The following is a 228,838-nucleotide window of genomic DNA, read 5'->3' on the forward strand; positions in this document are numbered from 1 at the left end:
AATCTCTGTAAGTACTTGATTTTCAAGTTCTTTCAGCGCTTCGTCGCTGGGAGTGGTGCGCATTATAGGGAGTTTAAATGGGCCGTCAACGACTAATTTAAACTTTCTTCAGTTAGCTGCCAGGCGGCCCCGTAGCAGCGGTAGCCGTCGAGCCACAGACGGCACCCGCAATAGCAGCAGGAGCAGGCCGATAGCCGCATAAATCATCCAACGCTCCAGATCGGACCGTACGACCCACAGCATATGCAGCAATCCCAATCCGAGGATGACATATATCAGGCGATGCAGTTTCTTCCAGCCTGCCCCCAGCTTGCGCATGCTGTAGCGATTGGAGGTCAGCGCCAGGGAAAGCAACCCGAGGAAGGCAACGAACCCGACGATGATGTAAGGCCGCTTGCGCAATTCGACTCCCAACTGCGCCCAGTCCAATCCCAGGATGAAGACGGCATAGGCACTCAGGTGCAGCACTATATAGGTGAAGCACCACAACCCCAGCTGACGACGAACCTGCACCCAACCGCCCCAGCGGGTGATCCTCTGCAGCGGCGTCATCGACAGGGTAACAAGCAGGAGAATCAGACCGCCCTGCCCTAAGCGATCGACCAATGCCTTACCGGGGTCCGGACCGAGGGCGAAGATCCAGGCCTGGTACAACCAATAGAGCGGCGGCAACAACGCAGCCAGAAACACACCGGCCCGCCAGTACGGATAGCGCATCAGTAATCCTTCTTCAGATCCATGCCCGCATAGAGCGAAGCGACTTCATCGGCATAGCCATTGAACATGAGGGTAGGACGAACATTGGGACTGAATAGTCCACTGGGCAGCCGACGCTCGCGCGCCTGACTCCAGCGGGGGTGATCCACAGTCGGGTTGACGTTGGCATAGAAGCCGTACTCGTCCGCGGCCAGACTCTGCCAGGTAGTCTTGGGCTGCTCCTCAACGAAGCTGATCCGCACAATGGACTTTGCACCCTTGAAGCCGTACTTCCATGGCACGACTAGACGAAGCGGCGCGCCGTTCTGGTTCGCCAGCACCCGGCCATACATGCCGACCGCCAATATCGCCAATGGATGCATCGCCTCGTCCATGCGCAACCCTTCCACATAGGGCCAGTCGATCAGGGCAAAGTTGGATTGCACCCCCGGCATATCCTTGCGATCCACCAGTGTTTCGAAGCGGACGTACTTGGCCTTGCTGGTCGGCTCAACCCGTTTGATCAGCTCGGAAATGGGAAAACCGATCCACGGAATGACCATCGACCAAGCCTCGACGCAGCGCAAACGGTAGATACGCTCTTCCAGCTGATAGGGCTTGATGAAGTCCTCGAGTGCGTATCTGCCGGGCTTGCCCACCTCACCGTCGACCACTACTGACCAGGGCTCGGTTTTCAATGCCCCCGCATTGGCAGCGGGATCGCCCTTGTCCGGGCCGAACTCGTAGAAGTTGTTGTAGGTGGTCGCGTCCTTGAACGGCGTGATGGCCTCATCTTTCACCGTCACGGCATCCCATCGAGTAACGGCGAGCTTTTCTGCCAGCCAGGAAGGAGCAGCCGCCTCGGTCACATCGGCATAGCGACCACCTTCGGCAAAACTCAGGCGCGGCAATCCGGACAAAGCGGCAGCCGCCACCGCACCACCGAGAAAGTGGCGACGGGAGAGATAGAGGGATTCGGGGGTGACTTCCGATTCGTGGCAATCGGAAAGGCGGGACGACTTGATCAGCATGACGGGCTCCGCAACGACTGGCTGTATGCGCCAGTAGACTGCGGAGCCCGCTGGAAATTACACGGCAGGCGGCTGCTTGCGACGGCGCAATTGCAACAAGTATTGCACCGGGCCGGAGGCGGCGTAAGCAAGGAACAGCAGGAGCAGGATGCGCGGCGGGTCGGTGAAGACCACGGCGAATGCCAGCACCACCACCAGGATCGCCATGAACGGCACACGGCCGCGCAGGTCAAGATCCTTGAAGCTGTAGTACTTGATGTTGCTGACCATCAGCATGCCGGCAGCGGCGACCATCAGGGCCACCAGCAGGGAAACCTTGGCACCCTGTACATCGAAGTCAGCAAATGCCCATACCGTACCGGCAACCAGCGCTGCGGCGGCCGGGCTGGCCAGACCGATGAAGTAGCGCTTGTCGGCCTTGCCCACCTGGGTATTGAAGCGAGCCAGGCGCAGCGCGGCACCGGCCACATAGATGAAGGCAACCATCCAGCCGACCTTGCCCAAACTGCTCAGCGCCCACTCGAAGGCAACCAGCGCCGGCGCGACGCCGAAGGCAACCATGTCGGACAGCGAGTCGTACTCGGCGCCGAAGGCACTCTGGGTATTGGTCAGACGGGCTACACGACCGTCAAGGCCATCCAGGACCATGGCAACAAAGATGGCAATGGCGGCGTTGGAGAAATCACCGCTCATGGCATTGATGATGGCGTACAGCCCGGTGAACAACGCCGCGGTGGTGAACAGGTTGGGCAGCAGGTAGATGCCGCGATGACGAACCTTGCGACCTTCGGCGTCATGGCCCTCCTCGATGTGCTCATCGATGGGCAGCAGACTTTCTTCGGTGTCGGAAGCCTTGTTGGGCTCCTCGTGACCTTCACTCATGGACGATTCCTTGAGAACTCGTTGAGGCTGAGATTCGCCGGGGCACGCTACTGCGCAGACTCACCCGACGCCCCCGCTTTATACCAGATCACCGCCCCTAAACGAAAAAACGCGGCAAGCGCCGCGTTTCTTCGTTTGTCGAAAGGACCTTAGTTCTTGGTCTTGTCGACGATCTTGTTGGCAGCGATCCACGGCATCATGGCGCGCAGCTGCTCGCCGATGACTTCGATGCCGTGAGCGGCGTTGTTACGGCGCTTGGCGGTCATCGACGGGTAGTTGGTGGCGCCTTCGGAGATGAACATCTTGGCGTATTCGCCGTCCTGGATGCGCTTCAGAGCGTTGCGCATGGCCTGACGGGATTCGGCGTTGATCACTTCCGGACCGGTCACGTACTCGCCGTATTCGGCGTTGTTCGAGATCGAGTAGTTCATGTTGGCGATGCCGCCTTCGTACATGAGGTCGACGATCAGCTTCAGTTCGTGCAGGCATTCGAAGTAGGCCATTTCCGGAGCGTAACCGGCTTCGACCAGGGTTTCGAAACCAGCTTTCACCAGTTCTACGCAACCGCCGCACAGAACAGCCTGCTCACCGAACAGGTCGGTTTCGGTCTCGTCCTTGAAGGTGGTTTCGATGATGCCGGTACGGCCGCCACCAACGCCACAGGCGTAGGACAGGGCGACGTTCTTGGCATTGCCCGACGCGTCCTGGTAGATAGCGATCAGGTCAGGAATGCCGCCGCCCTTGACGAACTCGGAGCGCACGGTGTGGCCCGGAGCTTTCGGCGCGATCATGATCACGTCGAGGTCAGCGCGCGGTACGACCTGGTTGTAGTGGATGGAGAAGCCGTGGGCGAAGGCCAGGGTAGCGCCCTTCTTCAGGTTCGGCTCGATCTCGTCCTTGTACAGGCGGCCCTGGAACTCGTCCGGGGTCAGGATCATGACCAGGTCGGCAGCGGCAACGGCTTCAGCCACTTCGGCGACTTTCAGGCCGTGGTTCTGAGCCTTGGCAACGGAGGAAGAACCCGCACGCAGGCCGACGGTGACGTCGACGCCGGAGTCTTTCAGGTTGCAGGCGTGGGCGTGGCCCTGGGAACCGTAACCGATGATGGCAACTTTCTTGCCCTGAACGATGGAGAGGTCACAGTCTTTATCGTAGAAAACGCGCATTTGGGTAATCCCCTGTCAGTTGGCCTCGTGGGCCGTATTTCAAATCAGATGCTGAGAGTCTTGTCGCCACGGGCAATGCCGGTGACGCCGCTACGGACAACTTCGAGGATCGACGCAGTGCCGACGGCCTGGATGAAGCTGTCCAGCTTGTCGCTGGTACCGGCCAACTGCACGGTGTAGACGCTGCTGGTGACGTCGACGATCTGTCCGCGGAAGATGTCGGTGGTGCGCTTGACCTCGGCGCGCTGGGCGCCGGTGGCCTTCACTTTCACCAGCATCAGCTCGCGCTCGATGTGCGCACTCTCCGAGAGGTTCACCAGTTTTACCACCTCGATGAGCTTGTTGAGGTTCTTGGTGATCTGCTCGATGACCTCATCCTGACCGGCGGTGGTCAGGGTCAGGCGCGACAGCGTCGGGTCCTCGGTCGGAGCGACGGTCAGGCTTTCGATGTTGTAGTTGCGCTGGGAGAACAGGCCAACAACGCGGGAGAGCGCGCCGGGTTCGTTTTCCAGCAGCAGGGAAATGATGTGTCGCATGATCAGGTACGCTCCGTCTTGCTCAGCCACATGTCGCGCATCGCACCACCGCGGATCTGCATCGGGTAGACGTGCTCGCTGGTATCGACCTGGATGTCGAGGAAGACCAGGCGATTCTTCATCGCGAAGGCTTCTTCCATCATCGGTTTCAGGTCCTTCAGGTCGGTGATGCGCATGCCGACGTGGCCATACGCTTCAGCCAGCTTGACGAAGTCCGGCAGCGATTCCATGTAGGAGTGCGAATAACGGCTGTTGTACTGCATGTCCTGCCATTGGCGGACCATGCCCAGCGCACCGTTGTTCAGGTTGACGATCTTCACCGGCAGGTCGTACTGCAGGCAGGTGGACAGCTCCTGGATGTTCATCTGGATGCTGCCTTCACCGGTCACGCAGGCGACGTCGGCCTCAGGGAAGTTCAGCTTCACGCCCATGGCGGCCGGGAAGCCGAAGCCCATGGTGCCCAGGCCACCGGAGTTGATCCAGCGGTTGGGCTTGTTGAAGCGGTAGTACTGCGCCGCGAACATCTGGTGCTGACCCACGTCGGAAGCGACGAAGGCATCACCGTTGGTGACTTCGCAAAGCGTCTCGATCACGGTCTGCGGCTTGATGATGCTGCCGTCGCCCATGTTGTACGGGAACAGGCCGCGAGTGCCGCGCCATTCCTCGATCTGCTTCCACCAGGCAGCCTGGGCTTCCTTGTTCGGGGTCTCACCGATTTCCTTGAGGATCGCGACCATTTCGGTCAGGACGCTATCCACCGGACCAACGATCGGGATGTCGGCCTTTACAGTCTTGGAGATCGAGGCAGGGTCGATATCGACGTGGATGATCTTGGCGTTCGGACAGAACTTGGCGGCGGTCTCGCCGTTGATCACGCGGTCGTCGAAGCGCGCGCCGACAGCGAAGATCACGTCAGCGTGGTGCATCGCAAGGTTCGCGGTGTAGCTGCCGTGCATGCCGAGCATGCCGACGAACTGGCGATCGGTTCCCGGATAGCCACCCAGCCCCATCAGGGTATTGGTGACCGGTACGTTGAGCATGCGGGCCACTTCGGTCAGCGGCTCAGCAGCATTGCCCATGATCACGCCACCACCGGCGTAGATGATCGGGCGCTTGGCGGCCAGCATCATCTCGGCGGCCTTGCGGATCTGGCCGGAGTGGCCGCGAACCGCCGGGCTGTAGGAGCGCAGCTTCACTTTTTTCGGGTAGTTGTATTCGAACTTCTGGGTCGGGTCGCCCATGTCCTTCGGAATATCGATCACCACCGGACCGGGACGGCCGGACTGGGCGATATAGAAGGCCTTCTTGATGACCTCAGGGATTTCCGACGGGTGCTTGATGATGAAGCTGTGCTTCACGATCGGGCGGGAGATACCGACCATGTCGGTTTCCTGGAACGCGTCGGTACCGACCATGTTGCTCGCTACCTGGCCGGAGATCACCACCATCGGGATGGAGTCCATGTAGGCGGTAGCGATGCCGGTGACGGCGTTGGTCGCGCCGGGACCGGAGGTCACCAGCACCACGCCCGGCTTGCCGGTGGCGCGCGCATAGCCGTCGGCCATGTGGGTAGCGGCCTGCTCGTGGCGAACCAGGATGTGGGTTACTTCGTTCTCTTTGAAGAGAGCGTCGTAGATATGCAGAAGGGCACCGCCCGGGTACCCGTAGATGTACTTAACGCCTTCGTCACGCAGGGAGCGGACGACCATTTCAGCGCCGGATAAAAGTTCCACGTTGTCACCTCTAGAACGCTATATACGGAAACCCCCAACGTGGGGGACCGACTTGGATGGCTGCCCGGCAGACATGGGCGAATGTAATCGCCGGCTACGTCGACTGCCGATTGAGCAGAACCTGGAGACACTCCTGTTTGTGTTACGGAGAGCCTCCACCCAGCGCGAGGTAACGCGAAACAGGGTGAAACTTTGCGGCGCGGGTAGCACCTCTTGTCTGCCGAGTAAAACCAGCTTGCGGCCGGCCCACTGCAGCGAACCTTGGATTCTTCTGAAACGAAGCGGTCAAGTCAAGCCATATATAGCTTTGAATGAAGCGGGGATGTGAACTTTCTCAGAGTGAATAAGCGCACGATTTGGTTATAGTTACCGACAGACTCCGCCTCCCAAGGACCGACAAAGCATGCGACGGACGATTTTCATGGGCAGCCTGCTGCTCGCACTGGCCCCGACCGTGATGGCCGCGCAGGTCTACAAATGGGTCGACGCCCAGGGCATCACCCACTTCGGCGCGCAGCCACCGCAAGGCGCCGACGCAGCCACCGTGAACACCAATACGGCGCCGCCCAAGGCCAGCAGCAACTTCCCGCCGCCGGCCGCCGTCAAGTCGACGCTGCCGCCCACTGAAGACGAGAAGCAGAAGGCCGCCGACGAGAAGGTCCGCCAGGAAGTGGCCCAACAGGAAGCCGAGCGCCTGCAGCAATGCGAAAAGCTGCGTACCGACCTGGCCCAACTGAAGAACAACCCACGCATCCGCGTGGATGACGGTAACGGCGACCTGCGCCGTATTAGCGAAGAAGAACGCCAGGGGCGTATCGCGGCCAGCGAGAAGAGCCTCCGCGAGAACTGCAACTGACGCCAGATCAGGGCGTCGGGCTGATCAACTGATCGAAGGCGCCAAGCGCTTCCAGCAGCGCCGCTACCCGAGCGCCTTGATTGGCATAGGCCATCTCTGCGATAGCGCGGATGCCCGAGGCACTGGGCAGATCCGCGCCGCTCTCGATGATCAGCTTCATCCGCGGCAGGAAGATCCACTGCAGCCACTCTTCCAGCGCCAGCGTATCCACGCAGAAGGGCTCGATGCTGGAAAGCCTGTCCGTCGACGGGCTTTCACTTCCCCACATTCCAATCGCACGCAACTCCCGCTCGATCAGCAACAACTGATCGGCGACGGCCAGCACGCGCGCATCCATTACAGGGTCACCTTGGCTTTCTGACGGGCCTCGGCGGCGCCGGAGGCGTTGCCTTGCTGATCACGGCACTTGGCGATCAGGTCCCACAGACTGGCCTGCATGGTCGGACGACCATTGGCCAGCGACAGGCCACGCAGCGCAACCTGTTCGGCCTGGGCGGCGTCGCCCTGGGCCAGGCGGACCTGAGCCAGCTTGTAGAGCACCTGCGGCTCGCGCGGAGCGATGCGTTGGGCGCGCTCCAGGCTGGCAGCAGCGCCATTCAGGTCACCACCGCCCTGCTGCTGCGAGGCGGAGGTCAGCAGCGCCAGCACCGGACCATCCAACTGCTCGTCCGCCGACAGGCCAGAGTTGCTCGACGGAATCCCGGACGGCCCCTGGTAGGTGCTGCCCTGGCTCGATGGCGCAGCCTGCTGGTTCTGGTACGCCGGCTGCTGGTAGGTCTGCGACTGAAAACCGCCGTTGGAGGTGATGCCGCCGCTGGTGGAGATCGGCTGCTGCGAAGAATAAGTCGAGCCGGTTGCTCCCGGAGCCGTGGTCATCGGCGAGGTGCTGATCGGCGCGGCGCCGGTCTGCGCCGGGAAGGTCTGGATCGGTGCCATGCCGGCATCCTGCGGGACCATCACGGTAACGCCGGAGTCACCTTGCGGGATGCTCTGGCCAGCGCCGGTGCGAACCGGCGCCTGAGTGTTGCCGCCGCTGCGGCCGACACGTTCCGAGTTGGAGACGGAGGTACCGGAGTCCTGCACGGGAATCGCACCATGTTGCGGGGACGCACAACCGGACAGAAGCGCCAGAGTCGCCGACGCTGCAAACCAAGCTTTTCTCACTTCCAATCCTCTTGCATCAGTTCAACCAGCCACGCACCCAGTCCATGACTTCGCCGGCCGGCGTCTGGTTTCCGCAACCTGCGCCCAGCGCAGGTTCGCTTCCTCGAATATAAGGCATCTGCACTGCACCGGGGCAGTTGGCGTCCGTACCCTGCCCGGTATGCGGGTCGACCCACGCCTGTACGACATTATCCGGCATTGGCATGTCCAGCGGCGCGGGATTGGCCTTGCGCATGAAGCTGGTCCAGATCTGCAGCGCACCGGTAGCGCCGGTGAGCGGCGTCTTGCCGTTGTCGTCACGACCGATCCAAACCACCGCCAGCAGGTCCTGACCGAAGCCGGAGAACCAACTGTCACGCGAATCGTTGGTGGTGCCGGTCTTACCCGCCAGGGTCAGGGACGCCGGCAACTGGTTGTAGACCGAGCGCCCGGTCCCCTCGCGCATGACCCGCTGCATGGCGCTCTGCAGCAGGTAGATGGAGCCCGGATCGAAACGCTGCTCGACCTGGAAGGGATAACGCTTGAGCGGCTGGCCGTCGGCCGCCAGCACGCTGCGAATGCTACGCAGCGGTGTATTGAAACCACCGCTGGCGATGGTCTGGTACATGGTTGCCACCTGCATCGGGCTCAGCGCGCCCGCGCCCAGCAGCATCGACGGATAGGCCGGCCAGTTTGGCGAAACGCCCAGGCGCTCCAGCGTCTTCAGTACGTTCGGCACGCCCAGGTCGAGACCCAGCCTGGCGGTGGACAGGTTCAGCGAACGGGCCAGCCCCTGGTAGAGGAAGATGGTGCCGTTGGCAGTGCCTTCATAGTTCTTCGGCGTCCATACCTGGCCATCCTTGCCCTTCACCTGGAACGGCTGGTCCTGGATATAGCTGGTCAGGGTGTACTGGCTCGGACGCTCCAGCGCGGTCAGGTACACCGCGGGCTTGACCAGCGAACCGATCGGCCGCACCGCATCGACGGCACGGTTGAAGCCGGCGAAGCGCGGATCGCGGCTGCCCAGCAATGCCTGGATCTCACCGGTTTCCGGGTTGGTCACGACCATCGCGGTTTCGGTCTCGGCGACACCCTTGCGGCCTTCGAGACGCTTGAAGGTTTCGCTGACGGCGGACTCGGCCTTCATCTGCAGGATGGGGTCGAAGCTGGTGAAGATGCGCAGGCCTTCTTCGGTCAGGTCCTCGTCGCGGTAATCCTCCCGCAGCTGGCGTTTCACCAGGTCGAGGAAGGCCGGGTAGGAACTGTTGGCCATGCTGCCCTGACGGGTCACGCCCAGCGGTGCCTGCTTGGCGGCAGCCGCTTCGTCGGCAGTGATCACGCCCTGCTCGGCAAGCACGTCGAGCACCACGTTGCGGCGCTCCAGCGCGCGCTCGGGGTTGCGGCGTGGGTTGTAATAGGAAGGCCCCTTCACCATCCCGACCAGCAACGCCACCTGGGGCAGCTTGAGTTCGGACAACGGCTGGCTGAAGAAGTACTGGCTGGCGAGACCGAAGCCGTTCACCGAGCGCTGGCCATCCTGGCCGAGGAACACCTCGTTGAGGTAGCCCTCGAGGATTTCGCGCTTGTCGTAATGCAGCTCAAGCAGCACAGCCATCATGGCTTCGGTGAGCTTGCGCGACAGACTGCGTTCGTTGGTCAGGAAGAAGTTCTTCACCAACTGCTGGGTCAGCGTACTGCCGCCCTGACGCAACTGGCCGGCGCTGGCGTTGACCCAGACGGCACGGGCGATGGACTTGATGGAAACCCCGTGATGGGTCCAGAAATCACGGTCTTCCACAGCGACCAGGGTATCGATCAGGTACGGCGGCACCTGGTCGAGCTTGATCAGGATGCGGTCTTCGTTGTGCGCCGGGTACAGGCCGCCGATCAGCAGCGGCTCCATGCGCGCGACAGCAAGGTCGCCACCGTTGGCGCGACTCAGGCCGGCAACGTAGTCGCCGGAGAAGCGCACGCGAATGCGCTGCGCAGGCTCGGCGCCTTCATAGAACTGGAAGCCACGGGTATTGAGGTCGACGGCATTGCCGGCGACCGACACGGCGCCAGGCCCTGCGACCGACGTCTCGCGGCGATAGCCCAGGGCATCCAGCTCGCGCAGGAAGTCGTCCTTGCCCAGTTTCAGGCCGACGAACAGTTCCAGCGGCCGGGCATAGACCTTGGCAGGAATGGTCCAGCGCTTGCCGGAGAATTTCTCCTGGACAACCGCATCGAGGTACACGGCAAAACCGGCCAGCACCACTACGCCAACCAGACCGAGCTTGAGAGCCCAGCCCAGCCACTTGCGCATGGCAGGCGACGATTTGCCGCTTTTTTTACGAGGTTTGGAAGATCGGGGACGCGTCATGGCGGCGCATTATACGTACTTTATCCACAGGAGACAGACGCCGCTCCAGCGGGCGTCCGGGCTTGATGCGAACTGCCGCGCATCTATCAAAAACGGCAGTGGCCGAGCTATGACCCCGAGATGGCTATTTGGTTGCCGGTCAGCCCCAGAGTTTGCACCTGCCGACCCAGCCGCCATAATGCCTGCCTTTAGAAAATTCGATCGGAAAGGACATCACGTGAGCCAGACCTTACTCGCAGCCCTGCAGAACCCCGCCCTCTTCCCCCATCCGGTCGAAGGCTTCCGGGTCATCGAAACCCACATTTCCTGGGTGCTGCTCACTGGCTCCTACGTCTACAAGATCAAGAAGCCGGTGAACTTCGGCTTCCTCGATTTCACCGACCTGGCCAAGCGCAAGCACTTCTGCGAGGAAGAACTGCGCCTGAACCAACGCCTCACCGACGGCCTTTACCTCGACGTGATCGCCATTACCGGCAGCGAGTCCGCCCCGCAACTCAACGGTGAAGGCCCGGCAGTCGAGTACATGATCCAGTGCCGTGAGTTCCCGCAGAGCCAACTGCTCAGCGAAGTGCAGGCTCGTGGCGAGCTGGGCGCCGCCCACGTCGACGGCCTGGCCAAACAGATCGCCGACTTCCACCTGCGCACCCCGGTCGTGCCGACCGAGCACCCGCTGGGCACTCCGCAAGCCTGCATGGCGCCGGTACGGCAGAACTTCGAGCAGATTCGCCCGATGCTCTCCGACAAGGCCGACCTGCTGCAGCTCGATGCGCTGGAAGCCTGGGCCGAATCCAGCTTCGAACGCCTGCACGAGGTGTTCGAACAGCGCAAGGCCAACGGCTTCATCCGCGAATGCCATGGTGATATCCACCTGGGCAACGCCGCGATCATCGATAGCAAAGTCGTACTGTTCGACTGCATCGAATTCAACGAGCCGTTCCGCTTCACCGACGTCACCGCCGACTACGCCTTCCTCGCCATGGACCTGGAAGACCGCGGACTGAAGTGTCTGTCGCGTCGCTTCGTCAGCCAGTACCTGGAATACACCGGTGACTATCAATCCCTGGCCCTGCTGAACTTCTACAAGGCGTACCGCGCCCTGGTACGCGCCAAGATCGCGCTGTTCAGCCTCGCCCACCAGACCGACGCCGTGCAGAAGGCCGCAACCCTGCGCCAGTACCGCAACTACGCCAACCTGGCGGAAAGCTACAGCGCCATTCCTTCGCGCTTCCTGGCAGTGACCGTTGGCGTTTCCGCCGTTGGTAAAAGCCAGGTCGCCCTGCGCCTGGTCGAAGCGCTGGGCGCAGTTCGCCTGCGCTCGGACGTCGAACGCAAGCGCCTGTTCGGCGAACAGAAGGCCGCCGCGCAAGGCCAGCTCAAGGGCGGCATCTACGACGCCGATGCCACCGCCACGACCTACAAGCGCCTGAACGAGCTGGCCGTGGATATTCTCCGCGCCGGCTACCCCGTGGTGCTGGACGCCACCTTCCTCAAACGCGAGCAGCGCGCCGCCGCCTGGGAAATCGCCGAGGAAACCGGCGTGCCGTTCCTGATCCTCGACTGCCACGCACCGGAGGCTGTAATTGCCGGCTGGCTGGCCCAGCGCCAGAGCGAAGGCAATGACCCGTCCGACGCCACCTTGGAAGTCGTCCAGGCGCAACTGGCCAGCCGCGACGCACTCAGCGCCGAGGAGCAGCAGCACGGCAAGCGTGTTGATACCCCGGACGCCGCCAGCCTGGACGCCCTGGTCGCGGGCATCCGCCAGCGCCTGCCGGGCCTCTGATCCACCGTCTGTCGGCCGGAGCCGCCCCACGCGGCGCTCTCCGGCCGCCAGGCAGGCCGCACAAGCAGCCTTCGACGACGACAACGCCCTGCCCCGCATTCTCGGCGATGTCACAAAGCCACGTTTTTCCCAGCCAACGCTACACTTCCTTCTGTGTGTCGGGCCGCTACGAGCAGTTCTCGGCCCCTTCAAGACCTGACACCCATCGTGCCCATCGCAAGGACAGACGATGAACGACGAACTGCTGCACCTGAAGAACCTCGGCAAGACCTCCGCCCAGTGGCTCCACGCCGTGGGTATCCATAACGCTGGCGACCTGCGCCGCCTGGGCGCCGTCGGCGCTTATCGGGCCGTGCGCGCGCGGGGCTTCCGCGCTTCGAAAGTGCTGCTCTATGCCATCGAGGGCGCCCTGCTGGATGTGCACTGGAACGACCTGCCCCCTGCGCACAAGGCGGCCCTTCTCGGCGAGCTCGAGACATTTCCCGCACGTAACAAGAGCTAGCTCACAAGCTCTGTGGGAAAATGTTTACGCAAGGTGCCTGTCCACTTATGGTCTCAGGGCCCTTCGTGCGCCCTCGACCGTCGCCATATCAAGGAATTACGGCCATGTACCTACTCGGTGAACAACCCGCCTATGCCGATCGACTGATCAATCGGCTACAGGGCATCCCGGCGCAACTGCTCGCCGGCCTTGAGCCCGCCGGCGAAGCCATCCGCCTGGAACGGTCCGACGACCTGGAAGGCGAGCTGCCTGGCAAGCACCTGTTCCTCATCGAGAATGGCCTGGTCCATGCGCTGGTGGACGAACGCCCGCTGTTCTACCTGCAGGAAGGCGACCTGGTCGGCCTGCGGCAGGGCATCGAGTTGCCGCCCTGCCGCTACGTCAGCGAAGAGCCGCTGTGCCTGATCCCCTATTCGCGCAGCGAAGTGTTCCGCCATATCCACAGCCACGAACAGCGCCAGGAACAGTTCCTGCACTACCTGATCGGCCACACTGCGCTGCTGTCGGATGCCCTGGCGCATCTCAAACAGCCGGAGATTCGCCCGGCCACCGGATTCCAGCATTTCGCCGCCGGCGCCCAACTGATCCAGCAGGGCGACGACGCCGAGCACGTGTTCATCATCATCGAGGGCCATGCCGAAGCCTTCGTCGACGGGCAGAAGGTTGGTGATGTGCAGAAGGATGAAATCTTCGGCGCCATGGCCGTGTTCACCCGCGAGAAGCGTAGCGCCTCGGTCATCGCCAGCGAACCCTGCACCGTGATGGTGATCCCCAAGGACCAGTTCCTCAGCCTGATGCAGAGCAACCCGCGCATCGCCCACAGCCTCATCGAAGGCATGGCGCGGCGCATCGACCTGCTGAACAAGGAAGTCACCCAGCTGCGCCTGCAACGCCAGGCCGACTGATCTGCTCCCCCTCGAAAAGCCCGGCTCAGCGCCGGGCTTTTTCGTTTGTGCGGTAGGTATCTCGCGGGCGAGAAAAAACTGCAGAAAAGAGGTTGACTCTCAAATGATAATGATTATTACTGAGTCATCTGGTCGCGAGGCCAGATCGATAACCTCAAGAGACCACGCAGTCGGACTCTTCAGATTATCTCCTCATCAGGCTAATCACGGTTTCGACCCGGCACTTTGCCGGGTCTTTTTTTGCCCCGATTTTTTCCTTCGCGCAGCGCTTTCACGTCCACCGAAAAAATCTTCAGCCAGGTCGAAGAAAAGGTGTTGACTCTCAAATGATAATGGTTATTATTACAACCACTGGCTGCGAGGCCAGTTGGATAAGCTCGAGAGACCACGCAGTCGGACTCTTCAGATTATCTCCTCATCAGGCTAATCACGGTTTGGACCCGGCACTTTGCCGGGTCTTTTTTTGCCTGCGATTTGTGCGGCGACCGTCATTTGCCCAGAAACGAAAAAGGGGCCGTTCGGCCCCCTCACTGCTTGCCGCGCATCTGCGCGCAATAATCCGTTGGCGGCTGTGCCGGCGTGTACCAGACGAAGTCTGCCTGAGCCGGCGCTACCACCCTGCCAACTTCGGCCAGCATCACCACCTTCAGACCTTGCGCTGCGCCCAGATCCTGCAGGTGCAGCGGAACGCCCAGGTCGCGGCGCGCATGGAAGCTGCCAGCGATCAGCAGGGCTGGTTCAGGCGCCGCCTTGAAACGCTCGGCCAGGCGCCGGTCGCGCTGTTGCTGCACCGCCAGCATCGCCGGCAGCTGACTGTCCGGCAGCAGACCGCAGTGGGAATCACGGATGTCCTGCAGCAACGCATCGCGCACCGGAGCGGCAGTGGAGGCTGGTCCCTGCAGTTGGGGCAGATTCCGGTAGATATCCATGATTTCGCTGCGATCCAGGTTGCCCGCCAGCAACGGCGTCGGCTGCTTCACCAGCCAGGTCACCAGCGGGCCGTATTGGGACCAGTCCCAGCCCGGTTGCCAACGTAGCGCACCGATCAGGTCGCTTGGCGTCTCGCCCTTCTCCGCCAGGGCCTGGGTAGCGGTCACGGCGCTCTGCTGATCGGGGTTGAGCATCTCCAATAGCACGCTGCCACTCGGGCGCCGCTCAGCGAGTGCGCGTGCCAGCCAGAGCTCGAGTGCATGATGATCGGGGTTGTCGTGCTGCTCGCCGACTATGACCCGCGGTGCGGCAGCCAATCGGTCAAGCAGTTGTGCCGGCGAAAGCTGTTCGCCGCTGCGCAGATCGCGGATCACACCGAGCTCGGCGCTGTCGCGCCCTTCCGGGCTCTGCCAGACCGGCAGCGGCGGAGCGGCCACCTGGCTCTGGCAGGCCACCAGCACCGCCAGCAGTGGGACGAACAAGACCTTGTGCATGGCGACTCCTTTCAACGCGCGATGATCAGCGGATGGCCGCGTTCCGGGTGCTCCTGCACCAGCACATCGAGGCCGAAGACGGTACGCAGCGGCTCGGCCTGCAGCACCTCATGCGGTGTGCCAAGCAGATGCACACGCGACTCATGCAGCAGCAGCAGGCGATCACAGTAACGCGCCGCAAGATTGAGGTCGTGCAGGATCACCAGCACTGCTGCGCCGCGCCCGGCGAACTCGCGCACGGCCTGCAGCGTGGTGTGCTGGTGCAGCGGATCGAGGGCTGAGGTCGGCTCGTCCAGCAGCAGAATCTGCTGCGCCCCACCCGGCCAGAGTTGCGCCAGCACACGGGCGAGATGCACCCGCTGGCGTTCGCCACCGGAGAGCGCCAGGTAACTGCGCCCCGCAAGGTGCGAGGCATCCGCAGCAGCCATGGCTTCGCGGATGATTTCCTCGTCGCGCTGGCGGCCACTGTCGTGTGGCAATCGCCCGAACCCCACGACGGCCTCGACGGGAAACGCGAAGTTCAGCGAGGACGATTGTGGCAGCACAGCCAACCGGCGTGCGCGCTCGGGACCTTGCCAGGACTCCAGGGCACGGCCGTCGAGGCTCACTGCCCCTCCGGCCAGAGGCAGTTCACCATTCATGGCGCCGAGCAGGGTGCTCTTGCCCGCGCCGTTGGGGCCGAGCACTCCGAGCACTTCGCCTGGCTGCAGCGTCACGCTCACGTCCTGCAGGACCGTCTGGGCGCCGCGCTTCACCAGCAGCTTGTCTGCGCACAGCATCAGGAACGCCCCCGGATCAGCAGGTAAAGGAAGAATGGCGCACCGATCAGCGCGGTAACAATACCGATCGGCAGCTCCGCCGGAGCAAGGGCCAGCCGAGCGATCAGGTCGGCGAGCAGAAGCAGGATTGCCCCACCGAACATAGAGGCCGGTAGCAGCACCCGGTGATCCGGGCCAACGATCAGGCGCAGCAGGTGCGGCACCACCAGGCCGATGAAGCCGATCATCCCGGCGGCAGCCACCGCCGCCCCGACACCCAGCGCGGTGCAGACGATCAGTTCGACTTTCAACCGCTCGACATCGAAGCCCAGGTGACGCGCTTCGGATTCGCCCAACAGCAGCGCATTCAGCGCATTCACCCGGCGCGGCAACCAGCACGCCACCAACAGGGTGATCAGCAGCAGCGGCCACAGCCGTGGATAGCTCGCGCCATTGAGGCTGCCGAGGTTCCAGAAGGTCAGCGTGCGCAGGGTGGCGTCGTCGGCGAGGTAGGTGAACAGGCCGATCAGCGCGCCTGCGAGGGCCGTCAGTGCGATACCTGCGAGCAGCATGGTCGCCACGCTGGTCTGACCGTTATGACGCCCCAGGCGGTAGACCAGCGCCGTCACCAGCAGGCCGCCGGCAAAGGCGCATGCGGACAGCAGGTAAGGCGCGAAAGCCTCGGGCAGCCCACCGATGGATGCCCCGAAGACAATGGCAATTGCAGCGCCCAGCGCGGCACCGCTGGAAACACCAATCAATCCGGGATCGGCCAGCGGGTTGCGGAACAGCCCCTGCATCGCCACACCGGCCAGCGCCAGCACGCCGCCAGTGGCGATGCCCAGCAAGGTGCGCGGCAGGCGGATCTGCCCGACGATCAGCTCGGCCTGACCGAGGCCGTCGGCGGACACCGGCAAACCGACCATGTGCGCCAGCGCGCGCAGCGTATCGCCCAGCGGCAGGCTCACCGGCCCGAGGGCCAGTGAGAGCCAGACAACCAGCAGCAGGAGAAAACCGAGGAGCAGGAACAGCGGTCGAGCGGTAACGATCCGGGTCAAGGACGACTTTCCGTGTTCAGGGCCTGCGCGGAAGGATAAAAGGCCCGGGAGAGGCTAGCCAGCCCGTCCGGGATACGCGGGCCGAGGCCACCGACCAACAGGGTTGGATCGAGCACCACTACGCGGCCGTCACGCAACGCGCTGGTCGCTGCCAGGCCGGGGTTCTGCTGGGTCAGGGCGGTGCGGGCCTTGTCGCCGTCCAGGGCGCGGTCACTGAGCACCACCACCTGCGGGTTCAGCGCGGTGAGGGCTTCGCTCGACAGCGTCTTGTAACCGTTGTGGGTCGCCAGGTTGCGGCCGCCGGCATGCTGGATCAGCCAGTCCCCGGAAGTGTCCTGCCCGGCCACCAGCAGGTTGCCGCCGGCGTGCCCGACCAGCAGGACGACGCCGGGCGCGGCCTGCGCGGACTGGGCTTTCTTCACCCACGCGCCCTGCGCGGCGAGACGCGCATCGAACTCCGCCTCGGCCTGCCTGGCCTTGTCCGGCGCACCGAGCAGCTCGCCCAGACGCTGGATGGTCCGGTGCACAGTCTTCTCGTCGGCCTTGGCCGACAGCGTCTCGATCCGCACACCGGCGGCACGCAGTTGCTGCAGTACCGGCGGCGGGCCCATTTCTTCGCTGCCCAGCAGGATGTCCGGCTTCAGCGCGAGGATGCCCTCGGCGGCCAGCTGCCGCTGGTAGCCGATCTTCGGCAGCACATGGAGCGATGCCGGGTGCAGGCTGGTGGTATCGACGCCCACCAGCTTGGCCTCGCCGCCCAGGGCGACAACCCACTCGCTCAGCGAACCACCGGCGCTCACCCAACGCTCCGGCAGCGAGTCAGCCAGCACGCTGGTGGCAGTCAGGCAGAGGCCGACGAACAACGCACGGGCAGTCATGGAGGTCTTCATGAAATCGGCCCTCAGAGTGCCGGGAACGATTCGGCCAGCTCACGCCAGCCGTGCAACTCGGGGACACCCGGCTTGCGCGCGCCGAATACCTGCAGCACCAGCTCGCCATTGGCGTCGAAGGCTTCCCAACTGGTGATCACGCCATCGCTGCTGGGCTTGCGCACGCGCCACAACTCAATCACGCCCGGCGTCTGCAGGTGCAGGTTGAACAGCGGGTCGAGGACGTTGAACCAATCGTCCATCCACTTGAGGTTTTCCACGGTGCCGGTGTGGATCTGGATGCAGTGGGCGTTGCCGACGAAGATCATGATCGGCAACTGGCTTGCCGCGGCGGCTTCCAGCAGGCGCGGCAGTTCGGCAGTGGCCAGCGGCTCGGCCCACTCGCGGCCGGCGAGACGCAGCGCCTGGGTGCGTTGGACCTTGTGCTTCTTCAGCAGGGCGAAGAAGTGGTGGGTGTCCTTCAATGCCGACCAGCCTTCGCGCAGGGCGGCGATATCGATTTCACCGTCGGCCAGCGGCGCGGCCTTGGCTTCCAGCGGGGTCAGGTCGAGCGCGGCACTCTGCTCGGCGGCGGCGAAGCTGCGCACCAGCGGAGCCCAGGCGGCGAGCTCGCTCTGCTCGGTGAGAAACACCTTGTGCACCGCGCTGCCTTGGCGATCGAACACCTGGATGCTGCGCTGGGTGCCGTGGGCAGTTTCTTCGCTGATGGCGAAGGCGCTGGCCCAACCACCGAGGAACAGGCGCAGGTCGATGTCCGGGGAAACCACCAGGGCCATCTGGCCATTGGCGGAAACGGTCACGTCGCAGTACGGCCCCCTGCGCTCGTGCACGCAATGTTCATTGCGGGTCAGCGCCATGATCTGGCCCAGCTCACCCAGCGCCGGCAACAGCTCGGCCCAGTCGGTGCGCAGGCGCACGGCGTCTACGCCCAGGCGGCTGGCCGTCAGCTCGGCCTCGCTCACGGCCAGGTGGTGCGCCGCATCGCGGGCGCGCAGGCGCGGTTTCTCGGCGCGCAGGGCTTGCCAGGCGCGGTACAGCTCAGAGGCCGGCGCAGTCAGGGTCGTCATCGCAGAATTCCTCGTTCGATAGATGGCCAGCCGCAGTGCGGCGGCATGAACGAACCTTGCCACAGGAATTTCAGGAAATCTATTTGATAATTATTTGCATTAGATTACAGAGAGGCTTAAGGTCGGCGCCGATTTCGCTGGCAAGGCGCCAGCTCACCTCTTCAGCACACGGAAGTGCACCCTCTTCCGGTATCGCCATCCGGGCGCGGATAATAGCCGCCTCGTGATGCCGCGCCTGAATGGAAGACCCCGGATGATCCTGCTCTGCGCCCCGCATGACCTGGCCGAAGGCCAGAGCCGGGGTTTCAAGGCCGCTGGCCTGAACCTTTTCGCCGTGCGCCGCCTGGGCCGCGTCTATGCCTACCGCAACCGCTGCCCACACCGGGAAATTCCGCTGGGCTACGACGCCGAGCAGTACCTCGATAACAGCGGCCGGCTGTTGCAATGCGGGCACCATGGTGCGTTGTTCCTGATCGAAACCGGCGAGTGCATCCAGGGGCCGTGCCTGGGAGATGTGCTGGAGGCGCTGCCCTGCCGGGAGGATGAGCAGGGGATCTGGCTGGAGCCGCTGGACAATGCCCAGGGGTAACACGGTTTCGGACAGGTTCGCGAGCAAGCTCACTCCTACAGGTCCAGACCGTTCGGCTCTTCGTAGGAGCGAGCTTGCTCGCGAACAGCCCTGCGCACCGCTTCCCGCCTAGAGCAACACCTGCAAAGGCCGCTCCAGCCGAATCTCCCGGCTATCGATCCGCGCCCCATATGCCAGCACTTCCACTCCCGCACTACGCGCCTCGGCCAGCGCCGCCGCATAGGCCGGATCGATCTCCTTCGCCGGGCGAACCGCCTCGATATCCGACAGGTTCACCGCATACAGCAGCACCGCACGCATACCCTCGCGCGCCAGCGCCGCCAGCTCGCGCAGGTGCTTGGCGCCGCGCTGGGTAACGGCATCGGGGAAGGCGGCGACCGTCGTGCCGTCGAAACCCAGGGTTACGCTCTTCACTTCCACGTACACCGGCTTGCCGGCGTACATCAGACGGAAGTCCGCGCGGCTGTTCTCCTGTCCGTAGGCGACTTCGCGGCGCAGCTCATCGAAACCGGCCAACTCGGTCACGGTGCCGTCCAATATTGCTTCTTCCACCAGCCGGTTGGCCCGCCCGGTATTCACGCAGGCCAGGCGCCCCTGCGGGGTTTCCACCAGTTCCCAGGTCCCCGGCAGCTTGCGCTTGGGGTCATCGGAGCGGCTGAACCAGACGCGGCAACCCTCGCTCATGCAATTGAGCATCGAGCCGGTGTTCGGGCAGTGGATGGTCAGTCGTTCGCCACTGGCGGTCTCGATGTCCGCCAGGAAGCGCTTGTAGCGCTTGATCAGGCGCGCCTCTTCCAGCGCCGGCTCGAAACGCATCAGGGACGCCAGGTCTTCAGGCCGCGGGCGATGCGCTCCACCGCCTGCTGCAGGCGCTCGACGCTCTGGGTATAGGCGAAGCGCACGTGGTGCGATGCCTGGTAACGCCCGAAGTCGATGCCAGGCGTGAACGCCACGTGCTCGGTCTCGATGAAGTGCTGACAGAAGGCGAACGCGTCACCGCCAAAGGCGCTGATATCCGCATACAGATAAAAGGCACCCTCAGGCTCCACGGCGATACCGAAACCAAGCTCACGCAGCGCCGGCAGCAGGTAGTCGCGGCGGCGGCGGAACTCTTCGCGACGCTCCTCGAGGATGGTCAGGGTGGCCGGCTCGAAGCAGGCCAGCGCAGCGTGCTGGGCCATGCTCGGCGCGCTGATATAGAGGTTCTGCGCCAGCTTCTCCAACTCGCCCACCGCCTCCGGCGGCGCCACCAGCCAGCCCAGGCGCCAGCCGGTCATGCCGAAATATTTGGAGAAACTGTTGAGGACGAATGCATCGTCATCCACTTCCAGCACGCTGGGCGCGTCGATGCCGTAAGTCAGGCCGTGGTAGATCTCGTCCACCACCAGATGGCCGCCGCGAGCCTTGAGCGTGGACGACAGCGCAGCGAGTTCATCCTTATGCAACAGGGTGCCGGTAGGATTCGCCGGCGATGCGACCAGAGCGCCTACACTGTCCTGATCCCAGTGCCGTTCGATGAGCTCCGGCGTGAGCTGGTAACGGCTCTCCGGGCCAACCGGCACCAGTTGCGCGGCGCCTTCCACCAGGCGCAGGAAGTGGCGGTTGCACGGGTAGCCCGGATCGGCCAGCAACCAATGCTTGCCCGGGTCCACCAGCAGGCTGCTGGCCAGCAACAGGGCGCCGGAGCCGCCAGGCGTAACGAGAATACGCTGCGGGTCGATCGACAGGCCGTAGCGCTGGGCGTAGAAGCCGGCGATGGTTTCGCGCAGGGCTGGCAGGCCACGTGCGGCGGTATAGCGCGTGTGACCATTTGCCAGGGCCTTCTGCCCGGCCTCGACGATGGGTGCGGCAGTGGTGAAGTCCGGCTCGCCGATTTCCAGGTGGATAACGTCGTGGCCCGCGGCCTGCAGTTCATTGGCCCGCGCCAGCAGCGCCATGACGTGGAAGGGTTCGATGGCGCGGCTGCGCGCACTGAAGGTGGTGGCCATGGAATATTCCGAACTTTGCGACAGAGCCGGGATTCTAACAGGCCACTGATGAATTCTGGGCAGCCGCGCCTGCAATGCGCGGTTTCCGGGAACTTGCAGGCTTCGTCTGGCGAACGCCGACGATTCTGCTCAGGTTTGCAGAAAAACCCACTGGCGATTACCGGTGGGTCGCCGACCTGGCGATCAGGTCATGTGCGGGTACTGGCAGGCTCGATAACCGGGAGTAGCATCGCGGTTATCGTTCTGGTAAGTTCGCCCGCTGCGAGCGCGGGGCCGGCGGTGCCGGAGAGGGACCATCCGCGAGAGGATTAGCGAGAGTGAGAGGCGGTCATCCATGCCCACCAAAGCAAAGCAACAGAGCAGCCAACTGATTCGTGGCTTCGAGCCCTACCAGGAAACCAAGGGCGAGGAGTACATGAGTGATCGCATGCGCGCGCACTTCACCTCCATCCTCAACAAATGGAAAGTTGAGCTGATGGAAGAAGTGGACCGCACCGTGCACCACATGCAGGACGAAGCGGCTAACTTCCCGGACCCGGCAGACCGTGCCAGCCAGGAAGAAGAGTTCAGCCTCGAACTGCGCGCCCGCGACCGCGAGCGCAAGCTGATCAAGAAGATCGACGAGACCCTGCAGCTGATCGAAGACAACGATTACGGCTGGTGCGACTCCTGCGGCGTCGAAATCGGCATCCGTCGTCTGGAAGCCCGCCCCACCGCCACCCTGTGCATCGACTGCAAGACCCTGGCGGAAATCAAGGAAAAGCAGCTGGGCTCCTGAGCCTGGTTGATCCCGAACGGGGCGCTGCGGCGCCCCGTTTCGTTTCTGCGCCCTGCCATCAGATAGAAAGCCGAAGAGACACCATGCTCGCCTCCCGCTACGTCGGACGCTTCGCCCCCACACCCAGTGGCTTTCTGCACTTCGGTTCTCTGGTGGCCGCTGTGGCCTCCTACCTGGATGCTCGCGCGGTGGGCGGAAAATGGCTGGTGCGCATGGAGGACCTCGACCCGCCGCGCGAAATGCCCGGCGCCCAGGCAGCCATTCTGGAGACCCTCGAACGCTACGGCTTCGAATGGGATGGCGCGGTGGAGCGCCAGAGCGACCGCCACGACGCCTACGCCGTCCAGGTCGAACAATGGCTGCGCAGCGGCCTGGCCTATGCCTGCACCTGCTCGCGCAAGCAGCTCGAACGCAGCAACGGCATCTATCCCGGCACCTGCCGCGACGCCCAGCATGAATGGCACGGCGACATCGCCATCCGCATCCGCGTACCGGAGCTGGACTACCGCTTCTCCGATCGCCTGCAAGGCGAATTCCACCAGCACCTGGGCCGCGAAGTGGGCGACTTCGTCATTCGCCGGCGCGACGGGCTGTTTGCCTATCAACTGGCGGTGGTGCTGGACGACGCCTGGCAGGGTGTTACCGATATCGTTCGCGGCGCCGACCTGCTGGATAACACTCCACGCCAGCTCTATCTGCAGGAATTGCTCGGCATCGCCGCCCCGCGTTACCTGCATGTGCCGCTGATCATCCAGCCCGATGGCCACAAACTCGGCAAATCCTACCGCTCGCCGCCGCTGGAGGCCGACCTGGCCGCCCCGCTGCTGGTGCGCGCGCTGAAAGCACTGGGCCAGAACCCGCCCGCCGAACTGGTGCAAGGCACGCCGCGCGAGGTGCTCGACTGGGGTATCGCGCACTGGGATGCCAATGCCATCCCCCACAGCCTGACGCTGGAAGATGCGCAGCTCTAGACTGGTGCATCGACAGCAGCGCAAATTGATGACAGCGCACACCGCGCCACGCGGAATTCTGCAAACTGCTTTTCGTAGGACCGAGGGGGGCGCCTAGCCCTTGCTCGCGAACCTGACGCCCGCTTCTAAGTTGTTCGCGAGCAAGCTCGCTCCTATAAGGTCTGCCTGCCCTTCGGCAAGGGGCGCCAGCTTGCCGGCGACGGTGCGCACAGGTAGCCTGCCCGCCGAACCAAGAGAGAGACGACATGTACATCTACCGACTGGTGTTGCTCCTGGTCGTGGGCATCTACCTGTTCTCACCGGCCATCATGGACTGGTGGATCGATCCCCACGGCGCCTGGTACCGCCCGTATCTGCTGTGGCTGATCCTGATCGTCGTCACCTTCATCCTGCAGAGCCAGCGCGATGCTGACGAGCTTTAGCCTCACCCAGCTGATCCTGATCAGCGCCTCTTACCTGATGGTCCTTTTCGGTGTCGCCTGGATCACCGAGCGCGGCTTCATTCCGCGCCGGCTGGTGCGCCATCCGCTGATCTACACCCTGTCGCTCGGCGTCTACGCCAGCGCCTGGGCCTTCTATGGCACGGTTGGGCTGGCCTATCAGTACGGCTACGGCTTCCTGGCGATCTACCTGGGTGTCTCCGGCGCCTTCCTGCTCGCGCCGGTGCTGCTCTATCCGATCCTGCGGATCACGCGGGCCTATCAGCTATCGTCGCTGGCCGACCTGTTCGCCTTCCGCTTCCGCAGTACCTGGGCCGGCGCACTGACCACGCTATTCATGCTGATCGGCGTGCTGCCGATGCTGGCGTTGCAGATCCAGGCGGTGACCGACTCGATCAGCATCCTCACCCGCGAATCCGAGCCCAACCGCGCGGCGCTGGCCTTCTGCGCGTTGATCACGCTGTTCGCCATCCTCTTCGGCGCACGGCACATCGCCACCCGCGAGCGCCACGAAGGGCTGGTGATGGCGATTGCCTTCGAATCGCTGGTGAAACTGGTGGCGCTCTGCTCCATCGGCCTGTTCGCCCTCTATGGCGTGTTCGGCGGCCCGGACGGCCTGGAAGTCTGGCTGCTGCAGAACCAGGAAGCCCTGAGCACCCTGCACACGCCGCTGGCCGAAGGGCCGTGGCGCACGCTGCTGCTGGTGTTCTTCGCCTCGGCCATCGTCATGCCGCACATGTTCCACATGACCTTCACCGAGAACCTCAACCCGCGCGCGCTGCTCAGCGCCAGTTGGGGCCTGCCGCTGTTCCTGCTGCCCATGAGCCTGGCGGTGCCGCCGATCCTCTGGGCCGGCCTGCACCTGGGCGCCTCGACCAACCCGGAATACTTCACCCTCGGCCTGGGCATCTCGGTGGACAGCCCGGCCCTGGCGCTGACCGCCTTCGTTGGCGGCATCTCCGCCGCCAGCGGCCTGATCATCGTGATGACCCTGGCGCTCTCGGGCATGGTGCTCAACCACCTGGTGTTGCCGCTCTACCAGCCACCGGCCGAAGGCAACATCTACCGCTGGCTGAAATGGACCCGCCGCGCGCTGATCGCCGCGATCATCATGGCCGGCTATGCCTTCTACCTGCTGCTGGGCGCCGAGCAGGACCTGTCCAACCTGGGGATAGTCTCCTTCGTCGCCACCCTGCAGTTCCTCCCCGGCGCGCTGGCCGTGCTCTACTGGCCGACCGCCAACCGCCGCGGCTTCATCGCCGGCCTGGTGGCGGGCATGCTGGTGTGGGGCGCGACCATGCTTACCCCGCTGATCGCGAACATGCAGAGTATCTACCTGCCGCTGTTCAACTCACTGTATGTGCTCGACGACACCACCTGGCACCTCGCAGCGCTCGCCTCGCTGGCGGCCAACGTGCTGGTGTTCACCCTGGTCTCGCTGTTCACCGAAGCCAGCGATGAAGAGAAAGGCGCCGCCGAGGCCTGTGCCGTCGACAACGTGCGCCGCCCACAGCGCCGCGAGCTGATCGCCGTGTCCCCGCAGGAGTTCGCCAGCCAGCTGGCCAAGCCGCTCGGCGCGAAGACCGCCCAGCGCGAAGTGGAACAGGCCCTGCGCGACCTGCACCTGCCCTTCGACGAACGCCGCCCCTACGCCCTGCGCCGTCTGCGCGACCGCATCGAGGCCAACCTCTCCGGCCTGATGGGCCCCAGCGTGGCACAGGACATGGTGGAAACCTTCCTGCCCTACAAGGCCAGCAGCGAAGCCTACGTCACCGAGGACATCCACTTCATCGAGAGCCGCCTGGAGGACTACCACTCCCGCCTAACCGGCCTTGCCGCCGAACTCGATACCCTGCGTCGCTACCACCGCCAGACCCTGCAGGACCTGCCGATGGGCGTGTGCTCGCTGGCCAAGGACCAGGAAATCCTCATGTGGAACCGCGCCATCGAGGAGCTCACCGGCGTCAGCGCACAGCGCGTGGTCGGCTCGCGCCTGGCCGCCCTGCCCGACCCGTGGCGCGGCCTGCTGGAAGGTTTCATCGACGCCCCCGACGAGCACCTGCACAAGCAGCGCCTCTCCATCGAAGGTCAGACCCGCTGGCTGAACCTGCACAAGGCGGCGATCGAGGAGCCCCTCCTGCCCGGTAACAGCGGCCTGGTGCTGCTGGTCGAAGACCTCACCGAAACCCAGTCGCTGGAAGACAAGCTGATCCATTCCGAACGCCTGGCCTCCATCGGTCGCCTGGCCGCCGGCGTGGCCCACGAGATCGGCAACCCCATCACCGGCATCGCCTGCCTGGCGCAGAACCTGCGGGAAGAACGCGAAGGCGATGGCGAGCTGACCGAGATCAGCGGCCAGATCCTCGAGCAGACCAAGCGCGTCTCGCGCATCGTGCAGTCACTGATGAGTTTCGCCCATGCCGGCGGCAAGCAGGTCGCGGCCGAGCCGGTGTGCCTCGCGGACGTCGCCCAGGAAGCCATCGGCCTGCTGTCGCTGAACAAGCGCAGCGTCGATGTGCAGTTCTTCAACCTGTGCGATCCGGAACACTGGGTGGAAGGCGACTCGCAACGTCTTGCGCAGGTACTGATCAACCTGCTGTCCAACGCCCGCGACGCCTCCCCGCCCAATGGCGCGATCCGCGTGCGCACCGAAGCTTCCGAGCAGACCATCGACCTGATCGTTGAAGACGAAGGCAGCGGAATACCCAAGTCGATCATCGACCGCCTGTTCGAGCCCTTCTTCACCACCAAGGACCCGGGCAAAGGAACCGGCCTGGGGCTCGCTCTGGTCTATTCGATCGTGGAAGAGCATTATGGGCAAATCACCATAGACAGCCCGGCAGACCCGGAACGCGAATGCGGAACCCGCATCAGCGTCACCTTGCCGCGGCATCCTGGCCCGACGGCCGAGCAGTAAACGAGCACGTCGAGAGAGCTGAATACATGGCACATATCCTCATCGTCGAAGACGAAACCATCATCCGTTCCGCCCTGCGACGATTGCTCGAGCGCAACCAGTACCAGGTCAGCGAAGCTGGCTCGGTGCAGGAAGCGCAGGAGCGCTACAGCATCCCGTCGTTCGACATGATCGTCAGTGATCTGCGCCTACCCGGCGCGCCCGGCACCGAACTGATCAAGCTGGCCCAGGGCACCCCCGTGCTGATCATGACCAGCTACGCCAGCCTGCGCTCGGCGGTGGATTCGATGAAGATGGGCGCGGTGGACTATATCGCCAAGCCATTCGACCACGACGAAATGCTCCAGGCCGTGGCGCGCATCCTCAAGGATCGCCAGGAGAACCGTAACGCCCCCGCCGAAGCCCGCGGTAACGCCAAGGGCGCCGAACGTAGCAGCGGTAACACCGCCCCCGTGGACGGCGACATCGGCATCATCGGTTCCTGTGCGCCGATGCAGGAGCTCTACACCAAGATCCGCAAGGTCGCGCCCACCGACTCCAATGTGCTGATCCAGGGTGAATCCGGTACCGGCAAGGAACTGGTCGCCCGCGCGCTGCACAACCTGTCCAAGCGCACCAAGGCGCCGCTGATCTCGGTGAACTGCGCCGCGATCCCGGAAACCCTGATCGAGTCCGAACTGTTCGGCCACGAGAAAGGCGCGTTCACTGGCGCCAGCGCCGGCCGTGCGGGCCTGGTGGAGGCGGCCGACGGTGGCACCCTGTTCCTCGACGAGATCGGCGAACTGCCGCTCGAAGCCCAGGCGCGCCTGCTGCGCGTACTGCAGGAAGGTGAAATCCGCCGGGTTGGCTCGGTACAGTCGCAGAAGGTCGACGTACGCCTGATCGCCGCTACCCACCGCGACCTGAAGATGCTGGCCAAGACCGGCCAGTTCCGCGAAGACCTCTACTACCGCCTGCACGTCATCTCGCTGAAGCTCCCGCCCCTGCGCGAGCGCGGTCCAGACGTCATGGAAATCGCCCGCTCCTTCCTGGCGCGCCAGTGCTCCCAGATGGGGCGCCCGGCGCTGACCTTCTCCCACGAAGCCGAACAAGCCATCCGCCACTACCCGTGGCCGGGTAACGTGCGTGAACTGGAGAACGCCATCGAGCGCGCGGTCATCCTCAGCGAAGGCCAGGAAATCCCCGCCGACCTGCTGGGCATCGACATCGAACTGGATGACCTGGAAGACGACTTCGGCGATGACGGCGACCTGCGCCCGACCAACGGCAGCGCCAGCAACCACGAGCCCACGGAGGATCTGTCGCTGGAGGACTACTTCCAGCACTTCGTCCTCGAGCATCAGGACCACATGACCGAGACCGAGTTGGCCCGCAAGCTGGGTATCAGCCGGAAATGCCTGTGGGAACGTCGTCAGCGCCTGGGGATTCCGCGCCGCAAATCCGGGGCGTCGGCTGACTCCTAGGAGCGCCCCCACTGTTACCGGAGACATGCTCCGTAACAAAAGCCGGGTTCATCGGTAACGGGAACCCGGCTTTTTTGTGCCTATCGATCAACGACAGATCCTCGCAAACCCTTGAAAAATAAGGATTCGCAAAAGTTGGCACGGCATCTGCTTTGTTATTGGCACAACAACAATAACAAGCACGACCACTCACAATAAAAACAAGACGAAACGACTCCAGCACAACAAAAACAAGATCGCGGAGGCGCAGCTAACTGATTCTTTTGGAGAAGGGTAGCCGTCGGGACCAGTCCCGCAACCAGTCAAGAAGTATAAAACTGTCTTGAGACAGCACGCAAAACTGGTTGGATCGAAAGATCATTGCTCACTCAGCGACCAAAGCAATCCGTTTGCTATTGAAACCTTCCATGTGTGGAAGGTTCCCCGAAGCAGGTAGCTTCGAGGGACGGGTCTACAAACAAAAACAACAAGCCCGGTAAACATAATAAAAACAAAGCACGCACCTATTTGGGGGGGAGCCTCGGCTCCCCCAGTAGCTTTCGCTACACCCTCCCGCTCTCTCCCCGCAAGTCCCTTTCTTCAGTTTTCTTCATCATCACACCCCACGATGCTAGAATCGCCGCGGCGCAGACGGCATTCGATTTGCTGCCATTTGTTTCAAGGCAGCGGCAGACACCCGCTATCCTCCAGGAAACGCCGTAATCAGGCGGCTTGCCGAGACCTGCGTATGCCATCCATACACCTATTCCCGATAGTGCACACATGCTGAAAAAGCTGATCCAGTCCATCCGATCCCCACTGCGCCGTCCGCGCGCTGTCCGCACTACTCCGGAAGTCGTTGGCAATCATCAGCACTCGCTGCGGCGGGAACAGTTCAGCAGGAACGCGGTGAACGTCGTGGAGCGCCTGACCAAGGCCGGCTACCAGGCGTACATCGTCGGCGGCGGCGTACGTGACCCGCTGCTGGGCATTCCCCCCAAGGACTTCGACGTGGCCACCAGCGCCACCCCCGAGCAGGTGCGTGCAGAATTCCGCAACGCGCGGGTGATCGGTCGCCGTTTCAAACTGGTCCACGTCCACTTCGGCCGCGAGATCATCGAGGTCGCCACTTTCCGCGCCAACCATCCGGTCACCGAAGACGACGACACCGATAACGCCCATGCTTCCCGCAACGAAGCCGGTCGCATCCTGCGTGACAACGTCTATGGCACCCTGGAAGACGACGCTCAGCGCCGCGACTTCACCATCAACGCCCTGTATTTCGATGTCACCGGCGAACGCATCCTCGACTACGCCCACGGCGTGCGCGATATCCGCAATCGCCTGATCCGCCTGATCGGCGACCCGGAGCAGCGCTACCTCGAAGACCCGGTGCGCATGCTGCGGGCTGTGCGCTTCGCGGCCAAGCTGGACTTCGAGATCGAGAAACACAGCGCCGCGCCGATCCGCCGCCTGGCGCCGCTGCTCAACGAGATTCCCTCCGCGCGCCTGTTCGACGAAGTGCTCAAGCTGCTCCTCAGCGGCAAGGCCGAGCGCACCTTCGAACTGCTCAACGAGTACGACCTGTTCGCCCCGCTGTTCCCGGCGAGCGCCAAGGCGCTGAAGGAAGACCCGGAGTACGCCGGCAAGCTGATGCGCCAGGCCCTGGCCAACACCGACGAGCGCATTCGGCTGGGCAAGCCGGTTACCCCGGCCTTCCTGTTCGCCGCGCTGCTCTGGCCGGCGCTACCCGCCCGCGTACTGAAGCTGCAGGACCGCGGCATGCCGCCAATCCCGGCGATGCAGGAAGCCGCTCACGAGCTGATCCTCGAGCAGTGCCGCCGTACGGCGGTGCCCAAGCGTTTCACCATTCCGATCCGCGAGATCTGGGACATGCAGGAGCGCCTGCCGCGCCGCCAGGGCAAGAAGGCCGATCTGTTGCTGGAAAACCCGCGCTTCCGCGCCGGCTACGACTTCCTGCTGCTGCGCGAGAGCGCCGGCGAGGAAACCGGTGGCCTCGGCGACTGGTGGACCGACTATCAGGAAGCCAGCGACGGGGAACGCCGCGGCATGATCCGCAACCTGGCCAGCCAGCAGGAAGAAGGCGGCGCCGCCGCACCACGCAAACGCCGCCGTGGCGGCAGCAACCGTCGTCGTCGCGGCCCGCGCACCGAAGGCGCCAGCAGCGAATGAGCGAACGCGTGTACATCGGGCTCGGCAGCAACCTCGCCGAGCCGCGCCAGCAGCTGGAAGCGGCGCTGAAGGCGCTGTCGCAGATCCCCGCCACCAAGGTGGCGGTGGTTTCCCCCCTCTACGCCAGCGACCCGCTGGGCCCGCCGGACCAGCCGCGTTACGTCAACGCCGTGGCGGCGCTGGATACCGACCTGGAGCCGCTCGCTCTGCTGGATGCCCTGCAGACCATCGAGCTGGAACAAGGGCGCGTACGCAAGGACGAGCGCTGGGGGCCACGTACCCTGGACCTCGACATCCTGCTGTTCGGCGATCGCCTGATCGACGAGCCGCGCCTGTGCGTGCCGCACTACCACATGCACGCTCGCGCGTTCGTGCTTTACCCCCTGGCGGACCTCGCCCCGCAACTGCGCTTCCCTGACGGACGCAGCCTGCCCGAGCTGCTCGCCGCCTGTCCGTTCAGCGGCCTCGAACGCCTGTCCTGAGGCATGCTGCGCCCCAGGCGTGGGGCGCACTGGCAGTAACGCCGTAACAGTCCGGTAACACCTGCAATTGACTTAGCCTTTTTCGATCCGGACTATAGGGCCCCGTTTGCCCCTGCCCGGCGCAGAACCGAGGACACTTTCATGCCTGATGTCACCCTGACCACCCTGCAAGGTCTCAAGCAAAGCGGCGAAAAGATCGCGATGCTGACCGCTTACGATGCCACTTTCGCCCACACCGCCAGTCTTGCCGGTGCCGAAATGCTGCTGATCGGTGACTCCCTGGGTATGGTGCTGCAAGGTCACGACAGCACGCTGCCGGTGACCGTCGAAGACATGGCCTACCACACAGCCGCGGTCAAACGCGGTAACAAGGGCGCGTTTATCGTCACCGATCTGCCGTTCGAGTCCGGCACCTCGCTGGACCAGTTGCTGCGAGACTCGGTGAAGGTCATGCAGGCCGGCGCCCACATGGTCAAGCTCGAAGGCGGCGCCTGGCTCGCCGAGCCGATCATCCGCCTGGCCCAGATGGGCATCCCGGTGTGCGCGCACCTGGGCCTCACCCCGCAGGCCGTCAACCTGTTCGGCGGCTTCAAGGTTCAGGGCCGCCAGGAAAACCAGGCACGGCAACTGCGCGCCGACGCCATTGCCCTGGAGCAGGCCGGCGCTGCCGTGCTGCTGCTGGAATGCGTGCCGTCTGCCCTGGCGAAGGAAATCACCGAAGCGGTGAAGATTCCGGTCATCGGCATTGGCGCAGGTAGCGGCACCGACGGCCAGGTGCTGGTGATGCACGACATGCTCGGCCTGTCGCTGTCCGGCCGTTCGCCGAAGTTCGTGAAGAACTTCCTCGAAGGCCAGCCCGACATCCAGTCTGCCTTCGCCGCCTATGTGAAGGCAGTCAAGGACGGCACCTTCCCCGGCCCGGAGCACGGTTTCGCCTGATGAATACAGTCAAGACAGTCCGCGAGCTGCGCGCCGCAGTGGCGCGCGCGCGTAGCGAAGGCAAGCGCGTCGCGCTGGTACCGACCATGGGTAACCTGCACGCCGGCCACGCCGCGCTGGTGACCAAGGCCAGCCAGCGCGCCGATTTCGTGGTGGCGAGCATCTTCGTCAACCCGCTGCAATTCGGCCCCAGCGAAGACCTCGACAAGTACCCCCGCACCCTGGCGGCGGACCAGGAGAAGCTGCTCAACGCCGGCTGCCACCTGCTATTCGCCCCCACCGTCGAGGAGATGTACCCCGACGGCATGGAGGGCCAGACCAGGCTGCACGTTACCGGCGTCTCCGAGGGCCTGTGCGGCGGCAGCCGTCCGGGGCACTTCGATGGCGTTGCCACCGTGGTCTGCAAGCTGTTCAACATGGTCCAGCCCGACATGGCGTTGTTCGGCGAGAAGGACTTCCAGCAGCTTGCGGTGATCCGCAAGCTGGTGCGCGACCTGAACCTGCCGATCCAGATCTTCGGCGAACCCACCGTGCGTGCGGAGGATGGCCTGGCGCTGTCGTCGCGCAACGGTTATCTCACAGACGAGCAGCGCGCCATTGCGCCGGTGCTGCAGCGCACGCTGAAGCAGTTGGCCGAGCGCATCCGCCAGGGCGAACGCGACTTCCCTGCACTATTGGCCGAGGGCAGCCGGCAGATCGAAGCGGCCGGCCTGCGCATCGATTACCTTGAGGCTCGCGAATCCGCCGGCCTGCGCCCGGCCACGGCGCAAGACCATCAGTTGGTGATCCTGGTCGCCGCCTTCCTCGGCACCACCCGGCTGATCGACAACCTCGCCTTCCACATCGACTGAATTCCCCGTCCGACACCCGAATTTTCGCCTCGAAGCCGCGCCAGTCGCCGCCTTGAGCGACCTCGGGTGCTCGGGCATACTCGCCCCGCCCTCCGCGACCAGAAGAAAAACAGGAGCCACGTCATGCAGAGCATCATGCTCAAAGCCAAACTGCACCGCGCCGAAGTCACCCACGCCGTGCTCGACTATGAAGGCTCCTGCGCCATCGATGGCGAATGGCTCGATCTCGCGGGCATCCGCGAGTACGAACAGATCCAGATCTACAACGTCGACAACGGCGAGCGCTTCACCACCTACGCCATCCGTGGCGAGGAGGGTTCGCGGATGATTTCCGTCAACGGCGCCGCCGCCCACAAGGCCAAGGTGGGTGACCGGGTGATCATCTGCGCGTACGCTCAGTTCAGCGACGCCGAACTGGAAGGCTACAAGCCGCGCATGCTGTACATGGCGCCGGGCAACGAACTCAGCCACACCAGCAATGCCATCCCGGTTCAGCTCGCCTGAACCGACGTGAAAGCCCGGAACAACCGGGCTTTTCTCAAGGTCAAGAGCCAAAAGTTCAAACACGCACGTCTTACCCGAAGGTACGTCATGGAACACCACCTCAACCCGCTGGATGCCACCCGACTGGCTAGTTGGCAGGCATTGGCCGCCCACCGCCAGGATCTGCAGAACTTCACCATGCGCGAGGCATTCGCCGAGGACCCAGAGCGCTTCAAGCGTTTCTCCCTCAGCGCCTGCGGCCTGTTCCTCGACTTCTCGAAGAACCTGATCCGCCAGGACACCCTCGACCTGCTGGTGAAGCTTGCGCACGAGGCGAAGCTGGGCGAAGCCATCCAGTCGATGTTCCGTGGCGACGTGATCAACGCCTCCGAGCGACGCCCGGTGCTGCACACCGCACTGCGCCGCCCCATCGGCGACAAGGTGATGGTCGATGGCGTCGATGTGATGCCCGAGGTGCACCGTGTTCTGCACCAGATGACCGAGCTGGTCGCCGCCGTGCACAACGGTCTGTGGCGCGGTTACACCGAAAAGCCGATCACCGATGTGGTGAACATCGGCATCGGTGGCTCTTTCCTCGGCCCGCAGTTGGTCTCCGAGGCGCTGCTGCCCTTCGCCCAGAAAGGCGTGCGTTGCCACTACCTGGCGAACATCGACGGCAGCGAATTCCGCGAAATGACCGCCAAGCTCAACGCCGAGACCACGCTGTTCATCGTCTCGTCGAAATCCTTCGGCACCCTGGAAACCCTGAAGAACGCCCAGGCCGCGCGCGCCTGGTATCTGGCCCAGGGCGGCACCGAGGCGGAGCTGTACCGTCACTTCATCGCCGTTTCCAGCAACAAGGAAGCCGCTTCCGCCTTCGGCATTCGCCCGGAAAACGTCTTCCCCATGTGGGACTGGGTCGGCGGCCGCTACTCGCTGTGGTCGGCCATCGGTCTTCCGATCGCCATGTCGGTGGGTATCAACAACTTCAAGGAGCTGCTGTCCGGCGCGTACAGCATGGACCAGCACTTCCTGACCTCGCCGTTCGAGAAGAACATCCCGGTGCTGCTGGGCCTGCTCGGAGTCTGGTACGGCGACTTCTGGGGCTCTCGCAGCCACGCGATCCTGCCGTACGACTACTACCTGCGGAACATCACCGACCACCTGCAGCAACTGGACATGGAGTCCAACGGCAAGAGCGTGCGCCAGGACGGCACCCCGGTATCCGCTGGCACGGGCCCGGTCATCTGGGGCGGCGTAGGCTGCAACGGCCAGCATGCTTACCACCAGTTGCTGCACCAGGGCACCCACCTGATCCCGGCGGACTTCATCGTCCCGGTCTCCAGCTACAACCCGGTGGCCGACCACCACCAATGGCTGTACGCCAACTGCCTGTCGCAAAGCCAGGCGCTGATGGTCGGCAAGAGCCGCGCCGAGGCCGAGGCCGAGCTGCGTGCCAAGGGCGTGGACGAAGCCGAAGTGCAGCGCCTGGCACCGCACAAGGTGATTCCGGGCAACCGCCCGAGCAATACCCTGGTGCTGGAGCGCATCAGCGCCCGTCGCCTGGGCGCGCTGATCGCCATGTACGAGCACAAGGTCTACGTGCAGAGCATCCTCTGGGGCATCAATGCCTTCGACCAGTGGGGTGTGGAACTGGGCAAGGAGCTGGGCAAGGCCGTCTATGGCCGCCTGGTCGGCAGCGAGGAAAGCGCCGCCGAGGATGGCTCCACCCAGGGCCTGATCGACTTCTTCCGCGGTCGTCACCGCGGCTGACGGTAAAGCGAACGGATGCGCGCCAGCGCATCCGTTCGTGCGCTAGCGGCAGAAACGCTGCCGATACTCTCCAGGCGTTACGCCCAGTGCCTGCACGAAAGCGCGCCGCAAGTTGTACTCGCTGCCAAAGCCCGCGTGCTGTGCCACGCGTTTGAGCGACGCCTCTCCCGCCTCCAGCAACTGGCAGGCCCTCTCCAGACGCAACTCCAGCAGCAGTTTCGCAGGCGTCATGCCCATTTCCGACTGGCAATGCCGATGCAATGTGCGCGATGACATGGCCATCCGCGCGGCCATCACCTCGACGTCCAGCGCCTGCTCCAGCCGTTCCCGCAGCCATTCCACCAGGCGCTCCATCTGCCCGCCCGGCGTTGTCTGCTGCGCCAGCAACTCAGTGCTGAACTGGCGCTGCCCGCCAGGGCGACGCAGGTACATCACCAGCCCACGGGCAACCCGCAGCGAAAGGTCACGGCCGTGGTCTTCCTCCAGCAGGCTCAGGCACAGGTCCATCCCGGCGGTAACGCCGGCGGAGCTGTAGAACTTCTCGTCACGTACAAACAAAGCGTCGTGCATTACCTGCAAGCGAGGAAACAACCGCTGTAACAGTTCGGCGTAACGCCAGTGGGTAACGACCGGGCGCCCCTCCAGCAGCCCGGCCTGCGCCAGCAGGAAGGCGCCGGTGCACACCGAAGCACAGCGCGCGGCGTAGGGCGCGACCTGCGCCAGCCAGCGTGCGATTTCGCCTTTCTGCATGGCCGTCTGCACCCCATGGCCTCCCGCGACCAGTACGGTGCATCCGGCCGCCTGCTGTGGCCCAGGCAAGGCGCCGGTGTAGAGCTCCAGTCCAGTGCTGGAGCGGACCAGTCCGCCATCAGGCGAAATCGCCTCAAGCCGATACGCAGGCCTGGCGGCCGCCGGCAGATGCTCGTCCACCGCCGCGAATACATCGGCCGGCCCGGTGGCGTCGAGCAGCTGAAAGTCAGCGAAGACCAGCAACAGAACGCGGTGGGGAGCTCTCATCAGCATTTTCCCTGAAGGCGATTGGCAGATATTCATCCATCGGCGTCAGAAGCGACAGCGGCATCGCCGGCAGAATGGAAATTCCCAACCGGAGACAGCCATGCGCACTTTTCTGCTGTTCCTCATTCTGCAGCTCTGCATTCCAGCCACCCAGGCCGACGACCAGACGCTCCCTGCCTACCAGCCACGTTTCGGCCGCGAGCGCCCGGTCATTGCCGTCGTCGCCCAGAACCGCATGACCGAGCTGGCGGACTATGTCGTCCCGCTCGGCGTTCTGCGGCGTTCCACCGTGGCGGAAGTCGTCGCCCTGGCCACCGGCCCCGGACCGGTACAACTGATGCCGGCCCTGCGAGTGCAGCCGCAGGCCACGCTGGATGAGTTCACTCAGCGTTATCCACAGGGCGCTGACTACCTGATCGTGCCTGCCGTGCACGACAGCGAAGACCCTGTCCTGCTGGCCTTCATCCAGGCACAGGCCGCACAGGGCGCGACCATCGTCGGCATCTGCGATGGTGTACTGGTGCTGGGCAACGTCGGGCTGCTGCATGGTCGGCGCGCCACTGGCCACTGGTACTCGCGCGCTCAACGCCTGGCGGACTATCCCGACGCGCTCTGGCAAGACAATCGCCGCTACGTGACCGATGGCAAGGTCGTGACCACCTCCGGTGTTACCGCCGCGCTGCCACTGTCGCTCGCGCTGGTGGAGGCCATCGCCGGCACCTCAACGGCCGCCATACTGGCTCGTCAGTACGGCGTGAAGGACTGGTCCGCCCGCCACGACAGCGGTAGCTTCAGCCTGGGCGCCGGCGGCTACCTTACCGCTGCTGGCAACTACCTCGCCTTCTGGCAGCATGAGGCCTTCGACGTCCCGCTGGAGCCAGGCTTCGATGAAGTCAGCCTGGTACTCAGCGTGGACGCGTGGGCGCGCACCTTCCGCAGCGAAGTCAAGGGCCGCTCCGCGCAACCGGTCACGAGCGCCGGCGGCCTGCAGTTTCTCCCTGACCAGGCTGAAGACCTTCCCCCGCTGCCCGGCCTCGGGCTTGGCACCACAGCGACCCAGGCGCTCGACAACACACTCGACATCATCGCCCAGCGCTACGGCGAGGCAACCCGGCATCTGGTCGCCGCCCAGCTGGAATATGCCTCGCCTGAACGATCCGGCGACCTGGCGCGTCGAAACAACATGGACAACCCTTGAACCCGCCTGGCCTTGGATGCACCCTTGAGGGCATCTCGGCTCAACAACAACAAGGATTCCCCATGTACGAGATCAGCCTTCACCCCGTGCCGGAGGCCGTACGCAAGCGTGCCTACCTCGACAAAGACGCCTACCAGCGCCTCTACCAGCAGTCAGTAGACGACCCTGACACCTTCTGGGGCGAGCAGGCCAAAGCCTTCCTCGACTGGTTCAAGCCCTGGCACTCGGTGCACCACGGCGACCTGGCGAAGGGCCAGGCGACCTGGTTCAAGGGCGGCCAACTCAACGTCACCTACAACTGCATCGACCGTCACCTCGAACAACGCAGCGAACAGGTCGCGATCATCTGGGAAGGCGACAACCCGGCCGAGTCCGCCAACATCACCTACCGCAAGCTGCACAGCCACGTTTGCCGCCTGGCCAATGTGCTCAAGAGCCGCGGCGTGGAGAAAGGTGACCGGGTCTGCATCTACATGCCGATGATTCCCGAGGCGGCCTACGCGATGCTCGCCTGCGCGCGAATCGGTGCGATTCACTCGGTGGTGTTCGGCGGCTTCTCCCCGGACGCGCTGCGCGACCGGATCAACGACGCCGACTGCCGCACGGTGATCACCGCCGACGAAGGTGTGCGCGGCGGCAAGTACATCCCGCTGAAGAAGAACGTGGAAAAGGCCCTGGCCGAGTGCCCGAACGTCTCCACCGTGGTGGTGGTCGAGCGCACCCAGGGCGAAATTCCGTGGGTCGAAGGCCGCGACATCTGGTACCACGAGGCCCTGGGCGAGGCCAGCGAGGACTGCGCACCGGAGCCGATGGACGCCGAGGACCCGCTGTTCATCCTCTACACCTCCGGTTCCACCGGCAAACCCAAGGGCGTGCTGCACACCACCGGCGGCTACCTGCTGGGTGCGGCGATGACCCACAAGTACGTGTTCGACTACCACGACGGCGACATCTACTGGTGCACCGCGGACGTGGGCTGGGTCACCGGACACAGCTACATCGTCTACGGCCCGCTGGCCAACGGCGCCACCACCCTGATGTTCGAGGGCGTGCCGAACTACCCCGACGCCTCGCGCTTCTGGCAGGTGATCGACAAGCATCAGGTGAACATTTTCTACACCGCGCCCACTGCCATCCGCGCCCTGATGCGCGAGGGCGAGGCGCCAGTGCAGAAGACCGATCGCAGCAGCCTGCGCCTGCTCGGCTCGGTGGGCGAACCGATCAATCCGGAAGCCTGGGAGTGGTACTACAACGTGGTCGGTGAGAAGCGCTGCCCCATCGTCGACACCTGGTGGCAGACCGAGACCGGCAGCATCCTGATCACCCCGCTGCCCGGCGCCACCGACCTCAAGCCAGGCTCGGCGACCCGCCCCTTCTTCGGCGTGCAACCGGTGCTGCTGGATGAGCAAGGCAAGGAAATTGACGGCCCAGGCTCCGGCGTACTCGCCGTGAAAGCCAGCTGGCCGAGCCAGATCCGCAGCGTCTACGGCGACCACCAGCGGATGATCGACACCTACTTCAAGCCCTACCCCGGTTACTACTTCACCGGCGACGGCGCGCGCCGTGATGAAGACGGCTACTACTGGATCACCGGCCGCGTGGACGATGTGATCAATGTCTCCGGCCACCGCATCGGCACGGCCGAGGTGGAGAGCGCGCTGGTGCTGCACGACTCCGTCGCCGAAGCGGCGGTGGTCGGCTATCCGCACGACCTCAAGGGCCAGGGCATCTACGCCTTCGTCACCACCATGAATGGCATCGACCCCAGCGACGCGCTGAAGCAGGAACTGCTGGCCCTGGTCAGCAAGGAGATCGGCAGCTTCGCCAAGCCGGAAATGCTGCAATGGGCGCCGGGCCTGCCCAAGACCCGCTCGGGCAAGATCATGCGGCGCATCCTGCGCAAGATCGCCTGCAATGAACTGGAAAACCTGGGCGATACCTCGACCCTGGCAGACCCCAGCGTGGTCCAGGGGCTGATCGACAATCGCCTCAACCGTTGATGTGCGCTACAGGCCGCGGGCGCAAAGATGCTAGGTTTAGAGAACAGACCTGTCGTCCTTGCCCCGAGGCCTGTCCGCCGCAATGGAAACCGTTCGCCGCCACATTGAAAGCCAGGTACTCAGCCTGACCGGCCTCGCCCTGGGCGGGGTCGACTTCGAATCGCCCAAGGGCGACCCAGGCCTGTTCGGGCCGGACTCGATCTGCTGGAAAGTCCACGGTGACTTCAGCTCGATGCTCATCGGCGGCATCAGCGCCCTGCTTCTGCAAATGCTGCATCCGGCCGCCTTGGGTGGCGTCTGGGACCACTCCAACTTCCGCGCCGACATGCTCGGCCGCCTGCGCCGCACCGGGCAATTCATTTCCGCCACCACCTACGGCTCGCGCGGCGACGCAGAGAGGCTCATCGAGCGGGTGCGACGCATCCACGACAGTGTCCACGGCACCCTTCCCGACGGCACCACCTACGCTGCCAGCGACCCGGACCTGCTGACCTGGGTGCACGTCGCCGAAGTCAGCTGCTTCCTGACCTCGCACCTGCGCTACCTGAACCCGGAGCTTTCCGGTGAGGAACAGGACCGTTACTACGACGAAATCGCCCTCGTCGCCGAGCGTCTCGGAGCGCGCAATGTGCCGCGCTCGCGGGCCGAAGTCGCCGACTACCTGCAACGCATGCGCCCGCAACTGCGCTACGACGAGCGTACCCGTGAAGTCGTCAGCGTGCTGTTCAACGCCCCCGCCCCCAGCTTCCTCGCCAAACCCTTCGGCATCCTGATGATGCGCGCCGGCATTGACCTGCTGCCCGACTGGGCCACCGACCAGCTCGGCCTGAACCTGGGCAGCCTGCAGCGCCAGTTGATCCGTTCCAGCGTGAAGCGCAGCGTCCCCCTGCTGCGCTGGGCAGTACGTAATGGCTCGCTGCATCGCGCACGCCGGCGCATGGGCTTACCCCCTCTGCGCTGAAACGTGACCACTCGGTTCGGAGGGTGGTGAGCGGGCGGCGGGCATGCAAACATGCCCCTTCGCTGCGGCCTCGCCGCTTCCGACAGAGGATTCGTGTCATGCAAGAAGTCGTCATCGTCGCTGCCACCCGTACCGCCATCAGCAGCTTCCAGGGCTCCCTTTCCGCGCTGCCGGCCCATGAACTGGGCGCTGCGGTGATTCGCAGCCTGCTGCAACAGACCAGCCTGGACCCGGCCCGGGTCGACGAGGTCATTCTCGGCCAGACCCTGACCGCCGGCGCCGGCCAGAACCCGGCACGCCAGGCATCCATCGCCGCCGGCCTGCCCAATAGCGTGCCCGCCATGACGGTGAACAAGGTCTGCGGCTCCGGCCTCAAGGCGCTGCACCTGGCTACCCAGGCCATCCGCTGCGGCGATGCCGACATCATCATCGCTGGCGGCCAGGAAAGCATGAGCCTCGCCCCCTACGTCATGCCCGGCGCCCGCACCGGGCTGCGCATGGGCCACGCCAAGCTGATCGACAGCATGATCCAGGATGGCCTGTGGGACGCCTTCAACGACTACCACATGGGTATCACCGCCGAGAATCTGGTGGAGAAGTACGGCATCAGCCGCGAAGAGCAGGACGCCTTCGCGGCCGAATCCCAGCGTAAGGCAGCCGAAGCCATCGCGGCTGGCCGCTTCAAGGCCGAGATCACCGCCATCGAGATTCCCCAGCGCAAGGGCGAGCCACTGCGCTTCGATACCGATGAGCAGCCACGTGCCGGCACCACTGCCGAATCCCTCGGCAAGCTCAAGCCGGCGTTCAGGAAGGACGGCAGCGTCACTGCCGGCAACGCCTCCACACTCAATGACGGTGCCGCCGCCGTGCTGCTGATGAGTGCCGCCAAGGCCGCCGAACTGGGCCTGCCGGTGCTGGCACGTATCGCCGCCTACGCCAATGCCGGCGTGGACCCGGCCATCATGGGCATCGGCCCCGTCTCGGCCACCCGCCGTTGCCTCGAGAAGGCCGGCTGGCAGCTCGCCGAGCTGGATCTGATCGAAGCCAACGAGGCGTTCGCCGCCCAGGCACTGTCGGTGGGCAAGGAACTGGGTTGGGATGCTTCGAAGGTGAACGTGAACGGTGGCGCCATCGCCTTGGGTCACCCCATCGGCGCATCGGGCTGCCGCGTACTGGTTACCTTGCTGCACGAGATGATCCGTCGCGACGCTCGCAAAGGCCTTGCAACGCTCTGCATCGGGGGTGGACAAGGCGTGGCGCTCGCTCTGCAGCGCTGATGACTGCGCGCTTGCTGCACAGAACGCCCTGTGCAGCAAGTCTCCGCGCACGCTGGGAGCCTTGACGGGCGCTTAGTTGAACCCCTGCAAGGTTTGGCTCCTAGTCCTAGGAATATTCCGAAGGGGCTTGAACAACTGGTCTATCTTCAAGATCAATGCGCGCAGTTATTCAGACTCAAGGAAAATACCTATGAAGAAGCGTGTCGTGTTGATCGAGGATCACCCCGCGATGCGTTTGGCGATCCGCTCGTTGCTCGAGCAGGACCCGCAGTTCGACGTCACACGGGAAGCAGCCGATGGCCATGGCGGCCTGGACGCTGTTCGCAAGGAACGCCCGGATCTGGTGATACTGGATCTCAACCTGCCCGGCATGGACGGCCTGGACCTGCTGGCGCGCATCCATATCTTCGACGAGAACATCCGCCTGCTGGTCCTGAGTTCGCAGGATGAACGTCTCTACTCGAGCAAGGTCGAAGCGGCGGGTGCGCACGGCTTTGTCAGCAAGAACAAGGATACCAGCGCCATTCTCAACGCGGCACGCATGCTGGTCTCCGGCTATCGCTGCTTCCCGGAAAAGGCTCTGAGCATCGACAAGAGCACCGACCCGGTGGCCAGCCTGACGCCTCGTGAACTGGTGGTATTGCGCAGCCTGGTGAGAGGCATGAGCAACAAGGACATCGCCGAGGAACTCTTCCTCAGCCAGAAGACCGTCAGCACCTACAAGACGCGGATTCTCGAGAAACTGAACCTGGAAAGCCTCGTTGACCTCGTGGAATTCGCCCGCACTCATCGCCTGAACGACTGACAGAAATCACTGAAAACCGCGTCCGAAGGCGACTTTCGAATCGAAGAAATTTAGCCGTGCCATACTTGTCCGGCACGTCACGACGGAAACGACTCTCGCCATGCCCAAAGGATTGAAGCGCGCCATCGGCGCGGTAGTGCTGCTGGTCTCCCTCTATTGCCTGCTGGGTTTTCTGGTACTTCCCGGCATTGGCCTGCGTGTAGCCAACCAACAACTGGCTCAGTACTCGACCGTTCCCGCGCGTCTGGAACGTATCGAGTTCAACCCGTTCAGCCTCGAGCTCACCCTCTGGGGCCTGCACCTGGGCGAAGACGGAAAAGAGCAGGTACGCTTCCGCAGGCTCTACGCCAACCTCGAGCTCGACAGTCTGTGGAAACGCAGGCTGCACCTCGCCGACGTCGAACTGGACGCCCCCCACACCGAACTGTTGTTCGCCGAAAATGGCACGCTGAACCTGAGCAAGCTGTTCAAGTTGCCGCCCAGCGAACCGACCCCGACACCTCAAGAACCAAGCGATCCCTTCCCGCTGCGCATCGACCGCATCCGCCTGGCCGAAGGCAGCCTGCACTTCCTCGACCGTCGTCCCAGCGAGCCGGTCGAGTTCGTCTTCGACCCGATGGGCTTCGAGCTGCACAACCTCAGCACCCTGCCCGACGACGGCGCCGAAATGACCTTGGTCGCCACCGGCCCGCACGGCGGAAAGATCGACTGGAAGGGCGACCTGAGCATCGTGCCTTTCACCTCCAAGGGCAGCTTCACCATCGACGGCGTGCCGCTGAAGGCCTGGTGGCCCTACGTACGGGACAACGCGCCACTGAACCTGAACAACGGCATCCTCAGCGTCGCTTCCGACTATCACCTTGATCTGTCGAAGGGAACGCAACTGCTGCTGGACAAGGTTGCCCTCAAGCTGCGTGACCTTGACCTCAGCTCGCCCGAAGGCAAGCCGCTAGCCAAGCTCGCCTCTTTGGATGTTGGTGAAACCACCCTGGACCTCGTCAAGCAGGAAGTGGTGGTCGGCCAGATCCGCAGCCAGGGCCTGGAAGCCTGGGCGGCGCGGGAGAAGGACGGTCAACTGGACTGGCAGAAGCTCTTCGCCAACTTCAAACCCTACAAGCGCCCCGAGGAACCCTCGCCGCAAGCTCAGGCCGCCCCCGAGCAGGCGCCCGGCGACAAGCCCGCCGAGACCACAGCGGCGTCTACCCAGGACCGCCAAGCCACCGACAAGCCGGAGGCGGATGCCAAGGCCCCCGCTGAAACGGCCCAGGCCGAGCCTGTCAAACCCGCCACTCCGGCCCAGACCGAAGCCAAGCCGCCGGCGGCGAGCAAGCCCGAGCAGACCGCCGAAGCGAGCAAACCGGCCGAGCCACAGAAGCCGTGGCACGTCATCCTCCGCGATACCCAATTGCGCGGCTACAAGGCCCACCTGGCCGATCGCGTACCCGGCAAGCCGGTGAACCTCGAAATCGGCCCGCTGGACCTGGACCTGCAGAACCTCGACAGCGGTCTGACCTCCCCGCTGCAGCTCAAGCTCAAGACCGGCCTCGGCCCGCGCGGACAGATCGAGGCCAGCGGCCAGGTCATTCCCAACCCGGTCAGCGCGAAACTGAAGGTTTCGACCCGCGACATCGACCTGCGCGTCGCCCAGGCCTACATCGACCCATTCATCCGCCTGGAACTGCGCAGCGGCCTGCTCGCCAGCGACCTCGCCGTCGACCTCAAGGGCACCGAGCCGCTGGCCTTCAGCATTAACGGCAGCGCCCAGGTGACCCAACTGCACACACTGGACACCCTCAAGAGCCGCGACTTCGTCAAATGGACCAAGCTGACCCTCGACGGCCTGGCCTACAAGCACGGCGACAGCCTGGTGATCCAGACCGTGTCGCTGGAAGAGCCCTACGCGCGCTTCATCATCAACGAAGACCGCAGCACCAACGTCAGTGAGCTGATCATTTCGCAACCGGAATCGGCATCGTCCTCGGCGAACAAGGGCGGCGGCTCGAGCAGCAACAGCAAGCCGTTGGGCATCCGCATTGGCGGCGTGAAGATCAACAATGGCTCGGCCAACTTCGCCGACCTGACCCTGCGTCCGGATTTCGCCACCGCCATCCAGCAACTGGGCGGCGAGATCGGCACCATCGACAACCGCAATCCGGCGCCGGCTTCGGTGGACGTGAAGGGCAAGGTCGACAAGTACGCGCCGGTCACCATCAAAGGCAGCCTCAACCCATTCTCGCCGCTGGAGAAACTGGACATCGCCACCAGCTTCAAGCGCGTCGAGCTGACCACCCTGACGCCCTACTCCGGCAAGTTCGCCGGCTACCGCATCCGCAAGGGCCGGCTGAACCTCGACCTGCACTACCAGATCACTCAGGGCAAGCTCAAAGCCGACAACAAAGTGCTGGTGGAACACCTCCAGCTCGGAGAGAAGGTCGACAGTCCCGATGCCGTGGACCTGCCGGTAAAACTGGCGATAGCCCTGCTCAAGGATGCCAACGGCAACATCGATATCCAGTTGCCGGTGGAAGGCGACCTGAACAACCCGCAGTTCAGCGTCATGCCCATCGTCTGGCAGACCCTGCGCAACTTGGTGGTACGCGCGGTGCAGGCGCCGTTCAAGTTCATCGCCGGGCTCGCCGGTGGCGGCGACGAGGACCTGGGCAGCGTGAACTTCGCACCTGGGTCCAGCGAACTGGATTCCGCCGCCCAGGCGAACCTCGACAAGCTGGTCGGCGCCCTCAAGCAACGCCCGGCGCTGAAGCTGGAGGTCGAGGGCGTTGCCGCGGCCGCCAGCGACGGTCCGCTGCTGGCCGACAAGCGCCTGCAGCAGGAATACCAGAAGAACTACTACAGCATGTTGCAGCGCCGTGGCGACAAGGTACCCAGCGACGCCAGCCAACTGGAAGTCCCGGAGGACTTGCAGCCGGTGCTGCTCGAAGGCGTCTACCGCGCGCGCCTGAAGAAGCAGCCGCCGGCGGAATGGCAGGAACTCAGCAAGGATGAGCGTTCCGCGAAGATGCGCCAGGCCGTGCTCGACTCCTGGAGCGACAGCCAACTGCTGCTGCGCAAGCTCGGCCAGGAGCGCGCGACCCAGATCAAGGACTACCTGGTCGCCAAGGGTGGCCTGGGTGACGACCGCATCTACCTCATCGACGTCAGCTTCGGCGAGGCGGAGAATGGTGGCAATGTGGCCACCCAGCTTCACCTCGATAGCGAGTAAGGAGTCGTTCGATGAAAGCCCTGACCTGGATGTCCTGCGCCCTGCTGCTTTGCGCGGCGGGCGCCCAGGCGGAAAGCATGCGCTGCGGCAGTTCCCTGATCAACGCCGGCGACCGCGCCTGGGAAGTCGAGCAGAAATGCGGCGCGCCGGATCACCGCGATGAAGTCGGCTACACCTTGAGCGGCTACGACCACCGCGAGTACCGGGTCGAGGAATGGGTCTACGGCCCACGCAATGGCACCAGCTACATCCTCACCTTCGAAGCCAACAAGCTCAAAAACATCGAGTTCAAACGCAATTGAAGACGATCTCCGCTCTGCGCCTGGCCGCGTTTCTGCTGCCGCTCACTTTCATTACCGTCGACGCGCAGGCCGCCAGCCTGCGCTGCAGCAGCAAGCTGATCAGCACTGGCGATGTCACCAGTGACGTACTCAGCCGCTGCGGCGAGCCGGTCAGCCGTTCCTTCCTGGGCTACAAGCAGGTGCCTGGCCCGCGCTACGGCGAATCCATGGAGGTGGCGGTGGAGGAATGGATCTACGGCCCCTGGAGCGGAATGCTGTATTTCGTGCGTTTCGAGGGCAACCGTCTGAGCGACATCCAGAGCAAGCGCAGCGGCAACTGACAGCAATGCTGGCGAGATGCTAGTCTCGCCGCCACTCTTGCACTCACGCCATCTGGCCAAGGATCGGTCGCCATGGTCATCGTCCCCGCCGAGCACCCGCTGGACTGGAAGAAACCTCCGGTCATCACGCTGCTGCTGATCATCATCAATGTCCTGATCTACTTCGGCTACCAGGGTGGCGACAGCTCCCGGCGCGAAGAGGCCGTGCGCGTCTACCTCGACCAGGGCCTGCTTGGCCGTGAGCGCCCGCTGTTCAGCGCCTCGCTGCAGCGCCGCGACCGGCTGGAGGCCGACCAGCAGCGCGCCTTCGAAGCCCTGCCGCGTCAGCAACTGGCCTGGCTGCTGCTGTCGGACCTGGAATTCGGCCACGAGCTGCGCGCCGTGCCAGCCTTTGCGCAGGACGCCGCATGGCAGGCCTCCCGATTGAAAGCCGAAGCGGCCCGCGACCAGACCAGCAGCCTGCGCTTCGGCTTCATTCCCGAGCGCTTTACCATCCAGGGCCTGTTCGGATCGATGTTTCTCCACGGCAGCTTCTGGCACCTGGCCGGCAACATGGTGTTCCTGTTCATCTTCGGCTTCGCCCTGGAAGCGGCGCTCGGGCGGGCGATGTACCTGGGCCTCTACCTGTTCAGTGGCCTGTGCTCCGGGCTGCTATGGTGGGCGCTTGACCCGTCCTGGGTACCAGGCATCGGTGCCTCGGGAGCCATTTCCGGCCTGATGGGCATGTACATCGGCGTCTACGGCCTGCGCCGCATCCAGTTCTTCTACTGGCTCGGGCCACTGATGGGATACCTCAAAGCACCGGCGCTGTGGATTCTGCCGCTGTGGCTGGGCAAGGAACTGTTCGGGCTGATCCGCGCCGCCGACCATGTGAACTATTACGCGCACATTGGTGGCTTGGTTTCCGGATTTCTCGCCGTCTGGCTGCCGCGCAAGCTGGGCCGTATGCCGGTAGACGAGGCGTACCTGGCCAAGGAAGACCCGGAGGCGCCGTTCAAGCGCGCGCTGGCCTCACTGGACGAGCAGATCGGCCGCTTCGCCCTTGACCAGGCCGCCTCCCGCGGGCCGGAGTTGCTGCGGCAGTTTCCCGGGCAACCGGTGCTTGTCGAACGCCTGTATGGCGTGGCCAAGGGGCGGCAGGACCGCGCCCTGATGAGCGAAACCCTCAAGCAGCTGTTTGCCCTGCCCCCCTCCCCCGCGGCGGATGCGCTGCTGCGCCGGCTCGCCGAAGAAAGTGCCGCCAGCGATGCAGGCCTGCTGGCCCACCCGACGATCCAGTTGCACCTGCTGCGCAAACTGCTGCAGCGCAGCGAGTCTGCCCAGGCGCTGAACAGCTGGCGGCGCCTGGTGCGTTCCGGCCAGTTGCCCGAGCCACTGCCCGGCCTGACCCTGCAATTGGCCAAGCAGATCGGCCAGAAGGGTGACCTGCAGGCGGTGCGGGAGCTCTCGCGCTTCCTTCGCCAGCACTATCCGGAAGCCGATCCGACGCATCAGCTGACGATCTACCAGCAGCACCTCGCTCCGTGACTCTGCCATGAAAAAAGCCCCGCCGGCGAACCGGCGGGGCTTGGGTCATCCGTGTGTCGGGGCGCTACAGACGGCGGCTGAAATCGCGGACTTCCTCTTCCGCTTTTTCGCGGGTCCAGCCATAGCGCTCCTGCAGTTTGCCTACCAGGTATTCGGCGTGTCCGTCCGCCGCCTGCAGGTCATCGTCGGTGAGCTTGCCCCACTTCTCTTTGAGCGTGCCGGACAGCTGCTTCCACTTGCCTTTGATGACGTCAGTGTTCATGGCGATCCTCCTCTGAAAGGTTGGATGGGGTAAGGCGCGCAGCCCTTACTCGACCGACTTCAGGCCATCGGCGGATACGGCGGTCACACCCTTGATGCCTTTGGCGGTTTTGATGGCGAGCTCTTTCTCGGCATCGGATTTCACGTTACCGGACAGGGACACTACACCCTTGTTGGTTTCGACCTTGATGTTGGTACCACTGATGTCCTTGTCGGCGATCAGGCTGGATTTCACCTTGCTGGTGATCCAGGTGTCGGAAACCGCCTCTTCGGTTTTCTGGACTGTATCGTTGGCGGCCAGAGTCGTCGGCTGGGCGAACACCGAATTGGCGAACGAGAAGCTCAGGGCGGTTGCAGTGGCAGCGGCGAGAGCCAGTTTGTTGAAACGTTTCATGGCGGTTTCTCCTGAATTATTGGAAAACTGCGGCCCGTGCCTGGCAGCAGTTGCACTAGGACTATCGCAAGCCCTGTGCCAGTTTTCATAATCCAGGAAAAACCAATTAAATCAGATAGTTAATGAAATAAAGAAAAAGCTCTTCGCTTGCACTTTGCAAAATCCGCCGCTGCGCTTCATGCAGCTTGCACGATCAGGTCCCCGAGCTTTTACCTAGCCGGCTGAGCACTGCTTCGAGCTGAACCACCTCGCCCATTTGCTCGAAAGCGGGGTAGCGCTGGCGGATGAATGCCAGCAGCTGCTGCGCCGGCTCGACCTGCCCCAGTTCCTCGGAAAACGCCCGCGCCGCCATCAGGTATGCACGGGGAAGGCCCGGGTACTCAGGGAAACGCTTGTGCAGGTTACGCAGCAGGCTCAGGCCCTCGCGGGCCTTGTGGCGCTCGATCAGCACCTCGGCGATACGCTCACAGACGCTCGGGTCCTGCGGCAGGTAATCCGCCTGCAACTGCCGCGCATTCAGAAACGCACTGGCGGCCAACTGCGGATTGAGTCGGCTGGCCAGCCCCAGGTAATGCGGCAGGTGATTCAGGCATTCCGCACGTTCGTTCAGCGCGAACAGCAGTTGGTGGTAACGCTCATTCAGCTTGAGGTCCTGGCGGCCCTCGTGCAGGGCGGCGACCAGGATCTCCAGAGCGGCGCCGGTCTGCCCCTCCTTGACCCGCACCTCCGCCTCGGCCAGCGCCTTGCGGCGGTGCCACTCCGGCGCGGCAAAGCCCGCTGGCGCATCCTCGCCTGCCGTTGCGTAGCCTAGCTCTCCCTGATACTGGAACACGGCGTAGCCCATCATGGCGCACATCACCACGGCGAAATAGCCGGTCAGCCCCGCCACTACCGGCACCATTACTACCCGCGGCAGGCCGTTGGAGAGCAGCCAGCCCACATAGGTGGGCGACTGCCAGAGGATGAACAGGAACACGCAGAGGATCAGATATCGCCAGCCCATGGCGGCGATCACCTGCCCCACCTCCCCGGGGCTGAGCGCCGACCCCAGGCTCTTGTCCAGAGACAGACGGATGATGCTCGCCGGCAGTACCAGCATGATGCCGATATTGGCGGCCCAGTAAACCGCCTCGCTATGAAAGTCAGCGGCAAGCCAGAGCAGAACCAGGGCGATCAGGAATACCGCCAGTTGCTGGAAGAACGTGCGAAGGCTGTCGGCACTGAAGGCCTCCAGCAGCCCTGGGGCATCCTGGCCACCAAAGCTCGCCGCCTCGATCACACTGTGCAAGTACTTGGTCGCCACGCTGAGCAACGCGATCCACAGCAGGAAGATTGCCGGCATGAACACGCAGGCCAGTGCCAGCAATGCACAGAAGGCCAGCGGGCCCGCCTGGAAGCCATAGGCGAAGAACTTCGGCAGGCGCTCCCAGAAGGGCTGTGCGGTGTTGGCCGCGCCAAGGAAGCGCAGGTGGCCACGGCACAGCGGGCACGACGGCGCGTACTCGGGGGCGTCGGCATTGAGCGGAATGCAGCAGTCGCCGTAATGGCGCTCGCAAGGCTGGCAATGCCAGGTCGCGGGCTGGGAGCTGTGGTAGTGGCAGTAACGCTTGTCCATCTCGGGGCATCCTTGGAGCGAGATCGGCGATCAGCGCATTTTCAAGGCAAAAAAAGAGGGCCCGCAAGGGGCCCTCTCTTCATTTTGCTACTGCTTAGACGCCAGAGGCTTCGGCAGCGGCAACGTCCTTGATGGACAGTTTGATGCGGCCACGGTTGTCCACATCGAGAACCAGGACTTTGACTTCCTGGCCTTCCTGCAGAACGTCGGTGACCTTGTCGATGCGCTTGTCGCTGATCTGCGAGATGTGCACCAGACCATCCTTGCCCGGCAGGATGTTGACGAAGGCGCCGAAGTCGACGATGCGCTCAACCTTGCCGACGTAGATCTTGCCGATTTCGGCTTCCGCGGTGATGCCCAGGACGCGCTGCTTGGCGGCCTCGGCAGCTTCCTTGGTTTCGCCGTAGATCTTCACGCTGCCATCGTCCTCGATGTCGATCGAGGCCTTGGTCTCTTCGCAGATGCTGCGAATGGTGGCGCCGCCCTTGCCGATGACGTCGCGGATCTTGTCGGTGTCGATCTTCATCTGGATCATGGTCGGAGCGTTTTCCGACAGCTCGGCACGCGGAGCAGCAATGATCTGGTTCATCTGACCGAGGATATTCAGGCGAGCTTCCAGGGCCTGGCCCAGGGCGATCTCCATGATCTCTTCGGTGATGCCGTTGATCTTGATGTCCATCTGCAGGGCGGTAACGCCCTTGTCGGTGCCGGCAACCTTGAAGTCCATGTCGCCCAGGTGGTCTTCGTCACCCAGGATGTCGGTCAGGATGGCGAACTTGTCACCTTCCTTCACCAGGCCCATGGCGATACCAGCAACCGGCGCCTTGACCGGAACACCAGCGTCCATCAGAGCCAGGGAAGCACCGCAGACGGAAGCCATGGAGCTGGAACCGTTGGATTCGGTGATCTCGGAAACGACGCGGATGGTGTAGGGGAACTCGTCCTGGGTCGGCAGCATGGCAGCAACGCTGCGGCGTGCCAGACGGCCGTGGCCGATTTCACGACGGCCCGCGCTGCCCATACGACCACACTCGCCCACGGAGAAGGGCGGGAAGTTGTAGTGCAGCATGAAGGGGTCTTTGCGCTCGCCTTCGAGGGTGTCGAGCAGCTGGGCATCACGGGCGGTGCCGAGGGTGGCAACGACCAGAGCCTGGGTTTCGCCACGGGTGAACAGCGCCGAGCCGTGGGTCTTGCCCAGAACGCCGACTTCGATCTTCAGCGGGCGAACGGTGCGGGTATCTCGGCCATCGATACGCGGTTTGCCGTTGACGATGTTTTCGCGAACGGTGCGGTATTCCAGCAGGCCGAAGACTTCTTTGACTTCACCCGCGGAGTACTGGCCTTCGCCTTCGCCGGCGAACTTGGCGACGATCTGCTCGCGCAGGGCGTCCAGGGCCGCATAACGGTCCTGCTTGACGGTAACGGTGTAAGCCTCGGAGATGGCAGCACCGAACTCGGCCTTGATGGTGTTGACCAGGGCGGTGTTTTCGACCGGGGCGGACCAGTTCCAGGTCGGCTTGCCGGCTTCGGTTGCCAGTTCGGCAACGGCACGGATGACGGCCTGGAATTCTTCGTGGGCGAACAGAACGGCACCCAGCATCTGGTCTTCGGTCAGCTCGTCGGCTTCGGACTCAACCATCAGCACGGCGTCGGAGGTACCGGCCACGACCATGTCGAGGCTGGAGCTCTGCTGCTGCTCGTAGGTCGGGTTGAGGATGTAGCCGATTTCCGGGTGGAAACCAACGCGGGCAGCGCCGATCGGGCCGGCAAACGGAATGCCGGAGATCGCCAGGGCGGCGGAGGTGCCGATCATGGCAGCGATGTCCGGATCGGACTTCTTGTTGGTGGAAACGACGGTGCAGACAACCTGCACTTCGTTCATGAAGCCTTCCGGGAACAGCGGGCGGATCGGACGGTCGATCAGGCGCGAGGTCAGGGTTTCCTTCTCGGAAGGACGGCCTTCACGCTTGAAGAAACCACCGGGGATGCGGCCGGCTGCGTAGGTCTTCTCCTGGTAGTGCACGGAGAGCGGGAAGAAGCTCTTGCTCGGGTCGGCCTGCTTGGCGCCGACGACGGTGCAGAGCACGGTGACGTCGTCCATGGTGACCAGGACGGCACCGGTGGCCTGGCGGGCGATGCGGCCAGTCTCGAGGGTTACGGTCGACTGACCGAACTGGAATTTCTTGATTACCGGGTTCACGGTTTCTCTACCTTCTCTTTAGTTGCCTTGGGGGAAATCGTGGAAATGCCGGGAATCGGACCCGAATTCATTCCCTATAAAAGCGAGAAAGCCGGGAGCCGAAGCCGATGAGCGGTATACACCACTCATCGACCCCGGACTCCCAGCTTCCCACTTCAGGCTTGCCGTCTTAGCGACGCAGGCCCAGGCGACCGATCAGGGCGCTGTAACGAGAGGTATCCTTGCCCTTCAGGTAATCCAGCAGCTTACGACGCTGGTTAACCATACGGATCAGGCCACGACGGGAGTGGTGGTCTTTGCCGTTGGCCTTGAAGTGGTCCTGCAGCTTGTTGATGTTGGCGGACAGCAGTGCAACCTGCACTTCCGGGGAACCGGTGTCGCCTTCAGCTTGCTTGTACTCGTTAACGATCTGGGCTTTTTCTTGGACGCTCAGTGCCATGATGGGGCTTCCTCTGAGGTAACAGGCCAGGGACTTCTCCCTGTGTTCATAATAAGAGGAGTGACCGTGCCTGCTGACAGCCACCCTCGGTTTCGGCCTTAAGACCGAATCAGTCGACGCGGCGCGAGGCGCCCGTCTTCGGTCACTTCACCGATACCGATGAAACGACCTTCGTGATCCTGCACCCGCAGCATGCCGAACTTCGGCACCTCGGGGGCGCGCACCGGCTGACCATGCAGCCAGTAATAGGCGCTGTGCTCGGACAACTGCAGCAGCGGCCAGTGCTCCAGGCCGGCATCCACCGGCAGCAGGAAGCGGTCGAGAGCTTCGTTGCCACCCTCGGCATGGGCTTTCTCGAGCTCCTCCAGCGTTACCGACTGGTTCAGCTGAAACGGCCCGGCCTGGGTCCGGCGCAGGGCGGCGACGTGTGCGCCACATCCAAGTTCGCGGCCGAGGTCTTCGACCAGGGTGCGAATGTAAGTGCCCTTGCTGCAGGAAACGGCCAGGGTCGCACAGGGCGACTCGAACGCGAGCATTTCCAGGCGCGCAATAGTAACAGAACGCGCCTCGCGCTCCACTACCTCTCCTGCACGAGCCAGCTTGTACAGCGGCTGGCCGTCCTTCTTGAGAGCCGAGTACATCGGCGGCACCTGCTCTATATCGCCACGGAAGCGCGGCAACAGGGCCTCGACAGCCTCCCGACCAGTGGTCACTTCACGCTGCTCGACCACCTCGCCCTCGGCATCGCCGGTGGTAGTGGTGACGCCAAGCTGGGCCACTGTTTCGTAGGCTTTGTCGGCATCGAGAAGGTACTGGGAGAACTTGGTCGCCTCACCGAAGCACAGCGGCAACACGCCGGTGGCCAGCGGATCGAGGCTGCCGGTATGGCCGGCTTTCTCGGCATTGAGCAGCCAGCGCACCTTCTGCAAGGCCTGGTTCGAACTCATACCCAGCGGCTTGTCGAGAATCAGCACACCGTTGACCGCACGGCGAATGCGTTTGACCTGCGCCACGGCTTACTCCTCGGAGTCGCCGCCATGGCGGCGATCGGCTGCTACCGCGCGCTCGATCAGCGCCGACAACTCGGCACCACGACGGATGCTGGCGTCATAGCTGAAGTGCAGTTGCGGCACGGTGCGCAGCTTCATCGCCTTGCCCAGCTGCATACGCAGGAAGCCTGCCGCATCGTTGAGGATGCTGGTGTTCTGCTTCACCACCTCGGCGTTGTCGTCCTGGCCCATCACGGTGACGTACACCTTGGCATGGGACAGATCACGGGCCACGTCGACGCCGGTGATGGTCACCAGGCCGAGACGGGGGTCCTTGATTTCACGCTGGATCAGCAGCGCCAGTTCGCGCTGCATCTGGTCGCCGATACGCTGGGTACGGCTGTACTCTTTAGCCATTTTTCTAACCTGCTTACCCGAGCCAAAAGGCTCCGGGTCTGAAAGCGGCAAACGCCCGGGACGACTGGAGAGCCGGCCCGGGCGCTGCGTTCACGCTCGAATACCCTTACAGAGTACGAGCGACTTCGACCTTCTCGAACACTTCGATCTTGTCGCCGACGCGGACGTCGTTGTAGCTCTTCACGCCGATACCGCATTCCATGCCGGCACGCACTTCCGAGACGTCATCCTTGAAGCGACGCAGGGATTCCAGCTCGCCTTCGAAGATGACCACGTCGTCGCGCAGTACACGGATCGGACGATTGCGGTGCACCAGACCCTCGGTGACCATGCAGCCGGCAACCGCGCCGAACTTCGGCGAACGGAACACGTCACGCACTTCGGCGATACCCAGGATGTTCTCGCGAACATCGCTGCCGAGCATACCGGTCAGGGCTTTCTTGACGTCTTCGATGATGTCGTAGATCACGTTGTAGTAACGCATGTCGAGGCCTTCGGACTCGACGATCTTGCGCGCACCAGCGTCAGCACGGACGTTGAAGCCGAACAGCACCGCGTTGGAGGCCAGCGCCAGGTTGGCATCAGACTCGGTGATACCACCGACGCCGCCGCCCACCACGCGAACCTGCACTTCGTCGTTACCCAGGCCGCTGAGCGAACCCTGCAGGGCTTCCAGCGAACCACGGACATCGGACTTGAGGACGATGTTGAGGGTCTTCTTCTCTTCCTGGCCCATGTTCTCGAAGATGTTTTCCAGCTTGCCAGCGTGGGCACGAGCCAGTTTCACTTCGCGGAACTTGCCCTGACGGAACAGAGCGACTTCGCGGGCCTTCTTCTCGTCGGCAACCACGGTCATCTCGTCGCCGGCGTCCGGGGTGCCATCGAGGCCGAGGATCTCGACCGGAATGGACGGACCAGCTTCCTTGATCGGCTTGCCGTTCTCGTCGAGCATCGCACGGACGCGGCCGTAGTTGACGCCGACCAGGACCATGTCGCCCTGACGCAGAGTACCGTCCTGGACCAGCACGGTGGCTACCGGGCCACGGCCCTTGTCCAGACGGGACTCGACCACCACGCCACGGCCCGGGGCCGACGGAGTGGCTTTGAGCTCGAGCACTTCAGCCTGCAGCAGCACGGCTTCGAGCAGTTCGTCGACGCCGGTACCCAGCTTCGCCGAAACGTGAACGTACGGAGCATCGCCGCCCCACTCTTCCGGGATCACGTCCAGAGCGGCCAGGCCGTTCTTGATGTTGTCCGGATTGGCGTCGGGCTTGTCGATCTTGTTGACCGCGACCACGATCGGCACGCCAGCCGCTTTCGCGTGCTGTACGGCTTCCTGGGTCTGCGGCATCACGCCGTCGTCCGCTGCCACCACGAGGATGACGATGTCGGTCGCCTGGGCACCACGGGCACGCATCGCGGTGAACGCGGCGTGGCCGGGGGTGTCGAGGAAGGTGACCATGCCACGGTCGGTTTCCACGTGGTAGGCGCCGATGTGCTGGGTGATGCCGCCGGCTTCGCCAGCTGCAACCTTGGCACGACGGATGTAGTCGAGCAGCGAGGTCTTGCCGTGGTCGACGTGGCCCATGACGGTCACGACCGGCGCACGGGAAACAGCTTCACCTTCGAACTTCAGCGATGCCGCCAGTTGCTCTTCCAGGGCGTTCTCGCTGACCAGCTTGACCTTGTGGCCGAGTTCCTCGGCGATCAGCTGGGCGGTTTCCTGGTCGAGCACCTGGTTGATGGTCACCGGGGTGCCCATCTTGAACATGAACTTGACGACCTCGGCGCCCTTCACCGACATCTGGGCAGCCAGGTCGCCCACGGTGATGGTCTCGCCGATATTCACTTCACGCACAATCGGTCCTGTCGGGCTCTGGAACCCGTGCTGGTTACGCTTCTTCAGCTTGCCCTTGCCGCGGCCACCGCCACGACGGCCAAAGCTGTCGTCGTCGTCGCCACCACCGCTGCGCACGACGCGCGGTGCAGTGGTCTTTTCCTTTTCCTTGATCGACGGGCGATGCTGGGCATGCTTGCGATCACGGCGCTCGTCTTCTTCGTCACGCTTGGGCGCGCGGCGCACCTCTTCCTTCTTGCGGTCGTCCGCAGCAGGAGCGGCGGCGGCCGGTGCAGCCGGAGCAGGAGCAGCAGCGCGCGGCGCTTCGGCAGCAGCCGGAGCAGCAGCGGCAGGTGCGGAGTCAGCAGTCTGACGGGCAGCATCTGCCTGGCGACGGGCTTCCTCGGCAGCGGCGCGCTGACGAGCTTCTTCCTCGGCCTTCAGGCGCACAGCTTCTTCCGCGGCGCGCTGCTCATCCAGCTCGCGCTGGCGATCGGCTTCAAGCTCTTCCGGGCTGCGCTTGACGTAGGTTTTCTTCTTTCGAACCTCGACGCTGACGGTCTTGCTGCCAGCGACCCGGATGGTCGAAGTGGTCTTGCGTTGCAGAGTGATCTTGCGCGGCTCTTCCGCGCGCTCACCGTGGCTGCCCTTCAGGTGGGCCAGCAGCGCTTGCTTCTCGCTGTCGGTCACTACCTGCTCGGCGTCGTTATGGGGCAGACCCGCTTCGCGCATCTGCTGCAGCAGGCGCTCCACCGGCGTATCGACCGTCTTGGCCAGTTCTTTCACCGTGACTTGCGTCATGCACTTCTCTCCTCAGGCCGCGAATGCTTACTCGAACCAATGGGCCCGGGCGGCCATGATCAACTTGCCGGCACGCTCTTCGTCCATGCCGTCGATGTCGAGCAGGTCGTCAATAGACTGCTCGGCAAGATCTTCACGGGTAGTTACGCCACGCAACGCCAGGTCCACGGCCAGCTCTTTGGTCATACCATCGAGGCTGAGCAGGTCTTCGGCAGGTTGTGCGTCGGCAAGTTTTTCTTCAGTGGCGATGGCTTTGGTCAGCAGGCGATCCTTGGCACGCGAGCGCAGCTCGTTGACGATGTCCTCGTCGAAGCCGTCGATGCTGAGCATTTCTTCCATCGGTACGTAGGCGATCTCTTCCAGGGTGGTGAAACCTTCTTCCACCAGGACCTGTGCGAGTTCTTCATCGACATCCAGCTCGTCGACGAAGCGCTGCAGGATGTCGCCAGTTTCAGCCTGCTGTTTGGCCTGGATATCGGCCTCGGTCATCACGTTCAGGGTCCAGCCGGTGAGCTGGCTGGCCAGACGTACGTTCTGGCCACTACGACCAATGGCCTGAGCCAGGTTGTCTTCGGCAACGGCGATATCCATGGTGTGGGTATCTTCGTCGACGATGATCGCCGCCACTTCGGCCGGGGCCATGGCGTTGATCACGAACTGCGCAGGGTTGTCGTCCCACAGGACGATGTCCACACGCTCGCCGCCCAGTTCGCCGGAGACGGCCTGGACGCGGGAACCACGCATACCGATGCAGGCGCCCTGCGGGTCGATACGCTTGTCCTTGGAGCGAACGGCGATCTTGGCGCGCGAACCCGGGTCACGGGCGGCGGCCATCACGTCGATCAGTTGCTCGGCGATTTCCGGTACTTCGATGCGGAACAGCTCGATCAGCATTTCCGGCGCGGTACGCGACAGGATCAGTTGAGGGCCGCGGTTCTCGCTGCGAATTTCCTTGAGCAGGGCACGCACACGGGTGCCTACGCGGAAGGTTTCACGCGGGATGATCTGGTCGCGGGCCAGCAGCGCTTCGGCGTTGTTGCCCAGATCGACGATCACGTTGTCACGGGTGACCTTCTTGACGGTGCCGGAGATGATCTCGTTGACCTTCTCGCGGTACGCATCGACCACCTGAGCGCGCTCGGCTTCGCGGACCTTCTGCACGATGACCTGCTTGGCGGTCTGTGCGGCAATGCGGCCGAACTCGATGGATTCGATCTTCTCTTCGATGACCTCGCCGGCCTTCATGCCGGGGTGATCTTCCTGCACGTCTTCGACGGTCAGTTCCGATGCCGGATTGGAGTAGTCCTCGTCTTCGACGATGGTCCAGCGACGGAAGGTTTCGTAGTTGCCGTTGGCGCGGTTGATTTCCACGCGCAGGTCAACTTCGTCCTCGAAACGCTTTTTGGTCGCAGTCGCCAGGGCCAGCTCCAGCGCTTCGAAAATCACGCCAGGCGGTACACCCTTCTCGTTGGATACCGACTCAACAACCAGCAGTACTTCTTTGCTCATCGTACGCCTCGCCTTTCAATCCATTGGAATCCGCGCTCTGGCGGCTCACTCAAATCGGGGAATGATGTTGGCCTTGTCGATCGAGTCGACTGGCAGCAGGTATTCATGGTCGTCCACCAGGACCACCACATCCTGCTCCTCCACACCACGGAGAATGCCCTGGAAATTGCGCCGCCGTTCGAAGGGCGTGCGCAGCTTGATCTTCACCTGCTCGCCGACGTAACGGGCGAACTGGTCGAGCGTAAAGAGAGGACGATCCATGCCGGGCGACGACACCTCGAGGGTGTACTCGCCACTGATCGGGTCTTCCACGTCGAGGATGCCACTGACCTGACGACTGACGATTTCGCAGTCATCGATCAGGATGCCTTCCTGACGATCGATATAAACCCGGAGCAGGGAATGACGACCTTGGGAAATGAACTCCAGGCCCCAGCACTCATAGCCGAGCGCTTCTACTACAGGGGCCAACAAGGCCTGCAACTGTTCTAGCTTGCTCGACACCTGATCGCCTCGCGTATGCTGTAGAAACAAAAAATGGGCGAAACGCCCATCCCTTAAGGACCGCCTTGACCTGGCGGCGGACTGTCCAGCTAGCAAAAAGCCCCTGAAAAGGGGCTCTGCCAAACTGGTTGCGGGAGCTGGATTTGAACCAACGACCTTCGGGTTATGAGCCCGACGAGCTACCAGACTGCTCCATCCCGCGTCAAAGCTGGTGCGAAATTATACGGTTGAGCCCCTTGAAGGTCAACCGAAACTCCGAAACGACAAGACCCGCACTGCGGGCCTTTTCGTATATGGTACCGAGGAGGGGACTCGAACCCCTACAGCCTATGGCCACTACCACCTCAAGGTAGCGTGTCTACCAATTCCACCACCTCGGCAAAAACTCTTGCCTGCTTACTTCTGCTCAGGAGCCGCCGGAACGTCACCGTTACCGCCTGCAGGGGCTTGAGGTTGCCCTTGCGCGCCCGGCACATCACTAGCTGCCGGAGCTTGTTCCTGCTTCTGCTCCATCACTGCCGGGTCAGGAAGCCCAGCGTGACGAATTATATCAGCTTTTTCTTTAGCAAAATACGCTAAACCTAAGCTAGTAATGAAAAAAATTGCGGCCAGCACAGCGGTGAAGCGACTCAGGAAGGTAGCAGAACCCTGGCTACCGAAAACAGTACCCGAAGCGCCAGCACCAAACGACGCACCCGCGTCGGCACCCTTGCCTTGCTGAAGCAGGACCAGCACAACCAGACCCAGCGCCATCAGCAGGTGAATCACGATTACAACTGTTTCCAGCATCTTCAGTTTCCTGCGGCGCGACAGATCGCACCGAACTCATCTGCATTCAGGGAAGCCCCACCAATGAGCCCCCCATCGATATCCGGCATGCCGAAAAGCTCGACAGCGTTGGCGGCCTTGACACTACCGCCGTACAGGAGACGAAGGCCGCGAGCCACCTCTGCGTTTTCCGCCGAGATCTGCGCGCGAATCGCCGCATGCACTTCCTGGGCTTGCTCGGGAGAAGCAGTAAGCCCCGTCCCAATCGCCCACACCGGCTCGTAAGCCACAACGGCGCGGGAAAAAGCCCCGACACCCAGTTCTTCGATTACCGAGCCCAACTGGCGCCCGACAACCTCAAGAGTCTTGCCCGCCTCACGCTGCTCGCGGGTCTCGCCCACGCACAGGATTGGAACCAGGCCACACGACTGAGCCGCAGCAAACTTGCGACTGATCACACCATCGCTTTCACCCAGGATCAGGCGACGCTCGGAGTGACCGACCAGCACTAGGGAACAGCTCGCATCAGCCAACTGGCTGGCTGCGATCTCACCCGTGAGGGCGCCCTGCATCGGCTCAACCGCGCAATTCTGCGCACCGACGGCAACCGCCTTTCCATTCAGACCTTGAACGACCTGATTGATGTACAGACAGGGCGGAAACACCGCCACATCGACACCCGTGGGAAGAGCCAGTTGACGCAGGCCTTTGATCAGCTCCGTTACGCTGGAGCGGGTACCGTGCATTTTCCAATTACCGGCCACCAAGGGTCGACGCATGCTGTACCTCGCTGAGCAAAGTGGGCGCAGATATTACTCGACGCTTTGGGAACTGACAAGAGAAATCAAGCACATACCTCTGTAACGACTTTTGCCAGCTGTTCGGCATAGGCGCGAACGCGAGCCTCTTCATCACCCTCGACCATCACGCGCACCAACGGCTCGGTACCGGATTTGCGCAGCAGGACGCGACCGCGACCAGCCATTTCCTCGGTCACCTTGGCACAAGCCTCCTTCACCGCCGGATGCTCCAGCGGATCGATACCACCGCCCGCGAAGCGAACATTGATCAGCACCTGCGGGCATTTGCGAATACCCATGCGCGCCTCCGCCAGGTTCTGCCCGCGCGTCTTGAGCGCCATCAGCACCTGCAGGGCCGCGATGATTGCATCACCGGTAGTGGTGTGCTGGCAGCAGACCACGTGCCCCGAATTCTCGCCGCCCAACTGCCAGTTGCGCGATTGGAGCTCTGACATTACGTAGCGGTCGCCCACCTTGGCGCGAGCGAAGGGGATATGCAGGTCCTGCAGGGCAAGCTCGAGGCCCAGGTTGCTCATCAGCGTCCCGACCACACCGCCATGCAGCTTGCCGCGATCAAGCATGTCACGCGCAATGAGATAGAGAATCTCGTCACCATCGACGATGGTGCCAGTGTGATCGACCATCATCACCCGGTCGCCATCGCCGTCGAAGGCGATGCCGATATCGGCGTGATTGGCGAGCACGGACTCCTGCAGCGCCCCCATATGGGTTGAGCCGCACTTGTCGTTGATGTTCAGGCCATTGGGCTCGGCACCGATGACGAAGACTTCGGCACCCAGCTCGCGGAATACGTTGGGTGCGATCTTGTAGGTCGCGCCATGGGCGCAATCCAGGGCAATGCGCAGACCGGCGAAACTGGTGTTCGACGGCACACTGCTTTTGCAGAATTCGATGTAACGGCCAGCGGCGTCGTTGATGCGCGACACCTTGCCCAGGCGGGCAGACTCCACCACGGTCATCGGCGCATCGAGCAGCTCCTCGATGATCAGTTCGACCTCATCGGGCAGCTTGGTGCCCTGACCGGAGAAGAACTTGATGCCGTTGTCGTCATGCGGGTTGTGCGAAGCACTGATTACGATGCCGGCTTCGGCATGGAAGGTGCGGGTCAGGTATGCGATGCCCGGCGTCGGCATCGGCCCCAGCAGCATCACGTCAGCACCAGCGGCGGACAGGCCTGCTTCCAGTGCGGATTCGAACATGTAGCCGGAAATCCGCGTGTCCTTGCCCACCAGCACACGGCACTTGCCCTGCTGACGGAAGGCCATGCCCACGGCCCAGCCCAACTTGAGCACGAACTCCGGCGTGATCGGCGGCGTGCCAACGCGGCCGCGAATTCCATCGGTACCAAAATACTTCCTGCTCATGCGGGCATCCCCTCTTCCTTTGCACTTTCCACTGCGTGAATCATTCGAACCACGTCCACCGTCTCGGCGACATCATGAACGCGGATAATACTGGCTCCCTTGGTTACCGCGAGAGCGGCCAGCGCGAGACTGCCATACAGGCGCTCTCCTACTTCGCGACCCAGCGCGCGGCCGATCATGCTCTTGCGCGAGACACCGACCAGCAACGGGCAACCCATTTCCATCAACCTGTCCATCTGGCGGAACAGGTTGAGGTTGTGGCTCTGAGTCTTGGCGAAGCCTAAGCCAGGATCGATGACGATCCGCTCCCGAGCAATACCGACGGCTTCGCAGACGGCAATACGCTCCTCGAGGAAACCTCGGACTTCCTGAAGAATGTCTGGATAGCGTGGATCATCCTGCATGTTCCCGGGCTCCCCGCGCATGTGCATCAGACACACCGGAAGCCCGGTATCAAACGCAGCATCCAGGGCGCCATCGCGCTGCAGTGAACGCACATCATTGATCAGGCCAGCCCCGAGGCGCGCAGTTTCACGCATCACTGCGGGAGTGGAGGTATCCACGGAGATGACCACATCCAGCTCGCGCGCAATGGCCTCGACCACTGGCGCCACGCGCTCCAACTCTTCGGTCGGCGAGACCATGCGCGCACCGGGACGCGTCGACTCACCACCGATATCGATCAGCGTGGCGCCGGCCGCGACCATATGCGCCGCATGACGCAACGCCGCATCGTGCTGGCTGAAACGCCCACCGTCGGAGAAGGAATCGGGGGTGACATTGAGGATGCCCATGACGTGCGGGCGGCTTAAATCAAGAACCCGGTTGCCGCAAGGCAACCGGGTCGGGTGGTACAACGAACTCATTCAGTGCTCTCAGTGTTCGCCGGCGGGCCCGCCAATCGGATTTTCCTGGCGACCTTCGTCGCGCGGCGAGGCAGCATTGCCGGAGGAACCGGAGTTGCCGCCCTGCCAGTCGCGCGGCTCGCGCGGCTCGCGGCCGGCCATGATGTCGTCGATCTGGTCGGCATCGATGGTTTCGTACTTCATCAGCGCGTCAGCCATCATGTCGAGCTTGTCACGATTCTCTTCCAGCAGGCGCTTGGCGGTGCCGTAGCAGTCGTCGATGATGCGGCGCACTTCCTGGTCGATCAGCTTGGCAGTCTCGCCGGAGATATTGGAGTGCTGACCACCAGCACTACGACCGAGGAAGACCTCGCCCTCCTCTTCCGCGTACATCAGCGGGCCGAGTTTTTCCGACAGACCCCACTTGGTCACCATGTTCCGTGCCAGCTGGGTAGCACGCATGATGTCGTTGGAGGCGCCAGTGGTAACACCTTCGAAGCCCAGGGTCATCTCTTCGGCGATACGGCCACCGAACAGCGAGCAGATCTGGCTTTCCAGGGCGCGCTTGGACAGGCTGTAACGATCCTCTTCCGGCAGGAACATGGTCACGCCCAAGGCGCGACCGCGCGGAATGATGGATACCTTGTAGACCGGGTCGTGCTCCGGAACCAGACGGCCGACGATGGCGTGGCCGGCTTCGTGGAACGCGGTGTTCTTCTTCTCCTTCTCGGACATGACCATGGTCTTGCGCTCTGCGCCCATCATGATCTTGTCCTTGGCCAGCTCGAACTCACGCATGTCCACGATGCGCTTGTTGGAACGAGCGGCGAACAGCGAAGCCTCGTTGACCAGGTTGGCCAGGTCTGCACCGGAGAAGCCCGGGGTACCGCGCGCGATCACGGCCGGATCGACGTTGTCGCCCAGCGGGACCTTGCGCATGTGCACTTTCAGGATCTGTTCGCGACCACGAATGTCCGGCAGGCCAACCACTACCTGGCGGTCGAAGCGGCCCGGGCGCAGCAGCGCGGGGTCGAGCACGTCCGGGCGGTTGGTCGCAGCGATGACGATAATGCCGTCATTCATCTCGAAACCGTCCATCTCCACCAGCAACTGGTTGAGGGTCTGCTCGCGCTCGTCGTGACCGCCGCCCAGACCGGCGCCACGATGGCGGCCGACGGCGTCGATCTCGTCGATGAAGATGATGCAGGGTGCGTGCTTCTTGGCCTGGTCGAACATGTCGCGAACGCGCGAGGCGCCCACGCCGACGAACATTTCCACGAAGTCCGAACCGGAAATGGTGAAGAACGGCACCTTGGCTTCGCCAGCAATCGCCTTGGCAAGCAGGGTCTTACCGGTACCGGGCGGGCCGACCATCAGCACGCCGCGCGGGATACGACCGCCCAGGCGCTGGAACTTGCCCGGATCGCGGAGGAATTCCACCAGTTCGCTGACTTCTTCCTTGGCCTCGTCGCAACCGGCAACGTCGGCAAAGGTGGTCTTCACCTGGTCTTCCGACAACAGGCGGGCCTTGCTCTTGCCGAAGCTCATCGGGCCACCGCGGCCACCGCCGCCGCCCTGCATCTGGCGCATGAAGAACATGAAGACGGCGATGATCACCAGAATCGGGAAGCTCGCCACCAGCAACTGGGTCCAGATGCTCTGCTGCTCCGGCTGCTTGCCTTCGACAACCACGTTGTTATTGACCAGGTCGCCGATCAGGCCGTTGTCCTGGATCGCCGGGCGGATGGTCTTGAAGGTGTCACCATCCTGGCGCTTGCCAGTGATGACATAGCCGTCGACGGTTACGCGCTCGACCTTGCCGTCCTTCACCTGCTGGATGAAGTCGGAATAGTTGAGCGTCTGCGGCTCGCTCGGGCTGGAGAAGTTGTTCATCACGGTGACGAGTACCGCCGCGATGATCAGCCACAGAATCAGGTTCTTTGCCATGTCGTTCAATTGACTACCCTCTGAAGCCGGCTCCGCCCTGGAAACCGCTTCTCACGACGGCCAGACTCCTTCCGGCCAAAATTACTACACAACGCCCGCCGCCAGGCAGGCGCCGTCTGTAACCCTTTATGAACCCCGGCTTTCACCGGTACAAGCAAAACCTGCAAGGCGTAGACCAAAAGCCGGCCCAATCATTCCAGTCTAGGCGCCGCGAAAGCCCCGTGCGAGCAGATACTGCTCGCGGGAACGGTCGCGGGAGGACAGCGGCTTGCGCATCTGCACCTTCTCGAAGTTCTCGCGAACCATCTTGTGGTAAGCGTCAAAACCTTCGCCCTGGAAAATCTTGATCAGGAAATCGCCGCCCGGACGCAGCACACGGGTGCACAGGTCCAGGGCCAGCTCGCAGAGGAACATCGCACGGGGCATGTCCACGGCGGGCAATCCACTCATATTGGGGGCCATATCGGAAATCACAAGGTCTACCGGATTTTCTCCGATGGCCTCGAGCAACTGGGCGAAGACTTCGTCTTCGGTGAAGTCGCCCTGAATGAAGGTGACGTCCGGGATACTGTCCATCGGCAGGATGTCCGAGGCGATCAGGGTACCCTTGTCACCGATCACCCGACTGGTGACCTGCGACCAGCCGCCTGGGGCGGCGCCGAGGTCGACCACGGTCATGCCCGGACGCAGGATGCGATCCTTCTCCTGGATTTCCAGCAGTTTGTAGCTGGCGCGCGAGCGGTAGCCGTCGCGCTGTGCCATCTTCACGTAAGGATCGTCGAAATGTTCTTTCAGCCAGCGATGGCTAGTCTTGGAACGGGCCACGTATTACCTCGTCTGAGCGGCATCCCGGTACAACCTAAACTCGGGTAGAATATCCGCCTTTTTTCCCAGGGGTCAGATTATGGCGCTCTCTCAGGAGCAGAAAAAGCAGTTCAAATCTATCGGGCATCACCTGAAACCCGTATTGACCGTTGCTGAAAACGGTCTTTCGGAAGGTGTGATGGCCGAGCTTGAGCGCGCGCTCAACGATCATGAACTGATCAAGGTGCAATTCCGCATCACCGAACGCGACGACCGTCGTGCGCTGATCGACGAGCTCTGCCAGAACGGCAGCTGCGAACTGGTTCAGTCCATCGGCAAGATGGCACTGATCTATCGTCGCAATCCCAAGCCGAACAAGAACCTGTCGAATATCAGCCGCTTCAGCGGTCTCTGACAGTCAAGACCGGCAACGCGGAGCCGGCAAGGCTCCGCCGCGTCAGCTCCGTTCGTCTCGCCCCGGCGCCGGCTGCAGCACCAGCAGCAATCCGCATAGCGCTACCACCAGGTAATTGAACAGCAGCCAGCGCTGAGCGTCCGGCGCTACCTGGCGGACCATGAAATAAGCCACCGCCATCACCAGCACGGTGAGCAGCAACTGCCCCCGCGCTTCACGGGCAAAGGCAGCGAATCCGCGCGCCTGCCAGAGCACCAGGGACTGGAGCAGCACGCAGAATCCGGCAAAACCCAGCAGTAGCGGCTTCAGCGCATCGGAAACCGCCTCCACCAGGAGCGGCGCCAGGCCGATCTTGTCCAGCGCCGGCAACACCACGAACTGCAGCAACCAGAGGCCGCCGACCCAGAATGTCTGGGCCAGCAGCCAACTGATGGTGCCTGCGTTCAGGGATTGCCGATCAGGCGTGGCGGACTTCAACGATCTCGTACTCGACGTCGCCACCCGGGGTCTTCACCAGAACAGCGTCGCCTTCGGTCTTGCCGATCAGCGCACGGGCGATCGGCGAGTTGACCGAGATCTTGCTGTTCTTGATGTCCGCCTCGTCGTCGCCGACGATCTGGTAGGTCACCGTCTCGTCGGTCTCGACGTTGGCGATATCGACGGTGGTGCCGAAGATCACCTTGCCGCTGTGCGGAATGGTGGTCACGTCGATGATCTGCGCGTTGGACAGCTTGGCCTCGATGTCGCGGATGCGAGCTTCGGACATGCCCTGCTGTTCACGAGCAGCGTGGTACTCGGCGTTTTCCTTCAGATCGCCCAGCTCACGCGCTTCGGCAATGGCCTGGGTGATCTGCGGGCGCAGAACGGTCTTCAGGTGTTTCAGTTCTTCTTCCAGGGCGCGAGCGCCCTGGACGGTCATTGGAAATTTGCTCATGCGTTGATTCCTGCATGGAGATCCTGCAGACGGCGAACGGTCTTCTCGGGACCGAACTTGAGCGCCTCACAGATCGCCTGACCCGCCGCGATGGTGGTGGTGCAGTAGATCTTGTGCTGCAGGGCGTTTCGACGGATGGAGTACGAGTCAGCGATGGACTGGCGACCCTCGGTGGTGTTGATGATCAGGGTGACTTCGTCATTCTTGATCATGTCGACCACGTGAGGACGACCCTCGGTCACCTTGTTCACACGACGCACCGGCAGGCCGGCAGCCTCGATCACCTTGGCGGTGCCAGCAGTGGCAACCACTTCGAAGCCCAGCGCGACCAGATCGCGGGCGACCTGAACGGCTTGCGGCTTGTCGTCCTCGCGGACGCTGATGAAGGCGCAACCGGCGTTCGGCAGGATTTCGCTGGCGCCCAACTGGGCCTTGGCGAATGCCTCACCGAAGCTGTCACCGACACCCATCACCTCGCCAGTGGACTTCATCTCTGGGCCGAGGATCGGGTCGACGCCGGGGAACTTGGCGAACGGGAACACCGCTTCCTTGACGCTATAGTACGGCGGGATCACCTCCTGGGTGAAGCCGACTTCGGCCAGGGACTTGCCAGCCATGACGCGGGCCGCCACTTTCGCCAGCGACTCGCCGATGCACTTGGAGACGAACGGTACGGTACGGGACGCGCGCGGGTTCACCTCGATCACGTAGATGTCTTCACCCTGAACGGCCATCTGCACGTTCATCAGGCCGACCACGCCGAGCTCCAGGGCCATCTTCTTGACCTGCTCGCGGATCTCGTCCTGGATGTGCTGCGGCAGCGAGTACGGCGGCAGCGAGCAGGCGGAGTCACCGGAGTGCACGCCAGCCTGTTCGATGTGCTGCATGATCGCGCCGATCACCACGGTCTCGCCGTCGCACACCGCATCGATGTCGACTTCGATGGCGCAGTTCAGGAAGCGGTCCAGCAGCACCGGGCTGTCGTTGGAAACCTTCACGGCTTCGCGCATGTAGCGCTTGAGCTCTTCTTCCTGGTAGACGATTTCCATCGCACGGCCGCCCAGTACATAGGACGGGCGCACCACCATCGGGTAGCCGATGTTCTTCGACAGCTCCAGGGCCTGGTCTTCACTGCGCGCGGTGGCGTTGGCCGGCTGGCGCAGGTTCAGGCGCTGGACCATCTGCTGGAAGCGCTCGCGGTCTTCGGCGCGGTCGATGGCGTCCGGGCTGGTGCCGATGATCGGCACGCCGGCTTCTTCCAGGGCACGGCAGAGTTTCAGCGGAGTCTGGCCGCCGTACTGCACGATGACGCCCTTGGGCTGCTCGACGCGGACGATTTCCAGCACGTCTTCCAGGGTTACCGGCTCGAAGTACAGGCGGTCGGACGTGTCGTAGTCGGTGGAGACGGTCTCCGGGTTGCAGTTGACCATGATGGTCTCGTAACCGTCTTCACGCATGGCCAGCGCGGCATGTACGCAGCAGTAGTCGAACTCGATGCCCTGGCCGATACGGTTCGGACCGCCGCCCAGGATCATGATCTTGTCGCGAGTCGACGGATTGGCTTCGCACTCTTCCTCGTAGGTCGAGTACATGTAGGCGGTGTCGGTGGCGAACTCTGCGGCGCAGGTGTCGACGCGCTTGTAGACCGGCAGCACCTTGAGCTTGTGGCGATGATTGCGCAGGTTCTTCTCGGTCACACCCAGCAGGGTGGCCAGGCGGGCATCGGAGAAGCCCTTGCGCTTGAGCTTGAGCATCAGGTCACGATCGATCGCGGACAGACCCAGGGTCTTGACGCGCTCTTCGTCCTTGATCAGGTCTTCGATCTGCACCAGGAACCACTCGTCAATGCGGGTCAGGTCAAAGACTTCGGCGATGCTCTTGCCGGCGCGGAAGGCGTCGGCGACGTACCAGATGCGGTCGGCATTGGGCACGGTCAGTTCGCGCTTGAGGATGCTCTCGGCTTCCGGGTTGCTCAGGTCGAGCTTGGGATCGAAACCGGTGGCGCCGACTTCCAGGCCGCGCAGGGCTTTCTGCACGGACTCCTGGAAGGTACGGCCGATGGCCATGACTTCACCCACGGATTTCATCTGGGTGGTCAGGCGGGCGTCGGCTTTCGGGAATTTCTCGAAGGCGAAACGCGGGATCTTGGTGACGACGTAGTCGATCGCCGGCTCGAAGGACGCCGGGGTACGGCCGCCGGTGATGTCGTTCTGCAGTTCGTCGAGGGTATAGCCGACGGCCAGCTTGGCGGCGATCTTGGCGATCGGGAAGCCGGTGGCCTTGGAAGCCAGCGCCGAGGAGCGCGATACACGCGGGTTCATCTCGATCACGACCATGCGACCGGTGTTCGGGCAGATGCCGAACTGCACGTTGGAACCGCCGGTTTCCACGCCGATCTCACGCAGCACCGCCAGCGAGGCGTTGCGCATGATCTGGTATTCCTTGTCGGTCAGGGTCTGCGCGGGCGCTACGGTGATCGAGTCACCGGTGTGCACGCCCATCGGGTCGAAGTTCTCGATGGCGCAGACGATGATGCAGTTGTCCTTCTTGTCGCGGACAACCTCCATCTCGTATTCCTTCCAGCCGATCAGCGATTCGTCGATCAGCAGCTCGTTGGTCGGCGACAGGTCCAGGCCACGGGTGCAGATTTCTTCGAATTCTTCGCGGTTGTAGGCGATGCCGCCGCCGGTGCCACCCATGGTGAAGGACGGACGGATGATGCACGGGAAGTTGACCTTCTCCAGTACGCCGTAGGCTTCTTCCATGGTGTGCGCGATGCCCGAGCGCGGGCAGGCCAGGCCGATGTCGCGCATGGCCTTGTCAAAGCGCGAACGATCTTCGGCCTTGTCGATGGTATCGGCGTTGGCGCCGATCATTTCCACGCCGAACTGCTCAAGCACGCCGTGACGCTCCAGGTCCAGGGCGCAGTTCAGAGCGGTCTGGCCGCCCATGGTCGGCAGCAGCGCGTCAGGGCGCTCCTTCTCGATGATCTTGGCGACGGTCTGCCACTTGATCGGCTCGATGTAGGTGGCATCGGCCATGGCCGGGTCGGTCATGATGGTGGCCGGGTTGGAGTTCACCAGGATGACACGGAAGCCTTCTTCCTTCAGGGCCTTGCAGGCCTGCGCGCCGGAGTAGTCGAACTCACAGGCCTGGCCGATGACGATCGGGCCGGCGCCGAGGATCAGGATGCTCTTGATGTCTGTACGCTTGGGCATGGGACTCTCGTTGCAATATTCAGGAAAGGGTTGCGCTGGCCAGCTTCACGCCAAAGCCGACGAACAGGGCGCCGACGCCACTCGAGGCGCCGGCAGCCAGCCGTTGCCGCCGACGGAACCAGGCCGCCAGACGCACACCGGAGAAAATCAGGAAGCTCAGGTACAGGGCGCTGATGATCTCGAGGATCGTGCCCAGTACCAGGAACGACAGGCCGGGGTAGGCGTAGCCCGGGTCGACGAACTGGATGAAGAAGGAGATGAAGAAGAGGATCGCCTTGGGGTTGGACAGGCTCAGCAGCAGCGCCTTGCGGAACGGCTGGTTGACGTCCACTTCCTTCGCCGGCGCGGCGGCCGCTTCCAGCGGGTGGCGCAGCTTCTGCCAACCACCGCGGAGCATGCCTAACCCTAAATAGAACAGGTACGCGGCGCCGACGTACTTCAGCCCCAGGAACAGCATCGGCTCGGCCTTGAGGACCGAGGCGATACCCAGTGCCGACAGGAACATCAGGATCGCATCACCGAGGAACACCGCGCTCGCCGCCCGATAGCCCGAGGCCACGCCGCGCTGGGCGGCGGTGGCGAGGACGAACAGCGAGTTCGGCCCCGGCAGCAGGACGATGAACAATGTACCCAGGACGTAGGTCCAGAGGTCGGTGATTCCCAGGGTCGGCATCATCTTCTTCCCCTCTTCGGGCTCAGTCTCAGCGGCGCTCGGCCATCGCCGCGATGAAGCGGTCGAACAGCGGAGCCACGTCGTGCGGGCCAGGGCTGGCTTCCGGGTGACCCTGGAAGCTGAAGGCCACCTTGTCGGTGCGCTCGACGCCCTGCAGGGTGCCGTCGAACAGCGACTTGTGGGTAGCGCGCAGGTTGGCCGGCATGCTTGCCTCATCCACGGCGAATCCGTGGTTCTGGCTGGTGATCATCACCACGCCGGAATCCAGGTCCTGCACCGGGTGGTTGGCGCCATGGTGGCCGTGGCCCATCTTCACAGTCTTGGCGCCGGAAGCCAGAGCCAGCAGTTGGTGCCCCAGGCAGATGCCGAAGATCGGCGTCTCGGTGTCGAGGAACTCGCGGATGGCCTGGATGGCGTAGTCGCACGGCTCGGGGTCGCCTGGGCCGTTGGAGAGGAAGATGCCGTCCGGGTTCAGGGCGAGCACTTCGCTGGCCGGGGTCTGCGCCGGCACGACGGTCAGGCGGCAACCACGGGCGACCAGCATGCGCAGGATGTTCAGCTTCACGCCGAAGTCATAGGCGACTACATGGTACGGCAGGTCAGCGGCGGCGATTTCCGGGTGGCTGTCGGTTTCCAGGTTCCAGACGCTGGAGCGCCACTCGTACTTCTCGGTGGAGGACACGACTTTAGCCAGGTCCATGCCTTTCAGGCCCGGGAAGCCGCGCGCCAGTTCGAGAGCTTTTTCCTCGGTGGCGTCGTCGCCAGCCAGGATGCAGCCGTTCTGCGAACCCTTTTCGCGCAGGATGCGAGTCAGGCGACGGGTGTCGATACCAGCGATGGCAACGGTGCCGTTCTCTTTCAGGTAGTCCGGCAGGGACTGCTTGTCGCGCCAGCTGCTGGACAGCAGCGGCAGGTCACGAATGATCAGGCCGGCGGCCCAGACCTTGTTCGACTCGGCATCTTCCGGCGTGGTGCCGGTGTTGCCGATGTGCGGGTAGGTCAGGGTGACGATCTGTTGGGCGTAGGAAGGATCGGTAAGGATTTCCTGGTAGCCGGTCATGGCGGTGTTGAACACCACCTCTCCGACGGTCTGGCCGTCGGCGCCGATGGCTTCACCGCGAAAAACGCTGCCGTCGGCAAGTGCAAGTATGGCTGGCTTAGTCAAGAAGACCTCCCGTAGTTCAAGCCTGGCTGGGCGTGCGCAGATTGTAAAAAAGCGGGATGACATCAGAAGAAGTCATCCCGCTTTTTATGTGATTCATGCTGCGCTGCTTTTAGTGGACACACTAAAGCTGTAGTTTACAGAAATGCGACATCATGGTCCACCTTTTGCACGACGTATGGCCATACCACTCAGCGAAGGCCGAGCACGTCCTGCATGTCGTACAGGCCGTTGGCCTGCCCTTCCAGCCACTGTGCCGCACGCACGGCACCGCGAGCGAAGGTCATGCGGCTCGAGGCCTTGTGAGTGATCTCCACGCGCTCGCCATCAGCAGCGAACAACACGGTGTGATCGCCCACTACATCGCCAGCACGCACGGTGGCGAAGCCGATGGTCTCGCGCGGACGGGCGCCGGTCTGGCCTTCACGACCGTACACAGCCACTTTCTCCAGATCCCGACCCAGCGCATTGGCAACCACTTCACCCATGCGTAGCGCGGTGCCGGAAGGCGCGTCGACCTTGTGGCGGTGGTGCGCCTCGAGGATCTCGATATCCACGTCGTCACCCAGAACGCGGGCAGCGGTGTCGAGCAGCTTCAGGCAGAGGTTCACGCCGACGCTGTAGTTGGCCGCGAAGACGATCGGAATATCCTTCGCCGCTTCGTTCAGCAGTTCCTTCTCCGCCGCGGAGAAGCCGGTAGTGCCGATAACCATGGCCTTGCCGGCCTTACGGCAGACTTCCAGGTTCTTCAGGGTCACGGTCGGGTGGGTGAAGTCGATCAGCACGTCGAACTCGTCGACCACCTTGGCCAGGTCGCCCGACAGCGGCACGCCGATACGACCCAGGCCGGCCAGTTCGCCCGCGTCAGCGCCCACCAGCGTGCTGTCCGGGCGGTCGACCGCCGCAGTCAGGCCTGCGCTGCCATTGGTCTGCTGGACAGCTTCAATCAGGGTCTTGCCCATGCGCCCGGCGGCGCCCATTACGGCTATACGTCGCATATAAAACAGCTCCCAGCTAAAAAAGCCCCGGACGATTCGCATCGCCGGGGCCCTGCATCATAGATCGTCGAAGAAGCGCTTCATGCCCTCGAACCAGCCACTGGCCTTGGGCGAATTGGAAGAGTTGCCCTGCAGGGTACCGCGGAACTCTTCAAGGAGTTCGCGCTGACGCTTGTCCAGTTGCACGGGCGTCTCCACGACCACGCGACACATCAGGTCGCCAGCACCGCCGCCGCGCACCGGGGCAACGCCCTTGCCGCGCAGGCGGAACAGCTTGCCGGTCTGGGTGCCTTCGGGAATCTTCAGCTTCACGCGGCCATCCAGGGTCGGCACTTCCAGCTCGCCACCCAGGGCGGCATCGGCGAAGCTGATCGGTACCTCGCAGTACAGGTGCTTGCCGTCGCGCTGGAAGATGTCGTGCTCGCGCACGTTCACCACTACGTAAAGGTCGCCCGCCGGGCCACCATGGGCGCCGGCCTCGCCTTCGCCGGTCAGGCGGATGCGGTCACCAGTATCGACGCCGGCCGGCACTTTCACCGACAGGGTCTTGTGCTCTTCCACCCGACCCTGGCCATGGCAGGAACCACAGGGGTCGGTGATCATCTTGCCGCTGCCATGGCAACGCGGGCAGGTCTGCTGCACCGAGAAGAAGCCCTGCTGCATGCGCACTTGGCCGATACCACCACAAGTGGTACAGGTGACCGGCGTGGTACCGGGCTTGGCGCCGCTGCCGCTGCAGGTTTTGCAGCCGACCAGGGTGGGAACGCGAATGGTCACGGTGGTGCCGCGAACTGCGTCTTCCAGGTCGAGATCGAGGGTGTAGCGCAGGTCCGCGCCACGGGCCGGGCCGCCACGGGAACCGCCGCGACCGCCGCCGCCACCGAAGAAATCACTGAAGACATCGCCGAAGATGTCCGAGAAGCTCGCGCCGCCGAAGCCGGCACCGCCGCCACCCATCTGCGGGTCGACGCCGGCATGGCCGTACTGGTCGTAGGCCGCGCGCTTGCTGGCGTCGGACAGGACCTCGTACGCCTCGTTGGCCTCCTTGAATTTATCCTCGGCCTCCTTGTCGCCGGGATTGCGGTCCGGGTGGAACTTCATGGCGAGCCGGCGATAGGCCTTCTTCAGGTCCGCTTCGCTGGCGCCGCGCTCGACACCCAGTACCTCGTAAAAATCACGTTTGGCCATAACTTTCCTGCACTCTAAAAACCGTTCCCCCAGACACGCCAACGCGGGAGCAAGCCCCCGCGTGACGTTTCATGCGCACCGACACGCTGATCGGTGCGCCGGAGCGGAAGCAAGCACGCGGCTTACTTGTTCTCCTTGACCTCTTCGAACTCGGCGTCGACGACATCGTCGCCAGCCTTGTCGTCAGCAGCCTCGCCCTGAGCGGCAGCACCCGGCTGCGGCTGTTCGGCGTACATCTTCTGCGCCAGCGGGGTGGACGCCTGGGACAGCGCGTTCATCTTCGCTTCGATCTCGGCCTTGTCGTCGCCTTTCACGGCAACTTCCAGCTCGCCGAGAGCTTTCTCGATGGCAGCCTTCTCCTCGGCAGTGGCCTTGTCGCCAGCCTCGGTGACCATCTTGCGAGTGGCGTGAACCAGCGCGTCGCCCTGGTTGCGGGCTGCGGCCAGCTCCTCGAACTTGCGGTCTTCCTCGGCATTCGCTTCGGCGTCGCGGACCATCTGCTGGATCTCGTCCTCGGACAGACCGGAAGAGGCCTTGATCACGATGGACTGCTGCTTGCCGGTGGCCTTGTCCTTGGCGCCCACATGCAGGATGCCGTTGGCGTCGATGTCGAAGGTCACTTCGATCTGCGGCACACCGCGCGGAGCCGGCGGGATGTCGGCCAGGTCGAACTTGCCCAGCGACTTGTTCTGGCCGGCTTGCTTGCGCTCGCCCTGCAGAACGTGGATGGTCACGGCGCCCTGGTTGTCATCGGCAGTGGAGAACACCTGCGACTTCTTGGTCGGGATGGTGGTGTTCTTGTCGATCAGCGCGGTCATCACGCCACCGAGGGTTTCGATGCCCAGGGTCAGCGGGGTGACGTCAAGCAGCAGCACGTCCTTCACATCGCCGGCCAGTACGGCGCCCTGGATGGCAGCACCCATGGCAACGGCTTCGTCCGGGTTGACGTCCTTGCGCGCTTCCTTGCCGAAGAACTCGGCAACGGTCTTCTGCACCAGCGGCATGCGGGTCTGGCCGCCGACCAGGATCACTTCGTCGATCTTCGACACGTCCAGGCCTGCGTCCTTGAGCGCAACGCGGCACGGCTCGATGGTACGGGTGACCAGGTCTTCCACCAGGGATTCCAGCTTGGCGCGGGAAACCTTGACGTTCAGGTGTTTCGGGCCCGAGGCGTCAGCGGTGACGTACGGCAGGTTGACGTCGGTCTGCTGGGTCGAGGACAGCTCGATCTTGGCTTTTTCGGCCGCTTCCTTCAGGCGCTGCATGGCCAGCGGGTCGCCCTTGAGGTCCATGCCGGATTCTTTCTTGAATTCCTCGACGAGGTAGTCGATCAGGCGCAGGTCGAAGTCTTCACCACCCAGGAAGGTGTCGCCGTTGGTGGCCAGTACTTCGAACTGGTGCTCGCCATCGACTTCTGCGATCTCGATCACGGAAACGTCGAAGGTACCGCCGCCCAGGTCATACACGATGATGGTGTGGTCGCCCTTGGCCTTGTCCAGGCCGTAGGCCAGCGCGGCCGCGGTCGGTTCGTTGATGATGCGCTTGACGTCCAGACCGGCGATGCGGCCGGCGTCCTTGGTGGCTTGACGCTGGCTGTCGTTGAAGTAGGCCGGAACGGTGATGACTGCTTCGGTGACCGGCTCGCCCAGGTAATCCTCGGCGGTCTTCTTCATCTTTTTCAGGACTTCAGCGGAGACCTGCGGCGGAGCCATCTTCTGACCCTTGGCCTCGACCCAGGCGTCGCCATTGTCAGCCTTGACGATCTTGTACGGCACCATCTTGATGTCTTTCTGTACGACGTCTTCTTCGAAGCGACGGCCAATCAGGCGCTTCACGGCGTACAGGGTGTTGGTCGGGTTGGTCACGGCCTGGCGCTTGGCCGGCTGACCTACCAGGATTTCGCCGTCGTTGGCGTAGCCGATGATCGACGGGGTGGTACGAGCGCCTTCGGCGTTCTCGATGACCTTGACGTTACCGTTCTCCAGGATGGACACACAGGAGTTGGTGGTCCCCAGGTCGATACCAATGATTTTGCCCATATTTCACTCTCCAGAAATTAGATTCCGCGCTGACCCTGTTGCGGGTCTTTGGCTCGGTTGATTACCCAGATGGGGACCGGGTGGTGGATTTCAAGCCTTCTCGTCGATCGAAGGCGGAGTTTGTTCAGGTGCCTTGCTGACCACGACCATGGCCGGACGCAGCAGGCGACCGTTGAGCAGGTAACCCTTCTGGAACACCTTGACCACGCTACCCGGCTCGAGACGGATGCTCTCTTCCATGGCCATGGCCTGGTGGTGTTCGGGGTTGAACGGCTCGCCGTGCGGGTCGACCGGCTCGAGGTTGTAGCGCGCCAGCGTGTCGTGGAACATCTTCAGCGTCAGCTCGATGCCTTCGCGCATCGGCTTGATTGCTTCGTCTTCCGGGTTCGACATCTCCAGCGCGCGCTCGAGGGTATCGACGATCGGCAGCAGGTCGCCGGCGAATTTCTCCAGGGCGAACTTGTGCGCCTTCTCCACGTCCTGCTCGGCACGGCGGCGGACGTTCTGCAATTCAGCGACGGCACGCAGGCTTTGATCCTTCGCCGCGGCGACCTGTTCTTCCAGCTCCAGCACGCGGGCGTTCAGGTCCCCGGTAGCGCCGGTTTCCGGCTGCTCGTTGAACTGGGAATCCTGAGTCTGTTGTTCGTCAGACATGCCACTCTCCTAAAAAAGAAAATAAGCCTTTGAAAACAAAGCGAACCCAATGGTCCGCGGCTCTGCCGACTATATGGGGCGCCTTTTTTTGACTTCAAGGGCGGCAAGCTCAAGGCACCCACATCAAGCACCCCACAGACGACGAAGGAGAATTGCCAGCGGCCGAAAATACTGTATAAATAACCAGACATTTCTACGGAGCCGCCGCCCATGCTGGTTCACCTGTCTGTGCACAACTACGCCATCGTCGAGCACCTCGATCTCGAGCTCGCCGCCGGCATGACCGTGATCACCGGCGAGACGGGCGCCGGCAAGTCGATCATGCTCGACGCCCTCGGCCTCGCCCTCGGTGACCGCGCCGACAGCGGCGTGGTGCGCCCCGGCTCCGACAAGGCAGACATTCTCGCCAGCTTCGATGTCAGTGCGATTGCCGAAGCCCGCGACTGGCTCGCCGAGCGCGACCTGGAGCAGGACGGGCCGTGCATCCTGCGCCGAGTGATCACCGCCGAAGGCCGTTCGCGCGCCTACATCAACGGCTCACCCTGCCCGCTGGGCGACCTCAAGCACCTGGGCGAGTTGCTGATCGATATCCACAGCCAGCATGAGCATCAGTCGCTGCTCAAGGCCGATACCCACCGCCGCCTGCTCGACGAGTACGCCGGCAGTCAGGACCTGGCGCGCCAGGTGCATCTTGCCGCGCAGCGCTGGAAGCAGACCCGCCAGGAACTGGACCGCCTGTCGCGCAACGGCGAAGAGCAGCGCGCCCGCCACCAACTACTCAGTTATCAGCTGGAAGAGCTGGAAAACCTCGGCCTGGGCGACAACGAACTGGAGTCACTGGAGGCCGAGCACAAGACTCAGAGCAATGCCGGCAGCCTGATCGCCGCCTGCCGCCAAGTAGTCGAACTGTGCAGCGAGAGCGATGCCGGCAACGTGCTGTCGGCGCTGACCTCCAGCCTCAACCGCCTCACCGCTTTCCAGAGCCAGCCCGCCGCGCTGGGCGAAGCGGTGAACCTGCTGTCCAGCGCGCAAATCCAGGTGGAAGAGGCCATCGGCGAACTGAACCGCTTCGTCGACCACTTCGACGCCGACCCCCTGCGCCTTCAGCAACTGGAAGAGCGGATGGACACCATCTATAGCCTCGCGCGCAAACACCGCGTCCAGCCCCATGAACTACAGGATTTGCAGCAGCGTCTGCTGGACGAACTCGAAGCGCTGAACGCCGACGACGAAGCCGTCGACCGCCTGGGCGAGGAGCTCGCCGCCTACGCCCGCCATTACCAGGAGAAGGCCGCAGAGCTCAGCCAGCTTCGTCGCACCGCCGCACCGCAACTTGCCAAGGCCGTGGAAGTGGAGATGCAGCGACTGGGGATGCCGGGGGGCCGCTTCGCCATCGAACTGCGCGACGCCACTTCCGATGAGCCTCAGGTGAATGGTCTGGAACAGCTGGAGTTCCTCGTCAGCGCCAACCCCGGCCAACCACTGAAGGGCCTGGCCAAGGTTGCCTCGGGCGGCGAATTGTCGCGCATCAGCCTGGCGATCCAGGTGATCACCGCGCAGACCTCACGCACTCCCACGCTGGTCTTTGACGAAGTGGATGTTGGCATCGGCGGCCCCACCGCCGAAGTCGTCGGCCAACTGCTGCGCCGCCTGGGCGATCGCGGCCAGGTACTGACGGTCACCCATTTGCCGCAAGTCGCAGCACAGGGACACCAGCACCTGTTCGTCCACAAGGACCGCGACACCAGCGAAACCCGTACCGCCGTGGCCAACCTGAAGAAGTCCGAGCGCATCGAAGAAATCGCCCGCATGCTCGGCGGCGTCGACCTGACCAAGGAATCCCTGGCCCACGCTCGCAAGATGGTCGATTCCGCAGTCCAGAACTGACCTGTAGGAGCGAGCTCGCTCGCGAACTGCTTGGCCCTGAGGCAACCGGGAATTTTGTTCGCGAGCAGGCTCGCTCCTACATGGAAGCCCCAAACGAAAACGGCGACCCGAGGGTCGCCGCTTTTGCATCTGCGTACGCTTATTTCTTCTTGCGCACGTAGAGCACCAGATTGTGATCGACGAGCTCGAAGCCGCGCTCCTTGACGATCTCCTTCTGGCGTTTCTCGATTTCCGAGTCCATGAACTCGATGACTTCGCCGGTATCGACGCAGACCATGTGGTCATGGTGACCGCTGTCGGCCAGTTCGAAGACGGCATGGCCGCCATCGAAGTTGTGGCGCACCACCAGGCCGGCGGCTTCGAACTGGGTCAGGACGCGGTAGACAGTGGCCAGACCAACGTCCTCACCCGCCTCCATCAGCGCTTTGTAAACATCCTCTGCGCTCATGTGGCGCTGCTCGGCGGAATCGAGCATCTGGAGGATCTTGACGCGCGGCAGTGTGACCTTCAGTCCGGCTTTGCGCAGTTCGCTATTTTCAACCATGTGTGCTTTCTCGGCGCGGAATGCTTCGCAGCATCTCTCAATACAGGTATGATCGGGATTTCGTCGCTCAGCCAAGATAGTGGAAGTCACCCCTTGATGCAAAACGCCAAGCTCATGCTGACCAGTCTCGCTTTCGGGCTGGGACTCGCCGCACTCGCCGGTTGCTCGTTCCCGGGGGTCTACAAGATCGATATCCAGCAGGGCAACGTTGTAACGCAGGACATGATAGACCAGTTGAAGCCCGGAATGACCCGGCGCCAAGTGCGGTTTATCATGGGCAACCCCCTGATCGTGGACACCTTCCACCCCAATCGCTGGGACTACCTGTACAGCATCCAGCCCGGCGGCGGTCAGCGCCAGCAGGAGCGGATGAGCCTGTTCTTCGGCGCAAACGATCAACTGATCGGCCTCAACGGCGACTTCATGCCCGGCGTCAGCCGCGACGAGTCGATCCTCGGCAAGGACGGCGTTACCCCACCGCTGGCCCCGGAAGCGCCGCAGCAGCAGCCCGAACAACCCAAGGAAGAACCGGCCAAGCCCGGCTCCGTGGAAGAGCAGATCCAGAAGGAAGTCGACCAGGTGGAAACCGTACCGATCCCGACTCCGGAACCTCTGGACAAGAATCCGCAATAAGGGATTCGCTCCAACGAAAAAGCCCGGCCTATGCCGGGCTTTTTGTTGCCTGTGCCTTCATCGCATGAGGATCACGCATCGCATCGGAATCAGCCTCGCGCCGCCTTGGCCCGCGCGGCCCGCTGCTTACGCACTTCCTTCGGATCAGCGATCAGCGGGCGGTAGATCTCCACCCGCTCGCCCTCTTCCAGCACACGCTCCTCCGGTCTGAGCACCGCCTTGCCGAAGATGCCCAGCGGGCAGCTCTGCACATCCAGGCCGGGAAATTGCGCGGCGATGCCGGACAGCGCCACCGCCTCGCGCATCCGCGTGCCGCGCGGGACACTCAGGCGCAGCAGCGCCTGCTTCTCCGGCAACGCGTAGACGACCTCGATGGCGATGCTCGTGGATTCAGCCATGCAGCTGCTTGGCGCGCTGGCAGAAAGCGTCAACCATGGTGTTCGCCGCCTGGGTGAACAACGGGCCGAGGGTGGCCTTCACCAGCGCGCCGGCATAGTCGAAGGTGAGGTCGAGGGAAATCTTGCAGGCCTTGTCGCCCAGGGCCTTGAACGTCCACACGCCATGCAGCTGAGTGAAGGGACCTTCCTCGAGATTCATCTCGATGCTCTGCCCGGGCACCAGCACGTTGCGGGTGGTGAAACGCTGGGTGATGCTGCCCTTGGCCACGGTCAGTTCGGCGCGCATGGCCGTTTCACTGTCCTCCAGCACCGTGGAGGCAGAACACCAGGGCAGGAACTCCGGGTAGCGCGCCACATCGTTGACCAGGTCGTACAGCGCCTTCGCCGGATAGGGCAACAGGGCCGAACGCTGGATATGCGTGCTCATAGACGTCTCGCTTTGTGTTGTGGGGCATCTGACCGGCATCTGACCGAACATCAGCGCCCTCTGATCAAAAAAACAGCGCGCATTCTCCGAGATTAGCCACGCACCCTCAAGCTTGCATGCCGTCGCATGCTGTCCCGATAGCGGCGCGGCGAGCGACTCCCTATAATGCGCGGCCTATGGCTAAACAGAAGAAACACCCTTCGGGGACCATCGCGCAGAACAAGAAGGCTCTGCACGACTACTTCATCGAGCAGCGCTTCGAGGCGGGCGTCGCCCTGGCCGGCTGGGAAGTGAAAAGCCTGCGCGCCGGCAAGGCGCAGCTGGTGGACAGCTACGTGCTGCTCAAGGATGGCGAAGCCTGGCTGCTGGGCAGCCACATCACGCCGCTGACCACTGCCAGCACCCACGTCATCGCCGACCCGGTGCGCACGCGCAAGCTGCTGCTACACAAGCGTGAGCTGGGCAAGCTGTTCGGTGCCGTGCAGCAGAAAGGCTACGCCTGCGTCGCGCTGTCGATGTACTGGAAGAAGCACCTGATCAAGTGCGAGATCGCACTGGCCAAGGGCAAGAAAGAGTACGACAAGCGCGGCACCGAGAAGGAGCGTGACTCCGACCGGGAAATCCAGCGCGCCATTCGTCACGGCAAGGACGACTGAACCTTCGCGCCCTCTTGCGGGGCGCGTTGCCGATCAGGCGTCCACTGCGCCCTGGCGTCGCTGTGCGCGTTGCAGGCGTAACTCTTTCGCCTGCACCTCGGCCAGCACTTCCTGCACGTAGTCGATATGCCGCTGGGAAATCTCCCGCGCCGCTTCCGCGTGCCCGCCGATAATCGCCTCGTACAACTCGCGGTGCTGACGCATCAGCTGCTCGCGGGTTTCGTCACGCTGCGCGTACATCCCGCCGATATTGGTCACCACGTTGCGCTTGAGCAGGTCGAACAGGCCACGAATCGTGTGCAACAGCACAGCGTTGTGGCTGGCTTCGGCGATGGCCAGGTGAAAGGCTGCGTCCGCCGCCCCCTCTTCCGCGCGACTGACCTTGCCCACGCGCTGGTAACAGTCCTGCAGCGTATCGAACGCCTGCGTCAGGCGCTGGTGATCCACCTCGGTAGCGCGCAGCGCGGCGTAATAGGCGCAGGAGCCTTCCAGGGTGTGGCGGAACTCCAGCAAGTCGCGCTGCGCCTCGGGGTTGCTCTCCAGCAGGTGCAGCAGGGGATCGCTGAACATCGAGCCCAGCCCTTCGCTGACGTAGTTGCCGCCGCCCTGGCGACTGAGCAACAGGCCCTTGGCCCCCAGCTTCTGGATCGCCTCGCGCAGTGACGGCCGCGACACGCCGAACTGCTCGGCCAGCACACGCTCGGCGGGCAGTCGCTCACCAGCCTTGAGGGTGCCCTCGAGGATCATCGCTTCCAGCCGCTCGACGATATCGTCCGACAGACGGCGTTGCTTGACCTGACCGAAACTCATCTTCGTGGACTCCCTCGATAGCGCGCTAAAACCCGCTTACTGAGCAGGGCGCGGCAGCCTAACCACTGCCACCGCCGGCAACAAGACCACTACGCCATTGCGACCACGCTCGACAAAAGTCGCAGGGCAGCAAATTGACATGCCGCCAGCAGGGCTTTTACCCTGAGCGCTCGGCCTTGTAAATTGGTCTTACCAATTTACCGCAAGCTGAATTGCACGACAACCCATGCACGAAAAAACAAAAAGCCGCGATCTGTCGACCACTGCCAGCGCCACAAGCGCCCCGGATTCGCCCGACCGGCAACAAGGCCCTCCACCCAAAAACAATTAGGGAGCCAATCCAGATGCAAACCTGGCAGCAGATCTACACCCCGCTCGGCAGCCTCGGCCTGTCCGCGCTGGTCGCCGTCATCCCGATCGTGTTCTTCTTCCTCGCCCTCGCCGTGTTCCGCCTCAAGGGTCACGTCGCCGGGAGCATTACCCTCGCCCTTTCGATCATCATCGCCATCGCCGCCTTCGGCATGCCCGCCGACATGGCCATCGCCGCCGCCGGCTATGGCTTCGCCTATGGGCTGTGGCCGATCGCCTGGATCATCGTCGCGGCGGTCTTCCTCTACAAACTCACGGTCAAGAGCGGCCAGTTCGAAGTGATCCGCAGCTCGGTGCTGTCGATCACCGGCGACCAGCGCCTGCAGGTGCTGCTAATCGGCTTCTCCTTCGGCGCCTTCCTCGAAGGTGCGGCGGGCTTCGGCGCGCCGGTGGCGATCACCGCCGCCCTGCTGGTCGGCCTGGGCTTCAATCCGCTGTACGCCGCGGGCCTGTGCCTGATCGCCAACACAGCACCAGTAGCCTTCGGCGCCCTGGGCATCCCGATCATCGTCGCGGGCCAGGTGACCGGCATCGACGCGTTCAAGATCGGCGCCATGACCGGCCGCCAGCTGCCGTTCCTGTCGATCCTCGTACCGTTCTGGCTGGTGTTCATGATGGACGGCCTCAAGGGCGTGAAGGAAACCTGGCCGGCCGCCCTGGTCGCCGGCGGCAGCTTCGCCATCACCCAGTACTTCACCTCCAACTTCATCGGCCCGGAACTGCCGGACATCACCTCCGCCCTGGTCAGCCTGATTTCCCTGACCCTGTTCCTGAAGGTCTGGCAACCCGCCAGCGAGCGTGAAGTAGTCGCCACCGCCGGCGGTGCCGCTGTAATGGGCGGTAACGGCCCGCGCAGCGCCGAGCCGAGCCCCTACAACTTCGGCGAAATCCTCAAGGCCTGGTCGCCCTTCCTGGTGCTGACCGTACTGGTCACCATCTGGACCCTCAAGCCATTCAAGGCGCTCTTCGCTCCGGGCGGCGCGCTGTACAACCTGGTGTTCAACTTCGCCATCCCGCACCTGGACCAACTGGTGGTGAAGACCGCGCCCATCGTTGCCAATCCGACGCCGATTGCCGCCGTGTTCAAGCTGGACCCGGTATCGGCCACCGGCACCGCGATCTTCTTCTCCGCTTTGATCTCGATGCTCATCCTGCGCATCAGTGCAAAAACTGGTCTGACCACCTTCAAGGAGACCCTGGTCGAGCTGAAATGGCCGATCCTTTCCATCGGCATGGTGCTGGCCTTCGCCTTCGTCACCAACTACTCGGGCATGTCCACCACCCTGGCGCTGGTCCTGGCCGGCACTGGTGCGGCCTTCCCGTTCTTCTCGCCGTTCCTCGGCTGGCTGGGTGTGTTCCTGACCGGTTCGGATACCTCCTCCAACGCCCTGTTCAGTTCGCTGCAGGCAACCACCGCGCACCAGATCGGGGTCAACGACACCCTGCTGGTGGCCGCCAACACCAGCGGCGGCGTGACCGGCAAGATGATCTCGCCGCAATCCATCGCCGTGGCCTGCGCCGCCACCGGCATGGTCGGCAAGGAATCCGACCTGTTCCGCTTCACCCTCAAGCACAGCCTGATGTTCGCTGCCATGGTGGGCCTGATCACCCTGGCCCAGGCGTACATCTTCACCGGCATGCTGGTTCACTGACCGTGCGCTGATCGGCTGAGCGTCGGCGATACTGCGTTGGAAATGGCCTCGGGGTCCTAACCTACAGTTGTAGGCTCCGCTCCCTCGGCCATTTCCACCTTGTCTCGCTCCAGCTCGCTCGATCCAACACTTTTCTCTCAAAACGGAAGAGCCCAATGATCATCTCTGCCTCTACCGACTATCGCGCCGCAGCCCAACGCAAGCTGCCGCCGTTCCTCTTCCACTACGCCGACGGCGGCGCCTACGCCGAGCGCACCCTGCGCAACAACGTCGACGACCTGGCCAACATCGCCCTGCGCCAGCGCGTGCTGAAGAACATGTCCGAGCTGAGCCTGGAGACGAAGCTGTTCGACGAGACGTTGAACATGCCCATCGCCCTGGCTCCCGTCGGCCTGACCGGCATGTACGCCCGGCGCGGCGAAGTACAGGCAGCCCGCGCGGCGGCAGCGAAAGGCATCCCCTTCACGATGTCCACGGTGTCGGTCTGCCCCATCGAGGAAGTCGCCCCGGCCATCGACCGGCCGATGTGGTTCCAGCTCTACGTGCTGAAGGATCGCGGCTTCATGCGCAACGCCCTGGAGCGTGCCAAGGCCGCCGGCGTGAAGACCCTGGTGTTCACCGTCGACATGCCGGTCCCCGGCGCCCGCTACCGTGACGCCCACTCTGGCATGAGCGGCCCGAACGCACCGCTGCGCCGCGTCTGGCAGGCCATGACGCACCCATCCTGGGCCGTCGACGTGGGCCTGCTGGGCAAGCCCCATGACCTGGGCAACATCTCCAAATACCGCGGCAACCCCACCGGCCTTGCCGACTACATCGGCTGGCTGGGCGCCAACTTCGATCCGTCGATTTCCTGGAAGGATCTGGAGTGGATCCGCGAATTCTGGGACGGCCCGATGATCATCAAGGGCATCCTGGACCCTGAAGACGCCAAGGACGCAGTGAAATTCGGCGCCGACGGCATCGTTGTGTCCAACCACGGTGGCCGCCAGCTCGACGGCGTACTCTCCAGCGCCCGAGCCCTGCCGGCCATCGCCGACGCCGTGAAGGGCGATCTGAAGATTCTCGCCGACTCCGGCATCCGCAACGGCCTGGACGTGGTGCGCATGATCGCCCTGGGTGCGGACACCGTGCTCATCGGCCGCGCCTTCCTCTACGCCCTGGCAACCCACGGCGAGGCCGGCGTGAAGAACCTGCTGGACCTGTTCGAGAAGGAAATGCGCGTGGCCATGGTATTGACCGGCGCCAAGACCATCGGCGAAATCACCCGTGATTCGCTGGTGCGCGAACTGGGCGCCTAAACGCCCTGCATTGCTGTAGGAGCGAGCTTGCTCGCGAACCTGCCCAGCTCTGTACCTGCCCGGTTCGTGAGCAAGCTCGCTCCTACAAGTCAGACCGTGCCTCGGCGCGTTCGATAAAAGAACACCGATGGACCGTCCAGCGGTCCACGCTCACCGATGATGACTGGAGCCGCCATGAGCCTCCCTGCCGCTTTCCTCGACACGGTAGAACACCTGATCCCCCGCGAGCGCCGCTTCGACGACCCGCTCTCGACCCTGGCCTTCGGCACCGACGCCAGCTTCTACCGACTGATCCCCAAGCTGGTGATCCGCGTCGAGAGCGAAGACGAAGTCGCCACCCTGCTCAAGGCCGCTCACGCCGATCAGGTGGCGGTGACCTTCCGCGCCGCCGGCACCAGCCTTTCCGGCCAGGCCGTCAGCGACTCGGTCCTGCTGGTGCTGGGCGACAACTGGAACGGCCGCGACATCCGCGAGGGCGGCACGCAGATTCGCCTGCAGCCCGGCGTCATCGGCGCCCAGGCCAACGCCTGGCTCGCTCCGTTCGGCCGCAAGATCGGCCCGGACCCGGCCTCGATCAACGCCTGCAAGATCGGCGGCATCGTCGCCAACAATGCCAGCGGCATGTGCTGCGGCACCGCGCAGAACAGCTACCACACCCTGGCCGGCCTGCGCCTGCTGCTGGCCGACGGCACGCTGCTGGACAGCGAGTTGCCCGCCAGCGTTGCCGCCTTCCGCGAAAGCCACGGCGCCTTGCTCGACCAGCTTGCCGAGCTCGGCCGGCAGACACGCGCCAACACCGAGCTGGCCGCGAAAATCCGCCACAAGTATCGGCTGAAGAACACCACCGGGCTGTCCCTGAATGCGCTCGTGGATTACGACGAACCGCTGGATATCCTCACCCACCTGATGGTCGGCTCCGAGGGCACCCTGGGCTTCATCAGCGCGGTGACCTACGACACCGTGCCAGACCACCCGCACAAGGCCAGCGCCCTGATCGTCTTCCCCGACGTGGAGACCTGCTGCAAGGCCGTGACCGTGCTCAAGCAGCAGCCGGTATCCGCCGTAGAACTGCTGGACCGCCGCAGCCTGCGCTCGGTGGAGAACATGCAGGGCATGCCGGTATGGGTGAAGAGCCTCTCCGATGGCGCCTGCGCGCTGCTCATCGAATCCCGCGCGGCGACCCAGTCGCTGCTGCATGAGCAGCTTGCGCAGATCAGCGCATCCATCGCCGATTACCCGGTGGAAAAGCAGGTCGACTTCAGCGAAGACCCGGTGGTCTACAACCAGCTCTGGCGCATCCGCAAGGACACCTTCCCGGCGGTTGGCGCAGTGCGCGAGACCGGCACCACGGTGATCATCGAGGACGTGACCTTCCCCGTCGAACAGTTGGCCGAGGGCGTAAACCGCCTGATCGAACTGTTCGACAAACACGGCTACGACGAAGCCATCCTGTTCGGCCACGCGCTGGAAGGGAACCTGCACTTCGTCTTCACCCAGGGCTTCGAGTCGCCGGAGCAGATTGCCCGCTACTCGGCCTTCATGGACGACGTCGCGCATCTGGTCGCCGTGGAATACGGCGGCTCGCTCAAGGCCGAGCACGGCACCGGGCGCAACATGGCGCCCTTCGTCGAGCTGGAGTGGGGCCACGACGCCTACCAGCTGATGTGGCAGCTCAAACGCCTGCTCGACCCTAGCGGCATCCTCAACCCCGGCGTGGTACTGACCGATGACCCGCAACTGCACCTGAAGAACCTCAAGCCGCTGCCGGCCGCCGATGAGATCGTCGACAAGTGCATCGAGTGCGGCTTCTGCGAGCCGGTCTGTCCGTCCAAGGGGCTGACCCTCAGCCCGCGCCAGCGCATCGTCATGTGGCGCGACATCCAGGCCAAGCGCCGCGCCGGCATCGACACCACCGAACTGGAGCGCGACTACCAGTACCAGGGCATCGACACCTGCGCCGCCACCGGGCTCTGCGCCCAGCGCTGCCCGGTGAACATCAACACCGGCGAGCTGATCAGGAAATTGCGTGGCGAAGAAGCGCATCACGCCGGCACCGCCAGCTGGCTCGCGCGCAACTTCGCCACAGCACTCAAAGGCGCGAAGTTCATGCTGCATGCCGCCAACGGTGCGCGCATGGTGCTCGGCGCCCCGCGTCTCGCTCGCCTCAGCGCGTCAATCAGCCACGCCAGCAAGGGCCGCGTGCCACAGTGGACGCCGGCCATGCCGCAGCCGGTGCGCCTCACTGCTACGCCGCAAGCCGTGGATAACGGCAAGCCGCGCGTCGTCTACCTGACCGCCTGCGTCTCCCGCGCCATGGGCCCGGCGGCAGCGGACGAGGAGCAGGTGCCGCTGATCGACAAGACCCGCCAGTTGCTGGAGAAGGCCGGCTACCAGGTGGTCTTCCCGGACAACGCCGACAACCTCTGCTGCGGCCAGCCATTCGCCTCCAAAGGCTACAAGGCACAGGCCGACGCCAAGCGCGACGAACTGCTCGCCGAACTGCTGCGCGCCAGCCGTGGCGGCCTCGACCCAATCTACTGCGACACCAGCCCCTGCACCCTGCGCCTGGTGCAGGAACTGGCCGACGACCGGCTGAAGATCTACGACCCGGTAAAGTTCATCCGCACGCATCTGATCGAACGCCTGGACTTCCAGCCGCAGGACAAGCCGGTGGCCGTGCACGTTACCTGCAGCACCCAGCACCTGGGCGAGAGCCAGGCACTGATCGACCTGGTCAAGCGCTGCACCCGCGAAGTGGTGATCCCCGAAGGCATCCACTGCTGTGGCTTCGCCGGCGACAAGGGCTTCACCACGCCCGAGCTGAATGCCCACTCGCTGCGCACGCTCAAGGACGCGGTACAGGTTTGCGAGGAAGGCGTCTCCACCAGCCGCACCTGCGAGATCGGCCTGTCCGCCCATGGCGGCATCGACTATCGCAGCGTGGTCTACCTGGTCGACCGCGTGACCCGCGCGCGCGGCGGATAACGCTCTGTGTAGGAGCGAGCTTGCTCGCGAACATCGCAGTTTCGCCTCATCTCCTGAAATCAGGCGAAGCTCGGTTCGCGAGCAAGCTCGCTCGTATAGCTGCGGCCCGTTAACTCGGTCTTAATCCATCAGCGCCACCCTCTGCCCGAAATGAAGGACGCCGGCTATCCTGCTGCACAGAGCCGGCTGAGGGGGCAATGATGAGAATCCTGTTGGCAGAAGACGACCAGTTGCTGGGCGATGGCATTCGCGCGGGGCTGGGGCTGGAAGGCGACACGGTGGACTGGGTGAACGACGGCGTGGCCGCCGAGCAGGCGCTGGAGACCGACGAGTTCGACCTGCTGGTGCTCGACCTTGGCCTGCCACGCAAGGATGGCCTGGAGGTACTGCGCGGCCTGCGCCGGCGCGGCGACCTGACGCCGGTGCTGATCCTCACCGCCCGCGACAAGGTGGCCGACCGCGTGGCGGGCCTCGACGCCGGCGCCGATGACTACCTGACCAAACCCTTCGACCTCGACGAGCTGCTCGCCCGCGTCCGCGCCCTCACCCGCCGGCATACCGGCCGCGCCGCGCCGCTGCTGCAACATGGCGAACTGGCGCTGGACCCGGCCACCCACCAGGTGACCCTGGCTGGCGCGCCGGTCGACCTGGCCCCGCGCGAGTACGCATTGCTGCGCCTGCTGCTGGAACAGCGCGGCAAGGTGCTGTCCCGTGCGCGACTGGTGGAAGCGCTCTACGGCTGGGACGGCGACCTGGAAAGCAATGCCATCGAAGTCCACATCCACCATCTTCGACGCAAGCTGGGCAACAGCCTGATCCGTACCGTGCGCGGCATTGGCTACGGCATCGACCGCCCCGAAGGCGCAACGCAACCTTGAGCAGCAGTGTGCGCCGCGCCGGCTCCATCAGCCGTCGCCTGCTGCTGACGCTGATCGGCGGCGTTTCCGTGCTGTGGCTGGCGGCCGGCCTGTTCACCTACCACCTGACTCGCCAGCAGGTGGACCGTCTTTACGACCAGGACATGATCGACTTCGGCCAGGCCGCCCTGAGCCTGGTGGACATCGCCGACGCCATTGACCCGCAGTCCAGCGACGCCATGGAAATCCTCGCGCGCAGCCGCAAGGCCATCGAAGGCTTGCCGCTGCTGCGCCGCGAAGCCACGCTGGGCTACGCCATCTGGTACCGCGGCCAGCCGCTGCTCGCCACGCACAAGCCGCCGCAAGGCATCGAGGCGCAACCGCCGGGCTTCTCCGACCTGCTCAGCGGAGATGTCAACTGGCGCGTGCTGCAGATGGCCACGCCCGGCGCCGACGAGGTGCGCATCTGGGTCTTCGAAAACCTTCACTACCGCCACAAGACGCTGCACCTGTTGCTGTTCAGCGCCCTCTTCCCCCTGCTGCTGGCTTTGCCGCTGATCGGCGTGTTGGTGTGGTTCGGCGTGCGCCAGGGCCTGGCGCCGCTGCGCGGCCTGACCGACCAGATTCATCAACGCAGTGCCCACAGCCTGCATCCGCTGGCCCTTAGCCGCGCCCCGGTGGAGGTGCACAGCCTGGTCAACGAACTGAACCTGCTGCTGGAACGCCTGAGCTCGGCGCTGGAGGCTGAACGCCGCCTGACCAGCGACGCCGCCCATGAAATCCGCACGCCCCTGGCCAGCCTGCGCACCCACGCCCAGGTGGCATTGCGCTCGTCCGACCCTGCTGCCCATGCCCACGGTCTGCAGCAAGTCAGCCGCAGCGTCGAGCGGATCAGCGCACTGATGGAACAGATCCTCCTTCTGGCGCGGCTCGACGCCGAAGAACTCCATGAGATATTTGCCCCGGTAGACCTGCGCCTGCTGGCCGAAGACACCATCGCCGAACTTGCGCCACAAGCCATCGACAAGCAGATCGAACTGACCCTCGACAGCCACGGCGCCACCCTGCAAGGCGTCGCCGCATGGCTCGGGCTGATGCTCACCAACCTGGTCGGCAACGCGTTGCGCTACACCCCCGAGGGCGGCCGAGTGGCGGTCAACCTGGAGAGCGATGGCGGTCGGGTGACCCTCTGGGTGCGCGACAACGGCCCCGGCGTCGCCCCCGCCGAACAGGCAGCGATCTTCACCCGCTTCTACCGCAGCCCCAGCGTTTCCAGCAGCCACGGCAGCGGGCTGGGGCTGCCCATCGTCAAGCGCATCGTGGAGATCCACCATGGGCGCATTTCCCTGCACGAGGGGCTGGAAGGTCTCGGCCTGGGTGTCTGCGTCGAACTCCCGACAACCGCTGGGCAAATACTCTGAACCCCGCGTAAAAGCCCGCAGTCCACCCTGTACGGCTCGCTCAAGCGCGCCGCGCCCCCTCGGTCAAACGAGACAGGAGAACTGCCATGAAACGCGCCGCCCTGCTCATCACCGCCGCCCTGCTGGCCTCGCCGGTCTTCGCGGACGACCTGTGCAGCACCAATCTGCAGAAAGTCGACGACGCGGTGAAAACCACCACCAACAACACCCAGGCCCAGGAACAGGCCATGCGCCTGCAGGAAAAAGCCGCCCAGGCCCAAGCCGCCGGCAACACCAAGGAATGCATCGCCCACACCGAAAAAGCCCTCAAGCTGCTCAAGGACAACGCTGGCGACGGCGGAGCAAACGGGTGACCCCGGCCGCGGCGGCCGGCTACCGTGCCGGCCGCCGCCCATAAGGCCCGCGAAGCCTCGGGCATTCGCAAGGCCGCAGTTCGTTCCCCCGCTCCACCCGCTCCCTAAGATGTAGCGATTGCCGATCACAAGAATCACAACCGGAATCGCCATGCCTGTCTCCCGCCTGCTCATCGCCAACCGTGGCGAGATCGCCATCCGCATCGCCCGCGCCGCCGCCGAGCTGGGTATCCAGACGCTCGTGATCTACGCCGAGGACGACGCCAGCTCGCTGCACACCCGCCAGGCCGACCAGACTGCGGCGCTCAAAGGTCGCGGCGCCAGCGCTTACCTCGACCAGCAGCAGATCATCGACATCGCCTCGGCCCAGGGCTGCGATGCAGTGCATCCCGGCTATGGCTTCCTCTCCGAGAACGCCGAATTCGCCCGCCGCTGCGAAGCCGCCGGCCTGACCTTTGTCGGTCCTTCGGCGGGTGTGCTGGAGGTATTCGGCGACAAGGCCCGTGCCCGCGACCTGGCCCGCGACCACGGCGTCGCGCTCGCCGCTGGCAGCAACCGCGCCACCTCGCAGGAGGATGCCGAGCGCTTCTTCCGTGAACTCCCCGCTGGCGCCGGCATGATGATCAAGGCCCTCGCCGGCGGCGGCGGCCGGGGCATGCGCGCCGTGCGCAACGTCGAAGAAATCCCCGACGCCTACGCCCGTTGCCAGGCCGAAGCCCGCGCGGCGTTCGGCGATGACCGCCTTTACGTGGAGCGCCTGATCCAGCGCGCCCGGCACATCGAAGTGCAGGTCATCGGCGATGGCCGCGCCGTCAGCCACCTGTGGGAGCGTGACTGCACCCTGCAGCGACGCAACCAGAAGCTGCTGGAGATCGCCCCCAGCCCGAACCTGCATCCCCGCCTGCGCGGCGCCATACTCGCTGCCGCCGTACGCCTGGCCGAAGCGGTGAATTACCGCGGCCTGGGCACCTTCGAGTTTCTGCTGGACGAGGACAACGGCGACTTCGTGTTCATGGAAGCCAACCCGCGCCTGCAGGTGGAACATACCGTCACCGAAGCCGTGACCGGCATCGACCTGGTGCAGACGCAACTGCGCATCGCCGCCGGCGCCAGCCTCGCCGACCTGAACCTGACCCAGGCCGAGATACCCGCAACACGCGGCCACGCCTTGCAACTGCGGATCAACCTGGAAAGCCTCGCCAGCGATGGCACGCCGCATCTGGCCTGCGGCACCCTCAGCGCCTACGAGCCGCCCAGCGGCCCCGGCCTGCGCGTGGACGGCTACGGCTACGCCGGCTACCGCAACAGCGCGGGTTACGACTCGCTGCTGGCCAAGCTGATCGTCCACGGCAACGGCGGTTATCCACAGCTGGTACAGCGCGCCTACCGCGCCCTCTGCGAATTCCGCCTGGAGGGCGTGGCGAGCAATATTCCGCTACTGCTCAACCTGCTGCGCCAGACCGCGGTGGCGGACAACCAGGTCACCACGCGCTACATCGAAGAACACCTGCCGGCACTGCTCGGCGCGCAGGATCATGCGCACCCGCACCGTTTCTTCAGCCATGCCGGTGCATCGCCGGACGTCCCGCGCGCCAGCGAAGCGCCAGCCGGGTGCATCGCGCTCGCCACGCCCAGTGCCGGCGTGCTGGTCAGCCTGAATGTCGCAGCCGGGGATGCCGTCGCCCAGGGCCAGACCATCGCCGTGATCGAGGCGATGAAGATGGAGTTCGAGGTCAAGGCCAGCGCCAGCGGCATCGTCCACAGCCTCGCCGCCACACCGGGCGACAGCCTCGGCGAGGGCGACGCATTGCTGTTCGTCGAGCCGGCAGACATTGCCGCGCAGGATACGGAGAGCGCTGCGACCATCGACCTGGACGCCATCCGCGCCGACCTCGCCGAAGTCCTCGAGCGCCATGCCATCGGCCTCGACGAGCGCCGCCCGGAGGCCGTCGCCAAGCGCCACCGGATCGGCAAGCGCACCACCCGCGAGAACCTTGCCGACCTGCTCGATGAGGGCAGCTTCATCGAATACGGCGCGCTGGCCATCGCCGCGCAACGTCGTCGGCGTAGCGTAGAAGAGTTGATCGCCAGCAGCCCGGCGGACGGTCTGGTCAGCGGCCTGGGGAGCATCAACGCCGCACAGTTCGGCGACGAGAAGGCGCGCTGCCTGGTCCTGGCCTACGACTACACGGTATTCGCCGGCACCCAGGGCGTGATGAACCACAAGAAGACCGACCGCATGCTGCATCTGGCAGAGCAATGGCGAATCCCGCTGGTGCTCTACGCCGAAGGCGGCGGCGGACGCCCGGGCGACACCGATTTCGTCGGCGTGGCCGGCCTGGACAACATGAGCTTCGTCGGTCTGGCGCGACTCTCCGGGCTGGTGCCGCTGGTAGGCGTGGTCTCCGGCCGCTGCTTTGCCGGCAACGCCGCACTGCTGGGCTGCTGCGACGTCATCATCGCCACCCGCGATACCAGCCTGGGAATGGCCGGCCCGGCAATGATCGAAGGCGGCGGCCTGGGCAAGTTCGCCCCCGAGGAAGTCGGCCCCAGCGACGTGCAAAGCGCCAACGGCGTGATCGATGTGCTGGTGGAAGACGAGACCGAAGCCACCCGTATCGCCCGCCAGTACCTCGCCTACTTCCAGGGCGACAGCGCCGATTGGCAGTGCGTCGACCAGCGCCTGTTGCGCCACGCGGTGCCGGAGAACCGTCTGCGCGTCTACGACATCCGCCAGATCATCGAACAACTGGCCGACAGCGGCTCGGTACTGGAACTTCGCCGCCACTTCGCCGCCGGCATGATCACCGCCCTGGTGCGCATCGAAGGCAAACCCTTCGGGCTGATCGCCAACAACCCGATGCACCTGGGAGGCGCCATCGATGCCGAGGCGGGCGACAAGGCCGCGCGCTTCATGCAGCTGTGCGACGCCTTCGACCTGCCGATCATCTCGCTGTGCGACACCCCCGGTTTCATGGTCGGCCCGGAGGCGGAGAAAACCGGCACCGTGCGCCACGTCTCGCGCATGTTCGTCACCGCCGCCAGCCTCAGCGTGCCGTTCTTCACCGTGGTCCTGCGCAAGGGCTACGGCCTCGGCGCCCAAGCCATGGCCGCCGGCAGCTTCCACGCGGCGCTGTTTACCGTCGCCTGGCCCAGCGGCGAGTTCGGCGCCATGGGGCTGGAGGGGGCGATCCGCCTCGGTTACGCCAAGGAACTGGCCGCAGTGGAAGGTGCGCAGGAGCGCCAGGCGCTATTCGACAAGCTGGTCGCCGCCGCCTACCGCAACGGCAAGGGGCTGAACATGGCCAGCTACCTGGAAATCGACGACGTCATCGACCCGGCCGACACCCGCCGCTGGCTGCTGCGAGGGCTGGCGTCGACGCCCAGGCCCGCTCCACGCCAGGGGAAAAAACGCCCACTGATCGATACCTGGTAAGGCATAGGTTGAGCTGCGCGGCCGATCCGCTAGAATGCGCGGCGTCATTGGGGAGTAGCCGCCCGCTTTCCTGAGCGGGGGCGACGTCAACACACTTGGCCCAAATCGGTTGACGATCTCGCGAGCCGGAGCAGAACCAGGCGAGAGCAGCGGAGAAAGCGCAGTTTACGAATAGTAAATGAGCATTTCTCAGCTGTTCTCAACGCAGTTGTGCCAACGCGCAGCAGATCGTAGACGGATTTCAGGCCATGGCGTCGCCAGCAGACTAGCCTGGCAAGACCTTTGACCACGTGATCTCCGCAACGGCCGGGGAGATGCGTGGTCATGGGTATTACACCGGCCGGGAGCTTCACCGTGATGCACCACTCCACCCCTCGCTCCATCTGTCTGGAGCTGCACGCATGCTGACCTTCATCCTCGAACTGCTCGGCATGCTGCTGGTGATCCTGATCGCCGCCGAACTCTTCACCAATGCGCTGGAACACTTCGGCGAGCGCCTGGGCATCTCCGAAGGCGTCACCGGCTCGCTGTTCGCCGCAGTCGGCACTGCCCTGCCGGAAACCCTGATCCCGCTGCTGGCGCTGTTCGCCGGCACCAGCAACATCAGCCTCAACGAGGAAGTCGGCGTCGGCGCCATCCTCGGCGCGCCGCTGATGCTCTCCACCCTGTCCACCTGCCTGATGGCCTGCTTCGCCTGGCGCGCCCGTGGCCTGCTCGGGCGCGTCCGCCCCGAGCGCACCGGGCTCAAGCGCGACCTGAACTTCTTCCTGGTCGCCTTCTGCTTCGCCACCCTTGCCATGTTCGTGCCCGCTGAATTGCGCTCCGTGCGCATTGTCCTCAGCGTGCTGCTGGTGCTCACCTACGTCGCCTACATCACCCTGACCCTGCGCGCCTCCCGGAGCCTGGTGGACGACGGCCACGGCACCGAGGCCGACCACCATATGTACCTGTCGCGCATCGGCCTACCGACCAACCTCGCCACCATCCTGCTGCAACTGCTGCTGGGCCTGGCGTTGCTGGTACTCGGCGCCAAGGGATTCATCCATGGCGTGGAGGGTCTATCGCACATTCTGGGTATTTCTGCGCTGCTGCTGTCGCTGCTGATCATCCCCATCGCCACGGAACTGCCGGAGAAGATCAACAGCATCCTCTGGGTGCGTCGCGGCAAGGACACCCTGGCCTTCGGCAACATCAGCGGCGCCATGGTATTCCAGGGCACCCTGCTGCCCGCCATCGGCATCCTGCTCACGCCCTGGCAGCCGCGCATCGAAGTACTCACCGGCGTCCTGGTCACCCTCGGCGCCGCGCTTTGGCTGCGAATCAACGCCCAGCGCGGCGGCGGCCTGCCAATCTGGGTGCTGATGCTCAACGGCGTGCTGTACGCCGCCTATCTGGGTATCACCCTGTCGCGCTGACGCATGCGGCGCATTGCCTACACTGACAGTCCGGGCTGCCGTTTCGGCGGTAGCCGCACGACTAGCGATACGCCGAAGGAGTGAGCATGAAAATCCTGGTAGTCCTGACCTCCCACGACCAGCTCGGCAGCACCGGCAAGAAAACCGGTTTCTGGCTCGAGGAGTTCGCCGCGCCCTACTACGTGTTCAAGGATGCCGGCGCCAGCCTGACCCTGGCCTCGCCCAAGGGCGGCCAGCCGCCACTCGACCCCAAGAGCGACGAGGAAGACGCCCAGACGCCGGCCACCCTGCGCTTCCGCCAGGACAGCGCAGCCCAGGCCGCACTGGCCAGCACCGTGAAGCTCAGCGAGGTGAAGGCCGACGACTTCGATGCCGTCTTCTACCCTGGCGGCCACGGCCCCCTCTGGGACCTGGCCGAAGACCGCACCTCGGTGGCGCTGATCGAAGCCTTCCACGCCAGCGGCAAGACCGTCTCCGCCGTCTGCCACGCCCCAGCCGTGTTCCGCCACCCGCGCGGGCTGGACGGCCAGCCGCTGGTGCAGGGCCGGCACGTCACCGGCTTCTCCAACAGCGAGGAAGATGCCGTGGGTCTCACCGACGTGGTGCCCTTCCTCGTCCAGGACATGCTCAAGGCCAATGGCGCGCGCTACAGCAAGGGCCCGAATTGGCAGAGCCATGTCGAAGTCGACCGCGGCCTGATCACCGGGCAGAACCCCGCGTCCTCGGAGGCGGTGGCCGAAGCCGTGCTGAAATTCCTCAGCTGACAACGGCTTGCGCCGCCCCGGGTGGCTATCGGGGCGGCTTTCCCGTACAATCACCCACGACCTTTCAAGGTTTTGGGGCCGATTAGGATTCGACGCCGGTAACAAAACTCGAGGGGCATGCCGAGTAGGTGACAGTTCTCGTAAATCAGCTGCCACAACTTTATAGTTGCCAACGACGACAACTACGCCCTAGCAGCCTAAGTGCCGCTAGCAGACCCTAGGGGATGCCTGTAAACCCGAAGATTAGGTCTGTCATATAGAACAGGATCGCCGCCAAGTTCGCTGTAGGCGTAACGGCTAAAACTCATACAGCTCGCTCCAAGCGCCCTGCCACTCGGGCCGCAAGGAGTTAACCTAATAGAGATGGCTAAGCATGTAGAACCGACAGCGGAGAACTGGCGGACGGGGGTTCAAATCCCCCCGGCTCCACCAAATCCAAAGAGAAAGGCGCTGAGCCTCAAGCCCAGCGCCTTTTTTCTTGCCTGCGATTTGGCTAGAGCGTCAGGAAGCCCAGCCGCGGCATCAGCGGTTCGGCCTGCTCTTGCACCACCATTTCCACGCATGGTTTGCACAAGCGCAGTCGCTCCGCGTTGCAGAGCAGCGGGCCGTCGTCGTCTTCGGCGCCGAACGGATCATCGATCAGCACGCCCTTGATCAGCCCCTGACGGAACAGTTCGCGGATGGCGAAGAGGTTGGCTTCGCGCGGGCCGGTCAGATCAGCGATGGATTTGAAGTCGCTTTCCGTAAGCTGGCTGAGCACGGCGGTCAGCTGGGCCTGGGAGGGTTTACGACGCATGGGGCGCTCCAGGGTAAAGCGGGGTCAAGCATGACTATCGGGTGCAAATGTTAACGCGGGATTAGCGGCCTGACAGACTGACCTGGATCAGCCTGTCAGGGGAATCTTCCGATTCAGTCGCGCGGAAGCCCAAGCTCCAGCAGTGCAAGGCGTTCTTCCAGAGCGGCGATGCGGCCTTCCAGCTCGACCAGGCGGCCTTCGTCGTGGCCGCCGCCGTCGCTGCGTTCGCTGGAGGCACGGCTACCGCTGGCGGCGATGGCGGCCGCGCGGTCTTCCTCGGTGCCCAGCAGGTGCATGTAGCGGTCTTCGCGCTGACCTGCCTGGCGCTCCAATTGCACGGCCATGCCACGGCCGGCGAGGCGTTCGAGTTGGTGGCGGACTTCTTCGGTGTCGTCGAAGTCGTGCATGCGCTGGCTGCGGGTGAGCAGTTCGTTGAGGGTCTGCGGGCCCCGCAGGAACAGCAGGCCGAGCAGGATGACCTGCGGCTTGACCAGCTCCAGCGCCTTGTCCAGGCGCTGCTCCCAGCGATCGGCGCGGCTGCCCATGACCAGGCGGGTCATCTCGCGGCCTTCCAGATGGCGCAGGGATTGGCCGACCTGGCCGGGGGTGATGTTCATGACCGGGTCGCGGCTGGTCTTCTGGTTGCAGGCGGTGACCAGGGAATTCAAGGTCAGCGGATAGGCTTCGGGCGTGGTGAGCTGCTTTTCGATCAGGCATCCGAGCACGCGAGCATCCACGGCGCTCAGCGGTTCGAAGTCGGGCAGTGTGTCGAGCGACTGGCTCATGGCGGTTTCCGTCAAGTTGGGAACCGCCCTAGCCTAGCCGTTTACGCCGTATTTGGCAGCCTCAGGCAGCGCCTGCCAGCCGGCGATTCAGCGGTCGTTCAATGACCGCCCAGTGCGAGAAGGACGCCGCCAGCTCCTGTTCGCGCTCCTGTGCATCACGTCCGAGCGTGCGTCGGGCGAGGTCGCCGGTGAACCAGTTGGCGGTGTTGGCGGCCACTACGCGACCTTCACCGTTGACCACCAGGGCCTCATGGCCCATCTGCATCAGACTGCCCAGCAGCACGCCCTCGAACTCGTGCAGGGCGATGTCGGCGGCGGCCACGCCAATGAAGCGGCCGTCCACCTGGATCGGCACGGAGAAGGCGAGGATGTACAGGTCGGTGCCGTAGAGATCGACGAAGGGGCCGACCACCGAGGGTTGGCCACTCGCGCGCGGGCGCGAGAACCAGGGCATGTTGAGGTAGTTGTAGAAGCTCTCGCTGCGGCGGTTGAAGTTCAGGCTCATGGGGACAACCTTGTCGCCGCGGCCGTGGTACCACCACTCCAGGTACATCTCCTGGTCGGCCAGCTCGCCCGGCTCGATCACCACGCCGGTGCCGTGCAGGCGCGTGCCGTCATCGGTGAGGTCGTGCTGGATGCGCGGGCGCAGCGCGCCCAGATCCTTCGAGGAAGGACGCTTGCCCTCCTCCGCCAGCGAGCGCCAGATCGCCACGACTTCGCCCGCCAGCTCGTCGAGGCGCTGGAAAACGTTACGGATGGAAGCGTCTATGCGCTGGGCGCAGTGCTGGAGTTCATCCGTGGATTGCTCGCTGGACATGACCGGGGCCTCGCTGTTCTCGTTATCTATCGAGCCAGAGCGGCCCGCTAAGTCGGTTCGGTGAGTCATTGCGCGCGCCCGTCCGAGCGCGCGGTGAAAGCAGCAAGCGCTGTGCCAGTCAGCCGTCGTCGGCGAGCAGGCTCAGGCGCAGGTTGATCAGACGCTTGATGCCGCGGGTGACGTGGGCTTCGGCCAGCGCGCCGGCGAGATTCGAGTCGCCAGCGCTGATCGCTTCGAGCATGGCTCGGTGCTCCTGCTCGATGATCGCCGCACCCGGGAAGCCGTCCACCGGCAGCCACAGCCACTCGCCGATCTCCGCCTGCAGGCGCGTCTCGGCGTGGGTGAGGCGCACGGACTGGGCCGCCACGGCGATCTCTATGTGGAAACGCGCATCGGCACGGCGCTGCTCCTGCCGCGTGGTGGCACTTGCCAAGGCATCGAGGTACTGGGCGATGCGCGCCTGCTCATCGGCGGTGGAACGTTGCGCCGCCAGGCGTGCGGCGGCACCGGCGATAGCGACATGCTCATCGCCCAGGTCACGCAGCTCCAACGCACTCATCTGGCGCAGCTGCCCCAATAGGGCATCCTCGGAGGTGTGCTGCGGCGAGCAGACGAAACTGCCGCCATTGCGCCCGCGTCGCGTCTCGATCACACCACGCTCGCGCAACTCCGCCAGTGCATCGCGCAGGGTCACGGTGGCGACGCCGAACTGCATCGCCAACTCGCTTTCACTGGGCAACTGCTCGCCTTCGGCGTAGAGGCCGAGGTCGACCATCTCCACCAGCCGGCGCGCGACTTCCTCGGTGCGACCTTCCTGGCGCAGACGCATGAAGCTGGCGGGGCGGACTTTCCTGAATTCGTTCATAGGCAGCAATGCGCGGGGCGAGGACGCTTCCAGCGCGGAATATTCCTGTTCTGGAGAGGATGGCGAAGTCTACCGGCAAGCCCGGCTGCGGCTTCGCGCAAAACTATGTCTCCATATTTTTAAATCGCTTTCAGGACTTTCAGCAAGGTCTTTTACCACGAAAACCCCTTTCAAATGCTCATTTTTCGCCCCGTATTGGCAACCGCAAAAACATAAGATATGGTTTCAAATGTATTTGCCAGCGACGGTCCGCAGGCCGTCTCCGCCAACAACAGCAAGAACGAGGAGCGATACGCATGAGCCAGCCAACCCGCGCCGAATGGGAAGCCCGCGCCAAGGCCCTGAAAATCGAAGGCCGCGCCTTCATCCAGGGCGAGTACCTTGCCGCCGCTTCCGGCGAAACCTTCGATTGCATCAGCCCGGTGGACGGACGTCTGCTGGCCAAGGTTGCCAGTTGCGATGAAGCCGATGCCGAGCGCGCCGTGCAGAGCGCCCGCGCCACCTTCGATTCCGGCGTCTGGTCGCGTGAAGCGCCGGCCACCCGCAAGGCCGTGATGATCCGCTTCGCCGCGCTGCTGGAAGAGCACGCCGAGGAACTGGCGCTGCTGGAAACCCTGGACATGGGCAAGCCCATCGGCGACTCGCTGAACGTCGACCTGCCAGGCGCCGCTGATTCGCTGCGCTGGAGTGGCGAGGCCATCGACAAGGTCTACGACGAAGTGGCCGCTACCTCCCATGATCAGCTCGGCCTGGTCACTCGCGAGCCGGTAGGCGTGGTCGCCGCCATCGTGCCGTGGAACTTCCCGCTGATGATGGCCGCCTGGAAACTCGGCCCGGCGCTGGCCACCGGCAACTCGGTGATCTTGAAGCCCTCGGAGCGCTCGCCGCTGACCGCTATCCGCATCGCCCAGCTTGCGTTGGACGCAGGCATTCCCGCCGGCGTGCTGAACGTGCTGCCCGGCTACGGCCACACCGTCGGCAAGGCACTCGCGCTGCACATGGACGTCGATACCGCGGTGTTCACCGGCTCCACCAGGATCGCCAAGCAACTGATGGTCTATGCCGGCGAATCGAACATGAAGCGCGTCTGGCTGGAAGCCGGCGGCAAGAGCCCGAACATCGTCTTCGAGGATGCCCCGGACCTGCAGGCCGCCGCCGAATCCGCTGCCGCCGCCATCGCCTTCAACCAGGGCGAAGTGTGCACCGCCGGCTCGCGCCTGCTGGTGCAGAAGTCGATCAAGGCGAAATTCCTGCCGCTGGTGGTCGAGGCGCTCAAGGGCTGGAAAGCCGGCCACCCGCTGGACCCGGAAACCAACGTCGGCGCCCTGGTCGACGGCCGCCAGCTGGAGCAGGTGCTGGGCTACATCCAGGCCGGCCAGGACGAAGGCGCGAAGATACTCACCGGCGGCAAGCGCGTGCTGGAGGAAACCGGCGGCACCTACGTCGAGCCGACCCTGTTCGACGGCGTGAGCAACGCAATGAAGATCGCCCGCGAGGAAATCTTCGGCCCGGTGCTCTCGGTCATCGAGTTCGAGGATGCCGAGGAGGCGATCCGCATCGCCAACGACACTCAGTACGGGCTGGCGGCGGCGGTCTGGACCCGCGACATCTCCAAGGCCCACCTCACCGCCCGCGCCCTGCGCGCCGGCAGCGTGTGGGTGAACATGTACGACGGCGGCGACATGACCGCGCCCTTCGGCGGTTTCAAGCAGTCGGGCAACGGTCGCGACAAGTCGCTGCACGCCTTCGACAAGTACACCGAGTTGAAGGCCACCTGGATCAAGCTGTAACGCGATCCAGTAGACGAGAGGTTTGGAGCAAGACGGCGCGCGGCTGACCCCGCGCGCCGAACAATAACAACAACGCTTTCCGTTGCACCCGATTGGCTGCCGACGCGAAAACCTCAGACAGGAAACCCACGATGAACAGCTCGATCCAGCCAGGCGCCGCCCTGGACCGCGACGCGGAGCAACTCCGCGCGCTGGGCTACACCTCCAATTTCGAACGCAGCATGACCCTCTGGCAGAACTTCGCCCTGGGCTTCACCTACCTCTCGCCGGTGGTCGGCGTGTACACCCTGTTCGGCCTGTGCCTGGCCGCCGGCGGCCCGCCGATGTTCTGGTCCTACCTGCTGGTAGGCATCGGGCAGATGCTGGTATGCCTGATCTTCTGCGAAGTGGTTTCGCAGTTCCCCATCTCCGGCGGCGTGTATCCCTGGGCGCGACGCCTGGTGGGCAAGCGCTGGGCCTGGATGGTCGGCTGGATCTACTCCGTCTCGCTGTGCGTGACCATCGCCGCCGTGGCCCTGGGCGCAGGGCCGTACATCGCCACGTTGCTCGGCTTCGAATCCACGCCGGTGACCAACACCCTGGTCGCCCTGGCGCTGACGGTGATCGCCACCCTGCTCAATCTCTCCGGCACCAAGCTGCTGGCCCGCGTGGCGATGTTCGGTTTCATCTGCGAGCTGCTCGGCGCATTGGTAATTGGCACCTACCTGCTGATCTTCGAACGCCACCAGCCGTTCTCGGTACTGTTCAACACCTTCGATATCCGTATCGACGGCAGCTACTGGCCTGCCTTCCTGACCGCCTCGCTGGCCGGGATGTTCCTCTACTACGGCTTCGAGGCCTGCGGTGACGTCGCCGAGGAAACTCCGAACCCCAGCCGGCGCATTCCCAAGGCCATGCGCATGACCATCTGGATCGGCGGCGGCGCAGCCATCTTCGCTGCCCTGGCGCTGATCCTCGCGGTACCGGACATGCAGGCGGTGATCTCCGGCGCCGACAAGGACCCGATGACCACCATCCTCGACAACGCCTTCGGCGTGACCGGTGCGCGCCTGGTGATGGCGGTGATCATCGTCTCGTTCGTCTCCTGCGTACTCAGCCTTCAGGCTGCCGCCAGCCGCCTGCTGTACTCCTACGCCCGCGACGAGATGGTGATGGGCAGCGGCCTGCTCAAGCGCCTGTCGCCCAATACCCACGTACCGGTCGCCGCGCTGATCGCCTGTGGTGTGATCCCGTCCGTAATCGTCTGCGCCGGCTTCTATCTGCAGAACGCCATTGCCATGGTGGTGAGCTTCGCCGCCATCGGCATCTACCTGTCGTTCCAGATGATCGTCGGCGGCGCCCTGTTCGCGCGCCTGCGCGGGTGGAAACCGAGCGGCGCCTTCACCCTGGGCAACTGGGGATGGATCGTGAACATCCTGGCGCTGACCTACGGCGTGCTGGCGATCATCAACATGTCCTGGCCGCGTACTCCGGATGCCCCCTGGTACCTGAACTACGGGATCATCCTGGTGGGCGGCATCGTGATCGTGCTGGGCCTGGCCTACATGACCCTGTTCCGTCCCTACGACAAGGGCACCGCCCCCCACGGGGATGCGTGGAAGCTGCATCAGCAATAAGTGATGAAGTGAAACGGAAACGCCCGGCAGGATGCCGGGCGTTTTTCATTGAAGTTCAGCAGGAGCTCATCGACCACAGAACACCAGCAATCGCTGCAGAGAGGAATCCAGAGGTTCCCGGCTGGTATCGATGACCAGCTCCGGCGCCAGCGGTGCCTCATAGGGCGAGTCCAACCCGGTGAAGTCGCGGATCAGCCCCTGTCGGGCCTTGCGGTACAAGCCCTTGGGGTCGCGCTCCTCGCAGGAGTCCAGGGGCGTGGCGACATGGACCTCGACAAAGGCTCCCGGTGCGAACTGCTCCCGCAGGCGATCACGGTCACGCCGGTATGGCGAGATGAACGCACATAGCACCAGCAATCCCGCATCAGCCATAAGCTTGGCCACCTCGCCTACGCGACGGATGTTCTCCACGCGATCGGCTTCGCTCATGCCCAGGTCGCGGCAAAGCCCGTGGCGCAGGTTGTCGCCGTCAAGCAGGTAGGTCTTGGTACCGGCTGCGTGCAGCGCCACATCCAGCGCATTGGCCAGGGTGGATTTCCCCGCGCCCGACAACCCCGTGAACCAGATGCAGCCACCGCGCTGCCGCATGGCTTCGACGCGCATTTGTGTCGTGACTTTCTGATCATGCCAACGCACATCAGAGCCGGGCCCTGTGGACATTATTATTCTCTCGCACCGATGAAACGAGCAGGCTGTCGAAAGCAGTCGGCGTTTCCAATTCGCTACTTACGCCATTTTTGGGCGGAAACTTCCGAGAGGGAAGACGGGGCAAGAGTGTCGTATGCAATACCCTGGGTCAACGCGTGGCCTGCAGTCGGGACTGCCGGCCTCCCCAGCAAGGCCTGGACGTGAATCATGCCGGCTCAGTGCTCGCCGTCCAAAGCCGCTCCCCCGCTCCCGGCGCTTCCATCCACTGCTTCAGCGAGCGCGTCGGCAGGTCGAAGTACTCCCGAGTGCGTGCATAACCATGCCCGCCCATGCGGCCAATGGCATCGAGGCCGAGCTGGTCGATGTAGAGCGTGGCCGGGTCGATCAGGTCGTCGCGCACGTGGGCCATCAGGACTTCGCCGAGAATGATCTCCCGCGACTGGCCAATGGACAGCGCCATCATTCGCCTGCACTCCAGCGCCACCGGCGCCTCGCCGATGCGCGGGCAGCCGACGCGGGAGCCGGGGATGGCGGTGAGACCAGCGGCGACCAGTTCGTCGAAACCTGGCTCGAAGGGCACGGCGCAGACATTCATGGCTTCCACCAGCGCATCGGAGACGATGTTCACGGTGAATTCCTGGTTCTGCCGGATGTTCAGCGTGGTGTCCTTGGGGCTCAGGTCGCTGTAGTTCTCCACGCCCAGGGCGAGGATTGGCGGGTCGGCCGAGAGGGCGTTGAAGAAGCTGAAGGGCGCGGCATTGGCGCGACCGTCGGCATCGATGGTGGTGACCAGGGCGATGGGCCGTGGCACCACGCTGCCGATAAGAATTTTGTATTTCTCGCGGGCGGACAGCTGCTGGAAGTCGAAGCTGAGCATGGGATGGTCCTTCAATGAGTCGGCGCGTCGAGCAGCGGCGCGGCGGCGCTGTACGAATCGGCAAAGGGAATCGCTGAACGGAACAACGTGCGCCACGGCGGGTTGCCGAAGGCACGCTCGGCGTGGTGCTGCATCTGCTTCTGGAACAGTGCGTCGGCGCGGCGCTGAAGGTCGGCGTAATCGACGCCGATCACCTGGCCGTCCTGCATCACGCTGCGGCCGTCGATGAAGCTGGCGATGCAGTCGTCGCCGCGGCCAGCGGTGAACAGGTTCTTCAGCGGGTCGAAGAACGGGCCCTGGTGGAAGGCACCGAGGCGAAACACCGTGATGTCTGCGCGGGCGCCGACGGCAAGGCGGCCGAGATCGTCGCGGCCCAGCGCCTGGGCGCCGCCGAGTGTCGCGGCGTTGTAGAGGTCGAGCATGCGCGTGTGCTCGGCATCGCCTTCCTGCACCCGCGCGATGTTCAGACCCTGGCGCAGGTTGTCGAGCATGTCCGCCGGGAAGGTGTCAGTCCCCATGGCGAGGTTGATGCCCCGCGCGCGGTAGGCACCGAAGGAGTCCAGCGCATCGCCTTCGCGGGCGAACACCACGGGGCAATGCACCAGGCTCGCGCCGGTGTCGGCGAGGCGCTGCAGCTCATGCTCGCCACTGTGCAGGATCCCGTGGGGCAGCACGCTGCGCGGATTGAGCAGGCCGTAGCTGTCCAGCCATTGCAGCGAAGACGTGTCGCGCAGGCGACGCACCAGCTCCACTTCGTAGCGCGACTGGCAGCAGTGCAGGCGCAGCGGCGCGTTCAGTTCGTTCTGGACGGCGGCAGTGCGCTCCAGCAACGCGGGCGTGCAGGTTTCGATGCGGTCGGGCAGCAGCGCGCCGCGCACCAGCCCGTTGTGTGCGCCGTCGTAGTCGCGGAAGAAGCGCTCGGCTTCGCGCAGCCCGGCAAGGCCGGCAGCTTCATCCCAGTGCTGCGCGGCGCTGCCGTCAGCGCGGGCGTAGGTCATGCCGCTCATGTAGCAGGGACCCAGATAGGTGCGCAGGCCCAGCTCGCCGGACAGCGCGGCGACTCCGGCAAATTCGTCGTAATGCTCAGCCCAGCGCCGGTAGTACATGGAGGTGATCGGCATGGCAGTGGTGATGCCGTTGCGGATCAGCTGGGTGAAGGCGTAGCGGTACTTGAACAGCTCCTCCTCCGCGCTGTAGCACTCGTTCGGGCCAGCGCGCAGGTATTCCTCGGACCAGACGCGCCCCATGTTCCATTCAGCGCCGTTATCCAGGGTGAGCACCGTTGAATCGAGATCGCCGAGGGCATCGAGGTCGATGAAGCCGGGGCCGATCAGCGCGTGGCCGTAGTCGATCCACTGATTCACTTCACCGGGAAAGCCGCGACCGACGAAGAGGATTTTCCCGCCCTCGAACACCACCTCACCATGACGCCAGAGCACGTGCTGCGTGCCGTCGAAGCCGACCACGAAGCTGGCTTTCAGACCGATGCGCGGCGTGCTCACAAACGCGACTCCAGCAGGCGACCATGCTCGGCAATCAGCCTGCCGGCCTTGAACACCTGGCGCTGCGCCGGGCGCGCGACCACGGCCTCGCCGAGGGTTTCGACCGGCAGCAGGAGGAAGTCCGCTGGCGCGCCGACATCGATACGCGCCGGCTCCCGGCCCAGCGCGCGAGCACCGTTAGCAGTGGCCGCGGCGAAAGCGGCGGCAAGGTCGTCGTCCTTGCACAGATCGAAGCGGAAGGCAAGGAACATGGCGCGTTCGAGCATGTCGCCGTTGCCCATGGGCGACCAGGCATCGCGGATGCCGTCGCTGCCCAGGCACAGGTTCACGCCGGCTTCGCGCAGGGCGAGGAACGGCGGCACCGGGGTATCGGCCGGGGCGGAGCTCATCAGGGAAATGCCCAGCTCGGAGAGTCGTTCGGCCAGCGGCTCGACCTGCTCCCAGGGCGCCATGCCCAGGCAGTAGGCGTGGCTGATCATCACCTTGCCCTGCAGGCCATGCCGCTCGGTGTAATCGGCGATACGGGCGATCTGCCAGAGGCCCAACTCACCCTTGTCGTGCAGGTGGATATCAACGCCACGGCCGAATTCCACCGCGAGGCCGAAGACGATATCCAACTGCGCGATGGGATCATCGTCGATGCCACAAGGGTCCAGGCCGCCGACGTTTTCCACGCCCAGCGTCATCGCCTCGCGCATCAGCTCGGCGGTGCCGGGGCGGCTGACCAGGCCAGTCTGCGGAAAGACCACGAACTGCATGTCGATCAGGTCGGCGTAACGTTCGCGCAGCGCCTGCATGGCGACCACATGGCGCAGGCCCAACTCGGGGTCGATGTCCACGTGGCAACGGAAGGTCAGCGAGCCACGGGCGATGCATTGCTCCAGCAGCGCACCGGCACGCTCGGCAATCGGCGCTTCGATCTCGCGCAGCACGCGGCGCTCGTTGGCAATGTAGTCCTTGAGCGTGGGGCCGGCGCTGTTGGGCCGCCAGGGTTGGCCCCAGAGGGTCTTGTCCAGGTGGCAATGGCTCTCTACCAGTGGCGGCAGCAGGAGCTGACCGGCACCGTCGAAATCGCTCGATTCGATGGCGGCGCCGCTGGCCGGGCGGCGTTCGGAAATGCGGCCGTCACGGATGAGGAAGTCTTCCGCTGCATTGCCCAGCGGACGGATGTTGCGCAGCCAGTAGCTGTCGGTCATGGGGACCTCAAACAGAAAATTGGATCGATATTCTTTTTGTAGGAGCGAGCTTGCTCGCGAACGGATTTCGCCCTGCTAACGGCGTCAGGCGTTCGCGAGCAAGCTCGCTCCTACGAGAAGCAAAAGCGAGTCGTCAGCCCTTGAGCTTGGACCAGATGCGGTCCTGCAGCTCGCGGGACTTGTTGCTGCATTCCTTTTCCAGGCGCAGCCGCTGTGCGTACTCCTCGGGCATGTTGATGGCGTCCATGACCTTCCACTTGGCGTCGAGCAACTGGTCGGTCTGGATGCCATTGGAATAGGCGATGGCGTTGGTCACCACGGCGGCGTTTTCCGGTTTCATCATCCAGTTGATGAAGACCTTGGCGTTCTCCGGATGCGGCGCGCTTTTCGGCACGGCAAAGTTGTCCTGGAAGGACGCCACGCCTTCGCGCGGGTAGACGTACTTGATGGTGCTCTTCTGCAGGGTGGCGCGGGCGGTGGAGCCGTTCCAGTTCTGCATCAGCACCACTTCGCCGGAGGCCATGCGGTCCACCGTGTTGTCCGAGCTGTACATCTTCAGGAAGGGTTTCTGCTTCTGCAGCAACTCGAGGATCTTCTTGGCGTCCTGCGGGTTCTCGGTGCACTCGTCGACGTTCAGATAATGCGCGGCAGCGTTGATCAGGCTGCTCGGCGTATCCAGCGCGGCGACCTGGCCCTGCAGCTCCGGACGCGGCTCGAAGAACTCCTTCCACGAATCGTCCAGCTTGCCGCCCGGCACCCGTGCGCTGTCGTAGGAGAAGCCCGTGGTGCCCCACAGGTAAGGAGCCGAGTACTTGCGCCCCGGATCGAAGGCCGGGTCGCGAAAGGCAGGCTTCACGTACTGGAAGTTGGCCAGGGATGGCGTGTCGATTTCCCGCAGCAGGTCCTGCTTGATCAGCGTCTGCATGATCGAGTGCGACGGCACGATCACGTCGTACGCGGCGCCGCCGGCCTGCAGTTTTGCCAGCAGGGTTTCGTTGCTGTCGTAGCCGTCCATGGTGACCTTGATGCCGGTCTCCTTCTCGAACTTGGCCAGCAGCTCGACCGGGTAATAGTCAGTCCAGTTGTAGAAGAACAACTGCTTGGGCTCCTCGGCCTGGGCGGCGCCCGCCGCCAGCAGAGCAAGGGACAAACCGGCAAGGCCGTGACGCAGGGCATTCAACTTCATGTGGCTCTCCGAAACGAAAGGTCAGAAAACGAAAGGTTGGCAGTCTTGATCAGGCGTCCGGTTTGCCGCGCTGGCCGAGCCAGTACGACAACACCACGAGGACGATGGAAATCACCAGCATGAGCGTCGAGATGGCGTTGATCTCGGGCGTTACCCCGGCCTTGATGGCCGAGAAGATGTAGACCGGCAGCGTCGTCGAGCCGGGGCCGGCAACGAAGAAGGTCATGATGAAATCGTCGAGGCTGACCACGAACGCCAGCACGGCGCCGGACAGCACCGCCGGCCACAGCAGCGGCAGGGTCACCCGGCGGAACACCTGGTAAGGGCTGGCGTACAGATCGCCGGCGGCTTCCAGCAGGCTCTTGTCGAGGTCGTTCAGGCGCGCGCGGATCGGCAGGTAGGCGAAGGGAATACAGAAGCCGACGTGGGCGACGATCACCGTCAGCAAGCCAAGCTTGATGCCCAGCGACATGAACAGCAGCAGCGTGGCTACCGCGATGACGATCTCCGGCAGGATCAACGGCAGGTTGATGCCGCCCTCCACCATCCGCCGTCCGTAGAACGGCCGCGAGGTCGCCAGAGCCGCCGCCAGGGCGATCGCCGTGGACAGCACGGTCGCGAATCCGGCGACCACCAGCGAGTTGAACGCCGCCGCCTGGATCGACGGGTTGGCGACGATCTTGCCGTACCAGGCGAAGGAGAACTCGGTCCACACCGTGGCCGAGCGGTTGGCGTTGAAGCTGTAGGCGATCAACACGAAGATCGGCAGATACAGGTACGCCAGCACCAGCAGGCTGGTCTCGCGGGTGCCGGGGAGTTTCTTCAGGTGCTGGGCGATCATGCGTTGGCTCCTCCCAGGTGGACGGCCTTGGCGGCGCGGCGGCTATACAGGGCGAACGCGATCAGCGCGAGCAGCATGATCGCCAGCAGCAGGAACGACAGCGAGCCGCCCAGCGGCCAGTTACGCGCAGTGCCGAACTGTTGCTGGATCAGGTTGCCGATCATCAGCGTCTTGCCGCCGCCGAGGATGGCGGGGGTGATGAAGGCGCCCAGGCTCGGCACGAACACCAGCAGGGAGCCGGCGATCACACCGGGCATGGACAGCGGCAGGATCACCCGACGCAACGCCTTCCAGCGGTTGGCGCCCAGGTCGTAGGCGGCCTCGACGAGGCGCCAGTCGAGCTTCTCCAGGGTCGAGTAGATCGGCAGGATCATGAACGGCAGGAAGCTGTAGACCAGCCCCACGCAGACCGCGAAGTCGTTGTAGAGCAAGGTGATGCCGCCGGCCTGGGGAAACAGCGCGTTGACCGTCTGGGCGATCCAGCCGTGCTCGCGCAGGATGATCAGCCAGGCGTAGTTGCGGATCAGCAGGTTGGTCCAGAACGGGATGGTGATCAGCAGCACCATGAGGTTGCGCGAGCGCTCGCTCAGGCTGGTCATCCACAGCGCCACCGGGAAGCCGAAGAGGAAGCACAGCAGCGTGGTGCCGCCGGCCTGGAACAGCGAGCGCAGCAGCGCCTGGGCGTAGACCCAGTTCAGCTCCAGGTTGCCGTCGAAGTCTTCCTGGAAGAACAGCTGCACGTAGCTCTGGATCTGCCAGTCGGCGTGCCAGTCGACGCCGCCATAGAGGTTGCGCGGCAGCAGGCTGATGTAACCCATGATCGCCAGCGGGATGGCGATCAGCCCGAGCAGCGTCAGCGCCACGGGGCTCAGCAGCAACAGGCGTCGGGTAGTGGGCGACTCCTTCATGCTCAGGCCTCCATCAGCAGGCAGGCCTGGGGCGGCAGATGCACCGCCACGGCCTCGCCAACGTCACGGGCGCGGCCGCCCTCGTTGCTCTCGCGCAGGGTGATCTGCGAGGCATCGGGCAGGCGGCAGCGATACAGCGTGGCGGTGCCGACGTACATCACCGTCTCGATCACCGCGCGCAGGTGGTGCGGCTGCGACGGGTCGACCAGCTTCGAGCGCTCCGGGCGGAAAGCCAATTGCACGCTGGCGCTGCTCAGGCCGGCCGGCAGCTCGCAGGGGATCTCCGCCGCCATGGCGTTGGGGTGGAAGCCGCCCTGGCGCATCTGTCCGGGAAGGAAGTTGATGTCGCCGATGAACTGCGCGACGAAGCGATGGGTCGGGCGTTCGTAGATCTCGTTGGGCGTGCCGATCTGCATGATGTTGCCGTGGGACATCACGGCGATGCGGTCGGACAGGGTCAGCGCTTCTTCCTGGTCGTGGGTGACGAAGATGAAGGTGATGCCCGCCTCTTCCTGCACGCGCTTGAGTTCGACCTGCATTTCCTTGCGCAGCTTCAGGTCCAGCGCGGACAGCGGTTCGTCGAGCAGCAGGACCGAAGGCTTGGGCGCCAACGCGCGGGCCAGGGCCACGCGTTGTTGCTGGCCACCAGAGAGCTCGGCTGGCTTGCGCCGAGCGAGGTGTTCCATCTGCACCAGTGCGAGCATTTCCTTTACGCGGGCCGGAATCTCGCCACGCGCCAGGCCCTGCATTTCAAGGCCGAAGGCGATGTTCTCGCTCACCGACATGTGCGGGAACAGCGCATAGCTCTGGAACACGGTGTTGATACGGCGGCGGTACGGAGGCAGGTCGTTGACCCGCTCGCCGCCGACGAGGATGTCGCCGGAGGTGACGTTCTCGAACCCGGCGATGCTGCGCAGCAGCGTGGTCTTGCCGCAGCCGGAAGGCCCCAGCAGGGTGAAGAACTCGTTATGGGCAATGTCGACCGACACTTCGTTGAGGGCGGGAGCGACGTTGGGATCATCGGTGTAGCGCTTGCTGACCCGACGCACCTCGACTGACGACGAGTGATTCATTTTGGTGCATTCCTCTTGTTTTTGTATGCAATATTTGAATGCAATCTAGAAATAGCTGATGTATTTTTCTTCTGCAACTGGTTTTGCACGGACGGTTTTGCGGCATCCTTTGACGGGTCAAGCAAGAGGCGGAGTCGGCCATGACGGAGAAACACCCCGAGTCCACGGTGGAACGCGTCTACCAAGGGGTTTACGAGGCGATCAGCAAGCGCAGCCTGCGCCCGGGCATGAAGCTCGGTGAGGCGGCGTTGGCGGATTTGTTCAAGGTCAGCCGCACTTCGGTGCGCGCGGCGCTGAAACATCTGGAAGCGGATGGACTGGTTTCCAGCGCGCTCAACAAGGGTGCGTGGGTGTCCTTACCCAGCGACGAGGAGATTCGTTCGCTGTTCGAAACGCGGCGGCTGATCGAGATCGGCATCGTCAGCGAACTCTGCCGCCGTGCGGACAGCGCGATCATCCAGGACCTGCGCGACCACGTGGCGCTGGAAGAGGCAACCCACGACCAGGACCATGCGCGCTTCGTTCATCTGCTGGGCGAGTTCCACCTCAAGCTGGCGGCAGCGCTGAGCAACCCGGTGCTGCTGGATTTCTTCCGCAAGCTGATCGAGCGCGCCTCGCTCTACGCCACCACCCTGGACGACGACCAGCACGAAACCTGCCGAGGCAACGAGCACCAGCGGCTGATCGAGTACATCGAGGCGGGCAACCAGGCGGCGGCCATCGAACTGACCTGCATGCACCTGAACGCCATCGAACAGGCGATCATCAAGGCGGCGGGCAACCTGAAGGCGGACTATCACCCGCTCAAGCACCTGATTGGTGGCTGAGTAACGCCACGCCGCTTTTGTGTAGGAGCGAGCTTGCTCGCGAACCGCATGACCCCATGCGATAAGCCGACATCTGTTCGCGAGCAAGCTCGCTCCTACGAAGAGCCAAAAAAACGCCCGGCATCTGCCGGGCGTTTTGCATTCAGGCAGTCGGGCCGCCCGTGATGCGATCGAAACCCCGGCGGATCTCCTCTTCGGGCAGGTTGTCACCGATGAAGACGATCACGCTCTCGCGCTGCTCGTTACCCTTCCACTCGGTGTCCCAGTCGAACCCATAGAGCCGCAGCACGCCCTGGAACACCAGGCGGCGCTCCTCGCCGGCGATGTTCAGCACGCCCTTGTAGCGCAGCAGCGAGTTGCCGTGCCATTGCAGCAGGTCGTCCATGAACTCGCTGAGGCGTTCGATTTCCAGTGGCTGGTCGCTGCGCAGCACCAGGGTGGTGATGCGGTCGGTCGTGTCCGCCGCCGGGCGAACCGGCCGCAGCAGCGGGCGCAGGCCAACGTCGGCGTTAAGGTTGAAGCCGCGCACGTCGAGCAGGCGCTCCAACTCGATGGCGCCGTGCTCCACGGCATGGATCTCGGCGCGGCGGTTGATACGCTGCAGGCGCTCCACCAGGGCATCGTACTGTTCCGGCGAGACCAGATCGCGCTTGCTCACCAGGATACGGTCGCCGAAGCCGACCTGGGCCTGGGCGATCGCCTCCTGCAGGTGACGGTCGGCATTGGCAGCGTCCACCAGGGTGATGATGCCGTCGAGCAGGTAGCGCTCGCGCAAGGTTTCATCGACGAAAAAGGTCTGCGCCACCGGGGCCGGGTCGGCCAGGCCGGTGCACTCGATCACCACGCGGTCGAAGTCCAGTTCGCCGCTGTCGCGGCGCTCCAGCAGAACGTAGAGCGCGCGCTCAAGGTCGCTATTGATGGTGCAGCAGACGCAGCCGTTGGACAGCGTCGTCACCTGAACCGCTTCGTCGCCGAGCAATTGAGCGTCGATGGGCGTCTCGCTGAACTCGTTCTCGATTACGGCGATCTTCAGGCCATGCTCGGCCTTGAGAATGTGCTTGAGCAGGGTGGTCTTGCCGGCCCCGAGGAAGCCGGTGAGGACAGTCACCGGAATCTGCGGTGCGCTTGCGGAATCGGTCATGGGAACATCCAGGCAATCGGAAAAGAAAACGGGCCGCGATCGCTCGCGGCCCGTCCAACGATCAATGAAACGTCGGCGAGGCAGCCGAGGCAAGCGCCAGGGGCCGTAAAAAGCGCAGTCTACTTCAGTAGATGAGCATTTTTCCGGCCCCTGGCAACGCAGCATCGGCCACGCTGCCAGTTTCATCGCATCAGCAGCAGCGAATCGGCCTGCCCTTGCCGCCGCCGTAGCGCGCTTCCTGGCGCTCGCGGAAGAACTCCTCGTAGGTCATCGGAGTCTTGTCCGGGTGCTTGTTCTGCATGTGCTGAACGTAGGTGTCGTAATCGGGCATGCCGACCAGCATGCGTGCGGCCTGCCCGAGATACTTACCCATGCGGCTGAGGTCGTTGAACATGATGTTCCTCCGTCAGGCATCCGGGATCGGCTGGAACGGAGCTTCCTTGTCGGTGCGCTCCTTCTTGGTCCAGGCGCTGGCGCCCACCTTGATCGCGTACACCAGCACGCTGAACACCACCAGCAGGAACAGCACGGTGAGGCCGGCGTTGATGTAGGCGTTCATCATGACGTGCTGCATCTGGCCGATGTCCTTGGCCGGGGCGATGATCTGGCCGGCATCCAGGCCAGCGGAGTACTTCTTGCCCAAAGCGATGAAGCCCACGGCCGGGTTGCTGTCGAACAGTTTGATCAGGCCGGCGGTGGTGGTGCAGATCAGCAGCCAGGCAGCCGGCAGGGCGGTCACCCAGACGTACTGCTGGCGCTTCATCTTGATCAGCACGACGGTGGCGAGCATCAGCGCGATGCCGGCGAGCATCTGGTTGGAGATGCCGAACAGCGGCCACAGCGTGTTGATGCCACCCAGCGGATCGACCACGCCCTGATACAGCAACCAGCCCCACAGCGCGACGCAACCACCGGTGCCGATGATGTTGGCGGTCCAGGATTCGGTCTTCTTCAGCGCCGGGACGAAGTTGCCCAGCAGGTCCTGCAGCATGAAGCGCCCGGCACGGGTGCCGGCGTCCACCGCGGTGAGGATGAACAGAGCCTCGAAGAGGATCGCGAAGTGGTACCAGAAGGCCATGGTGTTCTCACCCGGCAGCACCTGGTGGAGGATGTGCGCGATGCCCACGGCAAGAGTCGGCGCACCACCGGCACGGGCCAGGATGGTGGTCTCGCCGATGTCCTTGGCGGTCTGCGTCAGCACTTCCGGAGTGATGGTGAAGCCCCAGCTGCTGACGGTCGCGGCAACCGCGGTGACGTCAGTACCGACCACGGCCGGCGGGCTGTTCATGGCGAAGTAGATGCCCGGTTCGATGACCGAGGCGGCGACCATCGCCATGATGGCCACGAAGGACTCCATCAGCATGCCGCCGTAGCCGATGTAGCGGGCGTCGGGCTCGCGGTTGAGCAGCTTGGGCGTGGTGCCCGAGGAGATCAGCGCGTGGAAGCCGGAGACGGCGCCACAGGCGATGGTGATGAACAGGAACGGGAACAGGCCGCCCTTCCACACCGGGCCGGTGCCGTCGGTGAACTGGGTCAGCGCCGGCATCTTCAGCTCCGGCGAGACGATCACGATGCCGATGGCCAGGGCGACGATGGTGCCGATCTTGAGGAAGGTCGACAGGTAGTCACGCGGGGCCAGCAGCAGCCAGACCGGCAGGACCGAGGCAATAGCGCCGTAGGCGATCAGCATCCAGACGATCTGCACGCCATGGAAGGTGAACACCGGGGCCCACTCGGGGCTGGCGGCGATCTGCCCGCCGAGCCAGATGGAACCCAGCAGCAGCACAATGCCGACCACGGAAATCTCGCCGATGCGGCCCGGGCGGATGTAACGCATGTACACGCCCATGAACAGCGCGATCGGGATGGTCGCCAGCACGGTGAACATGCCCCACGGGCTTTCGGCCAGGGCCTTCACCACGATGAGCGCGAGCACCGCGAGGATGATGATCATGATCAGGAACGCGCCGAACAGAGCGATGGTCCCCGCCACCTGCCCCATTTCCTCGCGTACCAGTTCACCCAGCGAACGCCCGTTGCGGCGACTGGAAATGAACAGAACCATGAAATCCTGCACGGCGCCGGCCAGCACCACGCCGGCGATCAGCCAGAGCGTGCCGGGCAGGTATCCCATCTGCGCAGCCAGTACGGGACCGACCAGGGGGCCGGCGCCGGCGATGGCGGCGAAGTGGTGACCGAAGAGGATGTGCTTGTTGGTCGGGACGTAGTCCAGACCGTCGTTGTTGAGGACCGCGGGGGTCGCTCGGTTGGGGTCCAGTTGCATCACCTTGGTGGCGATGAAAAGGCTGTAGTAGCGGTAGGCGACCAGGTAAATGGCGACCGCCGCGACGACGATCCACAGTGCGTTGATGGCTTCGCCGCGACGTAGTGCCACGACTCCCAAGGCAAATGCACCGACTATCGCCACCGCCAGCCAGGCGAGGTGACGTAGCAGGCTGTTGTTATTGTTCATAGCGAGGCTTCCGACAGTTTGAAGGCGAGAATTCGCAGAAAAATTCTAGTCTTTTCCCGCGACCCATTCATACGACCTTAGTCTAGGGTGATTGCGCGCTTATTGCCGGAAGTCAACGTGCTCCGACCCTGGAGTCAGGAAATGAAAAGGCCCGCCTGGGGCGGGCCTTTTCAGGCTGCGACAGATCGTCAGGCCGGCTGCTTGGCGTACTGCGCCAGCGTCTGGTCACGGCTCATTACGGCCAGGGTGTTGTTGAGCACCTGCTCGCCGGTGGCGTCCTTGGAAGTGAAGATCTCACCGAAGTGCTGCTGGGTGACCTGGGCGAAGTGCGCGCGGTCCTGGCTGGGAATGCCGAGCAGGACAGCGTAGGCATCCAGTGCCTCGCCATGTCCCTGGGCCATGTTCTCGGCAATATTGTCGAGCATGCCGTTCATGGCGAAGATCGAGCGACCGCCGTAGGTGATGCGCTGGCTGGCGTCGCAACCGTTGGTGCCGGAGGTCAGGCCGAAGGTGGCGTTACCCGACGTGCCGTTGGTGGTGGTGGCCAGCAGGTGCGGGAACAGGCCGCGCTGGCCGTCGAAGACCATGTTGCCCCAGCCGCAACCCTTGCCGCTCTGGCCGGCTTCGTCCGCGTGCGCCGCCAGGCTGGCAACGCTGATAACCCCAAAAATCAGACCCTTGATGAGTTTATTGTCCATGCTCTGCACTCCGCAGTTGTAGTGGTTAAACGCACATGGAGCTTTGGCGAGGGTCCGCATACTGTCAAACCCGCGCGAACTGTGTCTGACGGACGAAACGTCAGCAATCAGTGTACGACGCGTCAGTATGGGCTTGCGTCTATAGTGAGGCGAAGCAGAAACGGCCGGAGAGCCACGACATGACTGACGATCACGACGAGCGCCGGCGCTTCCAGCGCATCGCCTTCGACGCCGGCACCGAGATCAGCCAGGGCGACCTGCGCTGGAAGGTGACGCTGCTGGACCTGTCCCTGCAAGGACTGCTGGTGCAACGCCCGGAACACTGGAGCATCGTCGCGCAGGAGCCGGTGCAGGTACGCATCTACCTGGGCTTCGACGTCAACGTCTATATGGAGGCAGACCTGGCCTGGGAGCGGGAGGGCCTGCTGGGCTTCAACTGCCGGCACATCGACCTGGATTCCATCAGTCACCTGCGCCGCCTGGTCGAGCTGAACCTGGGGGATGAATCACTGCTGGAGCGCGAACTCACGCTACTCAGCGAACACTGATCCAACCGTGTAGGAGCGAGCTTGCTCGCGAACCGCCTGACACCGGAGCAGCCGGTGAGAGTTCGCGAGCAAGCTCGCTCCTACAGAAAGCCGCTATTCGAACAACGCATCCAGCGCCTGCTCCAGGCGCGTCACGGCGATCACCTGCAGGCCCGGCGGCGACTCCTTCGGCGCATTGCCCTTGGGTACGATGGCGCGCTTGAAGCCGTGCTTGGCCGCTTCCTTCAGACGTTCCTGGCCGCTGGGCACGGGGCGCACCTCGCCGGACAGACCGACTTCGCCAAACACCAGCAACTGGTGATCCAGCGGCCGGTTGCGCAGGCTGGACATCACCGCCGCCATCAGCGCCAGGTCCGACGCTGTTTCCAGCACCTTCACACCGCCAACCACGTTGAGGAACACGTCCTGATCGTAGGTCGGGATGCCGCCATGGCGGTGCAGCACCGCCAGCAGCATGGCCAGTCGGTTCTGGTCCAGGCCCAGGGTCACGCGGCGCGGGTTGGCCAGGTGGCTGGTATCCACCAGCGCCTGCACTTCCACCAGCATCGGCCGCGAGCCTTCCCAGGTGGCCATGACCACGCTGCCCGGCACTGATTCCTGGGCGCGGGTGAGGAAGATTGCCGACGGGTTGGACACTTCCTTCAGGCCACGGTCGGTCATGGCGAATACGCCCAGTTCGTTCACCGCGCCGAAGCGGTTCTTCACCGCTCGCAACAGGCGCAGGCGGCCGTCGGATTCACCCTCGAAATACAGCACCGTATCGACCATGTGCTCGAGCACGCGCGGGCCAGCCAGCGAACCCTCCTTGGTGACGTGGCCGACCAGGAAGATCGCCGTGCCGCTCTGCTTGGCGAAACGCACCAGCAACGCCGCGCTCTCGCGCACCTGAGCGACACCGCCAGGGGCCGATTGCAGTTGTTCCGTGAAGATGGTCTGGATCGAGTCAATCACCATCACCTTCGGCTGCTCCTGGCGCGCCGTGGCGATGATGGTCTCGATGCAGGTCTCGGTCATCACCTTGAGCTTGTCTTCGGGCAAACCCAGACGACGGGCGCGCATGGCGACCTGCTGCTGGGATTCCTCGCCGGTGACGTAGAGCGCCGGCAGGCGCGTGGCGATGTTGCAGAGGGTCTGCAGGAGAATGGTGGACTTGCCGATGCCGGGGTCGCCGCCTATCAGCACCACCGAGCCGTCGACCAGGCCGCCGCCGAGGGCGCGATCCAGTTCCGCCGAGGCGGTGGAGAAGCGGGGCATTTCCTCGACGCTGACTTCGGCGAGGGTCTTGATGTTGGCCTGCTGGCCGGCCCAACCGCCGCGGCCGGAGCTGGAGCTGCCGGAACCGCCGGTGGGCGTGGTGTCGATGACGGTCTCGACCAGAGTGTTCCAGGCACCGCAATCAGGGCATTGGCCGGCCCATTTCGGGTAGGTGGCGCCGCACTCGGTGCAGCCGTACATGCGCTTGGCCTTGGCCATGGGGGACTTCCGTCGAATACAAAGCCCGCATCATAAGCCAATCGGGTGGAAGGCTTCAGAACCTATTTACGGTCTCGCGAGCTAGAACAGACCTGCGTTGAAATTGGTTGAGGGGGGGCGGAGTTTACACGCAGCAAATGAGCCCCCCGAGGCCGGTTTCAAGGCAATTCTGCCGACGCGCAGCAGGCCGTAGACAGGGTCTTAGCTCGCCAGGCGGCGGTACTGACTCTCCATATCGTGCTTGAGGCTCTCGCGGCGCATCAGCAGCGAGGCCAGGGTGCAGTCGGGGCGTTCGATGCCTTCCTCCACGCGGCCGATGCGCTGGTCCAGCAGCTCGTATTGCAGCTTCAGGCGAACCAGGCGTTCCTGCGCGCGCAGGGCTTCGACATTGCGTTTGGGGAGCTTGGTGACGGACTTGCCAGAGGACGAAATGGCTTTACGCATGGCGGTGGCACCGATTGGAAAGAGATGATGGGAGCCTACGCCTCGCTCCGACGCACACCCTTGACTCTGATCAAGCTCAACCGGATCGCTTGAGCAGGTCGGCGATCTCGTCCTTCAGCGCCACACGTTGCAGTTTGAGGGAATTCAGAGCGAGGTCATCCATCGCTGCGCGACCGTCCTCGATGTCGTAGATTTTCTTGTCCAGCTCCTCGTAGCTGGCGGCCATGCGGGTGAAATTCGCGTCCTTTCCATGCAAGCGGGTCATCAGGGACTTCTGGTCGGGGAATTCACGGGACAGGGGATGATGCTCGAGCGGCATGGCGGGCCTCCTTGTATGGATGGGTTGCCCGATAAGCCTAGCCCACGAAGCGGACTCGCCCAGCGCCGCCGGTCATACCGGTGGAATTGACCGCCCGCGGGGTGTTCAGACGGCGACAGGCCGCTAAACTGCGCCTGTCCCCCTCTATATTGCGTAACAAGGAGTCAGTGCATGAGTCTGCTTAGCGAATTCAAGGCCTTCGCGGTCAAGGGCAACGTGGTCGACATGGCCGTCGGTATCATCATCGGCGCCGCCTTCGGCAAGATCGTCTCGTCCTTCGTCGGCGACGTGATCATGCCGCCGATCGGCCTGCTGATCGGTGGCGTGGACTTCTCGGACCTGGCGATCACGCTCAAGGCCGCCGAAGGCGATGTGCCCGCCGTGGTACTGGCCTACGGCAAATTCATCCAGACCTGCCTGGACTTCATCATCGTGGCCTTCGCCATCTTCATGGGCGTGAAGGCCATCAACCGACTCAAGCGCGAAGAAGCCGCCGAGCCCAGCGCCCCGCCGGTGCCTACGCCTGAGGAAACCCTGCTGACCGAGATCCGCGACCTGCTCAAGCAGCAGAACAATCGCACTCCTTGAGCAGATCGCGGATCGGGCCGGGCGCGGCCCCTCCCGGGGTCAGCCCGGCGGCGTCAGCAGCACACGGCCGATGCGCCGCTCGCTGACGTCCGTCACCTCCAGGCGCCAGCCACCCAGCTCCAGCGTGTCACCCTTGGCCGGCAAGCGGCCAAGGTGCTTGAGCGCCAGCCCGCCTAGGGTCTGGTACTCCGCCGTCGGGCGAGCGTTGAAGCCGACCCGTTCGGCCAGCGCCGACAGCGTCACGGCACCGTCCACCCGGTAGGAACCCGCTTCTGCCTCGATGTCCGTACCGGACACCTCGCTGGCGTCCGGCAGCTCACCGGCGATGGCCTCCAGCACATCGGTCATGCTCAGCATGCCCTCGAAGCCACCGAACTCGTTGACCACGAAGGCCAGGTGGGTCGAGGCCTCGCGCATCTGTTCCAGTGCGCCCAGCACCGTGCTGCTGTCCGGCAGGCTCAGCGGCTCGCGCAGCAGCGGCAGGATATCCAGCTCGCGGCCCTGCAACAGGGCGGAGAACAGCTCCTTCTTGTGCACATAGCCCAGCGGCTCGTCGATGTTGCCTTCGCGGATCACCAGCAGGCGCGAGTACGGCGATTCCAGCAGCGCGCGGCGGATGTTCTCCGGGCTGTCGGCCACGTCCACCCGGTGCACGCGCTGGCGGTCGATCATCACGGCTTTTACCGGACGCTCGGCCAGGCCCAGCACGCCGCTGATCATCACCCGCTCACGGCGATCGAACGGCGCATCGGTGCCATCGTCCGGGCCCACCAGGTCGGCGATCTCATCGCCCACCTCGTCGGCGTCGACCTTGCCTCCCATCAGGCGCAGCACGGCGTGTGCAGTGCGCTGGCGCAGACCACGCTGACCGCGCTGGCTCTTCTGGCGCTTCCAGCGCACCAGCTGGTTGGCCATCTCGATCAGCAGGCTGAAGCCAATGGCGGCGTACAGGTAGCCTTTCGGGATGTGGAAGCCCAGGCCTTCGGCAGTCAGGCTGAAGCCGATCATCAGCAGGAAGCCCAGGCACAGCATGATCACTGTCGGGTGCTCGTTGACGAAGCGGGTCAGCGGCTTGCTGGCCACCATCATCAGGCCGATGGAGAAGATCACCGCGATCATCATCACTTCCAGCTGTTCGACCATGCCCACGGCGGTGATCACCGCGTCGAGGGAGAACACGGCGTCCAGCACCACGATCTGCGCGACCACCGGCCAGAAGGCTGCATAGACACGCTTGCCGTTGGAAGTGTGCACGCGGCCTTCCAGGCGCTCATGCAGCTCCAGCGTGGCCTTGAACAACAGGAACAGACCACCGAACAACATGATCAGGTCGCGCCCGGAGAAGCTCTTGCCGAACACCTCGACCAGCGGCTCGGTGAGCGTGACCAGCCAGGAAATGCTCGCCAGCAGGCCCAAGCGCATCAGCAGCGCCAGCGACAGGCCGATCAGCCGCGCGCGGTCGCGCAGGTGCGGCGGCAGCTTGTCCGCAAGGATTGCGATGAAGACCAGGTTATCGATGCCGAGCACCAGCTCGAGCAGGATCAGGGTGAGCAGGCCGAGCCAGGCCGTGGGGTCCATCAACCATTCCATGTCGACTCACCTCGCTGGGTGCGCGCCATGGCAGGCTGGGAAGGCTTATCCGCGAACGCGGATGCCGGGGGAGGTTCGCCGGCCGCCGGCTCTACAAGGGTAGGTACCGGGGTCGGCGTCGTACTTTGACTGTCCATAAGGTCCGAAAAAAGGGAAACGGACGCTCATCCTAAGGGCAAAGGGCGAACGCCCTAAGCGGACAATCTTTTCAAAATCTATCGAGCACGCCTTACCAATAGTTTTCCACGGCAATCTGGCCGGGCTTGCGCGTCAGCGCCAGGCTCATGCCACGGGCCTTCAGCACGGCGCGGGTGTCCTCGATCATCTGCGGGTTGCCGCAGAGCATCACCCGCGAATGTTCCGGAGTGAGTTCCAGACCGGCGGCGCGCTCCAGCTCGCCGTTCTCGATCAGCGTGGTGATCCGCGCGTTCAGGCAGCCGGGCACCTGTTCACGAGTCACCACCGGGATGAACTGCAGCTTGTGGATATGCTCGGCCAGGTGCTCCATCGCACCGAAACTGGCGATCAGGTCGCGGTAGGCCAGCTCCTTCTCCTCACGGGCGCTGTAGACCAGCTTGATGGTCTCGAAGCGTTCCCATACCTCGAAGTCCTGCAGGATCGACAGGAATGGCGCAAGGCCGGTGCCGGTGGACAGCAGCCACAGATCACGGCCGTCGGGGAAACGATCGAGGGTGAGGAAGCCGAAGGCCTGGCGGTCCACCAGCAACTGGTCGCCGACGCGCAGGCGACTGAGCTCACTGGTGAATTCGCCACCGGGAACGACGATGGAGAAGAACTCGAGGAAGTCGTCGTGGGGCGCCGAGACCATCGAGTAGGCGCGCCAGACAATGCTGCCGCTGGGCTTGTACACGCCCAGGCGGGCGAACTGCCCGGCGCGGAAGCGGTAGCCGCTGTCGCGGGTGGTGCGCAGGGTGAACAGGCTCGGGGTGAGCGTCTGCACCTCCACCAGGGTCTGGCGGGTGAACTTCTCTTCGCTGGCGGTCATCGTCCGCTCCCTTTTCAAGAACCGGCCTATTTTCCCGTATTGGCGCGCGAAGAAACACCCGCAAGGCTTGTGGCTATCCCGCTAGATCGCCACAAGCCTGCTCCAGATCACTGCCAGGGGATCAGTGCTTGCGGTTCACCACCTGGGCGGCGCGCAGCACGTCGGTGCCGATCTCGCCTTCGAACTCCTTCCACAGCGGCTGCATGGCGGTGCGCCAGGCGTCCCGCTCGGCCGGGGTCAGGGTGATGATGCGCGCCTTGCCGTTGGCGACCACGTGCTCGCGCTCCTTCTGGTTCAGCGCCTCGGCGTCCTTGTTCACCTCGACGGTGACCTCTTCGATGATGCTTTCCAGCTGGGTGCGCACCGGGTACGGCATGCTGTTCCAGAACTTCTGGTTGCTGATCACCATGTAGCTGAGCACACCATGGTTGGTCTCGGTGATGAATGGCTGGGCAGTGTCGAGCTTCTGGCTGCCGAGGTTCGACCAGGTGTTCTCGGTCCCCTGTACCTTGCCGTCCTGCAGTGCCTTCAAGGTTTCGGCGAAGGGCATCTTCACCGCCGTGGCATCGAGCAGGCCGAACTGGGCATTGATCACCGACGACGGCTGGATGCGGAACGCCAGCCCCTTGGCATCGGCCGGTGCGCGCAACTCGCGGTTGGCGGAGAGCTGCTTCATGCCGTTGTTCCAGTAGCCCAGCCCGTAGATGCCCGAGCGTGCCATGGAGTGCAGCAATTCGCGGCTCTTGTCGCGCTTCTGGAAGCGCTTCACCGCCTCCAGGTCGTCGAACAGGAACGGCAGGTCGAAGACTTCGAGCTGTTTGGTGTAGCCCTCGAACTTCGACAGCGACGGCGCCAGCATCTGCACCTTGCCGTCCTGCAGCGCCTGCAGTTCATCGGCGTCGCCGAACAGCGTGGAATTGGGGAACACCTCGACCTTCACCTGGCCGCCCAGGCGCTCTTCCACCAGCTTCTTGAACAGCAGCGCACCGCGGCCCTTGGGCGTGTCGTCGGCGACGACGTGGGAGAACTTGATCACGATGGGCGCATCGGCGAGAGCCGGTTGAGCCACGAGGAAAAGGGCGGACAGAGCCACCCCGAGCAACGACTTGTACATCGACATCCTTATGCAATGGCAATAGCCCGGCGCGCGAACGAGTGTCGCGTGTCGAGGATTCGTGAAGACTTGGAGTGGTGGCCGTCGGTCGGCGGAGCGCAGCTCCGGGATCGGGCCCTACCGGGTCGCATGGACCGCCCGGTTATTATTGGGAGGCCGCCGCGCAGCGATGGAAAGACGACAGCGGGCGGATAGGTCATAATTTTTCGGTATAACGCCGCCCTGCACAAGCAGATGATGGCCAACTGCTTCTCAGTTTGATGACAATCTCGTTGCAATCAGCCTCGTCTCATTGCGACTTCCAGCATCACCTGTTCTCAGCCATTCTTCGTTCGAGAGTCCCATGCCCGTCCTCGCCAGCCCCTTCGCCCAGCTCGACCTGGTCCGCCACCCCGAACAGCGCGAAGACCCGCTGCAGGCCTTCGACGCGGCCGACGAGTACCTGCTCAACCATCTCCATGAGCAGAGCGTAACCGCGGACAGTCGCGTGCTGGTGCTCAACGACAGTTTCGGCGCCCTCGCCGCCAGCCTCGCGCCCCACGTGCACCTGACCAGCAGCGGCGATTCGCACCTGGGTTTCATCGCCCTTGAGCGCAACCTTGAACGCAACGGCCTGGCCGAAGCGCCGCTCACCTTCGTCCCCGCCAGCGAACCCCTGCCAGGCCCGTTCGATCATGTGCTGGTGCGCGTGCCCAAGACCCTGGCGCTGCTGGAAGAGCAACTGATCCGCCTGCACGGCCAACTCGCGCCCGGCGCAAAAGTGGTCGCGGCCGGCATGATCAAACACCTGCCGCGTGCCGCCGGTGACCTGCTGGAGAAATACATCGGCCCGATGCAGGCCTCACTGGCAGTGAAGAAGGCGCGGCTTCTGGTGGCCAGCGCCGAGCAGCGCCCCGCGCCCACCTCGCCCTACCCGACGCGCTACCGCCTGGAAAAGCCGGCGCTGACGCTGCTCAACCACGCCAACGTGTTCTGCCGCGAGGGCCTGGACATCGGCACCCGTTCCTTCCTCCCGCACCTGCCGCAAATCCACCATGCCGTGCGCGCCGCCGACCTGGGCTGCGGCAACGGCGTGCTGGGCATCGCCTTCGCCCTGCTCAACCCGCAGGCCGAACTGACGCTGGTGGACGAGTCGTACATGGCGGTGCAGTCCGCGCGGGAAAACTGGCAGGCCGCCCTGGGCGACCGCCCTGTGGATATCCGCCCTGACGACGGCCTCGCCAGCCAGACCGCCGATTCCCTGGACCTGGTCCTGTGCAACCCGCCCTTCCACCAGCAACAGGTAGTCGGTGACTTCCTCGCCTGGCGCATGTTCCAGCAGGCCCGCGCAGCACTGGTCACCGGTGGCGAACTGTGGATAGTCGGCAACCGCCACCTGGGCTATCACGCCAAGCTCAAGCGCCTGTTCCGCGGCGTCGAGCAGGTGGCGGCAAATCCGAAATTCGTGGTGCTGAAAGCGACCAAATAGGCCAGCGGGATTGCTCCGGCCGGCGTGCCGGAGCAGCATGGATCGCCTTCGCCAGGACGTATGCCATGACCGCACAAGAAGCCGCCCCACTCTCACCGGAACTGATCCGCACCGCCGACGGCGTCGATCTCGCCCTGCGCCGCGCAGGCCCGGCGGATGGCGTGCCGGTGGTGCTGACCCACGGCACCTTCTCCAATCACCGCAGCTGCCTGGGACTGGCCAACTACCTGGCCAGCCAGGGCTTCGCCTGCTGGCTGTTCGACTGGCGCGGGCATGGCGACAGCGGGCGCAACGGCTTCCTCCATAGCTTCGACGACGTGGCCGAGCAGGATGTACCGGCCATTCTCGATGCGGTGAGTCAGCGCAGCGGGTACACCGCATTGCACTGGATCGGGCATTCCGGCGGCGGACTGATTGTTTCGATGTGGGCGGCGCGTCATCCCGAACTGGCGCAGCAGCGGTTGCGCTCGATGGTGCTGATTGGCTCCCAGGCCACGGCAGCTGGTGCAAGTCTTTCACACAAACTCGCGGTGCTCGGCTACGACTGGATGCTGCGCTGGCGACGCGTCGCTCCCAGCCGGGCGAAGAGCGTCGGCCCGGAGGCGGAAAGCGCGCGCCTGATGCGGCAGTGGTGCCAATGGAACCTGCGCCGACGCTTCGACTCCCTGGCAGGTTTCGACTATCTGGCCGGGCTGGCCAACGTCCAATTGCCGGTACTGGGGGTGGCTGGCAGCGGCGATACCTTCATCGCGCCCGTGGCTGGCTGCGAGGCACTGGTCAAGGCATTCGGCGGCGATGACGCGCACCTGGAGCTCTTCGGCCTGGCGACCGGCGCGCGGGAGGATTACAGCCATAACCGCTTGCTGCTGTCGCGCAATGCCAGCCAGGAAATCTGGCCGCGAATCGCACAGTGGCTAAGTCGGCGTTGAAGGGCCGGCGTTGCCCACCATCCCCGGCATCATTCTGAACGGCACAAAGCGCGGGGGAGGAAAATCAGTTCCCGCCCCACACCTGCAGGCCGACTCCCAGCTCTGCGGCGATCGAAAGCGGCAGCAGCAAGGTATCCAGCAACGCGCTGCCGGGCAGGTCGAGACCGGGGTAGGCCGGCGCGTCGGTGCCGAAGTGATCCTTCGGGCAGCAGCCGCCATTGAGCGAATACCAATCCAGCCGGGTGCCGGCATAGATCAGCGGATCGCCAGGGCGGCTGTCGTTAAGGGTCTTCACGGTGGCGCAACCGTCCAGCTGCAGCAGCAACAGGGCGGCCAGGAGCTTATTCGTCACTGACAAGATGGTGTTCGCCCCAGCGCGGCAGCATGTCCTGGGGAATGCCCAGCTGATTGAGAATGCGCGCGACGACGAAGTCGATCAGGTCGTCGACCGTCTGCGGCTGATGGTAGAAGCCCGGAGCAGCCGGCAGGATCACCGCGCCCATATTGGACAGCTTGAGCATGTTCTCCAGGTGGATGCTGGAGAGCGGCGCCTCGCGCGGCACCAGGATCAACTGGCGACGCTCCTTCAGCGCCACGTCGGCGGCGCGCTCGATCAGGTTGTTGCAGGCGCCGGTGGCGATGGCCGACAGCGTCCCCGTCGAGCAGGGCACCACCACCATCGCACTCGGCGCGCCGGAGCCGGAAGCCACTGGGGCCATCCAGTCTTCCTTGCCGTAGACGCGAATCTGCCCGGGAGCGGCGCCGGTGTATTCGCTCAGGAAAGCCTGCATCGCCTGCGGCTTGCTCGGCAGGGTCACATCGGTCTCGGTGGCCACCACCAACTGCGCGGCCTTGGAGATCAGGAAGTGCACCTCGCGGTCTTCCTGCACCAGGCAGTCGAGCAGACGCAGGCCGTACTGGGCGCCCGAAGCGCCGGTCATGGCAAGGGTGACGCGTTCGGCTCCGGCCATGTTCAGCCCTCCAGCGCCTGGGCCAGCTTGCCGTGCAGGCCGCCGAATCCGCCGTTGCTCATGACCACTACCTGGGTGCCCGGCGTGGCGATGGCTTTCACGCCCTCGATGATGGCTTCCAGCGAGTCGCACACTTGCGTGGGAACGGTGGAACTGGCCACGGTGGCGGCCAGGTCCCAGCCGAGGTTCGGCGGTGCGTACCAGAATACGTTGTCAGCCTGCACCACGGACTCCGGCAGGCCGTCGCGGTGGGCGCCGAGCTTCATGGAGTTGGAGCGCGGCTCGACCACGGCGATCACCTTGGCATCGCCGACGCGCTTGCGCAGACCATCGAGGGTGGTGGCGATGGCAGTCGGGTGGTGGGCGAAGTCGTCATAGATGGTCACGCCTTGCACTTGCGCGACCTTTTCCATGCGCCGCTTGACGCTCTTGAAGGCCGACAACGCGGCGCAGCCCAGCTCCGGCACCACGCCGACATGGCGGGCCGCCGCGAGGCAAGCCAGGGCGTTGGCGACGTTGTGCTGGCCGGTCAGCTCCCAGTCCACGGTGCCTTGCGGCTTACCGTCGAACAGTACCTCAAAGTGCGAACCGTCCTCGCTGAGCAGGCGCGCCTGCCACTGCCCGCCTTCGCCGGTGGTCTGCACCGGGGTCCAGCAGCCCATGTCGATCACGCGCTTGAGCGCGGTTTCGGAGGTGGGATGGATGACCAGGCCTTCGCCGGGGATGGTCCGCACCAGGTGGTGGAACTGCCGCTCGATGGCGGCGAGGTCGGGGAAGATGTCCGCGTGGTCGAATTCCAGGTTGTTCAGGATTGCCGTGCGCGGGTGGTAGTGGACGAACTTGGAGCGCTTGTCGAAGAAGGCGCTGTCGTACTCGTCGGCCTCGACCACGAAGAACGGCGTGCCGCCCAGGCGCGCAGAGACACCGAAGTTCTGCGGGACGCCGCCGATGAGGAAGCCCGGGCTCATCCCGGCGTGCTCCAGCACCCAGGCCAGCATGCTGCTGGTGGTGGTCTTGCCGTGGGTACCGGCAGCCGCCAGGACCCAGCGGCCTTGCAGCACGTGGTCAGCCAGCCACTGCGGGCCGGACACGTAGGGCAGGCCCTTGTTCAGCACGTACTCCACCGCCGGGTTGCCGCGCGACAGCGCGTTGCCGACCACCACCAGGTCCGGAGCCGGCTCCAGGTGGGCGGGGTCATAGCCCTGCATCAGCTCGATGCCCTGGGATTCCAGCTGGGTGCTCATGGGCGGGTAGACGTTGGCGTCGGAGCCGGTCACGCGGTGGCCCAGCTCCTTGGCCAGGACGGCCAGCGACCCCATGAAGGTGCCGCAGATACCGAGGATGTGGATATGCATGCAGACTCCTGCAATCAAGCCTTTCCAGGCGCTTCGAATGGGCGGCAGAGTAGCACAGCGCGCCCCCGCGCGGCCCGCCGCCGGGGCATCAGACGACGAGGTGGGGAAGCGGTTCCCGTTCGAACTTGAATGCCAGCGGGATCATGTAAACGATAGGGCGGCAATGATTACCAGGATAAACCCCGGCTTAGGACGAATACCCTCTCCCCCGCCCTCTCCCTGAAGGGAGAGGGAGCCATCCGAGCCAACTGACGCTGTAGTTTCAACCGGGAAACTCACGACTCCCCGCGGGCGGAGTCAATCGGAGCGACTTTCCGAAACCTGAGCACCGTTCGCGAGCAAGCTCGCTCCTACAGCAAGCCTGTGCACCGGTTGCTCTTTGTAGGAGCGAGCTTGCTCGCGAACAGCCAGGACTCAGACCTGGCGCCGCAACCCATGCCGATTGAGCTTGCGGTACAGCGTGTTGCGGATGATGCCCAGCTGCTGCGCAGCACGAGTGCATCGGAGCAGAGTCTGTCAGACGCGTCGGCCCGCAACAGGGCTGCCGTTCGCGAGCAAGCTCGCTCCTACAGCAAGCCTGAGCACCGGTTGCTCTTCGTGGGAGCGAGCTTGCTCGCGAACAGCCAGGACTCAGACCTGGCGCCGCAATCCATGCCGATTGAGCTTTCGGTACAGCGTGTTGCGGCTGATGCCCAGCTGCTGCGCAGCACGGCTGACATGCCAGCGCTGCGCTTCGAGCACTGCCAGAAGTGCATCGCGTTCGGCGGCGCCGAGGGTGTCGCCGCCCTCCTCGCTCACCGCTACCTCGACAACGGCGGGAACCGAAGTACGGCGCAGATCCGGCGGCAGGTCGGCCATCTGGATGCGTCCGCCGTCGCACAGTGCACAGAGCGTGCGCAGCACGTTGCGCAGCTGGCGCACGTTGCCCGGCCAGGGGAAGTCCAGCAGGTGGCGGCGCACGTCGTCGTCCAGGCGTACGCTGCGGCCCTTGCTCTCCTCGGCCAACAGGTGGCCGAGCAGCGCGCCACGGTCTTCGCGCTCGCGCAGCGGCGGCAGCGCGACGACCAAACCGTTGAGGCGATAGTAGAGGTCTTCACGGAATTGTCCGGCGGCCACCAGCGCCTCCAGGTCACGGTGACTGGCGCTGATCAGGCGGATATCCACGTCCTGCGGCTCGCCGCCGATGGGCACCACCTGCCGCTCCTCGAGCACGCGCAGCAGGCGCGTTTGCAGCGCCAGCGGCATGTCGCCGATCTCGTCGAGGAACAGCGTGCCGCCATCGGCCTGTTGCAGCTTGCCGCGCATGCCTTCCTTGCGTGCGCCAGTGAAGCTACCACCGCGATAACCGAACAGTTCGCTCTCGATCAGGGTCTCGGGAATCGCCGCGCAGTTCAGCGCGACGAAGCTCTTGCCAGCACGCTCGCCCGCCAGATGCACGGCACGGGCGAACGCTTCCTTGCCGGTGCCGGTCTCGCCCTGCAGCAGCAGTGGTACGTCGTGGGCGTAGACCTTCAGCGCACGGCGGAAATCATGGGCCAGTTGCGGGTCGTCGATGCACAGTCCCTTCGCCAACGGCGCGCGCGGCAGCACCGGCGCGGCGGCGATGGGCCGCTTGCCGCGCAGCAGCGCATAGAGGGTGCGCCCGGCGTGGGTGCGCAGCGGCCAGCTGGCATTGGGCTGTGGGTCGGCGCGGCTGAAAAGGTCGTCCAGCCGGCAATCGAAGAACTGTTCCAGCGAGCGGCCGATCAGGCTTTCCCGGCGGCTGCCGAGCAGGTTGATGGCGCTCTGGTTGGCCGCACGGATGCGCCCGTCGGCACCGAAGGCCAGCATGCCTTCGCTGAACAGCCCGAGGCCATCGGGTTGCAGGTGGAAGCGCAGCAGCCACTGGTCCTCGAAATGCCGCAGGAAATAGCAGCTCTCGATGGCCTTGGCCGACAGGTTGACCAGCGCCATGGTGTGGAACTGGCTTTGCCGCGATACGTCACGGCGCGCGGAGGAAACGTCGAGCACCGCCAGCAGTTCGCCCTGCGGATCGAACACCGGGCTGGCCGAGCAGGTCAGGCCCGTGTGGCGGCTGCGGAAATGCTCATCCTGGTGAATGGTCAGCGCCTGGCGCTCCACCAGGCAGGTGCCGATGCCGTTGGTGCCTTCGCGTGCCTCGCTCCAGTCGGCGCCGAGCCACAGCCCGGCCTGCTCGAAGGTGCGGCGCTCTGCGGCTTCGCTGACGCAGTTGAGGATGACCCCGCGGGAATCGGTGAGCAGCACCGCGTGGCCAGCTCCGGACAGTTGCTGGTGCAGGCTGTTCATCTCGTCGCTGGCAATTTCCAGCACCTGGCGGTGCCGCTCGCGGACTTCCAGCATGCGCGCGTGCTCGAGCACGGCCGGGGCCATGGGCTGCGCCGGGTCGAGGTGATACTGCTCCAGGCAGCGCATCCAGGAGCGGGCGATCGACGGGTCCGCGCCGGGGGCTCCGGCGCGGGCCTTGCCCTCGGCCACGGTCATGACCTGGCGGGCGTGGCGGCTCAAATCGTTGGCGCGCATTCTTGTTGTTCTCCGCTATGGGGACGGGGAGGCAGCCCCGAGGTTCCGGCGAAGTCTGTCCGACAATCCGACGGAACGCAGGACAGCATCCCCCACGCGCCTGACCAATGCAACGTATGGCCGACCGTCAGGTCACCACTGTCACGTTTACGGGACAAACTGTCACCCAACCCTGTGCCAGGGGCGTTACAGGGCGACTTCCGGCGCCCGGCTCGATCCGCCGCAACCCAAGCGGCGCGGGGCTTTCACTGGCATGGCCCGGCCCTTGCTCTACGCTTGTTCAACGTCCTCCCCAACAAGCACAAGACCCAGGAGATCCGACCATGCGTTATGCCCATCCCGGTAGCGAAGGCGCCATCGTTTCGTTCAAGGCGCGCTACGGCAACTACATCGGCGGCGAATTCGTCCCGCCGGTGAAGGGTCAGTACTTCACCAATACCTCGCCGGTGAATGGCCAGCCCATCGCCGAATTCCCCCGCTCTGACGCCTCCGACATCGACAAGGCACTGGACGCCGCCCACGCCGCCGCCGACGCCTGGGGCCGCACTTCGGTGCAGGACCGCTCGCTGGTGCTGCTGAAGATCGCCGACCGCATCGAGCAGAACCTGGAGCTGCTGGCCGTCACCGAGACCTGGGACAACGGCAAGCCGGTGCGTGAAACCCTCAACGCCGACATCCCGCTGGCCGCCGACCACTTCCGCTACTTCGCCGGCTGCATCCGCGCGCAGGAAGGCAGCGCCGCCGAGATCAACGACACGACCGTGGCCTACCACATCCATGAACCGCTGGGCGTGGTCGGGCAGATCATCCCGTGGAACTTCCCGCTGCTGATGGCTGCCTGGAAACTTGCCCCGGCCCTGGCCGCCGGCAACTGCATCGTGCTCAAGCCGGCCGAGCAGACTCCGCTGGGCATCTGCGTGCTGATGGAACTGATCGGCGACCTGCTGCCCAAGGGCGTGCTCAACGTCGTCCATGGCTTCGGCAAGGAGGCCGGTGAAGCGCTGGCCACCAGCAAGCGCATCGCCAAGATCGCCTTCACCGGCTCGACCCCGGTGGGCTCGCACATCCTCAAGTGCGCCGCCGAGAACATCATTCCGTCCACCGTCGAACTGGGCGGCAAGAGCCCGAACATCTACTTCGAAGACATCATGCAGGCCGAGCCGACCTTCATCGAGAAGGCTGCCGAAGGCCTGGTGCTGGCCTTCTTCAACCAGGGCGAGGTGTGCACCTGCCCGTCCCGCGCGCTGGTGCAGGAGTCCATCTACCCGCAGTTCATGGACGTGGTGATGAAGAAGGTCAAAGCCATCAAGCGCGGCGACCCGCTGGACACCGACACCATGGTCGGCGCCCAGGCCTCGCAGCAGCAATACGAGAAGATCCTCTCCTACCTCGACATCGCCCAGCAGGAAGGCGCGCAGATCCTGGTCGGCGGCTCGGTCGAGAAGCTCGACGGCAACCTTTCCACTGGCTACTACATCCAGCCGACCCTGCTCAAGGGCAGCAACAAGATGCGCGTGTTCCAGGAAGAAATCTTCGGGCCGGTGGTGGGCGTCACCACCTTCAAGGATGAAGCCGAGGCGCTGGCGATCGCCAACGACACCGAGTACGGCCTGGGCGCTGGCGTCTGGACCCGCGACATCAACCGTGCGTACCGCATGGGCCGCGGCATCAAGGCCGGTCGCGTGTGGACCAACTGCTACCACCTGTACCCGGCGCACGCCGCCTTCGGTGGCTACAAGAAATCCGGTGTGGGCCGCGAGACCCACAAGATGATGCTCGACCACTACCAGCAGACCAAGAACCTGCTGGTGAGCTACGACATCAATCCGCTGGGCTTCTTCTGATTGCGCACTGCTGATTGACCCCGCCCGGTTCGCCGGGCGGTCTCCCCGAATCGATCTTTGCGCGGCCCACGGGCCGCGCTTTTTTATGTCCGGAAAAGAGGCTATTCGTAGGAGCGGACTCCGTCCGCGATACGCGATCGGCCGGCTCAGCGTGGTCGAAAATCAATCGCGGACAGAGTCCGCTCCTACGCAGGGATCAAGCGCGAAGCGAAGCCTGTAGGAGCGAGCTTGCTCGCGAACCCGCCCGCTACCTGAGCCGCCGGGGAATCCGTTCGCGAGCAAGCTCGCTCCTACAGTAAGAAGGTCAGCTCGCGTCGCTGCGCCACTGCCGAGGGCTCACGCCGAACCAGCGGCGGAAGGCGCGAGAGAAGGCGCTGGTCTCGGAATATCCCAACAACGGCGCCAGCTCGGAGATCGGTCGCTGCGGCTGACGCAGGTAATGCAGCGCCAGATCGCGACGGGTGTTTTCCACCAGTTGACTGAAACTCAGCCCCGCCTCGCGCAGGCGGCGCTGCAGGCCGGCGGTGGTGAGTTCCAACTGCTCAGCAATCAACTCCAGCGAAGGTTCGCCATCGACCAGCGCCAGGCGAATCTGCGTGCCGGCGTCCTCCACCAGATTGGGGGCGCCGCTCTGCTCGCCCAGGCGACGGATCACGTCCTGCACCAGGAACAGCAGGTTGGCGTCGCGCTCGGGCATCTGCCGGCCATAGAGGTCACGCTTGGGAATGAGCATCGAGTTGCAGCCGCGCTGGAACAGCACCGGCGCATCGAACACGCGGCCATGCTCCTGCCAGCCTTCCGGCCGCGCATGTTCGAAGCTCACCGCGCGCGGCGCCCACTCGGGGCCAAGCGCATGGCGCATCAGGTTCAGCGCCATGCCCAGGGTCAGCTCGGCGTCCTGGCGGCGGTCAAGGATCGCGCCATGGCGCACCTGGTAGTCGAAGCGGTAGCACTCGCCGCAATCCACCAGGCGGATCAGGGTGTCGTGCTGGTGATAGGGGAAGGCGGCGGCGAAGTTCTTCAGCGCGTCTTCCAGCGTCTCAGAGCACAGCCCGACGTAACCCAGCAGACCCAGTTCGCGCGGGCGGAATTGCTCGCCATAGCGCAGCCCGAAGTTGTCGCACCCCGACTGTCGCGCAGCCTCTTCCAACACCTGGCAGTAGTTGGTAAGCGCCAGGCTCAAGGTTGGATGCAGCAGGCGCTCCGGGTCGATTCCGGCGCGGCCGAAGACGCGATCGATGTCGCCGCCCTGGTCGCCGATGAAACGACCCAGGCCGCTGGCGGCGGCGGACAGTACGCCGATGTTGCTGGCCAGGGGCAGGCTCAGGCCGGACGGGGAAAACAGAGGCTGGCTCATGTCGGTTACCGATCTTGTTTTGAGACACGCAAGGCACATGGTTCCCGGAAAGAAGGGAACGAATAAACAAAGCAATTCCCGTGCCTCGCCATGCATTACCGATCAGCCGGACACGGCGCCGCGCCTGGCCTGCAGCTGCCACAGCGCAGGGCATACAGGCGATTTCCGGCACCAGAAGCGAGCATTTCACGGACGTTGGGGCAATGGGTAACAACCAGTTGACCCTGCACGGCAAAAGCCGGTTCCAGCGGTCAAGTCTTGCGCGGCAGTGCGCCACTACCATCGAGGCTCAGGTATCCGTCCCCGCCCTTGCGGCTTGCCCCTTTCGGCTCACTCCCTGAGAGAAGAGGAACAACAACAATGAGCGCATCACAACTCAAACCGACGCTTGGCACCCTGCACCTCTGGGGACTCGCCGTGGGCCTGGTGATCTTCGGCGAGTACTTCGGCTGGAGCTACGGCTGGGCCGCCGCCGGCACCCTGGGCTTTCTCGTCACCACGCTGATCGTTGCGGTGATGTACACCTGCTTCATCTTCAGCTACACCGAACTGACCACCGCCATCCCCCACGCCGGCGGGCCCTTCGCCTACAGCCTGCGGGCCTTCGGCAAGACCGGCGGGATGATCGCCGGCATCGCCACGCTGATCGAGTTCGTCTTCGCCCCGCCGGCCATCGCCATGGCCATCGGCGCCTACCTCAACGTGCAGTTCCCCGGCCTCGATCCGAAGTGGGCGGCCACCGGCGCCTATGTGATCTTCATGACGCTGAACATCCTCGGCGTGAGCATCGCTGCCACCTTCGAGCTGGTGGTAACCGTGCTCGCGGTGGCCGAATTGCTGGTGTTCATGGGCGTGGTCGCACCGGGCTTCAGCTTCAGCAACTTCGTACTCAACGGCTGGGCCGGCTCGGACGTATTCGGCTCCACCGCCATGGCCGGCATCTTCGCCGCCATCCCGTTCGCCATCTGGTTCTTCCTCGCCATCGAGGGCGCGGCCATGGCGGCCGAAGAAGCGAAAGACCCGAAACGCACCATCCCGCGTGCCTACATCGCCGGCATCCTGACTCTGGTGACGCTGGCCATCGGCGTGATGATCTTCGCCGGCGGCGTGGGCGACTGGCGCGCGCTGTCGAACATCAACGACCCGCTGCCGCAGGCCATGAAGGCCGTGGTCGGCAACAATTCCACCTGGATGCACATGCTGGTGTGGATCGGCCTGTTCGGCCTGGTGGCGAGCTTCCACGGCATCATCCTGGGCTACTCGCGGCAGTTCTTCGCCCTGGCCCGCGCGGGCTTCCTGCCGCGCAGCCTGGCCAAGCTGTCGCGCTTCCAGACCCCGCATCGCGCCATCCTCGCCGGCGGCGCCGTGGGCATCGCGGCGATCTTCAGCGACGGCCTGATCAGCCTGCAGGGCATGACCCTGACCGCGGCAATGATCACCATGAGCGTGTTCGGCGCCATCGTCATGTACATCATGAGCATGTTCAGCCTGTTCAAGCTGCGCCGCAGCGAGCCGGACCTGGAGCGCAGCTTCCGCGCGCCGGGCTACCCGCTGGTGCCGGCCATTGCACTGGTGCTGGCGCTGGTCTGCCTGGCCGCCATGCTCTGGTTCAACAGCGTCATCGCCTCGGTGTTCCTGGTGCTGATGATCGGCGGCTGCTCCTGCTGCAGCATCGTCATCAGCCTGAATCGCGGTACCGATGCGTCGTTCGCCAGTCAGGGTTGAGGAGTAGCGCCATGTCCGGATTCGTCCACAGCGTCGGTGGCCAGACCTGGCGCTTCGACAGCCTGCGCGAGGTGATGGCCAAGGCCAGCCCGGCGCGCTCCGGTGATCGCCTCGCCGGGGTCGCCGCCGGCAGCGACGCCGAGCGCGTCGCTGCGCAGATGGCGCTGGCCGACATCCCGCTCAAGCGCTTCCTCGATGAGGCGCTGATCCCCTACGAGAGCGACGAGGTTACCCGGCTGATTATCGACACCCATGACCGCCAGGCCTTTGCCCCGGTCAGCCACCTCACGGTGGGTGGCCTGCGCGACTGGCTGCTCGGCGATGCGGCCGACGAAACCAGCCTGCGCGCCCTGGCGCCGGGGCTGACGCCGGAGATGGCAGCCGCGGTATCGAAGATCATGCGCGTACAGGACCTGGTCCTGGTGGCGCAGAAAATCCGCGTGGTCACCCGCTTCCGCAACACCATGGGTTTGCGCGGGCGCATGTCCACGCGGCTGCAACCCAACCACCCCACGGACGACCCGGCGGGCATCGCCGCCAGCGTGCTCGATGGCCTGCTCTACGGCAACGGCGACGCCATGCTCGGCATCAACCCGGCCACCGACAGCCTGCAATCGATCTGCACCCTGCTGGAGATGCTCGACGCGATCATCCAGCGCTACGAGATTCCCACCCAGTCCTGCGTGCTCACCCACGTCACCAGTTCCATCGAGGCGATCAACCGGGGCGCGCCGCTGGACCTGGTGTTCCAGTCCATCGCCGGCACCGAAGCGGCGAACGCCAGCTTCGGCGTCACACTGTCGATCCTCAAGGAGGGCTACGAGGCCGGGCTCTCGCAGAAGCGCGGCACCCTGGGCGACAACCTGATGTACTTCGAAACCGGCCAGGGCAGCGCACTGTCGGCCAACGCCCACCACGGCGTGGACCAGCAGACCTGCGAGACCCGCGCCTACGCCGTGGCGCGGCACTTCAAGCCGTTCCTGGTGAACACCGTGGTCGGCTTCATCGGCCCGGAGTACCTGTACAACGGCAAGCAGATCATCCGCGCGGGCCTGGAAGATCACTTCTGCGCCAAGCTGCTCGGCGTGCCCATGGGTTGCGACATCTGCTACACCAACCACGCCGAGGCCGACCAGGACGACATGGACATGCTCCTGACCCTGCTGGGCGTAGCCGGCATCAACTTCATCATGGGCATCCCCGGCTCCGACGACGTGATGCTCAACTACCAGACCACCTCCTTCCACGACGCGCTCTACGCGCGCCAGACGCTCGGACTGCGCCCCGCGCCGGAGTTCGAGGCGTGGCTGGAGCGCATGGAAATCCTCCGCCAGCAGGACGGCCGCGTGCACATGGCCGGCCAGCTTCCCGGCGCCTTCCGCCACGCGCTCGCACAACTGTCCTGAGTTGAGGAGTTTTCGATGAGCGACAGCTTTACCCCCAACCCCTGGCAGGAACTGCGCCGCCTGACCTCGGCGCGCATCGCACTGGGCCGCGCCGGCACCAGCCTGCCGACCGGTGCACAACTGGACTTCCAGTTCGCCCACGCCCAGGCGCGCGACGCCGTGCACCTGCCCTTCGACCGCGACGGCCTCGCCGCGCAATTGGCCGAACGCGGTCGCGACACCCTGCTGCTGCACAGCGCCGCCACCGACCGTGATACCTACCTGCAACGCCCCGATCTCGGCCGCCGCCTGAACCAAGAGTCGGTAGAGATTCTGCGCCGCCATGCCGACCGCCATCCGCAGGGCTACGACCTCGCCGTGGTGATCGCCGACGGTCTTTCCTCACTGGCAGTGCAGCGCCACAGCCTGCCCTTTCTCCAACGCATGGAGGAACAGGCGCGCAACGAGGGCTGGAGCCTGTCGCCGATCGCACTGGTGCAACAGGGCCGCGTCGCCGTCGCCGACGAGGTGGCCGAGTTACTGAGGGCGAAGATGGTGGTGATCCTGATCGGCGAGCGTCCCGGTCTGTCCTCACCCGACAGCCTGGGCCTGTACTTCACCTGGGCGCCGAAGGTCGGCCTGAACGACGCCTACCGCAACTGCATCTCCAACGTGCGGCTGGAAGGCCTGAGCTATGGGCTCGCCACTCACCGCCTGCTCTACCTGATGCGCGAAGCCTGCCGGCGGCAGTTGTCGGGGGTGAACCTGAAGGACGAGGCGGAACTCCCCGCATTGGAGGGCGAGAGCGCCGGCGGGACCGGCAACTTTCTTATCGGTGGCTGAGTCATCAGCAAGCTGAGCCGTGCCGGCCTGCTTCGCCCGCAGCGTGAACGCGACCACATGCCGCGCAGCGGGCCGCCGTCTTTAAGAATCGTCTTAAATCACCCCCGCCACCCGTCGCGATAAAAACCACGTCATCAAGGACCGTGCCTGGCGCACGAAAGGAAGCGCCAGCGCATGGCGCTTCATGACGATGGCGAGACGATGGATTCACCCAACACTCAGTTGCATGCTCGTGTCAGCCCCCAGCCTGTTCAGCGTGGCTTCACCCTGATCGAAGCGATGGTGACCATCGCGATCCTGGCGATCCTGCTGGGCATCGCGGTGCCTTCCTTCGACCTGCTGATCAATCGCAATCGCGCGCAGAGCACCGGCAAGCAATTGGTCGCGGTGCTGCAGTACGCCCGCGCCCAGGCGCAGATCGGGCACCAGCCGGTGCGGGTGACGCCGCAGAGCAGCGGCGACTGGACCTCGGAGCTGAGCGTCGGTCGACTGCGCGGCGGCGACCTGCAGGGCCATCGAGAGATAGAGTTGCGCAGGACCCGGCTCGACGAATCCGGAAAGGTACTCGTTACCCAGAAGCCGGCCGCTCCGCTGGAGTTCGACGGCAACGGCATCGCTACCGGCAGCGGCAACTTTCCGCAGGTCTTCACCCTCACTGCCGGCAGCTACTCGAGCAAGGTCTGCCTGCAGCGTGGCGGAGCGGTGAGCCCATGCGACTGACGGGCCGATCCCACGCAGCCCAGCGGGGCTTCTATCTGATCGAGATCATGGTGGCGGTAATGCTCACCAGCGTCGCCCTGCTCGGCCTGCTGGCTCTGCAGAGCCGCAGCATCGCCTATAGCCACGACAGCCAGCAGCGGCAGAACGCCCTCCTGCTGGCAGCGGACCTCGCCCGCAGCATCCAGGCCAATCGCGAGGCGCAGGTCAGCAAGGGCAAGCTCAGTACCAACGCGGCCTACCTGGTCCCGGCCGGCAGCAGCTTTCCCAGCATCGGCAGCGGCCAGAGCTGCGCCACCAGCGGCCTGGGCAAGGCTGATCGAGCCCGGCGCGAACTGGCCTGCTGGGTCGAACAGCTGCGCCTGAAGCTCAACACCGACGATGCGCTGCTGAGCGATTCCACCTTCATCTGCCCCAGCAGTGACGGCAAGTCCTGCGACGCCGCTTCGCGCCAGCCGCTGCTGCTGATCCAGCTGGCCTGGCACAGCCGCAACTGCCAGGCCGGCAGCCCGACCACCGCGGACGATGACGACGCAGCCTGCCTTTCCGCCAGCGATGCCGGCGGCGTCGAACGCTACCGACTGAGTTTCCAGCCATGAGCCGGCATCGCCAGACCGGCCTGTCACTGATCGAGCTGATGGTCGCCATTGCGCTGGGCGTCATGGTGCTGCTGGGCGTGCTGCAGATCTACCTGTCGGGCAGCGACCACGCCGCCTTCAACCATGCCCAGCAGCAGAACCAGGCCAATGCCCGTTTCATCCTCGACCTGCTGCAGCGCGAGAGCGGGCATGCCGGCTACAGCGCCTGGGTGCGCCACGCCACCAATGCCGACGACCAGCAGTACGACTTCGTCATCGACCGCGAAGGCCCCTTTCCGGCCCTGACCGACGCGTCCACCGGCTGCATCTTCGGCGCCGGCAAGGTTGCCAGCCTGGATGCCGGTGGCCGCGGCCTGTGCCTGCGCTACCAGCGCCCTCAGCGCAGCGATGCACAGGTGCATCAGGATTGCACCGGCGCCTCGCTCTACAGCGATGACGACACGGGCAATCCGCAGGTATTGGTCAGCCACCTGCGCCTGGTCGACGACGAGCTGCTGTGCAAGACCAACAACGCCTTGTCCGCCGGCGAGGCCGCCCTTGCCAGCGGCATCCACGACCTCATGTTCGCAGTCGGCTCGACCAACCAGCTCCGCGCCGGCCTGGTGCTCACCTCGACCCGTGCATTGCTGCCCGAAAACTGCACTTACCAGGATCCGCTGAACCTCGCGACGACGAAGAGCACCGGCGCGCGCGGCCTGTGCAGCGCCTTCACGCAGACGCTCTACCTGAGGAGTCAGCCATGAACCGGCAACGTGGCCAAACCCTGCTCATCGCCCTGCTCATGCTGCTGGCGCTGAGCATCCTGACCCTGGGCAACCTGCGCAGCGGCTTGCTGCTGGACAACAGCCTGGCCGAGTCAAGGGACTACCAGGCGGCGCTGGGCGGCGCCGAATCAGCGATCAGCGAAGCGCTGGACCGGACCCGCTACAGCCCGACGATGGCCGTGGGCGAGGCCGACACCTGCATCAGCACCGCGCGGAGCCAGCAACAGATACTGCTGTGCGACCGACTCTGGCTCGAACCAGACATTGCTGCCAGCAGCGCACTGCTGACACGGGCGCGCACTTATCGAGGCAACGACCTGGCCACCCCCGACCAATTGGCGGAACTGAGCAGCGCGCCGCGCTGGTACGTCGCCGCGCAATGCGAGAGCCGCTCCTCCAGCGCCATGGCCGACTGCCTGGCGGGCAACGGCACCTTGCTGCTGCAGATGAATGCCCTGTCCACCGGCATCACCGACCAGGCCCTGGTCCGACTACAGGAGTACGCCCGTGTCCAGCGCTGACCCGTTCCGCTCGCCGCCCCATCTCGCCGCGTTGGCCGGCCTGGCGATTCTGCTCACCGGCACGGGTGCGCAAGCCGCAGCCCCGAGCCAGGCGCCGCTGTTCCTGGTGGAGGGCGTCTCGCCCAACCTGATCGTCACCCTCGACGACTCCGGCAGCATGACCAGCGCCTACACCCCGGATGGCATGAGTTCCTACAGCATCGCCAACCGTTCCACCGCCTACAACCCGATGTACTACAACCCCGACATCACCTACGAGGCGCCGTGGAAGGTCACCTTCAACGGCGGCCGGATCGTCAGCGAGCGCTACGTCACCAACTTCGACAAGGCCTACTACGATGGCTTTCTCACCAACCAGACCGGCACCGTCGACCTGAACCGCAATACCGGCAACGGCTACAGCCAGAACGCGACCCAGGCGGTCAACAGCACCGACAGCTACCAGCGCTACGCCCACTACTACCAGTTCAATGCGTCCTGCCCGCATGCGCGCAATGTGGCCACCAGCAGCCTCAGTGCCGTGCAGAACTGCGCGGCGGACTCGTCATTCACCAGCGCCAACGCCTGCACCCGCACCTGCTTCACCCCGCACTGGGTCAGCACGGCGGAAGAAAAGCAGAACTACGCCAACTGGTTTTCCTTCTACCGTACCCGCCAGCTCGCCACGCGCACCGCCGCCAACCTGGCGCTGTTCGACCTGCCCGAGCACATCCGGGTGACCTGGCAGGCGCTGAACAGCTGCTACAACACCAACTTCAACATGAGCTCCACGGCCTGCGGCAACCAGACCCTCGCGACCTTCGCCGGCCAGCACAAGGCGGACTTCTTCAACTTCACCAGCCGCCTCGCAGCCAGTGGCGGCACGCCCCTGGGAACGGCGCAGAACCGGGTCAACAACTACCTGAGCAACACCACCGCCTATAACCCCTATGCCCGCGCGCCGGGCAGCCCCCGCGACGTAAAGACCGAGTACGCCTGCCGGCCCAGCTACCACCTGCTGATGACCGATGGCTTCGGCGATGGCTCCGGCGGCAGCAACGCCGACGGCACCGCGAGAACCCTGCCCGACGGCACCGCCTTCGCCGCGACGGCGCCCTATCAGGACAAATGGTCGAACACCCTCGCCGACAACATCTTCCTCGGCTGGGCCACCGATGCCCGTACCGACCTGGAAAACAAGGTTCCGCCGCGCTTTCGCGACGGCAACGACTACTGGAACCCGAAGAACGACCCGGCCACCTGGCAGCACATCACCACCTACACCGTAGGCCTGGGACTCGGCCCGACCCTGAAGTACCTGAAGTGGGATGGCGACACCTATTCCGGTTCCTATCCGCAACTGCTCGATGGCACCCGGAGCTGGCCAAACCCGAGCGCCAGCACCAGCCTCGACGGCATGACTGTCACCGCCAACGAAGGCAAGGTGGCTGCGCTCTGGCACGGAGCCCTCAACTCCCGCGGCGAATTCTTCAGCGCCGACTCCACCAGCGAACTGGTTAAGGCCTTCCAGGCCATCGTCAGCAGCATCTCCAGCAACCAGCTGGCGGTGGCCGCCGCCGGCGCCAGCTCCACCTCGTTGAGCACCGACACCCACCTCTATCGCGCCAGCTACCAACCCACCGACTGGAGCGGCGACATCCTGCAGTACCGCCTGGACGCCCAGGGCAATGCCCAGGCGAACTCCTCGCTGTCGTTCCGCAACCAGCTCAACCAGCGCTCACCGACCAGCCGCAGCATCTACACCAATACCGCGCCGGACAGTGCCAAGGGCCACCTGCAGGCCTTCACCTGGGGCAACCTGGCGGCCCAGCAACAACAGCTGCTCAACCGCGCTCCGGGTACCCAGCGTGAGGACCACCTGGGAGAGAAGCGCGTCGCCTGGCTGCGCGGTGAGCGCAGTGACGAAGGCGACACCTTCCGCGCCCGCAACCATCTGCTGGGCGACATCATCTACTCCTCCCCCGTGGTCGTCGGCCCTCCGTCCGCCGTCACCTACTACCTGGAGAAAGCCTCCGGTGCGACCGGCTACGACGCCTTCCGACAGGCCAACGCCAATCGCGAGAGTCGCCTCTACGTCGGCGCCAACGACGGCATGCTGCACGCCTTCGACGAGACCGGCCGGGAACGCTGGGCCTTCATTCCCGCCGCCGTATTCGGGCAGCTCAACTACCTCTCCGACACCCGCTACGCCGCGCGCTCGGAAGAGGAAAACACCAACAGCCTGCACCGTTTCTATGTCGACGGCAGCGCGGTCACCCGTGACGTGCATTTCGATGGCAGCTGGCACACCGTGCTGGTCATGGCGCCCGGGCGCGGTGGGCGCGGCCTGTTCGCGCTGGACATCACCAACGCCGACCAGCCCCGCCTGCTCTGGGAATACGCAGGCAGCGCCAGCAGCGAGAACGGCAAGGACATCGAGTTCGGCTACGTGCTCGACCGGCCGGTGATCACGATCTCCGACGGCGTTGCCTATGTGCTCACCGGCAACGGGTACGACACCGCCAAGGGCTACGCGCTGTCGATCCGCCTGGAGGACGGGCGCATCAGCGCCGCCAGCCAGTCCGCCGCTGGCGACGGCGAAATCGGCAGCACGGTCGCCTGGACCCGCGCAGACAGTCCCGGCGAACTCGCCCAGCGCTACTACGGCAGCCTGCAGGGCCAGCTCTACCGGCAGGCCGGTCTCGACGTCGCCTCCAGCGTGCTCTCCAGCGTCCCTGCCAGCCGCAACCAGCCGCTGAGCGCCGCCGGCGAGGTCACCCAGCATCCACGCGGCGGGCAGTTGGTGATCGCCGGTACCGGCAAGTACTTCGAGGGGGGCGACAAGGAAGGCGCCATCAGCCGCCAGTCCCTTTACGGCTTCTGGGACCAGACCGACTACCTCGCCCACGTCGACGGAGCCGGCGCGCCTGCCGCACTGAGCAAACTCTCTGATCTGCAGGCCCAGACGCTGACCCTGGAAACCGTCACCCACAGCGCCGGCACCAGCGAGGTCCGCCAGTTGAGCAGCACCCCTGTGGCCTGGGACAGCAGTGGCAAACGCGGCATCGGAATCCGTGGCTGGTACTTCGACCTGGCCGATGGCGAGAGGGTCCTCGACCAGCCCTTCATGCTCGGCGACGTGCTGTTCGTCACCGTCGGCCAACCCAACGCCGACCCCTGCAGCGCGGGCATCACCTACTGGCTGCTGGCAGTGAACCCGAAGACCGGCGGCGCGCTGGACTTCAACGTGTTCGACCTGGTGGGCGACGGCTCCTTCAGCGAGACCGCCAGCGGCATGCGCATTGACGGACCGGTGACCCGCATCGGCGACAGCCTCTACACACCGGATGGAAACCGCCTCCCCGTGCAACTGTTCAACCCGGTGAACCAGGGCCGCTTCAACTGGCGGATCATGAACTACAACCTGCCCGTGAGTTACCCATGAGAGCCCTGCCTTCGGTACCCGCGCCACACACCATCAAAGCTGGCGGATTCACTCTGGTCGAACTGATGGTGGTGGTTTCCATCCTGGCCCTGCTCGCCGGTATCGCCATTCCCAGCTACCGCCAGTTCATCCTGCGTGCCAACCGCAGCGAGGCGCAGACCCTCCTGCGCGATGCCGCGGCCCAACAGGAGCGCTACCTGGCGCAATACAGCAAGTACACCGACGACCCTACGAAGCTGGCGTTTACCTACCCGCTCACGGCGGATGGCAAGCGTCTCTCGACGCACCAACTGTACGAGCTGGCCGCCGAACATCCCGACGGCGATACACGCCGTTACCGGCTGACCGCCCAGCGCAGGGGCGCCCAGTTGCGCGACCTGGACTGCGGCGACTTCACCCTGGACGAGCGCGGCACCCGTAGCGTCAGCGTGGGAAGCGTCGACAGCTGCTGGCGTTGATCAAACGCTCGCTTGGATTGCGCTTTCCACAATTTCTGGTGCAGCATCGGACCAATGGCTATTCGCTGGCATAGCCCCTGCATTGCCATACCAGCCCATTCACCTCCCGCCGAGGCCCGCTTATGCGCATCGTGCAAGCCACGCTCGACCACCTCGATCTGCTCGCTCCGTTGTTCGTCAAATACCGCGAGTTCTACGGCATGCTCCCCTACCCCGAGTCCTCGCGAAAATTCCTCGAGAAGCGCCTGCGCCGCAAGGAATCGGTGATCTACCTGGCCCTGCCGGATGACGACGACAGCAAGCTGCTGGGTTTCTGCCAGCTCTACCCGAGCTTCTCCTCGCTGTCGCTCAAGCGCGTGTGGATTCTCAACGATATCTACGTCGCCGAAGAGGCGCGCCGCCAGCTGGTCGCCGACCACCTGCTGCAGACCGCCCGGCAGATGGCCCGCGAGACCCAGGCCGTACGCATGCGCGTGTCCACCAGTGTCAACAACGAAGTGGCGCAGAAGGTCTACGAGTCCATCGGCTTCCGCGAGGACAGCGAGTTCAAGAACTACATCCTGCCGATCAGCGACGATCTGAACTGACGATCTGAATTGAGGTGCGGAGCGGCCCGCTGGCATCGGCGGGCCCGGAGTATTAGAGTGCCAGTATCGGAATTGCCGCGGCCTCCGCATGAAGGGATCCCATGCGTATTTCCCTGCTTGTTCTGCGCACCGCCTGTCTCTGTCTCGCGCTGCTGGGCGCCACCGCCCAGGCCCAGACTCTGCGAGTCGCCACCCTGGAGTGGGCGCCTTACGTCGGTAGCGACCTGCCGGGCTACGGGTTGGCCAGCCGCATCCTCAACGAAGCACTGGCGCTCAACGGCGACAAGGCCGAACTGGTCTTCCTGCCCTGGCAACGCGCCCTCAACGAAGCCCGCGAAGGCCGCTTCGACGCGTTGATGCCGGCCTACCTGTCGGCGGACCGCCGGGAAGACTTCTACACCTCGATGCCGCTGCTGGACTCCCAGCTGGGCTTCTTCCGTCGCCGTGACCGTGCCCTGCCGATCGACCCGCGCAACCTCGACAGCCTGCGCCCATATCGCATCGGCGTAGTGCGCGGCTACGTCAACCAGAGCGCCTTCGACGCCGCCGACTTCCTCAACAAGGACGTAGTCAGCAGCGACTGGCAGAACCTGGAGAAACTCCTGCGCGGACGCATCGACCTGGCCGTGGTGGACCGCTACACCGGCTACCAGTTGCTCAGCCAGAACGCCCCGGCGCTGCGCGAACAACTGGAGTTCATCGACCCGCCGCTGGAGGTCAAGCCGCTCTACGTGCTGGTGCCGAAGAAGCGTGCCGAAGGCGAAGCCCTGGCCGCCAGCCTCGACCGCGGCCTGCGCACCCTGCGCCGAAGCGGCCGCCTGCAGCAGCTGATCGCCGAAGCCCACCTGGAATCCGCCATGAACACCCGTGAAGTGGCCGCCCACCCACTGGCCGAGCAACTTCCGCAAGCCGGCGGACAGCACGGGGCCGCACTGATACCCAGAACGACAACCACTCTATTGAGCTGGCAAGCAAGCCTGCTCTGAGACGCCGCGCCCCTCTGCGTCGTGCATTTGTCACAAGGCATTGCCGCGCTCACAGCGACAGGATTTTCACGCAGAAGCTGTAATATCCTCCCGCGGACCTCTGTCGCAGGATTCGACGGAGCGTGCCCCCCGGCGGCGGCGTCGCCCCCTATAATGGGCGGCCCAGCTGTTCTCCTTGTTGTCAGACAGGCTTCTCATGGAATTCAACCCGATCGACCTGATTCTTCACCTCGACTCCTACCTGTCGCTGGCGGTGGCCAACTACGGCACCTGGATCTACGCCATCCTTTTCCTGGTGATCTTCTGCGAGACCGGCCTGGTTGTGACGCCGTTCCTGCCGGGTGATTCGCTGCTGTTCATCGCTGGCGCCATCTGCGCCGCGGGCGGCATGGACCCCTGGCTGCTCGGCGGCCTGCTGCTCCTCGCGGCGATCAGCGGCGACAGCACCAACTACGTGATCGGCCGAACCTTGGGCAAGCGCCTGTTCAGCAATCCGAACTCGAAAGTCTTCCGCCGCGACTACCTGGACCAGACCCACGCCTTCTATGAGCGTCACGGCGGCAAGACCGTGACCCTGGCGCGCTTCCTGCCCATCGTGCGCACCTTCGCCCCCTTCGTCGCCGGCATGGCCTACATGCCCTACGCGCGCTTCCTGTTCTTCAGCGTGGCCGGCAGCATCGCCTGGGTCGGCGGCCTGGTCACCCTGGGCTACTTCTTCGGCAACGTGCCGTTCATCAAGCAGAACCTCTCGGTGATGATCATCGCCATCATCGCCTTCTCCCTGGTGCCCATGCTGATCGGCTTCATCCGCCACAAGATGCGCCCCTCGGCCAAGGCCCAGCCCGGCGAGCACTGATCCGCCCATGTGGTCGTTCAGCGCCTGGCGCCGCCGGCGCTTCCTCGCCCGCTACCCGCTCGACGCGGAACTGTGGGCACAGGTGCGCCGGCATCTGCCGATCCTCGATGGCCTGAGCGAAGACGAGCTGCGCCGACTCGGCGAGCGGGCGCTGCTGTTCCTGCGCGACAAGCGGCTCTCGCCGTTGCCCGGCATCGAACTGGACGACTATCGCCGACTGCTGCTGGCCACCCAGGCCGAACTGCCTCTGCTGCACCTGCCGGATCTGAACTGGTACGGCGGCTTCCATGAACTGGTCCTCTACCCCGACGACTTCGTCAGCCCGCAGAAGCACCGCGACCCGGCCGGCGTCCTGCACGAGTTCGACGACGAGCGCGCCGGCGAAACCTCGCTGCAAGGCCCGGTGATCCTCGCCTGGCCCGGCGTGGAAAGCGGTGGCGGCTGGGACGCCTACAACCTGGTGATCCACGAACTGGCCCACAAGCTGGACATGCTCAACGGCGACGCCAACGGCCTGCCACCGCTGCACCGCGACATGCGCGTGACCGACTGGGCCGCCGCCATGCAGGCCGCCTACGACGACATGAACCGCCAGCTCGACCACAACCCGCAGGCGCACACCGCCATCGACCCGTACGCTGCCGAAAACCCGGCGGAGTTCTTCGCCGTCACCAGCGAGTACTTCTTTACTGCTCCGGACCTCCTTCAGGCGGCCTATCCCAAAGTCTATGAACAGCTTTCGCTGTTCTACCGGCAAGATCCGCTCTCGCGCCTGCACAAGCTTCAGGGCGAACACCCCGAATATCAGGAAACTCAGGCGCACTAGGCGATGTCAGTGGCTTGGACACGGCAATCTGCCTATAATCCGCCGCACTTTTTCGGCCCGACCACTATCTGGAGTCGTCCATGAGCTACAGCAGCATCCCGGCTGGCAAAGACCTGCCGAACGACATTTACGTCGCCATCGAGATCCCGGCCAACCACGCGCCGATCAAGTACGAAATCGACAAGGACACCGACTGCCTGTTCGTCGACCGTTTCATGGCCACCCCGATGTTCTACCCGGCCAACTACGGCTTCATCCCGAACACCCTGGCCGACGACGGTGACCCCCTGGACGTGCTGGTCGTGACCCCGTATCCGGTCGCTCCGGGCTCGGTGATCCGCGCGCGTCCCGTTGGCGTGCTGAACATGAGCGACGAAGCCGGCGGCGACGCCAAGCTGATCGCCGTACCGCACGACAAGCTGACCGTCCTGTACAAGGACGTGAAGGAATACACCGACCTGCCGGCCCTGCTGCTGGAGCAGATCAAGCACTTCTTCGAGAACTACAAGGATCTCGAGAAGGGCAAGTGGGTGAAGGTCGAAGGCTGGGGCGACGCCGCCCAGGCTCACGACTACATCACCAAGGCCGTCGCCGCCTTCCAGGCCAAGTGATGGTCGCGCGGATTATCCGCGCCACGAAGAAGCCCCGCCTTGGCGGGGCTTTTTTTATGACCGGGATTAGGCTTTTCGTCCCGACTTTGCTACCATCTGCGCCCCGCGAGCAGCTCACTGCATCGCCACAGAATCAAGGCGGCCCGCCCTACCAGAAGTAAGGTTGGACCACCCCCTGAAAGCCGGCCACAAGCCGGCTTTTTTAATGCCCGCGATTTGCCTCCATGCAACCGGCATAGTCCCCCTCCAGACCGCTCGCCGGCCAATGCGCCATTGTCACGGGCCGGGCATAAGATCGGACTATTCCCCCGCCGGTTCGCTGCCATGAAATGCTCGTCATATCTCCTGCTCGCCTTGCTGCTGACCGCGCCTGCACTTGCCCACGCGCAAGCCGCGGACTGGAAGCTCGCCAAGGACCAGGACGGCGTGCGCGTCTACCTGAGCGAAGTGCCCGGCTCACACTACAAGAGCTTTCGCGGCGTAACCCTGGTGAAGGCCGACGTCGCCACGCTCGGTCACCTGCAGGAAAACCTGCGCGTCTCCTGCGCGTGGCTCTACGCCTGCGCGCAGATGCGCCTGCTCAAGTACAGCGACGAAGCCATCTGGGTCTACCTCGATACCAAACTCCCCTGGCCCGCCGCCCCGCGTGACCTGGTGCTGAAGGTGAGCACCGAGGAAACTCCCGACGGCGGCATGATCCGCCACCTGCAGGCCGCTCCGGACTACGTCCCGCCGGTGAAGGACCGCATCCGCGTGCCCAGCGTCTCCGGCACCTGGCAGATGGTCCCCAAGGGCCCGAAGCTCACCGAGGTCACCTACGAAATGCGCGGCGAGCCGGGCGGCAGCGTGCCGTCCTGGCTGGCAAACCAGTTCGTGGTCGACGCACCCTTCGAGTCGCTGCGCATGCTGAAAGTGGTGGCGGAGCACCAGGGCGTCCGTGACGGCGGCTATTAGAAAGCCGGTAGTAAATCACCGCTGGCAGCCCTTGCGCAGTCGCCTGCGCCCTGACCGAAGATTTGCCCGCAAAGCCCGTCTCTGCTAGTGTCGCGAGGTTTCCGAATACCCCCGCCGAGATGTCCGCATGGCCCGCAAGAAAGCTTCCCTCGACTTCGAACAGTCCCTCGCCGAGCTGCAAACGCTGGTGGAGCGCCTGGAAAGCGGCGAGTTGTCGCTGGAGGATTCGCTGGGTGCCTTCGAGCAGGGCATCCGCCTGACCCGTGACTGCCAGGCGGCGCTGACCCAGGCGGAGCAGAAGGTACAGATCCTGCTGGACCGCGACGGCGAGCTGAGCGAAGCGCCCTTCGACCCGGAAGGCGAAGACGCATGATCTCGGCCTACCAGGCGCGCTGTCAGGCGCGTGTCGATGCTGCGCTGGAAAAACTCTTCGTCGCTCCCCGTGAAGAACTCACCCGCATCTATGCCGCCATGCGCTACAGCGTGGTCAACGGCGGCAAGCGGGTACGCCCGCTACTGGCCTACGCCGCCTGCGAAGCGCTGGGTGGCGAGCCCGAACGCGCCGATGGCGCAGCCTGCGCGGTGGAGCTGATCCACGCCTATTCCCTGGTGCACGACGACTTGCCGGCGATGGACGACGACGACCTGCGTCGCGGCCAGCCGACCACCCACATTGCCTACGACGAAGCCTGCGCGATCCTCGCCGGTGACGGCCTGCAGGCACTGGCATTCGAGGTGATCGGTAACGCCCAGCTCAATCCGCAGGATGCCCAGACCCGCCTGGACATGCTGCTGGCCCTGACCCGCGCCGCCGGTTCGGCCGGCATGGTTGGCGGGCAGGCGATCGATCTGGAGTCGGTGGGCCGCAAGATCGACCAGGCCGCGCTGGAAACCATGCACCGGCACAAGACCGGCGCTCTGATCGAGGCCAGCGTTCAGCTGGGTGCCCTGGCCAGCGGCCACGCTACGGCCGAGGCGCTGGACGCCCTGCGCCGCTATGCCGAGGCCGTGGGCCTGGCATTCCAGGTGCAGGACGACATCCTCGACGTGGAAAGCGACACCGCCACCCTCGGCAAGACCCAGGGCAAGGACCAGGCGCACGACAAGCCGACCTACCCCGCCCTGCTCGGCCTCGATGCCGCCAAGGCCTACGCCCTGGCCCTGCGCGACCAGGCGCTGGCGGCGCTGGAGGGTTTCGGCGACAACGCCGAGCCGCTGCGCGCCCTGGCGCGCTACATCGTCGAACGCCGCAACTGATTGCCCGGCACGCGCATTGCGTGTGCAAATCCGCTGGTAAACCCATTGCGATGAGCGCTGGCCGGTGCTTCACTGCACCGCAGGGATTTCGTATACCATATCCGACACAAGCCACCTGACCGGACTGCATCGTGCCGCTACGCAACGCCCCCAACCTGGGTATCGTTCCCTCCGCTTCGGAGACCATCGCCAAGCACCTGCGCGAAGCGATCATTTCCGGCCAGATGGCGGAAAACGAGCCGATTCGCCAGGACGATATCGCGCAGATCTTCAACGTCAGCAAGATCCCCGTGCGCGAGGCGCTCAAGCGCCTGGAGGCCGAGGGTCTGGTGGAATTCCAGCGCAACAAGGGTGCGCTGGTGACGAAGATATCCGAGCCGGAACTGGCGCAGATGTTCGAGGTGCGCGTAGTCCTGGAAGTCCAGGCGCTGCGCCTGGCGATTCCCAACATGAGCGACGAAACCTTCGCCCGCGCCGAGAGCATCTGTGCCGAGTTCGTCGGCGAGGATGACATCGGCCGCTGGGCCGAGCTGAACTGGGAGCTGCACGCCTGCCTCTACGAGCCAGCGCAGCGGCCGTATCTGGTCGGACTGATCCGCTCGATCCACGACAAGGTGGAACGCTACCTGCGCCTGCAGATGAGCATGTCCGACGGCAAGGAGCGCGCGGATCACGAGCATCACGACATCCTCGACGCCTGCCGCGCGGGCGACGCCGACCGCGCCGCGCAACTGCTGGAAGAACACATCAACGGCGTCTGCCGCACGCTCTATGAGCACCTGCCGAATCGGCCCACGCCGAGCTGAGCAAAACGATCCGCTGTGCCGATTTCATCATCGGCCCGGCGGAAAACCCTCAAGCCCCGCTTCCCGCACCGCGCCACCCTAGGGTCTACAACAAGACACCCCAGGGGGCAGCATGAAACGCATCCAGGTTCTCGATTCCCACACCGGCGGCGAGCCCACGCGCCTGGTGCTCGACGGCTTTCCCGATCTGGGCAAGGGCAGCATGGCCGAGCGCCGCGCGCTGCTGGCCAAGGAGCACGACGGCTGGCGCGCCGCGACGGTGCTGGAGCCACGCGGCAGTGATGTGCTGGTCGGCGCGCTGCTCTGCGAGCCGGTGGACCCGAGCGCCTGCGCCGGGGTGATCTTCTTCAATAACACCGGCTACCTGGGTATGTGCGGCCACGGCACCATCGGCCTGGTCGTTTCGCTGGCGCACCTGGGGCGCATCGGTCCCGGTACTCACAAGATCGAGACACCGGTGGGCACCGTCGAAGCGACCCTGCATGATGACCGCTCCGTAAGCGTGCGCAACGTACCCGCCTACCGCTACCGCAAGCAGGTGCCGGTGCAAGTGCCCGGCCATGGGCTGGTGCACGGCGATATCGCCTGGGGCGGCAACTGGTTCTTCCTGATTTCCGATCACGGCCTGCGTGTCGCCGGCGACAATCTCGATGAACTGACCGCCTATACCGTTGCCGTACAGAAGGCGTTGGAAGACCAGGGCATCCGTGGCGAAGACGGCGGGCTGATCGACCATATCGAACTGTTCGCCGACGATCCCGACGCGGACAGCCGCAACTACGTGCTCTGCCCCGGCAAGGCCTACGACCGCTCGCCCTGCGGCACCGGCACCAGCGCCAAGCTGGCGTGCCTGGCGGCCGACGGCAAGCTCGCCGCCGGTGACACCTGGCGCCAGGCCAGCGTGATCGGCAGCCAGTTCGAGGGCCGCTTCGAGTGGGCCGGCGAACCATCCGAGGGGCGCATCATTCCGACCATTCGCGGCCGCGCCAACATCAGCGCCGAAGCCACCCTGCTGCTGGAAGAAGACGATCCCTTCGCCTGGGGCATCCGCCCGTGAGCGATGCGGACATCATCGTCATCGGCGCCGGTATAGTCGGCGCCGCCTGCGCTCACGCCCTCGCCCGTCGCAGGCTGGACGTGCTGGTGCTGGACGCGTGCCTGCCCGGCGCCACTGCCGTGGGAATGGGCCATCTGCTGGTGCTCGATGACAACGCCGCCGAACTGGCGCTGAGCAACTACTCGCTGCAGCGCTGGCGCGAGTGGGGCCACGACATGCCTGCCGAGTGCGCCTACCGCAGCAACGGCACGATGTGGTTGGCGGCCAATGACGAAGAGATGGCCGAAGCCGAACGCAAGTTCGCCGTGCTGCGCGAGCATGGCGTCGCCGCAAGACTGTTGAACAGCGCGGAACTGCAGCAGGAAGAACCCGAGCTGCGCAGCGACCTGCATGGCGGGTTGGAGATCACCGGTGACGGCATTCTCTACGCCCCGCGCGCCGCCGCATGGCTGCTGGAGTCGGCGCTGAAACCGATCCGCCAGCGTCAGGCGAAAGTGGTGGAAATCGACGAACCCCGCGTGCGCCTGGACAACGGCCAGTGGCTGAGCGCCAAGGCCATCGTCCTGGCCAATGGCATCCAGGCTACGCAGCTCTGTGTCGACTTGCCCATCGAGCCGAAAAAAGGCCATCTGCTGATCACCGACCGCTACCCCGGCAAGGTGCGTCGCACGCTGGTGGAGTTGGGTTATGTCACCAGCGCGCACAACGCCAGCGGCCCCTCGGTGGCCTGCAACATCCAGCCGCGTCCGACCGGGCAGCTGTTCATTGGCGCCTCGCGGCAGTTCGGCACCACCGACCCACAGGTGGAAGGCTGGATGCTGGCGAAGATGCTGCGCCGCGCCGTGGACTACATGCCCGGCCTGGCCAACCTCAACGTGATCCGCAGCTGGGCGGGCTTCCGCGCGGCCAGCCCGGACGGCATGCCGCTGGTGGGTGAGCACCCGCAGCGTCCCGGCCTGTGGCTCGCGGTCGGCCACGAAGGCCTGGGCGTGACCACTGCGCCAGGCACCGCCGACCTGCTCGCCGCGCAGCTCTGCGATGAACCGCTGCCGCTGCCGGCCGAACCCTATTCCCCGCGCCGCTTCCTCGGAGCCACTGCCCATGCCTGACCTGTTCCTCGACGGGCGCGCGCTGCGCGTCGCCGCCGGCACCACGGTTGCCGCCGCGCTCGCCCTGGGTGGCGACGGCACCTCGCGCACCTCGGTCAGCGGCCAGCGCCGCGCGCCGCTGTGCGGCATGGGCGTCTGCCAGGAGTGCCGGGTGACCATCGACGGCCAGCGCCGCCTGGCCTGCCAGACCCTGTGCCGCGACGGCATGCAGGTGGAGACGCGCCCATGAGCGAAACGGCCGATATCGTCATCATCGGCGCCGGGCCGGCCGGGCTGTCTGCCGCCCTGGCCGCCGCGCCCAGCGGCGCCAGCATCGTCATCCTCGATGACAACCCGTTGCCCGGCGGGCAGATCTGGCGCGACGGGCCCAATGCGCACCTGCCGCGCGCCGCTCTGGAACTACGCGAAAAGGTGGCCGCCTGCGCCACTATCAGGATTCACAGTGGTACCCGCGTGGTGGCCCTGGCCGGTGAACGCGGCCTGCTGCTGGAAGACTTCGAGCGTGGCTGGCGGCTGGATTACCGCAAGCTGATCCTCTGCACCGGTGCCCGTGAGCTGCTGCTGCCCTTCCCCGGCTGGACGCTGCCCGGCGTCACCGGCGCAGGCGGACTGCAGGCGCTGGTGAAAGGCGGCGTGCCGGTGGACGGCCGGCGCGTGGTGATCGCCGGTAGCGGCCCTCTACTGCTCGCCAGTGCCGCGACCGCCCGCGCCAATGGCGCAAAAATCCTCCGCATCGCCGAACAGGCCTCGTGGTCTGCCTTGGCCAGCTTCGCGCTGAAGCTGCCGCGCTGGCCGAACAAGCTGTTGCAGTCGTTCGGCCTGTACGACCCGGCCTACCGTGCCGACAGCCATGTAGTCGCCGCACTGGGGACAGATCACCTGGAGGGCGTGCGAATCAGCCAGGGCGGCAAGCTGAAGGAAATCGAATGCGACCGGCTGGCCTGCGGCTTCGGCCTGATCCCCAACGTGCAGCTCGGCCAGGCACTGGGTTGCAAGCTGGACGACGGTGCGATCCGCGTCGATGCCTGGCAGGCGAGCAGCCGCGACGGTATCTACGCCGCGGGTGAATGCACCGGCTTCGGCGGTTCGGAGAAAGCGCTGGTGGAAGGCCGCATCGCCGGCCACGCCGCCGCGGGTGAGCACGACCGAGCCCGTGAGCTCTGGTCGCAGCGCCAGCGTTGGCAGGGCTTCGCCGCCGCACTGAAGAAGGACTTCGCCCTCGACCCGCGCCTGAACCAGCTCGCCCAACCGGATACCCTCGTCTGCCGCTGCGAAGACGTGCCCTTCTCGGCCCTGGCCGGCAAGCCGGACTGGACCGCCGCCAAGCTCGCCAGCCGCTGCGGCATGGGCGCCTGCCAGGGCCGCGTGTGCGGCGCAGCAGCCAAGCAACTGTTCGGCTGGCAACCGCCAGCGCCGCGCCCGCCCTTCAGCCCGGCGCGGGTGGAAACCTTGCTGCAGCTCGGCGAAGACTGAAGACACAGGCCACGGATGGCGGATAACGCTTGAGGCGTTATCCGCCCTGCGTCCGCCTCACACATCGCCCCGCAGGGCGCATAAAGCGGCACGCTTTATCCGCCAGCATTGCCCCACTGACTGATTCGCCAGAGGCATTGCGCGCCCTGCGAGTTGACAGCGCCCGACCATCTCGCCACCTTGCACCCTACCTTCTGCCATGTTCCGACAGCCGACTCGCCTCCCGATGCACGACCTGATTCCCCAGGGCGCCCGCGACCTGGACAGCCTGCTGCAGACCCTTGCGCAGATTTCCCCGCTGCTCGATGCCATGCCTGGCGTGGTGTTCTTCATCAAGGACACCGCGGCGCGCTACGTGCTGGTCAACCAGACCCTGGCGCGGCGTTGCGGAGTGAAGGATGCCCGCGAGCTGCTCGGGCGCACCGCCGAGGAAGTCTTCCCGTCGCGCTTCGGCCCGATCTACACCGAGCAGGATCGCCGCGTGCTGGAAACCGGCGGCCAGCTCAGCGACCAGCTGGAGCTACATCTCTACCCCGGCCGGCAACCCGGCTGGTGCCTGACCCACAAACTGGCATTGCGTGATGCCGACGGCGCGGTGATCGGCATGGCGGGGATTTCCAGCGACCTGCAGGCGGCACAGTCCACGCATCCGGCGTACCAGCGCCTGGCGACGGTGGACGCCTACATCCGCGAACACTTCGACAAGCCGATCAATCTCGCCGAGCTGACCGAGCTGGCCGGGCTGTCCGTCGCGCAACTGGAACGTCACTGCAAGCGCATCTTCCAGCTCACGCCACGGCAGATGATCCACAAGGCGCGCCTGGGCGCGGCCACCCGCCTGCTCGGCGAGGACCTGCCGATCACCGAGATCGCCCTGCGCTGCGGCTACACCGATCACAGCGCCTTCAGTCGGCAGTTCCGCGCGCTGACCGGGCTGTCGCCTACGCAGTATCGCGAGTCGCAATCCGCACCCAGCTGACAGGCCCTCCGTAGGGGGCATAACGCCTACGGCGTTATGCGCCGACAGTCCAGGCGCTGAGATGGCGGATAAAGCGTGCCGCTTTATCCGCCCTACGGGCCTGAGCCTCCTGCGAGTTGCCTGGGCGGTTCGCGAGCAAGCTCGCTCCTACAGGAGGCCCGCGCGGCTGCTCTTCGTAGGAGCGAGCTTGCTCGCGAACCACCCCACCCCAACCAACCTGCGACACCTGAGTGCTCCCATAAGGGGCAGCGAAACACGCTCCTGCTTCATTTGGTAACAGCGACCGGACCGCGCCTACAGTTGTTTCGGAAGGGGCCCTGCAACCAATCCCCCCAACTCCGGGCCCTGCGACCCATGAGTCACGTCCGGATGGTTTTTGGCACATGCCTTGCTCTAAGAAATATCGTATACGAAATCCATAATACAAAAATCGCTGCACAACACTGACTCAGAGAGGCCCCCATGAAATTCACCCGAATTGCTCTAGCCCTCACCGCTGTGTTTCTCGTCGGCCAGGCCCAAGCCGACAAGCTCGACGACATCATCGAATCCGGCAAGCTGCGCTGCGCCGTGACCCTGGACTTCCCGCCCATGGGCTCGCGCGATGCGCAGAACAACCCGGTCGGCTTTGACGTCGACTACTGCAACGACCTGGCGAAGGTCCTTGGTGTTACCGCCGAAGTCGTCGAGACGCCCTTCCCGGATCGTATCCCCGCGCTGGTTTCCGGCCGCGCCGATGTGATCGTCGCCTCCACCTCCGACACCCTGGAGCGCGCCAAGACGGTCGCCATGACCATCCCCTACTTCGCCTTCCAGATGGTGGTGCTGACCCGCGAAGACACCGGCATCACCAAGTACGAGGACATCAAGGACCGCCCGGTGGGCAATACCAGCGGCACCTATGAGGCCATCGCGCTGGAGAAGGACGTGAAGAAATGGGGCGGCAAGGGCTCCTTCCGCGCCTACCAGAGCCAGAACGACACCATCCTCGCCGTCGCTCAGGGTCACATCGACGCCACCGTGGTCACCAACACCGTCGCCGCCTCCACCCTCAAGTCCGGCAAGTACAAGGGGCTGAAGGTCGTCGGCAACGCGCCCTATGTGATCGACTACGTGTCGCTGGCCGCTGCGCGCAACGAGTACGGCCTGATCCACTACCTCAACCTCTTCGTCAACCAGCAGGTCCGCACCGGCCGCTACGCCGAGCTGTACGAGAAGTGGGTCGGCGGCACCCCGGTCGACCTCACCGTTCCCCACGTGTACTACTGACGGCGGGCGCAACATGTCTTCGATGCAGGCTTCAAGGGTGCGGGACCTGCGCCTGACAGGGCGGGTCCTGATGGGGGGTAGCGCCGAAGGGGCGCTACTGACCGCCGACACCGGGCTGAGCTTCTGGGGTGGCGTCGAGCCCTTCAGCGGCGAGGTCATCGACCGCCACCATCCGCTGTCGGGCAGCTTCCTGCCCGGCCGGGTGCTGGCGATTCCCAGCGGACGCGGCTCCTGCACGGGCAGCAGCGTGATGCTGGAAATACTGCTCAACGGCCACGCGCCGGCAGCCCTGCTGCTGGCCGAGCCGGACGAAATCCTCACCCTCGGCGTACTGGTGGCGCAGGCGTTGTTCGGCTGCTCCATCCCGGTACTGTGCCTGGGGCGTGAAGGTTTCGCGCAGTTGTCCGCGGGCGGCTGGGCCCGCATCGAAGGCGACACCGTGACACTCAGCGCCGAGCGCCCTGCCGATGGTTGGCAGGGCGTGATGGCCAGCGACGCCGGCCCGTTGCCGGAAGGCTTGGCACTCACCGCCGGCGACCACGAACTGCTCGACGGTAAGCACGGCAAGGCCGCCCAGGCGGCCATGCAGATCGTCCTGCGCATGGCTGCGCTGCAAGGCGCGAAGGGCCTGCTGGATATCGCCCAGGCGCACATCGACGGTTGCATCTATACCGGCCCCGCCAGCCTGCGCTTCGCCCGCCAGCTGGCGGACTGGGGCGGCAAGGTGAAGGTGCCGACCACTCTCAATTCCATCTCCGTGGACCACCGCCGCTGGCGCGAGCTGGGCGTCGACAAGGCCTTCGGCGAGCCCGCTGCCGCGCTGGGCGATGCCTACATGGAGATGGGCGCGCAGATGAGCTACACCTGCGCGCCCTACCTGCTGGACAGCAAGCCGAGCCTCGGCGAGCAGGTCGTGTGGGCCGAGTCCAACGCCGTTGTTTATGCCAACAGCGTGCTCGGCGCGCGGACCCTGAAATACCCGGATTACCTCGACATCTGCATCGCCCTCACCGGCCGCGCGCCGAACGTCGGCAGCCACCGCGACGAAGGTCGGCTGGCCGTGCTGCGGATCGATGTCGAACTGCCGGCCGCCCACGACGAGTCGATCTTCCCGCTGCTCGGTTACCACATCGGCGAGCTGTGCGGCTCGCGCATCCCGGTGGTCGACGGCTTGCAGCCGCTGGCCCCGGACAACGATGCGCTGAAAGCCTTCGGCGCGGCCTTCGCCACCACCTCCGCCGCACCGATGTTCCACATCGCCGGGGTCACGCCGGAAGCGCCGGACGCCAGCACCGCCCTGGGCGGCAAGGCAGCGCAGGAACACCTGCGCGTCACCCCGGCGGACCTGATCGCCTCATGGCGCGAGCTGGACCACGCCAGCGAACCCGGCGTGCAACTGGTGTCCCTGGGCAACCCGCACTTCTCCGCCAGCGAATGTGCCGAGCTGGCCAAGCTGGTGGCCGGGCGCCGCAAGCATCCGGGCGTTGCACTGGTCATCGCCCTCGGCCGTGCCGTGCAGGAAAAGGCCCGCGCCGCCGGTGACGTGAAGGTGCTGGAGGACTTCGGCGCGCAACTGCTCAACGACACCTGCTGGTGCATGATCGGCGAGCCGGTGATCCCGCCGGCCTGCACCACACTGATGACCAACTCGGCGAAGTACGCCCACTACGGTCCGGGCCTGGCCGGGCGCCAGGTGCATTTCGGCAGCCTCGCCGCGTGCGTCGACGCTGCCTGCAGCGGGCGCGGTGACGGTGGCGTACCGCGCTGGCTGAGCGAGGGGGTGCGCTGATGTTCAACTACAGCTTCCATTGGCGCTCCGCCTTCAAGGCCCTGCCGGACATGCTCGGCGGCGCCTGGGTGACCCTGGAAACCGCCGCGCTGTCGATGATCCTCGGCGTGCTCATCGCACTGCTGCTGACCGTCATGCGGCAGATGAAGAACCCGCTGCTCAAGGGCTTCGCCGACACCTGGGTATCGATTGCACGCAACACCCCGTCGCTGTTCCAGATCTACATCCTGTATTTCGGCCTGGGTTCCTTCGGCCTGCACGTCAGCTCCTGGGTGGCGTTGCTGGCGGGGATCACCTTCAACAACGCCGGCTACCTCGCGGAGAACTTCCGCGGCGGCCTCAAGGCCGTGCCGGACACCCAGATGCGCGCCGCGCGCTCGCTGGGCATGAGCGCCTTCCAGGCGTACCGGATGATCATCGTTCCGCAGCTGCTGCGCATCGTCTATTACCCGCTCACAAATCAAATGGTCTGGGCGGTGCTGATGACCTCGCTGGGCGTAGTGGTGGGCCTGAACAACGACCTCACCGGCGTGACCCAGGACTTCAACGTGCGCACCTTCCGCACCTTCGAGTACTTCGCCCTGGCCGCGGTGCTCTATTACCTCATCGCCAAGGTCATCGTGGTGGTCGCCCGCCTGTTGAGCTGGCGACTGTTCCGCTACTAGGAGAAGCACGCATGTTTTCCACGAGCTTCACCGTCAATGACCTGATGTTCCTGCTGCAAGGGGCCTGGGTCACCGTCAAGCTGACCGTCGGCGCCATGCTCATCGGCACCCTCGCCGGCATCGTGCTGGGCTGGCTGCGCGCCACCCTGCCGCGCGCCACGATGCCGGTCGGCTGGTTCCTCGACATCTTCAGAAGCGTGCCGCTGCTGATCCAGTTCGTGCTCTTCAACTCGCTGAAAAGCATCGTCGGCCTGAACTGGAGCGCCTTCACCGTCGGCTGCCTGGTGCTGGGCGTCTACGCGGCGGCGTTCTGCACCGAGATCATCCGCAGCGGCATCCTCGCCGTCGGCCCGAACATCCGCCGCGCCAGCCGCTCGCTGGGCCTGACCTACTGGCAGGACCTGCGCTACATCGTGCTGCCGCTGGCGGCGCGGGTGGCCTTCCCCGGCTGGCTGAACCTGGTGCTGGGGGTGATGAAGGACACCGCGCTGGTCATGTGGATCGGCATCGTCGAACTGCTCCGCGCCTCGCAGACCATCGTGACGCGCATCCAGGAACCCCTGCTGGTGCTGTGCATCGCCGGGGTCATCTATTACCTCATGAGTTGGGTCGTGGCGCGCCTCGGTGCCCGGCTGGAACAAAGGTGGCAGGAAAATGATTGAAATCGACAATGTGCACAAAGCCTACGGCGATCTCGAAGTGGTCAAGGGCGTCAGCCTGACCGTGAAGAAGGGCGAGGTGGTCTCGATCATCGGCGGCTCGGGTTCGGGCAAGTCCACCCTGCTGATGTGCATCAACGGCCTGGAGCCGATCCAGCGCGGCAAGATCCGCGTCGACGGCATCGAGGTCCACGCCAAGACCACCGACCTGAACAAGCTGCGGCAGAAGATCGGCATCGTCTTCCAGCAGTGGAACGCCTTCCCGCACCTGACCGTGCTGGAGAACGTCATGCTCGCCCCGCGCAAGGTGCTCGGCCTGCCCAGGGAAGAGGCCGAGGCGATGGCGGTCAAGCAGCTCAAGCACGTCGGCCTGGGCGACAAGCTCAAGGTGTTCCCGCAGAAGCTTTCCGGCGGGCAGCAGCAGCGCATGGCAATTGCCCGCGCGCTGGCCATGTCGCCGGACTACATGCTGTTCGACGAAGCCACCTCGGCGCTCGACCCGCAACTGGTGGGCGAAGTGCTCGACACCATGCGCCTGCTCGCCGAAGAGGGCATGACCATGGTGCTGGTGACCCACGAAATCCGCTTCGCCCGCGATGTGTCCGACCGCGTGGCGTTCTTCCGCGAAGGGCTGGTGCATGAGATCGGCACGCCGGACCAGGTGATCGTCAATCCGCAGCGGGCGGAGACGGCGGAGTTCCTGAGGTCGGTGAACTAGGCCGTTGATGAACTAGAGACAAGAGCCCCTCTCCCTAACCCTCTCCCGCATGCGGGAGAGGGGACTGGATCGGAGCAGGTTGATGCCTTGGCGTCAGCCGGCACGGACGGCGCCCTCTCCCTTCAGGGAGAGGGCTGGGGAGAGGGAAAACGGGCCGCTAGAGAATCAGGAGAGAGCAATGCGTTCAAGCAAGATCATCCACGTCGTCAGCTGCCACGCCGAAGGCGAAGTCGGCGACGTCATCGTCGGCGGCGTCGCCCCGCCGCCAGGCGACACCGTGTGGGCGCAGTCGCGCTTCATCGCCAGCGACAACACCCTGCGCAACTTCGTCCTCAACGAGCCACGCGGCGGTGTGTTCCGCCATGTGAACCTGCTGGTACCGCCGAAAGACCCGCGCGCGCAGATGGCCTGGATCATCATGGAGCCGGCGGACGTTCCGCCGATGTCCGGCTCCAACTCGCTGTGCGTCAGCACCGTGCTGCTCGACAGCGGCATCCTGCCGATGCAGGAGCCGCAGACGCGCCTGACCCTGGAAGCGCCGGGCGGCCTGATCGAAGCCGTGGCCGACTGCAAGGACGGCAAGGTGCAGCGCGTGGAAGTGCGCAACCTGCCCTCCTTCGCCGACAAGCTCGATGCCTGGATCGAAGTGGAAGGGCTCGGTTCGCTGCAGGTGGATACCGCCTACGGCGGCGACAGCTTCGTGCTCGCCGATGCCCACGCACTGGGCTTTACCCTGCACGCCTCGGAGGCCGCCGACCTGGTCGCCACCGGCCTGAAGATCACCCGCGCAGCGAACCAGCAACTGGGCTTCAAGCACCCGGAAAACCACGACTGGGCACACATCTCCTTCTGCCAGCTGACCGCGCCGGTGGAGCGTATCGACGGCGTGCTGCACGGCCGCAACGCGGTGGTCATCCGGCCCGGCAAGATCGACCGCTCGCCCTGCGGCACCGGTTGCTCGGCGCGCATGGCGGTACTGCATGCCAAGGGCCAGCTGAAAGACGGCGAGCGCTTCGTCGGCCACTCGATCATCGATTCCAAATTCCACTGCCGCATCGACGGCCTCACCAGCGTCGGCGACAAGCCAGCCATCCATCCGTGCATTTCCGGTCGTGCCTGGATCACCGGTACTCACCAGCACCTGCTCGACCCGAGCGATCCCTGGCCCGAAGGCTATCGGCTCTCGGATACCTGGCCGAACGGTTACTGATTTTCCCTTTCAACCCTGATTCGCCGCGTAGCGGCACCCGACGACGAAAATTCAGGGAAGCCTCCCAGAACTTTCGTATACGAAATACGACAATTGGAGAAAAACATGAGCAAGAAGGTCAATTGGAGTGGCGTGTTCCCCGCGGTGACCACTCAGTTCAACGACGATTTCTCGGTCAACCTGGAAGCTACCCACAAGGTGATCTCCAACCTGGTGCGCGACGGCGTGTCGGGCCTGGTGGTGTGCGGCAGCGTGGGCGAGAACACCTCGCTGTCCATCGAGGAGAAGATGGCCGTCACCGAAGTCGCCAAGGACGCCTCCGGCGGCCGCGTGCCGGTGATCTGCGGCATCGCAGAGTTCACCAGCCACGGCGCCTCGCAAGTGGCCAAGGCCGTGCAGAAGGTCGGCGTCGACGGCATCATGGTGATGCCCGCGCTGGTCTACTCCTCCAAGCCCCACGAGACCGCCGCGCACTTCCGCAGCGTGGCCACCAGCACCGACCTGCCGGTGATGGTCTACAACAACCCGCCGATCTACAAGAACGACGTCACCCCGGACATCCTCATTTCCCTGGCCGACTGCGAGAACATCGTCTGCTTCAAGGACAGCTCCGGCGACACCCGCCGCTTCATCGACGTACGCAATGAAGTGGGCAACCGCTTCATCCTCTTCGCCGGCCTCGATGACGTGGTGCTGGAAAGCATTGCCGTGGGCGCGGAAGGCTGGATCTCCGGCATGTCCAACGTTTTCCCGCAGGAAGGCGAGACCATCTTCCGCCTGTGCAAGGCCGGCCGTTATGAAGAAGCCATGCCGATCTACGAATGGCTGATGCCGATCCTCCACCTCGACGCCCGTCCGGACCTGGTGCAGTGCATCAAGCTGTGCGAAGAGATCGCCGGCCGCGGCACCGCCCTCACCCGCCCGCCGCGCCTGGCGCTGCAAGGCGCGGATCGCGAGCACGTGGAGACGATCATGGCCAAGGCGCTGGCGAATCGGCCGAAGCTGCCTGACGTCGGACTCTGAGTGGCGACCAGAGGAAAGAGAGGTCGTCCGTGCGGACCGGAACTCCCTCGTTCACTCGCATGCTCGATTCTCTCTCCCTAACCCTAGCTACGCGCCTCGCTCCGAAGGGAGAGGGGGACTGGTTCGGCGTGAAGAAAAACAACGTGCTCTGCCTGCAACCCAGGCATCAGAAGAGCACCGCTACCCGAGCCACTCGGACACTCCCTCTCCCTTCAGGGAGAGGGCTGGGGAGAGGGGCTCTTCGCCGCACCGAAATCCAGCACCAGAGAGCCCACCCATGACCGCTCAGAACTTCATCGCCGGCCAGCGCGTCGGCGCCGGCACCACCCGCCTGCAGAGCCTTGACGCCAGCACCGGCGAAGCCCTGCCCCGCGAATTCCTCCAGGCCACCGAAGCCGAAGTCGACGCCGCCGCCCGCGCCGCCGAAGCCGCCTTCCCGGCCTATAACGCGCTGTCGCCGGAACGCCGCGCGCAATTCCTCGACGCCATCGCCAGCGAACTCGAAGCCCTCGGCGACGACTTCATCGCCACCGTCTGCCGCGAGACCGCGCTGCCCGCCGCCCGTATCCAGGGCGAACGCGGCCGCACCGCGAACCAGATGCGACTGTTCGCCAAGGTACTGCGGCTCGGCGACTTCCTCGGTGCGCGCATCGACCGCGCGCTGCCCGAGCGCCAACCACTGCCACGCCCGGACCTGCGCCAGTACCGCACCGGCGTCGGCCCAGTGGCCGTGTTCGGCGCCAGCAACTTCCCGCTGGCCTTCTCCACCGCCGGCGGCGACACCGCCGCCGCCCTCGCCGCCGGATGCCCCGTCGTGGTGAAAGCCCATAGCGGCCACATGGCGACTGCCGAACTCGTCGGCGAAGCGATCGTCCGCGCGGCCGAATCCACCGGCATGCCGGCCGGCGTGTTCAACATGATCTACGGCGCCGGCGTCGGTGAGCCGCTGGTCAAGCACCCGGCGATCCAGGCGGTCGGCTTCACCGGCTCGCTCAAGGGCGGTCGAGCACTGTGCGACCTGGCGGCGGCGCGCCCGCAGCCGATCCCGGTTTTCGCCGAGATGAGCAGCATCAACCCGGTTCTGGTCCTGCCCGCCGCACTGCAAGCACGCGGTGAGAAAGTCGCCCGCGAGCTGGTCGATTCCGTGGTCATGGGTTGCGGCCAGTTCTGCACCAACCCCGGCCTTGTAATCGGTATCGCTTCGCCGGCCTTCAGCCTGTTCACCGCCAACCTGATCGCCGAGATCGGCCAGCGCCCGGCGCAGACCATGCTCAACGCCGGCACCCTGAAAAGCTACGAGAAGGGCATCGCCAGGCTGCTCACCCACCCCGGCCTGCGTCATCTCGCCGGGCAGCCGCAGGAAGGCGCGCAGGCGTTCCCGCAACTGTTGCAGGCCAACGCCAGCCTGCTGCTGGAAGGCGAGGAACTGCTGCAGGAAGAAGTCTTCGGTCCGACCACCATCGTCGTCGAAGTGGCCGATGAAGCCGAACTGCGCCGCGCGCTGGACGGCCTGCACGGCCAGCTCACCGCCACACTGATCGCCGAACCGGACGACCTCGCACGCTTCGCCGCCCTGGTGCCGGTGCTGGAGCGCAAGGCCGGTCGCCTGCTGATCAACGGCTATCCGACCGGCGTGGAAGTCTGCGACGCCATGGTTCACGGCGGCCCCTATCCGGCGACCTCCGACGCGCGTGGCACGTCCGTCGGTAGCCTGGCCATCGACCGCTTCCTGCGCCCGGTGTGCTACCAGAACTACCCGGATGCGCTACTGCCCGAAGCGCTGAAGGACGCCAACCCGCTGGGTATCGCGCGGCTGGTGGATGGCGAGACGACGCGCAACGCGGTGACTCGCTGAAGGGTTCGTCGGCGCGGGAGTGAACTGTCGGCCAGTCCCGCGCCGATGCTCAGCCCCGGCCTTGCGCCGGGGCTTTTTTATGCGCCGCTTTTCGTAGGAGCGAGCTTGCTCGCGAACCGCCCCAGCAGCGGAGCCAAGCTGTTCGCGAGCAAGCTCGCTCCTACATGGGCGGCTCGCTATGCGAGCAGCCTGCGCAAATCGGCATACAGCGAATCGCTGATCTCCACGCCCTCGCTCAGACTGCGTTCGCGCGCCGCGAAACGCCGCTGCGATGGCAAACGCGCGCCCATGTCGACGATGGACTCGAACAAGGTCTCGGCCCGCGCCAGATGCTGCGCAGCCTCCGCACCGAGGAAGCGCGCCGGGTCGATGGCGATCAGCAACTCGCCGTGATGGGGCGATGATTTCGTGCCCTCATCGAACACCGTGGATTCGGCACTGGTCAGGTCGCCGATCAGCGGCCCGGCGATCAGCTCGACCATGGTCGCCAGCGCCGAGCCCTTGTGCCCGCCGAAGGTCAGCATGGCGCCGTCGAGCACGGCGCTCGCATCCGTACTGGGATTGCCCTGCGCATCGATGCCCCAGCCCAGCGGGATCGCCTTGCCCTCGCGCTCGTGCAACTGGATTTCCCCGCGCGCCACCACCGTGGTGGCAAAGTCGAAGACGTAGGGGTTCTGGCCCACACGCGGCCAGCCGAAAGCGATGGGGTTGGTGCCGAACAATGGCCGCGTCCCGCCGGCCGGCGCCACATAGGCCTGGGCCGGCGTAACGGCCAGGGCTACCAGGCCATGGGCGACGATCCGCTCGATCTCCACCCACAGCGCGGAAAAGTGCACGCAATGGTTGACCGCCATCGCGGCGATGCCCTGGCTGCGAGCCTTCTCCACCAGTTTCGGCAGCCCGAGATCGAACGCGCACTGAGAGAAACCGCCCTTGGCGTCCACCCGCACCAGCGCCGGGGCCGGTTCCGACAGCTCCGGCACGGCATCGAGCGAAACCTTGCCGGCGCGCGCCGTGTGGATGCAGCCAAGCAACCGCCACACCCCGTGGGAGGTACAGCCATCACGCTCGCCGGCCAGCACCGTCTCGGTCACGCCCTGCACGTGGGGCTCGCTGAAACCGTGGCGATGCAGGATCGCTTCGGACAGTTCGCGCAGTTCTTCCAGGCTCAGTCGGGTCACGCCATCCTCCTCGGTTGCTACAAAAGACTGCGGCAATCCGCCGCCGGTCGGTGATCGTGTCTACAGTGGATGCTCGCGCCAAGGCCCGCTTGCGTGCAATCGTCGGCAGCGACGACGATTTCGGCACAGCCTGTCGCACCATTTCCGACTATCCGGTCGTCCGAAGGATTGGCCCCACGTTGCTTGGGCCAATCCTGAGCTTCGGGTAAACTTCCGCATCTTTGCCTTCTCATAACGATCAGCCTGATGCCCACGACGTTTCACGAGATTCCCCGCGCGCGCCCTGCCACGCCCCTGCTCGACCGCGCCAGCACGCCGGTCGAGCTGCGTCGGCTGGGCGAGACGGAGCTGCTGACCCTCGCTGACGAACTGCGCCAGTACCTGCTGTACAGCGTCGGCCAGACCGGCGGCCACTTCGGCGCAGGCCTGGGCGTCATCGAACTGACGGTGGCCCTGCACTACGTCTTCGACACCCCGGACGACCGTCTGGTGTGGGACGTCGGCCACCAGGCCTACCCGCACAAGATCCTCACCGGCCGCCGCGAACGCATGGGCAGCCTGCGCCAGAAGGACGGCCTGGCCGCCTTCCCGCGCCGCTCGGAGAGCGAGTACGACACCTTTGGCGTCGGTCATTCCAGTACCTCCATCAGCGCGGCTCTCGGCATGGCCATCGCCGCGCGCATGCAGGGCTCCAGTCGCAAGTCGGTGGCGGTGATCGGTGACGGCGCGCTGACCGCCGGCATGGCCTTCGAGGCGCTCAACCACGCGTCGGAAGTAAAGGCCGACATGCTGGTGATCCTCAACGACAACGACATGTCGATCTCCAACAACGTCGGCGGCCTGTCCAACTACCTGGCCAAGATCCTCTCCAGCCGCACCTACAGCAGCATGCGAGAAGGCAGCAAGAAGGTGCTCTCGCGCCTGCCCGGCGCCTGGGAGATCGCCCGCCGCACCGAGGAATACGCCAAGGGCATGCTGGTCCCCGGCACCCTGTTCGAGGAGCTGGGCTGGAACTACATCGGCCCCATCGACGGCCACGACCTGCCCACCCTGATCGCCACCCTGCGCAACATGCGTGACCTCAAGGGCCCGCAGTTCCTCCACGTGGTGACCAAGAAGGGCAAGGGCTTCGGCCCGGCCGAGATCGACCCGATCGGCTACCACGCCATCACCAAGCTCGAACCCGAAGGCGCCCCCGCCCACGCCGTGCCGAAGAAGACCGGCGGGCCGAAGTACTCCAGCGTATTCGGCCAGTGGCTGTGCGACATGGCGGCCCAGGACCCGCGCCTGGTCGGCATCACCCCGGCAATGAAGGAAGGCTCCGACCTGGTCGCCTTCGCCGACAGGTTCCCGGACCGCTACTTCGACGTCGCCATCGCCGAGCAGCACGCCGTGACCCTGGCGGCCGGCATGGCCTGCGATGGCGCCAAACCGGTGGTGGCGATCTACTCCACCTTCCTGCAGCGCGGCTACGACCAACTGATCCACGACGTCGCGGTGCAGAACCTCGATGTGCTGTTCGCCATCGACCGCGCCGGTCTGGTCGGCGAAGACGGCCCGACCCACGCCGGCAGCTTCGACCTCTCCTACCTGCGCTGCATCCCCGGCATGCTGGTGATGACCCCCAGCGACGAGAACGAACTGCGCAAGCTGCTCACCACCGGCCATCACTTCGAAGGCCCGGCGGCGGTGCGCTACCCGCGCGGTACCGGCCCGAACGCCAGCATCGAAGCCGAACTGGCCCCGGTGGAAATCGGCAAGGGCGTGGTGCGCCGTGAAGGCAAGGCTGGCAAGGTCGCCTTCCTGGTGTTCGGCGTGCAACTGGCCGAAGCGCTGAAAGTGGCCGAGCAGTTCGACGCAACCGTCGCCGACATGCGCTTCGTCAAGCCGCTGGACGAAGAACTGGTACGCCAGTTGGCCGCCAGCCACGAGCTGCTGGTGACCGTCGAGGAAAACTCGGTGATGGGTGGCGCCGGCGCCGCCGTCAGCGAATTCCTCGCCCGCGAGAACCTCCAGCAGCCGATCCTGCACCTGGGCCTGCCGGACTACTACGTCGAGCACGCCAAACCGGCACAGATGCTCGCGGAGTGCGGGCTGGACGCCGCCGGCATCGAAGCCTCGGTGAAGGCACGCCTGGAGGCCCTCGGCAACCGCTGAGACCGATCGGCGCATCCCTCCCCGGGAGTATTGCCAGTGACGGGCGCACCGACTAAGGTGCGCCCGTTTTCGTTCGAGGTAACGGGAAGCAGGTGAAAGACCTGCGCTGCCCCCGCAACGGTAACCGACGCGCCCCAAGGGAGCGCAGCATCGCCATGGCCACTGCTCTTGTGGGAAGGCGGCGATGTGACGTCGGCAGCCCGGAGACCGCCCTCGACACGCCCCGACAGGTGTTGCGGAGGGCCGCACCGTCAAGTGCGGCCTGCCGCCCTTGCCACGCCCTCCTCGAAAGTCATCCGACCGCTTTTGAGGACGTTCCATGAAACTGACCCGACTCGCCCTGGCCACCAGCCTGCTGCCCGGCATGGCCTTCGCCGCTGGCGACATCTACACGCTCTCCGACCAGGTGATCACCTCCGCCCGCCAGGCCCAGCCGCGCGCCGAAGCCACCTCGGCCAACAGCGTGTTCACCCGCGCCGACATCGAACGCCTGCAGGTGCGCAGCGTCCCCGCCCTGCTCGCCCGCGTGCCCGGCGTGCAGATGGGCAGCTCCGGCGGCGTGGTGTCCTACTCCGTGCGCGGTACCAGCACTGCGCAGACCCTGGTACTGGTGGACGGCCAGCGCGTCGCCTCGGCCAGCAGCGGCATCGCCCGCCTGGACTACCTGAGCATCGACAGCATCGAGCGCGTCGAAGTGACCCGCGGCCCGCGCTCGGCGCTGTATGGCGCCGACGCCATCGGCGGGGTCATCCAGATCTTCACCCGCCGCGGCGAAGCCGGCCTGCACCCGGAAGTGCGCCTGGCCGCCGGCAGCCACGGCACCTTCGAGCGCAGCCTGAGCCTCTCCGGCGGCAACGAGCAGACCCGCTACAACCTCGGTGGCAGCCTCGACGAGAGCCAGGGCTGGGACCGCACCAGCGACAACGTCGGCGCCGACAACGACCACGACGCCCAGCGCAACAAGGCCGTGCACCTGAACCTGGACCATCGCTTCAGCGATGACTGGAAGGCCGGGCTGAACCTCAATGACCAGCGCGGCAAGAACGAATACGACGACGCCTACAACTTCGAGCCCGGTACGCCGCAGGACGAATTCCGCGTCAGCAGCTACAGCACCTACCTCGACGGCCAGATCACCAAGATGTGGAACAGCCGCCTGGAGCTGGGCCGCAGCTACGACCGCAACAAGGCCGTGGGCGCCGCCGACAGCTGGAACAACGGCACGCTGGAAACCACCCGCCACTCGGCGAGCTGGACCAACCGCCTGCAACTGGACGAAGCCAACCAGTTGGCCCTGGGCGCCGACTGGTACGAAGACAGGGTCGATGGCACCACCGCCTTTGCCGAGGACCAGCGCAGCAACCGCGCCTTCTTCGCCCAGCACAGCTTCAAGGGCGACAGCTTCGGCGCCGAACTGGGCATCCGCCACGACAACAACCAGGCCTACGGCAGCCAGAACAGCTGGAACGCCGCCTTCAGCCTGCCGGTGGGCGAAAGCCAGACCTGGATTGCCAGCTACGGCGAAGGCTTCCGCGCGCCGACCTTCAGCGACCTCTACTACCCCGGCGCGAGCAACCCGGACTTGAAGGCCGAGACCTCGAAAACCTACGAACTGCAATGGCGCGGGGACATCGAAGGCACGCACCTGGAAGCCTCGCTGTACCGCACCGAGATCGACGACCTGATCGCCTGGGACAGCACCAGCAACCAGCCGGAGAACATCAACAAGGCGCGCATCGATGGCTTCGAAGCCAGCGTCGCCCGCGAGGTGCTGGGCTGGCAGGCCGCGCTCGGCCTGAGTCTGATCGACCCGCGCGACCGCGACAGCGGCCACACTCTGCCTTACCGCGCGCGCCGCACCCTGAGCCTGGACCTCGACCGGCAGTTCGGCGCCTTCGGCGTCGGCGGCACCTGGCGCGCCGTCAGCCAGCGTTATGACGACGCGGCCAATACCCGCGAACTGTCCGGCTACGGCGTGCTCGACCTGCGCACCAGCTGGCTGGCCAGCGATGAAATCCGCTTCGACCTGAAACTGGATAACGCCCTGGACCGCGACTACACCCTGGGTGACTACCTGCGCCCGACCAGCCCGACGGACTTCATGGGCGAAGCCCGTCCCTACCGCGAGCCGGGCCGTACCGCGCTGCTGGCGGTGACCTGGACGCCGGAGCTTTAAGAGAAGCAGCCTGACGGCCCCCGTAGGAGCGGATGTTTCCGCGATGTTCTGGCGTGTTCGAATGCCGATCGCGGACGGAGTCCGCTCCTACGCGAAACCCGACCTATAGGCGCGGGCGATGAGCCTGCAAGGAGGCCGGGAACCGGGAGCGGAAGGCAGATCGCGAGCAAGCTCGCTCCTACAGGGTTGGCGTGCAGGGATATCCCTGAGCTTCCCGATTTGCTCTTCGTAGGAGCGAGCTTGCTCGCGAACCCGCAGGGCAGCGGACTAAACCAGAACCCCCGCCATCCGCCCCAGCTCCGCGCAGTCCTGCGCATGCCAGTCCGTCAGCTCCGGCCAGGGATTCTCTGCAAGGTTGACCAAAGCACTGTGCGCCCCGGCGGCACGGGCACAGTCGAGGTCGAAGCGGTAATCGCCAACCATCAGCATCTTCTGCGGCGCCACGTCCCAGCGCGCGGCGAAGCGCAGCAGGCCGTCCGGGCTGGGCTTGGGATCGGCCTCGCCGCGGCCGAGAACATCCTCGGTCAGGAAGCAATCACCAATGCCAATCGCAGCCAGCGTGATCAGCGCCAGCTCATGGGCGTTGCGCGTCAGAATGCCCAGTCGGTATCCCGCGCCATGCAGCGCACGCACCAGTTCCACCGCGCCCGGCGCGGCAGTCGAAGCCACCGCCAGCTCACGCTCGTGCTCCAGCAGCCAGGCATGCTTGGCCGCCGCCTCGTCCTCCGGCAGCGCGGCCAGGTGGGTGAGGATGTCGTGCTCCTGGGGAATCCCCAGGGCGCGCTTGATTGCCGGGAAGTCGTGCACCGCCAGGGTCAGGGTGCCGTCCATGTCGAACACCCAGTGGCGAATCTCGCCCAGGCTCGTGGCTGGGTTCATGCCCAGTCCTCGCGGCGGCGGATCAGGCCTTCCTGGGTGGAGGAAGCAACCAGCTGGCCGTCACGGTTGAAGATGCTGCCGCGCACAAAGCCACGACCGTTGCCGGCCCAGGGGCTGTCGATGGCGTAGAGCAGCCATTCGTCCGCGCGCAGGTCGCGGTGGAACCACACGGAATGGTCGATGGTGGCGACCTGCATGTCCTTCTGCCAGACCGAGCGGCCGTGGGGCAGCAGCGAGGTGGTGAGGAAGCCGAAGTCCGAGGCGTAGGCGAGGATGTACTTGTGCAGCGCCGGCACGTCCGGCAGCTTGCCGTCGGCGCGCAGCCAGAGGTACTTGATCGGCTCGCCGACCTCGGGGTCGTAAGGGTCGTTCTCCGTCACCGGGCGGATTTCGATGGGTTTGGGGTAGAGCAGCTTGTCGCGAATGCGTTCGGGGAACTGCGCGGCACTGCGCTTCTTCAGTTCCTGATCGGTCGGCAGGTTCTCCGGGCCGACCACGTCGGGCATGCTGATCTGGTGCTCGAAGCCTTCCTCGTCGGTCTGGAACGAGGTGCTCAGGGCGAAGATCGGCTGGCCCTTCTGGATCGCGGTGACGCGGCGGGTGCTGAAGGTGCCGCCATCGCGCACGCGATCGACCTGATAGACGACCGGCTTGCTGGCATCGCCCGGACGCAGGAAGTAGCCGTGCATCGAGTGCACATGGCGCTCCGGCTCGACGGTCTGGCTGGCCGCCGACAGCGCCTGGCCGAGTACCTGTCCGCCGTACAGCTGGCGGAACCCGAGGTCCTGGCTCGTGCCGCGGAACAGGTTCTCTTCGATCTGTTCCAGGCTCAGCAGAGCCACCAGGTTGTCCAGGATCTGGGTCATGCGCGTTGTGTCCTCAATTGCGGTCTTGCTGAAGTGGGTGTCGGCGCTGCGCGCTGTAGGCGGGAAGGCTGGTGAGCCGTTCGTCCCAGACCGCGCGGCCGATGGTGAAATGATAGAGGCTGACCGGGCAGTCCGGACCACCGCCGAGCAATTCGTCCAGTGCCGGGTCGAAATAGCAGCCGATGCCGGTGCCGGAAACGCCCGCGGCCTCGGCTTCCAGATAGAGCAGTTGGCCGATCTGGCCGGCTTCCCAGTACAGGCGCGGATAGGTCCAGGCGCCGTCGGCGAGAGCAGCGTCGAGGTCAGCCAGCATGGCGAAGGCAACGCAACCGTCGCTGGCGATGTCCTGCCCGCAGGACAGGAACGCCGACAACCCGCGCGCATCGCCGGACAGCAGGCGGTACAGCGGCACGCCGCTCTCCTCCACCGGTTGCCAGAGATAATCTGCGCGCAGTCCGCCGGCCTCGCGGCCGCTGCGGCCCAGCCAGTACAGGCCCGGTTCCAGGCCCTGGACGCGGTGGACGAAGAGCAACAGGTCGATCCGCGCCGGCTCGCCGCTGCACGCGAAGGGAACGGGCGAGCTCTCGGGCATCAAGCGGCGCAACCAGGCATACAGCAACTCGGCGTGAATACCGCTGCGGCCGTCCATGGATTGCGCACTGCGGCGGCGATGGAGGATCGGGCGCAGCGGCAACCCGGGGTTATCCACAACCGCTTCGGCTTGCGACGCGGACCAGTCACCACGCGGCAGCACGGGTGCGCGGCAGAGCGAGTGCACCCGCTCCAGCTCCGGCCAGTGGCGATACTCGCGAGACAGGCGATTGGGCACGCCAGCCAAAGGCAGCTCGGCGATCGCCTTGAGCAGCGCATCCGCTAACGGGAACTCGACAGATTGTGCGGGGCCGATCCACAGCAGCGCATCGGCGAACTCGTGTTCGCTGAAACCGTCGCGGTCGAGGCCGATCAGCGCATCCAGCCGTGCTTCGGCAATGCCGCGCAACAGGCGCACTTCCCAGCCCTGGATCGCTGCGGCGATGCCCAGGCAAGCCAGCGCGTGACCGAGGTCGTGGTTGCAGTAGCGGTAGGCGCGTTCGCCGTACTTCCAGGCTTCGCGCCAGGGAATGCTCGCCAGCGCCAGCAGAAAACCGCCGGAGGGCAATACCTCGTTCAGTTGGTGCGCCAGCGGCACCGGCAGCTCGGCGCGGACCTCCAGCACGTGCTCGTCGGCACTGTAGTGCGCCAGCAGCGCAGCGTTATCCACAGCCCCGGCAGGCAGCAGCAGATAGGCCTCGGTCGGGTGCAGGTTGCCGCTGGACGGGTTGACCCGCAGCGCCCAGCGGTTGCCGCCGGCCTCTTTCCAGGCAGAGATCGCCAGGCTGTCATAGAGCAGTTGCGAAACGCTGGCCAGACTCAGCGACGCGGGCTGACCGATGGGGCCGGCGAACACGTCGTCATAACCTGGCGACTCTTCCTGCGGCCGATGCAGCAGTTCGATGCAGCGTGCCCCGGCATAACGGCGGAACGCGGCCGGCTGGGTCGCCCAGTCGAGTTGGCCGGGGCCGGGAGCGAAGCGCTCGGGGCGGTGGCTGCTCAGCTCGTGGTAGGCGCGCACGCCGTCTTCGGCCTTCATGGCCGACGAACCCGATAGAGCACATGCGGGCGCAATGGATGGCCTTCCGGCAGGCGCGGGTGCTCGAAATCGCTAGCCTCATCGCGGAGCATGCCCAGGCGCTGCATCAGCCCCTGGGACGGCAGATTGGCCGGTACGGTGAAGGCCACTACCTCGTCCAGCTTCAACTGGTCGAATGCAAAGTCCAGCGCCGCGCGGGCCGCTTCCAGCGCATAGCCCTGGCGCCAGTAGGCAACATTGAAGCGCCAGCCGATCTCCACCGCCGGGGTGAACGCTGCTTCGAAGGACACCCTCGCCAACCCGAGCACACCGATGAACGCGCCATCCTCGCGGCGCTCGACGACCCACTGGCCAAAGCCGTGCTCGTCGAAATGCTGGAGGATGCGCGCGGCCAGCAGGTCGCTCTCCTCGCGGCTCATGCAGGCGGGGAAATGCCGCATCACCTGCGCGTCGGCATTCAGCGCGGCGAAGGGCGCCAGGTCGTCATGGCGCCACGGCCGCAGCAGCAGGCGCTCGGTAGTCAGGCTGGGAAAATCCATGGGAATCTTCGCGCTTCATCAAAGGTCACCATGATACCCGGCGACGGGCCTGTAGGACGCACTCCGTCAGACGAGGCGCAATCGATTCAGCACAGAGGCGCCTTCATCTGGTATTTTTCTCCTACCTTCGCTGTCGGTCACTGCCTTGACCGTGCTCACGCAGACAGCCGCGCCGCCCGGGCGCACTTCAAAAAAGACCAAGGAACTCCCATGACGACCTCCACCACCGTACTGCAACGCAGTACGGCCCTGGTGCTTTTCGCATTGGCTGTCGGCGGCTTCGCCATCGGCACCACCGAATTCGCCACCATGAGCCTGCTGCCCTACTTCGCCCCCGCGCTGGGCATCGATGCCCCGACCGCCGGCCACGTGATCAGCGCCTATGCCCTGGGCGTGGTCGTCGGTGCACCGCTGCTGGCGGTACTCGGCGCGCGCCTGCCACGGCGCACCCTGCTGGTGCTGCTGATGGCACTGTTCGCCGTCGGCAACGGCCTCAGCGCCCTGGCGCCAACCTACCACTGGATGCTGCTGTTCCGCTTCATCAGCGGCCTGCCCCACGGCGCCTACTTCGGCATCGCCGCACTGGTCGCCGCCTCCATCGTGCCGCCGCACCGGCGCACCGTGGCGGTCGGGCGGATGTTCCTCGGCCTCACCGTCGCCACCATCATCGGCGTGCCGCTGGCCAACTGGCTGAGCCAGGCCGTGGGCTGGCGCTGGAGCTTTGCCCTGGTTGCCGCGCTGGGCGTGCTGACCATGGTCTGCGTGCGCCTGCTGGCGCCCTACTCGCCCGCCGAACCGGACTCCAGTCCGCTGCGCGAGCTGGGTGCACTCAAACGCGGCCAGGTCTGGCTGACCCTGGGCATCGGCGCCATCGGCTTCGGCGGCCTGTTCGCGGTGTACACCTACCTGGCCGACATCCTCGGCGCCGTCACCCACGTCTCGCCAACCATCGTGCCGCTGGTGATGGCGGTGTTCGGTATCGGCATGACCCTGGGCAACCTGTTCATCCCGGTGCTCGCCGACCGCGCCGTGATGCCCACCGCCGGCGGCCTGCTGGTGTGGAGCGCAGTGGTGCTGGCGATCTTCCCGTTCACCGCCGGGAACATCTGGACCATCTCGATCTGCGTGTTCTTCATCGGCTTCGGCGGCGCCCTCGGCACCGTGCTGCAGACCCGCCTGATGGACGTCGCCGAAGACGCCCAGGGCCTGGCCGCGGCGCTGAACCACTCGGCGTTCAACTTCGCCAACGCCCTGGGCCCGTATCTGGGCGGCCTGGCACTGGCGGCCGGCTACGGCTGGACGTCGCCGGGCTGGGTCGGCAGCCTGCTGGCCATCGGCGGCTTCGTACTGTGGTCGATCTCGGTGGTCACCAGCCGAAGCGCACAACGCAACACCGCCCTCTCCAACGAAGGCTGATCCAACAGGGCCGGCGCAACGCCGGCCCTTTCGTCCGTGCACACCCCCGGCGTACCCTTGCCTGCATGCCGATACCCCTGGTCTACCACGACGACTACAGTCCGCCCTTCCCGGACAACCACCGCTTCCCCATGGAGAAGTTCCGCCTGCTGCGCGATCACCTGGTGGACAGCGCTCTGGTGAGCGACGCCGAGCTACTGCGTCCGGAACTCTGCCCGGTGGATATCCTCGCCCTGGCCCATGACCGCGATTACATTGAGCGCTATTGCAGCGGCGAGATGGGCCGCGAGGAACTGCGCCGCCTCGGCCTGCCCTGGACTGAGGCATTGGCGCGACGCACCGTGCGCGCGGTAGGTGGCTCCCTGCTGACGGCCGAACTAGCGCTCGAACATGGGCTGGCCTGTCACCTCGCCGGCGGAACGCACCACGCGCACCATGACCACGCCTCGGGCTTCTGCATCTTCAACGACCTGGCAGTGATCAGCCTCTACCTGCTGGAAAGCGGCAAGGCCAACCGCGTGCTGATCTTCGACTGCGACGTGCACCAGGGCGACGGCACCGCGCGCATCCTGGAGAACGTGCCGGACGCCGTGACGGTCTCATTGCACTGCGAGAAGAACTTTCCCGCGCGCAAGGCGCAGAGCGACTGGGACATTCCCCTGCCACTGCACCTGGGCGATGCCGACTACCTGAAGGTGGTGCAGGAAGCGCTGGACTATCTGCTGCCGCTGTACCAGCCGGACATCGTGCTCTACGACGCCGGCGTGGACGTGCACAAGGACGATGCCCTGGGCTATCTGCAACTCACCGATGCGGGACTGGCGGCGCGGGACGAGCACGTCATCCGCCGCTGCCTGTCCAGCGACATCCCGGTGGTGGGCGTGATCGGCGGTGGCTACGACAAGGACCGCCACGCGCTGGCCCGCCGCCATGGCATCCTGCACCACAGCGCTGCACGGGTGGCGCGCGAGTTTCAGCTGGAGCGGTAACGCGAGTTGTTGGTGTCCATGCGCGAGGGCAAGCGCTGCTGCTCCCAGCGGGCCAGCTCATGCTCGGAGAATCCCATCAGCGCGGCGGCGCGTGGGCGACAATCGATGGCGTAGTGCTTCTCGCAGAAGCGCATCACCTGTTCGGGCACGTGGTGCTGCAACAACTCCTGCGCGCGCAGCGGTCCCGCGTACTGCAGGTAGCGCGGCAACAGCCGGCTCCAGTTGGTGAACACATAGAGGTTGTGCAGCGCGATCTGTATCGACAGCAACTCGAGCACGCGCTGCTCGAACTTCACTTTCGAGCCCTGCAGGTTCTTGTTCAGGCGCACCACCATATGGGCCACCGCTTCGTTGAGCAGCGTACGGATTTCCTCGCTGGGGAGCGCACGGATGACAATGTCGAGGCCATTCACGCGCACACGCGTGTCGCTGCCCTCCCCCCACAGGTGGGCCTCATGAGAGCGAAGATAATCACGGACTTTCATCGACAGTCGGACCAAGGTTGCAAGAGGCCCGCATGCTGATGGATTCACAAAAGCACCAACATCGGCGCAATCCCGATCCCCTGTAGGAATTCTCGCAACCCCTACCGTTCAGGAGACAGAAAACAGCTTCCCCACTCCCCAGTTTTTTCCACGGCAACGGTGGAGCGGTCTGTGGATAAGCTGCGGGAAAACGCCTGCCAGGCGTATCCCCTCAGGCTCCGGGAGAACTGGACAAAAAATGAGCAACCGGCGCACGGTGTCGCTGCGCTAGAATTGCGCCCTTTCCCGCCCTCCTTCGCCTGGCCCTTTGCATGACCGACTCCCGCCCGCTCGCCTCCCGCACCGCCATCATCATCGGCGGCGGTCCTGCCGGCCTGATGGCGGCCGAAGTCCTGGCCGGCGCCGGCGTGCAGGTGGAGTTGTTCGACGCCATGCCTTCGGTCGGGCGCAAGTTCCTGCTGGCCGGCGTGGGCGGCATGAACATCACCCACTCCGAGGAACGTGAACCCTTCCTGTCGCGCTATGGCCAGCGCGCGCAAACCCTCGCGCCGCTGATCGACGCCTTCGACAACCAGGCGCTGTGCGCGTGGATTCATGGCCTGGGTATCGAAACCTTCGTCGGCACCTCCGGCCGCGTCTTCCCCACCGACATGAAGGCCGCGCCGCTGCTGCGCGCCTGGCTCAAGCGCCTGCGCGAAGCCGGTGTGATCATCCACACCCGGCACCGCTGGCTGGGCTGGGACGCCAAGGGCGCGCTGCTGATCGACGGGCCGGAAGGCCAGCGCAGCCTGACGGCCGATGCCACCGTGCTGGCCCTCGGTGGCGGCAGCTGGCAGCGCCTGGGCTCGGACGGCGCCTGGGTGCCGCTGCTGGCCGGGCGCGCTGTGGATATCTCGCCGCTGCGCCCGGCCAACTGTGGCTTCGAGGTGGCAGGCTGGAGCGAGTTCTTCCGCGACAAGTTCGCCGGCGCGCCGGTCAAGCCGGTGGCGCTCTCGCTGGCCGGCGGCACGCCGCGCCAGGGCGAGTTCGTGGTCACCGCCGGCGGCATCGAAGGCAGCCTGGTCTACGCGCTGTCATCCGGTATCCGTGAACGCATCGAGCAGACCGGCAGCGCCACCGTGCACCTGGACCTGCTGCCCAACCGCAGCCTGGAGCAGGTCGCCAAGGCCGTCGCCCAGCCACGCGGTTCCAAGTCCATGGCCAACCATCTGCGCGGCCGCCTGGGGCTCGATGGCGTACGCGCCGGGCTGTTGCGCGAGTTGTCCACAGCCGCCGACTACGCCGATCCACAGCGCCTTGCCCAGTTGATCAAGGCACTCCCGCTGACCGTGGTGCGCCCCCGCCCGCTGGACGAGGCCATCAGCAGCGCCGGCGGCGTAACCTTCGAGGCGCTGGACGACTGCCTGATGCTCAAGGCGCTGCCGGGCGTGTTCTGTGCCGGCGAAATGCTCGACTGGGAAGCACCCACCGGCGGCTACCTGCTTACCGCCTGCTTTGCCAGCGGCCGCGCGGCCGGGCTTGGCGCACTGCACTGGCTCGAAGCACAAGGCTGAGCGCTGCACTTTATGGAACCATGGTGCTAGATTCTCGATTCCCATCCTGGAGTCGCCTGCATGCCACTGACCTTCCGCCGCGCCCGCCCCGATGACGTCGATGCTGCCATCCCGCTGATCTACAGTTCCGGCCCCGACGCCTTCGACTACGCCTTTGCCCGCCCCGGCCGCAACAGCGCGCAAGACTTCCTGCGCTACGCCTTCGTGCAGGGTGGCGGGCAGTTCGGCTGGCGCCAGCACTGGGTCGGCGAACAGGATGGCCGGGTGGTGGCGGCCGGTACGGTATTCGGTGGCGAGGTGAACCTGGGCTACATGCTGGCGGCCACGCGGCAGATCATCGGCTACTTCGGGCTGGGCTGCGCCGGTGTGATCCGCCGCGGTCTGCAGCTGGAGAGAATCATCTGTCCGCCGCCGCGCAGGACGCTGTACCTCGCGCACCTGGGCGTGACGCCGACGCTGCGCGGCGAAGGCCTGGGCAGCCAGCTGATCGAGCATTTGCTGAAGATCGGTCGTGACGCCGGACTGCCAATGGCAGCACTGGATGTTTCGATGGCCAATCCGAAGGCGCAGGCGCTGTACGAGCGCTTCGGCTTCGCCGTGCAGGTGGAGCGCATCTCGACGCTGCCGGGTGTGTCCAGCCATCGCTACATGCAGCGCCAGCTCTGAGTTAGACTCGCGGCCAGCCGCCCGCCAGAGACGGCCTGCTCCGTTGCCGTCGTGAAGCCTGCTCACGCATTAACCAGGAAGGTTGCCCATGAGCACTGCCAGCGTTGAACTGAAAGTCTTCGTCCCCGCCCGCGATTTCGCGCTCTCCCAGCAGTTCTACAAGGACCTGGGATTTCTCTCGCCGTGGAACTCCGAGGAGCTTGCCTACTTCCACCATGGCGACCATTGCGCCTTCCTGCTGCAGAACTACTACGTCAAGGAATTCGCCGAGAACCTGATGCTGCACCTGCTGGTGGAAAATGCCGACGCCTGGTACGCGAAGGTCCGCGACTCCGGCCTCGCCGAGCGCTACGCCGTGCGCCTTGGGCCACTGGAAGACCAGCCGTGGAAGATGCGCGACTTCACCCTGCACGACCCGAGCGGCGTGCTCTGGCGGATCGGGCATAACCTCGACTGAATGGTGCGCCGCACTTTGGGCTTTTTGTAGGATCGAGGGGGGCGCCTAGCCCTTGCTCGCGAATGGAGTCTCAGGCCGCGCCGTGTTTCCGGCCAACCTTTGTTCGCGAGCAAGCTCGCTCCTACACTGATGCCGCTACTTCAGGTACCAGCCCCAGGGCTGATCCGAGACGTACTCGGTCACCTGTTTCACCTCCAGGTAATTCTCCAGTCCCCACACGCCCAGCTCGCGGCCAATGCCGCTCTGTTTCATGCCGCCCCACGGCGCCTGGGTGAAGGTGGGCTGCGAGCAGTTGACCCAGACGATCCCTGCGCGCAGCCCATCGGCTACCCGCGCGGCACGCTGTGGATCGCCCGACATCACCGCGCCGGCCAGGCCGAAGCGGCTGTCGTTGGCCAGCCGCAGGGCCTCGGCCTCGGTCTTGAAGCGCTTCACGCAGAGCACCGGGCCGAAGATTTCCTCGCGCCAGATCAGCGCATCCTCGGCCGGTTCGTCGAAGATCGCAGGCTCCATGAACCAGCCCTGCTCCAGCCCCGCGGGACGCTTGCCGCCGGTAAGCAGGCGGGCACCGCTGGCGCGGCCCTTGTCGACGAAACCGAGCACCTTCTCGTGCTGCCCCTGGCTGACCAGCGGGCCGAGCAGCACGCCCGGCTGCAGGCCGTTGCCGATGGTGATGGCGCGGGTCGCTTCCACCAGCCGCTCGATCAGGCGCGGGGCGACGCCCTCCTGCACCAGCAGGCGCGAGGTGGCGCTGCACACCTGGCCCTGGTTCCAGAAGATGCCGAACAGGATCCACTCCACCGCCGCCTCGACATCGCTGTCGTCGAAGACGATGAAGGCCGATTTTCCGCCCAGCTCCAGGCTGACGTTCTTGATGTCCTGTGCCGCCGCCGACATGATTCGCGAGCCGGTCGGCACGCTGCCGGTGAAGGCCAACTTGTCCACGCCCGGATGCTGACTGAGCGGCCCGCCGGCGTCCGCGCCGAGGCCCGGCAACACATTCAGCACGCCCGCCGGCAGGCCCACGGCGTCCGCCGCGGCGGCCAGTTCCAGCGCGCTCAGCGGCGTCAGTTCCGATGGCTTGAGTACACAGGTGGCGCCCGCCGCCAGGGCCGGCGCGACCTTCCAGGCTGCCATCAGCAGCGGATAGTTCCAGGGAATGATCTGCCCCGCCACGCCCACCGGCTCCTGGCGGATACGACAGCGAAAACGCTCGTCGGGCAGGGGCAGAGCCTGATCCTGGCGCTGGTCCAGCTCCCGCGCCAGCTCGGCGTAGTAGCGGAAGCAGCCGATGGCATCGGCCACGTCCCACTGCGCCTCGGGCAGCGGCTTGCCGTTGTCGCGCACTTCCAGTTCCGCCAGCGAATCCTGGTTGCGTTCCAGCTCCCCGGCCAGCGCCTCCAGCCACTCGGCGCGCTCGCTGCCACGGCTCTGCCCCCAGCCGCGATTGAACGCGGTACGCGCAGCGCGCACCGCATGGTCGACATCTTCCTCGGTGGCCGCCGGCACTTCGCGCAGTGCCTGGCCGGTGGCCGGGTCGAAGCTGGTGAAACTGCCACCCAGGTCCGGCCTGACCCATTGCCCGTTGATATAGAGCTGGTCACGCATCCTCGAGTCTCCTAGAAGTCGGCCCTCAGGCGGCCTGAACGCCGGTGCGGCGGTTCTGCAGGTAGCGGGAGGTGAACAGCAGCGCCAGCGAGGCGCAGATGATCACCGTGGAGATGGCGTTGATCTCCGGCGTGATGCCCCGGCGGATCGACGAGAAGATGTAGATCGGCAGCGTGGTTTCCGAGCCGGCGACGAAGAAGGCGATGATGAAATCGTCGAAGCTGAAGGTGAACGCCAACAGGAAGCCGGCGAGGATGGCCGGGGCGATCTGCGGCAGGGTCACCCGCCAGAAGGTGTCCAAGGGCGGCGCGTAGAGGTCGGCGGAGGCTTCCAGCAGCGACTTGTCCATGGCTTCGACGCGGGTGCGGACGATCACCATCACCAGCGCCATGGTGAACAGCGAGTGCGCCGCGACCACGGTGCCGAAGCCCATGTTAAGTTTCGGCAGGCCGATGTCCAGCAGCGCCAGCAGCGGGTTGAGCACATCGAACAGGGTGATGAAGGCGATCAGCGTGGCGATGCCGATGACGATCCCCGGCACGATGATCGCGCAGTAGGTGAGCGCATCGAACAGCAGGCGTACGCGTTTGCCCACGCGCTGCAGGCCGAACACCGCGAGGGTGCCGAACAGGGTGGCGATCAGCGCCGAGCACAAGGCGATCAGCGCGCTGTTGCCCAGGGCTTCCATGATGAACGGGTTGTCGAAGGCGCGACCGAACCACTGCACCGAGCAGCACTGGAAGCTCAGCCCGCTGCGCCCGGCGTTGAAAGCGAAGAGCATGATCAGCGCGATGGGCGCGTAGAGGAACAGGTAGACCGAGGTGGAGTAACTGCGCAGCCACATGTCAGAGCACTCCGTCGTTGCGCGAGCCGCCGTAGCGGGCCACGAGCTTCAGGTAGACGCCGATGATCACCAGCATCATCGCCACCAGGGTCATCGCCACCGCGCTGCCGAACGCCCAGTTGCGCGACTGCAGGAACAGGTCGACCAGCGCGTTGCCGACGAAGAACACCTTGCCGCCGCCGAGGATCGCCGGGATCAGGAACTCGCCCATGAGCAGGATGAACACCAGCATCACCCCGGTGATCACGCCCGGCGCGGAGAGCGGCAGGGTGACCCGGCGGAAGGTCTCGAAGGCGCTCGCGCCGAGGTCGCCGGACGCTTCCAGCAGGCGCTTGTCGAGCTTCTCCAGGGTCACGTAGATGGGGAACACCATCAGCGGCAGGTAGCCGTAGACGATGCCGATCAGCACCGCGTAGGGCGTGTTGATCAGCCGCACGTCGGCGATGCCGAAGGTCTCCAGCAGCGCCGGGATGCCGCGGCCGCTGAGCAGGAAGATCCAGGCGTAGGTGCGGATCAGGAAGCTGGTCCAGAACGGCACGATCACCAGGGTCAGCAGCAGCGACTTGTTGCGCCGCACCTTAACCGCGAGGAAATAGGCCAGCGGGTAGGCCGCCAGCAGACAGGCCAGGGTGCCCAGCGGCGCCAGGGTCAGGGTGTTCCAGAAGGCCTGGGCACGGGAACCGAGGTTCAGGTAGTTCTCCAGCGTCAGCCCGCCGCCGTAGCCACCCACGGCGCTGCGCTCGCCGAAGCTGAAGACCAGGATGATCACCAGCGGCATCAGCAGCAGTAGCAGGAACCACAGGGTGGACGGCAGGAGCAGCAGGAGCGTGACGCGCCGGCCGAGGCTTTTCGCACGCGAGGCCGTGGGCGTCGCCTGGGTCTGCGGCAACGGGGCGCTGACAGCGATGTTCATGTTCGATTCCCTACGCATGGGATTGCACGGACCTTTTTTGTAGGAGCGAGCTTGCTCGCGAACGGATTCCCCGGCAGCTGTGAAGCTGGGCGGGTTCGCGAGCAAGCTCGCTCCTACGAAGAGCCGATCAGGCGGCCTTGAACCGCGCCATCAGTTCGGCGCGCGCCGGGCTGGTGAGGGTCGCCGCGGCGCCGAACTCCAGCGGCGACAGGCGCTCGGCCGCCGGGTACATGATCGGGTCGTCGAGCATCGACTGGGAGAGCAGCGCATCGACGCGCTTGTCGCCGCTCGGGTAGCCGTGGGAGAGGACCTCCAGTTTGTTGTGCTGCGGGTCGAGCAGGTAGTTGATGAACGCGTAGGCCGCATCGCGATGCTCGGCACTCTTGGGAATGGCGAAGAAGTCGCTCCAGATCTCGCCGCCTTCCTTGCCCAGCACAAAGGTCATGTCCGGGTTGTCGCGGTGCAGCTGCGAGGCGTCGCCGGTCCAGGCCATGGCCATCCAGGCGTCACCATTGCGCAGCGAGGGCTGGATGTCGGAGTTGATCGCGAACAGGTGCGGCTTGGCCTGGATCAGCAGCTTCTCAGCCTCGGCCAGCTCCTTCGGATCCAGCGAGTTGAAGCTGTAGCCGTAGTACTTGAGCGCGTTGCCGATGGCGGTGAGCTGGTAGTCGTGGACGATGGTGCGGCCCGAGGCGCTGGTCAGGGTCAGGTCCCAGAACTGCTTCCAGGAATCCGGGCTGCCCTTCACGCGGCTGGCGTCATAGACGATGCCGGTGGTGCCCCAGTTCTTCGGCACCGCGTAGACCTTGCCGTCCACCGTGCCCTGGGCCATGAAGCGCTCCTCGAAGGCCTTGGGGTCGAAGTTGGGGATGCGCGAGAGGTCCAGCGGTTCGATCAGCCCGAGCTGCACGTAGGTACTGATGGTGTAGTTGGTCGGCACGAAGACGTCCCAGCCGCTGCCGCCGGCCTGCAGCTTGGCGAGCATCTCCTCGTTGGAGCCGAATACGTTCATCTGGACCCGCGCGCCGGTGGCCTTGGCGAAGGCATCGAAGTTTTCCTGGCTGTGGTAATTGGGCCAGGTGGCCAGCGCCAGGCGGTCACCGATATTGCTGCCCTCGGCCGCGTAGGCCTTGCCGGTCAGCAGACCAGGGGTGTTGGCGGCGACCACCGCCATCGCCAGCCCGAGACCGGTCTTGCCGAGGAAATCGCGCCGCGTGATGGAGCCGTTTTCCCAGCTGCGCATCGTCTTGATGAAGTTCTTCTTGTCCATCGTCACTCCCCGCCTGTCTGCTGATTGTCGTTATGGTTGGATCGTCGGGCTGAGCCCGGTTCAAAGAGCCATGGCCAGGCCGCTGGCCTGGTTCCAGCCGACCTGCACCGGCGCGCCATGCTCGAAGGCTTCGGCCTCGCCGCCGGCCTTGCGCGGCACACGCACGCAAACGATGCCGAAGGCGTCGGTGCGAACGCGGTATTCGGTGAGATTGCCCAGGTAGATGCGGTCCTCGACGCGCCCCTTCAGGCGCACTTCGCGCTGCAGCTCCGAATCGGCGGCAGCGATGCCGACCAGCTCGGGGCGCACGGCGATGCAACCCTCGGCCTGGGGCGCCAGCGCGGGGCCGGTGGGCGTCGGCGGGCTACTCAGTTCCAGCCCGGCCGGGGTACCCAGCACCACGCGGCCGGAATCAAGGCGGCGCACGGTGCCGGCGAACAGGTTGGACTCGCCGATGAAGTCCGCCACATAGCGGCTTGCCGGGGTCTCGTAGAGTGCCTCGGGGGTGGCGGTCTGGATGATCAGGCCGTCCTTCATGATGCTGATGCTGTCGCTCATCGACAGCGCCTCTTCCTGGTCATGGGTGACCAGCACGAAGGTGATGCCGACCTCGCGCTGCAGGCGCAGCAACTCCGACTGCATCTCCTTGCGCAGCTTGCGGTCCAGCGCCGCCAGCGGCTCGTCGAGCAGCAGCACGGTGGGCTTGTTGACCAGCGCACGGGCCAGCGCCACGCGCTGTTGTTGGCCGCCGGAAAGCTCGTGGGGCTTGCGCGTGCCGAAGCCGGACAGGCGCACCATCTCCAGCGCCTCGTCGGCCATGCGGCGCTGCTGCGCGCGGTCCGGGCGCGGCGTGCGGTAGCGCAGGCCGTAGGCGATGTTCTCGGCCACCGTCAGGTGCGGGAACAACGCGTAGTGCTGGAACACCATGTTCACTGCACGCTGGTGCGCCGGCACCCCGGCCACCGCCTGGCCGGCCAGCAGCACCTCGCCTTCGCTGGGCTGCTCGAAGCCGGCGATCATCCGCAGGGTGGTGGTCTTGCCGCAGCCGGAACTGCCAAGGAAGGAATGGAAGGCGCCACGCTTCACCTTGAAGCTCAGCCCGTTGACCGCCGGCACGCTGCCGTAGCGCTTGACCACGTTACGGAATTCGATATCGAAGTCCTGACCGCTCTCCATCACCGCGCGCTCCACTTTGTTCTTGTTGGGGCTCACGCTAGCAACGGGGCTTTCGGGGTGTATATATCCCTCGGGGGATAGATGGCGGGATTGGTACTCTCGGTACGCACTCGCGCAATGGGCTCTCCCTGTAGGAGCGTGCCATGTGCGCGATCGCGGGCATGGCACACATTGGTCGTCCGCAGCTGAGGGGGACTGTAGGAGCGAGCTTGCTCGCGAACGAGATTCCCCGGCAGCTCCGATGCTGGGCGGTTCAGGAGCAAGCTCGCTCCTACAAAAGAGATCCTCCGGCAGCTCCGGCACTGGCCAGTCACCTAGGGCGGATAACGCCCCAGGCGTTATCCGCCACGAGCAACGCAACCAGAGGCAACGGCGTACAACCGCGAACGGTTGTACGCCCTACAGGCGGATTCTGCTTCTAACCCGCTGCGCGCATCCCACCCGCCGCGTCCCGCCCCGCCAACTCGCGGATGAACAGCCCGAGCAGCTCTGACTGGCTGCCGATGCCGAGCTTGGCGTAGATGTTCTTGCGGTGAATCTTCACCGTGCCGGGGCTGATATCCAGCTGCTCCGCCACCGAGGCGCTGGAGTGGCCGCGCAGCAGCAACTGGACGATCTCCTGCTCACGGGGCGTGAGCAGCTGGGCGCCGAACTGGTCGAAGGCCTCGCGGATCTGGTAGTCCAGGTCCTGCGCCGGGCGCGGTTGCGCGCGGCGCAGCTCCCAGGCCTCGCGCACCACCTGCTCGACCACCGGCCGTGCGCACTCCAGCAGCTGTATCTCGTCGCGGCTGTAGGCGGGGCTGGAAGTCTTGCGCATCAGCGAGAGCACCGCCGTGGCGCCGTCAGCCAGGTCGATGAAGAAGGCGATCTCCTCGGTCAGGCCGGTCTGCTGGTAATACGTCTGGTAGTACTCGCCCAGATAGAAGTGGTCCGGCGCGAACTGCCGCAGACGCCACAGGCCCGGAGCCTGGTTGCGCATGCAAGCGAGGTAGAAGGGATCGAGCAGGTAGGGGCCGACCTGGTAATCCTCGACGTAGACGTGGCGGACATCGGCCGGGAAGGTGTCGAACAGGTCCAGCGGACGGTGGTTGCCTTCGTAGACGAAGAGCACGAAGTTATCCACCGCACAGACCTGTTGCAGCCATTGGCTGAGGCCGAGCAGGCGCGGACGACCGGGGGCCAGCGGGAGCAGATGGGCGACTCCGCCGGTCCAGGCTTTGAGTTCCTTGTGGCGCATGGGCTGTCGTTCTTGTTGTGTGCGCGATGTGCACACTATAGGCGTTCGGGATTCCACACGGAAATGCAGCTTTTGCGCCACACCGCGCAAGGCCCCGTCACACCTGGAGACCGCCCCGACTCAAGCCTCGGCCGCGCACTGCGATGAAGCAGGCGCGCGCCTTAACGGCTCAGGGACGACGAGCGCCCTTGCCACCCGGCTTTCCAGCAGAGGGTTTTCCGGAGGATGGCTTGCCACCTGCTGGTTTACCACCAAGGGCAAAGCCCGGCGCCTTGCGCACCGCCTTGACCTGCGGCTTGTCGTCCAGCAGCGAGCCCAGATGCACCTTGCCCGGTTTGCCTTCCGGCACCTTGGGTGGCTTGGGCTTCTTCGGCTTTTTCGTGATCTGGCCGCCGGGGGCAGTGACGGGCACCCGATGTTCCGCCTCGAAGCCATCTTCCTCGTGGCGCTGCAAAGTCTGGCCGATCAACGTTTCGATGGCTGCCAGTTGCTGAACTTCATCGGCGCAGACCAGCGAGATCGCCTGGCCGCTGGCGCCGGCGCGGCCGGTCCGGCCGATGCGGTGCACGTAGTCCTCGGGAACGATGGGCAGGTCGAAGTTGACCACCAGCGGCATCTCCTGGATGTCCAGTCCACGGGCGGCAACATCGGTGGCGACGAGGAAATCGACCTCGCCGGCCTTGAACCGCGCCAGCGCTCGCAGGCGCGATGGCTGCGGCTTGTCACCGTGGATCGAATCAGCGCGAATGCCTTGCTTGTGCAGCACATCGACCAGTTCGTCGACGCCCTTGCGGGTCTTGGCGAATACCAGCGCCTGGCGCCAGCCCTGCTCGCGCAGCAGGTGCAGGAACAGCTCGGCCTTGCGCTTCTTGTCCACCGTGAGCAGGTGCTGCTTTACCGTCTTCGCTGCCGTGTTGCGCGGCGCCACATCGATGGTCAGCGGGTCGCGCAGCAGCTCGCGGGCCATCTGGCGGATGGCGTCGGAGAAGGTCGCGGAGAACAGCAGGGTCTGCCGGCGCCGGGGCAGCGCAGCGAAGACTTCGTCCAGCTCGCGGGCGAAGCCCAGGTCGAGCATGCGGTCGGCTTCGTCCAGCACCAGCACCTGCAGCTGGGTGAATTTCAGGGCGTTCTGCCGGTACAGGTCGAGCAGGCGACCGGGCGTGGCCACCAGTACGTCGACGCCCTTGCGCAGCTTCATCATCTGCGGGTTGATGCTGACCCCGCCGTACGCCACGGCGGTACGCAGTGGTACGTGTTGGCCATAGGCGCGGAAGCTCTCGTGCACCTGCTCGGCCAGCTCGCGGGTCGGCACCAGCACCAGCGCACGGATCGAGTTGGCTGCCACCTGCGGGCCTTCCTGCAACAGCTTCTGCAGCAACGGCAGGGCGAAGCCGGCGGTCTTGCCGGTGCCGGTCTGGGCGGCGGCCAGCAGGTCGCGCCCTTTGAGCACGGCCGGGATGGCCTGAGCCTGCACCGCCGTCGGGTTCTGGTAGCCGAGCCCGTCGAGGGCGCGCAGGAGAGGATCGATCAGGCCGAGGGTGGCGAAGGTCATGGAGCGCTCGCGAAAACGAATCAGAATGGGCGGCATTGTAGCCGCACGGGTCAGGAACGCAGCAGCAGCGCGCCTTCGATGGGCACGTAGCGGCTGGCTGCGCGGATCAACGCCTGGGCGGTAAGGCCCGGCACGCCGTAGGCGGTGGCGTCAGTACCGCCGGCACGGACGCGGTCGAGCAGCAGGTCGAAGTCGCCATCGCCGGAGGCCAGGACGATCTCGTCCACGTTCGGCGCGGCGTCGAGGATGTCGATGGTGATACCCACGTCCCAGTCACCCTTGGCCGAGCCGTCGGCGCGCTGGATGTAGGGCTTTAGCCTCACGGTGAAGCCGAGCTTGCGCAGGATCTGCTGGAACTGCTGCTGCCTGGCATCGCCCCGGTCGATGGCGTAGGCGTAGGCCTGGACGATGGTGCCCTGGGCGCTCAGCTCGGCCCACAGGGCGGCGTAGTTGAAGTGGCAGCCGTAGGCCTGACGCACGGTGTAGTAGAGGTTCTGCACGTCGGCGAACAGGGCGATGGTCTTCAACGGTGACTCCGGGACTCGAACAGCGGGGGCGCATTATCGGCACAGCGACGCGCCCCCGCCAGTCCCGGCGGGCGGCTCAGCTGAACATGTCGCCGTCGTCACCGCCGAAGAAGCCGGAGTCGTCGCCGAAGCTGCCGCCATCATCGTAATTGGCATCGCTGAATGTGTTGTCGGCATAACGGTCGCCACCGAAGGAGTCGTCCGACGGCGAGTCGCCGAAGTTCGAGGGCTCCGGCTGCACCGGCTGCTCCTGGATCACCTCGACGATTTCCTGCGGCTGGCTGCTGTGGAACAGGCTGGTCAGCGCATTCGCCACCATCACGCCGCCGGCCACACCGGCTGCGGTCTGCAAGGCCCCGCGCAGGAAGCCGCCACCCTGGGGCGCGGCCTGCGCAGGCTGTGCCGGGCGGAAGTCGTTGGGGTTGCTGGCGCCAGGACTATTGGCGTAAGTCGCGTTGCCGGCAGGCTGCGAGAAGCGTGTCTGGCCCCAACCGTCCGGGCGCTGCTGCGGTTGCGCCTGGCGTTGCTCCTGACTCTGGCCGCCACCGAACAGCCCGGCGAGGAAGCCGCCGCTGCTCGGGCGCTGTTCCTGAGCCCTGGCCTGATGCGCTTCCAGCTCCTTGACGCGCTGGTCCAGGCGCTTGATCGCCGCCTCCTGGATCAGCATCGCCTGGGCCATGTAATACGGCGCGGCGGGCTGTTGCACCAGGTGCTTGTTGATCTGCGCCTCGGCCTGGGCGTCGCGCGGGGCGGTCTGCGCCTCGGCGTCACGCAGGCGGGTGAACAGACCATCGATCAGGGATTGCTCTTCGGAATTCATGACGGGCCTCGATTGAGCGGGTGGTTCACAACGGATCGCTGCTACGAAACATTGGATCGGGTCGGAAAAAAACAAGTTCCGATCACAGAATTCTTGCGCCTTCTACCTGAGGGTTTGCTTAAGTTAGAGTCGAAGCCCTCGGACAGTATCGGGTTACTGATGAATCCCCTTTCCATCCTCCGCGACACCTGGTTCTTCTTCTCCCGTCACCTCGGCATCCTCGTGCCGCTGTGCCTGCCCTGGATCGTCATCGAGACGCTGGTGCAGCAGCAGATCAACGTCGCTGCCGGTTCGCAGAACTTCGCGCCCTGGGGCATGGCCGCGGGCCTGGTGTTCTACCCGATCTACACCGCCAGCCTGATCCTCTACATGATCGACGCCGGCGAAGGCGTCGAGCGCAGCGTGCGCGAGTTGTGGAGCGCGGCCCTGCGGTTGTGGCCCGCCTTTGCCCTGCTCTCGGCGATCACCTCGCTGCTGATCGTGCTCGGCCTGTCCCTGATGGTGCTGCCGGGCATCTTCGTGATGATCAAGCTGGCCTTCGCCGAATTCCTCCTGGTGCAGCGCGGCCGCGCGCCCATCGATGCGATGCGCGAAAGCTTCGCCCTGACCACCGGGCATTTCTTCCTGCTGCTGATGACCTCCCTGGCCATCCTCGCGCCGGTGTGGATCGCCGAAGGCTGGATCACCGAGGCCGGCCAGGACGCGCCGGTACTCAGCGTGGCGCTGCACTCGCTGAGCGGGTTCTTCCAGTTGCTGCTGACGGTGGCCGCCTACCGCATCTTCATCCTGCTCGGCCGCGAAGCCGCCTGAGCGGCAGCAAGTCGCAACAAATACCCCGGCACATCGCGGGCCGGGGTTCTACGCTGGAGTCTCCTTCCCCCGAGTATGGAGACTCGCCGTGAGCGACTTCCCGCCCAGCTGCCTTTCACATATTTCCATCGGCACCAACGACTACCCGCGCGCCAAGGCCTTCTATGACGCGGTGCTGGCAACGCTGGGTTGCCAGCAGATCATGGAACACCCCGGCGCCGTGGCCTACGGTCGCGTCTTCCCAGAGTTCTGGGTGCAGACGCCCATCGACGGGCGCCCGGCCAGCGTCGGCAACGGCACGCACTTTGGCTTCATGGCCAACTCCCGCGAGGAAGTGGACGCCTTCTACCGCGCCGCGATAGCCGCCGGCGCCACCGACGAAGGCGCCCCCGGCCCGCGCCCGCTCTATGGCGAGCCTTACTACGGCTGCTTCATCCGCGACCTGGACGGGCACAAGATCGAGGCATCGTTCTGGGACATGGCGCTGGCGGGTGGTGGGTTCGACACGCACTCGCATTGATCGCAGGAGCGGGCGCCGCGCGACGCGCCAGCATGGAACCTGTAGGAGCGAGCTTGCTCGCGAACCCTGCTCAGCTCCGCTGCCAGGGCGGTTCGCGAGCAAGCTCGCTCCTACGAGAAGCTAATGGCCGGGCTTGAGCCCCGACATCTTCGGCACCAGCAATTTCTCGAACAGCCGCGGGAAGAAGCGCGCCAGCAGGCGCGCCCGCCAATTGACGTTGGACAGCACCAGCAAACGCCGGCGGCGCAACGCGCCCTGGTAGATCGCCTCGGCCACATCGCGTGGCGATGCCACCTCGGCGCCCAGCACCACGGCTGGCTGACGGATCACCGAACCGTCGCCCACCAGCGCGTTCTTGCGCAGATCGGTAGCGGTGAAACCCGGGCACGCCAGGGTGACCGCCACCCCCGTGCCGTCCAACTCCATGCGCAGCGTATCGAACAGCCCGTGCAGCGCATGTTTGCTAGCGTTGTAGGCGCTGCGATAGAGCAAAGGGGCAAAGCCGGTCAGCGAACTGAGCACGACGATCTGCCCGTGCCGCGCCAGCAGGCTGGGCAACGCCGCCTGGGTGCAGTGCAGCGCGCCATAGAAATTCACCGCCATTACCCGCCGGAACACCGCCAGCTCCGTCTCGATGAACAGGCTGCGGTGGGTGATGCCGGCATTGTTCACCAGCACGTCGATGCCACCGAAGCGCTCTACCGCCAGCGCCACCGCGCGCTGCACCGCCTCGGCATCGGCGATGTCGCAGCGCAGGCCGAGGGCCTCGACGTTCAGGTGCTCGCGCAAGTGCTGAACCAGGCTGTCCAGCCCCGCCTGCTCGAGGTCGAGGATTACCGGATGGGCACCCGCCTGGGCGAAGCGCAGCACCAGGGCGCGGCCGATGCCGGAACAGCCGCCGCTGACCAGCACGACCTTGCGCCGGTAGACGGAATGCGAAAAGAGCGTGCGGGGCATGGCGATCTCCCAAAGCCCGCAGGGCGCGAGTGCAGCGTCGTGCGAACTACATCTCACAAGGTTTCAGGATAATTCCCACATCAAACACAGAGGTGAAATACAAAGTCACAGCCACTATCCTCTGGACCCAACAAGCATAGCCCCTGGTCACCCATGAGCCTCTCGCTTCGCCGCCGCGCCCTGTTCCTGTTGTTCATCGCCCTGCTGCTCGCCGTCACCGCTGCCGCCTGGCTGCTGGCCTGGCACCCCGCCGAGCGCGAGGCTGTCGCCGCGCAGTGCCGCGCGCCCGCGCCGCAACTGCAGCCGGGCCAGGCGCTGAAGGTGATGACCTGGAACGTCCAGTACCTGGCCGGCAAGCGCTACATCTTCTGGGACGACCTGCCCGATACCACCGGCCCCGACGACAGCCCCAGCCCCGAGGACATCGCCTACAGCCTCGACGAAGTGGTGCGGGTGATCCGCGACGAGGCGCCGGACATCGTCCTGCTGCAGGAAGTCGACGACGGCGCAGCCGCCACTGGCAAACAGGACCAGCAGGCGCTGATCGGCGATCGCCTGACCGATATCTACCCCTGCTCCACCGCCGCCTTCGACTGGAAGGCGCGCTTCGACCCCAATCCCCACGTGTTCGGCAGCGCCGGGCGCAAGCTGGTGACCTTCAGCCGCTTCCAGATCACCCGCGGCGAGCGCATCGCCCTGCCGCAGCGCTCGTCCATCCCGCTGCTGCACCTGTTCGCCCCGCAGCCGGCGATGCTGCAGAGCGACCTGCCGATCCGCGGCGGCGGCCAGCTCAGCGTGATCAACACGCGCCTGGAGCGCCCCGACGGCGACGATACGCCGCAGCGCCAGGTCGAAGCCGTCGAGGCCCACCTGAACAGCCTGCAGGCCAGCGGCCGCCCCTGGCTGCTGGGCGGCGACCTCGGCCTGCTGCCGCTGGGCCAATATCCCTACCTGCCGGAGGTGCTGCGCGCGCCCTACCGCGCCAACAGCGAACTGAACCTGCTGGCAGCGCGCTTCCCCGTCGTGCCGGCGGTGGAGGAGTCCAGCGGCGCCGACCAGGAGAAGTGGTACACCCACTTCCCCAACGACCCCCGCGTGCACAAGCCCGACCGCACTCTGGATTACCTGTTCCACAGCCCCAGCCTGAACCGCCTGGAGGCCGGTGTGCGCAGCCACGACACCCTGCGCATCTCCAACCACCTGCCGCTGTCCGCGCGCTTCCTGCTGCCCCACTGAGCACTGTGGCACATCGCCACCGGCGGAAACTGGACAACTGCGATTCCACGGACGCATGCTCGGCTCGCTTCGAACAAAAACGATAACGAGCACTCCAGGCCATCCATGCATTTGAGCCGCCTCGCGGGGTTGATCCTCGCTCTCCTCTGCTTCAGCGCCAGCGCCGTCGAACGCCCAACCCTGGCCGACCGCCTACCGCATCCGCTACCGGCGCTGACCGTGGGCTACTACGAATTCCCGCCCTACACCTACACCGCCCCGGATGGCAGCACCCGCGGCAGCGGCGCCGAGATGGTGCGGCGCATCCTGCTCAAGGCCGGCTACCGTGCCGACTTCCGTCCGCTGCCCAGCGCCCGCCTGTACCTCGGCCTGCAGGATGGCAGCGTGCAGCTCTGGGCCGGTGCGCCGGGCAAGCAGGAGTTGGAGGGCAGCACGCTGGAGTGCGAGCGCGTGCTGGGGCATGTCGAACTGAACCTGTATCGCCTGGCTTCGCGATCCTCGCCGAAGATGCCCGAGGGACTGACCGGCAGCCGGATGATCCTGATCAGCGGCTACAGCTACTGGCGGCCGATAACCGAGATGCTGGCCGACCCGACGCTCAAGCTGGAACTGCACCGCACCAGCACCCACACCGCCGCCCTGCAGATGCTCGAGCGCGGTCGGGGAGACTTCCTGATCGACTACCAGACCCCGGTGGAACAGGCACGCCGGGAGCTGAACATGGCGCCGCTGGCCTTCGACAAGCTGTACAGCGTGCCGACCAAGCTCATCGTCTCTCGCCACGCGCCTGATGCCGAAGGCCTGCGCACGCAACTCGATCATGCCTACGACGAATTGCAGGCGGCGGGCTACGAGATGAAATTGCCGTGAGCCGTGAAGATGGGATTGCGTAGGAGCGGACTATGTCCGCGATCGACTCGTCGCCACGCGAAACATCGCGGATAAATCCGCTCCTACAAAAGCCGGAACCCGCACGAACCGCAGTTCCGGCGGGGCTTCGCCGGCACCGTCGATTCGGCGATCAGCGGAGCACCCCGGTCGTGCTTCGACTTCCGTCTCCTCCGCTGCTCAGGCCGAACTCAGCGCTCGCCCAGCTTGTGCCGCGCCGCATACAGACAAACCATCTCCATCGCCAGGGTCGCGCCGGCCAGGGCGGTGATCTCGGCACTGTCGTAGGGCGGCGCCACTTCAACCACGTCCATCCCCACCAGGTTGATGCCGCGCAGCGCGCGGAGGATTTCCAGCGCCTGGTGCGAAGTCAGGCCACCGCACACCGGCGTGCCGGTGCCGGGCGCGAAGGCCGGGTCGAGGCAGTCGATGTCGAAGGTCAGGTACACCGGGTTATCGCCCACGCGCGCACGGATGCGCTCGGCGATGGCTTGCGGCGTGTTGCGGTGTACTTCGCGGGCGTCCAGCACCTGGAAGCCCATGACGTCGTCATTGGTGGTACGCAGGCCGACCTGCACTGAGCGCGACGGGTCGACCAGCCCCTCGCGGGCCGCGTGGTAGAACATGGTCCCGTGGTCGATGCGCTGGCAGTCCTCGTCCGGCCAGGTGTCACTGTGGGCGTCGAAGTGGATCAGCGACAGCGCGCCGTGCTTCCTGGCGTGGGCCTTGAGCAACGGGTAGCTGATGAAATGATCGCCGCCCAGGGTCAGCAGCGCACAGCCGGCGTCGAGGATGCGGGCGGCATGGGCCTCAATGACATCCGGGGTTTCCTGCGGCACGCCGTGGTCGAAGGAGCAGTCGCCGTAGTCGATTACCGCCAGGTGGTCGAAGGGATCGAACTCCCAGGGGAAGTGCCGGGCCCAGGCCATCTGCACCGAGGCGGCGCGGATCGCACGCGGCCCGAAGCGGCTGCCGGGGCGGTTGGTGGTGGCGGTGTCGAAGGGCACGCCGCTGACCACTAGGTCGACGCCGCGCAGGTCACGGCTGTAGCGACGGCGCATGAAGCTGGTGATGCCGGCGTAGGTGGATTCGGCAGCGGTGCCATAAAGGCTGTCGCGGGTGATGGCCTGGTCGTTGTCGTTAGCGAGATCCATGGCTTCCTCATCAATGGCTTTGTAGTGTTGTTCTGATAGTTCGGTGTCTGCGCCCCCCTCTCCCCCGCCCTCTCCCTGAAGGGAGAGGGAGCTGCCCGTGCAGGTTGACGCTACAGCTTCAACCTGCACCGAACGGTCCCCTCTCCCTTCGGAGCGGGGCGCGCAGCCAGGGTTAGGGAGAGGGCAAGCGCACTCGAATCAGCTACGGGTACGGAACGCCGACCACAGTCGCGTGCGGTCGCGCTGCTGCTTGAGCGTCAGCAATTGCTCGCCGAACAACTTCTGGCGCATGGCCGGCGGCGGGTAGATGTCCGGGTCGCCGGCGACATCGGCGTTCAGCAGCGGCGACGCCTTCAGGTTGGCATTGGCGAAGTACAGGGTGTTGGTCAGCTCGGCGATGGACTCCGGGCGCAGCATGAAGTCGATGAAGGCGCGCGCCTCCTGCGGGTGCGGGGCGTCCACCGGGATGGCCATGGTGTCGAACCAGATCAGCGTGCCTTCCTTGGGAATCCGGTAGATCACCTCGAACGGCTTGTTCGCCTGCTTGGCCTGTGCGGCGCCCATCAACGCATCGCCGGTGTAGGTCAGGGCGACGCACAGCGAACCATTGGCCAGGTCATTGATGTGCTTGCCGCTGGCGATGTAACGCACGTTGGGTTGTAGCTTGGTCAGCAGCTCGCGAACCAGGGTGAGATCAGCCGCATCGGTGCTGTACGGCGACTTGCCCAGGTAGTTCAGCGCGACGCTGATCACCTCCTGTGGCGAGTCGATCAGCGAAATGCCGCAATCGGCCAGGCGGCTGGCGTACTCGGGCTTGAACAACAGGTCGAGGCTGTCCAGCGGCGCGTCGGGGATACGCTTGAGCACTTCGTCCTTGTTGATCGCCAGGCCCACGGTGCCCCAGGTGTAGGGCACGCCGAAGCGGTTGCCCGGATCGATGGTTGCGAGTTTCGCCAGCAGTTCCGGATCGAGGTTGGCGAAGTTCTTCAATTGCGCATCGTCTACCGGCTGCACGGCCTTGGCCTGAATCGCGCGAGCCAGTCCGCTACTGGCCGGGAACACCACGTCGTAACCGCTGCGGCCGGTCATCAGCTTGCTGTCGAGCACCTCGGCGCTGTCGAAGGTGTCGTACTTGACGCGAATGCCGGTTTCCTTCTGGAAGCGTTGCAGCGCATCCGCGCCGACATAATCCGCCCAGTTGTACAGATTGAGCACCCGCTCCTGTGCGTGCAGGGGCACGGCCAGTGCCACGGCCAGCATCGCGAGAGTCGCCCGGAAGAACACACGCATGATCATCGCCTCGAAGTTGTTGTGTTTATGGGGCGAGCATGGAACGGGCTTTACTTTGCAAAAATACAAAGTTAATTACTTTGGCATTTCATCAGAACAATGTTTGGAGACGACCTTGCTCAGCCAATTGCGCGACCTCGACCTGCAACTGCTGCGCCTGTTCGTCACCGTCGTGGAGTGCGGCGGCTTCAGTGCGGCGCAGGGCGAGCTGGGCCTGAGCCAGCCGAGCATCAGCATCCAGATGGCCAAGCTGGAGACGCGCCTGGGCTACCGCCTGTGCGAGCGCGGCAAGGGCGGCTTCCGCCTGACACCCAAGGGCGAGCACCTGTTGCAGGCGACGCGGCGGCTGTTCCTGTCCATCGAGGATTTCCGCGACGAGGCGCGCGGCGTGGCTGACAAGTTGCTCGGCGAGGTGCGCATCGGTCTGTCCGAAGGGCTGGACGTGGAAGTGCTGGCGCAGCTGTCCGGGGCGATCCGGCGTTTCCGTCAACGCAACGAGGCGGTCAACCTGGAGCTGATCACGGCGGCGCCCGCCGAGTTGGAGCGCCTGCTGCTGCAGGATCGCCTGCACCTGGCGGTCGGCTACTTCGCCGGCACCCAGGCCGCGCTGGAGCATCACACCCTGTTCGTCGAACCCCAGGGCCTGTATTGCGGCGCCGGTCATCCGGCCTTCAAGGAAAAGAAACCGAGTCGCGACTCCCTGGCCGACGCCGATCAGGTGCTGCACCCGTATCGTTTCATCGCCGCCGACGAGCCGCTGCAAACCAGCCGCAGCAGCGCGCGCTGCGAGCAAGTGGACGGCAGCCTGGCATTCATCCTCTCCGGCGCGCACATCGGCTACCTGCCCAAGCACGTCGCCCAGCCGTGGATCGAGCGCGGTCAGTTGCGCGAACTGCTGCCGGGCGAACTGGGCTTCGACGTGGTCTTCAGCCTCACCCGGCATCGCGGCCGCCACCCCGGCGACGCCGAGCAGGCCTTCGTCAGCGACCTGCTGGCGGCCTTCGGCCGGCACGCGGCGGATTGACGCAGCGGCGCAACGGGAACCGGGGCTCCCAGGTGCAGTCCCACAGCGTCTATCACTTCTTGTGACAGCTCATCGGGCAACGCCTCGGGCCGCGTCGGAAGCTTTCCGCTATCATGCCCGCCAGCCATATGCCCGCCAATTACGTAGTCCGCGAGATGTCCATGCGCCGCCTGCTCACCCTGCTCCTGCTCCTCGTCGCCCTGCCCGCTTCCGCCGGCCTGTTCGACAAACCCGCCGACAAGGCCGGCTTCGCCGTCGGGCAACCGGCCAAGGGCGACTTCCTGCCGGTGGCCGAGGCGTTCCGTGTCAGCGTCGAGGACAGCGACAGCCAGCAGGTGAAGCTGCGCTTCATCAATGCCGACGGCTACTACCTCTACCAGCACCGCTTCAGCTTCAAGGTCGAGCCCGCCGACAGCGGCGTGAGCGTCGGCGACGTGAAGCTGCCGCCAGGCAAGCAGCACCACGACGATTACTTCGGCGACACCGTCGTCTATTACGCCATCACCGACATCGACGTGCCCCTGGTCAATCCGCAGCACAAGCCCTTCACCCTCGTCGTCAGCTACCAGGGCTGCGCCGACAAGGGACTGTGCTACGCGCCGGAAACCACCCGCCTGCAGATCGCCGACGGCCAGGCCGCCAGCGTGGTGGCGGGCCCCGCCCCCTCTTCTGCCGCCAAGTCCGCCACTGCTTCGAGCAACCCGCTGGCCAGCCTGCTGGGCGACCACGAACCGGGCAAGATCAAGAAGCTCGGCCGCGCGCTGGTGATCTTCTTCCTGCTGGGCCTGGCGCTGACCTTCACCCCCTGCGTGCTGCCGATGCTGCCAATCCTCTCCGGCGTAGTCCTGCGCGGCCGGCCGGGCGGCATGCGCGGCCTGGCGTTGTCGCTGGCCTACGTGCTGCCGATGGCCGCCTGCTACGCGGTGCTCGGCACCCTGATGGGCCTGTTCGGCGCCAAGCTCAACCTGCAGGCGATGCTGCAGTCGCCCTGGGTACTGATCCCCTTCGCGGCCTTCTTCGTGGTCTTCGCCATCGCCATGTTCGGCGCATTCGAGCTGCGCCTGCCGGGCTTCCTGCGCGAGCGCCTGGACAACATGGCCAACAACACCCGAGGCGGCTCGATCGCCGGCGCTGCGACCCTGGGCGTGCTCTCCAGCCTGCTGGTGTCGCCCTGCGTCACCGCTCCGCTGGCCGGCCTGCTGCTCTATATCAGCAGCACCGGCGACGCAGTGGGCGGCGGCCTGCTGCTGTTCTCCCTGGGCCTGGGCATGGGCACGCCGCTGGTGATCTTCGCCGTAGGCGGTGGCGCGCTGCTGCCCAAGAGCGGCGCCTGGATGAACGGCGTACGCAACGTCTTCGGCGTGATGCTGCTGGCGGTAGCCATCTGGATGCTCGAGCGACTGGTCTCGGGGCCGGTAGCCCTGACCCTCTGGGGCACCCTGGCTGGCGGCGTCGCCCTGGCCATCGGCACGCTGGAACTGGGGCCGAAGCAGCCGCTGCAACGACTCGGCCAATTGCTGGGACTGATGCTGCTGGTCTACGCCGTGGCCGCCTGGACCGGCGCCCTGCGCGGCGAATCCGACCCGCTGCACCCGCTGGGCCGCAGCGGCGTCAGCAGCCACGCCGGCCCACCGAGCGCCACCCCTGGCGATTGGCAGAACATCACCACCCCGGCGCAACTCAACGCCGCCCTTGCCAGCGCCCAGGCCGCCGGTCGCCCAGTGCTGCTGGACTGGTACGCCGACTGGTGCATCAGCTGCAAGATCATCGAGCGCCAGGTGCTGCCGGCGCCGGAAGTCCAGTCGCAACTGCCCGGCTTCGTCCTGCTGCGCTTCGACATGACCGCCAGCACCGAGGAGCAGCGCGCCCTGCTCGACCGTTACAACCTGTTCGGCCCACCCGCGCTGCTGTTCTTCTCGCCCAAAGGCGACGAATGGTCGGACCTGCGCATCATCGGCGAAACCGACGCCGCCACCCTCGCCGACCGCCTGAAGCAGGCTGGAACGCGCTCCTGAGACCCTGTTTGCAATCTCGCGAGCTAGAGCAGGGCAAGGCGCAACGACCAACAGGAGTAACAGCCGAAGGCTGGCCCGAAGGGCGAGCGTAGCGAGTCAAAACGGCCGAGGAAGCGGAGTTTACGAGTAGTAAATGAGCATGACTCGCTGCACTCGCCCCTTCGGGGCCGCACTGAAGTGCGTTAGCCGCAAGCGGCTTCCGACCCCGTTTTCAACGCGGCCATGCCGACGCACAGCAGGTTGCAAGCAGGTTCTGATCACAGTTTGACTGCAACGGTTCTGCCGTAATCAGCTGGCAACATGCTGACATCTACGGCAAAACCCGCATGACTGGACAGTCACGCCGGCTTTCCGGCATAGTCCCGCCCTATCTTTTCCCGCCAAGAACAAGGACTACAGCATCCAGATGGCGACCTTACTGGTACTGCACGGGCCGAACCTCAACCTGCTGGGCACCCGCGAGCCCGACAAATACGGCTCCGTCACCCTCGAGCAGATCAACCAGGACCTGGAGCGCCGCGCCCGCGAAGCCGGCCACCACCTGATGCACCTGCAGAGCAACGCCGAGTACGAACTGATCGAACGGATCCACGCCGCACGCAACGAAGGCGTGGACTTCATCCTGATCAATCCGGCCGCTTTCACGCATACAAGTGTCGCTCTACGTGACGCATTGCTCGCAGTGAGCATCCCATTCATCGAAGTGCACCTCTCCAACGTGCACAAACGTGAACCTTTCCGGCATCACTCCTACTTTTCCGACGTGGCGGTAGGGGTGATCTGCGGTCTGGGAGCCACAGGCTACCGCCTGGCCCTGGAATCCGCCCTTGAACAACTTGAACGCCCGTGACCTCACCTGGGAGAGCGAACACTGATGGACATCCGTAAAGTCAAGAAACTGATCGAACTGCTCGAAGAATCCGGTATCGACGAACTGGAGATCAAAGAGGGCGAAGAGTCCGTACGCATCAGCCGTCACAGCAAGACCGCCGCCCAGCCGATCTACGCTGCCGCTCCGGCCTACGCTCCTGCCCCGGCCGCTGCTCCGGTCGCCGCCGCTGCCACTGCCGCCCCGGCCGCTGAAGCCGCCCCGGCTGCCCAGAACCTCGCTGGCGCCGTGCGCTCGCCGATGGTCGGTACCTTCTACCGCGCCGCCTCGCCGACCTCCGCCAACTTCGTCGAAGTCGGCCAGAGCGTGAAGAAAGGCGACATCCTCTGCATCGTCGAAGCCATGAAGATGATGAACCACATCGAGGCCGAGACCAGCGGCGTGATCGGTCAGATCCTCGTGGAGAACGGTCAGCCGGTCGAGTTCGACCAGCCCCTGTTCACCATCGTTTAAAGCGCGGGGAGCCTGCGATGTTGGAAAAAGTACTGATCGCCAACCGCGGCGAAATTGCGCTGCGCATCCTGCGCGCATGCAAGGAGCTGGGCATCAAGACGGTGGCCGTGCACTCGACCGCCGACCGTGAGCTGATGCACCTGTCGCTGGCCGACGAAGCGGTCTGCATCGGTCCGGCCCCGGCTGCGCAGTCCTACCTGCACATCCCGGCGATCATCGCCGCGGCCGAGGTCACCGGTGCCGTGGGTATCCACCCCGGCTACGGCTTCCTCGCCGAGAACGCCGACTTCGCCGAGCAGGTCGAGCGCTCGGGCTTCACCTTCATCGGCCCGAGCGCCGACGTCATCCGCCTGATGGGTGACAAGGTGTCCGCCAAGGACGCCATGAAGAAAGCCGGCGTGCCGACCGTACCGGGCTCCGACGGCCCGCTGCCCGAAGACGAAGAGACCGCGCTGGCCATTGCCCGCGAGGTTGGCTACCCGGTGATCATCAAGGCTGCCGGTGGCGGTGGCGGTCGCGGCATGCGCGTCGTGCATAAAGAGGAAGACCTGATCAAGTCCGCCAAGCTGACCCGCACCGAAGCGGGCGCGGCCTTCGGCAACTCGATGGTCTACCTGGAGAAGTTCCTGACCAACCCGCGTCACGTGGAAGTTCAGGTCCTCTCCGACGGCCAGGGCAACGCCATCCACCTGGGCGACCGCGACTGCTCCCTGCAGCGTCGTCACCAGAAGGTGCTGGAAGAAGCTCCAGCCCCGGGCATCGACGAGAAGGCCCGCGCCGAAGTGCTGGCCCGCTGCGTCCAGGCCTGCGTGGAAATTGGCTACCGTGGCGCCGGCACCTTCGAGTTTCTCTACGAGAACGGCCGCTTCTACTTCATCGAGATGAACACCCGCGTCCAGGTGGAGCATCCGGTGTCGGAGATGGTCACCGGTATCGATATCGTCAAGGAGATGCTCAGCATCGCCTCGGGCAACAAGCTGTCGATCAAGCAGGAAGACGTGGTCATCCGTGGCCATGCGCTGGAATGCCGGATCAACGCCGAAGACCCGAAGACCTTCATGCCCAGCCCCGGCAAGGTGAAGCACTTCCACGCACCGGGCGGCAACGGCGTGCGCGTGGATTCGCACCTGTACAGCGGCTATGCCGTACCGCCGAACTACGACTCGCTGGTGGGCAAGATCATCACCTACGGCAAGGACCGCGATGAAGCCATGGCGCGCATGCGTAACGCGCTGGACGAGCTGATCGTCGATGGCATCAAGACCAACACCGAGCTGCACAAGGAGCTGGTCCGCGACAAGGAGTTCTGCAAAGGCGGTGTGAACATCCACTACCTGGAGAAGAAGCTGGGCATGGACAAGCACTAAGCCTGTTCCGCTCCGCCTCGCTCCACCACAAGGGCTGCCTCCGGGCGGCCCTTGTGCTTTGCGCCCCCTGCACGCTGGCATGGCAAGGTGCCGTGCAGTAAGCTTGCCGCCTTTATCGGCGGGCCGCCCAGGCGGTCCGTTGTCTTTTCCAGCAGCATCCCAGCACTATCGAGGTCCCGCCCCATGCCCTGGCTCCAAGTCCGACTCGCCATCACCCCGGATCAGGCGGAAACCTACGAAGATGCACTGCTGGAAGTCGGCGCCGTCTCCGTGACCTTCATGGACGCCGAAGACCAGCCGATCTTCGAGCCGGACCTGGGCACCACTCCGCTATGGAGCCATACCCACCTGCTCGCGCTGTTCGAGGCCGACACTGACGAGACCGCCCTGGTCGCCCACCTGTCCCTGCTCACCGGCGGAGCACTGCCGGAGCACCAGATCGAGCGCATCGAGGACCAGGACTGGGAACGCAGCTGGATGGACAACTTCAAGCCGATGCGCTTCGGCCGCCGCCTGTGGATCGTCCCCAGCTGGCACGACGCCCCGGAGCCGGAAGCTGTCAACCTGTTGCTCGACCCGGGCCTGGCCTTCGGCACCGGTACCCACCCGACCACCGCGCTGTGCCTGGAATGGCTCGATGGCCAGGAGCTGGCCGGCCAGCAGGTCCTGGATTTTGGCTGCGGCTCGGGCATTCTCGCCATCGCTGCGCTGTTGCTGGGCGCCGAGCAGGCGGTCGGCACCGATATCGACCCGCAGGCGCTGGAAGCCTCGCGCGACAACGCCACGCGCAACGGCATCGACCCGTCGAAGTTCCCCGTCTACCTGCCCGCTGATCTGCCCAGGGAGCAGGCGGACGTCCTGGTGGCGAACATTCTGGCCGGTCCGCTGGTCACATTGGCAGAGCAGCTCACCGGCCTGGTGAAATCCGGTGGCCTGCTGGCCCTCTCGGGCATCCTCGCCGAGCAGGCCGAGGAAGTGCGCGCCGCCTATGAAGGCGCCTTCGACCTCGACCCGACTGCCGAGCGCGATGGCTGGATCCGCATCAGCGGCCGCCGCCGCTGAGTGCCCGCCGTACGGGGCTTGAGTTAGACTAACCGCCAGATTTTTCCGCCGGACCGCCGCATGAGCGACAGCTTCATCACACAGTGCCCCCATTGCCAGACCCGTTTCCGCGTCAACGCGGCGCAACTGGGCGCGGCCAGCGGTGCTGTGCGCTGCGGTACCTGCCTGAAGGTCTTCAGCGCGCCGCAGAACATGGTGGGAGACCCGACCGAGGCACCGACGGTCGCCGCAGTGCCGCCTGTCGTGCCCCCGAGACAGGAGCCGGTCGTTCAACCGACTCCTGCGAAAGCCCCGGAACCGGTCGCAGCAGCGCCCGCACCCGCACCGGCCTTCAGCACCTTCGCGCCGGAAAAGCCCGCCGCCCCTAGCGCATCCGGCACCGCCACCCTGGGCTGGCCGCTGGCGCCCCATGCGGCGCGACATTCCAGCGATGTTGCAGAAAAACCCGCCATCGCCGAACCCAAGGTGGAAGCGAAACCGGCACCGGTTGCCGAGCCCGTCGCCGCAGCCACGGTGATTGCCACGGCGGCCACGGTGACCAGCGAACCCGCAAGACCCGCCTCTGCACCGGCAAAGAAAGACGAGACGCTGTGGATTCACGACGATCTCGACCTGGACAGCCTCAACCTCGACGAGGAGCTGGCCAAGCTCGATGAGTTCGAGTTGTCCCAGGAATTCCTCAGCATCGAACGCGCGCCGCGTCCCAGCGAAGCCTTGCAGGCCCGCCCGGAAGAGAAGCGCGACCCGCACGACGAGCGCTGGGCCGAAGCCCTGCTGGAAGAAGAGCAGAAAGGCACCAGCCGTGTTTCCCGCCAGGAACCGAGCCTCGGCCACCTGCCCGCCGACGAGCCGGAAGAACCGCCCGCCAGTGCCCGACTGGTGGCCGACAAGGATCCGGAGCCGGAGCCGGAAGAGCCTGAGGACGAGCCTGGTTACGAACCGCGCATCGACCCGGCCCCGCTGCGCGTGGAGAGCGATGAAGAGAAGCTCCCCGCCTTCAGCGCCCGCCGCGATGACGACGAGCCCGACGTGGACGACGAGCAGGACGATGAGCCCTCGCTGGCCGACCAGCGCGGCGACAGCCGCCGCGCCGAGCCGGGCCTGCAAAACGGCGACCTGAGCGACCTGAGCGACGAACCCCTGCAACTGGATTGGCAGAAGCCCAAGCGCCGCTGGGGTCGCCGCCTGTTCTGGCTGCTGCTGGTGCTGCTGGCCCTGGCCGGTCTCGCCGGCCAGTACATCGCCTATCACTTCGACGAACTGGCCCGCCAGGACCAGTACCGCCCCTGGTTCGCCCAGGCCTGCCCGGAGCTGGGTTGTACCCTGCCGTCGAAGGTGGATGTGGAACAGATCCGCAGCAGCAACCTGGTGGTGCGCAGCCACCCGGACTTCAGCGGTGCGCTGGTGGTGGACGCGATCATCTACAACCGCGCCAACTTCTCCCAGCCCTTCCCGCTGCTGGAAATGCGCTTCGCCGACCTGAACGGCCAGTTGATCGCCAGCCGCCGCTTCAAGCCCAGCGAATACCTTTCCGGCGAGCTGGCCGGACAGAGCGAGATGCCGCCGCAGACGCCGATCCACATCTCCCTAGACATCCTCGATCCCGGCCCCAAGGCAGTGAACTACAGCCTGAGCTTCCACTCGCCGGAATAACCCGGCGAGTAGCTCAAAGCGCCTGAGAGCGCCAGTTCCACTCGTCTTCCTACCTTGGGTGCTAAGCCCGAAGCTGTTCAGAATTTATCCAAAATCGCCTTTATCCGGTCATCGAGAGCGGGTATCATGCCCTCCCTTTTTTGCTAGCACCGGTGGCAGGCCCCGAAACGCATCCGCGAGTTGTACAGCGCGCGGCGCCTCGGTGTTCCCGCCCCATTGACCATGGAAATCCAGTCGGTGGTACGCATCGGCTCCTACACACTGCCCAACAGACTGATCCTGGCCCCGATGGCCGGCGTCACCGATCGTCCGTTCCGCCAGCTGTGCCGCCGCCTCGGCGCCGGCATGGTGGTTTCCGAGATGGTCACCAGCGACGTCCGCCTGTGGAACAGCCGCAAGTCGCGCCTGCGCCTGCAGCACGACCATGAGGATCAACCCCGTTCGGTGCAGATCGCTGGCGGCGACCCGCAAATGCTCGCGGAAGCTGCACGCTGCAACGTGGAGCTCGGCGCCCAGATCATCGACATCAACATGGGCTGCCCGGCGAAAAAGGTGTGCAACAAGGCCGCGGGTTCCGCGCTGATGAAGGATGAACGGCTGGTGGCCGACATCCTCGAGGCGGTCGTCGCGGCGGTAGAGGTTCCCGTCACCCTGAAGATTCGCACCGGCTGGGACCGGTCGAACAAGAACGGTGTGACGGTGGCGCGGATCGCCGAGCAGTCGGGCATCCAGGCGCTGGCGGTACACGGCAGGACCCGTGCCGACCTCTACACCGGCGAGGCGGAGTACGAAACCATCGCGGCGATCAAGCAGGCGGTTTCGATTCCGGTCTTCGCCAATGGTGATATCGATTCGCCGCGAAAGGCACGGCAGGTTTTCGAGCAGACGGGCGTGGATGCCCTGCTGATCGGCCGCGCCGCCCAGGGCAACCCCTGGATCTTCCGCGAGATCGATCATTACCTCTGCACCGGCGAACTATTGCCGGCGCCGAGTCTGCACGAGGTGCAGAGCATCCTGCTCGAACACCTCGCTGCATTGCATGCGTTTTATGGGGAGGAAATGGGTGTGCGCATTGCCCGCAAGCATGTGGGCTGGTACCTCGCAACCCAACCGGGCGCGGCGGAGTTCCGCGCCCAGTTCAATCGTTTGCAGGACACGGATGCACAGAGCGCCAGCGTCAGGCAGTTCTTCGCCGAGCGCCACAATAACGGAGAAGGGGTGGCCGCATGACAACGATGACCGAGACATTAGTGAGTGGAATGACACCCGTGAGCGACAACGCCAACCTTAAACAGCACCTGACCACTCCGACGCAGGAGGGCCAGACCCTCCGCGACAGCGTGGAAAAGGCACTGCACAACTATTTCGCCCATCTCGAAGGGCAGCCGGTCACGGACGTGTACAACATGGTGCTTTGCGAAGTCGAAGCGCCGCTGCTGGAAACCGTCATGAACCACGTGAAGGGTAACCAGACCAAAGCCTCCGAACTGCTGGGGCTGAACCGCGGGACCCTGCGCAAGAAACTCAAGCAGTACGATCTTCTCTGACAGGTGGCAGGCGCGGGCCCGCGACCTCAAGGTCAGCCGGGCCCACGCCTGACACGCGAAAAGCCCGAAGCCTTTGTGGAAGCCGTTATGACCGACCAAACCACCCGCCTGCCCGTCCGCCGTGCGCTGATCAGCGTTTCCGACAAGACCGGCGTCGTCGATTTCGCCCGTGAGCTGGCTGCCCTCGGCGTGGAGATTCTCTCCACCGGCGGCACCTACAAGCTGCTCAAGGACAACGCCATCGCCGCCGTGGAAGTGGCCGACTACACCGGCTTCCCGGAAATGATGGACGGCCGCGTGAAGACCCTGCATCCGAAGATCCACGGTGGCATCCTCGGCCGTCGTGACCTCGACGGCGCGGTGATGGAGCAGCACGGCATCAAGCCGATCGACCTGGTGGCGGTCAACCTGTACCCGTTCGAAGCGACCGTGGCCAAGGCCGACTGCGACCTGCCGACCGCGATCGAGAACATCGACATCGGCGGCCCGACCATGGTCCGCAGCGCGGCGAAGAACCACAAGGACGTCGCCATCGTGGTCAATGCCAGCGACTACGCCGGCATCGTGGCTGGCCTGAAAGCCGGTGGCCTGACCTACGCCCAGCGCTTCGACCTGGCCCTGAAGGCCTTCGAGCACACCTCGGCGTACGACGGCATGATCGCCAACTACCTGGGCACCATCGACCAGGCGCGCGACACCCTGTCCACCGAAGACCGCGGCGCCTTCCCGCGCACCTTCAACAGCCAGTTCATCAAGGCGCAGGAAATGCGCTACGGCGAGAACCCGCACCAGAGCGCGGCCTTCTACGTCGAGGCGAAGAAGGGCGAGGCCAGCGTCTCTACCGCTATCCAGCTGCAGGGCAAGGAACTGTCCTTCAACAACGTGGCCGACACCGACGCCGCGCTGGAGTGCGTGAAGAGCTTCGTCAAGCCGGCCTGCGTCATCGTCAAGCACGCCAACCCGTGCGGCGTAGCCGTGGTTCCGGAAAACGAAGGCGGCATCCGCAAGGCCTACGACCTGGCCTACGCCACCGACACCGAGTCGGCCTTCGGCGGCATCATCGCCTTCAACCGCGAGCTGGACGGCGACACCGCCCAGGCCATCGTCGAGCGCCAGTTCGTCGAAGTGATCATCGCGCCGAAAATCTCCGAAGCCGCCCGTGCCGTGGTCGCTGCCAAGGCCAATGTGCGCCTGCTCGAATGCGGCGAGTGGCCGGCCGAGCGTGCGCCAGGCTGGGACTTCAAGCGCGTCAACGGCGGCCTGCTGGTACAGAGCCGCGACATCGGCATGATCACCGCCGATGACCTGAAGATCGTCACCCAGCGCGCCCCGAGCGAGCAGGAAATCCATGACCTGATCTTCGCCTGGAAAGTCGCCAAGTTCGTCAAGTCCAACGCCATCGTCTACGCCAAGGCGCGCCAGACTGTCGGCGTCGGCGCCGGCCAGATGAGCCGCGTGAACTCCGCCCGCATCGCTGCCATCAAGGCTGAGCATGCCGGTCTGATCGTTGCGGGTGCGGTCATGGCTTCCGACGCCTTCTTCCCGTTCCGCGACGGCATCGACAACGCCGCCAAGGCCGGTATCACCGCGGTGATCCAGCCGGGTGGCTCGATGCGTGACAACGAAGTGATCGCCGCCGCTGACGAAGCCGGCATTGCCATGGTCTTCACCGGCATGCGCCACTTCCGCCACTAAGCGGTAAGGACGCACTCGGACCCGCATCTGCGGCGTTGCCCGGCCCTTCCCCCACGCTCATTGCCAGAAGGCAACTCCGCTGGGTGAAGGACCGGGCGCCTTGCATCTACGAGCCCGATTGCGCCCCTTGAGATTGGTTCGTGAAGAGCGGACCGGTCATAAAGAATTCGTAGGTTGGGTCGGGCGGCGCTCCGCGAGCGAAGCGATACCCAACGATCCGGCACTGCCGGAACTGTTCAGGAGAACTCCAATGAACGTACTCATCATCGGCAGCGGCGGTCGCGAGCACGCGCTGGCCTGGAAGGTCGCGCAGGATTCGCGCGTGCAGAAGGTCTTCGTTGCGCCGGGCAACGCCGGCACCGCCACTGAAGCCAAGTGCGAGAACGTCGCCATCGACGTACTGGCCCTGGAAGAGCTGGCCGATTTCGCCGCGAAGAACGTGCAACTGACCATCGTCGGCCCCGAGGCTCCGCTGGTCAAAGGCGTGGTCGACCTGTTCCGCTCGCGCGGCCTGGACATCTTCGGCCCCACCGCGGGCGCCGCCCAGCTGGAAGGTTCCAAGGCCTTCACCAAGGACTTCCTCGCGCGCCACCAGATCCCCACCGCCGACTACCAGAACTTCACCGAAGTCGAGCCGGCGCTGGCCTACCTGAAAGAGAAAGGCGCGCCCATCGTGATCAAGGCCGACGGCCTGGCCGCGGGCAAGGGCGTGATCGTCGCCATGACCCTGGCCGAAGCCGAGGAGGCCGTACGCGACATGCTCGCCGGCAATGCCTTCGGTGACGCCGGTTCGCGCGTGGTGATCGAAGAGTTCCTCGACGGCGAGGAGGCCAGCTTCATCGTCATGGTCGACGGCCAGAACGTGCTGCCCATGGCCACCAGCCAGGACCACAAGCGCGTCGGCGACGCCGATACCGGCCCGAACACCGGCGGCATGGGTGCGTACTCTCCTGCTCCGGTCGTCACCCCGGACGTGCACCAGCGTGTGATGGACGAAGTGATCTACCCGACCGTGCGCGGCATGGCCGAGGAAGGCAACGTCTACACCGGCTTCCTCTACGCCGGCCTGATGATCGACAAGAGCGGCAAGCCCAAGGTCATCGAGTTCAACTGCCGCTTCGGCGATCCGGAAACCCAGCCGATCATGGTCCGCCTGGAATCGTCGCTGGTCCTGCTGGTCGAGGCCGCCCTGGCCAAGGCGCTGGACAAGGTCGAAGCCACCTGGGACCCGCGTCCCACCGTGGGCGTGGTGATCGCCGCCGGCGGCTACCCGGGCGACTATGCCAAGGGTGACGCCATCTTCGGTCTCGACGAGGCCGCCAAGCTCGACGGCAAGGTGTTCCACGCCGGCACCGCGCTCAAGGATGGCCAGATCGTCACCGCTGGCGGTCGCGTACTGTGCGCCACCGCCATCGGCCCGACCGTTTCGTCCGCTCAGGAACAGGCCTACCGCCTGGCCGAGAAGATTCGCTGGAACGGCAGCTTCTACCGCAAGGACATCGGTTATCGCGCCATCGCCCGCGAACGCGGCGAGGGCTGATCCGACGGGCGGAGGCGTCCCCCGTCGGACGCCTCCTTCCCGCTGGTCCCGGCGTGCCCGGGTGGATTACGGCCTTCAGCACACTTGGCTATAATCCGCCCACTCACTACCGAAGGGACTTCGCCGTGCGTCGGCTCTGGACTGCCACAGGACTCCTCGTCAGCTTGCTGCTGGCCGCTCTGGTCTGTCTTCCGACCTATGCGGCAAGCCAGGAACCCGGCTGGTCCCAGCTCCACGACAGTGACGCCCGCCTGCAACTGCAGGACGTGATTTCCCCGCGCTACCGCACCCTCTTCAGCCCGCTCGACATCAACGACCTGCACGCCCCCGCCGGCCCCGGCGCGACCTGGCTGCACTTCCGCCTTCCCGCCAATGACGAGCCCCAGCAGCTGCGCCTGTTCGCGCCGAGCCTGGACAGCTTCGAGATGTTCATCCTCGACGGGCAGAAAATCCTCGAGCAGAAGAGTGCCGGCAACCTCTCCCCGGTGCAGCGTCCGCTGCTCAACAGTGATCTGGTGATCCCCCTGCGCACCGCCGCCGAGCCGCTGGACCTCTACCTGCGCCTCGCCTCAGCCATGCCGCTGCGCCCGAACATCAGCATCGAAGCCGCCGGCCAGCCGAGCAACGACCAGCGCCCGCTGCACTTCGGCGTGCTGATCGGCTGCCTGGCCATGCTGCTGCTCTACAACCTCGTACGCTTCGCCTACACCCGCGTCGCGAGCGGCCTGTGGCTGGCCGGCGTGCACGTCAGCCTGCTGCTGGCCTGCCTCAACCTGTTCGGCCTGCTCAGCCCCTGGTACGGCAACAGCCAGTCGCTGCAGCCGATGGCCGCCCTAGCCTGCCTGGTGGTGACGCTGTTCTGCGCGCTGGGCTACACCGCCAGCTTCTTCTCTGGCCTCACCCCGCGCCTGCCGCTCAAGCGTCTGCTGCTGGGCGGCACCGCCGTACTGGTGGTACTGAGCGTCGTCCTCAATCTGGTGCTTGCCCTGTCCATCAGCAGCCTGGTCTACGGGCTGATCACCCTGGTGACCCTGGGCATGCTCGGCGTAGCGGTCTACTACTGGATTCACTCTTACCAACCGGCGCGCCTGTTCGCTATCGGCATGGGCGTCTTCGTGGTGGTCTGGTGCCTGTGCTTGCCGTCGCTGCTGGGCTATGTGGCGACTCGCGCGGAATGGCTCGGCAGCGGCCTGCTCGGTCTCTCGGCGGTGGTCGGCTTCCTGCTCAGCCTCGCCCTCGCCGAGCGCCAGCGGAAAATCCAGAACGACCACTTCGCCGCCAGCCGCCAGCGCGCCGCCAACGTGGCCGAGCTGAAGGCCAAGGGCGACTTCCTGGCGAAGATCAGCCACGAGATTCGCACGCCCATGAACGGTGTGCTGGGCATGACCGAGTTGCTGCTCGGCACCCCGCTCTCGGCCAAGCAACGCGACTACGTGCAGACCATCCATAGCGCGGGCAACGAACTGCTCTCGCTGATCAACGAAATCCTCGACATCTCCAAGCTGGAGTCCGGGCAGATCGAACTGGATGAAGTGCAGTTCGACCTCGGCGCGCTGATCGAGGACTGCCTGGCGATCTTCCGCGCCAAGGCCGAACAGCAGAAGGTCGAGCTGATCAGCTTCACCCAGCCGCAGGTGCCGCGCATCGTCAGCGGCGACCCGACACGCCTGCGCCAGGCCGTGCTGAGCCTGCTGGACAACGCCTTCAAACAGACCGACGAGGGCGAAATCCTTCTCGTCGTCGCCCTCGACGGCTCGGCCGAGCGCCCGCGCCTGCGCATCGCCGTGCAGGACAGTGGTCGCCCGCTGGATGCCGCCGACCGCCAGGCCCTGCTCACCGCCGAACTGCACAGCCGTGACTTCCTCTCCGCTACCCGCATGAGCAGCCGCCTCGGCCTGATCATCGCGCGCCAGTTGATCCGCCTGATGAACGGCGATTTTGGAATAGAGAGCGGGGACAGCGGCGGCGATTCGGGCAACCTGCTGTGGCTCAGCCTGCCGCTGGACCCGCAGCAGATCGACCAGGCCGGCGCCGACCTCGACAGCCCGCTGCAGGGCGCGCGTCTGCTGGTGGTGGACGACAACCAGACCTGCCGCAAGGTGGTGGTGCAGCAGTGCAGCGCCTGGAGCATGAACGTCAGCGCGGTGTCCTCGGGCAAGGAAGCGCTGGCCCAGCTGCGCACCAAGGCGCACCTGCGCGAGTATTTCGATGTGGTCCTGCTGGACCAGGACATGCCCGGCATGACCGGCATGCAACTGGCCACCAAGATCCAGGAAGACCCGAACCTCAATCACGACATCCTGCTGATCATGCTCACCGGCATCAGCAACGCGCCGAGCAAGATCATTGCGCGCAACGCCGGGATCAAACGCATCCTGGCCAAGCCGGTGGCAGGCTATACGCTGAAGGCGACGCTGGCCGAAGAGCTGTCCCAGCGCGGCCCGAGTGGCGTGAGCAACTATCTTGCGCCAACCAGCGAGCCGGCTTCGAACGTGCCGCCCAGCGACTTCCGCATCCTCGTCGCCGAGGACAACAGCATCTCCACCAAGGTCATCCGCGGCATGCTGAGCAAGCTCAACCTGCAGCCCGATACCGCCAGCAACGGTGAAGAAGCGTTGGCCGCGATGAAGTCCACCCAGTACGACCTGGTACTGATGGACTGCGAGATGCCGGTGCTCGACGGCTTCTCCGCCACCGAGCGCCTGCGCGCCTGGGAAGCCAGCGAACACCGCCCGCACACCCCGGTGGTGGCGCTCACCGCGCACATCCTCAGCGAGCACAAGGAGCGCGCACGGCTGGTCGGAATGGACGGCCACATGGCCAAGCCGGTGGAGTTGTCGCAACTGCGCGAGCTGGTGGCCTACTGGGTCGGCGAGCGGGATCGCCGCCTGCGCCAGCAGCAGAGCGACGCGCTGCCATCCTGATACCGCCTTTGCCCATCATCAAATCCCGCGCCGCTCTTTTGTAGGAGCGAGCTTGCTCGCGAACCGAGTCCTGCTCCGGCGCCGCCGGAAAATCCGCTCGCGAGCAAGCTCGCTCCTACAGGTATCTCCGCGTCGCGGTTTTGCCCCGCCGCAATGCCGCCCGCCGTCCCACCCGCTATGCTTTGCCCAGCCGCGCCCTCTCAATCCGGACGAGTCGTTCCCATGCAAGTGATGTTCAGCGTGTACCTGAAGATGCTGGTGCTCTACAGCCCATTCTTCGTGCTGTCCTGCTTCATCAGCCTGAACCGCGGCTTCGCCCCGCGCGACCGCAAGCGCATGGCCTGGCGCGTGGCCCTGGCGGCGTTGATCGCCAGCGTTCTGCTGTACCTGTTCGGCCGCTACATCTTCACCCTGTTCGGCATCACCGCCGATGCCTTCCGCATCGGCGCTGGCTCCGTGCTGTTCATCTCCGCCCTCGGCATGGCGCAAGGGCGCTCGGCGGTGCAGGCGGACAACGTGCAACAGGACGTCACCATCGTCCCGCTGACCATCCCCATCACCGTCGGTCCCGGCACCATCGGTGCGCTGCTGGTGATGGGCGTGAACCAGGACTGGGAGCACAAGCTGCTGGCCCTGGCGGCGATCTTCCTGGCCTGCCTGACCGTGGGTGTAACGCTCTACCTCTCCGACAAGATCGAAAAGGTCCTCGGCGAACAGGGCCTGATGATCGTCAGCCGCCTGATGGGGCTGTTCGTCTGCGCCCTCGCCGCGCAGATCATCATGACCGGCGTGCGCGGCTACTTCCTCCCGCAATGACGCGCTCCTTTGGGGAGCGCCGCGCACCAAAGGGCGTTCGGCGCACCAAAGCTGCGCACTGAAAAACCTCACCATTACGACAGAAAATCGCGTGCAGCCCATCTGCGCCAAGGCTTTTGCCTGTTTGGCACGGATGCTGCGATGGCAGCTTCGATCCCGTCCGGGAATCGCCCCATTTCCGGGGAAGCTGCCGTCCGGCAACTCCCCGCCCCTGGATAGCCAAGGAGGCTGCCGCGATGAAACGTCGTCCGCTGTTGAAAAGTACGCTGGCCGTGAGTGCCCTGCTGCTCACCGGTCTGTTCCCGTTCAGCTCCCAGGCCGCCGAGACCATCAAGGTCGGCATCCTGCATTCGCTGTCCGGCACCATGGCGATCTCCGAGACCTCGCTCAAGGACATGGCGCTGATGACCATCGACGAGATCAACGCCAAGGGCGGGGTGAACGGCAAGAAGCTCGAAGCGGTGGTGGTCGACCCCGCCTCCAACTGGCCGCTGTTCGCCGAGAAGGCGCGCCAGCTGCTGACCCAGGACAAGGTCGCGGTGGTCTTCGGCTGCTGGACCAGCGTGTCGCGCAAATCCGTGCTGCCGGTGTTCGAAGAGCTCAATGGCCTGCTGTTCTACCCGGTGCAGTACGAGGGTGAGGAAATGTCGCCCAACGTCTTCTACACCGGCGCGGCGCCGAACCAGCAGGCGATCCCGGCCGTGGAATACCTGATGAGCGAGGACGGCGGCGCCGCCAAGCGCTTCTTCCTGCTGGGCACCGACTACGTCTACCCGCGCACCACCAACAAGATCCTGCGCGCCTTCCTGCACAGCAAGGGCGTGGCCGACAAGGATATCCAGGAGGTCTACACCCCGTTCGGCCACAGCGACTATCAAACCATCGTCGCCGACATCAAGAAGTTCTCCGCCGGCGGCAAGACCGCGGTGATCTCCACCGTCAACGGCGACTCCAACGTGCCGTTCTACAAGGAACTGGCCAACCAGGGCCTGGAAGCCACCGAAGTACCGGTGGTGGCCTTCTCCGTGGGCGAGGAAGAACTGCGCGGCATCGACACCAAGCCGCTGGTGGGCAACCTCGCGGCGTGGAACTACTTCGAGTCGGTGAAGAACCCGGAAAACACCAAGTTCGTCGCTGACTGGAAGGCCTACGCCAAGGCCAAGAACCTGCCCAACTACAGCACCGCCGTGACCAACGACCCGATGGAGGCCACCTACGTCGGCATCCACATGTGGGCGCAGGCCGTGCAGAAGGCCGGCAGCACCGACGTCGACAAGGTTCGCGAGGCCATGGGCGGGCAGACCTTCAAGGCGCCCTCGGGCTTCACCCTGACCATGGACAAGACCAACCACCACCTGCACAAGCCGGTGATGATCGGCGAGATCGAGGACAACGGTCAGTTCAACGTGGTCTGGAAGACCCCCGAGCCGATACGCGCCCAGCCGTGGAGCCCGTTCATTCCGGGCAACGACAAGAAGCCGGACTACGCGGTGCGCAGCAACTGATCCTCCGGGGAGCCAGAGCCCCTCTCCCTAACCCTCTCCCTGAAGGGAGAGGGAACCGTATGGCGCAAGATCACGCCAAGGCATCAGCCGGCTCGGACGGCTTTCTCCCTGACGGGAGAAAAACAGTCAGACGCAGGATGAAGCCAGAAGTATCTGGCGGCACGGATAACCCCCTCTCTCTTCAGGGAGAGGGCTGGGGAGAGGGGGCATCCGCCCACTCCCGCCTTTCAGGGAACACACCATGCCCACTGCCCTGCTCCACCTGCTTCGCCTCTGCGCCCTCGCGCTGGCCGCGCTGCTGCCGCAGCTCGCCTTCGCCGGCCCCGCGCAGGACTTCGCCAGCGCTGATAACGACGCCCGCGCCAAACTGCTGGAACAATGGGCCGCCGCGCCTGATGCCGACCGCCTGCCGTTGCTGGAAGCCATCCAGTCCGGCCGCCTCGCCATCGATGCGCAGGGTCGTGCCTTCGTCCTCGGTGACGAGGGGCAATACCAGCCCGCCGACGGCGGTGCCGCACCAGTCGGCGAGCCCGACAAGCTACGCCTGAACAACCGCCTGCGCGGCCTGGTGAACACCGCAATGGCCAGCCACCAACTGGTCGCCGACAGCGCCGACGTGCGCCTGGAAGCCGCGCGTCAATTGCAGAAGAGTGCCCGCCCGGCGCAGCGCACGCTGCTCGAATACCGTCTCAACGAAGAATCCGACGACGCCGTCAAAGCCGCCCTGCAACTGGCCCTGGCCAACCTGCAGCTGGCCGACCCGGCTCCCGCCGTGCGCCTCTCCGCCGTGCGCCTGCTGGGCGAATCCGGCGATCCGCAGGCGCGCACCCGCCTGGAAAATCTCCTCGACCCCGCTGTCGAACCCGACGATTCGGTGCGCACCGCCGCCGCCACCAGCCTCGGCCAGGTCAAGCGCCGTCTGTTGATGGGCGATCTGTTCGGCCAGGCTTTCAGCGGCCTGTCGCTGGGCTCGATCCTGCTGCTCGCCGCCCTGGGCCTGGCGATCACCTACGGGCTGCTCGGGGTGATCAACATGGCCCACGGCGAAATGCTGATGCTCGGCGCCTACTCCACCTATGTGGTGCAGTTGCTCTGCCAGCGCTTCGCTCCCGGCCTGCTGGAGCTGTATCCGTTACTCGCGCTGCCGGTGGCCTTCCTGGTCACTGCGTGCATCGGCATGGCACTGGAACGCACGGTGATCCGCCACCTCTACGGCCGCCCATTGGAAACCCTGCTCGCCACCTGGGGCATCAGCCTGGTGCTGATCCAGCTGGTGCGCGTGCTGTTCGGCGCGCAGAACGTCGAAGTGGCCAACCCGGCGTGGCTGTCCGGCGGCATCCAGGTGCTGCCCAACCTCGTACTGCCGTGGAACCGCATCGTCATCATCGGCTTTGCGCTGTTCGTGCTGGCGCTCACCTGGCTGCTGCTCAACCGCACGCGGCTGGGCCTGAACGTCCGCGCGGTGACCCAGAACCGCAACATGGCCGCCTGCTGCGGGGTGCCCACCGGCCGCGTGGATATGCTCGCCTTCGGCCTGGGCTCGGGCATCGCCGGCCTGGGCGGCGTAGCGCTGTCGCAGGTCGGCAACGTCGGCCCGGACCTGGGCCAGAGCTACATCATCGACTCCTTCCTGGTGGTGGTGCTCGGTGGTGTCGGCCAACTCGCCGGCAGCGTGTTCGCCGCCTTTGGCCTGGGCGTGGCGAACAAGATCCTCGAACCGCAGATCGGCGCGGTGCTGGGCAAGATCCTGATCCTCGCGCTGATCATCCTGTTCATCCAGAAACGTCCGCAGGGGCTCTTCGCTCTGAAAGGGAGGGTCATCGATTGATGAAAACGTTCCCCTTCTATCCATCCGCTCTTCGTAGGACCGAGGGGGGCGCCTCAGCCCTTGCTCGCGAACCCGCCCAACTCCGAAGCCAACGGGAAATCTGTTCGCGAGCAAGCTCGCTCCTACAGAAAGCCGGGGAGACTTATTCGTGAACCAGCCACTCACCGTGACGGCCGCGCAGAAGGCCGGCCCGAAACTCACCGCGGGCATCGTCGGCGCCGCGCTCATCGCGCTGCTGATCCTGCCGCTGCTGCACCTGTTGCCGGAAAGCAACGCGCTGCACCTGTCGGCCTACGGGCTGACGCTCACCGGCAAGATCCTCTGCTACGCCATCGTCGCACTGGCGCTGGACCTGGTCTGGGGTTACGCCGGCCTGCTGTCCCTGGGCCACGGGCTGTTCTTCGCCCTGGGCGGCTACGCCATGGGCATGTACCTGATGCGCGAGGCCGCCGGCGACCAGTTGCCAGCCTTCATGACCTTCCTCTCCTGGACGGAGCTGCCCTGGTACTGGGCCGGCACCCAGCACTTCCTCTGGGCGCTGTGCCTGGTGGTGCTGGCGCCCGGATTGCTGGCGCTGGTATTCGGCTTCTTCGCCTTCCGCTCGCGGATCAAGGGTGTGTACTTCTCGATCATGACCCAGGCGCTGACCTTCGCCGGCATGCTGCTGTTCTTCCGCAACGAGACGGGCTTTGGCGGCAACAACGGCTTCACCAACTTCCGCAGCATCCTGGGCTTTTCCATCACCGCACCGGGCACGCGGGTGGCGCTGTTCATCGCCATCGTCGTGCTGCTGGCGGCGAGCCTGGCCATTGGCTTTGCCCTGGCGCGCAGCAAGTTCGGCCGGGTACTGACCGCCCTGCGCGACGCGGAGAACCGCCTGATGTTCTGCGGCTACGACCCGCGCGGCTACAAGCTGTTCGTCTGGACATTGTCCGCGGTGATCTGCGGCCTGGCCGGCGCACTGTTCGTGCCGCTGGTGGGCATCATCAACCCCAGCGAGATGTCGCCGACCAACTCCATCGAAGCTGCCGTGTGGGTTGCCCTCGGCGGGCGCGGCACGCTGATCGGCCCGCTGCTCGGCGCTGGCGTGGTAAACGGCGCGAAGAGTTGGTTCACCGTAGCCTTCCCCGAGTACTGGCTGTTCTTCCTCGGCGCGCTGTTCATCGTGGTCACCCTGTACCTGCCGCGCGGCATCATCGGCCTGAGGAAATCATCATGATCGCTACTGCGCGTCCCGACTGCGGCGTTGCGCCGTGCTCACTCCTCACCGTACCCCATCGTACTGTCTCGTCGCTGTGCGCGGCGCGCCTTGCAGTCGGGATTGCTCGCGACGCGCTCCTGACGATTTCCGCGGAGAAAGAGCAATGAGAGCGGTCCCCCACCTGATGCTGGAACCGGCCTACGATCCCAACCGCGACCCTGGCGCCAGCCGCGATGCCATCGGCATAGGCTCGAGCGCCAGCGGCCAGCTGGACGTGCGCCACGGCACCATCCTGACCCTGGAAGACATCAACGTCAGCTTCGATGGCTTCCGCGCCCTGCGCGACCTCACGCTGTACATCGGTGTCGGCGAGCTGCGCTGCATCATCGGCCCCAACGGCGCGGGCAAGACCACGCTGATGGACGTGATCACCGGCAAGACCCGCCCGGACAACGGCAAGGCGTACTTCGGCGAAACCCTCGACCTCACCCGCATGAGCGAGGTGGAAATCGCCCAGGCCGGCATCGGTCGCAAGTTCCAGAAGCCCACGGTGTTCGAGGCGCTCTCGGTGTTCGAGAACCTGGAGCTTGCGCAGAAGACCGACAAGTCGGTGTGGGCCAGCCTCAAGGCGAAGCTCTCCCGCGAGCAGAAGGACCGTATCGAGGAAGTGCTCACCACCATCCGCCTGCACGAGTCGCGCAATCGCCCCGCAGGATTGCTGTCCCACGGGCAGAAGCAGTTCCTGGAGATCGGCATGCTGCTGGTGCAGGAGCCGCAACTCCTGTTGCTGGATGAGCCGGTGGCGGGCATGACCGACGCCGAGACCGAGTTCACCGCCGAGTTGTTCAAGTCCCTTGCCGGCAAGCATTCGCTGATGGTGGTGGAGCACGACATGGGCTTCGTCGGCAGCATCGCCGACCACGTCAGCGTGCTGCACCAGGGGCATGTACTGGCCGAGGGTTCGCTGGAGGAAGTGCAGGCGAACGAGCAAGTGATCGAGGTTTATCTGGGCCGCTAGTACGACGGTGGATGAAGCGTTCCGCTCCATTCGCCCGACGCCGCAAGCAACCGTAGGGCGCATAACGCGCAGCGTTATCCGCCGCAGCCGAATGCAAAGGAAACACCCATGCTGCAAGTCGACAAACTCCACCAGTATTACGGCGGCAGCCACATCCTCCGTGGCCTGTCGTTCGACGCGAAGATCGGTGAGGTCACCTGCCTGCTCGGCCGCAACGGCGTGGGCAAGACCACCCTGCTGCGCTGCCTGATGGGCCTGGTGCCGGCCAAGGAAGGCAAGGTCAGCTGGGAAGGCAAGCCGATCACCGGGTTCAAGCCACACCAGCGCGTGCACGCCGGCATCGCCTACGTGCCGCAAGGCCGGGAAATCTTTCCGCGGCTGACGGTGGAGGAAAACCTGTTGATGGGCCTGTCACGGTTCAGCGCCAACGAAGCCAGGGCGGTGCCTGAACACATCTACGAACTGTTCCCGGTGCTCAAGGAGATGAAACAGCGCCGCGGTGGTGACCTCTCCGGCGGCCAGCAGCAACAGCTCGCCATCGGCCGCGCACTGGCCAGCAGGCCACGCCTGCTGATTCTCGACGAGCCCACCGAAGGCATCCAGCCGTCGGTGATCAAGGAGATCGGCACGGTGATCCGCAAACTCGCCCAACGCGGCGACATGGCCATCCTGCTGGTGGAGCAGTTCTACGATTTCGCCGCCGAACTGGCCGACCAGTACCTGGTGATGTCCCGTGGCGAGATCGTCCAGCAGGGCCGGGGGGCGGATATGGAAGCCGAGGGCGTACGCGGGCTGGTGACTATCTAGGCCGGACAGTCGGCGGGGTCGCGAGCAAGCTCGCTCCTACAGCTCGGGCCTGCATACCCTTTGTAGGAGCGAGCTTGCTCGCGAACCAAACCCACACCCACGCTCCACGCTGAGACGACCTGTCACTGGCGCATGAGCGCGGCGGATGGCAAGCTGCCAGGCCCCGTACTGGATTTTTCTGGAGTTCGTCATGCCCCTCGTCCTGCGCCCCGCCGTCAATGACGACGCCGGATTCGCCGCAGTCTGCGTGGCAGCCGCCTACGCCCAGTGGATTCCCAAGCTCGGCCGCAAGCCCGGCCCGATGCTGGACGACTACCACGCCATCATCGCCGAGGACCGCGTGCTGATCGCCGAGCAGGACGGCGTGCCCGTCGGCCTGCTGGTGATGCGCGAGACCGACGAAGGCTTCCTGCTCGACAACATCGCCGTGCTGCCCGAGTGCGCCGGCCAGGGCATCGGCCGCGTGCTGCTGATCCACGCCGAGGAAACCGCCGCCCAGTTGGGCTTCAGCTCGCTCTACCTGTACACCAACGAGCGCATGGTGGAGAACATCGAGCTCTACGCGAAGAACGGGTACCAGGAGTACGCGCGCAAAGTCGAGAACGGCTTCCGCCGCGTGTACATGCGCAAGCAGCTAGGCTGAGGCGCGGCTCTTGTAGGAGCGAGCTTGCTCGCGAACCGGCCCAGCTCCGACACCGCAGGGGAAGTCCGTTCGCGAGCAAACTCGCTCCTACCGCCAGCGCACCACCATGGTGCGCATTGATCGAGGACGCACCGCAACCGCGCCCGTACCTGACCGATCGGACAATCACCCTGGGCACCCCATACCCCGCGCCGAACGGGCCCTGCGGCACCTTGTGCAGGCGCCACGCACTATCCTGGCGCATCCCGGCACGCTGATTGCTCTGTCCTGAGCATCCTTCGTTTCGAAGCTGCCCATGAACGCACCGGCCATCCTCTTCCATCCTGCCTGGCACGCCGAGCTGGAGCTTGCCTACGCTCGCTTCGGCGACTGCACGCGGCCGGTCACCCGGCGCCACCTCGGGCCGCTGCGGGTGCAGAAGCACCTCTATGCGGAAGGGCCGCAAGTCTGTCAGCACATCGTCGTGCATCCGCCTGGCGGCATCGCTGGCGGCGACACCCTGAGCCTCGACATCCGCGCCGGCAACGACAGCTGGGCGCAGCTCACCAGCCCCGGCGCGGCCAAGTGGTACCGCGCCAACTGCGTGGCGAAACAGCAACTGGACATCCGCGTCGGCCCCGGCGCGACGCTGGAATGGCTGCCGCAGGAAACCATCGCCTACTCCGGCGCGCAGGCCGAACTCACGACCCGTATCGATCTCGAAGCCGACGCCCGATTGTTCTACTGGGACGTGGTCGCCCTCGGCCGCCCAGCCAGTGGCGAGCGCTTCGACGAAGGCCACTTCGCCGCCGCCCTGGACATCCGCCGCGACGGCCAGCGCCTGTGGCACGAGCGCCAGCGCGTGACGGGTAGCGACCGCCTGCTCGATTCGCCCATCGGCCTCGCCGGCCACCCGGTGATGGCGACGCTGATCGCCAGTGGGCAGATCGATGCGGCGCTGCTCGAAGCCTGCCGCACGGTGCCCTGCCAGGGGCGCGGCAACCTCACCCAACTGCCCGGCCTGGTGGTCGCCCGCTGCCTCGCCCATGAGGCGCTGCACGCCCGCGCCTGGCTCATCGAACTCTGGCGTCGGCTGCGGCCGGCGCTGCTCGGCCGCGAAGCCGTTCTTCCCCGAATCTGGAGCACCTGAGATGGACCTGACGCCCCGCGAAAAAGACAAGCTGCTGATCTTCACCGCCGGCCTGGTCGCCGAACGTCGCCTCGCCCGTGGTGTGAAACTCAACTACCCGGAGGCCGTGGCGCTGATCTCCGCCGCGCTGCTCGAAGGCGCGCGAGATGGCCAGACGGTCGCCGACCTGATGCACTACGGCACCACGCTGCTGAGCCGTGAACAGGTGATGGAAGGCGTGCCGGAAATGATCCCGGAGATCCAGGTGGAAGCCACTTTCCCGGACGGCACCAAGTTGGTCACCGTGCATCAGCCCATCGCCTGATCGCGCGCCATCCAACAAGGGGGCAGCGACAATGGCGGATGAAGCCTTCCGCTTCATTCGCCCTACGTATAGAGGAACCACCATGCTCATCCGCGACGCCAGCCAAGCCGACCTCGGCAGTCTGCGCGACATCTACAACGACGCCGTGCTCAACACCACCGCCATCTGGAACGAGGTCGCCATTGACCTGGAGAACCGCCGCGCCTGGCTGGAACTGCGCGCGCAGCAGGGCTTCCCGGTGCTGGTGGCCGAAGATGGCGGCGAGGTGGTGGGCTACGCCAGCTACGGCCCGTGGCGCGCCTTCGACGGTTTCCGCGAGACGGTCGAGCACTCGGTCTACGTACGCGCCGACCAGCGCGGCAAGGGCCTCGGCCCGATCCTGATGCACGCACTGATCGAGCGCGCCCGCGCCCAGAGCCTGCACGTGATGGTCGCGGCCATCGAAAGCGGCAACGCGGCGTCGATCCGCCTGCACGAGCGCCTGGGCTTCATCATCACAGGGCAGATGCCGCAGGTGGGCCAGAAGTTCGGCCGCTGGCTGGACCTCACCTTCATGCAATTGAACCTCGACTCACGGAGCGTCCCATGATCCCTGGCGAATACGACATCCAGCCCGGCGAGGTCGAACTCAACGCCGGCCGCCGCACGCTCGCCCTGACGGTGGCCAACAGCGGCGACCGGCCGATCCAGGTCGGCTCGCACTACCACTTCTTCGAGACCAACGACGCGCTGCTGTTCGACCGCGACGCGGCTCGCGGCATGCGCCTGAATATCCCGGCCGGCACAGCCGTGCGCTTCGAGCCGGGGCAGAGCCGCGAGGTGGAGCTGGTGGAATTGGCGGGCGAGAGAAAGGTTTACGGATTTGCCGGGCGGGTGATGGGCGCGCTCTGAGCTAAATGCCACATAGAGCCCCTCTCCCCCGCCCTCTCCCTGAAGAGAGAGGGAGAAAGCAGCGCGAGCAGTGAGTCAGCACAGTGCACCGATCAGCCCCCTCTCCCTTCAGGGAGAGGGTTGGGGAGAGGGCAAACCAGCGCAAGGACCGACCAAGGAGCCCCGATGAAGATCAGCAGACAAGCCTACGCCGACATGTTCGGCCCCACCGTCGGCGACCGCGTCCGCCTGGCCGACACCAACCTGTGGGTCGAAGTGGAAAAGGACTTCACCGTCTACGGCGAGGAAGTGAAGTTCGGCGGGGGCAAGGTCATCCGCGACGGCATGGGCCAGGGCCAGCTGTGTGCCGCGCAGGTCGTCGATACCGTGATCACCAACGCGCTGATCATCGACCACTGGGGCATCGTGAAAGCCGACGTCGGCCTCAAGCACGGCCGCATCGCCGCCATCGGCAAGGCCGGCAACCCGGACATCCAGCCCGGCGTCACCATCGCCCTGGGCGCCAGCACCGAAGTGATTGCCGGCGAGGGTATGATCCTCACCGCCGGCGGTATCGACACGCACATCCACTTCATCTGCCCGCAGCAGATCGAAGAGGCGCTGATGAGCGGAGTGACCACCATGATTGGGGGCGGCACCGGGCCGGCCACCGGCACCAACGCCACCACCTGCACCTCCGGCCCCTGGCACATGGCGCGCATGCTCCAGGCCGCCGACGCCTTCCCGATGAACATCGGCTTCACCGGCAAAGGCAACGCCAGCCTGCCGCTGCCACTGGAAGAACAGGTGCGCGCCGGCGCCATCGGCCTGAAGCTGCACGAGGACTGGGGCACCACTCCGGCGGCGATCGATAACTGCCTCTCCGTGGCCGACCGCCTTGACGTGCAGGTGGCGATCCACACCGACACCCTGAACGAGTCCGGCTTCGTCGAAACCACCCTGGCCGCCTTCAAGGGCCGCACCATCCACACCTACCATACCGAGGGCGCCGGCGGCGGCCACGCGCCGGACATCATCAAGGCGTGCGGCTTCGCCAACGTGCTGCCCAGCTCGACCAACCCGACGCGGCCGTTCACCCGCAACACCATCGACGAGCACCTGGACATGCTCATGGTCTGCCATCACCTGGACCCGAGCATCGCCGAGGACGTGGCCTTCGCCGAATCGCGCATCCGCCGCGAGACCATCGCCGCCGAGGACATCCTCCACGACCTCGGCGCCTTCAGCATGATCAGCTCCGACAGCCAGGCCATGGGCCGCGTCGGCGAAGTGATCACGCGCACCTGGCAGACCGCCGACAAGATGAAGCAGCAGCGCGGCGCGCTGGAGGGCGACGGCGCGCGCAACGACAACTTCCGCGCCAAGCGCTACATCGCCAAGTACACCATCAACCCGGCGATCACCCATGGCGTGGCCCATGAAGTGGGCAGCATCGAAGTGGGCAAGCTGGCCGACCTGGTGCTCTGGCGCCCGGCGTTCTTCGGCGTGAAGCCGAGCCTGATCCTCAAGGGCGGCGCCATTGCCGCGAGCCTGATGGGCGACGCCAACGCCTCGATCCCGACGCCGCAGCCGGTGCACTACCGGCCGATGTTCGCCAGCTACGCCGGCAGCCGCCACGCTACCTGCCTGACCTTCATCAGCCAGGCCGCGTTCGACCTCGGCGTGCATCACGAACTGGGCCTGCGCAAGACCATCGGCGTGGTGAAGGGCTGCCGCAGCGTGCAGAAGACCGACCTGATCCACAACGCGTACCTGCCGCACATCGAGGTCGATGCGCAGAACTACCAGGTGCGCGCGGACGGCCAGTTGCTCTGGTGCGAACCGGCGGACGTGCTGCCGATGGCACAGCGGTACTTCCTCTTCTGAGAGAAGCTGCTGTAAGGACAGACTATTCCGAAGACCGACTCCGAAGATTGCGACACATTGCCGGCTTCCGCTATGGCGCAATGATGGCTACCCTGCGGCCCCCTGGGAAAGAGTCCCAGGGGTTTCAATCTCAGGAGAGTCATGTGAAGTTCACCCGTATCGCCGCCACCCTGCTGGCCACCGCCGTTCTCGCCGGCTGCACCGGCACCCCGATGAAGACCCAGAGCTACAGCCCCGACCAGTACACCGTGGTCGGCCACAGCGAAGGCAAGGCCACTGGCATCCTGCTGTTCGGCTTCATCCCGATCCAGCAGAACGACCGCTTCGTCCGCGCGCAGAACGCCGCGGTCAAGACCAAGGGCGGTGATGCGCTGATCAACACCCAGGTGCAGGAAAACTGGTTCTGGGCCTGGGTCCTGACCGGCTACACCACCACCGTATCCGGTGACGTGGTCAAGCTGAACAAGTAAGGCTCCCCCGCTTTTCCGGACCGGCGCGCCATGCCCGGTCCGGCTTCATCCCTTGCCATAAATCAAGCTTTGCGCCATCCCCCGCCTCACCGCCCGCCGATTGAGATTCGTCTTATTCGGCTACCTGAACGCGCGCTGAACAATGTGCCCACTGATCCGGCAAAGCCCTTACCGGCCGCGGATCTGGCGTGGCGCACAAGCTCGCGACCATGCCTCCCCAAAACGTCCAGCGAAACAGGAAATGCTCCGGAAACCTCCCCTCCGGTAGACCCGCCAGGAAAGGCTCAAGGCGCTGGTAATCCGCCCCGCATCGCCCTCTGGCGGCGGGTGCAAGGAGGTTTGCAATGCGCTTTACCAAAACCCTTCTGGCCACGCACGTGGCTCTGGCCATTGCTGTCATTGGACAGGTGGGCCTGGCACAGGCCGATTGCACCAAGGTCAATGACACGACCCTGTCCTGCGACAACACGCTGTACTACACCAGCGGTTTCGACCCTAACAGCTTCCCGACCGTGATCATCGACACCGGCACCAAGATGGGGACTACCGGGATACCAGCACTTGGGATGCCGCTGCAGGGATTTGGCATCTACGGCAACAGCAGCCGCTATACGCTCGATGAATTGTCGATCACGACCAAGGGCGCCATGGCGGACGCCATCCAGGCCAATAACGGGACCAACACCATCACCGTCAACCAACTGACCATCTCTACCACTGGCAGCTCGGCCGATGGTATCAACGTCACCGAAAACGCCTATAACTCCACCGTCACCGTCGGCGACGATGCCATCATCAACACTTCGGGCATGGCTGTACGTGCCAACACATCGAAGAACGGTGGCACCAACCGGATCATCATCGGCAACGGTGCCACTTTGAATACGACCGGCGCCGGAAGCAACGGCTCGGATGGCAACGGCTACGCCGTCTATGCCGGCAACCGCGATTCCGGGTATGCCACCTTCAAGGGCGATGCCGAAGTCACCATCGGCGACGACAGCACTATCTCCACCTCCGGCAAGGCAGCCCATGCTGTCTTCGCGAACCGGGGTGGCGTGATCAACCTGGGCAGTACCCAGATCAAGACCACCGACGCGAATGCTTACGGTATCTACGCGCAGACCCTGGAAGACTTCAACGGCATGCGCGGCGGCAAGGTGCACCTACAAGGCGACACTCAGGTCATCGTCACCGATGGCAACCGCGCCATGGCCGCCAACGGCGCAGACTCCAGCATCGTATCGGACAACCCGGCGATCTACCTGCTCGACAGTAGTGCCGCGGTCGACACAGCCAACCGCAAAGGCGTAGCCCTGTACGCCGAGAACCAGGGCAAGCTGGACCTGAAGATGGCTGCCGGCTCCTATCTCAATGGCACCACCAGCACCGCCACCGATGGCGTGATCGACCTGGCCATGGACGGTGCTTCCAGCCAGTGGTTCATGACCGGCAACTCCAACCTGACCAACCTCACGCTCACCGATGGCGCCCAACTGGTCTATGACCGTCATGACGAACACGGCGCATACACCTACAAGACCCTGACCGTGGACGGCGACTTCACCGGCGGCGGTCACCTGGTGATGAATACCTACCTGGGCGACGACACGTCCGAGACCGACAAGCTCGCCATCAGCGGCAGCACTTCGGGCGATACGCGCGTCACCGTCAACAACACCGACGGCCCCGGTGCCGAAACCCTGGAAGGCATCCAGATGATCACCGTGGGCGGCACCTCCGCTGGCGAGTTCAAGTCCGACCGGGTCACCGAAGGCGGCTACGAATATGTGCTGCGTCGCGGCGGCAGCTTCGTCGGTTCCACTGGCCGGGACAGCGACTGGTACCTGACGTCCTACAAGCCGACCGAGCCGGAGCCGGAAGATCCCGATCCGGTCGACCCCGGCCCTGAGGATCCGGGCCCTGTCGATCCGGGTCCGGAAGACCCCGGTCCCGTCGATCCAGGCCCCGAAGATCCGGGTCCGGTCGACCCAGGTCCTGAAGATCCGGGTCCCGTCGATCCGGGTCCTGAAGAGCCTGGCCCCGAAGAACCAGGTCCGGTTGATCCGGGCCCGACTGACCCGGTGCCGGAAAAACCCGCGCCCAACGACAAGGACCGCGTGCGTCAGCCCGAAGGTGGCAGCTACACCGCCAACATCGCGGCGGCCAACACCATGTTCCTGCATCGCCTGCATGACCGGACCGGCAACCTGACCTACGTCGACCCGGATACCGGCAAGGAAGTGACCTCGATGCTGTGGATGCGCAACGTCGACGGCTCGACCCGCTGGGAAGACAGCACCGGGCAGCTGAAGACCGAGTCCAACCGCTATGTGCTGCAACTGGGCAGCGACCTGTACCGCAAGGAAACCGACAACGGTGACTGGGTATTCGGCGTGATGGCCGGCTACGCCAACGGCAACTCCACCACCAAATCGCGCATCACCGGCTACCGCTCGCGCGGCGAGATCGATGGCTACAGCCTGGGCGTGTACGGCACCTGGTACGAAAACAAGGAGGACGAAAACGGCGCCTATGTCGACAGCTGGGTTCTCTACAACGAGTTCGACGCCGACGTGAAGGGCGATCAACTGGCCAAGGAAAGCTACGACCTCAAGGGCATCACCGCCTCCATCGAGGCCGGCAAGACCTTCGAAGTGGCCAAGACCGAGAGCGCTACCTACTACGTGCAGCCGCAGGCGCAAGTGGTCTACATGGGCGTGAAGGCTGACAGCCACCGCGAGGCCAACGGCACCAAGGTCACCGGCAAGGGCGACGGCAACGTCATGACCCGTCTGGGCGCCCGCGCCGCCGTGCGCAGCAACCAGGAAGGCGGCTTCGCCAACACCTACGGTGTGGAGCCCTACGTGGAAACCAACTGGATCCACAACTCCAAGGACTTCGGCGCGAAGATGGGCAGCACCAAGTTCGAGATGGACGGCGCCAGTGACATCTTCGAAGTGAAGCTCGGAGCCACCAGCAAGGTGAACAGCCGAGTCAACGTCTGGGGTGAAGTGGGCCACCAGTTCGGCGACAACGGCTACCGCGACCAGGCCGTGACCGTGGGCTTCAAGGTCAACTTCTGATCCTGTCGTGAACCAGGGCCGCCGCACGCAACGTGCGGCGGCCCTTTTTCTCATCCCGCTCCTGTAGGAGCGAGCTTGCTCGCGAACCCCGGCACACGGGATGCGGCCCCTTGGCCACATGCCCTCTTCGCAGGAGGGAGCCAAGCGCGGAACCAGACACATCCAGTGAGGCGGTTCGCGAGCTTGCTCGCTCTTACAGGAGTGAAAACCCTGACGACTCAGTCAATTTTCTTCTGTCAGCCCGGTCGTACACCTCTGCTGCTATGCTCTGATGCTCGAAGAAAAAGGTAGACCTGCGATGACGGCGATGACTTCCCAGACGAACGACCGCCCGGGCATCTCGCCCGCGCTGGCCGCGTTGCGCGCCGCCACCCATGCGCTGCATGCCGACCTCGACAGCCGTTCGCCATTCGGCGGCGTGCTGACCCACGCCGACTACCTTGACCACGCCGCCCGCGTACTCGGCTGGATGCGCCCATTGGAGCAGTCGCTCTGGCCCCTCTGGCCGGATCAGCACGATGCCCGCCTGCGGCGCGGCAAGAGCCAGTGGCTGGAAGCCGACCTGCAGGCTGGCGGCCACCCCCTCGACACACTGCCCGAGTGCCCCGTGGCACCAACGCCAACCTGCCTGG

The 228,838-nt window shown here is 65.0% G+C and carries 207 protein-coding genes, 2 tRNA genes, 1 other RNA gene and 1 riboswitch (1 of these 211 cut by a window edge); of the genes, 116 read left to right on the forward strand and 94 right to left on the reverse strand.

From position 1 onward, the window contains the following. Positions 1-108 precede the first annotated feature (108 nt). The 6 genes from msrQ to ACNFH5_RS23080 form a co-directional block, all read right to left on the reverse strand. Positions 109-717: a protein-methionine-sulfoxide reductase heme-binding subunit MsrQ gene (msrQ, locus tag ACNFH5_RS23055; RefSeq protein ID WP_416750014.1), complete on the reverse strand. Its 609-nt coding sequence runs from the start codon at positions 715-717 to the stop codon at positions 109-111. Beyond that, positions 717-1,727 (reverse strand): protein-methionine-sulfoxide reductase catalytic subunit MsrP, encoded by a 1,011-nt coding sequence (msrP, locus tag ACNFH5_RS23060; protein ID WP_416750016.1) that lies wholly within the window; start codon positions 1,725-1,727, stop codon positions 717-719. The genes msrQ and msrP overlap by 1 nt, the downstream gene beginning before the upstream one ends. Positions 1,728-1,784: 57 nt before the next feature. Further along, the gene (gene pssA, locus ACNFH5_RS23065) at positions 1,785-2,609 is read right to left on the reverse strand and encodes a CDP-diacylglycerol--serine O-phosphatidyltransferase (RefSeq protein WP_088416411.1); all 825 of its coding nucleotides are present in this window, start codon (positions 2,607-2,609) and stop codon (positions 1,785-1,787) included. Positions 2,610-2,758: 149 nt separating this feature from the next. Further along, the gene (ilvC, locus tag ACNFH5_RS23070) at positions 2,759-3,775 is read right to left on the reverse strand and encodes a ketol-acid reductoisomerase (RefSeq protein WP_017516327.1); all 1,017 of its coding nucleotides are present in this window, start codon (positions 3,773-3,775) and stop codon (positions 2,759-2,761) included. Between the two features lie 44 nt (positions 3,776-3,819). Continuing rightward, complete coding sequence (gene ilvN / locus ACNFH5_RS23075; protein ID WP_081520739.1) at positions 3,820-4,311, reverse strand: acetolactate synthase small subunit; 492 nt, start codon at positions 4,309-4,311, stop codon at positions 3,820-3,822. A gap of 2 nt (positions 4,312-4,313) precedes the next feature. After that, on the reverse strand, positions 4,314-6,044 hold the full coding sequence (locus ACNFH5_RS23080; protein WP_081520738.1) for an acetolactate synthase 3 large subunit: 1,731 nt from the start codon (positions 6,042-6,044) through the stop codon (positions 4,314-4,316). A 403-nt stretch (positions 6,045-6,447) separates the two neighbouring features. On the opposite strand from ACNFH5_RS23080, the gene ACNFH5_RS23085 reads away from it, so the two are divergent. Then, complete coding sequence (locus tag ACNFH5_RS23085) at positions 6,448-6,900, forward strand: DUF4124 domain-containing protein (protein ID WP_416750020.1); 453 nt, start codon at positions 6,448-6,450, stop codon at positions 6,898-6,900. A 7-nt stretch (positions 6,901-6,907) separates the two neighbouring features. Here ACNFH5_RS23085 and ACNFH5_RS23090 read toward each other — a convergent pair whose 3' ends face one another. The 3 genes from ACNFH5_RS23090 to mrcB are packed head-to-tail and all read right to left on the reverse strand — an operon-like array spanning position 6,908 to position 10,405. After that, positions 6,908-7,237, reverse strand: a complete 330-nt coding sequence (locus ACNFH5_RS23090; protein WP_416750022.1) for a YqcC family protein — start codon at positions 7,235-7,237, stop codon at positions 6,908-6,910. Then, on the reverse strand, positions 7,237-8,064 hold the full coding sequence (locus ACNFH5_RS23095) for a tetratricopeptide repeat protein (RefSeq protein WP_416750024.1): 828 nt from the start codon (positions 8,062-8,064) through the stop codon (positions 7,237-7,239). The genes ACNFH5_RS23090 and ACNFH5_RS23095 overlap by 1 nt, the downstream gene beginning before the upstream one ends. Before the next feature lie 16 nt (positions 8,065-8,080). After that, complete coding sequence (gene mrcB, locus ACNFH5_RS23100; RefSeq protein WP_416750026.1) at positions 8,081-10,405, reverse strand: penicillin-binding protein 1B; 2,325 nt, start codon at positions 10,403-10,405, stop codon at positions 8,081-8,083. 217 nt (positions 10,406-10,622) lie between these two features. Between mrcB and ACNFH5_RS23105 the strand changes: the two genes are divergently transcribed. From ACNFH5_RS23105 to ACNFH5_RS23115, 3 genes are all read left to right on the forward strand, one after another. Then, positions 10,623-12,185: an AAA family ATPase gene (locus tag ACNFH5_RS23105; RefSeq protein ID WP_416750028.1), complete on the forward strand. Its 1,563-nt coding sequence runs from the start codon at positions 10,623-10,625 to the stop codon at positions 12,183-12,185. A 229-nt stretch (positions 12,186-12,414) separates the two neighbouring features. Continuing rightward, entirely contained in the window at positions 12,415-12,687 is a 273-nt protein-coding gene (locus ACNFH5_RS23110; protein WP_024767178.1) for a TfoX/Sxy family protein, read from the forward strand. A gap of 104 nt (positions 12,688-12,791) precedes the next feature. Beyond that, a complete protein-coding gene (locus ACNFH5_RS23115) occupies positions 12,792-13,592 on the forward strand; it encodes a cyclic nucleotide-binding domain-containing protein (protein ID WP_045216845.1) in 801 nt (266 codons plus the stop codon). 527 nt (positions 13,593-14,119) lie between these two features. On the opposite strand, the gene ACNFH5_RS23120 is transcribed toward ACNFH5_RS23115, so the two are convergent. Genes ACNFH5_RS23120 through ACNFH5_RS23140 form a run of 5 tightly spaced genes read right to left on the reverse strand, consistent with a single transcriptional unit; the run spans position 14,120 to position 18,789 of the window. Further along, positions 14,120-15,016, reverse strand: a complete 897-nt coding sequence (locus tag ACNFH5_RS23120; protein WP_416750031.1) for a ChaN family lipoprotein — start codon at positions 15,014-15,016, stop codon at positions 14,120-14,122. A gap of 11 nt (positions 15,017-15,027) precedes the next feature. Continuing rightward, positions 15,028-15,795 carry a heme ABC transporter ATP-binding protein gene (locus tag ACNFH5_RS23125; protein WP_416750033.1) on the reverse strand — a complete coding sequence of 256 codons (768 nt, stop codon included), beginning with the start codon at positions 15,793-15,795 and terminating at the stop codon, positions 15,028-15,030. Then, positions 15,795-16,778, reverse strand: a complete 984-nt coding sequence (locus ACNFH5_RS23130) for a FecCD family ABC transporter permease (RefSeq protein ID WP_416750348.1) — start codon at positions 16,776-16,778, stop codon at positions 15,795-15,797. Before ACNFH5_RS23130 ends, ACNFH5_RS23125 begins: the two co-directional genes overlap by 1 nt. Before the next feature lie 50 nt (positions 16,779-16,828). After that, a complete protein-coding gene (locus ACNFH5_RS23135) occupies positions 16,829-17,722 on the reverse strand; it encodes a heme/hemin ABC transporter substrate-binding protein (protein WP_416750035.1) in 894 nt (297 codons plus the stop codon). A gap of 11 nt (positions 17,723-17,733) precedes the next feature. Beyond that, on the reverse strand, positions 17,734-18,789 hold the full coding sequence (locus tag ACNFH5_RS23140) for a hemin-degrading factor (RefSeq protein ID WP_416750037.1): 1,056 nt from the start codon (positions 18,787-18,789) through the stop codon (positions 17,734-17,736). Between the two features lie 253 nt (positions 18,790-19,042). Here ACNFH5_RS23140 and ACNFH5_RS23145 point away from each other — a divergent pair, with 253 nt between their 5' ends. Next, positions 19,043-19,378, forward strand: a complete 336-nt coding sequence (locus tag ACNFH5_RS23145) for a Rieske (2Fe-2S) protein (protein WP_416750039.1) — start codon at positions 19,043-19,045, stop codon at positions 19,376-19,378. Positions 19,379-19,486: 108 nt separating this feature from the next. Here the strand turns inward: ACNFH5_RS23145 and sfsA are convergent, their stop codons facing one another. Together sfsA and ACNFH5_RS23155 are read right to left on the reverse strand one after the other, a co-directional pair. Further along, entirely contained in the window at positions 19,487-20,194 is a 708-nt protein-coding gene (gene sfsA / locus ACNFH5_RS23150; protein WP_416750041.1) for a DNA/RNA nuclease SfsA, read from the reverse strand. After that, entirely contained in the window at positions 20,194-21,366 is a 1,173-nt protein-coding gene (locus ACNFH5_RS23155) for a pyridoxal phosphate-dependent aminotransferase (protein ID WP_416750043.1), read from the reverse strand. Before ACNFH5_RS23155 ends, sfsA begins: the two co-directional genes overlap by 1 nt. A gap of 334 nt (positions 21,367-21,700) precedes the next feature. Here ACNFH5_RS23155 and dksA point away from each other — a divergent pair, with 334 nt between their 5' ends. The 11 genes from dksA (at position 21,701) to pgi (ending at position 34,635) form a co-directional block, all read left to right on the forward strand. After that, on the forward strand, positions 21,701-22,144 hold the full coding sequence (dksA, locus tag ACNFH5_RS23160) for an RNA polymerase-binding protein DksA (RefSeq protein ID WP_015478905.1): 444 nt from the start codon (positions 21,701-21,703) through the stop codon (positions 22,142-22,144). 83 nt (positions 22,145-22,227) lie between these two features. Beyond that, on the forward strand, positions 22,228-23,115 hold the full coding sequence (gene gluQRS / locus ACNFH5_RS23165) for a tRNA glutamyl-Q(34) synthetase GluQRS (protein WP_416750045.1): 888 nt from the start codon (positions 22,228-22,230) through the stop codon (positions 23,113-23,115). 245 nt (positions 23,116-23,360) lie between these two features. Continuing rightward, positions 23,361-23,537, forward strand: a complete 177-nt coding sequence (locus ACNFH5_RS23170; protein ID WP_015478907.1) for a hypothetical protein — start codon at positions 23,361-23,363, stop codon at positions 23,535-23,537. Further along, a complete protein-coding gene (locus ACNFH5_RS23175) occupies positions 23,521-26,472 on the forward strand; it encodes a sensor histidine kinase (protein ID WP_416750048.1) in 2,952 nt (983 codons plus the stop codon). Before ACNFH5_RS23170 ends, ACNFH5_RS23175 begins: the two co-directional genes overlap by 17 nt. A gap of 26 nt (positions 26,473-26,498) precedes the next feature. Then, the gene (locus tag ACNFH5_RS23180; protein ID WP_416750050.1) at positions 26,499-27,935 is read left to right on the forward strand and encodes a sigma-54-dependent transcriptional regulator; all 1,437 of its coding nucleotides are present in this window, start codon (positions 26,499-26,501) and stop codon (positions 27,933-27,935) included. A gap of 762 nt (positions 27,936-28,697) precedes the next feature. After that, on the forward strand, positions 28,698-30,107 hold the full coding sequence (locus tag ACNFH5_RS23185) for a polynucleotide adenylyltransferase PcnB (protein WP_416750052.1): 1,410 nt from the start codon (positions 28,698-28,700) through the stop codon (positions 30,105-30,107). Further along, positions 30,104-30,589: a 2-amino-4-hydroxy-6-hydroxymethyldihydropteridine diphosphokinase gene (folK, locus tag ACNFH5_RS23190; protein ID WP_416750054.1), complete on the forward strand. Its 486-nt coding sequence runs from the start codon at positions 30,104-30,106 to the stop codon at positions 30,587-30,589. The genes ACNFH5_RS23185 and folK overlap by 4 nt, the downstream gene beginning before the upstream one ends. A gap of 141 nt (positions 30,590-30,730) precedes the next feature. Continuing rightward, complete coding sequence (panB, locus tag ACNFH5_RS23195; RefSeq protein ID WP_416750056.1) at positions 30,731-31,528, forward strand: 3-methyl-2-oxobutanoate hydroxymethyltransferase; 798 nt, start codon at positions 30,731-30,733, stop codon at positions 31,526-31,528. Then, positions 31,528-32,379 (forward strand): pantoate--beta-alanine ligase, encoded by an 852-nt coding sequence (gene panC / locus ACNFH5_RS23200; protein WP_416750058.1) that lies wholly within the window; start codon positions 31,528-31,530, stop codon positions 32,377-32,379. Before panB ends, panC begins: the two co-directional genes overlap by 1 nt. A 123-nt stretch (positions 32,380-32,502) precedes the next feature. Further along, complete coding sequence (gene panD / locus ACNFH5_RS23205) at positions 32,503-32,883, forward strand: aspartate 1-decarboxylase (protein WP_045216800.1); 381 nt, start codon at positions 32,503-32,505, stop codon at positions 32,881-32,883. Positions 32,884-32,970: 87 nt separating this feature from the next. Further along, a complete protein-coding gene (gene pgi, locus ACNFH5_RS23210) occupies positions 32,971-34,635 on the forward strand; it encodes a glucose-6-phosphate isomerase (protein ID WP_416750061.1) in 1,665 nt (554 codons plus the stop codon). Between the two features lie 42 nt (positions 34,636-34,677). Here the strand turns inward: pgi and ACNFH5_RS23215 are convergent, their stop codons facing one another. Continuing rightward, positions 34,678-35,652, reverse strand: coding sequence for a GlxA family transcriptional regulator (locus ACNFH5_RS23215; RefSeq protein WP_416750063.1), 975 nt, complete (start codon positions 35,650-35,652; stop codon positions 34,678-34,680). Positions 35,653-35,752: 100 nt separating this feature from the next. On the opposite strand from ACNFH5_RS23215, the gene ACNFH5_RS23220 reads away from it, so the two are divergent. From ACNFH5_RS23220 to ACNFH5_RS23260, 9 genes are all read left to right on the forward strand, one after another. Then, positions 35,753-36,850: a DJ-1/PfpI family protein gene (locus ACNFH5_RS23220; protein WP_416750065.1), complete on the forward strand. Its 1,098-nt coding sequence runs from the start codon at positions 35,753-35,755 to the stop codon at positions 36,848-36,850. A gap of 62 nt (positions 36,851-36,912) precedes the next feature. Then, a complete protein-coding gene (gene acs, locus ACNFH5_RS23225; protein ID WP_416750067.1) occupies positions 36,913-38,850 on the forward strand; it encodes an acetate--CoA ligase in 1,938 nt (645 codons plus the stop codon). A gap of 82 nt (positions 38,851-38,932) precedes the next feature. After that, the gene (locus tag ACNFH5_RS23230; RefSeq protein ID WP_416750069.1) at positions 38,933-39,811 is read left to right on the forward strand and encodes an oxygenase MpaB family protein; all 879 of its coding nucleotides are present in this window, start codon (positions 38,933-38,935) and stop codon (positions 39,809-39,811) included. 98 nt (positions 39,812-39,909) lie between these two features. After that, entirely contained in the window at positions 39,910-41,088 is a 1,179-nt protein-coding gene (locus tag ACNFH5_RS23235) for an acetyl-CoA C-acetyltransferase (RefSeq protein ID WP_416750071.1), read from the forward strand. A 190-nt stretch (positions 41,089-41,278) separates the two neighbouring features. Continuing rightward, on the forward strand, positions 41,279-41,893 hold the full coding sequence (locus ACNFH5_RS23240) for a response regulator (RefSeq protein WP_416750073.1): 615 nt from the start codon (positions 41,279-41,281) through the stop codon (positions 41,891-41,893). 100 nt (positions 41,894-41,993) lie between these two features. After that, positions 41,994-45,113, forward strand: coding sequence for a DUF748 domain-containing protein (locus ACNFH5_RS23245; RefSeq protein WP_416750075.1), 3,120 nt, complete (start codon positions 41,994-41,996; stop codon positions 45,111-45,113). Positions 45,114-45,124: 11 nt separating this feature from the next. Next, positions 45,125-45,415 (forward strand): DUF2845 domain-containing protein, encoded by a 291-nt coding sequence (locus ACNFH5_RS23250; protein ID WP_416750077.1) that lies wholly within the window; start codon positions 45,125-45,127, stop codon positions 45,413-45,415. After that, positions 45,412-45,735 carry a DUF2845 domain-containing protein gene (locus tag ACNFH5_RS23255; RefSeq protein WP_416750079.1) on the forward strand — a complete coding sequence of 108 codons (324 nt, stop codon included), beginning with the start codon at positions 45,412-45,414 and terminating at the stop codon, positions 45,733-45,735. The genes ACNFH5_RS23250 and ACNFH5_RS23255 overlap by 4 nt, the downstream gene beginning before the upstream one ends. A gap of 72 nt (positions 45,736-45,807) precedes the next feature. After that, entirely contained in the window at positions 45,808-47,262 is a 1,455-nt protein-coding gene (locus tag ACNFH5_RS23260; RefSeq protein WP_416750081.1) for a rhomboid family intramembrane serine protease, read from the forward strand. A 64-nt stretch (positions 47,263-47,326) separates the two neighbouring features. On the opposite strand, the gene ACNFH5_RS23265 is transcribed toward ACNFH5_RS23260, so the two are convergent. The 18 genes from ACNFH5_RS23265 to rlmE form a co-directional block, all read right to left on the reverse strand. Then, positions 47,327-47,524 carry a CsbD family protein gene (locus ACNFH5_RS23265; protein WP_054910617.1) on the reverse strand — a complete coding sequence of 66 codons (198 nt, stop codon included), beginning with the start codon at positions 47,522-47,524 and terminating at the stop codon, positions 47,327-47,329. A gap of 45 nt (positions 47,525-47,569) precedes the next feature. Beyond that, complete coding sequence (locus ACNFH5_RS23270; protein WP_017518936.1) at positions 47,570-47,917, reverse strand: BON domain-containing protein; 348 nt, start codon at positions 47,915-47,917, stop codon at positions 47,570-47,572. A 193-nt stretch (positions 47,918-48,110) separates the two neighbouring features. Next, entirely contained in the window at positions 48,111-49,532 is a 1,422-nt protein-coding gene (locus ACNFH5_RS23275; protein WP_416750084.1) for a hypothetical protein, read from the reverse strand. 94 nt (positions 49,533-49,626) lie between these two features. Then, the gene (gene pnp, locus ACNFH5_RS23280) at positions 49,627-51,732 is read right to left on the reverse strand and encodes a polyribonucleotide nucleotidyltransferase (protein ID WP_416750086.1); all 2,106 of its coding nucleotides are present in this window, start codon (positions 51,730-51,732) and stop codon (positions 49,627-49,629) included. A gap of 169 nt (positions 51,733-51,901) precedes the next feature. Beyond that, a complete protein-coding gene (gene rpsO / locus ACNFH5_RS23285; protein WP_045216763.1) occupies positions 51,902-52,171 on the reverse strand; it encodes a 30S ribosomal protein S15 in 270 nt (89 codons plus the stop codon). 98 nt (positions 52,172-52,269) lie between these two features. Then, on the reverse strand, positions 52,270-53,184 hold the full coding sequence (gene truB, locus ACNFH5_RS23290) for a tRNA pseudouridine(55) synthase TruB (protein WP_416750088.1): 915 nt from the start codon (positions 53,182-53,184) through the stop codon (positions 52,270-52,272). A gap of 3 nt (positions 53,185-53,187) precedes the next feature. After that, positions 53,188-53,577 (reverse strand): 30S ribosome-binding factor RbfA, encoded by a 390-nt coding sequence (rbfA, locus tag ACNFH5_RS23295; protein WP_169936507.1) that lies wholly within the window; start codon positions 53,575-53,577, stop codon positions 53,188-53,190. 106 nt (positions 53,578-53,683) lie between these two features. Continuing rightward, the gene (infB, locus tag ACNFH5_RS23300) at positions 53,684-56,215 is read right to left on the reverse strand and encodes a translation initiation factor IF-2 (RefSeq protein ID WP_416750091.1); all 2,532 of its coding nucleotides are present in this window, start codon (positions 56,213-56,215) and stop codon (positions 53,684-53,686) included. A gap of 27 nt (positions 56,216-56,242) precedes the next feature. Continuing rightward, on the reverse strand, positions 56,243-57,724 hold the full coding sequence (nusA, locus tag ACNFH5_RS23305) for a transcription termination factor NusA (RefSeq protein WP_416750093.1): 1,482 nt from the start codon (positions 57,722-57,724) through the stop codon (positions 56,243-56,245). Between the two features lie 45 nt (positions 57,725-57,769). Further along, positions 57,770-58,228, reverse strand: coding sequence for a ribosome maturation factor RimP (gene rimP, locus ACNFH5_RS23310; protein WP_416750095.1), 459 nt, complete (start codon positions 58,226-58,228; stop codon positions 57,770-57,772). A 125-nt stretch (positions 58,229-58,353) separates the two neighbouring features. After that, positions 58,354-58,430 (reverse strand) — tRNA-Met (locus ACNFH5_RS23315). Between the two features lie 92 nt (positions 58,431-58,522). Beyond that, positions 58,523-58,608, reverse strand: a tRNA-Leu gene (locus tag ACNFH5_RS23320). 16 nt (positions 58,609-58,624) lie between these two features. Continuing rightward, the gene (gene secG, locus ACNFH5_RS23325) at positions 58,625-59,017 is read right to left on the reverse strand and encodes a preprotein translocase subunit SecG (protein ID WP_416750097.1); all 393 of its coding nucleotides are present in this window, start codon (positions 59,015-59,017) and stop codon (positions 58,625-58,627) included. A 2-nt stretch (positions 59,018-59,019) separates the two neighbouring features. Beyond that, on the reverse strand, positions 59,020-59,775 hold the full coding sequence (gene tpiA, locus ACNFH5_RS23330) for a triose-phosphate isomerase (RefSeq protein ID WP_416750099.1): 756 nt from the start codon (positions 59,773-59,775) through the stop codon (positions 59,020-59,022). Positions 59,776-59,840: 65 nt separating this feature from the next. Next, positions 59,841-61,181, reverse strand: coding sequence for a phosphoglucosamine mutase (glmM, locus tag ACNFH5_RS23335; protein WP_416750101.1), 1,341 nt, complete (start codon positions 61,179-61,181; stop codon positions 59,841-59,843). After that, positions 61,178-62,047: a dihydropteroate synthase gene (gene folP / locus ACNFH5_RS23340; protein WP_416750103.1), complete on the reverse strand. Its 870-nt coding sequence runs from the start codon at positions 62,045-62,047 to the stop codon at positions 61,178-61,180. The genes glmM and folP overlap by 4 nt, the downstream gene beginning before the upstream one ends. A gap of 9 nt (positions 62,048-62,056) precedes the next feature. Continuing rightward, on the reverse strand, positions 62,057-63,973 hold the full coding sequence (ftsH, locus tag ACNFH5_RS23345; RefSeq protein WP_416750350.1) for an ATP-dependent zinc metalloprotease FtsH: 1,917 nt from the start codon (positions 63,971-63,973) through the stop codon (positions 62,057-62,059). Positions 63,974-64,174: 201 nt separating this feature from the next. Beyond that, a complete protein-coding gene (gene rlmE / locus ACNFH5_RS23350) occupies positions 64,175-64,798 on the reverse strand; it encodes a 23S rRNA (uridine(2552)-2'-O)-methyltransferase RlmE (RefSeq protein WP_045216738.1) in 624 nt (207 codons plus the stop codon). Between the two features lie 79 nt (positions 64,799-64,877). Between rlmE and ACNFH5_RS23355 the strand changes: the two genes are divergently transcribed. Then, a complete protein-coding gene (locus ACNFH5_RS23355; protein WP_015478938.1) occupies positions 64,878-65,192 on the forward strand; it encodes a YhbY family RNA-binding protein in 315 nt (104 codons plus the stop codon). Between the two features lie 42 nt (positions 65,193-65,234). On the opposite strand, the gene ACNFH5_RS23360 is transcribed toward ACNFH5_RS23355, so the two are convergent. The 9 genes from ACNFH5_RS23360 to grpE form a co-directional block, all read right to left on the reverse strand. Beyond that, the gene (locus ACNFH5_RS23360; protein WP_416750352.1) at positions 65,235-65,639 is read right to left on the reverse strand and encodes a DUF4149 domain-containing protein; all 405 of its coding nucleotides are present in this window, start codon (positions 65,637-65,639) and stop codon (positions 65,235-65,237) included. A gap of 10 nt (positions 65,640-65,649) precedes the next feature. After that, positions 65,650-66,126 carry a transcription elongation factor GreA gene (greA, locus tag ACNFH5_RS23365; RefSeq protein WP_015478940.1) on the reverse strand — a complete coding sequence of 159 codons (477 nt, stop codon included), beginning with the start codon at positions 66,124-66,126 and terminating at the stop codon, positions 65,650-65,652. Further along, positions 66,123-69,344 carry a carbamoyl-phosphate synthase large subunit gene (gene carB, locus ACNFH5_RS23370; RefSeq protein ID WP_169936501.1) on the reverse strand — a complete coding sequence of 1,074 codons (3,222 nt, stop codon included), beginning with the start codon at positions 69,342-69,344 and terminating at the stop codon, positions 66,123-66,125. Before carB ends, greA begins: the two co-directional genes overlap by 4 nt. A gap of 19 nt (positions 69,345-69,363) precedes the next feature. After that, a complete protein-coding gene (leuE, locus tag ACNFH5_RS23375; RefSeq protein WP_156160495.1) occupies positions 69,364-70,017 on the reverse strand; it encodes a leucine efflux protein LeuE in 654 nt (217 codons plus the stop codon). A 28-nt stretch (positions 70,018-70,045) separates the two neighbouring features. After that, complete coding sequence (carA, locus tag ACNFH5_RS23380; protein ID WP_236175218.1) at positions 70,046-71,182, reverse strand: glutamine-hydrolyzing carbamoyl-phosphate synthase small subunit; 1,137 nt, start codon at positions 71,180-71,182, stop codon at positions 70,046-70,048. Between the two features lie 188 nt (positions 71,183-71,370). Next, complete coding sequence (gene dapB / locus ACNFH5_RS23385) at positions 71,371-72,177, reverse strand: 4-hydroxy-tetrahydrodipicolinate reductase (protein ID WP_413348048.1); 807 nt, start codon at positions 72,175-72,177, stop codon at positions 71,371-71,373. A gap of 57 nt (positions 72,178-72,234) precedes the next feature. Continuing rightward, entirely contained in the window at positions 72,235-73,365 is a 1,131-nt protein-coding gene (gene dnaJ / locus ACNFH5_RS23390) for a molecular chaperone DnaJ (RefSeq protein WP_038803372.1), read from the reverse strand. 122 nt (positions 73,366-73,487) lie between these two features. After that, on the reverse strand, positions 73,488-75,404 hold the full coding sequence (gene dnaK / locus ACNFH5_RS23395) for a molecular chaperone DnaK (RefSeq protein WP_045216722.1): 1,917 nt from the start codon (positions 75,402-75,404) through the stop codon (positions 73,488-73,490). Between the two features lie 90 nt (positions 75,405-75,494). After that, a complete protein-coding gene (gene grpE, locus ACNFH5_RS23400; RefSeq protein ID WP_416750109.1) occupies positions 75,495-76,058 on the reverse strand; it encodes a nucleotide exchange factor GrpE in 564 nt (187 codons plus the stop codon). Positions 76,059-76,268: 210 nt separating this feature from the next. On the opposite strand from grpE, the gene recN reads away from it, so the two are divergent. Next, positions 76,269-77,945 carry a DNA repair protein RecN gene (recN, locus tag ACNFH5_RS23405; protein WP_416750111.1) on the forward strand — a complete coding sequence of 559 codons (1,677 nt, stop codon included), beginning with the start codon at positions 76,269-76,271 and terminating at the stop codon, positions 77,943-77,945. Positions 77,946-78,084: 139 nt separating this feature from the next. Here recN and fur read toward each other — a convergent pair whose 3' ends face one another. Then, positions 78,085-78,489, reverse strand: coding sequence for a ferric iron uptake transcriptional regulator (gene fur, locus ACNFH5_RS23410; RefSeq protein ID WP_009613072.1), 405 nt, complete (start codon positions 78,487-78,489; stop codon positions 78,085-78,087). Positions 78,490-78,585: 96 nt separating this feature from the next. On the opposite strand from fur, the gene ACNFH5_RS23415 reads away from it, so the two are divergent. Continuing rightward, entirely contained in the window at positions 78,586-79,122 is a 537-nt protein-coding gene (locus tag ACNFH5_RS23415; protein ID WP_416750113.1) for an outer membrane protein assembly factor BamE, read from the forward strand. Positions 79,123-79,211: 89 nt separating this feature from the next. On the opposite strand, the gene ACNFH5_RS23420 is transcribed toward ACNFH5_RS23415, so the two are convergent. Together ACNFH5_RS23420 and ACNFH5_RS23425 are read right to left on the reverse strand one after the other, a co-directional pair. Then, the gene (locus ACNFH5_RS23420; RefSeq protein ID WP_416750115.1) at positions 79,212-79,520 is read right to left on the reverse strand and encodes an RnfH family protein; all 309 of its coding nucleotides are present in this window, start codon (positions 79,518-79,520) and stop codon (positions 79,212-79,214) included. Next, complete coding sequence (locus ACNFH5_RS23425; RefSeq protein ID WP_416750117.1) at positions 79,513-79,947, reverse strand: type II toxin-antitoxin system RatA family toxin; 435 nt, start codon at positions 79,945-79,947, stop codon at positions 79,513-79,515. Before ACNFH5_RS23425 ends, ACNFH5_RS23420 begins: the two co-directional genes overlap by 8 nt. Before the next feature lie 176 nt (positions 79,948-80,123). Here ACNFH5_RS23425 and smpB point away from each other — a divergent pair, with 176 nt between their 5' ends. Then, positions 80,124-80,603 carry an SsrA-binding protein SmpB gene (smpB, locus tag ACNFH5_RS23430; RefSeq protein ID WP_017518965.1) on the forward strand — a complete coding sequence of 160 codons (480 nt, stop codon included), beginning with the start codon at positions 80,124-80,126 and terminating at the stop codon, positions 80,601-80,603. Between the two features lie 33 nt (positions 80,604-80,636). Here smpB and ACNFH5_RS23435 read toward each other — a convergent pair whose 3' ends face one another. Then, on the reverse strand, positions 80,637-81,413 hold the full coding sequence (locus ACNFH5_RS23435) for an FCD domain-containing protein (protein WP_416750118.1): 777 nt from the start codon (positions 81,411-81,413) through the stop codon (positions 80,637-80,639). A 344-nt stretch (positions 81,414-81,757) separates the two neighbouring features. On the opposite strand from ACNFH5_RS23435, the gene ACNFH5_RS23440 reads away from it, so the two are divergent. The 10 genes from ACNFH5_RS23440 (at position 81,758) to ssrA (ending at position 96,398) form a co-directional block, all read left to right on the forward strand. Further along, the gene (locus ACNFH5_RS23440) at positions 81,758-83,434 is read left to right on the forward strand and encodes a lactate permease LctP family transporter (RefSeq protein ID WP_416750120.1); all 1,677 of its coding nucleotides are present in this window, start codon (positions 81,758-81,760) and stop codon (positions 83,432-83,434) included. A gap of 155 nt (positions 83,435-83,589) precedes the next feature. After that, positions 83,590-84,735: an FMN-dependent L-lactate dehydrogenase LldD gene (gene lldD, locus ACNFH5_RS23445; RefSeq protein ID WP_416750122.1), complete on the forward strand. Its 1,146-nt coding sequence runs from the start codon at positions 83,590-83,592 to the stop codon at positions 84,733-84,735. Between the two features lie 174 nt (positions 84,736-84,909). Beyond that, positions 84,910-87,720, forward strand: a complete 2,811-nt coding sequence (locus tag ACNFH5_RS23450) for an FAD-binding and (Fe-S)-binding domain-containing protein (RefSeq protein ID WP_416750124.1) — start codon at positions 84,910-84,912, stop codon at positions 87,718-87,720. A gap of 200 nt (positions 87,721-87,920) precedes the next feature. Next, positions 87,921-88,598, forward strand: coding sequence for a response regulator (locus tag ACNFH5_RS23455; RefSeq protein ID WP_416750354.1), 678 nt, complete (start codon positions 87,921-87,923; stop codon positions 88,596-88,598). Next, complete coding sequence (locus ACNFH5_RS23460) at positions 88,595-89,998, forward strand: sensor histidine kinase (protein WP_416750125.1); 1,404 nt, start codon at positions 88,595-88,597, stop codon at positions 89,996-89,998. Before ACNFH5_RS23455 ends, ACNFH5_RS23460 begins: the two co-directional genes overlap by 4 nt. Positions 89,999-90,084: 86 nt before the next feature. Then, positions 90,085-90,351 carry a hypothetical protein gene (locus ACNFH5_RS23465; protein WP_416750126.1) on the forward strand — a complete coding sequence of 89 codons (267 nt, stop codon included), beginning with the start codon at positions 90,085-90,087 and terminating at the stop codon, positions 90,349-90,351. 151 nt (positions 90,352-90,502) lie between these two features. After that, the gene (locus ACNFH5_RS23470; RefSeq protein ID WP_416750128.1) at positions 90,503-93,787 is read left to right on the forward strand and encodes a carboxyl transferase domain-containing protein; all 3,285 of its coding nucleotides are present in this window, start codon (positions 90,503-90,505) and stop codon (positions 93,785-93,787) included. A gap of 401 nt (positions 93,788-94,188) precedes the next feature. Continuing rightward, the gene (locus tag ACNFH5_RS23475; protein WP_416750129.1) at positions 94,189-95,202 is read left to right on the forward strand and encodes a sodium:calcium antiporter; all 1,014 of its coding nucleotides are present in this window, start codon (positions 94,189-94,191) and stop codon (positions 95,200-95,202) included. An 86-nt stretch (positions 95,203-95,288) separates the two neighbouring features. Next, positions 95,289-95,966 (forward strand): type 1 glutamine amidotransferase domain-containing protein, encoded by a 678-nt coding sequence (locus tag ACNFH5_RS23480; protein WP_416750131.1) that lies wholly within the window; start codon positions 95,289-95,291, stop codon positions 95,964-95,966. A 74-nt stretch (positions 95,967-96,040) separates the two neighbouring features. Next, positions 96,041-96,398: a transfer-messenger RNA gene (gene ssrA, locus ACNFH5_RS23485) on the forward strand. Positions 96,399-96,459: 61 nt separating this feature from the next. Here the strand turns inward: ssrA and ACNFH5_RS23490 are convergent. From ACNFH5_RS23490 to ACNFH5_RS23505, 4 genes are all read right to left on the reverse strand, one after another. After that, the gene (locus ACNFH5_RS23490) at positions 96,460-96,762 is read right to left on the reverse strand and encodes a hypothetical protein (RefSeq protein WP_416750132.1); all 303 of its coding nucleotides are present in this window, start codon (positions 96,760-96,762) and stop codon (positions 96,460-96,462) included. A 113-nt stretch (positions 96,763-96,875) separates the two neighbouring features. Next, entirely contained in the window at positions 96,876-97,547 is a 672-nt protein-coding gene (locus ACNFH5_RS23495; RefSeq protein ID WP_416750133.1) for a YceH family protein, read from the reverse strand. 61 nt (positions 97,548-97,608) lie between these two features. Beyond that, a complete protein-coding gene (locus ACNFH5_RS23500) occupies positions 97,609-98,364 on the reverse strand; it encodes a cache domain-containing protein (protein WP_416750134.1) in 756 nt (251 codons plus the stop codon). Positions 98,365-98,482: 118 nt separating this feature from the next. Next, positions 98,483-99,229 carry a FadR/GntR family transcriptional regulator gene (locus ACNFH5_RS23505; RefSeq protein ID WP_416750136.1) on the reverse strand — a complete coding sequence of 249 codons (747 nt, stop codon included), beginning with the start codon at positions 99,227-99,229 and terminating at the stop codon, positions 98,483-98,485. Positions 99,230-99,525: 296 nt separating this feature from the next. Between ACNFH5_RS23505 and ACNFH5_RS23510 the strand changes: the two genes are divergently transcribed. Together ACNFH5_RS23510 and ACNFH5_RS23515 are read left to right on the forward strand one after the other, a co-directional pair. After that, complete coding sequence (locus tag ACNFH5_RS23510; protein WP_416750138.1) at positions 99,526-101,019, forward strand: aldehyde dehydrogenase; 1,494 nt, start codon at positions 99,526-99,528, stop codon at positions 101,017-101,019. Positions 101,020-101,150: 131 nt separating this feature from the next. After that, positions 101,151-102,635 (forward strand): APC family permease, encoded by a 1,485-nt coding sequence (locus tag ACNFH5_RS23515; RefSeq protein ID WP_416750140.1) that lies wholly within the window; start codon positions 101,151-101,153, stop codon positions 102,633-102,635. A 66-nt stretch (positions 102,636-102,701) separates the two neighbouring features. Here ACNFH5_RS23515 and cysC read toward each other — a convergent pair whose 3' ends face one another. From cysC to ACNFH5_RS23555, 8 genes are all read right to left on the reverse strand, one after another. Then, positions 102,702-103,295: an adenylyl-sulfate kinase gene (gene cysC, locus ACNFH5_RS23520; RefSeq protein WP_416750142.1), complete on the reverse strand. Its 594-nt coding sequence runs from the start codon at positions 103,293-103,295 to the stop codon at positions 102,702-102,704. Positions 103,296-103,488: 193 nt separating this feature from the next. Further along, a complete protein-coding gene (locus ACNFH5_RS23525; RefSeq protein WP_416750143.1) occupies positions 103,489-104,160 on the reverse strand; it encodes a flavin reductase family protein in 672 nt (223 codons plus the stop codon). Between the two features lie 11 nt (positions 104,161-104,171). Continuing rightward, complete coding sequence (locus ACNFH5_RS23530; RefSeq protein ID WP_416750144.1) at positions 104,172-105,662, reverse strand: amidohydrolase family protein; 1,491 nt, start codon at positions 105,660-105,662, stop codon at positions 104,172-104,174. Continuing rightward, positions 105,659-106,858, reverse strand: coding sequence for an amidohydrolase family protein (locus tag ACNFH5_RS23535; protein ID WP_416750145.1), 1,200 nt, complete (start codon positions 106,856-106,858; stop codon positions 105,659-105,661). The genes ACNFH5_RS23530 and ACNFH5_RS23535 overlap by 4 nt, the downstream gene beginning before the upstream one ends. A 133-nt stretch (positions 106,859-106,991) precedes the next feature. Then, positions 106,992-108,044 carry an extracellular solute-binding protein gene (locus ACNFH5_RS23540; protein WP_416750146.1) on the reverse strand — a complete coding sequence of 351 codons (1,053 nt, stop codon included), beginning with the start codon at positions 108,042-108,044 and terminating at the stop codon, positions 106,992-106,994. 49 nt (positions 108,045-108,093) lie between these two features. Next, positions 108,094-108,885: an ABC transporter permease gene (locus tag ACNFH5_RS23545; protein ID WP_416750147.1), complete on the reverse strand. Its 792-nt coding sequence runs from the start codon at positions 108,883-108,885 to the stop codon at positions 108,094-108,096. Then, a complete protein-coding gene (locus ACNFH5_RS23550; RefSeq protein ID WP_171049504.1) occupies positions 108,882-109,793 on the reverse strand; it encodes an ABC transporter permease in 912 nt (303 codons plus the stop codon). Before ACNFH5_RS23550 ends, ACNFH5_RS23545 begins: the two co-directional genes overlap by 4 nt. A gap of 2 nt (positions 109,794-109,795) precedes the next feature. Beyond that, a complete protein-coding gene (locus ACNFH5_RS23555) occupies positions 109,796-110,866 on the reverse strand; it encodes an ABC transporter ATP-binding protein (RefSeq protein WP_416750148.1) in 1,071 nt (356 codons plus the stop codon). A gap of 140 nt (positions 110,867-111,006) precedes the next feature. Between ACNFH5_RS23555 and ACNFH5_RS23560 the strand changes: the two genes are divergently transcribed. Continuing rightward, complete coding sequence (locus tag ACNFH5_RS23560; RefSeq protein ID WP_416750149.1) at positions 111,007-111,693, forward strand: GntR family transcriptional regulator; 687 nt, start codon at positions 111,007-111,009, stop codon at positions 111,691-111,693. Positions 111,694-111,835: 142 nt separating this feature from the next. Here the strand turns inward: ACNFH5_RS23560 and yjiA are convergent, their stop codons facing one another. From yjiA to ACNFH5_RS23580, 4 genes are all read right to left on the reverse strand, one after another. Then, on the reverse strand, positions 111,836-112,834 hold the full coding sequence (gene yjiA, locus ACNFH5_RS23565; protein ID WP_416750151.1) for a GTPase: 999 nt from the start codon (positions 112,832-112,834) through the stop codon (positions 111,836-111,838). A 190-nt stretch (positions 112,835-113,024) separates the two neighbouring features. Then, a complete protein-coding gene (locus ACNFH5_RS23570; RefSeq protein ID WP_015478970.1) occupies positions 113,025-113,228 on the reverse strand; it encodes a YbdD/YjiX family protein in 204 nt (67 codons plus the stop codon). Between the two features lie 12 nt (positions 113,229-113,240). Continuing rightward, complete coding sequence (locus ACNFH5_RS23575; protein WP_416750153.1) at positions 113,241-115,307, reverse strand: carbon starvation CstA family protein; 2,067 nt, start codon at positions 115,305-115,307, stop codon at positions 113,241-113,243. 188 nt (positions 115,308-115,495) lie between these two features. Next, complete coding sequence (locus ACNFH5_RS23580; protein WP_416750154.1) at positions 115,496-116,005, reverse strand: DUF3015 domain-containing protein; 510 nt, start codon at positions 116,003-116,005, stop codon at positions 115,496-115,498. A 179-nt stretch (positions 116,006-116,184) separates the two neighbouring features. Here ACNFH5_RS23580 and ACNFH5_RS23585 point away from each other — a divergent pair, with 179 nt between their 5' ends. Then, a complete protein-coding gene (locus ACNFH5_RS23585) occupies positions 116,185-116,553 on the forward strand; it encodes a PilZ domain-containing protein (RefSeq protein ID WP_045216617.1) in 369 nt (122 codons plus the stop codon). A 93-nt stretch (positions 116,554-116,646) separates the two neighbouring features. On the opposite strand, the gene radA is transcribed toward ACNFH5_RS23585, so the two are convergent. From radA to ACNFH5_RS23600, 3 genes are all read right to left on the reverse strand, one after another. Further along, positions 116,647-118,026 (reverse strand): DNA repair protein RadA, encoded by a 1,380-nt coding sequence (gene radA, locus ACNFH5_RS23590; RefSeq protein ID WP_037015294.1) that lies wholly within the window; start codon positions 118,024-118,026, stop codon positions 116,647-116,649. A 201-nt stretch (positions 118,027-118,227) separates the two neighbouring features. Then, a complete protein-coding gene (locus tag ACNFH5_RS23595) occupies positions 118,228-118,470 on the reverse strand; it encodes a hypothetical protein (RefSeq protein WP_253445373.1) in 243 nt (80 codons plus the stop codon). 76 nt (positions 118,471-118,546) lie between these two features. Next, positions 118,547-118,789, reverse strand: a complete 243-nt coding sequence (locus ACNFH5_RS23600; RefSeq protein WP_416750155.1) for a YdcH family protein — start codon at positions 118,787-118,789, stop codon at positions 118,547-118,549. Between the two features lie 171 nt (positions 118,790-118,960). Between ACNFH5_RS23600 and mscL the strand changes: the two genes are divergently transcribed. After that, a complete protein-coding gene (mscL, locus tag ACNFH5_RS23605) occupies positions 118,961-119,377 on the forward strand; it encodes a large-conductance mechanosensitive channel protein MscL (protein ID WP_416750157.1) in 417 nt (138 codons plus the stop codon). A 39-nt stretch (positions 119,378-119,416) separates the two neighbouring features. Here mscL and ACNFH5_RS23610 read toward each other — a convergent pair whose 3' ends face one another. From ACNFH5_RS23610 to ACNFH5_RS23620, 3 genes are all read right to left on the reverse strand, one after another. Next, positions 119,417-120,967: a TerC family protein gene (locus tag ACNFH5_RS23610; RefSeq protein ID WP_416750158.1), complete on the reverse strand. Its 1,551-nt coding sequence runs from the start codon at positions 120,965-120,967 to the stop codon at positions 119,417-119,419. Positions 120,968-121,196: 229 nt separating this feature from the next. Beyond that, complete coding sequence (locus ACNFH5_RS23615; RefSeq protein ID WP_024764776.1) at positions 121,197-121,973, reverse strand: ferredoxin--NADP reductase; 777 nt, start codon at positions 121,971-121,973, stop codon at positions 121,197-121,199. Between the two features lie 121 nt (positions 121,974-122,094). Further along, the gene (locus ACNFH5_RS23620) at positions 122,095-123,087 is read right to left on the reverse strand and encodes a TRAP transporter substrate-binding protein (protein ID WP_416750161.1); all 993 of its coding nucleotides are present in this window, start codon (positions 123,085-123,087) and stop codon (positions 122,095-122,097) included. A 343-nt stretch (positions 123,088-123,430) separates the two neighbouring features. Between ACNFH5_RS23620 and ACNFH5_RS23625 the strand changes: the two genes are divergently transcribed. Both ACNFH5_RS23625 and ACNFH5_RS23630 read left to right on the forward strand, forming a co-directional pair. After that, a complete protein-coding gene (locus ACNFH5_RS23625) occupies positions 123,431-124,555 on the forward strand; it encodes a methyltransferase (RefSeq protein WP_416750163.1) in 1,125 nt (374 codons plus the stop codon). Positions 124,556-124,620: 65 nt separating this feature from the next. Continuing rightward, entirely contained in the window at positions 124,621-125,484 is an 864-nt protein-coding gene (locus ACNFH5_RS23630) for an alpha/beta fold hydrolase (RefSeq protein ID WP_416750165.1), read from the forward strand. Positions 125,485-125,548: 64 nt separating this feature from the next. Here ACNFH5_RS23630 and ACNFH5_RS23635 read toward each other — a convergent pair whose 3' ends face one another. The 5 genes from ACNFH5_RS23635 to ACNFH5_RS23655 all read right to left on the reverse strand — a co-directional run bounded on the left by ACNFH5_RS23635 (position 125,549) and on the right by ACNFH5_RS23655 (position 130,351). Further along, positions 125,549-125,836: a YceK/YidQ family lipoprotein gene (locus ACNFH5_RS23635; protein ID WP_416750167.1), complete on the reverse strand. Its 288-nt coding sequence runs from the start codon at positions 125,834-125,836 to the stop codon at positions 125,549-125,551. Further along, positions 125,826-126,455 carry a flavin prenyltransferase UbiX gene (ubiX, locus tag ACNFH5_RS23640; RefSeq protein ID WP_416750169.1) on the reverse strand — a complete coding sequence of 210 codons (630 nt, stop codon included), beginning with the start codon at positions 126,453-126,455 and terminating at the stop codon, positions 125,826-125,828. Before ubiX ends, ACNFH5_RS23635 begins: the two co-directional genes overlap by 11 nt. A gap of 2 nt (positions 126,456-126,457) precedes the next feature. Further along, on the reverse strand, positions 126,458-127,810 hold the full coding sequence (mpl, locus tag ACNFH5_RS23645; protein ID WP_416750171.1) for a UDP-N-acetylmuramate:L-alanyl-gamma-D-glutamyl-meso-diaminopimelate ligase: 1,353 nt from the start codon (positions 127,808-127,810) through the stop codon (positions 126,458-126,460). Between the two features lie 414 nt (positions 127,811-128,224). Continuing rightward, on the reverse strand, positions 128,225-128,320 hold the full coding sequence (locus ACNFH5_RS23650) for a helix-turn-helix domain-containing protein (protein ID WP_416750356.1): 96 nt from the start codon (positions 128,318-128,320) through the stop codon (positions 128,225-128,227). Between the two features lie 120 nt (positions 128,321-128,440). After that, positions 128,441-130,351, reverse strand: coding sequence for a sigma-54-dependent Fis family transcriptional regulator (locus ACNFH5_RS23655; RefSeq protein WP_416750173.1), 1,911 nt, complete (start codon positions 130,349-130,351; stop codon positions 128,441-128,443). 323 nt (positions 130,352-130,674) lie between these two features. On the opposite strand from ACNFH5_RS23655, the gene ACNFH5_RS23660 reads away from it, so the two are divergent. Continuing rightward, entirely contained in the window at positions 130,675-132,195 is a 1,521-nt protein-coding gene (locus ACNFH5_RS23660; RefSeq protein WP_416750176.1) for an aldehyde dehydrogenase family protein, read from the forward strand. 304 nt (positions 132,196-132,499) lie between these two features. On the opposite strand, the gene ACNFH5_RS23665 is transcribed toward ACNFH5_RS23660, so the two are convergent. Continuing rightward, positions 132,500-133,552, reverse strand: coding sequence for an AraC family transcriptional regulator (locus tag ACNFH5_RS23665; protein WP_416750178.1), 1,053 nt, complete (start codon positions 133,550-133,552; stop codon positions 132,500-132,502). A gap of 360 nt (positions 133,553-133,912) precedes the next feature. On the opposite strand from ACNFH5_RS23665, the gene eat reads away from it, so the two are divergent. The 31 genes from eat to ACNFH5_RS23820 all read left to right on the forward strand — a co-directional run bounded on the left by eat (position 133,913) and on the right by ACNFH5_RS23820 (position 164,677). Next, entirely contained in the window at positions 133,913-135,277 is a 1,365-nt protein-coding gene (gene eat, locus ACNFH5_RS23670; protein WP_416750180.1) for an ethanolamine permease, read from the forward strand. 11 nt (positions 135,278-135,288) lie between these two features. Then, positions 135,289-136,683 carry an ethanolamine ammonia-lyase subunit EutB gene (locus ACNFH5_RS23675; protein ID WP_416750182.1) on the forward strand — a complete coding sequence of 465 codons (1,395 nt, stop codon included), beginning with the start codon at positions 135,289-135,291 and terminating at the stop codon, positions 136,681-136,683. 15 nt (positions 136,684-136,698) lie between these two features. Further along, the gene (gene eutC / locus ACNFH5_RS23680) at positions 136,699-137,505 is read left to right on the forward strand and encodes an ethanolamine ammonia-lyase subunit EutC (RefSeq protein WP_416750185.1); all 807 of its coding nucleotides are present in this window, start codon (positions 136,699-136,701) and stop codon (positions 137,503-137,505) included. A 174-nt stretch (positions 137,506-137,679) separates the two neighbouring features. Further along, a complete protein-coding gene (locus tag ACNFH5_RS23685) occupies positions 137,680-138,225 on the forward strand; it encodes a GspH/FimT family pseudopilin (protein ID WP_416750187.1) in 546 nt (181 codons plus the stop codon). Next, positions 138,216-138,821 (forward strand): type IV pilus modification protein PilV, encoded by a 606-nt coding sequence (pilV, locus tag ACNFH5_RS23690; protein ID WP_416750188.1) that lies wholly within the window; start codon positions 138,216-138,218, stop codon positions 138,819-138,821. The genes ACNFH5_RS23685 and pilV overlap by 10 nt, the downstream gene beginning before the upstream one ends. Continuing rightward, positions 138,818-139,564, forward strand: a complete 747-nt coding sequence (locus ACNFH5_RS23695) for a PilW family protein (protein ID WP_416750190.1) — start codon at positions 138,818-138,820, stop codon at positions 139,562-139,564. The genes pilV and ACNFH5_RS23695 overlap by 4 nt, the downstream gene beginning before the upstream one ends. Then, the gene (locus tag ACNFH5_RS23700; RefSeq protein ID WP_416750193.1) at positions 139,561-140,106 is read left to right on the forward strand and encodes a hypothetical protein; all 546 of its coding nucleotides are present in this window, start codon (positions 139,561-139,563) and stop codon (positions 140,104-140,106) included. The genes ACNFH5_RS23695 and ACNFH5_RS23700 overlap by 4 nt, the downstream gene beginning before the upstream one ends. Beyond that, on the forward strand, positions 140,093-143,530 hold the full coding sequence (locus ACNFH5_RS23705; RefSeq protein ID WP_416750195.1) for a pilus assembly protein: 3,438 nt from the start codon (positions 140,093-140,095) through the stop codon (positions 143,528-143,530). The genes ACNFH5_RS23700 and ACNFH5_RS23705 overlap by 14 nt, the downstream gene beginning before the upstream one ends. Beyond that, positions 143,527-143,988: a type IV pilin protein gene (locus ACNFH5_RS23710; RefSeq protein WP_416750197.1), complete on the forward strand. Its 462-nt coding sequence runs from the start codon at positions 143,527-143,529 to the stop codon at positions 143,986-143,988. Before ACNFH5_RS23705 ends, ACNFH5_RS23710 begins: the two co-directional genes overlap by 4 nt. Positions 143,989-144,110: 122 nt before the next feature. Beyond that, positions 144,111-144,575 carry a GNAT family N-acetyltransferase gene (locus ACNFH5_RS23715; protein ID WP_413351040.1) on the forward strand — a complete coding sequence of 155 codons (465 nt, stop codon included), beginning with the start codon at positions 144,111-144,113 and terminating at the stop codon, positions 144,573-144,575. Positions 144,576-144,676: 101 nt separating this feature from the next. Further along, positions 144,677-145,561, forward strand: coding sequence for a substrate-binding periplasmic protein (locus ACNFH5_RS23720; RefSeq protein WP_416750199.1), 885 nt, complete (start codon positions 144,677-144,679; stop codon positions 145,559-145,561). 196 nt (positions 145,562-145,757) lie between these two features. Beyond that, positions 145,758-146,417, forward strand: coding sequence for a DedA family protein (locus ACNFH5_RS23725; RefSeq protein ID WP_024764672.1), 660 nt, complete (start codon positions 145,758-145,760; stop codon positions 146,415-146,417). A 7-nt stretch (positions 146,418-146,424) separates the two neighbouring features. Beyond that, positions 146,425-147,243, forward strand: coding sequence for a zinc-dependent peptidase (locus tag ACNFH5_RS23730; protein ID WP_416750202.1), 819 nt, complete (start codon positions 146,425-146,427; stop codon positions 147,241-147,243). 80 nt (positions 147,244-147,323) lie between these two features. Then, positions 147,324-147,854: an inorganic diphosphatase gene (gene ppa / locus ACNFH5_RS23735; RefSeq protein ID WP_017521720.1), complete on the forward strand. Its 531-nt coding sequence runs from the start codon at positions 147,324-147,326 to the stop codon at positions 147,852-147,854. A gap of 324 nt (positions 147,855-148,178) precedes the next feature. Next, the gene (locus tag ACNFH5_RS23740; protein WP_416750205.1) at positions 148,179-148,808 is read left to right on the forward strand and encodes an START domain-containing protein; all 630 of its coding nucleotides are present in this window, start codon (positions 148,179-148,181) and stop codon (positions 148,806-148,808) included. A 127-nt stretch (positions 148,809-148,935) separates the two neighbouring features. Continuing rightward, positions 148,936-149,181: an exodeoxyribonuclease VII small subunit gene (locus ACNFH5_RS23745; RefSeq protein WP_416750207.1), complete on the forward strand. Its 246-nt coding sequence runs from the start codon at positions 148,936-148,938 to the stop codon at positions 149,179-149,181. Then, complete coding sequence (gene ispA, locus ACNFH5_RS23750; RefSeq protein WP_416750209.1) at positions 149,178-150,065, forward strand: (2E,6E)-farnesyl diphosphate synthase; 888 nt, start codon at positions 149,178-149,180, stop codon at positions 150,063-150,065. The genes ACNFH5_RS23745 and ispA overlap by 4 nt, the downstream gene beginning before the upstream one ends. A gap of 131 nt (positions 150,066-150,196) precedes the next feature. Then, positions 150,197-150,871 carry a GntR family transcriptional regulator gene (locus tag ACNFH5_RS23755; RefSeq protein WP_416750211.1) on the forward strand — a complete coding sequence of 225 codons (675 nt, stop codon included), beginning with the start codon at positions 150,197-150,199 and terminating at the stop codon, positions 150,869-150,871. Positions 150,872-150,983: 112 nt separating this feature from the next. Then, positions 150,984-151,928 carry a 4-hydroxyproline epimerase gene (locus ACNFH5_RS23760; RefSeq protein ID WP_416750213.1) on the forward strand — a complete coding sequence of 315 codons (945 nt, stop codon included), beginning with the start codon at positions 150,984-150,986 and terminating at the stop codon, positions 151,926-151,928. After that, the gene (locus ACNFH5_RS23765; protein ID WP_416750215.1) at positions 151,925-153,037 is read left to right on the forward strand and encodes an NAD(P)/FAD-dependent oxidoreductase; all 1,113 of its coding nucleotides are present in this window, start codon (positions 151,925-151,927) and stop codon (positions 153,035-153,037) included. Before ACNFH5_RS23760 ends, ACNFH5_RS23765 begins: the two co-directional genes overlap by 4 nt. Further along, positions 153,030-153,266, forward strand: coding sequence for a 2Fe-2S iron-sulfur cluster-binding protein (locus ACNFH5_RS23770; protein WP_416750217.1), 237 nt, complete (start codon positions 153,030-153,032; stop codon positions 153,264-153,266). The genes ACNFH5_RS23765 and ACNFH5_RS23770 overlap by 8 nt, the downstream gene beginning before the upstream one ends. Beyond that, complete coding sequence (locus ACNFH5_RS23775) at positions 153,263-154,510, forward strand: FAD-dependent oxidoreductase (protein ID WP_416750219.1); 1,248 nt, start codon at positions 153,263-153,265, stop codon at positions 154,508-154,510. The genes ACNFH5_RS23770 and ACNFH5_RS23775 overlap by 4 nt, the downstream gene beginning before the upstream one ends. Positions 154,511-154,709: 199 nt before the next feature. After that, positions 154,710-155,489 (forward strand): helix-turn-helix domain-containing protein, encoded by a 780-nt coding sequence (locus ACNFH5_RS23780; protein ID WP_416750221.1) that lies wholly within the window; start codon positions 154,710-154,712, stop codon positions 155,487-155,489. Positions 155,490-155,951: 462 nt separating this feature from the next. Beyond that, positions 155,952-156,758 (forward strand): transporter substrate-binding domain-containing protein, encoded by an 807-nt coding sequence (locus tag ACNFH5_RS23785; RefSeq protein ID WP_416750223.1) that lies wholly within the window; start codon positions 155,952-155,954, stop codon positions 156,756-156,758. A gap of 70 nt (positions 156,759-156,828) precedes the next feature. Further along, positions 156,829-158,547 (forward strand): aconitase X, encoded by a 1,719-nt coding sequence (locus ACNFH5_RS23790; RefSeq protein ID WP_416750358.1) that lies wholly within the window; start codon positions 156,829-156,831, stop codon positions 158,545-158,547. After that, complete coding sequence (locus ACNFH5_RS23795; RefSeq protein ID WP_024764661.1) at positions 158,547-159,212, forward strand: amino acid ABC transporter permease; 666 nt, start codon at positions 158,547-158,549, stop codon at positions 159,210-159,212. The genes ACNFH5_RS23790 and ACNFH5_RS23795 overlap by 1 nt, the downstream gene beginning before the upstream one ends. Positions 159,213-159,223: 11 nt before the next feature. Further along, a complete protein-coding gene (locus ACNFH5_RS23800) occupies positions 159,224-159,874 on the forward strand; it encodes an amino acid ABC transporter permease (protein ID WP_416750225.1) in 651 nt (216 codons plus the stop codon). After that, positions 159,867-160,589 (forward strand): amino acid ABC transporter ATP-binding protein, encoded by a 723-nt coding sequence (locus ACNFH5_RS23805; RefSeq protein ID WP_315808805.1) that lies wholly within the window; start codon positions 159,867-159,869, stop codon positions 160,587-160,589. Before ACNFH5_RS23800 ends, ACNFH5_RS23805 begins: the two co-directional genes overlap by 8 nt. A 178-nt stretch (positions 160,590-160,767) precedes the next feature. Further along, complete coding sequence (locus ACNFH5_RS23810; RefSeq protein WP_416750228.1) at positions 160,768-161,799, forward strand: trans-3-hydroxy-L-proline dehydratase; 1,032 nt, start codon at positions 160,768-160,770, stop codon at positions 161,797-161,799. Positions 161,800-161,904: 105 nt separating this feature from the next. Next, positions 161,905-162,822, forward strand: coding sequence for a dihydrodipicolinate synthase family protein (locus ACNFH5_RS23815; protein WP_015475498.1), 918 nt, complete (start codon positions 161,905-161,907; stop codon positions 162,820-162,822). 277 nt (positions 162,823-163,099) lie between these two features. Then, positions 163,100-164,677, forward strand: a complete 1,578-nt coding sequence (locus ACNFH5_RS23820) for an aldehyde dehydrogenase (NADP(+)) (protein WP_416750230.1) — start codon at positions 163,100-163,102, stop codon at positions 164,675-164,677. 176 nt (positions 164,678-164,853) lie between these two features. Here the strand turns inward: ACNFH5_RS23820 and ACNFH5_RS23825 are convergent, their stop codons facing one another. After that, complete coding sequence (locus tag ACNFH5_RS23825; protein WP_416750232.1) at positions 164,854-165,858, reverse strand: Ldh family oxidoreductase; 1,005 nt, start codon at positions 165,856-165,858, stop codon at positions 164,854-164,856. Between the two features lie 246 nt (positions 165,859-166,104). On the opposite strand from ACNFH5_RS23825, the gene dxs reads away from it, so the two are divergent. Both dxs and ACNFH5_RS23835 read left to right on the forward strand, forming a co-directional pair. Next, positions 166,105-168,015 carry a 1-deoxy-D-xylulose-5-phosphate synthase gene (dxs, locus tag ACNFH5_RS23830; protein ID WP_416750234.1) on the forward strand — a complete coding sequence of 637 codons (1,911 nt, stop codon included), beginning with the start codon at positions 166,105-166,107 and terminating at the stop codon, positions 168,013-168,015. Positions 168,016-168,052: 37 nt separating this feature from the next. Further along, positions 168,053-168,246, forward strand: a riboswitch (cobalamin riboswitch). Between the two features lie 88 nt (positions 168,247-168,334). Beyond that, the gene (locus tag ACNFH5_RS23835) at positions 168,335-170,191 is read left to right on the forward strand and encodes a TonB-dependent receptor domain-containing protein (RefSeq protein ID WP_416750236.1); all 1,857 of its coding nucleotides are present in this window, start codon (positions 168,335-168,337) and stop codon (positions 170,189-170,191) included. 267 nt (positions 170,192-170,458) lie between these two features. Here ACNFH5_RS23835 and ACNFH5_RS23840 read toward each other — a convergent pair whose 3' ends face one another. Genes ACNFH5_RS23840 through ACNFH5_RS23855 form a run of 4 tightly spaced genes read right to left on the reverse strand, consistent with a single transcriptional unit; the run spans position 170,459 to position 174,105 of the window. Then, positions 170,459-171,070 (reverse strand): HAD family hydrolase, encoded by a 612-nt coding sequence (locus ACNFH5_RS23840; RefSeq protein ID WP_416750238.1) that lies wholly within the window; start codon positions 171,068-171,070, stop codon positions 170,459-170,461. Next, entirely contained in the window at positions 171,067-171,936 is an 870-nt protein-coding gene (gene tesB / locus ACNFH5_RS23845; RefSeq protein ID WP_416750240.1) for an acyl-CoA thioesterase II, read from the reverse strand. Before tesB ends, ACNFH5_RS23840 begins: the two co-directional genes overlap by 4 nt. A 13-nt stretch (positions 171,937-171,949) precedes the next feature. Continuing rightward, positions 171,950-173,566, reverse strand: a complete 1,617-nt coding sequence (locus tag ACNFH5_RS23850; RefSeq protein ID WP_416750242.1) for a SagB/ThcOx family dehydrogenase — start codon at positions 173,564-173,566, stop codon at positions 171,950-171,952. After that, positions 173,563-174,105: a GNAT family N-acetyltransferase gene (locus ACNFH5_RS23855; protein WP_416750244.1), complete on the reverse strand. Its 543-nt coding sequence runs from the start codon at positions 174,103-174,105 to the stop codon at positions 173,563-173,565. The genes ACNFH5_RS23850 and ACNFH5_RS23855 overlap by 4 nt, the downstream gene beginning before the upstream one ends. Positions 174,106-174,315: 210 nt before the next feature. Between ACNFH5_RS23855 and ACNFH5_RS23860 the strand changes: the two genes are divergently transcribed. Both ACNFH5_RS23860 and ACNFH5_RS23865 read left to right on the forward strand, forming a co-directional pair. After that, positions 174,316-175,521: an MFS transporter gene (locus ACNFH5_RS23860; protein ID WP_416750246.1), complete on the forward strand. Its 1,206-nt coding sequence runs from the start codon at positions 174,316-174,318 to the stop codon at positions 175,519-175,521. Positions 175,522-175,586: 65 nt separating this feature from the next. Next, positions 175,587-176,510 carry a histone deacetylase gene (locus ACNFH5_RS23865; RefSeq protein WP_416750248.1) on the forward strand — a complete coding sequence of 308 codons (924 nt, stop codon included), beginning with the start codon at positions 175,587-175,589 and terminating at the stop codon, positions 176,508-176,510. Here the strand turns inward: ACNFH5_RS23865 and ACNFH5_RS23870 are convergent. Continuing rightward, entirely contained in the window at positions 176,495-176,995 is a 501-nt protein-coding gene (locus tag ACNFH5_RS23870; protein ID WP_416750250.1) for a hypothetical protein, read from the reverse strand. The genes ACNFH5_RS23865 and ACNFH5_RS23870 overlap by 16 nt on opposite strands. 377 nt (positions 176,996-177,372) lie before the next feature. Here ACNFH5_RS23870 and ACNFH5_RS23875 point away from each other — a divergent pair, with 377 nt between their 5' ends. The 3 genes from ACNFH5_RS23875 to ACNFH5_RS23885 all read left to right on the forward strand — a co-directional run bounded on the left by ACNFH5_RS23875 (position 177,373) and on the right by ACNFH5_RS23885 (position 179,671). Then, positions 177,373-178,548, forward strand: a complete 1,176-nt coding sequence (locus tag ACNFH5_RS23875; RefSeq protein WP_416750360.1) for a TIGR03862 family flavoprotein — start codon at positions 177,373-177,375, stop codon at positions 178,546-178,548. 60 nt (positions 178,549-178,608) lie between these two features. Next, positions 178,609-179,214, forward strand: a complete 606-nt coding sequence (locus ACNFH5_RS23880; protein WP_416750252.1) for a GNAT family N-acetyltransferase — start codon at positions 178,609-178,611, stop codon at positions 179,212-179,214. Positions 179,215-179,302: 88 nt separating this feature from the next. Continuing rightward, a complete protein-coding gene (locus ACNFH5_RS23885; RefSeq protein WP_416750254.1) occupies positions 179,303-179,671 on the forward strand; it encodes a VOC family protein in 369 nt (122 codons plus the stop codon). A 135-nt stretch (positions 179,672-179,806) separates the two neighbouring features. On the opposite strand, the gene ACNFH5_RS23890 is transcribed toward ACNFH5_RS23885, so the two are convergent. From ACNFH5_RS23890 to ACNFH5_RS23930, 9 genes are all read right to left on the reverse strand, one after another. After that, complete coding sequence (locus ACNFH5_RS23890) at positions 179,807-181,279, reverse strand: aldehyde dehydrogenase family protein (RefSeq protein ID WP_416750256.1); 1,473 nt, start codon at positions 181,277-181,279, stop codon at positions 179,807-179,809. Between the two features lie 25 nt (positions 181,280-181,304). Beyond that, positions 181,305-182,123, reverse strand: coding sequence for an ABC transporter permease (locus ACNFH5_RS23895; protein ID WP_138212064.1), 819 nt, complete (start codon positions 182,121-182,123; stop codon positions 181,305-181,307). Position 182,124: 1 nt separating this feature from the next. Next, complete coding sequence (locus ACNFH5_RS23900; RefSeq protein WP_416750258.1) at positions 182,125-183,036, reverse strand: ABC transporter permease; 912 nt, start codon at positions 183,034-183,036, stop codon at positions 182,125-182,127. A gap of 127 nt (positions 183,037-183,163) precedes the next feature. Next, positions 183,164-184,306: an ABC transporter substrate-binding protein gene (locus tag ACNFH5_RS23905; protein ID WP_416750260.1), complete on the reverse strand. Its 1,143-nt coding sequence runs from the start codon at positions 184,304-184,306 to the stop codon at positions 183,164-183,166. Between the two features lie 60 nt (positions 184,307-184,366). Next, on the reverse strand, positions 184,367-185,482 hold the full coding sequence (locus ACNFH5_RS23910) for an ABC transporter ATP-binding protein (protein WP_416750363.1): 1,116 nt from the start codon (positions 185,480-185,482) through the stop codon (positions 184,367-184,369). Positions 185,483-185,900: 418 nt separating this feature from the next. Beyond that, complete coding sequence (locus ACNFH5_RS23915; RefSeq protein WP_416750263.1) at positions 185,901-186,719, reverse strand: response regulator transcription factor; 819 nt, start codon at positions 186,717-186,719, stop codon at positions 185,901-185,903. Positions 186,720-186,888: 169 nt separating this feature from the next. Then, entirely contained in the window at positions 186,889-188,271 is a 1,383-nt protein-coding gene (locus ACNFH5_RS23920) for a DEAD/DEAH box helicase (protein ID WP_416750265.1), read from the reverse strand. Between the two features lie 50 nt (positions 188,272-188,321). Then, entirely contained in the window at positions 188,322-188,798 is a 477-nt protein-coding gene (locus tag ACNFH5_RS23925) for an NYN domain-containing protein (protein ID WP_416750267.1), read from the reverse strand. 76 nt (positions 188,799-188,874) lie between these two features. Then, the gene (locus ACNFH5_RS23930; RefSeq protein ID WP_416750270.1) at positions 188,875-189,618 is read right to left on the reverse strand and encodes a DUF2076 domain-containing protein; all 744 of its coding nucleotides are present in this window, start codon (positions 189,616-189,618) and stop codon (positions 188,875-188,877) included. 159 nt (positions 189,619-189,777) lie between these two features. Between ACNFH5_RS23930 and ACNFH5_RS23935 the strand changes: the two genes are divergently transcribed. After that, the gene (locus ACNFH5_RS23935; protein ID WP_416750272.1) at positions 189,778-190,428 is read left to right on the forward strand and encodes a YciC family protein; all 651 of its coding nucleotides are present in this window, start codon (positions 189,778-189,780) and stop codon (positions 190,426-190,428) included. A gap of 88 nt (positions 190,429-190,516) precedes the next feature. Further along, positions 190,517-190,948 (forward strand): VOC family protein, encoded by a 432-nt coding sequence (locus tag ACNFH5_RS23940; RefSeq protein WP_416750274.1) that lies wholly within the window; start codon positions 190,517-190,519, stop codon positions 190,946-190,948. A 120-nt stretch (positions 190,949-191,068) separates the two neighbouring features. On the opposite strand, the gene ACNFH5_RS23945 is transcribed toward ACNFH5_RS23940, so the two are convergent. Continuing rightward, entirely contained in the window at positions 191,069-191,905 is an 837-nt protein-coding gene (locus tag ACNFH5_RS23945; RefSeq protein ID WP_416750276.1) for an SDR family oxidoreductase, read from the reverse strand. A gap of 153 nt (positions 191,906-192,058) precedes the next feature. Here ACNFH5_RS23945 and ACNFH5_RS23950 point away from each other — a divergent pair, with 153 nt between their 5' ends. Continuing rightward, complete coding sequence (locus ACNFH5_RS23950) at positions 192,059-193,141, forward strand: endonuclease/exonuclease/phosphatase family protein (RefSeq protein ID WP_416750278.1); 1,083 nt, start codon at positions 192,059-192,061, stop codon at positions 193,139-193,141. Between the two features lie 105 nt (positions 193,142-193,246). Continuing rightward, positions 193,247-194,011, forward strand: coding sequence for a substrate-binding periplasmic protein (locus tag ACNFH5_RS23955; RefSeq protein WP_416750281.1), 765 nt, complete (start codon positions 193,247-193,249; stop codon positions 194,009-194,011). Positions 194,012-194,220: 209 nt separating this feature from the next. On the opposite strand, the gene speB is transcribed toward ACNFH5_RS23955, so the two are convergent. Next, positions 194,221-195,183 (reverse strand): agmatinase, encoded by a 963-nt coding sequence (gene speB / locus ACNFH5_RS23960; RefSeq protein ID WP_416750283.1) that lies wholly within the window; start codon positions 195,181-195,183, stop codon positions 194,221-194,223. Between the two features lie 198 nt (positions 195,184-195,381). After that, positions 195,382-196,473, reverse strand: a complete 1,092-nt coding sequence (locus ACNFH5_RS23965; protein ID WP_416750285.1) for a polyamine ABC transporter substrate-binding protein — start codon at positions 196,471-196,473, stop codon at positions 195,382-195,384. A 115-nt stretch (positions 196,474-196,588) separates the two neighbouring features. Between ACNFH5_RS23965 and ACNFH5_RS23970 the strand changes: the two genes are divergently transcribed. From ACNFH5_RS23970 to ACNFH5_RS24100, 27 genes are all read left to right on the forward strand, one after another. Beyond that, positions 196,589-197,497, forward strand: coding sequence for a LysR family transcriptional regulator (locus ACNFH5_RS23970; protein WP_416750287.1), 909 nt, complete (start codon positions 196,589-196,591; stop codon positions 197,495-197,497). 161 nt (positions 197,498-197,658) lie between these two features. Then, positions 197,659-199,512, forward strand: coding sequence for a protein-disulfide reductase DsbD (locus ACNFH5_RS23975; protein ID WP_416750365.1), 1,854 nt, complete (start codon positions 197,659-197,661; stop codon positions 199,510-199,512). 406 nt (positions 199,513-199,918) lie between these two features. Then, positions 199,919-200,362 carry a type II 3-dehydroquinate dehydratase gene (gene aroQ, locus ACNFH5_RS23980; RefSeq protein ID WP_416750289.1) on the forward strand — a complete coding sequence of 148 codons (444 nt, stop codon included), beginning with the start codon at positions 199,919-199,921 and terminating at the stop codon, positions 200,360-200,362. 24 nt (positions 200,363-200,386) lie between these two features. Then, positions 200,387-200,854, forward strand: a complete 468-nt coding sequence (gene accB, locus ACNFH5_RS23985) for an acetyl-CoA carboxylase biotin carboxyl carrier protein (protein WP_045216410.1) — start codon at positions 200,387-200,389, stop codon at positions 200,852-200,854. 17 nt (positions 200,855-200,871) lie between these two features. Then, positions 200,872-202,221: an acetyl-CoA carboxylase biotin carboxylase subunit gene (gene accC, locus ACNFH5_RS23990; protein WP_045216407.1), complete on the forward strand. Its 1,350-nt coding sequence runs from the start codon at positions 200,872-200,874 to the stop codon at positions 202,219-202,221. Between the two features lie 183 nt (positions 202,222-202,404). Continuing rightward, positions 202,405-203,283, forward strand: a complete 879-nt coding sequence (gene prmA / locus ACNFH5_RS23995) for a 50S ribosomal protein L11 methyltransferase (protein WP_416750292.1) — start codon at positions 202,405-202,407, stop codon at positions 203,281-203,283. Positions 203,284-203,343: 60 nt separating this feature from the next. Next, positions 203,344-204,936, forward strand: a complete 1,593-nt coding sequence (locus tag ACNFH5_RS24000; protein WP_416750294.1) for a DUF3426 domain-containing protein — start codon at positions 203,344-203,346, stop codon at positions 204,934-204,936. A gap of 222 nt (positions 204,937-205,158) precedes the next feature. Next, a complete protein-coding gene (gene dusB / locus ACNFH5_RS24005) occupies positions 205,159-206,166 on the forward strand; it encodes a tRNA dihydrouridine synthase DusB (protein ID WP_416750367.1) in 1,008 nt (335 codons plus the stop codon). Further along, positions 206,163-206,483, forward strand: a complete 321-nt coding sequence (gene fis, locus ACNFH5_RS24010) for a DNA-binding transcriptional regulator Fis (protein WP_024766365.1) — start codon at positions 206,163-206,165, stop codon at positions 206,481-206,483. The genes dusB and fis overlap by 4 nt, the downstream gene beginning before the upstream one ends. Positions 206,484-206,570: 87 nt before the next feature. Beyond that, positions 206,571-208,178: a bifunctional phosphoribosylaminoimidazolecarboxamide formyltransferase/IMP cyclohydrolase gene (gene purH, locus ACNFH5_RS24015; RefSeq protein ID WP_416750296.1), complete on the forward strand. Its 1,608-nt coding sequence runs from the start codon at positions 206,571-206,573 to the stop codon at positions 208,176-208,178. 250 nt (positions 208,179-208,428) lie between these two features. After that, complete coding sequence (gene purD, locus ACNFH5_RS24020; RefSeq protein WP_416750298.1) at positions 208,429-209,718, forward strand: phosphoribosylamine--glycine ligase; 1,290 nt, start codon at positions 208,429-208,431, stop codon at positions 209,716-209,718. Positions 209,719-209,843: 125 nt separating this feature from the next. Beyond that, positions 209,844-212,642, forward strand: coding sequence for a response regulator (locus ACNFH5_RS24025; protein WP_416750300.1), 2,799 nt, complete (start codon positions 209,844-209,846; stop codon positions 212,640-212,642). A 222-nt stretch (positions 212,643-212,864) separates the two neighbouring features. Further along, positions 212,865-213,458: a MarC family protein gene (locus ACNFH5_RS24030; protein WP_416750302.1), complete on the forward strand. Its 594-nt coding sequence runs from the start codon at positions 212,865-212,867 to the stop codon at positions 213,456-213,458. 236 nt (positions 213,459-213,694) lie between these two features. Then, the gene (gene urtA, locus ACNFH5_RS24035; protein ID WP_416750304.1) at positions 213,695-214,963 is read left to right on the forward strand and encodes an urea ABC transporter substrate-binding protein; all 1,269 of its coding nucleotides are present in this window, start codon (positions 213,695-213,697) and stop codon (positions 214,961-214,963) included. Positions 214,964-215,204: 241 nt separating this feature from the next. After that, positions 215,205-216,791, forward strand: coding sequence for an urea ABC transporter permease subunit UrtB (gene urtB, locus ACNFH5_RS24040; RefSeq protein ID WP_416750306.1), 1,587 nt, complete (start codon positions 215,205-215,207; stop codon positions 216,789-216,791). Between the two features lie 148 nt (positions 216,792-216,939). Beyond that, positions 216,940-218,010 carry an urea ABC transporter permease subunit UrtC gene (gene urtC / locus ACNFH5_RS24045; RefSeq protein ID WP_275608841.1) on the forward strand — a complete coding sequence of 357 codons (1,071 nt, stop codon included), beginning with the start codon at positions 216,940-216,942 and terminating at the stop codon, positions 218,008-218,010. A 145-nt stretch (positions 218,011-218,155) separates the two neighbouring features. Beyond that, positions 218,156-219,010 (forward strand): urea ABC transporter ATP-binding protein UrtD, encoded by an 855-nt coding sequence (urtD, locus tag ACNFH5_RS24050; protein WP_416750308.1) that lies wholly within the window; start codon positions 218,156-218,158, stop codon positions 219,008-219,010. A gap of 108 nt (positions 219,011-219,118) precedes the next feature. Then, positions 219,119-219,817, forward strand: a complete 699-nt coding sequence (gene urtE / locus ACNFH5_RS24055; protein ID WP_416750310.1) for an urea ABC transporter ATP-binding subunit UrtE — start codon at positions 219,119-219,121, stop codon at positions 219,815-219,817. A 190-nt stretch (positions 219,818-220,007) separates the two neighbouring features. Continuing rightward, positions 220,008-220,460, forward strand: coding sequence for a GNAT family N-acetyltransferase (locus ACNFH5_RS24060; protein ID WP_416750312.1), 453 nt, complete (start codon positions 220,008-220,010; stop codon positions 220,458-220,460). Positions 220,461-220,755: 295 nt separating this feature from the next. Beyond that, positions 220,756-221,589 carry an urease accessory protein UreD gene (locus ACNFH5_RS24065; protein ID WP_416750314.1) on the forward strand — a complete coding sequence of 278 codons (834 nt, stop codon included), beginning with the start codon at positions 220,756-220,758 and terminating at the stop codon, positions 221,587-221,589. A gap of 1 nt (position 221,590) precedes the next feature. Further along, positions 221,591-221,893, forward strand: coding sequence for an urease subunit gamma (locus ACNFH5_RS24070; RefSeq protein WP_017518207.1), 303 nt, complete (start codon positions 221,591-221,593; stop codon positions 221,891-221,893). Between the two features lie 82 nt (positions 221,894-221,975). After that, a complete protein-coding gene (locus ACNFH5_RS24075; RefSeq protein WP_416750317.1) occupies positions 221,976-222,482 on the forward strand; it encodes a GNAT family N-acetyltransferase in 507 nt (168 codons plus the stop codon). Next, entirely contained in the window at positions 222,479-222,784 is a 306-nt protein-coding gene (locus tag ACNFH5_RS24080) for an urease subunit beta (protein WP_416750319.1), read from the forward strand. Before ACNFH5_RS24075 ends, ACNFH5_RS24080 begins: the two co-directional genes overlap by 4 nt. A gap of 165 nt (positions 222,785-222,949) precedes the next feature. After that, positions 222,950-224,650 (forward strand): urease subunit alpha, encoded by a 1,701-nt coding sequence (ureC, locus tag ACNFH5_RS24085; RefSeq protein WP_416750321.1) that lies wholly within the window; start codon positions 222,950-222,952, stop codon positions 224,648-224,650. A 143-nt stretch (positions 224,651-224,793) separates the two neighbouring features. After that, positions 224,794-225,120: a hypothetical protein gene (locus tag ACNFH5_RS24090; RefSeq protein WP_416750323.1), complete on the forward strand. Its 327-nt coding sequence runs from the start codon at positions 224,794-224,796 to the stop codon at positions 225,118-225,120. Positions 225,121-225,464: 344 nt separating this feature from the next. Next, complete coding sequence (locus tag ACNFH5_RS24095) at positions 225,465-228,206, forward strand: autotransporter outer membrane beta-barrel domain-containing protein (protein ID WP_416750325.1); 2,742 nt, start codon at positions 225,465-225,467, stop codon at positions 228,204-228,206. A gap of 307 nt (positions 228,207-228,513) precedes the next feature. After that, a protein-coding gene (locus ACNFH5_RS24100; protein ID WP_416750327.1) for a biliverdin-producing heme oxygenase crosses the window boundary here: on the forward strand, positions 228,514-228,838 show its 5' portion. It continues 281 nt past the right edge of the window; only the first 325 of its 606 coding nucleotides appear in the window; it begins with the start codon at positions 228,514-228,516; the stop codon falls past the right edge of the window.

Source organism: Pseudomonas sp. NY15435 (assembly GCF_048068295.1).
In the GTDB taxonomy this organism is placed as follows: domain Bacteria; phylum Pseudomonadota; class Gammaproteobacteria; order Pseudomonadales; family Pseudomonadaceae; genus Pseudomonas.

Excerpts from the sequence above, each read along its gene's own strand:
- glmM (WP_416750101.1), bottom strand. The coding sequence starts at position 61,181 with ATGAGCAGGAAGTATTTTGGTACCGATGGAATTCGCGGCCGCGTTGGC.
- ACNFH5_RS23270 (WP_017518936.1), bottom strand. The coding sequence starts at position 47,917 with ATGAAACGTTTCAACAAACTGGCTCTCGCCGCTGCCACTGCAACCGCC.
- ACNFH5_RS23785 (WP_416750223.1), top strand. The coding sequence starts at position 155,952 with ATGAAATTCACCCGAATTGCTCTAGCCCTCACCGCTGTGTTTCTCGTC.
- ACNFH5_RS23480 (WP_416750131.1), top strand. The coding sequence starts at position 95,289 with ATGAAAATCCTGGTAGTCCTGACCTCCCACGACCAGCTCGGCAGCACC.
- ACNFH5_RS23115 (WP_045216845.1), top strand. The coding sequence starts at position 12,792 with ATGTACCTACTCGGTGAACAACCCGCCTATGCCGATCGACTGATCAAT.
- ACNFH5_RS23250 (WP_416750077.1), top strand. The coding sequence starts at position 45,125 with ATGAAAGCCCTGACCTGGATGTCCTGCGCCCTGCTGCTTTGCGCGGCG.
- folP (WP_416750103.1), bottom strand. The coding sequence starts at position 62,047 with ATGAGTTCGTTGTACCACCCGACCCGGTTGCCTTGCGGCAACCGGGTT.
- ACNFH5_RS23795 (WP_024764661.1), top strand. The coding sequence starts at position 158,547 with ATGTTCAACTACAGCTTCCATTGGCGCTCCGCCTTCAAGGCCCTGCCG.
- ACNFH5_RS23935 (WP_416750272.1), top strand. The coding sequence starts at position 189,778 with ATGAATCCCCTTTCCATCCTCCGCGACACCTGGTTCTTCTTCTCCCGT.
- ppa (WP_017521720.1), top strand. The coding sequence starts at position 147,324 with ATGAGCTACAGCAGCATCCCGGCTGGCAAAGACCTGCCGAACGACATT.
- ACNFH5_RS23870 (WP_416750250.1), bottom strand. The coding sequence starts at position 176,995 with ATGAAAGTCCGTGATTATCTTCGCTCTCATGAGGCCCACCTGTGGGGG.
- ACNFH5_RS23240 (WP_416750073.1), top strand. The coding sequence starts at position 41,279 with ATGAAGAAGCGTGTCGTGTTGATCGAGGATCACCCCGCGATGCGTTTG.
- greA (WP_015478940.1), bottom strand. The coding sequence starts at position 66,126 with ATGAGCAAATTTCCAATGACCGTCCAGGGCGCTCGCGCCCTGGAAGAA.
- ACNFH5_RS23230 (WP_416750069.1), top strand. The coding sequence starts at position 38,933 with ATGGAAACCGTTCGCCGCCACATTGAAAGCCAGGTACTCAGCCTGACC.
- ilvN (WP_081520739.1), bottom strand. The coding sequence starts at position 4,311 with ATGCGACACATCATTTCCCTGCTGCTGGAAAACGAACCCGGCGCGCTC.
- lldD (WP_416750122.1), top strand. The coding sequence starts at position 83,590 with ATGATCATCTCTGCCTCTACCGACTATCGCGCCGCAGCCCAACGCAAG.
- ACNFH5_RS23555 (WP_416750148.1), bottom strand. The coding sequence starts at position 110,866 with ATGAATCACTCGTCGTCAGTCGAGGTGCGTCGGGTCAGCAAGCGCTAC.
- ACNFH5_RS23120 (WP_416750031.1), bottom strand. The coding sequence starts at position 15,016 with ATGCACAAGGTCTTGTTCGTCCCACTGCTGGCGGTGCTGGTGGCCTGC.
- ACNFH5_RS23665 (WP_416750178.1), bottom strand. The coding sequence starts at position 133,552 with ATGAGCCAGCCTCTGTTTTCCCCGTCCGGCCTGAGCCTGCCCCTGGCC.
- ACNFH5_RS24070 (WP_017518207.1), top strand. The coding sequence starts at position 221,591 with ATGGACCTGACGCCCCGCGAAAAAGACAAGCTGCTGATCTTCACCGCC.
- ACNFH5_RS23815 (WP_015475498.1), top strand. The coding sequence starts at position 161,905 with ATGAGCAAGAAGGTCAATTGGAGTGGCGTGTTCCCCGCGGTGACCACT.
- ACNFH5_RS23740 (WP_416750205.1), top strand. The coding sequence starts at position 148,179 with ATGAAATGCTCGTCATATCTCCTGCTCGCCTTGCTGCTGACCGCGCCT.
- ACNFH5_RS23175 (WP_416750048.1), top strand. The coding sequence starts at position 23,521 with ATGCTGACGAGCTTTAGCCTCACCCAGCTGATCCTGATCAGCGCCTCT.
- ACNFH5_RS23695 (WP_416750190.1), top strand. The coding sequence starts at position 138,818 with ATGAGCCGGCATCGCCAGACCGGCCTGTCACTGATCGAGCTGATGGTC.
- ACNFH5_RS23440 (WP_416750120.1), top strand. The coding sequence starts at position 81,758 with ATGCAAACCTGGCAGCAGATCTACACCCCGCTCGGCAGCCTCGGCCTG.
- folK (WP_416750054.1), top strand. The coding sequence starts at position 30,104 with ATGAGCGAACGCGTGTACATCGGGCTCGGCAGCAACCTCGCCGAGCCG.
- ubiX (WP_416750169.1), bottom strand. The coding sequence starts at position 126,455 with ATGGCCGGAGCCGAACGCGTCACCCTTGCCATGACCGGCGCTTCGGGC.
- ACNFH5_RS23560 (WP_416750149.1), top strand. The coding sequence starts at position 111,007 with ATGACGGAGAAACACCCCGAGTCCACGGTGGAACGCGTCTACCAAGGG.
- mpl (WP_416750171.1), bottom strand. The coding sequence starts at position 127,810 with ATGCATATCCACATCCTCGGTATCTGCGGCACCTTCATGGGGTCGCTG.
- ACNFH5_RS23145 (WP_416750039.1), top strand. The coding sequence starts at position 19,043 with ATGATCCTGCTCTGCGCCCCGCATGACCTGGCCGAAGGCCAGAGCCGG.
- ACNFH5_RS23235 (WP_416750071.1), top strand. The coding sequence starts at position 39,910 with ATGCAAGAAGTCGTCATCGTCGCTGCCACCCGTACCGCCATCAGCAGC.
- ACNFH5_RS23450 (WP_416750124.1), top strand. The coding sequence starts at position 84,910 with ATGAGCCTCCCTGCCGCTTTCCTCGACACGGTAGAACACCTGATCCCC.
- ACNFH5_RS23475 (WP_416750129.1), top strand. The coding sequence starts at position 94,189 with ATGCTGACCTTCATCCTCGAACTGCTCGGCATGCTGCTGGTGATCCTG.
- ACNFH5_RS23745 (WP_416750207.1), top strand. The coding sequence starts at position 148,936 with ATGGCCCGCAAGAAAGCTTCCCTCGACTTCGAACAGTCCCTCGCCGAG.
- ACNFH5_RS23135 (WP_416750035.1), bottom strand. The coding sequence starts at position 17,722 with ATGAAGACCTCCATGACTGCCCGTGCGTTGTTCGTCGGCCTCTGCCTG.
- ACNFH5_RS23545 (WP_416750147.1), bottom strand. The coding sequence starts at position 108,885 with ATGATCGCCCAGCACCTGAAGAAACTCCCCGGCACCCGCGAGACCAGC.
- fis (WP_024766365.1), top strand. The coding sequence starts at position 206,163 with ATGACAACGATGACCGAGACATTAGTGAGTGGAATGACACCCGTGAGC.
- ACNFH5_RS23575 (WP_416750153.1), bottom strand. The coding sequence starts at position 115,307 with ATGAACAATAACAACAGCCTGCTACGTCACCTCGCCTGGCTGGCGGTG.
- ACNFH5_RS24080 (WP_416750319.1), top strand. The coding sequence starts at position 222,479 with ATGATCCCTGGCGAATACGACATCCAGCCCGGCGAGGTCGAACTCAAC.
- secG (WP_416750097.1), bottom strand. The coding sequence starts at position 59,017 with ATGCTGGAAACAGTTGTAATCGTGATTCACCTGCTGATGGCGCTGGGT.
- prmA (WP_416750292.1), top strand. The coding sequence starts at position 202,405 with ATGCCCTGGCTCCAAGTCCGACTCGCCATCACCCCGGATCAGGCGGAA.
- ACNFH5_RS23355 (WP_015478938.1), top strand. The coding sequence starts at position 64,878 with ATGGCGCTCTCTCAGGAGCAGAAAAAGCAGTTCAAATCTATCGGGCAT.
- rbfA (WP_169936507.1), bottom strand. The coding sequence starts at position 53,577 with ATGGCTAAAGAGTACAGCCGTACCCAGCGTATCGGCGACCAGATGCAG.
- ACNFH5_RS23180 (WP_416750050.1), top strand. The coding sequence starts at position 26,499 with ATGGCACATATCCTCATCGTCGAAGACGAAACCATCATCCGTTCCGCC.
- ACNFH5_RS23415 (WP_416750113.1), top strand. The coding sequence starts at position 78,586 with ATGCAAAACGCCAAGCTCATGCTGACCAGTCTCGCTTTCGGGCTGGGA.
- ACNFH5_RS23840 (WP_416750238.1), bottom strand. The coding sequence starts at position 171,070 with ATGAACCCAGCCACGAGCCTGGGCGAGATTCGCCACTGGGTGTTCGAC.
- ACNFH5_RS23525 (WP_416750143.1), bottom strand. The coding sequence starts at position 104,160 with ATGCTCAGCTTCGACTTCCAGCAGCTGTCCGCCCGCGAGAAATACAAA.
- ACNFH5_RS23465 (WP_416750126.1), top strand. The coding sequence starts at position 90,085 with ATGAAACGCGCCGCCCTGCTCATCACCGCCGCCCTGCTGGCCTCGCCG.
- ACNFH5_RS23090 (WP_416750022.1), bottom strand. The coding sequence starts at position 7,237 with ATGGATGCGCGCGTGCTGGCCGTCGCCGATCAGTTGTTGCTGATCGAG.
- dksA (WP_015478905.1), top strand. The coding sequence starts at position 21,701 with ATGCCCACCAAAGCAAAGCAACAGAGCAGCCAACTGATTCGTGGCTTC.
- carB (WP_169936501.1), bottom strand. The coding sequence starts at position 69,344 with ATGCCCAAGCGTACAGACATCAAGAGCATCCTGATCCTCGGCGCCGGC.
- ACNFH5_RS23880 (WP_416750252.1), top strand. The coding sequence starts at position 178,609 with ATGCCACTGACCTTCCGCCGCGCCCGCCCCGATGACGTCGATGCTGCC.
- ACNFH5_RS23885 (WP_416750254.1), top strand. The coding sequence starts at position 179,303 with ATGAGCACTGCCAGCGTTGAACTGAAAGTCTTCGTCCCCGCCCGCGAT.
- ACNFH5_RS24000 (WP_416750294.1), top strand. The coding sequence starts at position 203,344 with ATGAGCGACAGCTTCATCACACAGTGCCCCCATTGCCAGACCCGTTTC.
- dnaK (WP_045216722.1), bottom strand. The coding sequence starts at position 75,404 with ATGGGCAAAATCATTGGTATCGACCTGGGGACCACCAACTCCTGTGTG.
- rpsO (WP_045216763.1), bottom strand. The coding sequence starts at position 52,171 with ATGGCACTGAGCGTCCAAGAAAAAGCCCAGATCGTTAACGAGTACAAG.
- ACNFH5_RS23085 (WP_416750020.1), top strand. The coding sequence starts at position 6,448 with ATGCGACGGACGATTTTCATGGGCAGCCTGCTGCTCGCACTGGCCCCG.
- ACNFH5_RS23490 (WP_416750132.1), bottom strand. The coding sequence starts at position 96,762 with ATGCGTCGTAAACCCTCCCAGGCCCAGCTGACCGCCGTGCTCAGCCAG.
- eat (WP_416750180.1), top strand. The coding sequence starts at position 133,913 with ATGAGCGCATCACAACTCAAACCGACGCTTGGCACCCTGCACCTCTGG.
- ACNFH5_RS23865 (WP_416750248.1), top strand. The coding sequence starts at position 175,587 with ATGCCGATACCCCTGGTCTACCACGACGACTACAGTCCGCCCTTCCCG.
- ACNFH5_RS23655 (WP_416750173.1), bottom strand. The coding sequence starts at position 130,351 with ATGCGCGCCAACGATTTGAGCCGCCACGCCCGCCAGGTCATGACCGTG.
- msrQ (WP_416750014.1), bottom strand. The coding sequence starts at position 717 with ATGCGCTATCCGTACTGGCGGGCCGGTGTGTTTCTGGCTGCGTTGTTG.
- urtE (WP_416750310.1), top strand. The coding sequence starts at position 219,119 with ATGCTGCAAGTCGACAAACTCCACCAGTATTACGGCGGCAGCCACATC.
- ACNFH5_RS23535 (WP_416750145.1), bottom strand. The coding sequence starts at position 106,858 with ATGACCGACAGCTACTGGCTGCGCAACATCCGTCCGCTGGGCAATGCA.
- urtB (WP_416750306.1), top strand. The coding sequence starts at position 215,205 with ATGCCCACTGCCCTGCTCCACCTGCTTCGCCTCTGCGCCCTCGCGCTG.
- panC (WP_416750058.1), top strand. The coding sequence starts at position 31,528 with ATGAATACAGTCAAGACAGTCCGCGAGCTGCGCGCCGCAGTGGCGCGC.
- ACNFH5_RS23770 (WP_416750217.1), top strand. The coding sequence starts at position 153,030 with ATGCCTGACCTGTTCCTCGACGGGCGCGCGCTGCGCGTCGCCGCCGGC.
- ACNFH5_RS23215 (WP_416750063.1), bottom strand. The coding sequence starts at position 35,652 with ATGAGAGCTCCCCACCGCGTTCTGTTGCTGGTCTTCGCTGACTTTCAG.
- ACNFH5_RS23715 (WP_413351040.1), top strand. The coding sequence starts at position 144,111 with ATGCGCATCGTGCAAGCCACGCTCGACCACCTCGATCTGCTCGCTCCG.
- ACNFH5_RS23625 (WP_416750163.1), top strand. The coding sequence starts at position 123,431 with ATGCCCGTCCTCGCCAGCCCCTTCGCCCAGCTCGACCTGGTCCGCCAC.
- ACNFH5_RS23585 (WP_045216617.1), top strand. The coding sequence starts at position 116,185 with ATGACTGACGATCACGACGAGCGCCGGCGCTTCCAGCGCATCGCCTTC.
- ACNFH5_RS23790 (WP_416750358.1), top strand. The coding sequence starts at position 156,829 with ATGGGGGGTAGCGCCGAAGGGGCGCTACTGACCGCCGACACCGGGCTG.
- ACNFH5_RS23540 (WP_416750146.1), bottom strand. The coding sequence starts at position 108,044 with ATGAAGTTGAATGCCCTGCGTCACGGCCTTGCCGGTTTGTCCCTTGCT.
- ACNFH5_RS23455 (WP_416750354.1), top strand. The coding sequence starts at position 87,921 with ATGAGAATCCTGTTGGCAGAAGACGACCAGTTGCTGGGCGATGGCATT.
- smpB (WP_017518965.1), top strand. The coding sequence starts at position 80,124 with ATGGCTAAACAGAAGAAACACCCTTCGGGGACCATCGCGCAGAACAAG.
- ACNFH5_RS24095 (WP_416750325.1), top strand. The coding sequence starts at position 225,465 with ATGCGCTTTACCAAAACCCTTCTGGCCACGCACGTGGCTCTGGCCATT.
- ACNFH5_RS23730 (WP_416750202.1), top strand. The coding sequence starts at position 146,425 with ATGTGGTCGTTCAGCGCCTGGCGCCGCCGGCGCTTCCTCGCCCGCTAC.
- recN (WP_416750111.1), top strand. The coding sequence starts at position 76,269 with ATGCTGGTTCACCTGTCTGTGCACAACTACGCCATCGTCGAGCACCTC.
- ftsH (WP_416750350.1), bottom strand. The coding sequence starts at position 63,973 with ATGGCAAAGAACCTGATTCTGTGGCTGATCATCGCGGCGGTACTCGTC.
- panB (WP_416750056.1), top strand. The coding sequence starts at position 30,731 with ATGCCTGATGTCACCCTGACCACCCTGCAAGGTCTCAAGCAAAGCGGC.
- ACNFH5_RS23510 (WP_416750138.1), top strand. The coding sequence starts at position 99,526 with ATGAGCCAGCCAACCCGCGCCGAATGGGAAGCCCGCGCCAAGGCCCTG.
- ACNFH5_RS23125 (WP_416750033.1), bottom strand. The coding sequence starts at position 15,795 with ATGCTGTGCGCAGACAAGCTGCTGGTGAAGCGCGGCGCCCAGACGGTC.
- ACNFH5_RS23710 (WP_416750197.1), top strand. The coding sequence starts at position 143,527 with ATGAGAGCCCTGCCTTCGGTACCCGCGCCACACACCATCAAAGCTGGC.
- ilvC (WP_017516327.1), bottom strand. The coding sequence starts at position 3,775 with ATGCGCGTTTTCTACGATAAAGACTGTGACCTCTCCATCGTTCAGGGC.
- urtA (WP_416750304.1), top strand. The coding sequence starts at position 213,695 with ATGAAACGTCGTCCGCTGTTGAAAAGTACGCTGGCCGTGAGTGCCCTG.
- ACNFH5_RS23800 (WP_416750225.1), top strand. The coding sequence starts at position 159,224 with ATGTTTTCCACGAGCTTCACCGTCAATGACCTGATGTTCCTGCTGCAA.
- ACNFH5_RS23425 (WP_416750117.1), bottom strand. The coding sequence starts at position 79,947 with ATGAGCACGCATATCCAGCGTTCGGCCCTGTTGCCCTATCCGGCGAAG.
- ACNFH5_RS23610 (WP_416750158.1), bottom strand. The coding sequence starts at position 120,967 with ATGGAATGGTTGATGGACCCCACGGCCTGGCTCGGCCTGCTCACCCTG.
- ACNFH5_RS23595 (WP_253445373.1), bottom strand. The coding sequence starts at position 118,470 with ATGCGTAAAGCCATTTCGTCCTCTGGCAAGTCCGTCACCAAGCTCCCC.
- panD (WP_045216800.1), top strand. The coding sequence starts at position 32,503 with ATGCAGAGCATCATGCTCAAAGCCAAACTGCACCGCGCCGAAGTCACC.
- dxs (WP_416750234.1), top strand. The coding sequence starts at position 166,105 with ATGCCCACGACGTTTCACGAGATTCCCCGCGCGCGCCCTGCCACGCCC.
- ACNFH5_RS23775 (WP_416750219.1), top strand. The coding sequence starts at position 153,263 with ATGAGCGAAACGGCCGATATCGTCATCATCGGCGCCGGGCCGGCCGGG.
- grpE (WP_416750109.1), bottom strand. The coding sequence starts at position 76,058 with ATGTCTGACGAACAACAGACTCAGGATTCCCAGTTCAACGAGCAGCCG.
- urtD (WP_416750308.1), top strand. The coding sequence starts at position 218,156 with ATGAGAGCGGTCCCCCACCTGATGCTGGAACCGGCCTACGATCCCAAC.
- ACNFH5_RS23570 (WP_015478970.1), bottom strand. The coding sequence starts at position 113,228 with ATGTTCAACGACCTCAGCCGCATGGGTAAGTATCTCGGGCAGGCCGCA.
- ACNFH5_RS23685 (WP_416750187.1), top strand. The coding sequence starts at position 137,680 with ATGGCGCTTCATGACGATGGCGAGACGATGGATTCACCCAACACTCAG.
- ACNFH5_RS23265 (WP_054910617.1), bottom strand. The coding sequence starts at position 47,524 with ATGAACACTGACGTCATCAAAGGCAAGTGGAAGCAGCTGTCCGGCACG.
- gluQRS (WP_416750045.1), top strand. The coding sequence starts at position 22,228 with ATGCTCGCCTCCCGCTACGTCGGACGCTTCGCCCCCACACCCAGTGGC.
- pilV (WP_416750188.1), top strand. The coding sequence starts at position 138,216 with ATGCGACTGACGGGCCGATCCCACGCAGCCCAGCGGGGCTTCTATCTG.
- ACNFH5_RS23220 (WP_416750065.1), top strand. The coding sequence starts at position 35,753 with ATGCGCACTTTTCTGCTGTTCCTCATTCTGCAGCTCTGCATTCCAGCC.
- infB (WP_416750091.1), bottom strand. The coding sequence starts at position 56,215 with ATGACGCAAGTCACGGTGAAAGAACTGGCCAAGACGGTCGATACGCCG.
- msrP (WP_416750016.1), bottom strand. The coding sequence starts at position 1,727 with ATGCTGATCAAGTCGTCCCGCCTTTCCGATTGCCACGAATCGGAAGTC.
- ACNFH5_RS23630 (WP_416750165.1), top strand. The coding sequence starts at position 124,621 with ATGACCGCACAAGAAGCCGCCCCACTCTCACCGGAACTGATCCGCACC.
- yjiA (WP_416750151.1), bottom strand. The coding sequence starts at position 112,834 with ATGACCGATTCCGCAAGCGCACCGCAGATTCCGGTGACTGTCCTCACC.
- ACNFH5_RS23945 (WP_416750276.1), bottom strand. The coding sequence starts at position 191,905 with ATGCCCCGCACGCTCTTTTCGCATTCCGTCTACCGGCGCAAGGTCGTG.
- ACNFH5_RS23855 (WP_416750244.1), bottom strand. The coding sequence starts at position 174,105 with ATGGATTTTCCCAGCCTGACTACCGAGCGCCTGCTGCTGCGGCCGTGG.
- mscL (WP_416750157.1), top strand. The coding sequence starts at position 118,961 with ATGAGTCTGCTTAGCGAATTCAAGGCCTTCGCGGTCAAGGGCAACGTG.
- accC (WP_045216407.1), top strand. The coding sequence starts at position 200,872 with ATGTTGGAAAAAGTACTGATCGCCAACCGCGGCGAAATTGCGCTGCGC.
- ACNFH5_RS23140 (WP_416750037.1), bottom strand. The coding sequence starts at position 18,789 with ATGACGACCCTGACTGCGCCGGCCTCTGAGCTGTACCGCGCCTGGCAA.
- sfsA (WP_416750041.1), bottom strand. The coding sequence starts at position 20,194 with ATGCGTTTCGAGCCGGCGCTGGAAGAGGCGCGCCTGATCAAGCGCTAC.
- ACNFH5_RS23550 (WP_171049504.1), bottom strand. The coding sequence starts at position 109,793 with ATGAAGGAGTCGCCCACTACCCGACGCCTGTTGCTGCTGAGCCCCGTG.
- dapB (WP_413348048.1), bottom strand. The coding sequence starts at position 72,177 with ATGCGACGTATAGCCGTAATGGGCGCCGCCGGGCGCATGGGCAAGACC.
- ACNFH5_RS23920 (WP_416750265.1), bottom strand. The coding sequence starts at position 188,271 with ATGACCTTCGCCACCCTCGGCCTGATCGATCCTCTCCTGCGCGCCCTC.
- ACNFH5_RS23615 (WP_024764776.1), bottom strand. The coding sequence starts at position 121,973 with ATGACCGCCAGCGAAGAGAAGTTCACCCGCCAGACCCTGGTGGAGGTG.
- speB (WP_416750283.1), bottom strand. The coding sequence starts at position 195,183 with ATGGATCTCGCTAACGACAACGACCAGGCCATCACCCGCGACAGCCTT.
- accB (WP_045216410.1), top strand. The coding sequence starts at position 200,387 with ATGGACATCCGTAAAGTCAAGAAACTGATCGAACTGCTCGAAGAATCC.
- fur (WP_009613072.1), bottom strand. The coding sequence starts at position 78,489 with ATGGTTGAAAATAGCGAACTGCGCAAAGCCGGACTGAAGGTCACACTG.
- ACNFH5_RS23760 (WP_416750213.1), top strand. The coding sequence starts at position 150,984 with ATGAAACGCATCCAGGTTCTCGATTCCCACACCGGCGGCGAGCCCACG.
- ACNFH5_RS23805 (WP_315808805.1), top strand. The coding sequence starts at position 159,867 with ATGATTGAAATCGACAATGTGCACAAAGCCTACGGCGATCTCGAAGTG.
- ACNFH5_RS24060 (WP_416750312.1), top strand. The coding sequence starts at position 220,008 with ATGCCCCTCGTCCTGCGCCCCGCCGTCAATGACGACGCCGGATTCGCC.
- ispA (WP_416750209.1), top strand. The coding sequence starts at position 149,178 with ATGATCTCGGCCTACCAGGCGCGCTGTCAGGCGCGTGTCGATGCTGCG.
- radA (WP_037015294.1), bottom strand. The coding sequence starts at position 118,026 with ATGGCCAAGGCCAAGCGCATGTACGGCTGCACCGAGTGCGGCGCCACC.
- ACNFH5_RS23720 (WP_416750199.1), top strand. The coding sequence starts at position 144,677 with ATGCGTATTTCCCTGCTTGTTCTGCGCACCGCCTGTCTCTGTCTCGCG.
- ACNFH5_RS23155 (WP_416750043.1), bottom strand. The coding sequence starts at position 21,366 with ATGGCCACCACCTTCAGTGCGCGCAGCCGCGCCATCGAACCCTTCCAC.
- ACNFH5_RS24030 (WP_416750302.1), top strand. The coding sequence starts at position 212,865 with ATGCAAGTGATGTTCAGCGTGTACCTGAAGATGCTGGTGCTCTACAGC.
- ACNFH5_RS23505 (WP_416750136.1), bottom strand. The coding sequence starts at position 99,229 with ATGAACGAATTCAGGAAAGTCCGCCCCGCCAGCTTCATGCGTCTGCGC.
- ACNFH5_RS23890 (WP_416750256.1), bottom strand. The coding sequence starts at position 181,279 with ATGCGTGACCAGCTCTATATCAACGGGCAATGGGTCAGGCCGGACCTG.
- ACNFH5_RS23660 (WP_416750176.1), top strand. The coding sequence starts at position 130,675 with ATGCGTTATGCCCATCCCGGTAGCGAAGGCGCCATCGTTTCGTTCAAG.
- ACNFH5_RS23930 (WP_416750270.1), bottom strand. The coding sequence starts at position 189,618 with ATGAATTCCGAAGAGCAATCCCTGATCGATGGTCTGTTCACCCGCCTG.
- ACNFH5_RS23420 (WP_416750115.1), bottom strand. The coding sequence starts at position 79,520 with ATGGCTGAATCCACGAGCATCGCCATCGAGGTCGTCTACGCGTTGCCG.
- ACNFH5_RS23245 (WP_416750075.1), top strand. The coding sequence starts at position 41,994 with ATGCCCAAAGGATTGAAGCGCGCCATCGGCGCGGTAGTGCTGCTGGTC.
- tpiA (WP_416750099.1), bottom strand. The coding sequence starts at position 59,775 with ATGCGTCGACCCTTGGTGGCCGGTAATTGGAAAATGCACGGTACCCGC.
- ACNFH5_RS24075 (WP_416750317.1), top strand. The coding sequence starts at position 221,976 with ATGCTCATCCGCGACGCCAGCCAAGCCGACCTCGGCAGTCTGCGCGAC.
- acs (WP_416750067.1), top strand. The coding sequence starts at position 36,913 with ATGTACGAGATCAGCCTTCACCCCGTGCCGGAGGCCGTACGCAAGCGT.
- ACNFH5_RS23950 (WP_416750278.1), top strand. The coding sequence starts at position 192,059 with ATGAGCCTCTCGCTTCGCCGCCGCGCCCTGTTCCTGTTGTTCATCGCC.
- purD (WP_416750298.1), top strand. The coding sequence starts at position 208,429 with ATGAACGTACTCATCATCGGCAGCGGCGGTCGCGAGCACGCGCTGGCC.
- eutC (WP_416750185.1), top strand. The coding sequence starts at position 136,699 with ATGAGCGACAGCTTTACCCCCAACCCCTGGCAGGAACTGCGCCGCCTG.
- ACNFH5_RS23515 (WP_416750140.1), top strand. The coding sequence starts at position 101,151 with ATGAACAGCTCGATCCAGCCAGGCGCCGCCCTGGACCGCGACGCGGAG.
- ACNFH5_RS23275 (WP_416750084.1), bottom strand. The coding sequence starts at position 49,532 with ATGGACAAGCGTTACTGCCACTACCACAGCTCCCAGCCCGCGACCTGG.
- pssA (WP_088416411.1), bottom strand. The coding sequence starts at position 2,609 with ATGAGTGAAGGTCACGAGGAGCCCAACAAGGCTTCCGACACCGAAGAA.
- ACNFH5_RS23260 (WP_416750081.1), top strand. The coding sequence starts at position 45,808 with ATGGTCATCGTCCCCGCCGAGCACCCGCTGGACTGGAAGAAACCTCCG.
- ureC (WP_416750321.1), top strand. The coding sequence starts at position 222,950 with ATGAAGATCAGCAGACAAGCCTACGCCGACATGTTCGGCCCCACCGTC.
- ACNFH5_RS23910 (WP_416750363.1), bottom strand. The coding sequence starts at position 185,482 with ATGGAGAGCGGTCAGGACTTCGATATCGAATTCCGTAACGTGGTCAAG.
- ACNFH5_RS23495 (WP_416750133.1), bottom strand. The coding sequence starts at position 97,547 with ATGAGCCAGTCGCTCGACACACTGCCCGACTTCGAACCGCTGAGCGCC.
- ACNFH5_RS23780 (WP_416750221.1), top strand. The coding sequence starts at position 154,710 with ATGTTCCGACAGCCGACTCGCCTCCCGATGCACGACCTGATTCCCCAG.
- ACNFH5_RS23110 (WP_024767178.1), top strand. The coding sequence starts at position 12,415 with ATGAACGACGAACTGCTGCACCTGAAGAACCTCGGCAAGACCTCCGCC.
- ACNFH5_RS23975 (WP_416750365.1), top strand. The coding sequence starts at position 197,659 with ATGCGCCGCCTGCTCACCCTGCTCCTGCTCCTCGTCGCCCTGCCCGCT.
- dnaJ (WP_038803372.1), bottom strand. The coding sequence starts at position 73,365 with ATGGCCAAACGTGATTTTTACGAGGTACTGGGTGTCGAGCGCGGCGCC.
- ACNFH5_RS23580 (WP_416750154.1), bottom strand. The coding sequence starts at position 116,005 with ATGGACAATAAACTCATCAAGGGTCTGATTTTTGGGGTTATCAGCGTT.
- ACNFH5_RS23905 (WP_416750260.1), bottom strand. The coding sequence starts at position 184,306 with ATGGACAAGAAGAACTTCATCAAGACGATGCGCAGCTGGGAAAACGGC.
- ACNFH5_RS23820 (WP_416750230.1), top strand. The coding sequence starts at position 163,100 with ATGACCGCTCAGAACTTCATCGCCGGCCAGCGCGTCGGCGCCGGCACC.
- ACNFH5_RS23915 (WP_416750263.1), bottom strand. The coding sequence starts at position 186,719 with ATGCGCCACAAGGAACTCAAAGCCTGGACCGGCGGAGTCGCCCATCTG.
- ACNFH5_RS24065 (WP_416750314.1), top strand. The coding sequence starts at position 220,756 with ATGAACGCACCGGCCATCCTCTTCCATCCTGCCTGGCACGCCGAGCTG.
- ACNFH5_RS23850 (WP_416750242.1), bottom strand. The coding sequence starts at position 173,566 with ATGAAGGCCGAAGACGGCGTGCGCGCCTACCACGAGCTGAGCAGCCAC.
- ACNFH5_RS23810 (WP_416750228.1), top strand. The coding sequence starts at position 160,768 with ATGCGTTCAAGCAAGATCATCCACGTCGTCAGCTGCCACGCCGAAGGC.
- ACNFH5_RS23600 (WP_416750155.1), bottom strand. The coding sequence starts at position 118,789 with ATGCCGCTCGAGCATCATCCCCTGTCCCGTGAATTCCCCGACCAGAAG.
- leuE (WP_156160495.1), bottom strand. The coding sequence starts at position 70,017 with ATGCCGACCCTGGGAATCACCGACCTCTGGACCTACGTCCTGGGTACA.
- ACNFH5_RS23955 (WP_416750281.1), top strand. The coding sequence starts at position 193,247 with ATGCATTTGAGCCGCCTCGCGGGGTTGATCCTCGCTCTCCTCTGCTTC.
- nusA (WP_416750093.1), bottom strand. The coding sequence starts at position 57,724 with ATGAGCAAAGAAGTACTGCTGGTTGTTGAGTCGGTATCCAACGAGAAG.
- ACNFH5_RS23700 (WP_416750193.1), top strand. The coding sequence starts at position 139,561 with ATGAACCGGCAACGTGGCCAAACCCTGCTCATCGCCCTGCTCATGCTG.
- ACNFH5_RS23185 (WP_416750052.1), top strand. The coding sequence starts at position 28,698 with ATGCTGAAAAAGCTGATCCAGTCCATCCGATCCCCACTGCGCCGTCCG.
- ACNFH5_RS23500 (WP_416750134.1), bottom strand. The coding sequence starts at position 98,364 with ATGTCCAGCGAGCAATCCACGGATGAACTCCAGCACTGCGCCCAGCGC.
- ACNFH5_RS23860 (WP_416750246.1), top strand. The coding sequence starts at position 174,316 with ATGACGACCTCCACCACCGTACTGCAACGCAGTACGGCCCTGGTGCTT.
- ACNFH5_RS23895 (WP_138212064.1), bottom strand. The coding sequence starts at position 182,123 with ATGTGGCTGCGCAGTTACTCCACCTCGGTCTACCTGTTCCTCTACGCG.
- dusB (WP_416750367.1), top strand. The coding sequence starts at position 205,159 with ATGGAAATCCAGTCGGTGGTACGCATCGGCTCCTACACACTGCCCAAC.
- mrcB (WP_416750026.1), bottom strand. The coding sequence starts at position 10,405 with ATGACGCGTCCCCGATCTTCCAAACCTCGTAAAAAAAGCGGCAAATCG.
- aroQ (WP_416750289.1), top strand. The coding sequence starts at position 199,919 with ATGGCGACCTTACTGGTACTGCACGGGCCGAACCTCAACCTGCTGGGC.
- ACNFH5_RS23965 (WP_416750285.1), bottom strand. The coding sequence starts at position 196,473 with ATGCGTGTGTTCTTCCGGGCGACTCTCGCGATGCTGGCCGTGGCACTG.
- ACNFH5_RS23470 (WP_416750128.1), top strand. The coding sequence starts at position 90,503 with ATGCCTGTCTCCCGCCTGCTCATCGCCAACCGTGGCGAGATCGCCATC.
- ACNFH5_RS23725 (WP_024764672.1), top strand. The coding sequence starts at position 145,758 with ATGGAATTCAACCCGATCGACCTGATTCTTCACCTCGACTCCTACCTG.
- purH (WP_416750296.1), top strand. The coding sequence starts at position 206,571 with ATGACCGACCAAACCACCCGCCTGCCCGTCCGCCGTGCGCTGATCAGC.
- ACNFH5_RS23675 (WP_416750182.1), top strand. The coding sequence starts at position 135,289 with ATGTCCGGATTCGTCCACAGCGTCGGTGGCCAGACCTGGCGCTTCGAC.
- ACNFH5_RS23620 (WP_416750161.1), bottom strand. The coding sequence starts at position 123,087 with ATGTACAAGTCGTTGCTCGGGGTGGCTCTGTCCGCCCTTTTCCTCGTG.
- ACNFH5_RS23835 (WP_416750236.1), top strand. The coding sequence starts at position 168,335 with ATGAAACTGACCCGACTCGCCCTGGCCACCAGCCTGCTGCCCGGCATG.
- cysC (WP_416750142.1), bottom strand. The coding sequence starts at position 103,295 with ATGTCCACAGGGCCCGGCTCTGATGTGCGTTGGCATGATCAGAAAGTC.
- ACNFH5_RS23875 (WP_416750360.1), top strand. The coding sequence starts at position 177,373 with ATGGCGGCCGAAGTCCTGGCCGGCGCCGGCGTGCAGGTGGAGTTGTTC.
- tesB (WP_416750240.1), bottom strand. The coding sequence starts at position 171,936 with ATGACCCAGATCCTGGACAACCTGGTGGCTCTGCTGAGCCTGGAACAG.
- pgi (WP_416750061.1), top strand. The coding sequence starts at position 32,971 with ATGGAACACCACCTCAACCCGCTGGATGCCACCCGACTGGCTAGTTGG.
- ACNFH5_RS23170 (WP_015478907.1), top strand. The coding sequence starts at position 23,361 with ATGTACATCTACCGACTGGTGTTGCTCCTGGTCGTGGGCATCTACCTG.
- ACNFH5_RS23435 (WP_416750118.1), bottom strand. The coding sequence starts at position 81,413 with ATGAGTTTCGGTCAGGTCAAGCAACGCCGTCTGTCGGACGATATCGTC.
- ACNFH5_RS23900 (WP_416750258.1), bottom strand. The coding sequence starts at position 183,036 with ATGAACATCGCTGTCAGCGCCCCGTTGCCGCAGACCCAGGCGACGCCC.